Consider the following 230,686-nt stretch of genomic DNA (forward strand, 5'->3'; position numbering starts at 1 on the left):
GGTGCGTCGATCCAGCCTTCGTTCCAGCTGCGGATGAGGCGGTCGCCCCATTGGCGGGTTGCGACCTCGGCGAGCGCGGCGGGCATGGCCCTAGGCAGCGCGCCGAGCGAGTTGCCGTCGAGGTAGATCACGCCCTCGGGGAGCGCGAACTTGTCGCGGTAGGCGGCGAGCGGATCGGTCGCGTCGAGCGCGCGGGCGTCTTCGAGAGTCACTGGCTCTTTCCGAAATAGGTCAGGATCAGGCGTCTGGCTTCGACCCAGGCGGGCGTTTCCGGCGCGATCAGTTCGACATGGCCGGTCGCTGGAATGGTGTGGAGCGTGGCGGTGTCGCCGGCCGCCGTGGCCTTTGCAACGTAATCGGTGGCCATGACGAAGGGGATGATCCGGTCCTCGCGGCCGTTGACCAGGTCCTGCTTCACGCCGAGCGGGAGGAGGCGCGGGACCGATGTGTCGGCGTAGACGTCCGGATGCTGAGGCGTGGGTGCACCGACCAGTTTCGCGACGACTTCGGTACCGCAGCCATTGTCGGCGTTGGTCGCGGTGGCTTCGAGATCGGGCAGGCCGCCGAGGCTGATGACGTGGCGGATGCGGAGCGGGTTCGCGGCGTGGAGCACGCTCGTTGTCGGAAGCTTCGCGCGGGCGGCGAGCCAGAGCGCGAGGTGACCACCGGCGGAGTGGCCGATCGCTAGCACGCGGCGCGTATCCAGGTTGAACGTCTTGGCGCTGACCTTGAGTTGGTTCGCAGCCTTCGCAGCATCCGCGAACGTACCGGGATAGCCGCCACCGCTCCGGTCGACACCGCGATAGTCTATGTTCCAGACCGCGACGCCGGCGTTGCGGAGGTCGTCGGCGATCCAGTTCATCAGGCTGCGATCGGCGATGCTCGTCGTCCAGCAGCCGCCATGAACCATCACGACCACCGGGGAGGCGCGTTTTGTCTTGCCCTTGGGGAGCCAGACGTCGACCTTCTGCATCTGGTCGGTGCCGTAAGCGATGGTCGCGTCGGGCATCGGCTTGGGCCGCTCGGTCAGGTCGGGCCATGTCAGCAGTTTGGGCGGCGGGGAAGCGGGCGTTTGCGCGATGAGGGGCGTGGACATCGCGGCGAGCGCGAGAAAGGCGAGGCGGATCATAAGGTTGGTGTAGCGGGCTCGATCGACCGCGTCATGCGGGCATATCGTCGTGATCGAACGTGCCGGCCGCTTCGTACGTTCATGCTTTGATCGTTTCGTTCCCGGCTGCTATCGCTGCGCGCAATGGCCACCGATTTCAAAGATCCGTTCGACTCCATCGTCGACGCCCCCTTCGACAGCGCGCTGTCCGAGCGGTATCTCGTCTATGCGCTATCGACGATCACCGCGCGGTCGCTACCCGACGTGCGCGACGGGATGAAGCCGGTGCATCGGCGCCTGCTGTGGGCCATGCGGCTACTCAAGCTCGATCCCGCGCAGGGCTACAAGAAGTGCGCGCGTGTCGTCGGCGACGTGATCGGCAAATATCATCCGCATGGCGACCAGTCCGTCTACGACGCGATGGTGCGCTTGGCGCAGTCGTTTGCGATGCGCTATCCGCTGGTCGACGGGCAGGGCAATTTTGGCAACATCGACGGCGATAACGCGGCCGCCTATCGCTACACCGAGGCAAGGCTGACCCAGGTCGCGATCGACCTGATGGACGGGCTCGACGAGGACGCGGTCGCGTATCGCCCGACCTATAATGGCGAGGATCACGAGCCCGAGCTGTTCCCGGGGCTGTTCCCGAACCTGCTGGCGAACGGCGCGAGCGGGATCGCGGTCGGCATGGCGACGAGCATCCCGCCGCACAACGCCGCCGAACTGCTCGAGGCGGCGATCGTCCTGATCGATACGCCCGATGCTGACGACGTGGCGATCCTGGAACATGTAAAGGGACCCGATTTCCCGACCGGCGGCCTCGTCGTCGATCCGCCCGCGGTCATCCGCGAATCCTACGCGACCGGGCGTGGTGGCTTTCGCGTCCGTGCCCGGTGGGAAACCGAGCGGGAGAAGGGCGGCGGCTGGCAGCTGATCGTCACGGAGATCCCGTACGGCGTCCAGAAGGGCAAGCTGATCGAGCAGATCGCCGATCTGATCAACGCCAAGCGCCTGCCGATCCTTGCCGACGTGCGCGACGAATCGGATACCGAGATCCGCATCGTGCTCGAACCGCGCAGCCGCACGGTCGACCCGCAGATCCTGATGGACGGGTTGTTCCGGCTGACCGACCTCGAGACGCGGATCAGCCTCAACCTCAACGTGCTCGACAAGGATCGCACGCCGCGCGTTATGTCATTGCGTGAGGCGCTGGCGGCGTGGGTCGATCACCAGTTCGTCGTGTTGCGCCGGCGGACCGAGCATCGGCTGGCGAAGATCGCCGACCGCGTAGAGCTGCTCGACGGCTATCTGATCGCGTATCTCAATCTCGACCGCGTGATCGAGATCATCCGCACCGAGGATGAGCCGAAAAAGGTGATGATCGCCGAGTTCGCGCTCACCGATCGCCAGGCCGAGGCGATCCTCAACATGCGGCTGCGATCTCTGCGGCGGCTCGAAGAGTTCGAGATCAAGACCGAGCGCGACAAACTCGACAAGGAGCAGGCGACGCTGGCGGCGTTGCTGGCGGATCCGAAGAAACAGCGCGCGCGGATGAAGCGCGACATGGCGAAGATCCGCGATCGATACGGGCTTGAGACCCCACTCGGCAAACGGCGGACGACGATAGAGGAGCACGCGCCGACACGCGACATCCCGCTCGAGGCGATGATCGAGCGCGAGCCGATCACCGTGATCCTGTCGCAGCGCGGCTGGATCCGGGCGATGAAGGGGCACAACGATCTCGCGAGCCCGGAAGCGCTGAAGTTCAAGGAGGGCGACGGCCCGGCCTATGCGTTCCATGCGCAGACCACCGACAAGCTGTTGCTCGCGGCGGAGAACGGGCGCTTCTACACGCTGGCGGCGGACAAGCTGCCCGGCGGCCGCGGCTTCGGCGAGCCGGTGCGGGCGATGATCGATCTCGACGGCAGCGTCGGGATCGTCGCGCTGCTGCCCGCGAGCAAGCATCCGAAACTACTGGTGGTCGCGACCGACGGGCGTGGCTTCTCGGTGAGTTCGGCGGAGGTCGTTGCTGAGACCCGCAAGGGCAAGACGGTAATGACACCACGCCCGGGTGCGCAATTGAAGATCGTCCGGCCGATCGGCCCCAATGACGATTACGTCGCGGCGATCGGCGACAACCGGAAGATGCTGGTGTTCCCGCTCGCCGAACTGGTCGAGATGACGCGCGGGCAGGGGCTTCAGTTGCAGCGCTATCGTGACGGCGGGCTCGCGGATGCGATCACGTTCGTCTTTGCCGAGGGTCTGAGCTGGGCGATGGGTGGCGGCACGGGAAGAACCCGGACCGAATCGGACCTTGGCCCATGGCGTGCGGCACGCGGCGCAGCAGGAAGAATGCCACCGACCGGTTTCCCGCGCGATAATCGGTTCGGGTAAATCCAGCGGTAGCACGCTGTAAAACCGAAAGATTGGCGATAAACGACAGTTAAGAGCCGTTTCGGTTCCTTCAGGACGTTTTAACGAACGTCGGCTAGGCAAGACGCATGGCATCGATGGCCCCGGATGCGATGACGCAACCAATCGTCGCGACGGAACTCGTCGCGCGGGCGCTCGAACTCGTTCCCATACCGGCGGCGCACGTGGTGGTGAACGCCGGTGTGTTCGATCTGTTCGCGATGAACCGCGCCTATCGGCTGGCTGGCCTGGGCGTCATTGCCGAGCGATCGCCGATGATCGCCGATCTGGGATCGCGTATCCTTGCCTTCCTCGATTCGGCGAGCTTGCGGTCCGATTTCGAATGGTCGCTGGGGGACGAGATCGACTGCCGTTATTACCGCGTGACGATCGCGCGGACGTTCGCGTCGTTGCGCGATCGCTGCACGATCAGTTTCATCGACCAGACCTCGCAGATCCAGACCGAACGCAGCCTGCGCCGCGAGATGACGACCGACAGCCTGACCGGTTTGCCGAACCGCGAGGGATTCGAGGAACTGATCGAGGATATCGGCGATCGTAGCGCCAGTGCGGTTCTTGCGATCGATCTCGACCGGTTCGGGCGGCTGAACTCGTGTCTGGGCTCGCTGGCCGGTGACGAATTGCTGATCACCGTCGCCCGGCGGATCAAGGGGGCGTTGCGCGCCCGCGATACGCTGGCCCGCATCGGTGGCGATCAGTTCGGCATCCTCATGACGGTCGACAATGACCGCGACGAGGCGCACGCCTTGGCCGAGCGGATCCAGCGGACGCTGACGACGCCGTTTCGGCTTACCGATTACGAGATCAGCGTCGAATGCTCGGTCGGCATTGCGTACGGCGGCGACGAGGCTGCCGACGTCGCCGAACTGATCCGCCACGCGCAGTTCGCGGTGAAGCGGGCGAAGGTGAGCGGTCGCGCCGAGAGTTATTTGCCGCAGGACTTCGCGATCGCCCGCGCGCAGTTCAGCATGGAGACCGCATTGCGGCGCGCGATCGAGAATCGCGAACTGCGGCTGGCGTATCAGCCGATCTGCGATCTCGCGACCGGCCGGATCGTGTCGTTCGAGGCGCTCGCCCGCTGGACCGACGAACAGGGGCGCGCGCACAACCCGACCGAATTCATCCCGGTTGCGGAGGAATCCGGGCTGATCGTGCCGCTGGGGCGCTGGGCGATCGAAGAGGCGGCCCGGACGCTGGCTGGCTGGGACATGCGCCACGGCGGATCGTGCGGGGTGAAGGTCGCGGTCAATCTGTCGGCGATCCAGCTGCAGCGCGACGACATCGCGCCGGTGGTCGAGGCGGCGCTGGCGTCGACCGGATTGAGCGGGGATCGCTTCACGCTGGAGCTGACGGAGAGCGCGATCGTCACCGATCCGGACCGCATCACGGGCACGATGCATGCGCTGAAGGCGCTTGGCACGACGCTCGCGATGGACGATTTCGGGACGGGATATTCGAACCTCGCATACCTCCAGAAGCTGCCGATCGACGTGCTCAAGATCGATCGCAGTTTCGTCTCGGGGATGCTTGCCGACCGCGACAAGGTGTCGATCGTCCGCGCGATCCTGAGCCTGGCGCAGGCGCTGGGGATGAAGACCACCGCCGAAGGTATCGAGACGAACGAACTGGCGCAGACGCTGGCCGCGCTGGGGTGCACGTTCGGGCAAGGATATTTCTATGCCAAGCCACTTGAGGCCGATGCGGCCTATGCGATGATCGGGTCTGTCGCCTAGCCTCCGCCCTGCTCCGATCGACCGGAACAAGGGAATGACGGATGACCTGCGTCCGGCTCCTTCGGACTCAAAAACGCTGCCTCAGAGCGCGGTCGTGACCATTTCGTCGGCGATTGCCGCGACCCGTGCGGCATCGGGGAAGCGTTCTGCGATCCACTGCGTCTCGACCCGGCGCAGCATTGCCGCGACGTCCGGCCCTCTGCGGAGCCCGCGTTCGACCAGTGCGCCGCCCGAGAACGGGAAGGCGGGCGGCGTCCAGTCCTTGATCGGCGTGACGTCGTCGCCGGCGATCAAAAGGCGGTCGACCGCGACGGTCGTGCCAACGCGGTAGGCAAGTGCCTGCGGGCCTTCCTCGCCGGGGCCGGCGGTGGCAGCGATCAGGCGCTTGCGGTCGGTGTTCGAGAGCTTCAAACGCGCGCCGACGGCTTCGGCCGCTGCGGGAGCGATCGTCATGGCGAGGCGGCGGATCGGGTCCGGCGCGATGCCTGCCGTCGTCTCGCGGTCGGCAAGGAGGGCGAGCCGCTCGGCACCGGCCGCGTCGATCTCCGGCAACACCGCACGAAAGATGCCGCGCTCGACCATCAGCGCGACCACTGGCACGGCGTTGGCCGCGACCAGCAGTTTCAGCACTTCGCTCGCGACGCGTTCGCGCGAAAGCGCCATCAGGTCGTTGGCACGTGCGGTGCAGGCGTCGAGCCCGGCTTCGTCGATCGTGGTGCCGAACCGCGCATGGAAGCGGAAGAAGCGGAGGATGCGAAGGTGATCTTCGGCGATCCGCTGCAGCGGGTCGCCGATGAAGCGGACGCGCCGTGCCGCGAGATCGTCCAGCCCGCCGAAATAATCGAAGATCTCGCCGGTCGCCGGGTCCGCGTAGAGCGCGTTCATCGTGAAGTCGCGGCGCGCCGCATCCTCGCGCCAGTCGTCGGTATAGGCGATGATCGCATGGCGACCGTCGGTCGAGACGTCACGGCGCAACGTCGTCACCTCGACCGGGCCGGCTGGCGTGACGGCGGTGATCGTACCGTGCGCGAGCCCGGTTGGGACCGCCTTGATCCGCGCATCCTGAAGCCGCTCGATCACCTCCTGCGGGGGCAGGCGGGTGGCGATATCGACATCGGCGACTTCAATCCCGAGCAGCGTATCGCGCACCGCGCCACCGACGAAGCGCGACTCGCCGTCCGCCGCGCCGAGAACCTTGGTCAGTGCTTCCAGGCCATCACGGTCGTGCCACGCCGCAGCCGGGAGTATCAAGACCACCTCAGGCGGCGCGCGAGGTTGACGATCATCGCTGCGGTCGCACCCCAGATGCGGCGCTCGTTCCACATGATCTCGTAATAATGCCGGTCGTGGCCCTGCCATTCGAGCGTCGCCTCGACATGGTTTGCCTCGTCGAGCAGGAACGCGAGCGGGACTTCGAAGACGCTGGCGACTTCCGCTTCGCTCGGCGTGAAGATCAGGTCGGGCGGGATGATGCCGATCACCGGCGTCACCTGGAACCCGGTGACGGTGCGGTAGCTGTCGGCCTCGCCGATCACGCGGACCTGGTCGCGGGGGAGGGCGATCTCCTCCTCGGCCTCGCGCAGCGCCGCGGTCACGACGTCCTCGCCGGGATCGATCCGACCGCCGGGGAACGCGATCTGGCCGGGGTGGCGGCTCATCGTGTCGGTGCGCTGCGTCAGGATCACGCCCGGATCGGCGCGGTCGGTCACCGCGATCAGCACCGCGGCGGGAAGCAACGTGTCGGCGGCGGTGAGATCGCCGTCATGCTGGTCGCCGGTGAGCAGGATCATGTGCGACCCGGCGCCCTTCGCCAGCGCCGCGGTCATCCGTTCCGTGAGGCTCATGCAGCGGGCTCCAGCGGGAAGAACGCGCCGTCGCTCCACAGCCCGGCGGGCGTCGCGTCGTCGGCGATCGCGCGCTCGGCGAGTTCGTAATAGACCGAGCGCACGACCAGCGCCTCCATCCCGCCGCGCACGGCGAGGTAGGGGCGTGGGCCATCCGTATCCTCGACGAAGCGCAGCGGATGCTCCGGGCCTGCGGTGACCAGGTCGCCGGTGTTCAGTCGGAAGGCGAGCTTCGCGTCGCGACCGCTACCTTCGGCTTTCATCTCGACCGCGATGAAGGCCGCGTCCTCGACCTCGATATCGAGTTTCTCGACGGGGGTGACGAGGACGTGCGTACCGTCGGGTTCGCGGCGGAGGATCGTCGAGAACAGCCGGACCATCGCCGGGCGCCCGATCGGCGAGCCCTGGTGATACCAGGTGCCGTCGCGTGCGATCCGCATCTCGCTGTCGCCGCAATGCGTCGGATTCCATTTCTCGACGGGGGGCAACTTGGCCTCCTCGACGAGCTTGGCGATCTCGGCGAGACTGAGCGAGGCGATATCGGGAATGGGATCCATGGGCATGGCGGCGGACTAGGCGGGGAGGGGGCCGAGGTAAAGCGGCGCCTTATACGGATGCGGTGACTGGTATCGTCTTCGCCGTGCGTGGACCGAGTATGCCCGCGGTATCCGGTACCGCAGTGCCGCGCGCGAGCAGGCGGTGGCGCTCGACCGGGCCGGGGGCGTCCCAGAATGCGGTGCGCTCGGCCGAGAAGCCGAAGAAGCGACCGTAATAATCGGGGTCGCCGATCAGCATGAGCGCATCGTCGAGTCCGTTCGCGGCAGCGGCCTCGAGCACCCGCGCGACGAGGCTGCGACCGATGCCGTCGCCCTGGCGGTTGGGGGAGACGGCGACCGGACCGACCATTACCAGCGGACTCTGCCGGTCGTCGTCGATCAGCGCGATCGGCCAGCACTGGATCGAGCCGACCAATACGCCGTCCTCGACCGCGGCGAAGCTGAGCGCAGCGATCGGCGTGCCGGTGCCGCGGATCATATAGGCGGTCCGCGTGAACCGATCCGGGCCGAAAGCGGCATCGAGCAACATCTCGACCGCAGTCGGATTGATGACATCGAGGGGGACGAGCGTGATCACCGGCATCTCCTGCCCCGCATGCGCCGCGTGTCGACCGCGTGTCGGCGGCGCGTGAACGGTGGGGCAGCGCGCTTTAGCGTTGGCGACGCTGAACGCAAGGATAACCGAAGGCTTCGGAAAAGGGCGACACGCAGCGGGCATAATGCCTGAACTACGCTTCCGTCATGCAAGTGCCCGCCACCTCCCCCTGGCAGGGAGGATCGAGGGGGGCAAATACCCGACCGCGTTCGCTCTTCTGAAGAGCCGACTTTCATCTCGGCGTGCGTCTGCTAGAGGCGCGCCTATGGAAGACAGTCTTCAACTCGAAGTTCACGATCTCGAAGTGCAGGTCCTGACCGGCATCTATTCGGAAGAGACGCACCTGCCGCAGCCGCTGCGGATCTCGCTGACGGTCGACATGGTCTGCCCGAAGCGCTTTGCGCCGGATACGCCGTTGTCCGCCTCCAAGAACTATCTCGACCTGAAGAACGCGGCGACCACCGCGCTGCCGCCCGGCGTGCACTTTACGCTGATCGAGGGCGTGGCCGATCATATCTGCGAAACGCTGTTTCTGCAGGATGCGCGGGTGTTACGGGTGCAGGTGAAGATCGTGAAGCTCGCGATCGCCGAAGCCGACGAGGCGATCGGGGTCACGCTCGTCCGTCATCGGCGGTGATCGGATGCGGCTGACGCTGGAGTCGGGTGGCGAGATCGCGGCATTGGTCCGCGGGGCGGGGGGCGAATCGCTCGTCGTCGTGATCTCGCCGATGCTGGATGCGCTGACGATGGCGCAGGCGAGGGCATCGATCGCGCCGCTGGCGGTCGAGTTGGCGCCGTCGACTCGGCTCAACGCCGTCGTGCCGGGCGGGGGAGCAGACCCTGCCGACATCGATGCCGCCGTCGCTTTTCTCGAGCGGGCGCAGTCGACTACCGGGCAGGTGCTGGAGATCGGCAAGCGCTAAATCGTGAGGGCGTTCAGCTCTTCCGCGTCCGCCCGCAGGGTCCGAGCGCGGCCAGGACGAACGCGTAATCCTCGCGTGCGATCGTCGCATCGGCGGCTTCGAGCGATCCGGTGCTCCGTTCGGGTAGCGTCGCCGGCAACGCGCATGCCATCCGGTACCATAGCAGCGTCTCGGGAGCAGGCGGTGCTGCCGATTCGTCGACGATCTCGCTTAGCGCCACCGCCCAGCGGGGTTGCTCGCCCGGGCGACGCAGTATCGATAGCGAAACCGGTCGTTGATCCGCCGTCGTCAGGAAGATCTGCGTCTCGCCTTCGCCAGGCAGCGCACCAGCGACGTGAAACGCGTTGCCGATCCCGGTGATGACCGGTGGCGCGTCGCTGGCCAGCGCATCCTTGGCGATCTTGCGGGCGCGCGCATCCGCCGTCGGTGTCCAGTCGAGTTGCGCATCGGGCGCGATCAGCTGAACCTGGTTGACTGCGCCTGCGACCGGCCGCGCGAAGATCAACACGCGCGCCTTCTTGAACTTGGGCACCTTGCCCGCGGAATCGGGTGCGATATCGAGTAGGTACCCGATTCGCGGCGGCAGTCCGTCCGCACCCCGGATCAGCGCCGTGACGTCGACTTCGACATAGAGCCGGACAAGCCCGGGTGCGAGATTGGGCGCCTCGGCCGGCTTTATCTTTGCGGTCGACCGCACGGTCGCATCGGCGATGATGGGTGCCGAGAGAACCAGGTCGGCGACGTTGGCATAGCCGATCCCGCCTTGTGTTTCCGGTGGCGCCTCTCGTGACGCCTGGCCTGCCGTGACAGGCGTCGTACCGGGAGAAACCGGCGGCTGCGGTGGCGCCCGGCCGGCATCGGCGGGCAGTGCGACGAGGGCGATCGCGAGGGCCGAAGCCGTAACGTGAAACAGTGGATTCATGTGTTCAGGCTACGCGACTGAAGCTGAACGATACAGAAATAATTCTGCCATCGTACGGTTGTACGTTTGTTGCGTCTGACAAAGCGTTTGCGTGTCGCAGAACGTGGCGATAGGACTTGGGCACTGCCCCGTGGTTATTCCGGCCAACGGCAGACGTATGTGTCGCGTACCGAGTGCGGATACGTGCGTACGGAGCAGGCAGATTAAGGGAGTGTCGTTTCTGAATGGCCTATACTGACCAGAAGATGTCCGGAGGCAAAATCGTCGCGATCGTGATCGTCGCGCTGATTCATGCGGCCTTGGGCTATGCTTTCGTCACTGGCCTTGCGTATCAGTACGTAAAGAAGGCCCAGGAAAAGATGACGACGTTCGACGTGGAGCCGCCACCGCCGCCGCCTCCACCCGACGAGCCCCCGCCGCCGCCGCCTGACCAGCCAAACCTGCCGCCGCCACCGACCACGGTCGTGACGCCGCCGCCGGTCGTGGTAACGCCGCAGCCCGCTCCAGCGATTACCACGTCGAGCATCATCCCCAAGTTCCAGCCGACGGCCCCGCCGTCGCCGCCAGCCCCGCCGGCTCCAGCAGCGCCCCCCGCGCCGCCAGTCGTCAGCAAGGCAGCCGGACCTAAGGGTGATCCTGCTCAGTGGGTTTCGACGGATGATTATCCGCCGAGTTCGCTGCGCGCCGAGGAAGAAGGCACCGTTGGGATCGCTTGGGACATCAATGCCCAGGGTCGCGTCGAGAATTGCCGCGTGACGTCGTCGAGCGGATCGTCCGCGCTGGATCGGGCCGCATGCGCCGCGATCACCCGGCGTGGTCGGTATTCGCCGGCAATGGACACGGCGGGCAATCCGATCCGGTCGAGCTCTTCGCGTCGCGTCACGTGGAAGATCCCGCCCCAGTGATTTGGGCCAGTGATTATCGGGCCCGGTGATTTGGGCTCGATACTCTGGTCAGTTTACGCTGCACTTTTCGTTTCAGACATTGACTATAGTCAGAGGACTAACCGATCATGATCACCACCATCCTTGCAGCGGCAGCGCCCGCCGCAGCCGACGCCAACCCGTACGGCCTGCAAGCCGCACTCCGTGAAGGCGGCCTGATTTCGCAGACCGTGTTCGGCATCCTCGTGCTGATGTCGGTCGTGTCGTTCTACATCCTGTTCTCGAAGCTGTTCGAGCAGCAGAAGATCATCGGTCAGGGCAAGCGCGTCCGTCAGGCGTTCTGGTCGTCGAACAGCCTTCGCGAAGGTTCGGCCAAGCTCGAGAAGAACTCGGCCTACAAGCAGATCGTCGACGACGGTCTCGCCGCTCAGGAGCAGCATTCGAAGCTGACCGATCCGGTCGAGGCGCATGACTGGCTGCACGGTTCGCTCGCGCGTTCGGAAGCCGCGATCAACTCGAAGCTCGGTGGCGGTCTCGCCTTCCTCGCGACGGTCGGTTCGGTTTCGCCGTTCATCGGTCTGTTCGGTACGGTTATCGGCATCTACCGCGCGCTCGTGAAGATCGGTGCATCGGGTCAGGCATCGATCGACAAGGTCGCAGGGCCGGTCGGTGAAGCACTGATCATGACCGCCCTCGGTCTGGTCGTCGCGGTTCCTGCCGTTCTGTCGTACAACTGGCTGCAGCGTCGCAACAAGTCGATCGCAGAGGACCTGTCGGCCTTCTCGAACGACGTGCTCGGCTTCCTCGCTTCGAACGGTGCTGTTCGTCCGTCGATCGCTTCGGGCGCAAAGCCGGTTCCGGCCAAGCCTGTCACGACGACCACGACTGCCGGCCAGACCGGTGGCGTACCGCGCGCCAACTAAGACGCGTGAAAGGCGGGGCTGCTGCTCGCAGCTGCCCCGCTTCATTGCTGCCGGCGGTTCCGGTGGCGATCAAATGGATAGGATAGTTCGCACATGGCGATGAGTGTTGGTGGCGATTCCACCGAGAGTTCGATATCGGACATCAATACGACGCCGCTGGTCGACGTCATGCTCGTGCTCCTGATCATCTTCCTGGTGACGACGACCGTCGCGGTCCAGGCGGTGCAGCTGAAGCTCCCGGATGTCCGCTTCGATCCGACGATGACCAAGCCCGAGAACGTCTCGCTGTCGGTGACGTCGGCCAACGGGCAGTGCCAGGTATTCTGGGGTCTTTCGCCGGTTACCCATGAAGAGCTGCTGCAGCGCGGCGTGGACAAGCTGAAGGCCGAGATCGCACGTCAGGGCGGTGCCAACGCCGCTGGCCTCGAGCTGCCTGAGGCGCATATTCGCGGCGACGTGAACGCACCGTATCGCTGCATCGGCGCCACGATCTACACGATGCAGCAGGCCGGGTTCGCCCGTGTCGGCTTCATCTCCGAACCGCCTCCCGGCGGCACCACCGAACGCTGATGCCGAACGCTGATGGTGGCTCGGACGTAATTAGGAGTAGTATAAAATGGCAATGAGCGGCGGCAAAGAAGATGGCGCGCCGATGATGGAAATGAACATGACGCCGTTGATCGACGTCCTGCTCGTTCTCCTCATCATGTTCATCATCACGATCCCCATTCAGACGCACGCGGTTAAGGTCGACCTTCCGGTCAATAGCCCGAACCAGCCGCAGAACCCGGTCAATCCCGAGAAGAACAAGATCTCGATCGATGCCGCCGGTGTTATCGCGTGGAACGGTGCGCCGGTCGACGAGGTCACGCTTCGCCAGTATCTGGATCAGTCCGCGGGCATGACGCCCGAGCCCGAACTTCACTTCCAGCCTGATCCACAGGCCCGGTACGAAGTGGTCGATCGCACGCTGGCCGTGATCAAGCGGTCCGCGATCACCAAGCTCGGCTTCATCGGCAACGAGCAGTACCGCAACGACTTCTAAGTCGCCTGCGTACAGTATCGAACGTCCAAAGGGCGGTCCTCCGGGGCCGCCCTTTTTTGTCGTGTGCTCGTGACGAGCGAGGCTCGGATCGAAGCGACGCGGGGCAGATCGATCGAGGCAATGAACCCGCGCGAGCGCGCTTGATCAATGTACTTGTATGACAGTCATCGAAGTGACACACCGTTGTCACAAAAGTGAAACCTTCCGGAATGCGAAGGTCAGTGGAGATGGATGATGCGCAAGTCCGTTCTGTTCGTTCTCGCAACTCTTGGCGCCGCGACGCCGGCTCTGGCGGACCAGTCCGCGACGGTCGATCGCACGGGCTACGTCGCGATCGCAGCCGGCGATCTGTCGATGGCGGAGCAGCGCATCGTCGCCGAGCGCAAGATCTTCCCGCAGCGCGCTGAACTGATGCTCAACCTCGCGTCGGTCTATCACCGCACGGGTCGCGAATCGGAGGCACGCGCGCTGTATGCGGCGGTGCTGGAGCGACCTGCGGTTGCGATGGACCTGCCATCCGGCGCGGTGGCATCGTCGCACGATCTGGCTAGCCGTGCGCTTGCTCGGCAAGCGCAGCAGATTGCCACTCGCTAAAGGGTGATCTCGCGGTCGTGATCGCGGAGGGTTCACCCTCTCCCTGTTCTCCTGCGAAGGCGGGAGCGCAGGCGTGGTCTCCGCCTTCGTGGGGGATCAAGTTGAAGGTTGATGGTTCGGTATCTGTTGGATGACGAACTGCCATGAGCGGCAAGTCACGACACCGTTTGAGCATGTGGGTTTGGCAGCGGGGTCAAATCGTCCGCGGTTGATCTTCGTATTGAAGACGTGTGTGCTAGGTTTGGGTGTGCCCGTCCCGTCGTCAGCACTCGTAGACTTCGTCTATCAGACACGCACGACACTACCCCGGCGGAGGCCTGGACCCAATCGGGACGCTGCCAACGGAGCGTTAAGCGTCGTCACCTAGACCTCGCCGCTTGGACCCCGGCCCTCGCCGGGTAGGGGAGACGGGGAGAGCTCGGTTCGCCCGATTTGTCCACGTGTCTGACAGCTCGCTGGGCCGGTGAATCCGCGGCGGGAGCTGGCAACCTCCTGAGCCGGAACAAACGTGGAGCAAGTCTAAGTTTCCACAGCCCCGCGTCAATCGCCCCGGAGGCAGCAGTACCCAGCCCCAAGCCCGAAGCCCCATGCCCCAAGCCCTAAAGCCGCGGCAGCGTCACCCCGCGCTGGCCCATGTATTTACCGGCGCGATCCGCATAGCTCACCTCGCAAGGCTCGTTCCCCTTCAGGAACAGGAATTGGCACGCGCCCTCGTTCGCATAGATCTTGGCCGGCAACGGCGTGGTGTTGGAGAATTCCAGCGTCACATGCCCCTCCCATTCCGGCTCCAGCGGCGTCACGTTGACGATGATCCCGCAGCGCGCATAGGTCGACTTGCCGAGGCAGATCACCAGCACGTCGCGCGGCACGCGGAAATATTCGACGGTGCGGGCAAGCGCGAAGCTGTTCGGCGGGATGATGCAGACGTCGGTCTTGCGATCGACGAAGCTGTTCGCGGCGAAGTCCTTCGGGTCGACGATCGCGCTGTCGACGTTGGTGAAGATCTTGAACTCGTCGGCAACGCGCGCGTCGTAGCCGTAGGACGACAGCCCGTACGAGATGCAGCCGTCGCGGCGCTGCGCTTCGTGGAACGGTTCGATCATCGCATCGCCCAGCGCGCGCTCGCGGATCCAGCGGTCGGACATCACGGACATGGCAACTCCCTTTTCGGGAGCGGCTTTCGCCCGGATGCGTGCCGACGGCAAGAGGGACGCGCCGAATCACGTGCCGCCCCGTCCGCGCGCCCCTCACGAAGCGTCCGCTCGCGCGCGTAGGCTATTGATGCGGTCGGGCGGTGGCGTCACAGTGCGACGTCACGATCGCCGCGATCGCGACTGCGCCGTCGGTGCTGGCCCGACGGCTGAAAGGGAAGCTGGCTTGAAGTTCATCGAGACCCCGTCACCCAATTTCGACGATCGTTCGCTGCCGATCACGATGATCGTGCTGCACTATACCGGGATGCAGGACGGCGCGTCGGCGATCGCTCGGCTGCGCGATCCCGAGGCGAAGGTGTCCTCGCATTATCTGGTCGAGGAAGACGGCACGGTCCTACGGATGGTCGCGGAGGACAAGCGCGCCTGGCACGCGGGCAAATCGCACTGGCGCGACGTCGACGACGTCAACTCCGCCAGCGTCGGCATCGAGATCGTCAATCCCGGTCATGAGTTCGGCTATCGTCCGTTCCCGCCGGAGCAGATCGCATCGGTCGTGGCGCTGGTCGCCGAGATCAAGGATCGTCACGAGATCACGCGCGGTAACATCGTCGGCCATTCGGATATCGCGCCGGTGCGCAAGCGCGATCCAGGCGAGCTGTTCCCGTGGCACGAACTGGCGCGGCGCCGGCTGGCATTGCCGCGGCCGACCAAGAATCTGATGGACCCGGGCTGGACCGAAGGCGGCTTCTGCCTCGCGCTCGAACGCTTCGGCTATGATGTCGAGAACCGGATGGCGGCGACGATGGCGTTCCAGCGGCGGTTCCGCCCGGAGCTCGTCGACGGCGAGGTCGATGCGGAGTGCCGGTGCATCCTGCTGGCGCTGTTGCTGCCGAAGCCGATGGGCGACGACTAATCACGATCCTCCCCTGCCAGGGGGAGGTGGCACCGAAGGTGTCGGAGGGGGGGCACGGAACAGAGGTTGTCCCTTGCCTTCCCCTCCGTCTGGCGAGTGCCAGCCACCTCCCCCTGGCGGGGGAGGATCGCAGCGCACGCTAAAAACTGTGGTGCATCGCCCGCACCCGCGCTAGGGCTCGCCTCGCCAGAGGGTCGGGCGGCCGCGGGTGTTTTCGGACACGCGAGGAAAGTCCGGGCTCCGCGAAACGACGGTGCCGGGTAACGCCCGGCGAGGGTGACCTCAGGGAAAGTGCCACAGAGAGCAGACGGCCAACCCTCGGCTTCGGTCGGGGCGGTCAGAGTGAAAGGGTGCGGTAAGAGCGCACCGCGCGCCTGGTAACAGGGGCGGCACGGCAAACCCCACCGGGAGCAAGATCGAATAGGGGTGGCACATGGGCTTCGTTTCAGCTCGTCACCCGGGTTGATTGCTTGAGGCGGCGGGCAACCGTCGTCCTAGAGGAATGGTCGCCTAACTTCCGCATCGAAGGATCGGAAATGGACAGAACCCGGCTTATAGACCCTCTGGCATCCTATCCCGAACCATTGCAGACTGTGCGCAAATGGCGCGTGGGGGATGCGATGCGGTTCGACAGGGTTGGGGTTTTCGGCGCGAGCATGGCGGCGATCGCTGCCGCGATCGTGCAGATGGCGGCCCCGGCGATTGCGCAAGCTCCTGCAACGACGGTCCAGCATGATTTCGACGCCGCAACCGCCCTCGATGCGAAGGGCGACAAGGTCGCGGCGCTAACAGCGTGGGAAAAGCTCGAGGCACGGACCAAGCTGGGGTCGCGTAGTCGTGGCATCGCGCTCATTCGCAAGAGTGCCGCCTTGTTCAAGCTCGATCGCTCGGACGACGCGGTGACCGCGGCGCGAACCGGGCTCGCGATGTTGCCCGCGACCGATCCGACGCTCGCAGAGGATCGTTGGCGGGCCTATTACAACCTCGGGACCATCGCCCAGAACGCGCTCGACTATGCGGGCGCGAGCGATGCCTATGCGAGCGCGGAAGCGGCGGGCGATACGCCGTCGCTGAAGGCGAGTGCGATGCTGGCGCTGGCGGAGACCAGGACGTTCACCGATCCCGCCGCCGCAGAGGCGGCCCTCGCCCGTGTCGATGCCCTGGTGAAGACCACCCCGGCGGATGCCAAGACGAAGGCGATGATCGCGCGCCGTCATGCGATTCTGGCGCTCAACCGTGGCGCGTACGAGCCTGCGCGCGTCTATGCGATCGACGCGGTCAAGCAGCTCGGCGGACTGACCTCGCAGACCGATATCAACGACGTGTCCGCACGCTCGGACGCGGCGATCGCCTCGCTGATGGCGGGCAAGCCCGACGACGCGCGGCGATATATGGCGATGACGGGCGCCGGGCGGCTGACCAAGGGCGAGTTCGACCCGGCGGTGCAAATGGATGTGCCGCCATGCGGGGGCGAGGCCGACCTGCGGCCTGCCGACATGGCGGTGGTCGAGTTCACGGTCGGCGACGACGGCGTAGTGAAAGACGTCTCGCCAATCTATGCGGCAGGAGGCGGTGCGGTCGCGCTGGAGTTTGCCCGCGCGGTCCGCGGCTGGTCCTGGACGCCGGAACAGGCAAAGGCGTTCCCGGCATTCTTCCGGTACAACGTCCGCATCGAGATGCGGTGCTCGACACTGTTCGAGCGCCCGTCGATCGGCAAGTTCCTTGATGCCGACATGGCGACCTGGCTCGAATCGAAGGGGCTGTCGCTGCCGGCCGGGGAGCGTGGGGCGGATGCCGTCGCGGTCGTGAACCAGCGCGCGGCTCTTGCGGCGGCAGAGACGAAGTCGGGCGCCAATTCGCTTGCGACGCTGCCGCCGCTGTATCAGCTGGTCAATAATGCGGTCGTCGGGCGCGAGGATACCAACGTGTTCGCCAAGCGTGCGCTGGCGATCGCCGAAGCGCAGGGCGCGCCCGCATCGGCCAGGCTGCCGCTCGATATCAGCGCGCGCGTGACGGCCAGCGCGGACAGCTGGAAGGACGGGGCGTTCACGCGTGCCGTCACGCCGCTGCTATCGATGCCGGTCTATGCGAACGATCCCGAGGCACGCTCGGCGATCCTGTTGCTGATCGCCGAGCGGACCAATGCGCGAAACCGTCGTGCGGTGCTGCTGCAACAGGTGGCGGACGACCAGCGGCTGGCGGCGAACGATCCGATGCGGGTCGGGGCGCTGATCCGACTGGCCTCGCTGCAGCAACAGGCGGGCGATACCGCTACGGCGCGTGCGACGTTCGACCGGTCGGGGCTGGCAGCGAGCCAGTGTGCGATCCTCGACGCGCCGCCACGCTTCCTGTCAGCCGGCGGGACGTTTCCCGACGAGGCGATGGCCTGGGGCTTCGAAGGGTGGACCAGGACACAGTTCGACGTCGGCGCCGACGGCAGGGTCCTCAACCAGCGCGCGGTGCTGAGTTACCCCCCCTTCGTGTTCACCAAGGCCGGGGTGCAGACGATCGCCGGGGCACGGTACAGCAAGACGTTCCGACCCGATGGCGGTGTCGGCTGCGGCGGCCTGTCGCATAGTGTGCGGTTCAAGCTGCCGGGGTGAGGCGGCAGGTGACCAGCCCGCCTACACCAGCACCTTGTCCGGTCTGCCGACCTTTTCCAGCACGGTCGTCGAGTCGATCTCCATCATCGGTTTGATCAGCCCGTCGCGGATGTCGTAGACCCAGCCGTGGAGCAGCACTTCCTGCCCGCGGGCGAACGCGCCCTGGATGGTGGCCGTGCGCGCGAGGCGGAGGAGCTGGTCGCGGACGTTGACCTCGACCAGCCGGTTGACCTTCTGCTCGCGGTCGGGCTGCGCGTCGATCTCGTCGGCATGGTCGTGCATGACGCAGCGCGCGGGGGCGAGCCATGCGTCGACGGCTCCCGTGGTGCGGCCATCGACCGTCGCACGAATCCCACCGCACGCGTAATGCCCGCATATGATGATGTGCCGCACGCCGAGCACGTCCACCGCATATTCGAGCACCGACATCAGGTTCATGTCGTCGGGATTGACGAGGTTGGCGATGTTGCGGTGGATAAACATGTTGCCCGGCGGCGTCATGGTCATCTGTTCCGGGCCGACGCGGCTGTCCGAGCAGCCGATCCACAGGAACTCCGGGTTCTGGCCGACCAGCTGGCGCTGGAAGAAGTCGGCGCTCTCCTCGATGATCTCGGCCGCCCACGCCTTGTTGGCGAGCAGGAGCTGCTTGTACTGCCTCATGCGAAACGGACCTCGGTCTGGGGGGCGTTGATCAGCTTGACCGTGCGCAACGCGAGATCGCCGCGGATGAGTACGGTGATGCCGCGATACTCGGCGCCCTTGATGAACGCGTTGATGATGTCGACGTTGTCGAGGTCGACGTAACTGGTCGACGACAGGTCGATCAGCAGGTTTGCGTTGTCGGGCACCCGGTCGAGCGACTTCTGCAACTCGTATTTGTGGATGAAGTACAGGTTGCGGCGGGCACGGACGAGGCAGTCCTCATCGTCGCAGGCGAAGGTGATCGCGGTACGGAAATTGCGCGCGATCACGAACACGAAGCCGACGACCATGCCGATCAGGATGCCTTCGAGCAGGTCGGTGAACAGGATCGCGGCGACCGTCACGACGAACGGAATGAACTGGGTCCAGCCCTGCTTGTAACGCTCGGTGAACAACTTGGGCTTGGTCAGCTTGTAGCCCGTCGCGATCAGGACCGCAGCGAGCGCCGACAGCGGGATCAGGTTCAGCACCGCCGGGATCAGCGCGACGCTGACCAGCAGCCAGAAGCCGTGCAGCATCGTCGACAGCTTGCTTTCTGCCTTGGCATCGACGTTCGCCGACGAGCGCACGATCACCGAGGTGACGGGCAGGCCGCCGATCAGGCCGGACAGGATGTTGCCGCCGCCCTGCGCCATCAGCTCCCAGTTCTTATCGGTCGAGCGGCGACGCGGATCGATCTCGTCGACCGCCTTGACGCTCAGCAGCGATTCGAGGCTGGCGACGATCGCGAGCGTCACGGCGCTGCTCCAGACGATGCCCATCGTGATCCCGGAGAAATCGGGGAAGGTGAACAGCGACGGGAATTGCGACAATGTCTGCGTGATCGGCACCTGAACGAGGTGCGTCGCCTTGAGCTGCCATTCGGGCTTCACCGCGCCAAGCAGAACGTTGCCGAAGATGCCGATCAGCACGACGACCAGCGGGCCGGGGACGAAACGCAACGGGCCGTTCTTCGGCTTGGCGCCGTCCCACCAGAACAGGAAGGCGAGGCTGACCGAGGCGATCAGGATCGCACCCGGCGTGACGGCAGCGCTCAGGCTGTCGAAGATCCGCGCGAACGTGTTGATGCCGTTCGCGGTGGTGAATTCGAAGATGCCCTCCGCCTCCCGGTCGAATCCCACGGCGTGCGGAATCTGCTTGAGGATCAGGATCAGGCCGATCGCGGCGAGCATCCCGGTGATGACCGACGACGGCACGAATTCGCTGAGGATGCCCGCGCGGGTCAGCGAGAAACAGATCTGAAGGACGCCGGCCAGCACGACCGCCATCAGGAACATCTGGTAGCTCGGCATGCTCTCGATCGCGGTCAGCACGATCACGGTCAGGCCCGCCGCTGGGCCGCTGACCGACAGCGGCGACTTCGAGAACAGGCCGACCGCGATACCGCCGACGATCCCCGAGATGACGCCCGCGAACAGCGGAGCACCCGAGGCGAGCGCGACGCCGAGACAGAGGGGCAGCGCGACGAGCGCGACGACGATGGAGGCGGGAAGATCCGCGCGCCATGTGGTAAGCCTTGGAATGAGAGTCGGCACCGATGCTCCTGTCGCTGAGGTGTCGGCTGGGAATACGTCCGACCCGGACGCGTCTATCCATGCCACATGACAAATAGTTCATGTTCAGTAAGCGATGAACGGTGGCTGACTCAAGGCGGAATGTTGCGCTGCGGGAGATTGTCGGAACGCGGGAGTTTCGCGCGCGATCACCGCGTGCGGTTGCGTTGTCCGCGGGGACGACTATCTCGGGCCGCTATGGCGAGAAGCACGACACGATCTTCCGACTGGGGTTTCCCGCGCTGGCGCGAGTATGGCGCGAGCACCGAGGCGGTGACCGTCCGGCTGTGCGACCGGCATGGCTGCAACGAGCCCGGGAATTGCCCGGCGCCGAAGTCGCCCAACAGCCCGGACCGCTGGTATTTCTGCATGAACCACGCCGGCGAATATAATCGCGGCTGGAATTATTTCGAAGGCTTGAGCGCGGAGGAAGCGGCCGAGCGCGAAGCGGCGGAGACGCGCACCGCCGATGGTTCTACCGATCCCAAGCATTATGCCTGGGCCGGTTCGGGCGACGGCAGCCGCTCGCGTGACGAGATGCGCGCGCTGGAGGTGCTTGACCTCGAGCCCGACGCGACCTTCGAGGACGTGCGTGCGGCGTGGCGGCGGATGGCGAAGGCGAATCATCCGGACGTGCGTCCGAACGACAAGGACGCGGCGAAGCGATTTCAGGGCGTGCAGGCAGCATACGAGGTTCTGAAGGTGGCCGAAGACCAGCGGACGTGGAAACCGGCGTGATCCGTGTCCTCGCCAGTCGCTGGCAGGGTAGCGTTCTGGTCTGCGGGAAATGCTCGAAGAAGCTGGATGGCGGGTTTGGCGAAAAGGGCCGGACGTCGCTCGTGAAACTGTTGCGTCAGGCGCTCGGCGTGAAGAGGGGCCGCAAGGCTGATCGCGGGGTGGTCGAGGTCAAGTGTCTCGGCGTGTGCCCGAAGAACGCGGTGGTGATGATCGACGGCTCCCGGCCGGACCGGTGGATGCTGGTGCCGGCTGGTGCGGATACGGACGAAATCGTTGCAACCCTTACCGAACACCGCGACGTGCCCTCACCCTCGCCGCCTCCGGCGTCTCTCCCTCTCCCCTGAGGGGAGAGGGAAGGGGCCCGCGGCCACTTGGTCGTGGGAAGGGTGAGGGCACGGTTCTAGGTGGCGTACCGCTCGGCCGTTTCTCGGATCAGCGCGATCATGTTGGGAATCCCCTGCGTGCGGTTCGAACTCAACTGCTTGCTCAGATCGAACGGCGCAAGTTCCGCAATGATGTCGGTAGCGACGATCGCGCCCGGCGCCTGATCCTGCACCGTCAGCAACACCAGTGCGATGATCCCCTTGGTTATCGCCGCATTCGAATCCGCGAGAAAATGGAGCCGGCCATCATCGGTCGTGGTCGGATAGACCCAAACCGACGCCGAACACCCCCGCACCAACGTCGCATCGGTCTTGAGCGCATCCGGCATCGGTTCGAGCTCTTTGCCGAGGTCGATCAACAGGCGGTAACGATCGTCGGGTTCGAGGAAGTCGTATTCCTCGCGAATGTCGGTGAGAGTGGGCATGTGCGAGCGGTTACTCTGGTGAAGGTCCGGTCGCAACACTCCGGTGCTGGCTATACTCGTGGCGCCAAGCGGGTTGCATTACACTGAGGCTCATTCCGTCACCCCAGCGAAAGCTGGGGTCTCTCGGTTATGATGAGACCCCAGCTTTCGCTGGGGTGACGGCCAGAGAGGGGGGCGCCGGTCAGTCAGTCAGTCAGTCAGTCGGTCGGTCGGCCTCAGAGATCCACCCCGGCAGCGATCGCCTCGAGCTTCTTGATCCGCTCCTTCAGATCCGCGATCTCGATCCGCGATCCGGTCGACACCGCGACCGGCATGCGACCGTCCTGCATCTGGTCCAGTTCCATCCGCCGCAGTGAGAGCCACCCGCGCCATCCGGCCAGTCCGCCTGCGACAATCATCGCGAGGCCCGCGAGGCTCGCCAGCGCGAGCGTGATGTAAAGGTTCGCTTCGATCATGTCCGCCTCCTCTAGCGGTCGCGGAGCCGTTCGATCTCTCGGTCGAGATCGACGCTCTTGTGGTTGTCGGTAATCACGCGCTCCAGCACCTGGATCCGCTCCTTCATCTGCTGCACCTCGTCGCGGAGGCGTGCTGCCTCGGGATCGTTCATCAGCGACTGCGCCTCGCCGTGCCGCGCACTCTTGAGGCGCGATTTGAAGATGCCGGTAATCATCACGATCAGGACGATCATCACGACCATCACCTGTCCACCATTCATGATCTTGTCTCCTAACGGGTCGGTCTAGTTGGCCAGGCGTTCGGTCGCGGGACCGGTATCGCGGAGCAAATCGATCTCGTTCGAGAGCTCGATCCCGCGGTCGGTGACGATCCGTTCGAGCACCCGGACGCGCTGTTCGAGGCGGTCGGTATGCGCCGCATATTGCGCGGACTTCTCGGCGATCATCTGCGCGTCGAGTTCCATGCGGCGATGCCGATACGCGAACCAGGGCCTGACGAAGACACCGCCGAAGATCGCGAGCAGTCCGCAGCAGATGCCGAGGATCGGGATGAGCAAGGGGCTGAGCATGATCGTGTCCTTCAGCGGTCGCGGAGGGCGTCGATCTCGCGAGCGGTGCGCTCGGCGGGATCGGTGGCGATGCGTTCGAGGACCGCGATCCGCTCCTCGAGGCGGGAAACCTGACCGGTGAGACGCTCATTCTCGCTGCTGAGCAGCTCGACCTTTCGTTCGCCAGCCGGGTCCTGCTTGTGCCCGCCGCCCCAGTTCATCGAGTTGCCCCAGTCGTCGCTCGGCGGATAGCCGTGTTTCGTACGGATCCAGTTGTTGACGATCCAGCCGACGGTCGTGATCGCGATGATGGCGATAATGAAACCTGGTCCACCCCAAGCCATAGTCATTCTCCCTGTTGACGCCGCGTCTCAACGCAGGCTGTCGATCTCTGCCGCGAGGCTGTTGCTGGAGCGGCTGGTATAGTGCGTCTCGATGTCGGCGAGGCGGCGGTCGATGTCGCGGAACTTGCTGCGGACCTCGGCGGTCGAGCGCTTTGGGTTCGAGCGGACGCCCTGCCAGAACTTCGCGTCGTCGGGCGTCTCGTACAGGCCGATCGGCTTGGCATGGCCCATCCAGGCAACCATCCAATAGGCCAGCAGCGTCCAGGGAAAGCCCCCGGCGAGCGTCAGGACGACCATGCCGACACGGACGAAGAGCGCATCGACGCCGGTATAGTCGGCGATCCCGGCGCAGACGCCCTTCCACTTGGCGTTCTGCTTATCGAGGTAAAACTGTGTGCGGCTGCCGGACATCTCAGTTCCTCCGATCAGAAGTGCGGTCGGACTGATGGTCCGACAGATACGGCGATTGCGTCGTGCCGAGGCCCGGCTTCCAGTCGGGATTGTCGGCGGCGATGATTCGTTCGACGGTCATCACGCGGTCTTCGAGGCGTCGGGCGAGCATCTGCATCTCGTCGAGCAGCCGTTCGTCCTCTTCGGTGATCCGCGGCGCCTGCTTCCACTTGGTGATGTAGTGCAGGATCACCCACGGCAGCCCGATGAAGAGCACGGCGCAGACGAGAACGGGCATCAGGTCATCCATCTCAATCGTCCTTCTTCATGCGCGCCTTGAGCGCGGCGAGCTGGGCGTCGACCTTGTCGTTGCTGCGCAACTCGGCGATTTCCTCCTCGAGCGTCTTGACGACTCCGAGCCCCATCGCATCCGCGCGGCCCTCGGCCTCGTCGACGCGGCGGTCGAGGATGTCGAACCGGCTGAACGCCTCGTGCGTCTTCGGGCCGTTGTACATCTCGCGAAGTCGCGTCCGGTTGTTCGCGCTCTCCAGTCGGGTCTGCACCGCGTTCTGTTTGGTGCGCGCCTCGCGGAGCTTGGTCTGGAGCTTGGCGATGTCCTCTTCCGACGCGCGGAGCGCATCGTCCAGCACGCCGACCTCGGCCTTCAGTTGCTCGGCCATGTCGAACGCCTTCTGGCGCTCGACCAGGGCTGCCTTGGCGAGGTCCTCGCGGTCCTTGCTCAGCGCCAGCTCGGCCTTCTCGGTCCAGTTGTCCTGGAGCTGCTCCAGCTTTGAAATATGGCGGCGCATCTCCTTCTGGTCGGCGATGGTGCGCGCGGCGGAGGCGCGAACCTCGACCAGCGTTTCCTCCATCTCGAGGATGATCATGCGGATCATCTTCGACGGGTCTTCGGCCTTCTCGATGAGATCGGCGAAGTTGGCGGCGACGATGTCGCGGGTGCGGGAAAAGATGCCCATGTAAATCCTACTCCAGGGGTCGGCCCGAGGCTCGTGGCGAGTCCGTCGGGAGTCTTATGCCACGATTGCGGTATGGACCGCGATGGGCGTTGCGTTGGTTGCGATCGCGGGGCCGACTGCGCCGAGGACGCAGGTTGCGCTGACGACGATGGTGCAGAGGGTGGCGGCGACGGTGCGGGCGATGTTGGTGTTGAACATGGTGGGTCCCCTTTAAGGATGGTCGTTTCCGCTATTCGGCGGGTTGCCTGAAGCCTTGCATCTCTCGTGCCAGTTTTGAAAATGGCGGGTTTGCAGGGGTTTGCGCGATTTCGACTGCCGGGGTGGCACCGCAAGCTTGCCAAGAGTTGGGAATTCGCGCCACATCTTCGCCATGGAGCGAACAACCCAGGTCATCGGCGAGTCCGGCACGTTCATGGCGGCGCTCGAACGCGCATCGCGGGCGGCGGCGCTGGACCGTCCGGTGCTGGTGATCGGCGAGCGCGGAACGGGCAAGGAACTGGTCGCCGAACGCCTCCACCGCCTGTCGCCGCGGTGGGATCAGCCGCTGGTGATCATGAATTGCGCGGCGCTGCCCGAGACGCTGATCGAGGCGGAATTGTTCGGGCATGAGGCCGGCGCGTTCACCGGCGCGACCAAGGCGAGGGTAGGGCGGTTCGAGGAGGCCGATGGCGGCACGCTGTTCCTCGACGAACTCGGCACGCTGTCGATGGCGGCGCAGGACCGACTGTTGCGCGCGGTCGAATATGGCGAGATCACGCGGATCGGCTCGTCGCGGCCGATGCGCGTCGACGTGCGGATCGTCGCGGCGACCAACGAGCATCTCCCCGACAAGGTCGACCGCCACGAGTTTCGCGCCGATTTGCTCGACCGCCTGTCGTTCGAGGTGGTGACGTTGCCACCTCTGCGCGCGCGGACCGGGGACGTTGTGGTGTTGGCAGAGCATTTTGGCCGGCGCATGGCGTCCGAGCTGGGGCGTGAACGCTGGGAGGGGTTCGGCCCGGCGGCGATGGATGCGCTGATCGCATACCGCTGGCCCGGCAACGTCCGCGAACTCCGCAACGTCGTCGAGCGCGCTGTGTATCGCTGGGAACAGGCGGGGCCAATCGATGCGATCGAGATCGACCCGTTTCAGTCGCCGCATCGGCCGGGAGCGTCGACCGCGCCGAAGCCGATGGTTGTGGCGCCGCGCGCAGCCGAACCGGATGAAGGCGAGGACCCGGTCGTCGCGTGCGAGGAAGGCCCGTCGGACTTCAAGTCCCGCGTATCCCGCTTCGAGCGCGATCTGCTCTCGCGCGCGCTGTCGGAGCACCGCTTCAACCAACGCGCCACCGCTGAAGCGCTAGGCCTGAGCTACGACCAACTCCGCCATGCGCTGAAACGCCACGACCTCCTAAACGCGGGCGGTTGAGGTAATCCTCCCGCGCAAGGGGGAGGATCGTAGGTGTTCCGTCACCCGCTCTTCCCCACCAGCCCCGCCAGCTTCTTCAACTTCGGCGCCACCATCGGCACCGTCAGCATCGTGCTCGCCAGCGCCATCAGCAGCAGCGCGGTGAAGGTCTCATTCGTAATGATCTTCTTATCCAGCAGGATGTTGACGAAGATGATCATGATCAGCGCCTTGGTCTGGAGCAGCCAGCCGATCGCCGACGCCTCGCCCGGCCGCCACTTCAGGATCCGCCCCGCCGCGTGAACCCCGGCCAGCTTGCCGCCGACCGACGCGACCAGCAGCAACGCCGCCGCACCGAACACCGCATAGCCGCCGACCGCCCATTGCGTCTTCAATCCCGTCGACAGGAAGAACACGGGCATCACCGCGAGCAGCACGAAGTGGCGGAACTGGTCCATCCTGGCGGTCGTGAACCATTTCGAATCGAGCACCGCGCCCGACAGGAACGCGCCGACCATGAAGTGCAGCCCCGCCCAGTCCGCCGCGAACCCGCAGCCGGCAAGCCAGATCAGGCTGACATACCAGCGGTCACTCTCCTGGATACGCGCCATCAACTTGCGCACGAGCAACGTCGCCACGGCGAACCCAACTAGGAAACTACCCTGTCGCCCGACGCGCTCCCAATCGAGCAGGATCAGCGCGAGCACGCCCCAGATCGCGATGTCGTCGAGGCTCGCATACCGCAGGATGCGCTGGCCGATCGGTTGGCGCAGAATTTCGAGCTTTTCGAGGAACAGCACGAGGATCGGCAGCGCGGTGACGGCACAGGCCATGCCGATGCCGAGCACCACCTGCCACGTCGCGCCGTCGGGCCCCCGCCAGCCGGGGTAGCGCAGCATCAGCGCCGCTGCGATGCTGCCGGTGATCAGCGGAACCGCGAGCGCCAGGCCTGCCGTCACGCCGGTCTCGCCCCGCCGCTTCCACGCTTCGCCGATATCGAGTTCGATGCCCGCGACCCACACGAACATCATCACCGCCCACCAGGCGATGCCGTTCAACGAGCCCATCGTCGCGGGTGTGAAGATCGTCGCATAATAGTCGGGATACGCCGCGCCAAGCACGCCCGGTCCGAGCAGGATGCCGCCAAAGATCTGCACAACCACCAGCGGCGCCCAGTAATCGGTCCGCCCAAGCCGCCACACCAGATACGGCACGGTGAAGATGATAAGTATCGCGAGGAGAAAGACCTCCGTCGGCGTCATGGCGTGCATGTGGATCCCCCGCGCCGATCGGTTCCCCCCGCCGGCTTTGTTACGGTAGCGGTATTATGCGGATCGGACGGTAGCGGCAATACGCCGTTGCGACGGGATTGAACCGAACCTTTTGCGCCACTCCGGGGTGCGCCATTCCGGGACACGCAGTGTGCTGGCGGGTGTTGGGCCGATCGATCGCGGGTGATAGTCCTCGAGCCGCATCGTACCGCCCCGGCTGGTAGGCGCATCGTGACCGTGAAAGGACGTCCCATGAAACGATCGTTGCTGGCGCTTGCGCTGTTCTCCGTCCCGGCGCTGGCGCAGACCAATGCGCCGTTCACCGTCAACGGCCAGGGGTTCGCGAGCCTCCAGGACGCGGTGTCGTCGATCCAGCAGGGCACGGCAACGATCCTGATCGCGCCCGGTACCTACCGGCAGTGCGCGGTGCAGGCGGGCGGGCACATCACTTTCAAGGCCGTACAGCCCGGGACCGCCATCTTCGACAGCGTCGCGTGCGAGGGCAAGGCAGCGTTCGTCCTGCGCGGGCTCGGCTCCGCGGTCGATGGCATCGTCTTTCGCGGGTACAGCGTCCGCGACGGCAATGGCGCCGGTATCCGGATCGAGATGGGTAACCTCACGGTGACCAACTCGATGTTCCTTAACAGCCAGGAAGGCATATTGGGCGGCGGGCCGACGACCAAGCGGATCACGGTCGATCGCTCCACCTTCTCCGGGTTGGGCCAATGCGACGTCTCGCCGGGCTGTTCGCACGCGATCTATCTCGCCAATGACGGCAGCGTGACGGTGACCAACTCGCGGTTCGAGCGCGGCACCGGCGGGCATTACGTCAAGCTGCGCAGCCCGACGGTGACGATCACCGACAACAGCTTCGACGATACGGGCGGCCGCAAGACGAACTACATGATCGATCTATCCGACGGCGGCACCGGCCTGATCGCACGCAACACGTTCGTGCAGGGTTCGCACAAGGAGAATCACAGCGGCCTGATCGTCGTGGCGGCAGAGGCCAAGACGTTCGGCTCGACCGGGCTGCGGATCGAAGGGAATGACGCGCGGTTGTCGCCGGGCGATGCGACCAGCCCGGTATTCGTCGCGGACTACAGCCATGACAAGCTGGCGATCGGGGCGAACCGTCTGGGGGCGGGGCTGCGGCCGTTCGAGACGCGCTGAGTTGATCCGCGTCTACCCACTATTCGTCACCCCAGCGAAACCTGCGGTATCCCGGTTGGGATGGGCTCGTGCGGTCATGGGAAGATCCCAGCTTTCGCTGGGATGACGGATTTCGTGGGAAGCAGCGCCCACCCAAAAGATTGTTCTCTCGCGAAGACGGGAGTCCAGCCTGCGCTCCCGCCTTCGCGAGAGAACAGGCTTGTCGGTAAGGCGCGGCGTTCAGTTAGCGCACGTGCTCGCAGCACTGGGATCGAGATCCAAGCACCGCCCGTCCAAACCCGACACCGGCAACCCGATCGTCGCCGCCAAGGTCGGCACGATATCCACCGTCTCCACCGACAAGGGCTGCTCGAACCCGGTCATCCCCTTGCGCCAGAACAGGATCGGCACGCGGCGATCGTAATCCCAAGGCGACCCATGCGTCTCGACATAGCCGCCTGCCGGCGACACAATCGTCGTCACGCGCGGCTTGAGGAGCACCACCATCTGCCCCGACCGCTCCGGATAGAACGATGCCCGTGCCCGCTCGATCAGCGTCCACGTCTCGGGCGGAGACTTCGCCATCGGCGTCGCCATGATCTCGGCGGCGGAGTAGGCGCCCGCGATCTGCGGCATCGCCCGATAGCGACGCAGCGCCTCCGCAAGCACCTTCGCCTGCGTCTTCGCCGGCAGCGTGTCGTCGATATACACGTCGCCTTCGGTCCCCAGCAGCACGCTACCCGGCAGCCCCATGTCCTTCGCGATCGCGGTGCCGACCTGCTTGGCGAGCACGTTCTCGTCCATGTGCGCCTCCATTGGCATTGCGCGCTGTTGCTGGCGTTCGGTCGCGTCATGCGCGCCGTGATCCGCGGTCAGCACGACCTCGTAATCGACGCCGGTCTCGTCCATCACCGCGAAGAAATCGCCCAGCGTCTTGTCGAGCTCGGCCATCTGGATGCACATCTCGGTGCCCTGCGTACCGTAGGTATGCCCGACATAATCGGTCGCCGACGCGCCGATATCGATGATGTCGGTCGGCGGACCCTTGCCGAGCTTCATGTCCTGCACCAGTGCCGCCGCCATCGCGAACACCGCGGCGTCGGAGGCGGGCGATACGCGGAAGCCCTTTGCGTCGCCGGCGTCGCGCTCGAAGCGCCCCTGGCCGTAGGTTTTGCCCGCGATCACGATCGGATGGTTCACGCCTGCGCAATAGCCGGGCAGCGGCAGCGCCGCCTGCGGCTTGGCGATCAGCGCGGCGACCGCGTCGCGGGTGCGCTGCACAGCGGGCGGCACCGCGCGGCCCGCGTAGGAGACATAGGTCTTGCCGTCCCACCACCAAAGCTCGTCGACCTTGTGGCCGCCCATCATCACCGCCGCGCGATCCTTGCCCGCGACCGAGACCGAGCGCGTCCGCGGATCGCGCGCCTTCATCATCTCGCCCAGCGTCGGCACCTTTAGATGCATGTCTGACACGGTGTAGCTGTCGTGCGTGCTGCCGGTGACGCGTTCGTCCTCCGAGCAATAGACGACCTTGTCGGGCCGGCCGGCGCGCTGGTCGATCCAGTTGTTGGCGATGATCCCGGTATGCGCGGGCCGCATGCCGGTCAGGATCGTCGAGTGGCCCGGGCACGTCTCGGTCGCGGCATGGCTCTGATATCCGCTCGGAAACACTGCGCCGTTCAGCAGGCGCGTGAAGCCGCCGGTATAGTGGTTGCGATATTGCTGGAACAGGTCGGCGGCGAACTGGTCGACCGAGATCGCGATGATCAGTTTTGGCGGGGTCGTCGGAGTCGCCGGCGCAGGTGGCGCGGGTGTCGGTGAGGTCTGGGCAGAGACCGAAGCGGCCGAAGTCAGCAGGAGCGCGGCGATAAGTGCTTTCACGAACAGTCCTTTAGCCAGCAACGACCATTAAACGGGGCCGTCGCTTTGAAGTGCAATACGAGATCGTCACCGCTATGGCTTTGTGCGATGAACGAAACAAGGATGGCCATGCGCGGATTACGTTGCGCCGTGATGACGGTCTTGCTGGCCGTGTGTGGGCTGGCAAGCGCGCCCGCGCTTGCGGAATCGCTGAACGGCTCCAGTCAGCATCTGATGATGAAGCTGGTCGCCGAAAGCGATCACCCGAAGGCCGGCGCGCCGCTGACGATCGCGCTCGCGACGACGCCCGAAACGGGCTGGCACGGCTATTGGCGCAACCCGGGCGATGCGGGCTTTCCGGCGACGTTCGACTGGACTTTGCCGACGGGCGCGAAGGCAGGCGAGCCCGAATGGCCGGTGCCGACGACGCTGCTGATCGCGGGCCTGATGAACTATGTCTACGAGGCGCCCTATGCGCCGCTTGTGACGATCCAGGTCCCGGCGGGGCTGGCGGCGGGGTCGAAATTCCCCATCCGCCTGAAGACGAGCTACCTCGTCTGCTCGGCGACGATCTGCGTACCCGAAGAGAAGGCGCTCTCGCTCGACCTCACCATCGGTGACGGCGCGCCATCGCAGGCCGCCGCGTTCGCAGGCTGGCGTCAGGCGATTCCAAAGCCGCTCGATGCCGGCGCGACCTACGCGGCGAGCAACGGGACGATGCGGATCGCGGTGCCGTTCCCGGCGGGCGCGAAGATCGACAAGGCGTATTTCTTCCCGGTCACCACCGGCGCGATCGAGAACGGCGCGGCGCAGACGGTCACGCGCGACGGCGACCGGCTGACGATCAGCACCAAGGTCGCGGCGAACGCCAAGGCTGGCGGACCGATCGAGGGCGTGCTGCGGATCGGCGACGGGCAGGGGCTCGGCGTCAAGGCGACGCCTGGTGCGGTGGCTGAAGCGGCCGGCGGTGACGCGACGAGCGCAAATGGCGAGAGCCTCTGGCTGACGGCGCTGATTGCATTCGCGGGTGCAGTGCTCGGCGGTCTGATCCTCAACATCATGCCGTGCGTCTTCCCGATCCTGAGCCTGAAGGCGCTCAGCCTCGCCCGTGGTGGTGCGAGCGAGAAGGACGCGCGCGGCGAGGCACTGGCCTATACCGCGGGCGTCGTGCTGGTCTGCCTCGGCCTCGGCGGTGCGATCCTGGCGCTGCGCGCAGGCGGGTCCGCGGTCGGCTGGGCGTTCCAGTTGCAGCATCCCGGCGCGATCGTCGCGTTGCTGCTGCTGAGCACCGCGATCGCGTTTAACCTCGCCGGGCTGTTCGAGGTGCCGACGCCGCGCTTTGCCGGTGAGAGTGGCGCAAGCGGTGCGTTCGCGACGGGCGCACTCGCCGCGTTCATCGCGACACCGTGCACAGGGCCGTTCATGGGCGCAGCACTCGGTGCGGCGCTGGTGTTACCATGGCCGGCGGCGCTCGCTGTGTTCGGCGGGCTTGGGATCGGCTTGTCGCTCCCCTTCCTCGCGATCGGATTCATTCCGTCGTGGCGGCGCTGGCTGCCGAAGCCTGGCGCGTGGATGGAGACGTTCCGCCACATCCTGTCGGTGCCGATGTTCCTCACCGCGATCGCACTTGGCTGGGTGCTCGGACGCCAGACCGGCGTGGACACGCTCACGCTCGCACTGGTCGCGGTGCTGGCGGTCGGCGCGGTGCTGTGGATCGGCGGCTCTCGCCAGCGCAAGGGCAAGTCGTTCGGCGTGGTGGCGCAGATCCTGCTGCTCGTCGTGTTCGTGGGCAGCGCGGTGCTGATCTCGCGCGCGCCGCCGGCCGCCGCCAAGACTGCGACCGCGGGCGACGAGGCGTTCACCGAGGTCAAGCTCGCTTCGCTGCGCGCCGAAAAACGCCCGGTGTTCGTCTACTTCACCGCTGACTGGTGCCTGACGTGCAAGGTCAACGAGAAGGCAGCGATCGACACCACCGGCGTCCGCGACGCCTTCGCCGAGCACAACGTCGCCGCGCTGATCGGCGACTGGACCGACGGCGACCCGGTGATGGGCCACTTCATCCAGGCCCACAACCGCGCTGGCGTGCCGCTGTACCTATACTACGCGCCGGGCGCAGCCGAACCCACCGTCCTCCCGCAGGTCCTCACGCCAGGCCTGCTCGAAGGCCTGGGCGCCTAAGATACGATCTTCTTCCCGATGGGGGAGGATCGGGCGAATACCAGTACACAGAAGGACTTGTGCAGCGCAGCGATGCGTTGCAGCATGGAACCGCAACGCTTGATGGGGAATTGACCGTTTCGATGGGGAAACAAGCGTTCGACGAAATCATGGGGACACCGGGCGATACGACCGCCCGGCCCGAACTGGCGGCATTGTGCAAGTGGATCGAGGATACGCCTGACGCCGAACTGCGTCGCCGTCAGGAAGCTGCCGAGACGACGTTCCGGCAGCTCGGCATCACCTTTGCGGTGTACGGCGAGAACGAGGCGGCCGAGCGGATCATTCCGTTCGACATCGTCCCGCGCGTGTTCCTCCACGACGAATGGACGCGGCTCTCCGAGGGCTTGGTCCAGCGCGTCGAGGCGATCAACGCATTCCTCAACGATATCTACGGCGAACGACGCATCTTGAAGGAGGGCATACTCCCCGAGGACCTCGTACTCGGCAACGCGCAGTTCCGGCCTGAGATCGCCGGCATAAGGCCGCCGCACGGCATCTGGGCCCATATCTGCGGCATCGATCTCGTCCGCACCGGCCCCGACGACTTCTTCGTGCTAGAGGACAATGCGCGCACGCCGTCCGGTGTCAGCTACATGCTTGAAAACCGCGAGGCGATGCTTCGCCTCTGCCCCGAACTCTTCCGCGAATTCCGTGTGGCGGCGGTCGACAGCTATCCCGACCGCCTGCTCGAGACGATGAAGTCGGTCGCTCCGCACGGCACCGGCTCCAACCCGACTTGTGTGTTGCTGACCCCCGGCCATTACAACTCCGCCTATTACGAGCACAGCTTTCTGGCGGATTCGATGGGAATCGAGCTCGTCGAGGCCGCCGATCTCGTGGTCGACGACGACGTCGTGTGGATGCGGACGATCGCCGGCCGGGTGAAGGTCGACGTGATCTATCGCCGGATCGACGACGACTATCTCGATCCGCTCGTGTTCCGTCCGGATTCGGCGCTCGGCGTGCCCGGGCTGATCGCAGCCTATGCGGCGGGCAACGTCGCGATCATGAATGCGCCGGGCAACGGCATCGCCGACGACAAGGCAATCTACAGCTACATGCCCGACATCGTGAAATTCTACTCGGGCGGTGAGTGCAAGCTGCGCAACGTCGAAACCTGGCGCTGCCGCGAACCGCAGGCGCTGAAGTACGTCCTCGACAATCTAAAAGATGTCGTCGTCAAGCTGGTCGACGGCTCAGGCGGCTACGGAATGCTCGTCGGCCCGACGGCGTCGAAGCAGGAGATCGAGGATTTCCGCGCCGCGCTGATCGCCGAACCGCATCGCTACATCGCACAGCCCACGCTTGCCCTGTCCACCGTTCCGACGATGGCGGACGGCGGTTTGAGCCCCCGTCACGTCGATTTCCGCCCGTTCGTCTTGACCGGCTCGAAAGGTGTGCAAGTCGTGCCCGGAGGCCTGACGCGCGTTGCGCTCAAGGAGGGATCGCTGGTGGTCAATTCGAGCCAGGGTGGCGGGACCAAGGACAGTTTCGTGCTGATGGCGGATCAATCGCAGCGCATGGCGGCGGGCGTGATGACGCAGACGATGGGCGGCATGTCGCAATCGCTCGGTACGATGCTGCCATCGCCGGGAGCGGACTCCTGATGCTCTCGCGCACCGCATCGTCGCTCTACTGGCTCGGGCGCTATTTCGAGCGCGCCGACTTCATAGCGCGGCTAGTTGAGGCCACCGTCCGCCTCGATGTGCTGTCTTCTCAGCCGGCGGGCGAAGCGGCCTGGGCGTCCGCACTCGCCGTCACCGAAACCGAGGAGCCGTTCGCGACGCTCGGCGCGGGCATGACGCAGACCGAGGTGGTCCGCTTCCTGACGCTCGATTCGAGCCATCCCGGCTCGATCGTCCGCTGCGTCGACATGGCGCGCAACAACGCCAAGGCAGTGCGCACCGCGCTGACCCGCGAGGCCTGGACCGCGATCAATCGCGCATGGCTGCTGTTCGAGAACCGGACGACGCCGCGCAGCACGACCGACCAGATGAACCTGGTCGAGGCGGTCAAGAACGAGACACGCGGCTTCGAGGGCGCAGTCCACCGCATGCTGCGCAACCAGACGACGTGGTTCATCCGGCTCGGCCAGGCGGTCGAGCGCGCGGACAACACCGCGCGTCTGCTCGACGTCAAATACCATATCCTGTTGCCTGAGGGCGAGCGCCTGGGCGGCGCGATCGATCGCGACCAGTGGACGACGATCCTCCAGACCGTGTCCGCGGTCACCGCCTATCGCTGGCTGTATAATGACGGTTTGCGGCCTGCGGACGTCATCGACCTGTTGCTGGCGCGCGCGGAACTCCCGCGAAGCCTCGCCGCGTCAGTCGAAGAGACGGTCGACGTGCTGAACCTGCTGGCGAAACGCACGGGCAATCACGGGGAGGCGGACAGGATGGCACGGATGCGCGCGAGCCGGATGGGCAAGACCCGATCCGGCGAAGTGATCTCGTCGGGGCTGCATCAGTATCTTCAAGCCTTCATCGCGGAGAACGCGCTGCTGCACGGCGCGATCGGTCGCCAGTTCAAGTTCCTTTGATGCGATTGTCGATCGATCACCACACGATCTACCGCTTCAGCCAGCCGCAGGGTCGGCTCGTCCAGATGCTCCGGCTGACGCCCGAGAACACGCATGACCAGACCGTGGCGTCGTGGCGGATCGACGTCGATTGCGACGCCAGGCTGCGGCCGGGCAGGGACGGCTTCGGCAACGCGGTGACGATGCTGTACGCCGAGGGGCCGGTCGACGGGATCGAGATCACCGTGACGGGCGAGGTGCTGACCAGCCATTCGGACGGCGTATTGCACGGCGTCCACGAGACTTTGCCGCCTGCCGTCTATCTGCGCTCGACCGAGGCTACGGCGCCGGATGCGACGATCGCCGAATTCGCTGCCGATGCGGCGGTCGGCGCGCGCGACCGGATCGGGGCGCTGCACCGGTTGAACCGCGCGTTGCACAAGCAGTTCGTCTTCGATGCCGGTCGTCCGGAACCGGGTCGGACCGCCGCAGCGGCATTTCGCCAGGACAGCGCGACGCCGCGCGACATGGCGCAGATGTTCGCGGTCGCGGCACGCTCGCTCGGCGCGCCCGCACGGTATGTGTCGGGCTATCATCACAACGATCACGAGGTCGTGCATCTGCCCACGCCGCATGGCTGGGCGGAGGCGTTCGTCGACGGGCTGGGCTGGGTCGGCTTCGATCCGTGCACGGGGATGTCGCCCGAGGAGCATTACGTCCGCGTCGCGATGGCGCTCGATGCGGCGGGATCGGCGCCAGTGGCGGGCTCGCGACTGGGCGAGGGTGGCGAGGAACTCGACGTCGACGTGGTGGTCCAACGCGAGGACTGAGGTTGCTTTATCGCCAGGGCGGGGACCCAGACTTGGCCCCCGCCTTCGCGAGAAAACAAGAAGGGGTTACGCCAGCGCCGCGACCCGTGCTGGCGGCGTTACAAGATCCGCATCCTCCAGCCGTCGCCACCCCGCCGGCCCCAGCACTTCCAGTGGCCGGTACCGCGTCTTGTACTCCATCCGCGGCGAGCCCTTCACCCAATATCCGAGATACACGTACGGCAGCCCGGCATCGCGGGCGCGCAGGATGTGGTCCATGATGATAAAGTTGCCGAGCCCCGGTCGCGCCGTATCGTCGGCCGCGAAGAAGCTGTAGACCATCGAAAGGCCGTCCGCCTGGCGATCGGTCAGGCAGGCACCGATCAGCGCGCCCTGAACGCCGTCGACCGACGGCTCGCGGTACTCGACGATCACCGAATTGACCGGCGAATGCTCGATCATGTCGGCATAGTCGTCTTCGTCCATCCCGGCCATCCCGCCACCGGGATGGCGCGTGCCGAGGTAACGGCGGAGCAACTGAAACTGTTCGTCGGTCGCCCATGCCTTGCACGCGGTAATCTCGATATCGCCGAGCCGCTTCAGCAGTTTGCGCTGCGTAGCGTTGGGCATGAACTCATCGGTCACCACGCGGACCGAGACGCACGCCGTACACCCCGAACAGGACGGCCGATACGCCACGCCCTGGCTACGACGAAACCCGATCCGGCCGAGCGCATCGTTCAACTCGTTCGCATGCGGACCGGTCAGTTCGGTGAACACCTTTCGCTCCTGACGATCCGGCAGATACGGGCACGGCGCAGGGCTGGTGACGAAGAAGCGCGGGAAACGGAAAGGCGCGGTCACCGAGCGAAAAGTCCTTCAGGCAGGCGCGATCAGCCGCGTCGCCCCGTATATGGCCGCCCTGCGGCAACGTGCAATCGGTTTACCACGAATGGCCGTTAACGCGGTAAATCACCGTATCAGAATGGGATTATGCCAGCTCGACGGTCGACGTCTCGTACCCGCCAGCCCGCAATGCCCCCACCAGCCGATCGAGATGCGCGCGGTCGCGAAGCTCGCATTCGATGTCGGTGATGAGCCCCTTCGCCGGCAATGTCGTGAATACGCGCTGGTGATAGATCTCGATGATGTTGACGCGTTCCTGGTCGAAGATCCGCGCGACATGGAACAGCGCACCCGGCTTATCCTGCAACCGGATGCGCAACCGCGCGAGCCGTCCCGACCGCGCCAGATCGCGCAACAGCACGTTGGCGAGCAGCCGCGTATCGATATTGCCACCGCACAGCACGATGCCGACGGTCTTCCCCGCGAACCGCTCAGGATGCGACAGCAGCGCGGCAAGCCCGGCAGCGCCAGCCCCCTCGACCACGGTCTTCTCGATCTGGAGCAGCAGGCTGACGGACTCTTCCAGGCTGCGCTCGCTGACGAGGACGATGTCATCGACCAGTTCGGCGACGATCTTCGAGGTGATCGCCCCCGGCTCCTTGACCGCGATACCCTCCGCCAGCGTATCGCCGGCGCACGCCATGTCGGTGCCGTTGATCCGGTTATACATCGACGGGAACAGCTCGGCCTGCACGCCGACCACCTCGATCGGATGACCGCCCGGCGCTTCGCTCAAGGCGCGCGCGACCGTCGACATGCCCGAGATGAGACCGCCGCCGCCGATCGGGATGACCAAAGTATCGAGCTGCGGCACGTCTTCCAGCATCTCGATCGCGACGGTGCCTTGCCCTGCAATGACGCGCGGATCGTCGAACGGGTGGACGAAGGTGAAGCCGCACTCGCCCTCGAGGATACGCGCATGCGCATAGGCCGCGTCGAACATCTCGCCGTGCAGCACGACGTTGGCGCCGTGGCCTTCGGTCTGCATGACCTTCACGGTCGGCGTGTTGGTCGGCATCACGATCGTCGTCGGGATGCCGAGCCGGTTGGCGTGATAGGCGAGCCCTTGCGCATGATTGCCCGCCGACGCGGCGATGACGCCCTTGGCGCGCGCCTCCGCCGACAGCTGCAACAGCGTGTTGAGCGCACCGCGCTCCTTGTACGCCGCGGTGAACTGCAAGTTCTCGAATTTCAGATACACCGTCGCGCCGGTCATCTTGCTCAGCGTCTTGCTGATCAGCGTCGGGGTGCGGACGATCGAGTCGCGGATCCGGTCATGCGCGACGCGGACGTCGTCGATCGAGACGGGGAGGGTGGGTGCCGCTACGGCAGCGTGGGTAGCCATGCCCGACCCGCTAGACCATCTGGCGCGCATGGGAAACACCGCTTATGCGCGGACGCTATGGCAAAACTGGCATTCATCGGAACCGGCGTCATGGGCGCGCCGATGGCGGGGCACCTCGCCGCGGCAGGGCACGACGTCACCGTCTACAATCGGACTCAGGCCAAGGCGTTGGCATGGGCCGATAAATATGGCGGCAAGGTTGCCGACACGCCCGCGGCGGCGGTGAAGGATGCCGAGGCGGTGTTCGCCTGTGTCGGCAACGACGACGATCTGGCCGGTGTCACTTTAGGCGAGGACGGCGCGTTCGCCGCGATGCGCGACGACGCGGTGTTCGTCGATCACACGACGGTTTCGGCCTCGATCGCGCGACGCCTCGCGGGCGAGCGCACGCTGGTAGTCGACGCACCGGTATCGGGCGGACAAGCTGGCGCGGAGAACGGCAAGCTCTCGATCATGTGCGGCGGTTCGGCCGAGGCGATGGCGAAGGCCGAACCCTTCATGCAGGCCTATGCCGCGCGGATCGTCCATGTCGGCGAAGCAGGCGCAGGGCAGACCACCAAGATGTGCAACCAGATCGCGATCGCCGGCGTCATCCAAGGCGTCGCCGAATCGCTGCGGTTCGCGCAAAACTCCGGCCTCGATCTCGACAAGGTGTTTGAGGCGATCTCGGGCGGCGCGGCGCAGAGCTGGCAGATGGTCAATCGCTGGCCGACGATGGCGAAGGACGAGTTCGACTTCGGTTTCGCGGTCGACTGGATGCGCAAGGACCTAGGCCTCGCGCTCGACGAAGCACGACGCAACGGCGCGGTGCTGCCGGTCGCGGCGCTGGTCGATCAATTCTACGCCGATGTTCAGGCGATGGGCGGCGCCCGCCAGGACACGAGCGCGCTGGTACGGAGATTGCCGAAGTGAAGCGTTACCTGATCTCCGCAGCCGTCTTCACGCTGCTCTCAACTCCCGCGTTTGCCGACGGGATCGTCGACAACGTCAACGGTGTGACCATTGCTGACGGCGGACGCGTGATCCACTTCAAGGCGATTCTGATCGACAAGGATGGTCGCGTCACGCGTCTAGTCCCCCCCGGCGAGGAAGCGCCGAAGCTGAGCCGCAAGGAATTGAAGAAGAACGCCGGCAAGCCGCTGTACGACTGGCGCGTCGACATGGGTGGCAAGACGGTGTTGCCGGGCTTCATTGACGCGCACGGCCATGTCCTCGAGATGGGCTTCGGCGCGCTGTCGCTCGACCTGTCGATGACCAAGTCGCTCGACGAGGCGAAGTCGCGGATCGCCGCCTACATTGCCGGCAATCCCGATCGCAAATGGGTCCTGGGCCGCGGCTGGAACCAGGAAGCGTGGGGGCTGGGTCGCTTCCCGACCGCCGCCGACCTGGAGTCCGTTTCCGGCGGCCACCCGATCTGGCTGTCGCGCGCCGACGGGCACGCCGGCTGGGCGAACCACGAGGCGATGCGCGAGGCCGGGGTTACCGGCTCGACCGTATCGCCGGCGGGCGGGCGGATCGAGAAGACCGGCGGCGCCCCCGCGGGCGTATTCGTCGACGGCGCGCAAGGATTGATCGAGAAGGTCGTACCGCAACCGCTGCCCAAGGAGCGCGATGCGGCGTTCTTGACCGCCCAGCGCATCCTGCTCGGCTACGGCGTCACCGCGGTCGCCGACATGGGCACGACGCTCGACGACTGGCTCACCTATCGCCGGATGGCGGACATCGGCGGGCTTCGCGTCCGCATCATGAGCTATGCGATGGGCGTCGAGACTGCGAGCCGGATCGGCGGCAAGGGGCCGACGCCATGGCTGTACAACGATCGCCTGCGGATGGGCGGCGTGAAGCTCTATGCCGACGGCGCGCTCGGGTCGCGCGGCGCGTGGCTGCTGAAGCCCTATGCCGACGCGCCGGGCCAGTCGGGGCTCGGCTTCCTCACCGACGATCAGCTTCAGAACCAGATGAGCCGCGCGGCGATGGATGGGTTCCAGGTCGCGGTGCACGCGATCGGCGACAGGGCCAACCAGATGGTACTCGACGCGATCCAGGTCGAGAGCGAGACCTATACCGGCGATCGTCGCTGGCGGATCGAGCATGCGCAAATCGTCGACCCGACCGACCTGCCGCGCTTCGGCAAGTTCGGCACCATCGCCTCTATGCAGCCCACCCACGAAACCAGCGACCGGACGATGGCCGAGGCACGGCTAGGACCGAACCGGTTGGCCGGTGCCTATGCGTGGAAATCGATGCTGACCAATGGCGCGAAGCTCGCCTTCGGGACCGACTTTCCGGTCGAGAAGCCCGATCCGTTTGCGACCTGGGCGGCAGCGTTCACGCGGCAGGACGCCGACGGGCAACCACAAGGTGGCTGGCAGCCGCAGGAACTCGTCACGCGCGAACAGGCGTGGTGGGCGATGACTGGCGCTGCCGCCTATGCCGGGTTCGCCGAGAAGCAGTTCGGTGCGCTCGCGCTCGGCCAACGTGCGGACTTCATCGTCGTCGATCGTGACCCGACGATAGCCTCGCCGACCGACCTGCGCGCGACCAAAGTCAGCGAGACGTGGATCGGCGGCGAGAAGGTCTGGGTGCGCAAGTAACCGCGAGGGTTACTGGCGCATCCGGATCAGCCCTTCCTGCGCGACGCTGGCGACCAGCCGGCCGTCGCGCGAGAAGATCCGGCCGCGGTTGAACCCGCGCGCGTGGCCGGACCACGGCGCGTCGCAGGCATATAGCAGCCAGTCGTCCGCGCGGAAGTCCTCGTGCAGCCACAGCGAATGGTCGAGGCTCGCGGTCTGCAGCCCCGGCGTGATCCAGTTGACGCCGTGCGGCAGCAGCGCGGTACCGAGCAACGCCATGTCGGACGCATAGGACAGGATCGCGCGGTGCATCGCCGGGTCGTCACCGATCGGCGCGACCAAGCGGAACCAGTTGGCATGGGCTGCGGGTTGCGGAACCGGCTCGATCCAGCTGCGCGGGTTGACGGGACGGATCTCGATCGGGCGCTGACGCAGCATGTGCGCGCGGAACTTCTCGGGGATGCCGTCGATGCTCTCCAGCCGCAGTTCGCGATCAGAGCGCAGGTCTTCGGGCGGCGCGACATCGGGCATCACGTCCTGATGATGAAGTCCGTCCTCGGGCGTCTGGAACGACGCCGCCATGTTGAGGATCGGCTGCCCCTTCTGCATCGCGATCACGCGCCGGGTAGCGAAACTCCGCCCCTCGAAGTCACGGACGACGCGGAAGACGATCGGATAGTCCTCGTTCCCCGGCCGCATGAAATACGCGTGCAGCGAATGCGCGGCCTTGGTCGCCTCGGTCGATCGTTGCGCGGCCTGCAACGCCTGCGCGATAACCTGCCCGCCGAACACGCGACCGACCCCGCCCGGCTGGCGCTTGCCGACGTAGAGATCGGTGTCGACCTCCTCGATCTCGAGCAGGTCGACCAAGCCCTGTGCGAGTGCTTCAGGGGTTACGTCGGCAGTTTCAGCAGGCATCTAACTTCCTTGTTCACCCGCGAAGGCGGGTGCCCAGACTGGGGCCCCGCCTTCGCGGGGGTGCACTCTACGGTCAATACCCCGCCGCTACCGCCAACCTATCAGCATGGAAGTTCGCATCCCCGAACATCTCCGCCAGCACCCGCGCGCGCTTCATGTAGAAGCCGATGTCGTATTCGTCGGTCATGCCGATCCCGCCATGCATCTGTACGCCTTCCTGCACGCTGAGCGTGGTCGCGAGCGCGGTCATCGCCTTGGCCACCGACACCGCCTCGTCCGCGCGGTCGCTGCCCTGGTCGAGCAGTTGCTGCGCCTTCAACACGGCAGCCCGCGCCACCTCCTTCTCCGAATACAGATGCGCAGCGCGGTGCTGGAGCGCCTGGAAGCTGCCGATCAGCGTCCCGAACTGCTTGCGCTCCTTCATATAGCCGATCGTCATGTCCATCGCGCCACCGCCGACGCCGAGCAGTTCCGCCGACGCGCCGGTCCGCCCCGCGCGCAGAAGGCGATCGAGCGGCGTACGCCCCGCGTCGACCTCGCCGATCACCGCATCCGCATCGACCTCGACGCCATCGAACTCAAGCCGCGCGGCAAGGCTCGAGTCCGCCAGACGTTCGGCGTTCGCGGTCAGCCCGGCGGCATCCTTCGGCACCGCGAACAACGTGATCCCATCCTTGTCGTCGGCACTACCGCCGGTCCGCGCGGCGACGATGATCAGGTCGGCGGTGTGGCCATGCGTGACGAACCGCTTGGCGCCGGTCAGCTTGAAACCGTTACCCGAGCGTTCCGCAGTCATCGACACAGTGTCGCGGTGCTTCGCGCCCTCATCGATCGCCAGCGCCGCGACAGTCTCGCCGGCGATGATACCGGGGAACCAGCGCTCGGCCTGCCCCGTGCCCTTCAAAGCCTCGACCGCCGCCACCGCGGTGGACAAGAACGGCGAAGGCGACAAATTGCGCCCGATCTCCTCCAGCACCACGCCAGCCTCGACATGGCCCAGCCCGAGCCCGCCCAGGTCTTCACCGATCAGGATGCCGGTAAAGCCCATCTCCGCGAACTGCTTCCACAGGTCGCGCGAGAAGCCGGTCTTGTCGTCGGCATCGCGCAACGCCCGCATGTGGCTGACCGGCGCGTGCTCGGCGACGAAATCGCGAATGGTGTCCTGAAGGACGGTCTGGTCGTCGTCTAGATACAGTGGCATGTCTTCGTCCTTCTGCTCCCTCTCCCCGTCGGGGAGAGGGTCGGGGTGAGGGGCTGTTGGGTCGGATCGCCCGAGCCCCCTCTCTCCCGCCTTCGCTTCGCTGCGGCACCCTCTCCCCGAAAAGGCGAGGGAATTACGCAGGCAATTCCAAAATCCGCTTGGCGATGATGTTGAGCTGGATCTCGCTCGTCCCGCCCTCGATCGAGTTCGCCTTGGTCCGCAGCCACGACCGCGGGATCGCACCGCCACGCGACCGATCGCTGTCCCATTCGAGCGCATCCGAGCCGCCCGCCGCCATCATCAATTCGTATCGGCCCTTGTTCAGCTCGGTCCCGTAATATTTCATCATACTCGGCTGCGCCGGGTGCGCCTTGCCCGCCTTGAGCTCGTCGATGAACCGCTCGGACATCGCCCCGAACGCCTTCGCGCGCACCTCGAACAGTGCGATCGACGCGCGCAGCAGCGGATCGGCAAGCCGCCCGTCATGCCCAAGCCCGACGGTCGCGATCGCTCCGTCGATCAGCGGATTGCCGCCGCTCGACGCAAGCCCCATCCCCGAGATCATCTCGCGCTCATGCCCGAGCAGATATTTCGCGACGTCCCAGCCCTTGTTCTCCTCGTAGACGCGGTTGACCTTGGGCACCTCGACATTGTCGAAGAACGTCTCGCAGAACGGCGAATTGCCGCTGATCAGCAGGATCGGCTTGGTCGAGACGCCCGGCGACGCCATGTCGAACAGCACGAAGCTGATCCCGCCCTGCTTCGAGGTCTTGTCGGTGCGAACGAGGCAGAAAATCCAGTCGGCCTTGTCGGCGTAGGAGGTCCACACCTTCTGCCCGTTGACGAGATAATGGTCGCCCTTGTCCTCCGCCGAGGTCGCGAGCCCGGCAAGGTCGGACCCCGCATTCGGCTCCGAATACCCCTGACACCAGCGGATCTCGCCGCGCGCGATCTTGGTCAGGTGATCGAGCTTCTGCTCCTCGGTACCGTATTTGAGCAACGCCGGCCCGAGCATCGAAATGCCAAACGAATTCAACGGGTTGCGCGCCTTTATTGCCGCCATCTCTTCGCGCAGAATCTTGGTCTCCGCGGGTGATAATCCGCCCCCACCATACGCCTTAGGCCAGTCGGGGACGGTCCAGCCCTTCGCGGCCATCTTGTCGAGCCACTCCTTCTGCGCGGGGCTCGAAGGCTTGAACTGTCGCCCGCCCCAGCAGACGTCGTCCTCCGAGCGCACCGGCTTGCGCATCTCGGGCGGGCAATTTTCCGCGAGCCACGCGCGGGTTTGGTCACGGAAGGTGTCGAGGTTGGTCATGAGCGCATCCTGTCCTCTGTTCTCTGTCATCATCTCGTCCGCTGCTCCCTGGTCTCCCGTCACCCCAGCGAAAGCTGGGGTATCCCCCTTGGCGGTCGCTGCGACCCTAAGGGGAGATCCCAGCTTTCGCTGGGATGGCGGGGTTTGGGATGGGCGGGAAGTAGAACTTACTTGATCTTACCGCCGGTTGCGGCTGCATCCTTCAACGACTTGGCAACAGTAAACCCGTATTTCTCGAGTCCCGCGACGACCTTCGGCAACCCCTCGGACTGCGCCCAGAACATCGGTCCGCCGCGGTACACCGGCCAGCCATAGCCGTAGATCCACACCACATCGACGTCCGACGCCCGTTGCGCCTTGCCCTCTTCGAGGATCAGCGCGCCTTCGTTGACCATCGTGTAGAGCGTCCGCACGACGATCTCCTCGTCGCTGATCTCGCGCGGCGTCACGCCCGACTTCTTGCGGAAATCGTCGATGATTTCCGTCACGCGCGGCGAGTTCGACGGCGTCCGCTTCTCGTCGTAATCGTAGAAGCCCGCCTTGGTCTTCTGGCCCCAGCGGTTCTCCGCCGCCAGCGCATCGCGGATGTTCTCGATCCGGCTCGGGTCGCGGTGCCAGCCGATGTCGACACCCGCCAAGTCGCTCATCTGGAACGGCCCCATCGGCATCCCGAACGCGACATGGACCTTGTCGATCTGCTCCGGGCTCGCGCCTTCCAGCAGCAGCTTGGTCGCCTCGACCTGCCGCGGCATCAGCATCCGGTTACCGATGAACCCGTAGGTGACGCCCGCCACCACGGCCACCTTCTTGATCTTCTTCGCGAGCGCCATGACCGTCGCCAGCACGTCGTCCGCGGTGTTGTCGCCGCGCACCACCTCAAGCAATTTCATCACGTTGGCGGGCGAGAAGAAGTGCATCCCGACCACGTCCTCGGGCCGCTTGGTGCATGCCGCGATCGCATCGATATCCAGATACGAGGTGTTCGACGCGAGGATCGCGCCCGGCTTGGCGATCGCGTCGAGCTTGGTGAAGATCTCCTTCTTCACCTCCATCGTCTCGTACACCGCCTCGATGATCAGGTCGCATTCCGCCAGATCGGCAAAGTCCAGCGTCGGCTTCAGCGCGCCCATCGCCTGTTCGACCTGCTCCGGCTTCATCCGGCCCTTCGCGGCGGTCGCCTCGTAGTTCTTGCGCACGACGCCGGTGCCGCGGTCGAGCGCCTCCTGCTGCATTTCGACGATCGTCACGGGGATGCCCGCGGACAGGAAGTTCATCGAGATGCCGCCGCCCATCGTGCCCGCGCCGATCACGCCGACGCGCTTGATCTCGCGAAGCTTGGTGTCGGCAGGGACGTCGTCGATCTTGGCCGCCTGGCGCTCGGCGAAGAAGATGTGGCGCTGTGCGGCCGACTGCACGCCGCTCATCAGCTTGAAGAATTCCTGCCGTTCGAACGCGACCCCCTCCTCGAAGCTGGAGCCGTCCGCGGCCTTTTCGATACAAGCAATGTTGGCAAGAGGAGCCTCGAAGCCGCGGAAACGACGTGCGTTTTCCGTCGTGAACGCAGCGACCGCGTCGGGATCGGCCTGCGCGGTCTTTTCGGACGCACGGGGCAGGGGACGCTTGGTCGCGATCTCGCGCGCGAACGCGACGGCATCGGCTTCCAGCGAGTCCTCACCGACGACCTTGTCGATCAGCCCGGCGTCGAGTGCTGTCTTCGCTGAGATCGGATCGCCCTTCGCGGTCATCTCCAGCGCGAGCTTCACGCCGGCGATCCGCGGAATACGCTGCGTGCCACCCGCGCCGGGGAGCAGACCGAGTTTCACCTCTGGCGTGCCGATCTTCGCCGAGGGGACGGCGACGCGGTAATGGCAGCCGAGCGTCACCTCGCACCCGCCGCCGAGCGCGGTGCCGTGGATCGCCGCGACGACGGGCTTGGACGACGCCTCGATCATGTCGACGACGGTCGGCAGGCCGGGCTCGACCATTGCCTTGCCGAACTCGGTGATGTCCGCGCCCGCGAAGAACGTGCGGCCGTCGCAGCGGATCACCATCGCGGTGATGCTGTCGTCCTTCACACCTTCCTTGATCGCCGCTTCGAGGCCCTGCCGGACCGCGGCGCCGAGCGCGTTGACGGGGGGATTGTTCGAGATGATGACGAGCACGTCGTCATGGCGTTCGGTGCGGATCGGGCTGGTCATAATCTTCTCCTTGTTCTCCTGCGAAAGCAGGAGCCCAGGGCCACATCGGCAGCCCTGTGTGATACTGGACTCCTGCGTGCGCAGGAGAACGGAAACTCAGGTCATCGCTGCGTAAATCATCGTCTTCAATTCGCGGCGGATGGGATAGAAACTACTCGGCGAAAGCTGCGTCATGAACACCATCGACAGGCGTTCGACGGGATCGACGAAGAACGCGGTCGAGAACATCCCGCCCCAGTAGAATTCGCCCTTCGACCCCGGCACCATCGTCTTCGCGACGTCGTCGGTGATCGCGAACCCGAGCCCGAAGCCGGTGCCCGCGTTCGATGCCTCGCTGAACAGCGACTTCGACATCGCCGCGAGATCCGACTTTCCGGGCAGGTGATTCTGCGTCATCAGGTCGAGTGTCTTGCGCCCGAGGATGCGCGCGCCGTCGAGTTCGCCACCGTTGAGCAGCATCGTGTTGAACCGGTGATAATCGAGCGCGGTCGAGACGAGCCCCCCGCCGCCGGACACGAGCTTGGGCTGCCGGCTCCACGCACTCTCCGCCCCGCGATCGTACATCACGCGGCCCTTGCCCGGCGCGAGCGTGTAGCAGTCCGTAAGGCGATCGAGCTTCTCGGCAGGAACCTGGAAGAAGGTGTCGTCCATCTTGAGCGGCGTGAAGATGCGCTCCCTGAAGAACTGATCGAGCGGCAGGCCCGATATGCGCTGCACGACCGCGCCGAGCACGTCGGTCGCGACCGAATAATTCCACGCGGTGCCGGGCGAGAATTCGAGCGGGATCTTTGCCAGCGCGCCGATGAACCCGTCGAGGTCATACCCGCCATGCCAGCCCTCGATCTTGCCCTCGCGATAGGCGGCATCGACGTTCGAGCGGTTCTGGAAACTATAGGTCAGCCCCGAGGTGTTGCGGAGCAGGTCAACCATCCGCATCGGCTCGGCCGTCGGCCTGGTCACGAACGGCACGCCGCCACCACCGCCATCATAGACGCCGATATCCTTGAACTCGGGCAGCACGTGGTGGACCGGCGTATCGACCGCGACGAGGCCCTGCTCGACCAGCATCATGAACGCGACCGAGGTGATCGGCTTGGTCATCGATGCGATCCGGAACAGCGATCCTTCGTCGACGCTCGTGCCGCCCTCACGCGCCGCGCCCACGTTCGAGAAATGCACGATCTCGCCGTCGCGCGCGATCAGCAATTGCGCGTTCGGCAGCTTGCCAGAATCGATGTAGCGCGTCTGGAGCAGCGTATCGATCGCCGCCAACCGGCTCGCATCGAAGCCGTGCGCGGCAGGTTCAGCGATTTTCACGATTCGACCGTCCGTGCCATGACCCGTTCCATACCCCTAGTTCGAACTTGGTGCCTCTATTGCCTTGAGTGCGGCAGGAATCAACTATAACCTGTCTTCGAACAGGCGATAAGCCAAACCCGAAATTCAACTCTGGAGTCAACCGGTCTTGGCAAGCGAACCGATCATCGCACTCGATCCCTCCTGGCCGGCGATGTCGCTCGCCGATGCCGAGCGAATGCTGACCGCGCCCGGCGCGAAGTTCGAAATGGAGATGCTGACGATCGACGGCATCGAAACGCGCATCTGGAAGAACGCGCCGCCGTCGTTGCGCTGGCTGGCCGAGGCGGCGCGCGCGCATGGCGAACGGGTCTTCACCGCATACGAGGACGAGCGCGTCACCTACGAGGCGAACTTTCGGGCGATCGCGGTGCTGGCGCACCGGCTGCGCGAGATGGGAATCGGTCCCGGCGACCGTGTCGCGCTGGCGATGCGCAACCTGCCCGAATGGCCGGTCGCGTTCTTTGCAGGCGTCAGCATCGGCGCGATCATGGTGCCGCTCAACGCGTGGTGGACGGGCGCGGAGATGGAATACGGTCTCGCCGATTCGGGTGCGCGCGTGCTGATCACCGATGACGAGCGGCATCATCGGCTGGAGGCGGCCTATGCGACGCTGCCGGCGCTGGAGCATGTGTTCGTCGCGCGTGCCGCGGAGCCGCTGACCGGGATCGTGACGCGGCTGGAGGACGTGATCGGCACGCCGCACGACTGGGCTGCGTTGCCCGATGTCGGCCTGCCCGAGGCCACCATTGCGCCCGATGACGATGCGACGATCTTCTACACCAGCGGCACCACCGGCGCGCCGAAGGGGGCGCTCGGCACGCATCGCAACATGATGTCGAACATCCTGTCCGGCGGCTATTCCTCGGCGCGCTCGTTCCTGCGCCGCGGCGAGGCACCGCCCGAACCGACGCCGCGCGTGACGCTGACGGTGATCCCGCTGTTTCACGTCACCGCCTGCTCGGCGGGGATGATGGGGGTGATCGCGACCGGCAGCACGATGATCTTCATGCGCAAATGGGACACGATCCGTGCGATGGAGATTATCGAGCGCGAGAAGGTCAACATCACCGGCGGCGTGCCGACCATCGCCTGGCAGCTTCTGGAGCATCCCGACCGCGACAAATACGACCTCTCGTCGCTCGAATCGATTGCGTACGGTGGAGCGCCCGCTGCCCCCGAACTGGTGAAGCGCATCTATGCCGAGTTCGGCGCGATGCCCGGCAATGGCTGGGGCATGACCGAGACGATGGCGACCGTCACGCATCATGGCGGCGAGGATTACCTCAATCGCCCGACCAGCGCGGGGCCGCCGGTGGCGGCCGCCGACCTCAAGATCATGGCGGACGACGGCGTGATGGAGATGCCTCTAGGCGAGGTCGGCGAGCTCTGGGCACGCGGCCCGATGATCGTGAAGGGATACTGGAACAAGCCGGACGCGACCGCCGCGACCTTCGTCGACGGCTGGGTGAGGACCGGCGACCTCGCCCGCCTCGACGACGAGGGGTTCTGCTACATCGTCGACCGCGCCAAGGACATGATCATCCGCGGCGGCGAGAACATCTATTCGAGCGAGGTGGAGAACGTCCTGTACGCGCACCCCGCGGTGACCGACGCAGCGCTGATCGGCATCCCGCACCGGATCCTCGGCGAGGAACCCGCGGCGGTGGTCCATCTCGCACCGGGGGCGGTGACGACCGAGGCGGAGTTGCAGGGCTGGGTGCGGCAACATCTGGCGGCGTTCAAGACGCCGGTCGCGGTGCGCTTCGTGCTTGAGACTTTGCCGCGGAATGCGAACGGGAAGATCCTGAAGAAGGATCTGCAGGTGCTGTTCGAGGACCGGGTGGGGGTGTCGGCGTAGGGGGCCGTACCTGATACTGCTCCGTCATCCTGACGAAGAGCGGGGGGCTTGGGATCAAGACATGATCGGACATGCCGCAGTCTTTTCGAGGAATTCAATCGCGCTGGCATCGCGCGCCGCTTGAATGCCGGCCGGGATTACGGGATGGGAGTGGCAAAGGAATTGCCATGACGGACGAGGGTCTTCGCCAGGAAACGCACCAGCCGGGGGGCGGGGACGGCGTCGTTGCGGAAGGTCCGCCGGCCGAGAGTGCGTTCGGGCTGCCGATCGCAGTCGGTGTCGAGGATGCGATGCGGATCGCGCAGCGGCGCGACCGTCTGCTCGCGGCGCTGACGCTGACCGCGGGTGTCGGGCTGATCCTCGCCACGCCGTTCGCGTTGAAGTCGGGGGCGGAGTTTTTTCTGCCGCTGACCATCGCGCTCGTGATTTCCGTGGCACTCGTGCCGGTGCTGGAATGGCTCGAGCGGCGTCACGTACCGTCGCCGTTGGCCGCGATATTGTGTCTGCTGGTGTTCCTGATCGCGGCGAACATCGCGATCGCCGCGATCCTCGTGCCTGCGACCGACTTCTTCCGCCTGCTGCCGACGCGGCTGGATCGGATCCAGAGCAATCTCGCACCGTTGCTCGATTTGTATTCGAGCCTCGAGAAATACGTGAACAAGACGCTGCGGCAGGTCGCGTCGACGCCGATCAAGCAGCCGGCGACCGCTGGGGTGGCCGCGCCGGGGTCGATCCTCGAACTCGCCGCGACGTCGGCCCCGGCAGTTATCGTGCAGTTCCTGTTCGGTGTCCTGATCGTGTTCTTCTTCCTGTCGGGCTGGACGCGGATGCGGCGGCAGACGATCACCGGGCGGACCAGCTTCGACGGGGCGATGGCGACGGCGCGCGTTATCCAGGACATCGTCGACGACGTCTCGGCGTATCTGGGCACGATTACGCTGATCAACATCGTGCTCGGGATCGTCACCGGGACGGCGTTGTGGTTCATCGGCATGCCGTATCCGGCGATGTGGGGCGGGATCGTCGCGCTGCTCAACTACATCCCGTATTTCGGGCCGGTGATCGGTGCGTTCCTGCTCGCGCTGGGCGGGCTGATGACGTTCTCCGACATCTGGATGGCGATGCTGCCGCCGGCGCTGATGTACGGGCTGCACCTGGTCGAGGCGAACGCGATCACGCCGTTCGTCGTCGGGCACCGGCTGACGATCAGCCCGTTGCTGATCCTGATCTCGCTAAGCTTCTGGGGATGGGTGTGGGGCACGTCGGGCGCACTGCTCGCGGTTCCGCTGCTGATCATCATCCAGACGATCGTGAAGGCTGCTGGCAAGCCCGATATCGCCGGGTTCCTGTTCGAGCACGGGACGCTGGTGCAGCCCAAGACCGGGCGAAACCGTCGTCGTGGCGACCCGCCCGAGGCACAACGTGAAACTGGCGGATAATTTGGGTTGACGGTATCCGAACCCTCGCCTAGTTGCCGCCTCCACGCTGTTTCAGCGGGTGTAGCTCAGTTGGTTAGAGCGCCGGCCTGTCACGCCGGAGGTCGCGGGTTCGAGTCCCGTCACTCGCGCCATCGTTTGCCCTGACCGGGTGGATGGTTCGAGATAGTGTTGAGGTTTTGACGAGCCTTCCCGCGTGTCCTTTGGGGCGCCAGGGTTCGTCATTGGGAATGCGGGTGTAGCTCAGTTGGTTAGAGCGCCGGCCTGTCACGCCGGAGGTCGCGGGTTCGAGTCCCGTCACTCGCGCCACCCTAGTGGGGTGGCCGAGACCCTTCAAAATTTTGGATGCTGCGAGCATCCAGTCCTACCGCTTGGTCAGGACCATCTTCCCCCACTCCGTTCGTGCTGAGTAGAGACCGAGTAGCTTCGAAGAAGCGTATCGAGGGCTCGTATCGAAGCATGGGTTCCGCGCGCCAACCTGTCCTTCGATACGCCCTCTCGATACGCCGCCTTCGGCGACTACTCGATGGCTACTCAGGACGAACGGTGGAGGGGCCAGGGGGTGGCGGAGCACATCGGCTCAGGGAGACAGCAGGCGGGGCTGCGTTACCGCCCGAGCTCCATCCAGCGCAGGACCGGCTTCAGCGGTGCTATCCAGATCAAGCCAGTGAACACGTAGAACACCAGTTGCCCCAGCCAGTGCCAGCTACCGACGATGTTCGACAGGCTGACGATGGCTACGCACCATACCAGGATCAGTAGCAAGATGCCGAGCATGCCGACGGGTTTGCGCCAGGTTGGCGTCATGGCGTGATCCAGTCTGATTCGGTGGCGATGGCGTGGAGCGGGACGTCCCACGGGTCTGGGGTCAGCGTGTCGACTTCCTGCACCGACAACGCAATGCCGACACGCCAGGCGTTCGGGTGCGCGAGGAAGGCGCGGTCGTAATAGCCGGCGCCCTGGCCGATCCGGTTGCCGCTGCGGTCGAAGCCGACGAGCGGCGTGAGAATGATGTCAGGTTCGAGTTCTGCGGCGTCCTCGGCGGGTTGGTGCAGTCCGAATGGTCCGGCGATCAGTGCTGCCTCGGTCGCCCACGACAGGAAGCGCATCGGCAGCGAGCGGCGGACGACATGGGGAAGGGCGATGACGCATCCGGCATCGACCGCGGCGCGCGCGAAGGGCGAGGGGTCCGCTTCGCCTCCAAACGGGACATAGGAGGCGACCGTCAATCCAGGTTTCAGCCGTGCCAGAAACGCCGACGGCACAGGAAGCTCAATTGGCGGGCACGCTTCCCGCGCGGTGCGGAGCGAGGCTCTCAGCGCGCTCTTGTCGGTCATGCGCGGGCGACCTCGAAAGATGGTGGTGTGGCGGGCCCACCATGGCCGTGTGCCGGGTTATCCACTGACGCACGGTACGTCAGGTGGGGACCATGTGCTTCGGACCAGGATCCTAACAGGGACAGCCCCCTATGGATGATGAATAGCCTCAGGGATAATAAAGGCTCGTACCGGGCAGAACCCGCCACAGCCAATCTAGGCGTTGGGCGGGCTAAGCTCAAGGGCTTGTGCAAGGCCTTCGAGACGATCAGCGATCCGCGTCAGTGCGATCTCGCTGACCGCCGAGCCTTCGGGCGGCCGATGCGCCGCTTCGTCGAGGTCGTCGGCGAGCATCAGCGCTACGAACAGCATCGCGCGCTCGGCGCTGAGACCGCCCGCCGCCCGGTCCGCGGTGGCCCAGCGTTCGGCGACCATCGCGCCCAGCAGCCGCACGCGCGACTCTTCGCCGTCGCGACAGGCAACCGCGTGGGGCCGGCCGCCGATATCGAGCATGACCTGGGCCATCAGTTGGGGCTCCCACGCGTGATGACGTCGTCGAGCGCGGCGACGGCTTCGGCCATCCGCGCCTTGAGGGCGGCGTGGCGCTTGGCGAGCGCGTCGCCGGCTTCGGTGCGGGCTGCAATGGCGGATTCGATCCGTGCGATCGCGGCGTCGATCCGTTCGACGGCAGTTGGTCCGTCGGGAAGTGTTTCTGACATGCCATGCGAGATAGCATGGACGGGGGGTGCGACAAGTCGGTTTAGGCGAAACCCATCACCATCCACGGTGTTGACAGGGCGCCCCACCGCCCCGCAAAGGCTGCGCGCCCGGAACGGACTCGCGGGCGTAGCGGAGATACAGCAATGACGGTCAAGGTTGCGATCAACGGTTTCGGGCGCATCGGCCGTCTCGTCGCCCGCGCGGTACTCGAACAGTCGAACGGCGCACTCGAACTCGTCGCGATCAACGATCTCGGCGATGCCAAGTCGAACGCCTGGCTGTTCAAGCGCGACAGCGTGCACGGCAAGTATCCGGGTGAGGTTTCGGCCGAGGGCAACGAGCTGGTCGTCGACGGCAAGCGCATCCGCGTCACCGCCGAGCGTGACCCGGCAAACCTGCCGCACGCCGAGCTGGGCGTCGACATCGTGCTCGAATGCACAGGCTTCTTCACCGACAAGGCAAGCTGCCAGAAGCATCTCGATGCGGGTGCCAAGAAGGTACTGATCTCGGCACCGGGCAAGAACGTCGACCTGACCGTCGTCTACGGCGTCAACCATGACAAGCTGACCGCCGAGCACACGATCGTCTCGAACGCGTCGTGCACCACCAACTGCCTCGCGCCCGTCGCCAAGGTGCTGAACGATGCGATCGGCATCGAGCGCGGCCTGATGACGACCGTGCATGCGTACACCAACGACCAGAAGATCCTCGACCAGATCCATCCGGACCTGCGTCGCGCACGCGCTGCGGCGATGTCGATGATCCCGACCACGACGGGTGCCGCACGTGCGGTTGCCGAAGTGCTGCCGGAGCTGAAGGGCAAGCTCGACGGCTCGGCGATCCGCGTGCCGGTGCCGGACGTTTCGCTGATCGACCTGACCTTCACCCCGTCGCGCGATACGACGCGCGAAGAGGTGAATGCGGTGCTGAAGGCGGCCTCCGAGAGCGGCCCGCTGGTCGGCGTGCTCGACTGGTCGGACGAGCCGCTGGTGTCGATCGATCTGCAGCATACCCCGGCGTCGTCGACGATCGACAGCCTGGAGACCGCGGTGATCGACGGCAAGCTGGTTCGCGTCGTCAGCTGGTACGACAACGAGTGGGGCTTCTCGAACCGGATGGTCGATACGGCGACCGCGATGGCGAAGTTCATCTAAGGTAGACGGACGCTGCGTTCCATTCCCCTAGTCCGTCATCCCAGCGAAAGCTGGGATCTCCCCGTTCGGGTCGCGGCGTCCGCCAATGGGGATACCCCAGCTTTCGCTGGGGTGACGGCATAGTGGGTGTGTCGACAGCTGGCACGATCGCCGGGATCGCTCGCCACGCCCGCGCCAAAGCCCCGATGGAGGTCATCGACGATGTCGAGATCACCATCGAGGCTGGCCTGCATGGCGACTTTCGCGGTCGCGTGAAGCCAGGCGGCAAGGGGCGGCGGCAGGTCACGTTGCTCGAACGTGGCGACTGGGACGCGGCGATGGCCGAAGTCGGGCGCGATATTCCGTGGTACGAACGACGTGCCAATCTGCTCGTCGACGGCTTCGATCTTCCCCAGATACCCGGCACGCGGCTCCGCATCGGCGCGGACGTCGTGCTGGAGGTGACGCGCCACACCGATCCGTGCGACCGCATGGATGCACTGGCGCCAGGATTGTTCGCCGCGCTGACGCCGGACTGGCGTGGCGGGGCGTGCGCCCGAGTTTTGATGGGCGGCAGAATCGCCGTCGGTGATGAGATCAGGATCGAAGAACCATGACCAAGCCATTCAAGACGCTCGATGATATGGGCGACATCCAGGGCAAGCGCGTGCTCGTCCGCGAAGACCTCAACGTGCCGATGGCCGATGGCCGCGTCACCGACGATACTCGCCTGCGTGCCACCGTCGCGACGGTTGGCGAACTCGCCGACAAGGGCGCGATCGTCCTCGTCCTCGCGCATTTCGGCCGTCCCAAGGGCGTGCCGAGCGCGGAGTTCTCGCTGTCGCAGGTCGTGAAGCCGTATAGCGAAGTGCTGGGCCGTGAAGTCCGCTACATCGACTGGGAAGGGCCGGACGACGCCGTCGCGACGCTCGAGCCCGGCGATATCGCGGTTCTGGAGAACACGCGCTTCTTCGGCGGCGAGGAGACCAACGACGCGGCTGTCGTCCAGCGGTTTGCAAGCCTTGGCGACCTGTACGTCAATGATGCCTTCTCCGCCGCCCATCGCGCGCACGCCTCGACCGAAGGCCTCGCGCACGTCCTCCCAGCCTTTGCCGGCCGGGCGATGGAAGCCGAACTCGATGCGCTCCAGAAGGCGCTCGGCGAGCCCGAGCATCCGGTCGCGGCGGTCGTCGGCGGCGCGAAGGTGTCGTCGAAGCTCGACGTGCTGCGGCATCTCGTTACCAAGGTTGATCACCTGATCATCGGCGGCGGCATGGCGAACACCTTCCTGGCGGCACGCGGCGTCGATGTCGGCAAAAGCCTTTGCGAGCATGAGCTTGCGAGCGTTTGCGAACAGATCATGGAAGCCGCCGACAAGGCGAACTGCACGGTTCACCTGCCGTATGACGTCGTGGTAGCCAAGGAGTTCAAGCCGAACCCCGCCACCCGCACCGTCAACGTCCACGAAGTCGCCGCCGACGAGATGATCCTCGACGTCGGTCCGGCCGCGGTCGAGTCTCTCGGCGACGCTCTGAAGAACTGCCGCACGCTGGTGTGGAATGGTCCGCTCGGTGCGTTCGAGACGCCGCCGTTCGACAAGGCGACCGTCGCGCTCGCCAAGACCGCTGCGGCACTCACCGAAGGCGGTTCACTCGTCTCGGTCGCGGGCGGCGGCGATACGGTTGCGGCGCTCAACCACGCCGGCGTTGCGGACGCGTTCACGTTCGTCTCGACGGCGGGCGGCGCGTTTCTCGAGTGGATGGAAGGCAAGGACCTTCCCGGCGTCGCGGCGCTGACGCGTTAAGGCGCCGGTTCCCGCAGCAACGGGACGAGCAGAGTATTGAGTTCATTCAGGTCGAACGCGCCGGCTTTCGCATAGCGAACCACGCCGGCGCGATCGATGATGTAGTTGGTGGGGAGGGCGCCCATCACCGCGAACGGCCCTTTGATTCGCCGCGCCGACGGGATCGTCATCGCGGCGAACAGGGGTTTCAGCTTGAACGCCGGCAGCGAATCCTCCGTTGCCACCGCGAACACGCGCAGGCCGTTGTCCTTGCGAATGCGGTAATAGCTGTCGAGCAGCGGAAGCTCGGCCTTGCACGGCCCGCACCATGTGGCCCAAAAGTTCAAGACGACGACCTGCCCGTGCAGATCGACACTGCGCACCTTGCTCCCGTCGATCAACGTCAGTTCGAACGGCGGCGCCGGCTCACCCATTTTTACCGAGGCCGCCGCGGCGGAGGCGGTCGCGATCATCGCGCATGCGACGATGCCTTGCATGATCTTCATTGCCGCGCCCCTGTGCCGCCCGCCCCGTATTTCGAGAGTGTCGGCGTCGAAAGATCCAACGTCAATCACTAGGTTTGCAGTCCAGCCGGGGTTGATCCTCAACACCCGCCCGCCTATGTTTAACATGTTAAACGGAGACTCGGATGCTCGGCGTCAGGCTCGATAGCGAACTCGAAGAGCGACTCGCGGCGGTTGCGCGCACCCAAGGGCGCAGCAAAAGCGATATCGCACGCGAAGCCGTGCGACGCTATGTCGAACGCCACGACGAGGCTTTCCTGGCGGAGGCACGGCGTCAGTCGCTCGCGGCGGCTGATCACGATAGGCAGGCAGGTGAAGAGGATTGGGACGCACTCATCGGGGCGCCCCCTGCATGAAATTCGTCCGCGGTATGATCGTCGTCGGAGCGGGCAAGGGCGATTTCTCTGGCAAGCCGCGCCCCTTTCTTGTGGTCCAATCAGACCTTTTTGCAGATCACGCGACGATTTCTCTGTGCCCGCTGACCAGTGTCATTAGCGGGACGAACCTGTTTCGCGTGTCGCTCGAGGCATCGGCGGAAACCGGCCTATTTCGCGATAGCGAGATCCAGATCGACAAGGTCGATACGCTCGACCGCAACAAGATCGTCAAGATTATCGGTACGATACCCATCACCACCATGACCCGAGTCGACGACGCGCTGCGCCGCTGGCTCGAACTCTAAGACAGGATTTCAGCATGACTTCCACGATCACTCCGCAAGTCAAAACCATTCTCGACAAGTATGAAGGCACCAGTTCGGCGGTGAAGGCGAACCTCGCGCGCATCCTGATGCAGGGCAAGCTTGGCGGCACCGGCAAGCTCGTGATCCTGCCGGTCGACCAGGGCTTTGAACATGGCCCGGCGCGCAGCTTCTCGGTCAATCCGGCGGCATACGACCCGCATTACCATTACCAGCTGGCGATCGATGCGGGGCTCAGCGCCTATGCCGCGCCGCTCGGGATGCTCGAAGCGGGGGCGGATACGTTTGCCGGGCAGATCCCGACGATCCTGAAGTGCAACAGCTCGAACAGCTGGGCGACGACGATCGACCAGGCGGTGACGGCAACGGTGTCGGACGCGGTACGGCTCGGATCGGCGGCGATCGGCTTCACGATCTATCCGGGCGCGGACCAGTTCTTCGACCTCGTCGAGGAAATCCGCGAGCTGAGCGAAGAGGCGAAGTCGGTCGGCATCGCGACAGTGATCTGGTCGTATCCGCGCGGCGGCGAGCTGACCAAGGACGGCGAGCTCGCGCTCGACGTCGGTGCCTATGCCGCGCACATCGCGGCGTTGCTCGGCGCGCACATCATCAAGACCAAGCTGCCGACCGCGCATATCGAGCAGAAGGAAGCCAAGCCACTGTATGCGAACACCGACTGGTCGAAGCAGTCGGACCGCGTGAAGCACGTCGTCCAATCGAGCTTTGCCGGACGTCGCATCAACGTCTTCTCGGGCGGCGCGTCGAAGGGCGAGGACGCGATCTTCCAGGACGCGCGCGACATTCGCGACGGCGGCGGCAACGGCTCGATCATCGGCCGCAACACCTTCCAGCGCCCGCGCGACGAAGCGCTGGCGATGCTCGACCGGATCATCCGGATCTACAAGAACGAGGAATAAGCCTCGGTTTGTCTGCACGTCGCCTCGGTCATGCGCCGGGGTGACGTGGCGGGTATGAGCGGCTAGGGGGCGGACATGACCGAATTCGAAGATCCGCTGGGCCCGCTCGATCCCAATTTCGCCGAGAATTTCCGCCGCGACATGCGCCGGCCGGCTTGCCAGCTTTACCTGGTATCGCCGCTGGACGTTGGTGGCGACTTTCCGGAGCGCCTTGCCCGCGCGCTTGATGCTGGCCCCGTAGCGGCGTTCCAGTTCCGCGTGAAGGATATCGACCAGCATGCGGCGGCCGCGCTCGGCGAGCCGTTGCGCGAGATCTGTGCCGAGCGCGATGTCGCGTTCATCGTCAACGACGATATCGGGCTGGCCAAGCGGCTCGATGCGGACGGCGTGCATCTCGGGCAGGACGATGGCGATCCGCGGGAGGCGCGGGCGCAGCTTGGACCTAACGCGCAGATCGGCGTGAGCTGTCATGGCAGCCGTCATCTGGCGATGGAAGCGGGCGAGGCTGGGGCCGATTACGTTGCGTTCGGGGCGTTCTATCCGACGACGACGAAGACGGTCGAGCATATGGCCGAGCCGGTCATCCTGTCGTGGTGGTCGACGCTGTTCGAGATGCCGTGCGTCGCGATCGGCGGGATTACGCCGGAGAATGCGGCGCCGCTGGTTGCCGCGGGGGCGGACTTCATCGCTGTGTCGGGCGGCGTCTGGGGTGGCGACGAGGTCGCTGCGATCAAGGCGTTCGGCGAGGTTCTCGCGAAGCGCTGAGCCGTTGGAAACAACCGTCGTCCCGACCGTTTGATGCAGCAGCGTAACGGTTGGGGATGATGGGCATGATGGCATTTGCGATGAAGGCTTCGGTTCTTGCGGCATGCCTGCTGGGTGCCGCGTCGCCCGCGTTGGCGCAGACAGCGCCGACCAAGCCCGTACCGATTGATCGCAACATCCTGCACGTGCAGGTGATCCTCGACCATCTCGGTTTCGGGCCGGGCGTGCTCGACGGGCGCGGCGGGCAGTCGCTGGTGGCGGCGCTGAAGGGGTTCCAGGAGGCGAAGGGGCTGCCGATTACCGGCAAGTCCGACGCGCGGACGTTGCAGGCGCTGTATCCGTACCGCTCTGCGCGGCCGACCGTAACGGTCGCGCTGACGCCGGAGATGCTGGCGGGGCCGTTCGTCAATCCGTTCCCGAAGGATCCGGCCAAGCAGGCCGAGCTGCCATCGCTGGGCTACAAGAACGTCATGGAGAAGCTCGGCGAGATGTTCCACACGACGCCGGCGGTGATCGTGGCGCTGAATTCGCCGACGACTAAGCTGACGCCGGGCACGAAGGTGGTGTTCCCGAACGCGCTTCCGTCTTCTCGCGCGTATGACCCGAAGCTGAAGCCGGATTGGATAGCCACGCTCACCATGCTGAACGTCGATGCGAAGCAGCCTCAGGCCGATCACATCGTCGTCGACAAGTCGGACGGCGTGTTGCGCGTGCTCGACGCGAACGACAAGCTGATCGCGCAGTTCTCCGCGACGATGGGGTCGAGCCACGATCCGCTGCCGCTTGGCACGTGGACCATCAAGGGCTCCGACTACAACCCGAAGTTCCACTTCAATCCGGCGCTGTTCTGGGATGCGAAGAAGGGGCAGCAGAAGGAGATGCTGCCGCCGGGGCCGAACGGTCCGGTCGGCGTCGTCTGGATGGACCTGTCGAAGGAGCATTACGGCATTCACGGTACGCCGAACCCCGAGACGATCGGGCGTGCCGAGAGCCATGGTTGTATCCGCCTGACGAACTGGGACGCGGCGCGATTGTCGATGATGATCAAGCCGGGGACCAAGGCCGTGTTCCAGGCTTGAAGCGATGACGCGGACGTTCTGGATCATTCTTGGGCTGATCGTGGTGGCGGTTGGCGCGTTCGCCTCGATGGTGTCGTTCGGGAGCAGCGGTAGCGGCATCGAGCGGCGGGTGCCTTGGCGTCAGTCGGCGCCTCGCGCAGAAGTCGCTGCTGTTACCGTGACGCCGGGGGCGCTGGCTGTCCCGGTGGCGGGCGTCCCACGCAAGGCGATAGCGAATAGCTGGAACGATGCGCGGGGAGGCGGTCTGCGCGGCCATCACGGGACCGACATTATGGCGCCAAGTGGGACGCCGGTCCTCGCGGCCGCGCCGGGACGGGTCGAGAAGCTGTTCCAGAGCGGGCTTGGCGGGATCACGCTTTACGTCCGCTCGCCCGATCGTCGCTGGACCTATTATTACGCACACCTTGCCGGGTACGCGGCCGGCATCCGCGAGGGGACGGCGGTCAAGGCGGGCGATACGCTCGGCTATGTCGGCGATACCGGCGACGCCGGGGCAGGCAATTACCACCTCCATTTCGGGCTGACCAAGATGCAGCCCGGTGAGCGCTGGTGGCAGGGCGAGAACGTGAACCCGTACCCGCTGCTTGCCGGAACGGGGTCGTCTCGCTAAAGCCCGCCGCTTCGGGTTTCCGCAGAGTCATGCCCCAGGGTTATGCTTCGCGGACGGCCCCTAGCTCTTTCCAGCAGGAATCGGTCATGAAGATCAACGCGGTCGAGATTCGTCCCGGCAACATTCTTGAATATGAGGGCGGCATCTGGCGCGCCGTCAAGATTCAGCACACCCAGCCCGGCAAGGGCGGTGCCTATATGCAGGTCGAGATGAAGAACCTCATCGACGGCCGCAAGAACAATATCCGCTTTCGTTCCGCCGAGAGCGTCGAGAAGGTGCGGCTCGAGACCGTTGATTTCCAGTTCCTGTTCCGGGAAGGCGACATGCTCACCTTCATGGACAAGATCAATTACGAGCAGATCTCGCTCGACGCCGACATCTTGGGCGACGCCGCGGCGTTCCTGCAGGACGGCATGGACGTGGTGATGGAGCTCTGGGAAGAGCGGCCGATCTCGGTCCAGCTGCCCGACACGATCGAGGCGCTGATCGTCGAGGCTGATGCCGTCGTGAAGGGGCAGACCGCTTCGTCGAGTTACAAGCCTGCCGTGCTCGAAAACGGCGTGCGCGTGATGGTGCCGCCGCATATTGGTGCCGGCACGCGGATCGTGGTCGATGTCTACGAGCAGACCTACGTTAGGCGCGCGGACTGATAACTGCTCCCCCTCCCGCAAGCGGGAGGGGGCCGGGGGGTGGGCGCCCGCCCTCCACGTCGCGCAACCTGTATGGCGCGAACAATTTCGATGCCGCGCGACGCTGATAGCGCGAGCCCACCCCCGGCCCCTCCCGCTTGCGGGAGGGGGGAGATAGAATACCATGCCCAGCCATTCCGGCATCATGACCGTCATCGAGCGCGCCGCCCGCAAGGCTGCGCCGCGCCTGCGCCGCGACTTCAACGAGGTCCAGCAGCTCCAGGTAAGCCGCAAGGGTCCGGCCGACTTCGTCAGCCAGGCCGACCAGCGCGCCGAGCAGACGATCTTCGAAGAGCTCAGCCACGCCCGTCCCGACTGGGGCATGCTGATGGAAGAGCGCGGCGAGGTCGAGGGTGATCCGAACAAGCCGCGGTTCATCGTCGATCCGCTGGATGGGACGTCGAACTTCCTCCACGGTATCCCGCATTTCTGCATCTCGATCGCGGTCGAGGAGCCGATGCCGAACGGCAAGCGCGAGGTCACCACCGCGTTGGTGTATCAGCCGCTGACTGATGAGAGCTTCTGGGCGGAAAAGGGCCGGGGCGCTTGGCTCACCGACCAGCGCCTGCGCGTGTCGTCGCGGCGTGATTTGTCCGAATCGCTGATCGCTACGGGGATTCCGTTCCTGGGGCATGGCGACTTCGCACAGTGGAGCCGGATTTTCGGTGCGGTTGCGCCTGAGGTTGCGGGGATTCGTCGTTTGGGTGCTGCGGCGTTGGATCTGGCGTGGCTGGCTGCGGGCCGGTTCGATGGGTTCTGGGAATCGAACCTGAAGCCATGGGACGTTGCTGCGGGGATGCTGCTGGTGAAGGAAGCCGGCGGTTTCGTCACCGACTTCCGCGGCGGCGATCGCGCGATGGAGCGTAACGAGTTTCTTGCGGCGAACGACGCGCTGCATTCGCGGCTGCATAAGCTGGTGGCCGGCGCGCTGCGCTAAGCCTCGCGAACGATCCTCCCCCGCCAGGGGGAGGTGGCTGGCGCTTGCCAGTCGGAGGGGGAGGTAAGGGCAACCTCTGTTCCGGGTCCTCCCCCTCCGTCACCTTCGGTGCCACCTCCCCCTGGCGGGGAGGATCGTGAGGTCGGAGAGCAATCCGTTCACCCGTGTGAACGTGGTACTGCCACCCTATCCGCCACCCCAGCGAAAGTTGGGGTATCCCCGTGATAGCTGGCGCGCTCGCCAACCATGATACCCCAGCTTTCGCTGGGGTGACGGGTAGGTGGGGGCGGAGTGGGTTGCGGTGCGGACTTCATTCAAGTCCGTCAGGCCGGTCTTGTTCCGGCATCTACCGTTCCGCGGCCTCTCCCACCGTTGGTTTGCGGCACCGTGGCCCCCGGAACCAGTCCGGGGTGACGGAGAAGGTTTGGCGATGTTCCGCTATTTTCAGCAGCCCCGGCTGTAGCTGGGCACGTCAAGTACAGCCGAGCACGCCGAGTAACGCATGTTTCCCGCCACCCCGGCCCCTCCACTTGCGAGTGATTCTCACACCCTCCACGCCTTGCCCATCACCCCCCATCGGCCTAAAGCGGCCCCGTTCCGTTCGCACTTGCGAGAAGCAATTTGGTCGACCTGTCGCACTATCTTCCGATCCTCCTGTTCCTCGGGATCGCCATCGCATTGTCGAGCACGTTCGTGTTCCTGCCGATGGCCGTCTCGCGCCTCACGGGGTCACACAAGCCTACGCCCGAGAAGCTCAGCGAATACGAATGCGGCTTTCCCGCATTCGAGGATCCGCGGAGCCAGTTCGACGTACGCTTCTACCTGATCGCTATCCTCTTCATCATCTTCGATCTCGAGGCCGCGTTCCTGTATCCCTGGGCCGTCTCGGTCTTCACGCTCGGCTGGACCGCGTGGATTTCGATGATGATCTTTATCGGCGAATTGGCCCTTGGCCTCGTCTACGCATGGAAGAAGGGAGCACTCGATTGGGAGTAGAGCTTCAGCCCGCACCCGGTTCGCCCAGTTCGCTGGTGCCACCCGACCAGGGCTTTTTCGACGGATTGAACGGTGAACTGACGGACAAGGGTTTCCTCGTCACGTCGACCGAGGAGCTGTTCCAGTGGGCCCGTACCGGCTCGCTGTGGTGGATGACGTTCGGGCTCGCGTGCTGCGCGGTCGAGATGATCCACGTCAACATGCCCCGCTACGATCTGGAGCGTTTCGGCGCCGCACCGCGCGCGTCGCCGCGCCAGTCGGACGTGATGATCGTTGCCGGCACGCTGTGCAATAAGATGGCGCCGGCGCTCCGCAAGGTCTACGACCAGATGTCGGAGCCCAAGTACGTGATCTCGATGGGATCGTGCGCGAATGGCGGCGGCTATTATCACTACAGCTACAGCGTCGTTCGTGGCTGCGATCGGATCGTGCCAGTGGACATCTACGTCCCCGGGTGCCCGCCGACGGCTGAGGCGCTGCTGTACGGCATCATGCAGTTGCAGCGGAAGATCCGGCGGTCCGGGAGCATCGAGCGTTGAGGGCTCCCGCACCAGCTTACGCGTCGAACGACGGCGTGATTGACAGCGCCCGCGCGGCGCTCGGCGGCATGCTGCTCGACGCGGTCGACCATGTCGGTGAAGTCGCGCTGCACGTCCGTCGCGAAGACCTGTATGGCGCGATGATCGCGCTGCGCGATACGCCGGGGCTTGCCTATCAGCAGCTCATGGAGATCGCCGGCGTCGACTATCCGGATCGCGCAGAGCGTTTCGAGGTCGTCTATTGCATGCTTTCGCTGACGCGGAACCATCGCCTGCGCGTGCATGTCGCGACCGACGAGGAAAAGCCGGTGCCGTCGGTGACGGACATCTGGCCGGTTGCCGGCTGGCTCGAGCGGGAAGTGTACGACATGTACGGCGTGCTGTTCAGCGGCAACCCGGACCTGCGTCGAATCCTGACCGATTACGGCTTCCGTGGTCATCCGCAGCGCAAGGACTTCCCGCTGACCGGGTATGTTGAGCTGCGCTATTCGGAAGAGTCGAAGCGCGTCGTGTACGAGCCCGTGCAGCTTGCGCAGGATTTCCGTACGTTCGATTTCATGAGTCCGTGGGAGGGTGCGAACTACGTGCTCCCGGGTGACGAGAAGGGTGCGTTGCCGCAGGCGAAGGGCGCGCAGACGCCGTTGTCGGCTGACACGATCGTCAAGGCCAATGCGGCGCAGTCGCCGACGCAGGCTCCGACCGAACCCAAGAGCACCGGGTCGACCGCGCAGACGGGCGCTGGCAAGCCGGAGTCCGATGCGACGCCGAAGCCTGCGAACCCCGACGTGGTCCCGACCAAGGGTGGAGGACAGAACCAGTGAGTCTGTATGTCGAAGAGCTTCTGGGTGAAGCCGACGCAGCCGATCCGACGACCGGCGACGTCACGATCCAGAACTACACGATCAACTTTGGTCCGCAGCATCCCGCGGCGCACGGTGTGCTCCGTCTCGTCATGGAACTCGACGGCGAGATCGTCGAGCGCGTCGATCCGCATGTCGGCCTGCTGCATCGCGGCACCGAGAAGCTGATCGAGTACAAGACGTACACGCAGGCGCTGCCGTATTTCGATCGTCTCGATTATTGCTCGCCGCTGTGCATGGAGCATAGCTGGGTGTTGGCGGTCGAGAAGCTGCTCGACCTCGAAGTGCCCGAGCGCGCGCAGTATCTGCGGGTGTTCTTCGCCGAGCTGACGCGCATCTCGAACCACATGCTCAACCTTGGGTCGCACGTCATGGACGTCGGCGCGATGACGCCGAACTTGTGGCTGTTCGAGATCCGCGAAGACTGCATGAACTTCTTCGAGCGCGTCTCGGGCGCGCGCATGCATTCGAACTATTTCCGTCCCGGTGGCGTGCATCAGGATGCGCCGCTGAAGCTGCTCGCCGACATCGGCGACTGGCTCGACACGCGCCTGCCGCGGCTGTTCGAGGATGCGATCTCGCTCGTCGCGGACAACCGCATCTTTAAGCAGCGCAACGTCGACATCGCCGTGGTCAGCCGCGACGACGCGATCAAGTGGGGCTTTTCGGGCCCGATGATCCGCGGCTCGGGCATCGCCTGGGATCTGCGCAAGTCGCAGCCTTATGATGTGTACGCGAAGATGGACTTCGAGGTGCCGGTCGGCACGCGCGGCGATTGCTATGACCGGTTCATGGTGCGCGTCGAGGAAGTGCGTCAGTCCGCGCGGATCATGAAGCAGTGCCTGCGCGACATGCCCGAGGGGCCGATCGCGTCGCTCGATCGCAAGGTCGTGCCGCCCAAGCGTGGTGAGATGAAGCAGTCGATGGAAGCGCTGATCCATCACTTTAAGCTCTATACCGAGGGCTTCCACGTGCCCGCCGGTGACGTCTATGTCGCGACCGAAAGCCCCAAGGGCGAGTTCGGCGTGTATCTGGTCGCCGATGGCTCGAACAAGCCGTACCGCTGCAAGATCCGCCCGACCGCGTTCTCGCATCTCCAGGCAATGGACTTCATGGCGAAGGGTCACATGCTGGCGGATACGACCGCGATCCTCGGCGCGATGGATATCGTTTTTGGTGAATGTGACCGCTGATGGCTGAAGCTCCGAAAATTCCCGACGAGGCCGAGACTCGCGCACGCTGGGGTTCGTTCGCGTGGACGGACGAGAATCAGGTGAAGGCGAACGAGATCCTCGGGCGCTATCCCAAGGGTCGCGAGCAGTCCGCGTCGATCCCGCTGCTCGATCTGGCGCAGCGCCAGGTCGGTGCGGAAACGCAGACGCAGGGCTGGTTGCCGGTGCCGGTGATCGAGTTCGTCGCGCGTCAGATCAGCGTGCCGTACATGCGCGTGTATGAGGTCGTGACCTTCTACACGATGTTCAATCTCGCGCCGGTCGGTCGCTTCCACGTCCAGGTCTGCGGCACGACGCCGTGCATGCTGCGCGGGTCGGACGATGTTCTTGCCGCGTGCAAGAACCGTGGCCTCGTCAAGGGTGGCACGACGCCGGACGGCATGTTCACGCTGACCGAGGTCGAGTGCCTGGGCACGTGCGCGAATGCGCCGATGGTGCAGATCAACGACGATAACTTCGAAGACCTCGACTACGACAAGACGACCGAGATCCTCGAGGCGCTGGCCAATGGCGGGCACCCGACGCCGGGTCCGCAATTCGGTCGTCGCGCAAGCTGCCCCGAAGGCGGCCCGACCTCGCTGAAGGCGATGGTCGACGCGAACCACGATTACCGGGGGGAGTGGGCCTGATGCTCGCCGACAAGGACCGCATCTTCACCAACGTCTACGGTTTCCAGCCGTGGACCATCGACGCAGCGATCATGCGCGGCGATTGGGACAATACCAAGGACCTGATGGCGCTCGGCCAGGACGCGATCATCGACGTGATGAAGGCGTCTGGTCTGCGTGGCCGTGGCGGCGCGGGCTTCCCGACCGGCACCAAATGGTCGTTCATGCCGAAGGAGCCGAAGCCCGATCGGCCGAACTTCCTCGTCATCAACGCCGATGAATCCGAGCCGGGCAGCTGCAAGGATCGCGAAATCATCCGCCACGATCCGCACAAGCTGATCGAAGGTGCGCTGATCGCCGGGTTCGCGATGCGAGCGCGTGCGGCATACATCTATATCCGCGGCGAGTATATTCGCGAGGCCGAGACGCTGTTCGCAGCCGTCGCGGAGGCGTACGATCGCGGCTTCATCGGCAAGAACGCGTGCGGGTCGGGTTACGATTTCGACGTGTTCGTGCACCGTGGCGCTGGCGCGTACATCTGCGGCGAAGAGACCGCGATGTTGGAGAGCCTCGAAGGGAAGAAGGGCCAGCCGCGGCTGAAGCCACCTTTCCCTGCCGGTGCGGGCCTTTATGGCTGCCCGACGACGGTCAACAACGTCGAATCGATCGCGGTTGCGCCGACGATCCTGCGGCGCGGCGCGGCGTGGTTCTCCAGCTTCGGCGCGGAGAACAACCGTGGCACCAAGCTGTTCCAGATCAGCGGCCATGTGAACAAGCCGTGCGTGGTCGAGGAAGAGATGAGCATCTCGTTCCGCGACCTGATCGAGACGCATTGCGGTGGCATCCGTGGCGGCTGGGACAATCTGCTCGCGGTGATCCCGGGCGGCTCGTCGGTGCCATTGGTGCCCGCTGCGCAGATCATGGACTGCGCGATGGACTTCGACGGCTTGAAGGCAGTCGGTTCGGGCCTCGGCACCGCGGCGATCATCGTCATGGATAAGTCGACCGACATCGTCCGCGCGATCAGCCGCATCTCGTACTTCTACAAGCATGAGAGCTGCGGCCAGTGCACGCCGTGCCGCGAGGGCACCGGCTGGATGTGGCGCGTGATGGAGCGGATGCGCACCGGCGACGCCGAGCTGTCCGAGATCGACATGCTCCAGCAGGTCACCAAGCAGGTCGAGGGTCACTCGATCTGCGCGCTCGGCGACGCAGCCGCATGGCCGATCCAGGGCCTGATCAAGCATTTCCGCCCCGAGATGGAGCGCCGTATCCGTGAGCGCGGTGGCGACACCGCGCCGATGATGGAAGCCGCAGAGTAATGCCCTTAGTCAAAGTCGATGGCGTAGAGATCGAGGTGCCTGCCGGTGCCACCGTGCTGCAGGCGTGCGAGCTTGCCGGCAAGGAGATCCCGCGTTTCTGTTATCATGAGCGCCTCAGCATCGCCGGCAATTGCCGGATGTGCCTGGTCGAGGTGAAGCCTGGTCCGCCCAAGCCGCAGGCGTCGTGCGCGCTACCGGCGGCGGACAAGCAGGAGATCTTCACCAACTCGCCGATGGTGAAGAATGCCCGCGAGGGCATCATGGAATTCTTGCTGATCAACCATCCGCTCGATTGCCCGATCTGCGATCAGGGCGGCGAGTGCGATCTCCAGGACCAGTCTGTCGCCTACGGCCGCGGCCATTCGCGCTACGACGAGAACAAGCGCGCGGTCACCGAGAAGTATATGGGCCCGATCGTCAAGACGGTCATGACCCGCTGCATTCAGTGCACGCGCTGCATCCGGTTCGCTGAGGAAGTGTCCGGCGTCGAGGAGATCGGTGCGATCTTCCGCGGCGAGGACATGCAGATCACCTCGTATCTTGAGAATGCGGTCAAGAGCGAGCTGTCCGGCAACGTCGTCGATCTGTGCCCCGTGGGTGCGTTGACGTCGAAGCCGTACGCGTTCGAGGCGCGTCCTTGGGAATTGCGCAAGACGCTGACGATCGACGTGATGGACGCGGTCGGCACCAACATCCGGCTCGACAGCCGTGGTCGCCAGGTGCTGCGTTGCGTGCCGCGGATCAACGAGGACGTGAACGAGGAGTGGGCGACCGACAAGACGCGCCACGCGATCGACGGTCTCGTGCGTCGTCGCCTAGACAAGCCTTATGTCCGGGTGAACGGCAAGCTGGTTCCCGCGACGTGGGACGAAGCGTTTGCGGCGATCAAGGCTGTGAACGCCGGGTCGAGCGTTGCGGCCGTCGCTGGCGATCTGGTCGATTGCGAGACGATGTACGCCGCCAAGGCGCTGTTGGCGAAGATGGGTTCGAGCCTGCTCGAAGGCCGTCAAACCGGCATGGACTATGACGCGACGAGCATCGCTGCGGTCAATTTCAACACGACGATCGCCGGCACCGAGCGCGCCGATGCGATCCTGCTGGTGGGCACCAATTTGCGCTGGGAAGCGCCGCTGGTGAACACGCGGGTGCGCAAAGCGATCAAGAAGGGCGCGAAGGTCTTTGCGATCGGGCCGGAGACGGACCTGACGTACAAGGTCGAGTGGCTCGGCGACGATCTGGCGCTGCTCGGCAAGCTTCCCGAGACGGTGACCGAGGCGTTCGGCAAGGCTGAGCGTCCGATGGTGATCGTCGGTGGCGGCGCGCTGAAGGGTGGCCATGCGGCTGCGCTGAAGCTCGTCGATACGCTCGGTCTCGTGAAGGCGGACTGGAACGGCTTCAACGTCGTCCACATGGCGGCCTCGCGGATGGGTGGGCTGATGCTCGGTTATGCGCAGAAGGGCGGTATCGCCGACGTTATGGAGGCGAAGCTTGGCTTCTTCCTCGGCGCGGACGAGGTCGATTACTCGAAGTTCGCGGGCTTCAAGGTGTTCGTGGGACATCACGGGGACAAGGGTGCGGCGGCTGCCGACGTCATCCTGCCGAGCGTTACCTATGCCGAGAAGTCGGGCACGTGGGTCAATCTCGAGGGCCGTGTCCAGCGCGGCGAGCGCGCGGTGTTCGCACCGGGCGACGCGCGCGACGACTGGTCGATCTTCCGCGCGCTGTCCGACACGCTCGGCCACACGCTACCGTTCGACAGCTTCGAGGGACTGCGCGAGGAAATGTACGCGGACGTGCCTGCGTTGCGTCATCAGGCGCTCGCGACGTTCGAGTGGAACCCGCCCTTGCTGAATGGTGAAGGGCAGGGCGTCCTCGCCGGCTATCCGATCAAGGATTTCTACCTGACCAACGCGATCTGCCGTGCGTCGCCGACGATGCAGCGCTGCTCGGCCGAACTTCTCCACGGGGAAGATTACGCGGAGGCAGCCGAATGATCTCCTGGTTCGAATCCTCGCTCGGTTACGACTGGGCGTTCTTTCTCGCGACGATCATCGATATCCTCGTGATCGCGCTGCCGCTGATGCTGGCGGTGGCGATGATCATCTATGCCGACCGTAAGATCTGGGCGGCGATGGCGTTGCGGCGTGGTCCGAACGTCGTCGGTCCGTTCGGTCTGTTGCAGAGCTTTGCCGACGGCCTGAAGGTGTTCCTGCAGGAGACGATCGTCCCCGCAGCCGCCAACCGGACGCTGTTCCTGCTGGCACCGATCATCACCTTCACGGTCGCGCTGATCGTCTGGGCGGTAGTGCCGTTCGGCGTCGGCGTCGTGCTGGCGGACATAAACGTCGGGCTGCTCTACGTACTCGCGGCCTCGTCGCTCGGCGTGTACGGGATCATCCTGTCGGGTTGGGCGTCGAACTCGAAATACCCGTTCTATTCGGCGCTTCGTGCGGCCGCGCAGATGGTATCGTATGAGGTCGCGATCGGCTTCATCCTGATTTCGGTCGTGCTGTGGACCGGCAGCTTCAACCTGTCGGCGATCGTGATGGCGCAAAAGTCGCACGTCTGGTTTTTCAACGGGTACATCCTGAACCCGCTGATGTTCCCGATGGCGGTGATGTTCTTCATCTCGTCGCTGGCGGAGACTCAGCGCGCGCCGTTCGATCTGACCGAGGCGGAGAGCGAGCTCGTCGCCGGGTACCAGACCGAATATTCGTCAATGTCGTTCGCGCTGTTCTGGCTCGGCGAGTACGCCAACGTGCTGCTGATGTGCGCGCTCAATGCGACGCTGTTCTGGGGCGGGTGGCTGCCACCGGTCGACTGGGCGCCGCTGTATTACGTGCCGGGGATCATCTGGCTGTTCGCCAAGATCCTGTTCTTCTTCTTCCTGTTCAGCTGGGTGAAGGCGACCGTGCCGCGCTATCGCTACGATCAGCTGATGCGGCTCGGCTGGAAGGTCTTCCTCCCCGTCTCGCTGTTCTGGGTTTTCCTCGTGTCGGGCTATCTCATGCTGACGCGCGTTGGAGTGGGTTCATGAGCGTCGCTCAGATCATCAAGTCGTTTACTCTGTGGGAATTCGTAAAGGCGCACGCGTTGACGCTTCGCTATTTCTTCAAGGAAAAGGCGACGATCAACTATCCGTACGAGCGTAACCCGGTGTCGCCGCGGTTCCGTGGCGAGCATGCGTTGCGTCGCTATCCGAACGGCGAAGAGCGTTGTATCGCGTGCAAGCTGTGCGAGGCCGTGTGCCCTGCGCAGGCGATCACGATCGAGGCCGAGCCGCGTGACGACGGCTCGCGCCGCACCACGCGTTACGACATCGACATGACCAAGTGCATTTACTGCGGCCTGTGTGCCGAGGCGTGCCCGGTCGATGCGATCGTCGAGGGGCCGAACTACGAGTTCGCGACCGAGACGCGCGAAGAGCTGATCTACGACAAGTCGAAGCTGCTCGATAATGGCGACCGTTGGGAAAGCGCGATCGCGGCGAACCTTGCCGCCGATGCGCCGTACCGTTAAGCGAGCGCCGCGATGACACAGATCAACTCCGTCATCCCAGCGCAGGCTGGGATCTCCCCGTTTCAGAGCGCGCCCGCGCGGCTTGAGACCCCAGCGTTCGCTGGGGTGACGAGGACCTCATGATTCAGGCCTTAGCCTTCTACCTCTTCGCCTTCGTCGTCGTCCTGTCGGGCGCGCTGACGATCGCGTCGCGCAATCCGGTCCATTCGGTGATGTGGCTGATCCTCGCGTTCTTCAACGCGGCCGGCCTGATGATCCTGGTCGGTGCCGAGTTTATCGCGATGCTGCTCGTCATCGTCTATGTCGGCGCGGTCGCGGTGCTGTTCCTGTTCGTGGTCATGATGCTCGACATCGACTTTACCGAGCTGCGCGCAGGCGTCGCCCGGTATTTCGGGATCGGTCTCGCACTTGCGGTGGCGCTCGCCGCCGAGGTGATGATCGCGATCGGAGCATGGAGCACCGGCCCGATCCAGCTTGCACGTCGTGCCGCACCGATCGACGACACCGTGCCCAACATCCAGGCGATCGGTAACCTGCTCTACACGCGCTATCTGTTCGTGTTCGAGGGTGCCGGCCTGGTGCTGCTGGTTGCGATGATCGGTGCGATCGTGCTGACCCACCGCCAGCGTGGCGGCGTCAAGGCGCAGAACATCAGCCGCCAGAACGCACGTCGTCCGCAGGACGCCACGCGCAACACGAGCCCGGTCGTCGGGCAGGGAGTCGAACTGTGACGATCGGTCTCGTCCATTATCTGGTCGTCGCGGCGATCCTGTTCACGATGGGGGTGCTCGGCATCTTTCTGAACCGCAAGAACCTCATCGTCATCCTGATGGCGATCGAGCTGATCTTGCTGGCGGTGAACATCAATCTCGTCGCGTTCTCGGCGTTCCTCCACGATCTCGTTGGACAGGTGTTCGCGATGTTCGTGCTGACGGTCGCCGCGGGTGAAGCCGCTATCGGCCTCGCCATTCTCGTGATCTATTTCCGCGGTCGCGGCACCATCGCGGTCGACGACGTCAACCGGATGAAGGGGTAATACGGTTGATCCAGCTTATCGTCTTCCTGCCGCTACTGGCCGCGATCGTTGCCGGGTTCGGCAATCGCGCGATCGGCAACGTGCCGGCGAAACTCGTCACTACGGCTGCGCTGTTCGCGTCGTGCCTGTTGTCCTGGCCGATCTTCATCGGTTTCCTCTCGGGCACAAGCACTGCGACCGTCGCGCCGCTGCTCGACTTCATCCACTCCGGCGACATGAACGTCGCGTGGTCGCTGCGCGTCGATGCTTTGACCGCGGTGATGCTCGTGGTCGTCACGTCGGTCTCGGCGCTCGTCCATCTGTATAGCTGGGGCTATATGGACGAGGATCCCGACCAGCCGCGCTTCTTCGCGTATCTGTCGCTGTTTACCTTCGCGATGCTGATGCTCGTGACGGCGAACAACCTCGTCCAGATGTTCTTCGGTTGGGAAGGCGTGGGTCTCGCATCCTACCTCCTGATCGGCTTCTGGTTCCGCAAGCCGTCCGCCAGCGCAGCGGCGATCAAGGCGTTCGTCGTCAACCGCGTCGGCGATCTCGGCTTCATGCTCGGCATCTTCGGCACGTTCCTGGTGTTCGGCACGGTCTCGATCCCCGAGATCCTAGCCGCGGCCCCTGGCATGGCGGGCTCGACGCTGGGCTTCCTCGGCTACCGCTTCGATACGATGACGGTGCTCTGCCTGCTGCTCTTCGTCGGCGCGATGGGCAAGTCGGCACAGCTCGGCCTGCACACCTGGTTGCCGGACGCGATGGAGGGCCCGACCCCGGTGTCGGCACTGATCCACGCGGCGACGATGGTTACGGCCGGCGTGTTCATGGTCTGCCGCCTGTCGCCGATGTTCGAGATGAGTCCGGTCGCGCTGACCGTGGTGACCTCGGTCGGTGCCGCGACCTGTTTGTTCGCGGCGACCTGCGGCCTCGTGCAGACCGACATCAAGCGCGTGATAGCGTATTCGACCTGCTCGCAGCTCGGCTACATGTTCTTCGCGGCGGGTGTCGGCGCGTACGGCGCGGCGATGTTCCACCTTTTCACCCACGCGTTCTTCAAGGCGCTGCTGTTCCTCGGCGCGGGCTCGGTCATCCATGCGATGCACCACGAGCAGGACATGCGCTATTATGGCGGTCTGCGTAAGAAGATTCCGGTTACGTTCTGGGCGATGATGGCGGGTACGCTCGCGATCACCGGCGTTGGCATTCCCGGCATATTTGGCAACACCGCGATCGGCTTTGCAGGCTTCCATTCGAAGGATGCGATCATCGAGGCGAGCTGGGCTGCGGGTCAGTCGGGCGTGTGGTTCGTCGGTGTGCTCGTCGCGTTGCTGACCAGCTTCTATTCGTGGCGCGTGATGTTCCTGACCTTCTGGGGCAAGCCACGCTGGGCCGCATCGGAGCACATCCAGCACGCGCTTCACGACGCACACGGTCACGACGATCATGCGCATGACGCGCATCATGTCGACGATCACCACGCGAACCCGGCGCAGGCCGAGGACGCAGGGCACGCACCGCATGGTCATCACGACGCGGCGCATGCACCGGCCGAAGGCGATGGCGGGTATCACCCGCACGAGAGCCCGCTGCCGATGCTGATCCCGCTGATCGTCCTGTCGATCGGCGCAGTCCTTGCCGGCTTCGTGTTCCACGGCTTCTTCATCGAGCCGACCGCAGGCGAAGAGTTCTGGAAGGGCGCACTCGCGTTCCGCGAACATCTGATGCACGAGATGCACGGCGTGCCGTTGCTGATCAAACTGTCGGCGACGATCGCGATGCTGCTCGGCCTGCTGACCGCCTGGTACGCTTATATCAAGGCACCGACATTCCCGGCCAAGGTTGTCGAACAGTTCGGCGTGCTCTACGACTTCCTGCTGCATAAGTGGTATTTCGACGAGTTGTACGACCTGATCTTCGTCCGCCCGGCGTTCGCGATCGGCCGCTTCCTGTGGCACCGCGGCGACGAGAAGACGATCAACCGGTTCGGGCCCGACGGCGCGACCTGGGTCGTCCAGATCGGTGCCCGCGTGGCCAACCGCTTCCAGACGGGATACCTCTACACCTATGCCTTCGTCATGCTGATCGGGCTGACCGCAGCCGTAACCTGGGCGATCGGACTGTAATGACCGGCTTTCCTATCCTCTCCGTCCTGATCGCGGTCCCGATGATCGCGGCCGTCGTGTGCCTGTTCGTTTCGGCGAATACGGCGCGGACGCTGGCTCTGGCGGCGACGCTGATCGACTTCGTTCTCGGCATCATGCTGTGGATGAATTACGACATCGGCGGCGCGCAGTGGCAGTTCGTCGAGCATGCTCCCGGCATCTTCGGCCCGTTCGGCTGGTCGCTCGGCATCGACGGCTTCGCGCTGATGCTGATCATGCTCAGCGTGTTCCTGATGCCGATCTGCATCGGTGCCAGCTGGCGCTCGATCACCACCCGCGTGCCCGAATACATGGCGGCGTTCCTGTTCACCGAAGTGCTGATGATCGGCACGTTCGCGGCGCAGGACCTGTTCCTGTTCTACGTGTTCTTCGAAGCCGGCCTGATCCCGATGTACCTGATCATCGGCATATGGGGCGGCGCGAACCGGATCTACGCGTCGTACAAGTTCTTCCTGTATACGCTGCTCGGCTCGGTCCTGATGTTCATCGCGATGCTGTACATGGCGAAAACCGCGGGCACGACCAGCATCCCGGCGCTGATGAACTACGACTTCCCGGCGCACGTGCAGACGTGGCTGTGGCTGGCGTTCTTCGCGTCGTTCGCGGTCAAGATGCCGATGTGGCCGGTCCACACCTGGTTGCCCGACGCGCACGTTCAGGCGCCGACCGCAGGCTCGGTGATCCTGGCAGGCGTGCTGCTGAAGCTGGGCGGATACGGCTTCCTGCGCTTCCTGGTGCCGATGTTCCCCGAAGCCTCGGGCCAGTTGACCTGGCTGATCTTCGGCCTATCGGCGGTCGCGGTGATCTACACGTCGCTCGTCGCGCTCGTGCAGTCGGACATGAAGAAGCTGATCGCCTATTCGTCGGTGGCGCACATGGCGATCGTCACGATCGGTCTGTTCGCGTTCAACCGGCAGGGCATCGAAGGCGCGATGATCATGATGCTGAGCCACGGCCTGGTATCGGGTGCGTTGTTCCTGTGCGTCGGCGTGATCTACGACCAGCTCCATACCCGGGAGATCTCGCGTTATGGCGGCCTCGCGATCAACATGCCGAAGTACGCGATCTTCTTCTTGTTCTTCACGATGGCCTCGATCGGCCTGCCTGGCACCAGCGGCTTCGTCGCCGAGTTCCTGTCGCTGATGGGCACGTATCAGGTCTCGACCTGGACCGCGCTGCTCTGCACAACGAGCATCATCCTCGGCGCCGCGTACATGCTGTTCCTGTACCGCCGCGTCGTGTTCGGCGAGATCAAGTCGGACGACGTCCGCGCGATGGTCGACCTGTCGGGTCGCGAGATGTGGCTGCTCGCACCGATCGCAGCCGTCGTGCTGTGGATGGGCGTGTATCCCGAGAGCTTCCTCGCACCGATGCGCAAGGACGTGGGCGTGCTTCTCGCCCGTGTCGACCGCGCCAAGCCGGCCAGTGATTCCAACCCAACTGCGGGGAAGCCCGCTGCAACCGTCCATAGTGCCGCGCACGGGGAGGCACACTGATGGATTACGCCGCTAATATCGCCATGACGCTGCCCGAACTGGTGCTGGCGTTGGGAGCGATCGCCCTGATGCTCGTCTCGGCCTGGGGCGGGGACAAGTCCACGCGGGCTGTCTCGATCGCCGCTGTGTTCGTCCTCGTCGGGGCAGGGATCGCATTGGTCGGGCCGGCGTCGTCGGGCGGCTATGCGTTCGACGGCCTCTACCGCGCGGACGCGTTCGGCGCGTTCGCCAAGGTGCTGATCTATATCGCCTCGGCGGTCGCGATCGTCATGGCGCCGAGCTTCTTCGCGCGCACGCACGGCGACGATCTGCGTCCGGAATATCCGGTGCTGATCCTGCTCTCGGCATGCGGCATGGGCATCATGGTCTCGGCCACCGACATGCTGACGCTGTATGTGGGCCTCGAGCTCCAGAGCCTTGCGGCCTATGTCCTCGCCAGCTTCATGCGGCGCGATGGGCGCTCGGCGGAAGCCGGCCTGAAGTATTTCGTGCTCGGCGCGCTCGCGAGCGGCATTCTGCTGTACGGCATTTCGCTGGTCTACGGGTTCAGCGGCACGACGTTGTTCTCGGGTATCTCGGAGGCCTATGCCGGCACGAAGTCGCTCGGCTTGCTGTTCGGTCTTGTGTTCGTGTTCGCCGGCCTTGCGTTCAAGATCAGCGCCGTGCCGTTCCACATGTGGACGCCCGACGTGTACGAGGGCGCACCGACCCCGGTCACCGCGTTCTTTGCGTCCGCCCCCAAGGTCGCGGCGCTTGCGCTCAGCGTCCGCGTGGCGGTCGATGCGATGGGCCCGGCGACCGACCAGTGGCGCCAGATCGTGATCTTCGCGGCACTCGCCTCGATCATCCTCGGTGCGGTGGCGGCGATCGGCCAGACCAACATCAAGCGGCTGCTCGCCTATTCGTCGATCAACAATGTCGGCTTCGCGCTGATCGGTCTTGCGGCCGGGACGCCGGAAGGCGTGTCGGGCGTGCTGATGTACCTGACGATCTACGTCGCGATGACGCTCGGTTCGTTCCTGGTCGTGTTGCAGATGCGTGGTGACGACGGGCAGCCGGTCGAGACGATCGACAGCCTCGCCGGCATGTCGCGGACGCGGCCTGCACTCGCAGCGGCACTTGCGATCTTCATGTTCAGCCTCGCCGGCATCCCGCCGCTGTTCGGCTTCTACGCGAAGTTCGCGGTGTTCAGCGCAGCGGTCGACGCGGGGCTGTTCCCGCTGGCAGTGGTCGGCATCGCCGCCTCGGTGATCGGCGCGTATTATTACCTGCGCGTCGTCAAGACGATGTACTTCGACGATCCGGCCCCGGCGTTCGCGCCGATGGACGGCAAGGTCGAGGGTGGCCTGATCGCCATTGCCGCCGTGTTCGTGTCGCCAGCCGGCTACCTCCTCATCCCCGTGCTCGGCGCGTGGACGATGGCGGCCGCACGGGCGTTGTTCTGAGCATCATCCGCACCGTCGCGGAAACAGGATCGACCAACGCCGACCTGCTGGAGCTTGCACGCGGCGGTGCCGAAGACGGTCTCTGGTTGCGCGCGATCCGGCAGACGGCGGGGCGGGGGCGGCTAGGGCGCGAATGGTCGTCGCCCGAAGGTAATCTCTACGCCAGCACGCTGGTCCGATTGCGGCCGAACGATCCGCCAGCCGCCAGCCTCGCGCTTGTCGCCGCGGTCGCCTTGCAGGAAACGGTGTCGACCTTCCTGGTCGCCGGGATATGCCAGGGCACGACCGATGCGAGCGAAACGCTGGTCCTGAAATGGCCCAATGACCTGCTGCTTGCGGACGCCAAGCTCTCGGGCATCCTGCTCGAACGCGCGGACAATGCGGTGATCGTCGGCTACGGTGTCAACATCGCACATCATCCCGATCTGCCCGACCGAGCGACGACCGATCTCGCGGCGCACGGCGTGGTGGTCGATCCGGCGATGTTCCTCGACATCCTCGCCGACAGTTTCGCGCGCTGGATCGGCCGCTGGCGTACCGAGGGTATCGCGCCCGTGCGTGAGCGCTGGGTCGATTGCGCGCACCCGGCCGGTACAGCGTTGACCGCTCGCCTCCCCGATGGCAGCGGGATCGACGGCCTGTTCGTCGGGCTCGACAGTGACGGCGCGCTGATCCTCCGCTTGGCGTCTGGCGAGCGGCGTGTCATTCACGCTGCCGACGTCTTCCTGCTTTGAGGCCCCGCTGATGCTGCTCGCGATCGATGCCGGCAATACCAATGTCGTGTTCGCGCTCGTCGAGAGCGATGAGATCGTCGCGCGGTGGCGGATCGCAACCGATCCGCGGCGGACGGCGGACGAGTATGCGGTGTGGCTGAGCCAGCTGATGCAGCTCGGCGGGCATGATCGCACCGCCGTGGAGGGCGTTATCGTCGCCACCGTCGTGCCGCGCGCGCTCCACAATCTTCAGGTGCTCGCGTCGAAATACTTCAACACCGACGCGCTGATCGCTGGCCATGCGCCGGTCGAATGGGGCATCGCGATCGATGTCGATGAGCCTGCCTCGCTCGGCGCCGACAGGGCGGTCAACACGATCGCCGCACATGCGCTGCATCCCGGCGACCTGATCGTGATCGACTTCGGCACCGCGACCACCTTCGACGTCGTCGATTATAGCGGCGCGTACAAGGGCGGGATCATCGCGCCGGGGATCAACCTTTCGCTCGACGCGCTGGTGACCGCCGCGGCGAAACTGCCGCGGATCGCGATCGAGGCACCGGTGGACACAAGCGTAATCGGGCTCAATACCGTCTCGCAGATGCACATCGGCATCTATTGGGGCTATGTCGCGATGATCGAGGGGCTGGTCGCGCGGATGAAGCGCGAGATCGGCCGTCCCGTGAAGGTCGTCGCCACCGGCGGCCTTGCCACATTATTCGAGAAACAGACCGACGTGTTCGACGTCATCGAAGCCGACCTGACGATCCAGGGGCTGGCGATGATGTGGGATCGTCACCACATCTAGGGCCATTGGGCTCGCGCCGACCGGCCTGCGGGCCATATTCCTGTATAATCCTGAAAGTAATCAATGACTCCGAAGAACGAACTCCTTTTCTGTGGCCTTGGCGGCTCCGGCGAAATCGGCATGAACGTCAACCTGTACGGCTGCCAGGGCAAGTGGGTGATGGTCGATCTCGGCATCACCTTCGCCGATCCGCAATATCCCGGCGTCGACGTCATCCTGCCCGACCTGTCCTTTATCGAGGACCGGATTGACGACCTGCTCGGCATCGTCATCACGCATGGTCATGAAGATCACATCGGCTCGCTGCCGTATCTCGCCGAAGACCTCGGCGTGCCGATCTACGCAACCCCGTTCACGATGGGCCTGATCCGTGGCAAGCTCGAGGAAGAGGGCATCGCCAACCGCGTGAAGCTCAAGATGATCCCGATGGGCGGCAATTTCCAGCTCGGCCCGTTCGGCTTCACCTTCGTCGAGATGTCGCATTCGATCCCCGAGGCGAACGCGCTGCTGATCGATACGCCTTACGGCCGCGTGTTCCACACCGGCGACTGGAAGCTCGACAAGAACCCGGTGATCGGCAATCCAACCACGCCCGAGGGCTTCATGGCGATCGGCGACAAGGGCGTCGACGTGCTCGTCTGCGATTCGACCAACATCTTCAACACCACTGCGTCGGGCAGCGAGAGCACCGTGCGGAAAGGTCTGTTCGAGGAGGTCAGCAAGGCCAAGGGCCGCGTGATGATCACCAGCTTCGCGTCGAACGCGGCGCGTCTGCACACGTTCGGCGAAGTCGCGAAGGAAACCGGGCGCAAGCTGTGTGTGACCGGACGCTCGCTCGACCGGATCATCAAGGTGGCACGCGCGACGGGCTATCTGAAGGATTTCCCCGACACGATCAGCCCCGACGAGGCAATGCGCCTGCCCAAGAACAAGGTGCTGATCATCGCCACCGGTGGCCAGGGTGAAGAGCGCGCGGCGCTGGCGCGTGTCGCCAATGGCCAGCACACGATCACGCTCGACGCCGACGACACGGTGATCTTCTCGTCGAAGCAGATCCCGGGCAACGAGGTCCAGATCGGACGCATCCAGAACACGCTGGCGGCCAAGGGCATCCGCATGATCACCGAGCGCCAGGCGCATGTCCATGTCTCGGGCCATCCGGGTCAGCCGGAACTCGCGCAGATGTACGACTGGCTGCGGCCTGACGTGCTCGTGCCGACGCACGGCGAGATGCGCCACATGATGGAGCATGCGCGCTTCGGGCTCGAGCAGGGCATTCCGCGCGCGATCGTGCAGAGCAACGGCGACATCATCCGTCTGGCGCCCAAGGGCCCGGCGAAGATCGGCAACGCGACGGTCGGGCGTCTGGTGCTCGACGGCGACGTGATCCTGCCCGCAGACGGCGCGACGCTGAGCGAGCGACGCAAGCTGGCGATCAACGGCCAGATCTCGGTCGGTGTCGCGCTCGGCAAGGACGGCCGGATGGTCGGCCAGCCGCAGGTTCGCGTGCAGGGCGTGCCGGTCGAGGAAGACCGTGCGGCGTTCATCGCCGATGCGGTCCAGGCAGCCGCGGATACGGTACGTGGCGGCAAGCGCGAGAGCGAGAAGATGCGCGAGCAGATCCGTCTCGCGGTCCGCAAGGTCGCCAAGCGCTGGACCGGCAAGCAGCCGATCGTCGATGTCCTGCTGATCGAGGGCTGATCGGATGCGCTGGACCTCGGCACTCGCGATCTACGTCCTGTTCTGGTCGTTCTCGGTGTTCCTGGTTCTGCCATTCGGCGTGAAGACGACGCGTGAGGTCGGGGGCGAACACGTCCCCGGCCAAGCGGAAAGCGCGCCGCATGAGTTTCGGTCGGGGCGGACGGCGTGGCGGGTGACTGTCGTCGCGACGGTGCTGTTCGTGCTGTTCCAGCTGAACTATTTGTACGGGTGGATCACGCCGCAGACGGTCGACCTGTTCGATCGCGGGAATATGGTCACGCGCTGAACGACCTTGCGATCCTCCCCCGCCAGGGGGAGGTGGCACCGAAGGTGACGGAGGGGGAGGGCACGGAACAGAGGTTTCCCTTACCTCGCCCTCCGTCTGGCAAGTGCCAGCCACCTCCCCCTTGCGGGGGAGGATCAAAAGGTGAGCATCACCCCGGCGACGCGGCTGAGCCTGCCAGCAGACCGCCATCGATGTTGATCTCCGTCCCCGTAATATACGTCGCCTCGTCCGATGCGAGCATCACCGCGACCGCGGCCACCTCGTCCGGCATTCCGAACCGTTTCAACGGCGTGTCGGCCACCAGCGCCGCCATCCGCGCCTCCCGGTCCGCCCCATCCCCGAGCAGCGGCTCCCAGATCGGCGTCAGGATCGCCGCGGGATGCACCGAGTTGCAGCGGATCTTCCACCCCTGCTGTGCGCAATACAGCGCCACCGTCTTGCTGTGATTCCGGATCGCCGCCTTCGACGACGCATAGGCTGCAGCGAGGGGAATGCCGACCAGCCCCGACCGCGAAGAGATGTTGATGATCGAGCCCGAGCCCGCGGCTTTCATCGCACCAATCGCATAGCGGCAGCCGAGAAACGTACCGTCGAGGTTGACCGCATGAATCGCGCGCCAGTCCGACAAGGTCGCATGCTCGGGATCGTGCGCGACCATGCCGTGCTCGAAACCCGTCACGCCCGCGTTGTTTACGACGACGTCAGCCACCGGAACGACCGCCGCCAGACGCTGCCAATCCGCTTCTTCGCGGACGTCGAGCTTTTCAAACCGGCAGCCGATGGCCGCCGCAGTCTCGGCGCCGGCGGTTTCGTCGATATCGGTGAGGATGACGATCGCGCCCTCGGCATGGAAGCGCTCGGCAATCGCGCGGCCAATACCGCGCGCGGCGCCGGTAACGACGCAAATTTTGGTGTTTAGTCTGGGCATGTGAGCCTCGAAATATGAGTCCGGTCGGCGGATTGCTCCGTTATCGGTGACGTTGAATCATTTCGGGAGGTCGTTTTCAGCGCAGGCGCTCGATCGCCTGTGCCAGTGCCACGTACAGCTTGCCCATGTCGGACGACAGCAACGTGACCCCGAGCGGCGAGCCGTCGCGTTGCGTCAGGATCGTGCGGAGCATCGCTTCGAAGTCGTGGATGTAGCGGTTGACCATCTCGCGGAAGGTCTCGTCCTCGTCGTACAGGCCGGCGATCTCGCGGACTTCGCTGGCGTCCAGAATACGGACCGCGCGACGCGTGAAGACACCGCGGTCGCCCTTGAGGTACGCTCCCCAGGCACTGTCGGAGATTTCGGGTGCGATCGCCTTGGTGATGTCGATCGAGGCGGAGTTGAGCGATTCGATCAGCAGCGAGACGCGTCGCGCGAACGTGTCCTGATCGGCATCTTCGCGCTCGGTGCGGGCTTCTTGAAGCCGTGTTTCGACGATCGCTGTCTGATCGACGATCGCCTGGACTTCGCGCGCGAGGCGTTCGGTCGCGCCGGTGGCGGCATCGACCGCGGCGCTGGTGGCGTCGGTGAGCGCCTTGACCTGACGCTCCACCGTGTCGTTGGTGGCGCGGCGCATCGCGTCGGCGCTGGCGGCTTCGAGTGCGGCTGCGGCTTCGGGGATGACCTTCGACAGCGTCTCGCGCGCCTTGTCGGCGGCGACCGCGGCGGTCTCGCGCACGCGGTGGAGCGCCTCGATCAACTGCGGCGCGGCGTCTTCGGCAAAATGCTGCGTCCGGCCGATAGCTTCATCGACCATGTGACCGAGCGCATCGGCCTTCGCGCGGCCGGTGTTGAGCGTGTTGAGCAGGTCGGTCGAGAGTGTGTCGAGCACATGGCGCTGTTCGCCGATGACGCCGGCAATCGCCTCGATCGCGTCGTGCGTGCTCTCCGCGGCAGTGACGAGCGCGAGCAGTTCGGGGCGTGCCGAGACGACGATGCTCTTGCTGGCTAGAACTTGCGTATCGAGGCGACCCAGTGCTTCAGGCATGGTCTCATCGATCTCGCGCGCGGCCGCATCGAGTGCGACGAGCAGCGTCTCGGTCGTCGCGATCGTCCGGTGCGCCATGTCGTCGCCGGCCCGCAACGCTTCGGTCATCGCGTCGGCAGAGCCGCCGAGAGCGCTGATCGATGCCGCGAGGTCCTGCGTGCGCTCGGTGCCGTGGCGATGGAGCAGTTCGATCCGCGATTCGACTTCGCCGAGCCCGGTGTGGAGGTCGTCGACGATCCGGTCGCCGGCGCTGCGTTGCAGGTCGAGGCGGATGGCGACGCGTTCGATCGCGTCCTCGACGCTGGCAATCCGCTTGGCGAGCGCTTCCGCGCTGTCGCGGGCGGCGCTGTCGAGCGCGGCCTGGTTCGCGCCGACCATTGCCAGCATCGCGTCACCCTGCGCGGCGATGCCACGGCGCGAGTGATCGACCGCGTCGGCGGTGCGGTTGAGCAGCGCGTCGACCGCCGCGGACATGCCGTCGGTGACCGATTCGAGATGCGCGCCAGCGGTCTGGCTGGTCGCCTCCATCCGGACGATATGCGCGGCGAGACGCTGTGCCGCGCCGCTGGCCATCGCGTCGGCGTCGCGGCCGCGTTCGGCCAGCGCGACGATCTGCGCGTCGAGCGCTGCGGCGTGTTCGCTCGCCGACAGCCCGGTGCGCTCGAGGCGCTTGGCGACGTCGTCGATGTCGGCCTGCGCGCGGGGGAGGGTGGCGATCAGGACGCCGAGGCTGGTCTGCGCGCCGGCCGTCGAGGTCGCGAGGTTGCGCGCGTGCGCCGCGGCCTGGTCGATCTCGGACACCATGCCGCGACCGATCGCTGCGAGTTGCTCGGTCGCACCGCCGCCCATCGCCATCAGTGCGTTGAGCTGCTCGGCGAGGTGCTGGCGGTTGGCGTCGATCGTGTTCGAGAGTGCGGCGACGGTGCGTTCGAGGCTGGCAGCTTCGTCGCGCATCGCCTGCGCGGTGATACCGAACCGGTGCGCCTCGCTACGGCTGGTCCGCATCGCGAGTAGCCAGACGATGCCGATCAGCGCGGGGACGATGCAGAGCGCGGCGATGAACTGGACGAGCGCAATCGGCTCGATGGTTGCGAGCGATCCGCGCGCGAGCCAGAGCATCGCCGCGAGCCAGACCACCACGATGGCGACCGCGATACCTGCGTAGAGACGCCCACGTTCGGGCGCAGGCTCTTGATAAACCTCATCAAAGCGTGTTTCTAGGACGGTGTCGGACATGTCTTCTATCACCGGATCCATCACGATATCCGCGCGAATGGGATGGGCATTGCCTGCCGTCGCGCGAAACCCGATCATTGACGAACCCCCGTTCATGAGTGTCGGAGGTATCACGAAACGCAGGCAGACAAAATGCATAGTGCAAGCTTTGCTTAAGCATCCGTCCGGTAAGCAGGGCGGCATGGCGTATGATCCCGGAGCTATCGGTACGACGCTCGCGGCTGCGGTCGGCGACGATCCGGCGCTGATCGCCGATCTGCGTAGCGCGTTCGTCGAAAGTGCGGAGCGCGTGCTGACCGCGATGACGCTGGCGGTGGACGCAGAGGAGTGGCGGGCAGCGGCATGGCGACTGCGGGGATTGGCGGCGAGTTTCGGCGCCGTGCGACTGATGGCACTCGCGACGGAGGTCGCCGAAGACCCGCGTGATGCCGAGGGTCTGAAGAAACTTCGCCGAGCGATTTCCCGCCTGTAACGCGGTTCCGACCATATAGCGGGGCGGTTCGGCCGAACGCGGGCTTTGCAGGACGGCGCGTACCGCCTAACAGCCGCGCATGCTTGCCGGCCTATTATTTGCAATTCACGACGCCGACGATCGGCCCGATCGTCTGGCCGCGACGCTGCCGTTCAGTGGCGTCACGCTTATCGAATACCAGGCGCGGTTGCTGATCGCGGCCGGCGTGTCGCAGGTTATCGTCGTCGTCGCGCGGATGACCCCCGAACTGCTTGGCGCGATTAACCGCATCGGGCGGCGCGGCGTCAGCGTCGATACGGTGCGCTCCGCGACCGAAGCGGTCGAGAAACTTCATCCGCTGGCGCGCGTGCTGATGCTCGGCGACGGGCTGGTCACGACCGAGGCGATCGTAAAGGCGATGGCGACCGAGGAAGGCGATTGCCTGCTCGTCGTGCCCGAGAGCGATGCAGGTCCGGGGTTCGAGCGTGTCGGCGGGCAGATGGCATGGGCCGGCGTCGCGCGCCTCAGTTCGAGCCGGATCGCCGAAGTGGCCGCGTTGCCGCAGGATTACGATCTCCAGTCGTCGCTGTTGCGGCTCGCGGTGCAGTCGCGCGCGATCCATGTGCTGTTGCCGACCGACGCAGTGCGCGGCGGGCACGGGATCGAGCGTCAGGCACGGACGCTGGAGGAGCGTGGTCGCGCGGTGCTGATGACGATCGTGTCGGGACGGCGGGGCTGGTTCGACCGCTTCGTGCTCGCGCCGATCGCGCGACTGGCGTTGCCGCTGCTCGTCGATCGCGGCGCGGCAGGTACGACCGTCGGTGCGGCCGGGTTGGCACTGGGCGTCGCCGGGCTGGTGACGATCGGCTTCGGATTGTCGTCGGTCGGGCTTCTGGTCGCGTTGATCGGGTGCATCGCGTTGGCGCTGGGTTCGGTATTGAGCGGACTCCGCGACGAGGAGCCGATGGCGCATGGTCAGACGCTGGCAATCGCTGGAGTCGTTGCCGCCGCGATCCTCGTCTTCGCGTTCTTCGTCAGCGGTTACGCTGGCGAGAACACGGCCTTGGCGATTGGCACTGCGCTTGTCGCGATCGGTGGGCTCGCGGAGCGCGCCATCGTCGAACGCGAACGGCAGCTCTGGTGGGGCAGCCCCGCGGCCTATCTGCTGATCGTTGCCGTGTTTGCGCTGGTCGGTTTTCCGGTGTTTGGGCTGGGGCTGACGGCAGTGTATGCGACCGCGACGCTGGCGGCAGTAATCGAACGATTGCGTCGCACGCCTTAGGCGGACCTTAACGACCGGGGGCTAAGCACGGGATCATGTCGGTCGGCCCAACGATGCATGACGCTATGCCGTCCTACGATCCGGTGACGCGGGCGGAGACTGCACGCCTGCGGGCGGAAGCGCGGTTGGCGGGCACGATTGCCGACTTTTTCCTGGATGCGGACGCGCGGCTCGACGACCGGACGCGGCTGATGCTGGCGCATGTGCTCGGCGCGATCGTCGGTGCGATCGAGTGGGATATCCGGCGACATGCGGCGCGGCTGCTGGCGGGTGACGGGGCGATGCGCGCAGGCGAGGCGATCCTCAAGGCGGGGGCGGGGGGCGTCGTCGAACGCCTGACGCGCGCTGGATTGCTCCGTGACGAAGAGTTGATGGAGGAACTCATTGCCCGCGTCCGGCATGATCTGATCGCGGCATCGCTGCCCGTCGAGGTAGCCGAACCCAACGAGGCGAGCCTGCTGGTACGACTGGCAGGGGTGCCCGACAGCATCGTGGCGTCGGCGGCGTCTGCGTTGCTGGCGGCGGAAAGCCGACGGCGGGTCGCGAACGAACTGGGATCGGCAGGCGGGAGCGAACTGCCGGCCGAGCTGCACCACCGGCTGGTCTGGTGGGTCGCGGCGGCGATCCGCGATGGTTTGAAGTCCACACGCGAGAGCGACCGGGCGATCACCGATGCGGCCGAGCGCAGCCTTGCCGCGCATGACGAAGGCGAGCGGCCCGACGCGGTCGCCATGCGGCTGGCCAAGGCGCTGGACGCGCGCCCCAATGAATTGGCCGCCGTCCTGGTCGAATCGATCGGCGACCGGCGGCTGTCGCTGTTCGTCGCGGTCCTCGCGCATGCGCTCGGCATCGCGTTCGATCAGGCGCGATCGATCACGCTCGAGCCGGATGGCGATCGGCTGTGGCTGGCGTTGCGTGCGCTCGACATGGATCGACCGACGATCGCCAGGATCGGGCTGGCGCTGTCCGAAGCCGATCCGCGGCGCGATATCGAGGCATTTGCCGATACGCTGGATGCGATCGTATCGATCGGCGTCGAGGATGCGCGGGCGTCGATCGCACCGTTGGCACTGAACCGCGATTTTCGGATGGCGTTGCGCGCGCTGGCGCGTACGGATCGGCGATGAGCGTGTTCGACCCTTCGATCGAAAGTCCGATTGCGCATGCGATCGTCGCACCCGACGGTTCGCTGTCGTTCGCTGACCCGGCGCTGATCGCACTCAACCAGCGCGCGGGCGGGATGCGCGGCGCGCCGCTGGCGGTGCCACAACTCGCAACGATCGCGCGGCTGGCACGGCGGCTCGGGATCGTCGTGTCGCGCGGCGTGGTGGTCGCGGATGACGAGACCGACGTCGACCTCTGGGTGCGCGCGCAACCCGACGGCGAGAATGTGCGGCTGACGGTCAGCGGCTGGCGCGAGATCGCCGCGTGGCGTCCGACCCGCCCTGCACCCGACGCGCAGAATGATTTCCTCGGCAGCGATACCGACTGGCGATGGGAGACCGATTCCGCGCTGCGGCTGACGTTCGTGACGCTCGACGCGGGGCCGAAGCATGGCTTCGACGCCTTCGCGTTGCTCGGCCAGCCGCTGACCGCGATGTTTGCGCTCGATGCCGGCACCGACGGGACGTTGCCGATCCTCGATTCGCTCGCCCGGCGGCGTGCCATGGCGGCGCAACCGGCCAGGTTACGGAGCTCGGGACGTGCGGTAACGCTGACTGCGAACGTGCGTCACGATGCTTCGGGCGATTTCGCCGGGTTCGTCGGCGTCGCGCGGATGGTTGTCGAGGACGTCGCGCCGTCCGCTGAAACCGCAACGCTGTCGCCGACCTTCACGAGTGGGCTCGACAAGGCGTTGCGGATTCCGCTCGCGCGGATCGTCGCCAACGCCGACAGCATCAACGCGCAGGCCGATGGCCCGGTGCAGCATGATTATGCCGACTACGCCGCGGATATCGCCAGCGCGGGGCGGCATCTGCTTGAACTGGTCGACGACCTCGTTGATCTCCAGGCGGTCGAGCGTCCGGACTTCGCGCTGGCACCCGAGCCGATCGACCTCGCCGACGTCGCCCGCCGCGCCGCGGGTCTGCTGACTGTACGCGCGAGCAATGCCGAGGTGACGATCGTTCGGCCGGCGATGGACGCACGCGTGCCGGCACTCGGTGATTTCCGGCGTGTGCTCCAGATCCTGGTCAATCTCGTCGGCAATGCGGTGCGTTATTCGCCCGCGGGGTCGCATGTCACGGTGTCGGTGGAGCGGTCCGAGACGCAGGCGATCGTCGTCGTCGCGGATCAGGGCAAGGGCGTCGCACCCAAGGATCAGATCCGGATTTTCGAGAAGTTCGAGCGGGTCGATCCGTCGGAGGCCGGCGGCAACGGGCTTGGCCTGTACATAGCACGGCGCTTGGCGCGGGCGATGCAGGGCGATCTCATGATCGAAAGCGCGCCCGGCGAAGGCGCGCGGTTCGTCTTGACCCTACCGGCGGATCCGGCGCGCCACTAGGATCAGCGCGAGGCCGAACGCGGCGAGGAATGCGCCGCGATCCGCCCATGGCCGCTGGTCGAGCATGAAGCTCGACTGCGGCCAATGGACGTATCCGAGCCCCTGGCCGATCCAGAGCAGACCCATCAGCGCGCTGAGCACGCCGACGATCATCAGGATCGGCCGGAGCGTCTTCATCAGCGTGATGCCATCGGGACGTAGTCACGCGCGGTCGGGCCGCTGTAGAGCTGGCGCGGACGGCCGATCTTCTGGTCGGGATCGGTGATCATCTCGTTCCACTGCGCGACCCAGCCGACGGTGCGGGCGAGCGCGAAGAGGACGGTGAACATCGAGGTCGGGAAGCCGATCGCCGACAGGATCACGCCCGAATAGAAGTCGACGTTCGGGAACAGCTTTTTCTCGATGAAGTACGGATCGCTGAGCGCCAGACGCTCGAGCTCGATTGCGACGTCGAACACAGGGTCGGTGACGCCAAGCTCGCCGAGCACTTCCTTGACGGTCGTCTGCATGACGGCCGCGCGCGGATCGTAGTTCTTGTAGACGCGGTGACCGAAGCCCATCAGGCGGAACGGATCGTTCTTGTCCTTGGCGCGGGCGATATACTCGGGGATGCGGTCGACGGTGCCGATCTCATGCAGCATGTTGAGCGCAGCTTCGTTCGCGCCGCCGTGCGCGGGGCCCCACAGGCAGGCGATGCCGGCGGCGATGCACGCGAACGGGTTGGCGCCCGACGAACCGGCGAGACGGACGGTCGAGGTCGACGCGTTCTGCTCGTGATCGGCGTGGAGGATGAAGATGCGGTCCATCGCCTTTTCGACGATCGGGTTCACGACGTACTTCTCGGCCGGCACGCCGAACGTCATCTTCAGGAAATTGCCGGTGTAGCTCAGCGTGTTGTCCGGATAGACGAACGGCTGGCCGACGCTGTACTTGTACGCCATCGCGGCGATCGTCGGCATCTTGGCGATCAGGCGGTGCGACGCGATGACGCGCTGTGCCGGATCGTGGATGTCGGTCGAATCGTGATAGAACGCCGACAGCGCGCCGACGACACCGCACAGGATCGCCATCGGATGCGCGTCGCGGCGGAAGCCACGGAAGAACTGCGCGAGCTGCTCGTGCACCATCGTGTGGCGCGTGATCGTGTTCGAAAAGTTCGCCAGCTCGTCTTCGCTCGGCAGTTCGCCGTTGAGAAGCAGATAGGCGACTTCCATGAAGTTCGACTGTTCGGCCAGCTCGCCGATCGTGTAGCCGCGGTGCAGCAGCGTGCCCGCGTCACCATCGATGTAGGTCAGCTTCGACTGGCACGACGCCGTCGAGGTGAAGCCCGGATCATAGGTGAAATTGTCCGTCTGCGCGTACAGCTTGCGGATATCGATGACATCGGGTCCGACCGTACCGGACATCACCGGATACTGGAAATCCTTGCCGTCGACCTTGAGGGTTGCGGTCTCGCTCATGCTTGTATCCTTCCTCGAAATCTTATCAGCTAGCCATCCGGTCGGCGATCCGTCCCAGGCTCTCGTCGCGCCCGAGCAGGTCGAGCACGTCGAAGATCCCCGGCGACGTCTTGCGTCCCGTCAGCGCGGCGCGAAGCGGCTGTGCGACCTGGCCGAGCTTGACGCCCCGCGCTTCGGCCACGCGCCGTACCGCGCCTTCGAGCGCCTCCGTATCCCACTCGGCGAGCGCGTCAAGTTCGGCATGCGCGTTCGCCAAAATGACACTCGCTTCACCTTGCAAAAGGCTCGCTGCGGCGTCATCCATTGCCAATGGGCGCTGGCTGAACAGGAAATTCGATCCCTCGGCCAGCTCGTTCAGGTTCGCGGCACGGGGCTTGAGGACCGGCATCGCGCGCGTGAGCAGGTCCAGTCCGCCGGTCGGCAGATCGTGGCCGAGACGATCCGCCGCGAGTTGCGCAAGGCGCGCGTCGTCGGCTTCGCGGATGTAATGGCCATTGAGGTTCTCGAGCTTCTTCAGGTCGAAGCGTGACGGCGACTTGCCGACGCCCGACAGGTCGAACCACTCGACTGCCTGCTCGCGGCTGATGATCTCGTCGTCGCCGTGACCCCAGCCGAGCCGGAGCAGGTAATTGTCGAACGCCTCGGGCAGGATGCCCATCTCGTCGCGGTAGGCCTCGATGCCCACCGCGCCGTGACGCTTCGACAGCTTGGCGCCGTCGGGGCCGTGGATCAGCGGGATATGCGCGTAGATCGGCTCGGGCCAGCCCATCGCGCGGTAGATCGGCAACTGGCGGAACGCGTTGTTGAGGTGATCGTCGCCGCGGATGACGTGCGTCACGCCCATGTCGTGATCGTCGACGACGACCGCGAGCATGTAGGTCGGCGTGCCGTCCGAGCGGAGCAGGACGAGGTCGTCGATCTCTTCGTTCTTGACCGTGACGGCGCCTTGCACGCGGTCCTCGATCGTGACGGCGCCTTCCTGCGGCGCACGCAGGCGGACGACATGGGGAAGGTTCGGCGCTTCGCTCTCGGGGCGGTCGCGCCAGGGGCTGCGGATGCGGAGCGGCTTCTTCGCGGCCTGTGCTTCGGCACGCATCACGGCGATTTCTTCCGCGGTCATGTAGCAGCGATAGGCGTGGCCGTTCGCGACCATTTCGTGCGCGACCTGCGCGTGACGCTCGGCGCCGGCGAACTGCATGACGACGTCGCCGTCCCAGTCGAGTCCGAGCCAGCGCATCCCGTCGATGATCGCGTCGATCGCCGGCTGGGTCGAGCGGACCCGGTCGGTATCCTCGATCCGCAGCAGGAATTTACCCCCGTTCGCCTTTGCGAACAGCCAGTTGAACAGCGCGGTGCGCGCGCCGCCTAGATGCAGGAACCCCGTCGGCGACGGAGCGAAACGGGTAACCACGGGTGCGGCCGAATTGGCGGTGCCCGTATCAGATATTGCGCCCAACCGCGGGTGCTCCCAGACTGTAAGAACGATGGAGAAACGATGGCCATGACAGCCGTCGCCGCCCCTAGCATGCGTCCTTGGCGGCGACAAATGGGCGTGCCGCGATGGGGGGCTGTCGTCGGGCTGGCCGTCGTCGAGCTTGCCGTGGAACGCTGGCTCGAGGCGGAGCGCGACCAGCTGGTCTTGTGGTTGCCGGTGATGCTGGGCGGCGGGATCGCGCTGTGGTTCGCGCTGCCGGATCCGGCTGCTTGGTGCGTAGCGATTTTGTTGCTGATGGCGAGTGGGCTGGCGTGTTTGGCGGTGGGGCAGGGCGGGCGTGCCGCGCGGTCGCTGGCGATCGGGTTGCTGACGGCGGCGTTGGGCTTGGGTCTCATCTGGGCGCGATCGGAGTCGGTGGCCCGGCCGGTGTTGGGCGGACCGACGATCGCGAGCTTCTCTGCAAAGGTCGAGGCGATCGAACCGCTGGTGGCGCGCAAGCTGGTCCGGCTGACGCTGCTGCCGATCGGGAAGGGCGCCCAGACCGACGGGCAACCGGTTGCCCTGCCATACCGCGTCCGCGTTAATCTGGCGGAAGCGGATGCGCCGAAGCAGCTGGGAACGGGAGCGGTCGTGCATCTGCGGGCGCGGCTGATGCCGCCGCCGCTGCCCGCGGTTCCGGGCGCCTACGATTTCGCCCGAGTTGCTTGGTTCGGCGGGATCGGAGCGACAGGAAGAGGTTTCGCACCGGTGGTTGTGACGACGCCGAGCGAGTCGGGAGCCGGCATCCGCGTCGCGCTGTCGCGCCATATTGTCTCGCGACTGAATGGCAGCGCGGGCGGGATCGCCGCCGCACTAGCCACCGGCGACGTCGGCACGATTAGCGAGGAGGACTCGGAGGCGATGCGCCGCGCTGGGCTCGCGCATCTGCTGTCGGTGAGCGGATTGCATATTACGGCTGCGGTAGCCGCGACGATGTTGATCGTGCTGCGGCTGCTGGCGCTGAGTCCTTGGTTGGCGCTGCACGCCCGCTTGCCGTTGATCGCTGCGTTGGCGGGCGCAGCTGCGGCAATCGGCTATACGTTGCTGACTGGAAGCCAGGTTCCGACGATCCGGTCGTGCGTCGCCGCGCTGCTCGTGTTGGCGGCGCTGGCGCTGGGGCGCGAGGCGATGACCTTGCGCCTCGTCGCGGCAGGCGCGGCGTGCGTCATGCTCGTCCTTCCCGAATCGGCGGCGGGGCCGAGCTTTCAACTCTCGTTTGCGGCGATAACTGCGATCATGGCGCTGCACGAGCACCCTTCCGTTCGCGCGTTTTTCGGGCCCCATGAGGAGGGGCGACCGCGCCGGCTCGCTCGCGGGGTAGCATCACTGTTACTCACCGGCCTGCTCGTCGAGTTCGCACTCATGCCGATCGCGGTCTATCATTTCCATAAGGCCGGGCTTTACGGCGCCTTCGCCAACATCATCGCGATTCCCCTGACGACCTTCGTGGTTATGCCACTGGAGGCTTTGGCGTTGCTACTCGATGCCGGCGGGCTGGGGGCGCCGATATGGTGGCTGGTCCAACGGTCGCTCGATACGCTGCTGTGGCTCGCGCATATCGTTGCAAGCGCGCCAGGCTCGGTGCGGTCCTTGCCCGCGATGCCGACGGCGGCGTTCGCGCTGATGATCGTCGGTGGCATATGGATCGCCTTGTGGCGAACGCGGTGGCGACGGCTCGGGCTGGTCCCGCTGGTGATCGGCGCGATCTGGGCGCTGACGACGCCGGCCCCGGATGTTCTCGTCACCGGTGACGGGCGCCATGTCGCGGTGCGCACGGGCGCGGGGCTCGCAATGCTGCGGGATAAGGCCGGCGACTATACGCGGGACATGCTGGCGGAGAACGGCGGCGTGGATGGCGAACCGCTGCTGCTGGCGGACCAACCCGACGCGCGGTGCAGTCGCGATCTGTGCGTCACCGATATCGCCGCACGGGGACGGATGTGGCGGGTCCTTGCGACGCGCAGCGCCTATATGGTCCCGATCGCCGAGCTGATCACCGCCTGTCGGAGCGCCGACGTTGTTGTCAGCGAACGCGGTCTGCCGAAGCGGTGCGTACCGCGGTGGCTGAAACTGGATCGTCGTGTACTCCGGCGTACGGGCGGCGTCTCGCTGACCTTGGGGGCGGGGACGGTCGTGACGATACTGAACGCGGGCGACCGCCACCCTTGGCGCGACCCGCCAATCCTCGAACGCACCCCATTCAAGCCGCAGCAGGGCGGGTTTCGGGGTTCAGCATCGGCGTTTCGAGTAAATGGGAAACGCTGACGCGTAAAATTGATCACGCGAAGGCGCGAAGGCGGCATGATCCAATAAACCGCGGCCATTTCAACAAACGAGAGCGTCATGTCGGATTCCTCTGTGCCCGGGAAGGACGGTAGGCTGGTCCAGACACAACAGCTTCGCCCTTTTGCGCTTTTGCGTGAACACAATCATCCGTAGCCGCAGGAGATTGTAGTTAGATGAATGTTCACGCGGAGACGCGGAGACGCGGAGAAGTTTTGCAGGGCAGAGTAAATTTGGCGGGCGGTTGTCTGGGTCTCATTCCGAAGGCATTTGGAACAGCGGCGTTCTTCTCGGAGCGGAACACCTCTGCGTCTCTGCGCCTCTGCGCGAACCAATCTTCTGTTGCGCCGAGGGTTGTCGACAAGATGTTCGCGCAGACGCGCGGAGGCGCAGAGATTATAGATTTGGGCCGCGAGCGCCGTTTTGTAATGAAATGTGGAATCGTCTTCCGAATGCCATGCCGCATCGAAAATAGACGTCCACGCGGCTCACGGCATTGTGTAAAGACTGCATCAAAACGCTTGCGGTATCTTCAACGCTCTTGCGCAAGTTGCCGGGCCTGTTGAACAATTCTATTGCCCGGTAACCGATGCAACGAGGAATCCGTCCTGCCGATCGGCATTCTGCGTCGCCGGTGCGACCGGAGAACGAGGCCGACGGGCCGGGCGACCACGCCGGTCGGCCCTACGCGGGTCAGTCGTAGCGGCGGAGGATGCCGGAGAGTTTGCCCTGCACGCGGACTTGGGCGGGGGCGTAGCGTTGGGGGTCGTAGGCTCGGTTTGCCGGGTCGAGGCGGACCATGGCGCCTTCGCGGCGGAAGTATTTTAGGGTGGCTTCGCTGTCCTCGATCAGCGCCACGACGATTTCACCGTCTCGCGCCGTTTCGGTGCGGCGGATCAGGGCGTAGTCGCCGTCCAGGATACCGGCTTCGACCATCGAGTCGCCCGAGACTTCTAAGGCATAGTGTTCGCCGGTGCCCAGCAGCGCGGCGGGGACGGCTAGCATGGTGCTGCCTTCGAACGCTTCGATCGGGACGCCGGCGGCGATGCGGCCGTGCAACGGAATCTCGATGACGTCGTTGGCCGGTTGCGGCGTCGCGGCGGCGGGGGCTGCCTTGACGTTCGACTGCTTGGACGGGGTCTTCTTTTCCGGGCGCTCGGGCATGCGCAGCACTTCGAGCGCGCGCGCGCGGTTGGGCAGGCGGCGGATGAAGTTGCGCTCCTCAAGCGCGCTGATCAGACGGTGGACGCCCGACTTCGACTTGAGGTCGAGTGCGTCCTTCATCTCCTCGAACGACGGCGAGACGCCGGTATCGTTGAGGCGATCGTTGATGAAGCAGACGAGTTCGTGCTGCTTGCGCGTGAGCATGGCGGTTCTCCGTCCGGAACAGACTGGGAACTTCTATGGAACATAATTAACGCCGTCAAGCGCTCGCTTCACGCGATCACTAGGATTTCCGCCGATTCGCCTGTCTTTGCGACGGGGGCGTTGCCGGGGCGGACGATCAGGCAGGTAGAGCGGGCCAGTGTCAGGAGCATCGAACTGTCCTGGATCGTCGAGGCATAGGCTTTGCCGTCGCGCAGTTCGGCGCGGAGATAGTCGGTGCGGGCGTTGTTGGCGGGCAGGTCTTCGCCGAGCAGCGCGTGGGTCGACTGGGGGAGCGGGTCGCTTGCGCCAGCCATGTGCGCGACAACCGGTTTCACGAACAACATCGCGGTGACGAACGCGGAGACCGGGTTGCCGGGGAGGCCGAGCACCATCATCTCGCCGATCCGGCCGGCCATCATCGGCTTGCCGGGGCGCAGCGCGATCCGCCAGAAATCGATGGTGCCGCCAGCGGCTTCGATCGCCGGGCGGACGAGGTCGTGATCGCCGACCGACGCGCCGCCGGTGGTGACGAGCAGGTCTGCCTGCACGCTGGCGAAGGCTTCGCGGAGGATTTCGAGATTGTCGGGCAGGATGCCGAGGTCGATGATGTCGACGGGCATGTCGGCGAGCATTGCGGCGAGCATGATGCCGTTCGATTCGGGGAGCGCGACGCCGTCGGTGGTCGAGCCGGGGGGGACGAGTTCGTCGCCGGTGGCGGCGACGGCGACGCGGACGCGGCGGTTGACGGTGAGGCTGCCGTGGCCGCCAGTCGCGGCGACGGCGATGCGTGCGGGACTGAGGCGGTCGCCGGCGGCGATCAGGCGGGTGCCGGTGGAGAAGTCGAGGCCCTTGCGGCGGGTGTTGCGGCCGAGCGTCGGGGGGCCTTCGCCGGCCAAAATCAGGGTTGCGCCGTCTCGCTCGGCCTCTTCCTGGACCATGACGGTGTCGGCGCCTTCGGGCATTGCGGCGCCGGTGAAGATGCGGGTGGCTTCTCTTGGGCCGACCTTGCCGGTGAAGGGCCGGCCGGCGGCGCTTTCGCCGATGACTTTCCAGGGGCCGGGGAGGTCTTCGAAGCGGATCGCGTAGCCGTCCATGGCGGACAGGTCGGCGGCGGGTTGCGTGCGGCGGGCGAGGATGTCCTCGGCGGCCCAGCGGCCGGCGGCTTCGCGCAACGTCACGGTCCCGTGGCCGACGCGGGGGGCCATGGCGAAGAGGCGGGACTGGGCTTCGGCGACGGGGACTAGGGTCATGCTAAGGCTCTGTTTTTGGGCGGTTCTGAAAAGTGAAGTATAGAAAGTGTAGACGCTGGGAGCGGTTTGGCGGTGGGCGCTTCGGGCGGGGCGTTGGGGGAGAAGCGCGGGGTGCGGGGGTATGTTCCGTCGCTTTGCCATGGGTTTGGTGTGTAGGACAGGTGTTGTTGGCCGGGAGTGCGACGGCAGGGCGGTCTTTGTGACTGACTTGACTGCGTTAGATCGAACGTCGCTCCCACCTCCTTGTTCTCCCGCGAAGGCGGGAGCCCAGTCTGGGTCCCCGCCTTCGCGGGGAAACAAGGGTTGGGCGGAACGGTTGCCCTCTAATACTGTGGCCTTCCCAACTGGGCCCCGGCCTTCGCCGGGGTGGTGTTTTGATTTGGTCGCGGGCTTCTCCGGCGGTGACTGCCAGTGCGGATGGGTCCTCGATAGCGTTCCTCGACCGTTGGCCAGCGCGGGTTCATCCGGTGCGGGGCTTTGTTTGGGGGGAAAGAGACACCAGATCAGCATGATGACACGTAATCGGCCTCGGGCGAGAGACAGGATCGGGGCGGCGGTGGGTGCTGTCCTGTTGCCGGGGGTGCTGGGCTATGCGCTGCTCAATGGGCTGGTGGTGCCGATGCCGGCGGCGGTGAGCGATGCGTTGAAGGTGTTCGATGCGGCGCCGCCTCCGCCACCGCCGCCTGAGGAGAAGGTGCGGCCTCGGCCTTCGCCTAGCCGCAAGCCGGAAGGGGCTGCGTCGCCGCCTAATTTGAAGTCGAAGGCTACCGAGGTGGTGGCGCCGCCTGTGGTGCCGGTCGTTATCCCGCCGCCTGTCGTCGTTGCGGAGAAGGCTGGGGTGGGGACGCAGGCTACGGCGGGGGCTTCGGATGTGCGCGGGCCGGGAACGGGGAGTGGCGGAGTCGGGAATGGCACCGGGAGTGGGGGATATGGCGACGGCGACGGCGGCGGGGGCGAGGAGACGCCGCCGGAGTGGCGTAGCGGGCGGTTGAGGGATTCGGATTATCCGCGGGAGGCCGCCGAGACCGGGATTCGGGGGCGGGTGTTTGTGCGGTACCTGGTCGAAACCAATGGGCGGGTGTCGGGGTGCCGCGTGACTCGGTCGAGCGGAAGCCGGGTCCTGGATACTCTGACGTGCCGGCTGATCGAGCAGCGGTTTCGGTATGATCCGTCGCTCGATGCTGCGGGCCGGCCGGTCGAGTCTACGATCGTGGAAAGCCACGACTGGTCGATGGATGGGGATTGAAGTCCCAGGCTAGGAGCGTTCTGCTTGGCTTGCCCTCACCCTCGCCGCCTATGGCGTCTATCCCTCTCCCCTTTGGGGAGAGGGTTTTCTTTTAGGCGGTCCAGTTGCCGGATTTGCCGCCGGACTTGGCGCGGACGCGGATGTCGCTGAGGACCATCGTCTTGTCGATCGCTTTCGCCATGTCGTAGATCGTCAGGAGCGTGACCGTGGCAGCGGTGAGCGCCTCCATCTCGACGCCGGTCTTGCCTTCGGTCGAGGCGGTGGCGGTGGCGGTTACGCCGGTTTCGTCGACGACCAGATCGATCTCCACCTTCGTCAGCGGGAGCGGGTGGCAGAGGGGGATGAGGTCGCTGGTGCGCTTGGCGGCCATGATGCCGGCGACGCGCGCGACGGCCAGGACGTCGCCCTTTTTCGCGGTGCCGGCGCCGATCGCCGCGGCGGCTTCGGCGGACATGGTGATGCGGCCGGAGGCGATGGCTTCGCGGGCGGTCACCGCCTTGCCGCCGACGTCGACCATTCTTGCCGAGCCGGCTTCGTCGATGTGGGTCAGGCCGGTCACCCGACGAGCGCCCGGGTAGCGGCTTCGACGTCGGCCTGGCGCATGAGCGCTTCGCCGATCAGGAAGCAGTGGATGTCGTGCGAGGCCATCGCGTCGAGCTCTGCGCGCGTCGTGAGGCCGCTTTCAGCGACGAAGGTGCAGTCCTTGGGCGCCTTGCCGACGAGGTCGTAGGTGCGCTGGAAATCGACCGAGAAGTCGCGCAGGTCGCGGTTGTTGACGCCAATCAGGCGCGACTTGAGCCTCAGTGCGCGCTCCATCTCGTGCGCGTCGTGGACCTCGACCAGCACGTCCATGCCGCATTCGAGCGCGGAGGCTTCGATCTCGGCCATCTGGATGTCGTCGAGCGCGGCGACGATGATGAGGATGCAGTCGGCACCGATCGCGCGTGCCTCGGTCGACTGCCACGGATCGACCATGAAGTCCTTTCGCAGGACGGGGATCGAGACGGCGTCCCGCGCGGCGGTGAGGTATGCGTCGGAGCCCTGGAACCACTTTTCGTCGGTCAGCACCGAGAGGCACGCGGCGCCACCGGCTTCATAGGCGCGGGCGTGCGCGACGGGGTCGAAGTCGGTGCGGATCAGGCCTTTCGAGGGGCTCGCTTTCTTCACCTCGGCGACCAGCGCGTAGCCGGTCTTCGCGGCGCCCTTTTTTGCATCAAGCGCGGCGCGGAAGCCACGCGGCTTCGACATGCGGGCGATGCCGGCGTCGATGTCGGCGAGCGATGTGGTTGCCTTGCGCGCGGCAACTTCGGCGCGCTTGGTCTCGAGGATACGGTCGAGCATGGTCATGTCAGTAGGCGATCCAGCGGGCGAGCAGCGCGTCGGCGCTGCCGGTGTCGAGGGCGGCGGCGGCCTTGGCCGCGCCGTCGACAAGAGTGGGGACGGTGCCGGCGACCATCAAGGCGGCGGCGGCGTTGAGCAGGACGGCGTCGCGGTAGGCGCCGGCCTCGCCTTTCAGCAGGCGGCGGAGTGCGTCGGCGTTGTGGTGAGCGTCGCCGCCGCGGATGTCGGTGATCGCGTGGCGCGTGAGGCCGGCGTCTTCGGGGGCGACTTTGCCCTGCAGCGTAACGCTGCCGACCGAGGCGACGATGCTGGGGCCGGCGCCCGACAGCTCGTCGAGGCCTTCTTCGCCCGAGACGACGAGCGCAGCTTCGGTGCCGAGCTGTTCGAGTGCTTCGGCGTAGAGCGACACATAGTCGGGGCGGGCGATGCCGATGAGCTGGCGGGTGGTGCCGGCCGGGTTGGCGAGCGGGCCCATCAGGTTGAAGATCGTCCGCTTGCCGATGCGTTGGCGGATTGGGGTGATGCGCTTCATCGCCGGGTGGTGATTGGCGGCGAACAGGAAGGCGATGCCGATCTCGTTGAGGCTGGCCTCCGCGGTGGCGCCGGCGCGGTCCATGTCGAGGCCGAGGACTTCCAGCGTGTCGGCGGCGCCGGCCTTGCTCGAGGCGGCACGGTTGCCGTGCTTGGCGACGGGGACGCCGGTTGCCGCGACGACTAGCGCGACGGCGGTCGAGACGTTCAAGGTGTGGTGGCCGTCGCCGCCGGTGCCGCAGACGTCGATCGCGCCGGCGGGGGCGTCGATCGGGATCATCCGGTTGCGGAGTGCGCGCGCGGCTTCGGCGATCTCGATGCTGGTTTCGCCGCGGGTCGCGAGGTCGGTGAGGAAGGTGGCGATCGCGTCGTCGCTCGCGCGGGCGTCGAGGATGTCGGCGAACGCTTCTCGGGCGGATTCGCGCGAGAGGGGGGAGCTGGGGTCTGGGAGAACGGTGGTCGTGGTCACAGCTCCAGGCCTTCGCGCGGTTTCACCGGGATACCGGCCATCTTGAGGAAGTTGGCCAGCATCGCGTGGCCGTGTTCGGTCGCGATGCTTTCCGGGTGAAACTGGACGCCGTGGATCGGCAGCGTCTTGTGGCGGAAGCCCATGACCGTGCCGTCCTGCGCGGTCGCGTTGACGACCAGCGTGTCGGGAACCGCGTTGACGATCAGCGAGTGATAGCGTGTGGCGATGAACGGCGAGGGCAGCCCGGCGTACAGCCCGGTATCGTCGTGGACGACGGGTGAGGTCTTGCCGTGCATCAAGCCACCGCGCTCGACCTTGCCGCCGAAATGCTGGCCGATCGCCTGGTGGCCGAGGCACACGCCTAGCAGCGGCTTGCCGGCGTCCGCGCATGCGGCGACCAAGTCGAGGCTTACGCCCGCCTCGGTCGGCGTGCAGGGGCCGGGGGAAATGAGGAACGCGTCCGCGCCCGACGACAGAGCCTGCCCGGCGGAGATCGCATCGTTGCGGACGACTTCGACCTCGGTACCAAGCTCCATCAGATAATGGACGAGGTTCCAGGTGAAGCTGTCGTAATTGTCGACGACGAGGATCATGGCGCCGCCATAGCCGATGCGTCACGCCGCGCAACGGTGTTGCCGCAAACCGAGGCCGTTGGACGGGCGGTCGCAATTCTGTCGTGTTGCAGTCGCGAGAGCGGAGCACCGCTCCTATATGAGCACTATCATTCAGGGCGGAGCAATGCCGCGTGCTGGACGTTATCCTTTCAAAGGAGCTTAACCGATGTTTCGTACCGCCGTCCTCGCTGCACTGATCGCACTTCCCGCCATGGCCTCGGCGCAGGACGCACAAGTCGACACGCCGCCGCAGCGTATTCGCAGCGTGACGCTGACCGGCGACCAGAAATGTCCGAAGTCGAGCGGTGGCGAGATCGTCGTGTGCTCGACGCTCGACCAGCCTTATCGCATCCCGAAATCGTTGCGCGACGACAAGCCGGTCGCGGCGCAGAACCAGAGCTGGGTCAACCGCGCGGCGACGATGGATCAGGTCGGGCGCGTGGCTGGCGGATTGCCGGATACGTGTTCGGCGGTCGGCACGGGTGGCCAGTCGGGCTGCTTCATGCAGCGCAACCAGGCGTATGCTGCGGAGCGTCGGGCGTCGGCTACCGAGTCGAACACGCAGCCGTAAGTTTGTCGTTCTCCGGTGAAGGCAGGGACCAAGACTGGTTCCCTGCCTTCACGGGTCGCCGTTCTGCCTACTGACCGAAGCCCGGTGCCTTCGCCCGGCTGACCGCTTCGCGCGCGGCGGCGAGGATAGCGCCGGCCTTGGCTTCGCACTCGCGTTGTTCGTATTCGGGGACGCTGTCGGCGACGATGCCGGCGCCCGCTTGGACGTGGATCGTGCCGTCCTTCACCACCGCCGTTCGCAGAACGATGCACGAATCTATCGAGCCGTCGGGGGAGAAATAACCGACCCCGCCGGCGTACGCGCCGCGGCGTTCGGGTTCCAACTCGGCGATGATCTGGCAGGCGCGGACCTTCGGTGCGCCACTGACCGTGCCGGCGGGGAAGCCCGCGAAGAGCGCGTCGAGCGCGTCCTTGTCGGGGGATAGCGTGCCGACGACGTTCGAGACGATGTGCATGACGTGGCTGTAGAACTCGACGCCGTAGCTGGCGGTTACCTTTACCGAGCCCGGTGACGCGGCGCGACCGACGTCGTTGCGGCCGAGATCGAGCAGCATCAGATGTTCCGCGCGCTCCTTGGGGTCGGCGAGCAGGCTGATGCGGTTCGCTTCGTCCTCGGCGGCGGTCTTGCCGCGCGGGCGGGTGCCGGCGATCGGGCGGATCGTGACTTCGTCGTCGCGGACGCGGACGAGGATCTCGGGGCTCGATCCGATCAGCGCGAAGCCCGGCAGGTCGAGGTGATACAGGAAAGGCGACGGGTTGATGCGGCGTAGCGAGCGGTAGAGCTCGAACGGCGGCAGTGCGAACGGCGTACTGAAGCGTTGCGCGAGCACGACCTGGAAGATGTCGCCGGCGAGGATGTAGTCCTTTGCCGCGGCGACCATCTCGCCGTAGCGGCGCTCGGGAAGCGCGGGCGTGTAAGTCGGTTCGGCGACGTCGGCGCGGATCGGTGCGGGGACGGGCGTGCTGGCGAGCTTGGCGGCGACCGCGTCGAGACGCTCTTCGGCTTCGGTCACGATCGAGTCGGCATCGCGTGCGGGATCAGGCCAGGCTGGCGCGACGAGGTAGAGCGCGTCGGTCAGGCGATCGAACACGAGGATGACGGTCGGCCGCACGAAGATCATGTCGGGCAGGCCGAGCGGGTCGACCGGCGGTTGCGGCAGAGTCTCGACCAAGCCGATCGTCTCATAGCCGAAATAGCCGACGAGGCAGGCGAGCGCGCGGGGAAGTTCGGCGGGAACGTCCGCGCGGCATTCGGCGACCAGCGCGCGGAGTGCATCGAGCGTGGGGACGGGGCACGGCGCGAACGTCTCGCGATCGGTGGCCCAGTGACGGTTGATCTCGGCGCTATGCCCGTGCGCGCGGAACAGCAGGTCGGGGGCGAGGCCGATCAGGCTGTGGCGACCGCGGATCGCGCCGCCCTCGACCGATTCGAGCAGGAAGTCGCCGCGTCCGGGCTCGATCAGCTTCAGCGCGGCGGCGACCGGCGTCTCGGTATCGGCGACCTGACGACGCCAGACGAGCGCGGGACGCCCTTCGGCCAAAGCTTCGCGCGCGCTCGTCATACGATCAGTTCCCGGCAGCGCCCTGGCCGAGCAGGTCGGCACGGACGCGGGCGATCGAGGTTGTGTTGGTCTTCACGCCGACGTCGGCACGGACCGCCTTGGCGAACTGCTCGACATATTCGCGACCGACCGAGCGGGCGATGTTGCCACGCGCGGCCTTGATCGCAGCCTGGTTGCCGGCCGCGTTGCCGCTGGCGATGCTGTCGAGCTTGATGATGAACCAGCCACTGTCGTCGGGTGCGGCAAGCGTCTTGGCGGTGTTCGGCGCCATGCTGAACATCAGCGCGAGGGCCGGCGGGGCACCGCGCGGATCGGCGGCGATCTGCGCGCGCGACGCGGTCAGCGGACGCGCGGCGGGAAGTGGCAGCTTGGTCTGCGCCAGCGACTGCTGGATCGGCATGCCCTTGTTGATCCGGGCGAGCACATCGGCGGCGACCTTCCGCGCAGCCTGGCGCGAGCGATCGGCGGTCACGTCACGGAGCACGTCGGCGCGAACCTGTGCCAGCGGGCGCGGGGTGGCGGGAACGACGCGGCCGAGCGCGACGACCGCGAAGCCGCCATCGGTGCCGAGCTGGACGAGCTGCGGCCCGTCGCCATCGGCGGCCTGGAACGCGGCGGCGACGAGCGGCGCGATCGCGGGATCGGGCTTGCTGGCGGCATCGTCGGGGTTGACGCCGTTGGCGATCAGCGCCGGCGTGGTGACTGCGGCGAGCTTCTGGTCGGCGATGACTTCATCGAACGTCGCGTTCTTCGAGAGCGAGTCGTCGATCTTGTCATGGACGTCGGACAGCGCGGCGGCCGCCTTCTGGATGCCGAGTGCAGCGGCGATCTCGCCACGGACCTGGTCGAGCGAGCGACCGGCGACGTTCTCGATCTTGTCGACCTTGGCGACGGTCCAGCCGAGCTGCGTGCGGACCGGCCCGATCACCGCGCCGCTGGCGGCGGCGAACACGGCATCGGCGACCTGCGCGGAGGCGGTGCCGGCATAGGCGGCCTTCTCGACACCGGCCTGGGTCGAGGCTTCGAGACCGGCAGCGCGGGCGGCGTCAGCGAGGCTGGTACCGGCCTTCACCTTGGCGGCAAGCGCGGTGGCGCCGGCCTGGTCGGCAATGACGACCTGCGTAATCGTGCGCTTCTCGGTCGCGGCGTAGCGAGCGCGGTCCTGCTGGTAGGTCTTGGCGATCTCGGCGTCGGTCGGGACGGCCTGCGCCTTGACCCGGTCGGGCGAGACGATCGCGTAGCGGACGATGCGGCGCTCGGGCACGGTGTAGCGTGCGATGTTGCGCTTGTAGAAGGTAGCGAGGTCGGCATCGCTTGGCGCGGGGCCGGCTGGGACGACCGCGGCAGGGATGAAGCCGATCGTGCCGGTGCGCTTTTCGAGCAGCAGCGACGCGTAGGGGAGCGCGAGCTGGCTGGCGACCTGGGTCGCGCCGGTGCTCGGAATGGTAAGCTGTTGCGCGAACGTGTCGCGGACGATGTCGCTGCGAATCTGCGCGTCGGTCAGCTTCCGCTGGGCGAGCACCTGACGGTACAAATTCTCGTCGAACTTGCCGGTCGGTCCCTGCAACGCGGGGATGCTGGCGATCTGGCCGTCGACGGCGCGCTTGCTGACGACCATGCCCTGCGCACGGCCGAACTGCTCGAGCGCCATGCTGGAGACGATCCGGTCGAGCGTGCCGTCGAGCCCGCCCTGGTTGACGAAGGTCGCCATGTCGAGCGTCGGCTGTTCCTGGCGGAAGCCCTCGAGCTGCGTCTGCGCCTGCGTCTTGAGGTCGTTGACGGTGACCTCGGCCTTGCCGACCTTGGCGACGTCGCCACCGGTGATCCCTGCGCCACCGGTCATCGAGCTCAAGCCCGTGATGTCGCCCGCAGCGAACGCGAGCGCGATGACGCCGAGCACGATGAACGTGATGACCACGCCGACCTTCGAATGGGTAAGGCGGCGAAAGAAAGCGAGCATGGACAGCCGATCGACAGGGATGGGAACGCGGTTGCTTTACGGGGGCAAGGGCGGCTCTTCAAGTCGGGCGGTTGCACAGTCCTTCGGGTCGTGTCGTCCCGTGCGGGGTTGTACAGGGCGGGTGCGTCGCTATCGCTGGGCAAAACATGCGGGAGATCGTGATGCGGCGGAAGCTTGTAGCCGGAAACTGGAAGATGAACGGGTCGCGGGCGATGCTCGTCGAACTCGAGACGATCGCGGCGGCAGCGCAGGCGGCGCCGGGGATCGACGTGTCGGTCGCGGTGCCATTCACGCTGATCGATGCGGCGTCGCAACGCGTGCCAGGGTTGGCGATCGGTGCGGAGGACGTGCACGAGGCGGATTCGGGCGCGCATACCGGCTGCGTCTCGGCGGCGATGGTCAAGGAAGTCGGCGCGTCGTTCACGATCGTCGGTCATTCGGAGCGGCGCGCGGACCAGCACGAGACGAGCCACGACGCGTGGGCGAAGGCGGCGGCGGCACGGCGGCAGGGGCTGCACGTGATCCTGTGCTGCGGCGAGACCGAGGCGGAGCGCGATGCGGACCGTGCCGAGCGCGTAGTGCAGGCGCAGATCGAGAAGTCGGTGCCGGACAATGCGGACGGGAGCTGGTTCACGCTGGCTTATGAGCCGCGCTGGGCGATCGGCACGGGACGCACGCCGACGCTGGACGAGATCGCGGCGATCCATGCGATTGCGCGGTCGAAATTGCGGATGCTGATCGGTGACGCGGCGGCGGGCGTGCGGATCCTGTACGGCGGGTCGGTGACAGGGGCGAATGCGGCGGCGATCCTTTCCACGCCGAACGTCGATGGTGCGCTGGTTGGTGGCGCGAGCCTGACCGCGGAGAAGTTCGTGCCTATCATCGAGGCGGCGGCATCGCTGTGAACGCCCATCGGTGCTTGCATGCAAGGCCGTTAAGTCCCGATAAACCCTGTGCTCTTATGATTAACGGGTGATTCGGCGATCGGATGCTGGATCGGCGTGACGCGGCTTTCGTGCGAGGGTTGATATGGCCAAATTGTTCTCCCGGTGCGTCGGCGCCTCGGTCGCGGTCTGCGCGATGGTGTCAGCGATGCCGGTACGGGCGGAGACGCCGCGCGAGTTGCTGACGCAGGCCGGATTCGTCGACCGCGATCGCAGCATCGCGCTGGCGCGGATCGACCGGGCGGCGGCAGCGGCGGGGCAGGCGCTGAGCCGCTCGCCGAACGATGCCGAGGCCGCGATCATGCAGGCGATGGCGAACGGGTATCGCGCGAAACTGCTGGGGAACCGGGGGCAGGCGATCGCCGCGCGAAAACAATATGAGGCGCTAGTGGTCCGCTATCCGCGCAATGCCGAGGCGCAGGCGGCGTTGGGCGCCTGGCATGTCGGCGTGATCGCGAAGCTCGGGCGGTTCGTCGGGCGTGCGGTGGCGGGGGCGCAGAAGGCGGTCGGGTTCGAGGCTTTGGATAAGTCGGTGGCGTTGGGTGGCAATCGCGCGATGTTTGCCGGGCTTGCCGGGCTGTTGCGGCTGGAGCTGGATCCGAACGATGCTCGGGGACGCGCGCTGGTCGAGACCGCGAGCAAGGCACCGACACCGACCGCGATCGACGGGTATGTGCGGAAAGCTGCGGTAGCGGTGCTCGTGCCGCTGCGCGCGGGTGATGCGAATGCGACGAAGGCCCTGGCGGACAAGTTGCTGCCGTTCGGGCAGTTCGCGACGGGGTGATCCCGGTTACGGTCTCACCGCTGTCATTCCCGCGGAGGCGGGAACCCATACTGGCTCGCGTATCGGTGTGATCACCGACACCTGAGATTATGGATCCCCGCCTGCTTGCGGATGACGGCGTGTTTGGCGTTCCCTTTATTTAGCGCGAGTACCGCTTGGCCAACATCGCGAACGCGGCGCGGAGGGCATAGGCTTCGCCACCCTTCGGTCGCCCTGGTTTGGCGGACGGGCGCCATGCGAACACGTCGAGATGGGCCCACGCCGCGGTCTTCGGCACGAACCGACGCAGGAACAGCGCGGCGGTGATCGCACCAGCGAACCCGCCATCGGGTGCGTTGACCATGTCGGCGATGTCCGACTTCAGCATCTCGTCGTAACCGTTCCAGAGCGGCAGGCGCCACATCTGGTCGTTCTGCTCCAGCCCCGACGCGAGCAGGTCCGCCGCGAGCGCTTCGTCGTCGGTGAACATCGGCGGCAGGTCGGGACCGAGCGCAACGCGTGCCGCACCCGTCAGCGTCGCAAAGTCGAGGATCAGTTCGGGGTTGCTCTCGCCCGCCTTGGTCAGCGCGTCGCCGAGCACGAGGCGACCTTCCGCGTCGGTGTTGGTGTTCTCGACCGTCAGGCCCTTGCGCGTCGCGAGGACGTCGCCGGGGCGGAAGGCGTTGCCGGCGATGGAGTTCTCGACCGCGGGGATCAGGAGGTGGAGACGGACCGGGAGCTTGGCGGCCATCACGAGGCTCGCGAGCGCCAAGGCGTGTGCCGCGCCGCCCATGTCCTTCTTCATCAGCCGCATGCCGGCGGACGGCTTGATGTCGAGCCCGCCGGTGTCGAAGGTGACGCCCTTGCCGACCAGCGCGAGGCGGGGATGTGAAGGGTCGCCCCATTCGAGTTCGATCAGGCGGGGCGCGCGGTCCTTGCTCGCGGCCTGGCCGACCGCGTGGATCATCGGGTAGCCGGTCGCGAGCGCATCGCCGCGCGTGGTCGTGACGGTCGCGCCGTGGCGTTTGGCGAGCGTCTCGGCGGCGGCTTCGAGATCGGCGGGGCCCATGTCGGAGGCGCCGGTGTTGACGAGGTCGCGGACGAGCGCGGTAGCTTCGGCGAGGCGGATCGTCTCGTCGATGTGCGCGGCGTCTTCGGTCAGTAGCACGCGGGGGCCGGTCGCGTCGGGCTTCACGTAGCGGGTGAACTGGTGCTGGGCGAGCATCCAGCCGAGCCCGGCAGCGCCGACCTGACCCTCCGCGAGTCGGTATGTGCCCTCTGGTAGCGAGGCGCCGAGCGAGGCGATCCGCCACGGCGACGTCACCGCTTCGTTGCAGACCAGCAGCATCGACCAGTCGTCCGCTGTCTCGCTGGGCAGCACCGCACGGTCGCCGGCCTTGCCGGTCAGTCGGTGCGCGGCGATCGTCGTGCGGATGCGCTGCGACTGCTTGGCGAGCCAGCCTTCATAGCCGTCGGGGTGGACGACGTGGATCGTCCGTGCGGGCTGGCCGCGGTCGGGTTGGAGCATTGAGGCGAAGTCGGTCATTGTGTGGGCGCCACCAAAAGTTGTTCGTATCGGCCGTTCGCGCCGGGTTCGGCATAGGTGCTGAGCGAGAGCGTGCGGTCGGGATAGGTGATGCGGTAGGTGCGGTTGACGAAGCCGCCGCGCAAGCGGGTCTTGCCGGTTTGTACGAATGCGGTGGGCTCGCCGAGTGCGCTCAGACTCGTCTTGTAGTCGGCGAGCGCGACCGGCTTGAAGTAAAAGTTAGCGTCCTCGGTTAGGCCTTTGCGGTCGAGCGTGCCGGTGCGGAGTTGGTCGTAGACGGCGCGGGCTCGGGTGAGTGCGGCGGTATCTTCGGCATTGGCGGGTGCGGGCGGCAGGACGATTTTGGCCACGCCCGCGGCGATGCGGCCCGTTGCGTCGCTGAACCAGCTGTTGGTGAGGACGACGATTGCTGCCTTTTCGTCGGGATAGACGGTGTTCTCGGACAGGAAGCCGACCGCTTCACCGCTGTGCTCGACATAGCGGCGGCCCTTCGTGCTGCCGGTGAAGACGCCAAGGCCGTAGCCGTTGCTGCTGCCGTCGGCGAGCTTGACCGGGGTTTCTTGTGCGGCCCAGTCGTCGGCCGGCAGCGTGGTGCGGTTGAGTCGTGCGACATCCCATTTGGCGAGGTCTTCCGCGCTCATCGAGAGTTCGCCGGCGGCGTAGAGCCAGCCATCCGCGCTGGGCGTCTCAGGGCGGACCGGGCCTAGCGCGAAGCGGCCATAGCCTTGGGGGAAGGCCTTGCCGATCGCCTTGTCCTGATCGAGCGCGCGGATGTCGAGCGGCTTGAAGATGCGTTGTTGGAGGAAGCTCAGCAACGGTTGGCGCGTGACCTTCTCGACGATGAGTCCGGCGACGACGTAGCCGGTGTTGGAATATTGCCACTGCGTGCCGGGGGCGAAATCGAGCGGCTTCTTGGCCCAGCGATCGACGATCTGCTGCGGCGTGACGGGGTTGGCCATCGCCGCGAAGCTGTAGTCCTGCGGCCAGTAATCCTGGAGGCCGGACGTGTGGCTGAGCAGCTGGCGGATCGTGATGCGCTCGCCGTCGGTGATGCCGGGGATGTATTTGGCGACGGTGTCGTCGAGGCTGAGCTTGCCTTCGTCCTCGAGCAGCAGGATCGCGGCGGCGGTGAACTGCTTGGAGATCGAGGCGATCTGGTAGGGGAGTTTGGGGTCTGCCTTGGCGATCGCCTCGGACGGTTTTCCGTACGCCTTGGCGAACACGATCCGGCCGCCGCGGACTACCGCGATCGAGGCGGACGGCACGCCGGTATCGCCGAGCGCGCCGGTGACCAGCGTGTCGATCTGCGCGGTTTCGGCGGGGGTGAGCGACTGCGCAATGGCGGGGGCCGGTAGCAGCGCGGCGACGGCGAGGAGGCGGAGGATCATGGCGTGCAACGAAGCAGAACCGGCCCGCGCGCGCAACGCCCGCGATTTTAATTCCGCGGCGGTTGAAGGGGTTAGGCTAGGGCAGAATTGTTGACGGAACTGGGCGTGTTACAGCCACGTTTCACCTCGTGCCGGGAGGCCAATACTCTCCAAGGGGACACAACCATGCTGTATACCATCGCCGTCATCCTGCTGATCCTCTGGCTGGCAGGTTTCGCCTTCCATGTCGCAGGCGGACTGATCCACATCCTGCTGGTGATCGCGGTCATCGTCGTTCTGGTGAAGCTGTTCACCGGGCGCAACGTGGTCTGACGACTGTTCTCCTGCGGACGCAGGAGCCCAGGGTTACGGGCGATATCGCTTGTTATCCTGGGCTCCCGCTTTCGCGGGAGAACGGTTAGGCGACGGGGACGCCGTAGAGGTCGTGATCGTCGGCGTCCTCGATCGTGACCGGGACGATGTCGCCGACCGTCAAATGGCCGGCATCGCGGAGGAAGACTTCGCCGTCGATCTCTGGCGCATCCGCCTTTGAGCGGCCAGTTGCGCCTTCCTCGTCGACTACATCGATGATCACGTCGAGGGTGCGGCCGATCTTGGCCTGCAACTTGGCTGCGGAGATTGCCGCTGTCTTTTCCATGATGCGGGCGTAACGCTCTTCCTTGAGCTCTTCGGGCACGTGATCGGGGAGCAGGTTCGCCGCCGCCCCCTCGACCGGCTCGAAGCGGAACGCGCCGACGCGGTCGAGTTGCGCTTCGTCGAGCCAGTCGAGCAGATACTGAAAATCCTCCTCGGTCTCGCCGGGGAAGCCGACGACGAAGGTCGAGCGGATCGTGATGTCGGGCGCGATCGTGCGCCAGTTGTGGATGCGCTGGAGCACTTTCGCATCGTTGCCGGGGCGCTTCATGCGGCGCAGCACCGACGGCGCGGCGTGCTGGAACGGGATGTCGAGATACGGCAGCACGAGGCCTTCCGCCATCAGCGGGATGACGTGGTCGACGTGCGGGTACGGGTAGACGTAGTGGAGGCGGACCCACGGTGCGATTCTGCCGAGCTCGCGCGAGAGGTCGGTCATGTGCGCGCGGACGTCTCGGGCTTCGTTGCGGGACATCGGGCCACCGGTCTTAACCGGCCAGCTGGCGTGGCGCAGGTCCACGCCGTACGCCGAGGTGTCCTGGCTGATGACCAGCAGTTCCTTGGTGCCGGCTTCGACGAGCTTCTCCGCCTCGCGCAGGATCGCGTCGGGGCGGCGGCTGACGAGGTCGCCGCGCAAGCTTGGGATGATGCAGAACGAGCAGCGGTGGTTGCAGCCCTCGGAGATCTTCAGATAGCTGTAGTGGCGCGGGGTCAGCTTCAGGCCGGCGTCGGGGATCAGGTTGAGGAATGCCGAGGGCGGCATCGGCGCAGCTGCGTGGACCGCGCCGACGACCTGCTCGTATTCGTGCGCACCGGTGATCGCGAGAACCTGCGGGAAGCGTGCGCGGATCGCGTCGGCTTCCTTGCCCATGCAGCCGGTGACGATGACGCGGCCGTTCTCGGCAATCGCCTCGCCGATCGCCTCGAGGCTTTCCTCCTTGGCGGAATCTAGGAAGCCGCAGGTGTTGACCAGGACGATGTCGGCGCCGGCATAGTCCGGCGACATCTGGTAGCCGTCGCCGCGGAGCTGGGTGAGAATCCGCTCGCTGTCGACGAGGTTCTTCGGACAGCCGAGCGAGACCATGCCGATCTTCGGCGGGGAGGGGAGTGTTGTTGCCATGAAGCCCGCGCACATAGGCGCTAAGTTCGGTTTTTTCTAGGCGGGGGGAATCTCATCCTGCATGGGTGAGGAGATTGCGCGGGAAGGAACCGATATGCTGGCGATTGGACTGATGTCGGGGACGTCGCTCGACGGGATCGATGCCGCGTTGATCGAGACCGACGGCGAGGCGTTCGTGCGGCCGATCGCGTTTCGCGGCGAGCCGTATTCGGATGCGGCGCGGGCGCAGCTGGCGGAGGCGACGCGGATGGCGCTGACGTTCGACAAGCCGCGCGCCAGTCCGCCGGTGGTCGCGGCTGGGGAGCTGATCACGCGCGCACACGTGTTCGCGGTGCACAAGTTGCTGGCGGATGCGGGGGTTGCGGCGGCGGAGGTCGACGTGATCGGCTTTCACGGGCAGACGATCGCGCATCGGCCGGATCGGCGTTGGACGTGGCAGATCGGCGACGGGGCGGCGGTGGCGCGGGCCACCGGGATCACGACGGTGTCGGATTTTCGGTCTGCGGATGTGGCGGCCGGCGGGCAGGGCGCGCCGTTGCTGCCGGTGTATCATGCGGCATTGGCGGCGGGGCTCGAGGGGCCGGTCGCGGTGCTGAACCTTGGTGGGGTGGGGAACATCACCTTCATTCCTGGTGGGCGGGACATGCACGATTCGCGCGAGATGTCGCCGGAGCGCGCGCAGATGACGGACCGCGATGGGCTGGTGGCGTTCGATACCGGGCCGGCGAACGGACTGATCGATAGCTGGGTCGAGGCGGAGACGGGTGCCCGGTATGATGCCGGGGGAGCGTTGGCGGCGTCCGGGCGAGTGGACGAAACGGTGCTGACGGCGATGCTCGATCACCCGTTTTTCGATGCGCCTCCGCCGAAGTCCTTGGACCGGAATGATTTTACGATCCAGCCGGCTCGGGGGTTGTCGGCGGCCGATGGGGCGGCGACTCTGACGGCGTTTACGGCCGCTACCGTGGCTGAGGCTTTGCGGCATTTGCCGGCTCGGCCGGTTCGGTTGCTGGTGGCGGGGGGGGGTCGGCATAATCCGACGATGCTGGCGATGATTGCGGAGCGGACCGGGTTGGTGGTCGAGCCTACCGATGTGCTCGGGTGGAACGGCGATGCGCTGGAGGCCGAGGGGTTCGCGTATATGGCGGTTCGGACGTTGAAGGGGCTGGCGATCAGTTTTCCGGGGACGACTGGGGTTCCGGTGGCGATGGGTGGTGGGGTTGTGGATCGGGTTTAGTTTGCCGGCCAACGTGTAAAAGCTTGTTCTCCCGCGAAGGCGGGAGCCCAGTATGGGCTCCCGCCTTCGCGGGAGAACAAGGGGGTGAGGGTGGCGCTCGCATTACTCGCACACGCCCCGCGATAACCGCACTCTACTTTCTACCACCCCGGCGGAGGCCGGGGCCCAATTGGAAAGGTTGCAGTGACGAAGCGCCCGCTCAGTTGGGGACGTCCCCCAATTGGGCCCCGGCCTTCGCCGGGGTGGTGCACCGGACTAGGTGCACCAAGCTATCAGTGCGGCTTCTTTGCCTTGGCCGGCTTCTTCGGCTCGGGCTTCTTTGGCGGAGTCTTCTTCTCCGCCGCATCCTTAGCGCGCAACGCAGGTGCCGCGATCGCCGCTGCAATACCCGCGATCACCGTCGCACCAACCGCGATAGCCGTCTTCGGGTGCGACTTCACCGCGTCCGTCGCCGTCGCGAGCCCAGCCTTTGCCGCGTCGGTCGCGTCCTCGACCCAGTCGCTGGTCGCCGCGGTCTTCTTCGCGTCGGGCTTTGGCTTGTGGTCGTCGTCGTGATGGACCTTGGCGTGCGGCATGGCGGAGTTGGGGATCGACGACATAGGGCTTGTCCTTCGGTAGGGGATGATGCCCGATAAACCGATCGCGTCCGTGACGGTTCCGTTACGGTCAGCCGCTTACCGCGCCGAAGTCACCGTTTGCGCGTCAACTCGCGCATCGCGTCGTCGAGCCCGGCGAGGCTCAGCGGGTACATCCGGTCGGTCATCAGTTCGCGGATGATCCGGACCGACTGCGAATAGCCCCATTGCGCTTCGGGCACCGGGTTGAGCCATGCCGCCGCCGGATAGGTGTTGGTCAGCCGCTGCATCCACACCGCGCCCGGCTCCTCGTTGAAATGCTCGACCGAGCCGCCGGGGTGGGTGATCTCGTACGGGCTCATCGACGCGTCGCCGACGAAGATCAGCTTGTAGTCGTGGCCGTATTTGTGGAGCAGATCCCACATCGGCGTGCGCTCGGCAAAGCGGCGCGTATTGTCCTTCCACACGCCTTCATAAGGGCAGTTGTGGAAGTAGAAGAATTCGAGGTTCTTGAACTCGGTGGTCGCGGCCGAGAACAGCTCCTCGCAGAGCTTGACGAACGGGTCCATCGAGCCGCCGACGTCCAGGAACAGCAGCAGCTTCACCGCATTGCGGCGTTCGGCGCGCATGACGATGTCGAGATAACCTTGCCGCGCGGTGCCGGCGATCGTGCCGTCGATGTCGAGTTCGTCGGCGGCACCGTCGCGCGCGAAGCGGCGCAGGCGGCGCAGTGCGACCTTGATGTTGCGGGTGCCGAGTTCCTTGGTGTTGTCGAGGTTGCGGAACTCGCGCTGGTCCCAGACTTTCAGCGCGCGCTTGTGCGTGCTTTCGCCGCCGATGCGGACGCCCTCGGGGTTGTAGCCGCCGTTGCCATACGGGCTCGTGCCGCCAGTGCCGACCCATTTGTTACCGCCCTGGTGGCGTTCCTTCTGCTCCTCAAGGCGTTTCTTGAGCGTCTCCATGATCTCGTCCCACGAGCCGAGCGACTTGATCGCCGCCATTTCTTCGGGGGTCAGGAATTTCTCGGCGACCGCCTTCAGCCAGTCCTCGGGCACATCGCCGGCGGGCGTGCCGTAGCTGGTGGCGAGGCCGCGGAAGACCTTGGCGAAGACCTGGTCGAACTTGTCGAGCAGCCCCTCGTCCTTCACGTACACCGCGCGGGAGAGGTAGTAGAAATCCTCAGGGGTCCGCTCGATCACCTCGGCGTCGAGCGCCTCGAGCAGGATGAGGTGCTCCTTGAGGCTGGCGGGGATGCCGGCGCTGCGGAGTTCGTCGAGGAAGTTCAGGAACATGGGGTCACTCCGTCACTTGGCCGCGGCGATCGGCAGTTCGATCGCGCTGGGCTGCGCGGTCGAGTGGAAGACGCTGATCGTCGCCTTGCGGTAGTCGGCGGGTTTCGCGTCGAAGATGTTGGGGACGTAGGTCTGCGGGTTGCGGTCGTAGAGCGGGAACCAGCTCGACTGGACCTGAACCATAATGCGGTGGCCGGGGAGGAAGACGTGGCTGGCGTTGGGCAGGACGACGCGGAAATGCGTCGGCTGGCCGGCGACGATCGGCGTCGGCTTGTCGAACCCGTCGCGGTAGCGGCCGCGCAAGATGTCCATCGAGATGGCAAGCTGGTAGCCGCCCATCTCGGGCTTGTCGGAATATTCCGCCGGGTAGACGTCGATCAGCTTCACCACGAAATCGCCGTCGGTGCCGGTAGTGCTGGCGATCAGGTCCGCGACGGGCGCGCCGGCGATCGCGACTGGGTTCGTCAGTGGCGGCGTCTGGTAGGTGAGGACGTCTGTGCGATCGGAGAACGGGCGCTGGTCGTCGACGAGCCACTGCCGCCAAGTCGAGCCGGTCGCGTAGGTCGGGCGGATCGGGCGGAGGCGGTAGGGGATCGGCTTGGCGGGATCGGAGATATAGTCGTCGTGGCCGTCCTGCGCGGGGGCGGTGGCGCCGAGGCCGCTGGCGGGCTGGAAGTAGAGTTTCTGTGTGGCGGTCGAGTTCGGCCAGCCGGCGAGCGTCTGCCACTGGTTGGCGCCGGTCTGGAACGCGGTGACGGGGGCGAGCGCGGGCGGTGTCGCGCCGGTCTTCAGCGCACCGTCGAGGAACGGGAGCAGCACGTTCTTGCGGAACCAGAGCGCAGTGTCGGCGTCGAAGCGGATCGCGCCGAGGGTCGAGCCGTCGCCGTTCGCGCCGCCATGCGCCCAGGGGCCCAGCGCGAGGTGGTTGACGTGGTTGGGGTCGACTTTCGATACCGCTTCGTAGGCCGCGACCGCGCCGTAGATGTCCTCCTGATCCCATTGGCTGGCGACCCAGAGCGTCTGCACCGTCTGCGGCTGCTTGGGCAGGATCGTCTCGAGCGCCTGGCCCTGCCAGAATGCGTCGTAGGTCGGGTGATCGTGGAGGCGATTGACGAACGGGAGCTGTCCGAGCCCGCGGCTTTTCACGAACGCACTGGCGGATCCGGCGCGCAGGAACGTGTCGTAATCATCGTAGGCGTCGCGCCAGAGGTCGCCGGCTTCGCCCTTCGCCGCGTCCTGCGTGTAGTAATAGTCGTAGCCGATCTGCCGGAAAGCGCCGCCGTGGAAGTCGTCGTCGCCCTTCCAGGTGTTGATCACTGGGTTCATCGGGACGGCGGCTTTCAGCGCCGGGTGCGGGTTCACCAGCGCCATCGCGGCCATCATGCCGTCGTAGCTGCCGCCGATGATGCCGACCCGGCCGTTCGAGTTCTTGAGGTTCTTCACGAGCCAGTCGATCGTGTCGTAGGCGTCGGTGGAGTGATCGACCTTGGTTGTGTTGAGCGGGCCGATCAGCGGGCGTTCGTTGATGTACGCGCCGTTCGAGCCGTTCTTGCCGCGGACATCCTCGAACACGCGGATATAGCCGGCGTCGAAGAACATCGCGTCCGATGCGCGGAGATTCATCGCGCCGCTGGGGCTGGAGGATCGGCTGGCGCTGCTCTCGGCGTTGTAGGGGGTGCGCTGGAGCAGGATCGGTGCGTCGGTGACGCCCTTGCGCTGAAGAATGACCGCGTGGAGCGTGACGCCGTCGCGCATCGGGATGTCGACCTCGCGGCGGTCGAAGTCGAAGCTGGCGTTGGCGGGGACGAACTTGGCGGGGATGTCGCCGCCGGGGGGCGGGGCCTTTTCCTTCTGCGCGCCGACGATTGTGGGGGCGGTGGTCGCGAGCAAGGCCAGCGTGACCGTCGTAAGAGCCTTGAACCGCATCGCTATCCTCACCGTCTTTTCGAATACGGTGGTGGCACGGTTTGAAGGGTGGCGGCAATCCATTCGCGCCGTCATCCTGACGAAAGTCAGGATCCAGGGTTACGAACGCGGTCTTTCTTGGCTCTGGATCCTGACTTTCGTCACGATGACGGACGCGCGTTCAGCGGGCGATGGGTTCGCTGCTGACGGGCACGTAGGCGTCAATCAGCGCGCCGACATAATCGGGATTCCGGCTCGTCAGTTCAGCGGCCGCGTGCGCGTGGCCGTAGATGAAGCCGTAGACCGGATACACCCCGCCGCCGAGGCCATCGACGTCCTTGTACCAGACCTTGACGTCGCTCCAGTCGTTGTTGCGCGAGACATCGAACAGCGTGACGTCCTGTTCGGCATGCCCGCGTTCGCCGTTCTGGCGCGACCAGTTGGCATGCGTAAGCATGACGACGCGCTTCTCAACTACCCGGCTGACGACCGCGACATGGCCCATCGGCAGGCGCTTGGTCTTCTCGAACACGATCACCGCGCCTTCCTTCGGCTTGTGCGTGCGTTCGTATTTGCCGTCGGCCTGCTCCCACCAGGTCCAGGCGTTGCCGTAGATCTGGATACCCGACGCGGCGCGCGCGAAGGGGACGCACTGGCCGACATAATCGAGCAGCGAACCGGCATGGGCGCTGGCGGCCGTCGTGGCGGCAAGGGCGAGGCAGAGGAGCGTTCGGGGGATTCGCTTCATGCCTCCCGATACGCAGTCGACGATGACCGGCCGGTTTCGGCCTATGGTTAACGGTCTCGCTCGCCCCGTTTTTCGGGCAGGTGGGCGCGTGGTCTGTGCTTACCCCTGGTTCTTCTGCCGTTTCGCCATGAACGCGAGGCGTTCGAACAGCATCACATCCTGCTCGTTCTTGAGCAGCGCACCGTGGAGCGGCGGGATCGCCTTGGTCGGGTCTCGGTTCTGCAGGATGTCGAGCGGCATGTCCTCGTGCAGCAACAGCTTGAGCCAGTCGAGCAACTCGCTAGTCGAGGGCTTCTTCTTCAGCCCCGGCACGTCGCGGACGTCGTAGAACAGGTCCATCGCCTTGCTGACCAGGATCTTCTGGATGCCGGGAAAGTGGACGTCGATGATCGCCTGCATCGTCTGGCGATCGGGAAACTTGATGTAGTGGAAGAAACACCGGCGGAGGAACGCGTCGGGCAGTTCCTTCTCGTTGTTGCTGGTGATGATGACGATCGGGCGCTCGACCGCGCGCACGGTTTCCTTCGTCTCGTAGACGTGGAACTCCATCCGATCGAGTTCCTGCAACAGGTCGTTGGGGAACTCGATATCCGCCTTGTCGATCTCGTCGATCAGCAGGACGGGCGGCGCGGGTTGCGTGAACGCCTCCCACAGCTTGCCCTTGCGGATGTAGTTGCCGATGTCGTGGACGCGCGCGTCGCCGAGCTGGCCGTCGCGCAGGCGGGCGACCGCGTCGTATTCATAGAGCCCTTGTTGGGCCTTGGTGGTCGACTTGATGTTCCACTCGATCAACGGCGCGCCGAGTGCCTTGGCGATCTCGTAGGCCAGCACGGTCTTGCCGGTGCCGGGTTCGCCCTTGATCAGCAGCGGGCGGCGCAGCGTCACGGCGGCGTTGACCGCGACTTTCAGATCGTCGGTCGCGACGTAGCTCTGGGTGCCCTCGAAGCGCTTCATGCGATGTCCCGTCCGGTTCTGAATACCGGGTATGGATAGAGGGGAAGCGTCGGTCAGCGCAAGCCGGTTACAGGTCGCCGCGGGCACTCGATCGCGCTTCGAGCAGCGACCACAGGCCGCGGTGCTGTGCGAAGAGTTGCTGCGCGCCGAACAGGATCGCGCGTTCGCGACCGGGCGACGCGCCAAGACGAGCGATCGCCGCGGCCGTTTCGGACGCCGGCGGGAACGTCGAGAGAGGCGTCTGGACGCCGAACCGGTCTGCGGCCGCGTCGAGGACACGCCGGACACTGGCCCAGTCGTGAATCAGGGCGGCAACCGCGCCGGTCGCGCAGCCGGTGCGTTCCGAGCGCGCGAGCATCTCGAGCGCATGGCGTTCGCCAACCAGTGCGGATTCGCTTTCCGCCTGGCCCGGCGTCGACGGCAGTGGACCGACCGCGGCGGTCAGTTGGGCGAGATACGCACGTTCGTCGGCAAACCCGGCCGCCACGACAGTCAGCCAGCCGGTCGCTTCGGGGTGCACGGCATGGGCGAGAACGTCGGCGATCATGCCAGGATGATGGCAATGGATCGCGCATATCGCGTGCACCGCGTCGGAGAGGTTGCGCTGCGCCGGGCCGCCACCGATTAGGCGATGGATGTGCGGGTGCGCTGCGCTGCCGTCGGCCGCGCCCAGGCGGACGAGCGCGTCCCATGCGCTTGACGGCTCGATCTGTGTTACGGCGTTGGAAATCATCATATCCCAGACGTAATGCAGCGCGGCAAACCTCAACCGCGCTCCCTTGTCTCCGGTATCCTTATACGAAGCGCGTAAAGACGCGGTGAACGTCACTTTAAGTATCGCAGGATGCGGCAAGGTGCGATCGCGCGTCCCGTTGCTCCCGAGCGTTCACCTCGCAATGCGGACTTTACGCAGCCGTGTGGCACCGCGATAACGCGCCGCGTCGCCGATACGGCTCGGCGGCATGATCCCACGGAGACTACAGGATGCGCACATGGTTGCTCGGGCTTGCACTTGCTTCGGTCGGAACCGCCGCGATGGCCGCTGATCAGGTCACGCCGCCGGCTGCCCCCGCTGCACCCGCCGCTGCACCGATACGTCCGGTCGAAGCCGCCAAGCCCGGCGACCTGACGATGGCGCGCGTGTTCGGCAATCCGGACCTGTCGGGATCGCAGCCGAAAGCGGTCCGCCTGTCGCCCGACGGCACCCTGCTGACGAGCTTGCGCAACCGCGACGACGAGAAGGAGCGCTTCGATCTCTGGGCGGTCGACACCGCGACCGGGCAGGCGCGGATGCTGGTCGATTCGAAGACCGTCGGCAGCGGCGCGGAACTGACCGAGGCCGAGAAGATGCAGCGCGAGCGGGCGCGGATCGGCGGGCAGAAGGGCATCGTCGCGTATGACTGGGCGCCCGATGGCAAATCGATCCTCGTCCCGCTCGACGGCGACCTGTATCTCGCCGGGCTCGACGGCAAGGTGAAGCGGCTGACCAATACCCCCGGCGGCGAGCTGAACCCGGTAGTCAGCCCCAAGGGCAGCTTCGTCTCGTTCGTCCGCGACCAGAATTTGTTCGTACAGCCGCTCGCCGGCGGTGACGCGCGCGCGGTGACGACGGGCGGCGGCGGCACGGTGCATTTCGGCGAGGCGGAGTTCGTCGCGCAGGAGGAAATGGATCGCCGCATGGGCTATTGGTGGTCACCGGACGAGCAATATGTCGCGGTCGAGCGGTTCGACGAGGCCCCCGTCCACACCGCGACGCGCGCGTCGATCGGCGCTACGGGCACCAAGGTTTACGAGCAGCGCTATCCGGCTGCCGGTACGCCCAACGTGTTGGTCGATCTGTACATCATGAAGCCCGATGGCTCGGGGCAGGTGAAGGTCGATCTCGGCACCAACCCCGACATCTATCTCGCGCGGGTCGACTGGACGCCGGATGGCCGGATGCTTCTGGTGCAGCGCCAGAGCCGAGACCAGAAGCTGCTGGAGATGCTCCGCGTCGATCCGGCGACGGGCAAGTCCACCGTGCTGTTCACCGAGAAATCGGGCGTGAAGAGCTGGCTCAACCTGTCCGATGCGTATCACGTGCTCAAGGACGGCAGCCTGATCTGGCGGTCGGAGCGGAGCGGTTACGGCCAGCTCTACCGGTTCGCATCGGGCAAGTGGACGCAGCTCACCAAGGGCGACTGGGTCGTCACCGATCTGGTCGGCGTCGATGAAACCAAGGGGCGGCTGTTCTTCCTCGGCAACAAGGACGACGTGCTCGAGCAGCAGCTCTATTCGGTCGACGTCGCCAAGCCGAACGTCATCACCAAGCTGACCGAAGCGGGCTGGTGGAACAGCGCGACGATGGATGCGGCAGCCAGCCGGTTCATCATCTCGCGCTCGAACCCCAAGCAGCCGACTCAGGTCTATCTGGCGGACGCGACCGGCAAGCGGATTTCGTGGATCAACGAGAATGCGGTGGTCGAGGGGCATCCCTATTACCCGTATCTGTCGAGCCATCAGGAAACCAAGTTCGGGACTCTGAAGGCGAAGAACGGCATGACTCTCTATTACGAGATGATCACGCCACCGTTGGAACCGGGTAAGAAATACCCGGTGTTCTTCGAGCATTATGGCGGCCCCGGCACCGGCCAGCAGGTCACGCGCGGCTGGCAGGGCGGATTGCCGCAATATCTGGTCGATCGCGGCTGGATCTACTTCAAGATCGACAATCGCGGCTCGTATAACCGCGGCAAGGCGTTCGAGGACCAGATCTATCACGCGATGGGCACGGTCGAGGTCGAGGACCAGCTGTCGGGTGCGAATTACCTGAAGTCGCTGCCGTTCGTCGAACCGAGCAAGATCGCGACCTATGGCTGGTCTTACGGCGGCTATATGTCGTTGAAAATGCTGGAGAAGACGCCGGGCGTGTATGCTGCGGCCGTCTCCGGCGCGCCGGTAACCGACTGGCAGCTGTACGACACGCATTATACCGAGCGCTATCTCGGCGATCCGGCGAAGGACCCGGCGAGTTATGCGACGTCTGCGGCGGTTGAGGAGGCGAACCGCATCGTCGATCCGCTGCTGCTGATCCACGGCATGGCGGACGACAATGTGTTCCTCGACAATTCGACCAAGGTGGCCGCGCGGATGCAGGCGACCGCGACGCCGTTCGAGATGATGTTCTACCCCGGCTACACGCACCGCGTTTCGGGGCCGGGGATCAGCGAGCATGTCTGGGGGACGATCCTGAACTTCCTCGACCGGACGGTGAAGGACAAGCCGGTGCCCGAGGCGGCTGCGGTTCCGGTCAAGTAAACGCCGGTGCGGTTCGTCGAGACGTTTCACTTGTGGCCGTTCCTCGACACGGTGGTGAGCTATATCGCCGCGTTCGTGTTCGGGACGCTGATCGGGGCGGAGCGGCAATATCGCCAGCGCACCGCCGGGTTGCGGACGAATACGCTGGTCGCGCTGGGGTCGGCGGCGTTCGTCGATCTCGGGCAGCGGTTGGGCGGCGACGTCGAGTCGATCCGGATCATCGCGTACGTCGTGTCGGGGATCGGCTTCCTCGGTGCGGGCGTGATCATGAAGGAGGGGATGAACGTCCGCGGGCTGAACACCGCGGCGACCTTGTGGTGCTCGGCGGCGGTGGGGTCGTGCGCGGGGAGCGACATGATCGCGGAGGCGGGGTTGCTGACGTTCGTCGTGCTGCTCGCGAACACCGCGCTGCGGCCGCTGGTCGACGGGATCACCCGGATCCCGACCGAGGGGCGGACGATCGAGGCTACGTATAGTGTGATGGTGACGGCGGCGGCGGGGGATGCCGGGCCGATCGGCGATCTGGTGGTCGAGCATCTGGAGGCTGCGCAGTTGCAGGTGGCGGAGCTGGACGTCACCGAGCGGGGTGAGGACCGGGTGGAGATTGCGGCGACGCTGGTGGCGACGAACGTGCCGGCGGAGGAGCTGGATGCGATCACGGATCATCTGGCGAAGGTGCATGGGATCGAGCATGCGACATGGCAGGCGCGGACGCACGACTGAGGGTCGCACTTGGCGGTGCCTCCTCCCCAGCCGCCACCCCGGCGAAGGCCGGGGCCCAGTTGGAAAGGTCGCAGTAATGGACCGCAGCGCTCAGTTGGCAACGTCGCCCAACTGGGCCCCGGCCTCCGCCGGGGTGGTGCTACTGCTTGAGTAGGTGCTGATCACTATCGCTGAGCACTAGCGTGTCCCCCCGCGAAGGCGGGGGCCCAGTCTGGACCCCCGCCTTCGCGGGGGAACATTGGGGAGCGGGCAGTCCCTCACGGCCCCCAAACTCCCCCTATCCGCGCAACAAGTCGAAAGCCGTTGGACCTCGCCACGCAACGTCGGTACTGCGCCCCCAAGTCCAATCGGAGTTAAGACATGGGTTATCGGGTGGTGGTCGCGGGCGCGACCGGCAATGTCGGGCGCGAGATGCTCAATATCCTGGCGGAGCGCGAGTTTCCGGCGGACGAGATCGCCTGCGTCGCGTCGTCGCGCAGCCAGGGGTTGATGGTCGATTACGGCGACACCGGCAAGCAGATCAAATGCCAGAACATCGAGCATTTCGACTGGAACGGCTGGGACATGGCGCTGTTCGCGATCGGCTCGGAGGGCACCGCGGTCTATGCGCCGATCGCCGCCGCTGCCGGCTGCGTCGTGATCGACAATTCGTCGCTCTACCGCATGGACCCCGACGTGCCGCTGATCGTGCCCGAGGTGAACCCCGAGGCGATCGACGGCTACAAGGTCCGCAACATCATCGCCAACCCGAACTGCTCGACCGCACAGATGGTCGTCGCGCTGAAGCCGCTGCACGACGCCGCGAAGATCCTGCGCGTGGTCGTCTCGACCTATCAGTCGGTGTCCGGCGCGGGCAAGGCGGGCATGGACGAGCTGTTCGAGCAGAGCCGCAACATCTTCGTCGGCGATCCGGCCGAGCCCAAGCTGTTCACCAAGCAGATCGCGTTCAACGTGATCCCGCACATCGACAGCTTCCTCGACGACGGATCGACCAAGGAAGAGTGGAAGATGGTCGTCGAGACCAAGAAGATCCTCGACAAGAAGATCAAGGTCACCGCGACCTGCGTGCGCGTGCCGGTGTTCGTCGGCCATTCGGAAGCGATCAACATCGAGTTCGAGAATGAGATTTCGGCCGAGGAAGCGCAGAACATCCTCCGCGAAGCACCCGGCATCATGCTGGTCGATAAGCGCGAGGACGGGGGGTACATCACCCCGATCGAATGCGTCGGCGACTTCGCGACGTACATCAGCCGCGTGCGCGAGGATCCTACCGTCGAGAACGGCCTGAACCTTTGGTGCGTCAGCGACAACCTCCGCAAGGGTGCGGCGCTGAATGCGGTGCAGATCGCCGAACTGCTCGGGCGTCGGCACCTGCAGAAGGCCTGAACCGGACGGGGTGATTCGCCCCGTTTTCGGACAGATCGCGCGGACAGAACCGCGTCGCCATCGATTATGGCGGCGCGGTTTTTCGTTGCCTGCCGGATATGGGCAAAATTTCTGGGGAGGCATTTATCCAGTTTGGAAGTCGTCCCGAGCGGAGACCTATTTCATGTTCGGTTCCGTTCTCCGTGTTGTGAATCGAAGCATAATCCGGAATGCTGGCAATCCAGGAAGTAATGAAATTCATACTGGTTCGAAACTCAAACCATTACGAACTGTCTTTATGACCGAATAGATGTCGATATCGATATCGATACCGTTTAATCGGGTAACTTGCTGTTAGGGGTAGAGGTCGGAAACTTCACGCGTTCCAGTGATTAGGTCGAAATACGATCGGTCACCGGTAATGTTCGGGCTGCTGCTGCAGTCGCTAGTGGAGGTTATTGGCATGTCTACCGCGTCGACTTATCGCAATGCGTCGGGAGTACGGTACTCGGGCGGGATCGCTCTCAAACTGCACGAAACCGTCAGGACGCGTCGCGACACCGGCATCTTGCGGCAGATCCGCGGCGGCGTATCGCTGATCGGGCTGGCCGCCGCGACCACGCTCGCGTCGCAACCGGCCGCAGCCCAGGTCGTCCCGCCACCCAACGTCGTCGGCGTGTGCTCCGGCGTCAGCCTTCCGAAATCGGTCGTTACCGAGATCATTCGTCCGGTCATCGGCGGGGTCGTCACGCCGATAGAGAACACGCTCAATCCGATCCTGACGACCGTGAATCGAATTCTCCTCGTGCCACTGGTGGGTGGGGTAATTCCCGCCCTCCCGGCCACGACACAGACCATCGACGTGGATGGGTTGCTGACCGCTGCGGCCGATGGCGATGACATCACGCTGAGCGTACTTGACGTCAACGGAAACGCGGTTGGACCCAATTCCAGTTGCGTCTCGCAGGCGGACGGTTTCACGCTGCGAACGCCGGCCGGCATCGCAATCGGCGGCAACCGGATCACCGGCCTCGGCGCGACCGGCCCGGTAGCGGTAGCCGGTGAAGGCAACTCGATCGCGTTCGGTAACGCGGCGCAGACCGCCGCGACCGCAGCGGGCTCAATCGCGCTCGGCACCGGATCGACGGTCGGCGCCAATGCAACCGGCGCGGTCGCGCTCGGCACGGGTGCCAGCGCTACCGGCGTCAACGGGGTCGCACTGGGAGCGGGCAGTGTCGCGGCCCGCGTTCCGCTGACGGGGTATGCCGCGATCGGGCTGGCCGCTCCCCAGACGTCGGTCGGCGAAGTCTCGGTCGGGGCACCGGGTGCCGAGCGCCAGATCACCAACGTCGCGGCTGGATCCGCGGATACAGACGCCGTCAACGTCAGTCAGCTCGCGGGCGTGCAGGCCCAGATCGGCACGCTCGCCAGCGGCGCGGTTCAATATGATACCGCGGCGCAGGACCGCGTGACGCTGGCCGGAGCAGCCGGTACGACGGTCGGTAACCTAGCCCCGGGCGCGCTGAGCGCGACATCGACCGAGGCCGTCAATGGCAGCCAGTTGTTCGCGACCAACACCAACGTCGCCAACACCAACACCGCGGTCACCAATCTCACGACCAGCATCACCAATGGCGGCATCGGCGCGCTGCAATATTCCAGCGTCGGTGCGCCGACCACGCCGAACGGTGGCGTGCCATCGAACGACGCGACGCTGGTCGGCGGCGCGGCGGGTGCGGTCGCGTTGCACAATGTCGGTGACGGTGCGATCGTCGCAGGGTCGACCGACGCCGTGAACGGTGGCCAGCTTGCCACTGTGACGGGGCAGGTCGGCACCCTGGCAGCGCTCGGCGTGCAATATGACGACACGACGCGCGCCCGGGTGACGCTGGGCGGTGTCGGTGCTGGTACGCCCCCCGTTGCGATCGGCAACGTCGCGGCGGGTACGCTCGGCGCAACCTCGACCGATGCGGTCAACGGCAGCCAGCTGTTCGCGACCAATACCAACGTCACCAACCTGACGACCAACATCGCCAATGGTGCGATCGGTGCGCTGCAATATTCCAGCGTGGGTGCACCGACGACGCCGAACGGTGGCGTGCCATCGAACGACGCGACGCTCGTGGGCGGTGCCGCTGGCGCGGTCGCTTTGCACAACGTCGCGAATGGCAATGTCGCGGTGGGTTCGACCGACGCGGTCAACGGCGGTCAGCTCGCGAGTGTCTCGACCCAGATCGGCGGCTTGTCCGCGTTGGCGGTGCAGTATGACGACCTCAGCCGTTCACGCGTGACTTTTGGCGGTGTCGGCGCGGCTCCGGTGGTACTCGGCAACGTCGCGGCGGGAACGCTCGGCGCGACCTCGACCGAGGCGGTCAACGGCAGCCAGTTGTTCACGACCAACGCCAACGTCACCAACACCAACACGGCACTGACCAACCTGACGACCAACATCGCCAATGGCGGGATCGGCGCGGTGCAATATTCCGACGCCGCGACGCCGACCACGCCCAATGGAGGCGTGCCGAGCAACGACGTCGCGCTGGTCGGTGCGGCTGCGGGGCCGGTCGGGCTACACAATGTCGCTGACGGCAGCGTCGCGGTGGGATCGACCGACGCTGTGAACGGTGGCCAGCTGGCCAGCGTATCCGGTCAGGTCAGCGGCCTGTCGGCGCTCGCGGTGCAGTATGACGATCTCGGCCGGTCGCGGATCACGCTCGGCGGCGTCGGGACCGGTGCGGCGCCCGTCGTGATCGGCAACGTGGCGGCCGGGACGCTCGGCGCGACCTCGACCGAGGCGGTCAACGGTAGCCAATTGTTCGCGACGAATACCAATGTCTCGAACCTGACGACGAGCATCGCCAATGGCGCGATCGGTGCGCTTCAATATTCGAGCGCAGGTGCGCCGACCACGCCGAACGGCGGCGTACCGTCGAACGACGTGACGCTGGTCGGTGGTGCCGCTGGTGCAGTGGCGCTGCATAACGTCGGCGACGGCGTGGTTGCGGCGGGCTCGACCGACGCGGTCAATGGTGGCCAGTTGGCGACCGTATCCGGGCAGGTCGGCAATCTCGCCGCGCTGTCGGTGCAGTATGACGATCCGAGCCGGACGCGGGTGAGCTTCGGCGGCGTGGGCGCCGCACCGGTGGTGCTCGGCAACGTCGCGGCGGGGACGCTGGCGGCGGGATCGACCGAAGCGGTCAACGGCGGTCAGCTCGTCGGGCTGGGTACCAGCGTTGCGGCCAGCTTGGGTGGCCTGTCCAGCTATGACGCGGCAACCAACAGCGTGCTCGCCTCGATCGGCTTTGGCGGCGTGCAGTATGGCAGCGTCCAGTCGGTGTTCAACGCCGTCGATGGCGCGATCAACGGCGGTGCGGGTATCCGCTACTTCCGCGTTCTCTCGACCCGTGCCGACGCGACCGTGAGCGGGACCGACAGCCTGGCGATCGGGCCTGAGGCGACGGCAACGGCGGACAACAGCGTTGCGCTCGGGACGGGTTCCTCCGCGCTCCGTGGTGGTTCGCTCGGCTATGCGGCGCTTGGCCTTGGCGGGCTGCAGAACTCGGTCGGCGAAGTGTCGGTCGGTTCGGCCGGTGCGGAGCGACAGATCACCAACGTCGCGGCAGGCACCGCAGCAACCGATGCCGCCAATGTCGGACAGGTGGCCGGCGTTGCAGCACAGGTTGCGGCCCTCGGCACCACGACCGTCCAGTACGACAACGGCACGAAGAGCTCGATCACGCTCGGCGGTGCCGGCGGGACGGTCATCACCAATGTCGCGGCAGGCAATGTTGCTGCCGGATCGACCGATGCGGTCAACGGATCGCAGTTGGCCGCGACCAACACGCAGGTGGCGAACAACACGACCGCGATCACCAACCTGGGCAACCAGGTCGCCAATGGTGGCACCGGGCCGGTGCAATACTCCAACCCCGGCAGCGCCACCACGCCGAACGGTGGCACGAAGACCAACGACCTGACGCTGGTCGGTGCGGCGGCTGGCCCCGTCGGCCTGCACAATGTCGCGGGCGGTTCGATCGCGGCGGGATCGACCGACGCCGTCAATGGCGGGCAGGTCTATGCCTTGGCGCTGACGGCGGCGAATGCGGTGTCGTACAACACCGACGCCAACGGCGTGCGGACCAACACCGTGACGCTGGCGGGCGGCAATGCGGCGGCGCCGGTGACGATCGCCAACGTCGCCGCGGGTACGGTCGCGGCGGGGTCTGCCGAAGCGGTGAATGGTGGGCAACTCTACACCACCAACCAGGCGGTCGCGACGGCGCAGGGCACCGCGAACAGCGCGCTCGCACTGGGCAGCAACTCGGTGCAATATGGTCCTTCGCGTACCAACGTGACGTTCAATGCAGGCGGCCAGGCGATCGTGCTGAGCAACGTCGCGGCGGGCGTGTCGACCACTGACGCGGTCAATGTCGGGCAGCTGAACTCGGGCATCAACTCCGCGGTGACGCAGGCCAATGCGTACACCGATGGGCGGATCGCGGCGCTGAACTTCGACGTGCGCAACCTCCGTCGCGACACCTATGCCGGAACGTCCAACGCGCTGGCAGCGGCCGGACTGCCGCAGGCCTATGAAGCGGGCAAGGGGATGATCGCGATGGGCGGCGGCACCTATGCCGGCCAGTCCGCCGTCGCGGTCGGCATGTCGAAGGCATTCAGCGACGGACATACCGTCGTCAAGCTGAGCGGCACCTACGACTCGCAGGGGCGTGCCGGTGCATCGGGCGGGATCGGGTATCAGTTCTGATCCTGTTCGGAGCCACCAAGAGCGGGCGGCCTTCGGGTCGCCCGTTTTTGTTTGGACACAGACCAACCCGACGTTGGAGCGCAGAGAAGACGAAGGCGCGGGTTGACTTGGGCGGCGGCCCCCACGAATTGGCGGCGAACCAATGCAGGATGTGACCGTGGCCAGCACCCCGAGCGATACCCAGTTTTTCGAGAGCTTCGACGGCACCCAGATCGCGTGGCGCGAGGTCGGCGAGGGACGGCCGGTGGTGCTGATCCACGGCTATTTCTCCGACGCGAAGACCAACTGGATCCGCTATGGTCACGCCACGAAGATAGCCGCCAAAGGCTTCCGGGTGATCATGCCGGACCTGCGCGCGCACGGCGAGAGCGAAAAGCCGCACGGGCTGGAGGCGTATCCGGCGGATGCTCTGACGCAGGACGGCCACGCGCTGATCGCGCATCTCGGGCTGACGGAGTATGATCTTGGCGGCTATTCGCTGGGCGCGCGGACGACGTCGCGGATGCTGGCGACGGGCGCGACGCCGCGGCGGGTGATCTTCTCGGGCATGGGTCTCGAAGGGCTTACCCAGACGTCACGCCGTGCCGGGCATTTCCGGAATATCCTGACCAAGCTGGGGCAGCATGTGCAGGGTACGCCGGAGTGGCTGGCGGAGGCGTTCCTGAAGACGACGGGCGGCGATCCGGTTGCGTTGCTCGGTATCCTCGAGACGTTCGTGGATACGCCGCTGGAGTCGGTGAAGGCTATCCAGCAGCCGACTTTGGTCGTGTGCGGTGGCGAGGATCAGGATAATGGTTCGGCACCGGATCTGGCGGCGGCATTGCCGCACGGGACGTATGTCGAGACCCCGGGCGGGCATATGAGCGCGGTGGTGAAGCCCGAACTCGGCCAGGCGATCGCCGACTTCCTCGCCGCCTGACTCCGGCGGCTTGACCGGCGAGCGGCTGACCATCACTCTGGGGGCATAATCCAGGGGGAATCCATGATCCGTACCGTTTCTCTGATCGCGCTGGCGTGTGCGATCGCCGCGCCCGTTGCGGCGCAGGCTCAGACCGCACGGCCCGCCGCTAACGGCAAGCCGACCGTCGCGCAGGCGGACGCCTTCGTTGCCGAGGCGGAGCAGGTGTTTGCCGCGAAGTCGGTGGATGCGTCGCGCGTGGCGTGGGTCAACGCGACCTACATTACCGACGATACAGATGCGCTGGCGGCGAAGTCGGGCGCGGAGATGACCGATCTTGGGGTTAAGTATGCGCTGGGCGCCGCGCGCTATGCGTCGCTGCCGGGGCTGTCGTTCGATACCAAGCGCAAGCTCGACCTGTTGCGCGGCGGGCTGACGCTGCCGGCACCGACGCGGCCGGGCGCATCCGATGAACTGTCGACACTGACCACCAAGATGTCGTCGTCCTACGGCAAGGGCATGGGGACGCTCGACGGCAAGCCGATCAACGGCTCGGATATCGAGGCTGCGATGGGGTCGACGCGCGATCCCGCCAAGCTGACCGAGATGTGGACGAGTTGGAACGACAAGGTCGGTGCGCCGATGCGCGGCGACTATGCGAAGATGACCGCGATCTCGAACGAGGGCGCGCGCGAGCTCGGCTACAAGGATGTCGGTGCGTTGTGGCGCTCGGGCTACGACATGACGCCCGAGCAGTTCGCGGCGCTGACCGACACGATCTGGAAGCAGGTCGAGCCGCTCTACATGGCGCTCCACACCTACACGCGGTGGAAGCTGAACGAGAAATACGGCGATGCGGTCCAGGCGAAGACCGGGCCGATCCGCAGCGACCTGCTCGGCAACATGTGGGCGCAGGAATGGGGCAACATCTACGACATCGTCGCTCCCAAGGGCGCGGGCGATCTGGGTTTCGACACCGGCGATCTGCTCAAGGCGAAGGGCTATGATCCGCTGAAGATGGTGAAGCAGGGCGAGGGCTTCTATTCGTCGCTGGGCTTCGCACCGCTGCCGGAGACGTTCTGGAAGCGGTCGCAGATCACCAAGCCTGCCGACCGCGACGTGATCTGTCACGCGTCGGCGTGGGATCTCGACAACCAGGACGATATCCGGATCAAGATGTGCACGAAGGTAAATGCGGACGACTTCGTCACGATCCACCACGAGCTCGGCCACAATTACTACCAGCGCGCGTACAAGGCGCAGCCGATGCTCTACAAGAACGGCGCCAACGACGGCTTCCACGAGGCGATCGGCGATACCGTCGCGCTGTCGATCACGCCGGATTATCTTGTGAAGATCGGGCTGCTCGACCAGGCGAAGGTGCCGAGCGCGGACAAGGACATCGGACTGTTGCTGCGCCAGGCGATGGACAAGGTCGCGTTCCTCCCGTTCGGCCTGCTGATCGACAAATGGCGCTGGGGCGTGTTCTCGGGGCAGATCCCGGCGACTGGGTATCAGGCGGCGTGGGACGCGTTGCGGCTCCAGTACCAGGGGATCAAGCCGCCGGTCGCACGCGACGAGACCAGGTTCGATGCGGGCGCGAAATATCACATCCCGGCGGCGGTGCCGTACACGCGCTACCTCTTGGCGCGGGTGTTGCAGTTCCAGTTCTACAAGGCGGCGTGCGACCAGTCGGGGTGGAAGGGGCCGCTGCATCGCTGCTCGTTCTACGGCAACAAGGCGGTGGGGACGAAGCTCAACGCGATGCTGAGCATGGGGCAGTCGAAGCCGTGGCCGGATGCGCTGCAGGTGTTCACCGGGAGCCGCGAGATGTCGGGCGCGGCGCTGGTGGAGTATTTCGCGCCGTTGAAGGCTTGGCTGGACGTGCAGAACAAGGGGAAGCCGACTGGGTGGTGAGGGGGTAAATTCTGACCTCGCCAAACCTGGTTCCCCCGCGGAGGCGGGGGCCCAGGGTTACGAACGCTTCCGTGGTTTTAGCTGGGCCCCCGCCTCCGCGGGGGAACCAAGGCGGCGTGGGGCGACACTTACAACGCACCACCCCGGCGAAGGCCGGGGTCCAGTTGGGAAACGTCGCTAACGGAGGGATGAGCTTAGTTACTCAAGACGTTCCAACTGGGCCCCGGCCTTCGCCGGGGTGGTGTATCTTTAGGCCTCGGTCGCGATGTGCCTTACTCCGGGACCGTCCGCGGATCGGCGATGCCGGCTTCGAACGACTTCGACGAATCCGCCCCGTCAGCCTGATGCGCGTGCGTGCCCTTCGGCTTGGGCGCTGATTGAGCCTTGGGCGTGCTCCCACGCAACGTCAGCAACGCGCCAACCGCCGCTCCGGCAACCGCGACACCACTGAAGATCGCGGCGGCACCCCATTTGCCGCGGGTCTTTTCCGCGGGCTTGGCGACCGGTGCCGGCGTCGCCGCGTTGCGTGCGGGGACCGGGCGCGGCGTGCTGCGCTTGGTCGAACGTGGCTTTGGCGCAGGCTTCGGCGGCGCTGCAGCCACAGGCTTGTCCGCAACGGGCTTCGCAACCGGTACCGGCTTGGACGCGACCGGCTTGGCCGACGACGTCGCAGCCGGAGCCGCCTTCGGCGCACTGGTCTTGCGCGGCGCGCGGCGGCGGGTGACGGGCTTCTTTGCTTCCGTATCGGGCGTGTCGGTGTCGGCCACGGTTATCTTCCCTCAGCAATGATTCCGGATGCGTAACCCATTCTCGCGCGATCCGCTCCGATTATTACCGGAACGGCGGCTCGTCGAATGCGCGGAGCTTGCGGCTGTGGAGCTTGGCGCCCTCCAAGCGGAGCTGTTCGCACGTCTCGATCCCGATCCGCAGATGCTCGCTGATCGCGCGTTCGTAGAAGCGGTTGGCCTGGCCCGGCAGCTTCAGCTCGCCGTGGAGCGGCTTGTCCGAGACGCAGAGCAAGGTGCCGTAGGGGACGCGGAAGCGATACCCTTGCGCGGCGATCGTCGCGGATTCCATGTCGATCCCGACGGCGCGCGACAGTGAGAAGCGGAGTGCGGACTTCGAGTAACGAAGTTCCCAGTTGCGGTCGTCGGTGGTGACGATCGTGCCGGTGCGGAGGCGGCGCTTGAGTTCCTCGCCCGACTGACCCGAGACGATCTCCGCCGCCTTGGCCATCGCGAGCTGGACTTCGGCGATCGCGGGGATCGGGATTTCGGGGGGCAGGACGTCGTCGAGGACATGATCGTCGCGCAGATAGGCGTGCGCGAGGACGTAGTCGCCGATCCGCTGGCTCGGGCGAAGGCCGCCGCAATGGCCGATCATCAGCCACGCCTCGGGACGCAGCACGGCGAGGTGATCGCAGATCGTCTTCGCGTTGGACGGCCCGACGCCGATGTTGACGAGCGTTATGCCGGTGCGGTCGTCCGCCATCAGGTGATAGGCGGGCATTTGGTGGCGGCGCCAGGCGCTGTCGGAGATGATCTTGTCGATGTCGTCGCCCGACGAGATCGTGATGCCGCCCGCGCCCGAGAGGCTGGTGAAGCGCGAGCCTTCGCCCAACTGCGTCCCGGCCCAGCGGACGAACTCGTCGACATAGCGGTGATAGTTGGTGAACAGGACGAAGCGCTGCGCGTGTTCCGCCGGCGTGCCCATGTAATGGCGCAGGCGGGCGAGGCTAAAATCGGTGCGCAGGCCATCGAACAGCGCGAGCGGACGCGTCTCGTCGTTGGCGACCCAGAGGCCATCGGCGATCTCGTCGCCGATGTGCGCCAGTTCGGTGGCGGGGAAGTGGCGCGACAATTCGGTCGCGGACACCTCGTCGAGGCTCAGCGCATGGCCGGGCTCGATCACATAGGGGAACGGGATTTCCTGGCGACCCTCGACCGCTTCGACGGTGACGTCGTAATCCTCGATCAGCAGCGTAAGCTGTTCGGTCAGGTATTCGGCGAAGATCGCGGGCTTGGTGACGCTGATGCGGTATTCGCCCGCGTTGACCAGGCGACCGAACGACCGCAGCGGGGTCGGGCGATCGACGCCGCCCTTATAGGTCAGCCGGATTTCGGGATAGGCGAACGAGCCGTCGGTGCGGCTGACCGGATCTGGAGTCGTGCCGTCGGCGATATAGGCGCTCATGGCGGCTTGGAGGCGCTCGACGGAGGCGCGGTAGAGGCGGTCGAGGTCGGCGACGAGGTCGGATGCGATTGTCATCGGGCAGTGTTAGGTGGCGGACGTTACGGTGGCAAGACCACCTAAATCCTCCCCGTGTCGGGGAGGTGGCAGCCCACTCGGACTGACGGAGGGGGCGCTCCACGACCGTAACGCTCGCGATGAACCCCCTCCACCCTTCGGCAAAGGTGCCGAACGGTCCCCCTCCCCGTGCCGGGGAGGATTAGATCTCGCTCAGCAGGTGCTCGGCCGAGCTCACCTTGAACTCGCCGGGAGCCTCGACGTTTAGCTGCTCGACCACGCCGTCGTTGACCAGCATCGAGTAACGCTGGCTACGTGTGCCCATGCCGAAGCCCGAGCCGTCCATCGTCAGCCCGATCGCCTTGGCGAAATCGGCATTGCCGTCCGCCAGCATCGTGATGTCGCCGGCGCCGGCCGACTTGCCCCATGCGCCCATCACGAAAGCGTCGTTGACCGACACGCAGGCGATCTCGTCGACGCCCTTGGCCTTCAGCTCGGCTTCCTTCTCGACGAAACCCGGCAAATGCTTGGCCGAGCAGGTCGGCGTGAATGCGCCAGGGACCGCGAACAGCGCAACCTTACGGCCCTTGAAGAAGCTGCCGGTATCGACCTGGTCGGGGCCATCCGCGGTGGCCTTGACGAGAGTGGTGGTGGGAAGCCGGTCGCCGACGCTGATCGTCATCTGAAATCTCCTGTGCCGCGCGGTCGTCGCGCGCGGTGCGTACCTTGGACGCCGGACGGCGGATTTCAAGCGTGGCGACGGGGTACGCGCAACGCTATGTTCCTGGTCATGGACAAAACGCGCTTTCTTTCGGGACAATTCCTGCTCGCGATGCCTGGCATGAGCGACCCACGCTTCGCCCGCGCCGTGATCGCGATGTGTAGCCATGACGAGAATGGCGCGATCGGGATCGGGATCGGTGCGACGATCGACGGTTTGGGCTTCCACGACCTCCTCGAACAGTTCGGGATCGAGCCGGGCGATGCGCCGAATGCGCCGGTACATTTCGGCGGCCCGGTCGAGCCGCGTCGTGGGTTCGTCGTACACTCGTCCGACTGGGGCGGGCAGGACTCGGTCGATGTCGCCGGGCGGTGGAAGCTGTCGAGCACGGTCGACGTGCTGCGAGCGATCGCCGAGGGGAAGGGCCCGTCGGAGTGGGTGGTGGCGCTTGGCTATGCCGGTTGGGATGGCGGACAGCTGGAGGGTGAGCTGTCGCGGCCGGGGTGGTTCAACGTGGCCGGCGATGTCGAACTGCTGTTCGAGACCGCGGCGGAGGATCGCTGGACGCTGGCCTTCGCGCAGGCTGGCGTGGATCCGCGGTTGCTGGTGGCGGAGACGGGTAGGGCGTAATCTTCCCCCCTCCCTGGAAGGGAGGGGCCGGGGGTGGGTCGGCCGGTTGGCTAGCCGTGCGCCCGCCTCGAACCGACCCGCCCCCAACCCCTCCCTTCCAGGGAGGGGAGCCGAAGAAGGGCAACGCAGCTTACACAGCGTGCATCCCCAAACGTCATATAAAGATATCTTTATATTTGATTTGGGGCCTCCACTCTTCTATGATGCAGTATCCGGCACGGGCATGAGGCTCGCCGATCACGATATTCTCAGGAGACTCCTCGTGGCCACCACGCTTGCGCCTACGAAGACCGACGCCAAGGCCGACTACGTCGTCGCAGACATCAGCCTCGCCGATTTCGGCCGCGCCGAGATCAACATCGCCGAGACCGAAATGCCCGGCCTGATGTCGCTGCGCACCGAATTCGGCGCAGCACAGCCGCTCAAGGGCGCGCGGATCACCGGTTCGCTGCACATGACGATCCAGACCGCCGTGCTGATCGAGACGCTGACCGCGCTCGGCGCCGACGTCCGCTGGGCGACCTGCAACATCTTCTCGACGCAGGACCATGCCGCCGCCGCAATCGCCGCGACTGGCGTGCCGGTGTTCGCGATCAAGGGCGAGAGCCTTGCGGATTACTGGAACTATGTCGGCGATATCTTCTCGTGGGATCGCGACGTAGAGGGCCAGACCGCCAACATCATCCTCGATGACGGCGGCGATGCGACGATGTTCGCCCTCTGGGGTGCCAAGCTCGAAGCCGGTCACACGATGCCCGAGCCCGAGAACGAGGAAGAGGTCGAGATGCAGCGTGCGCTCAAGGCGTACGTCGCGAAGAACCCCGGCTACCTCACCGAGACCGTCAAGAACCTGAAGGGCGTCTCGGAAGAGACCACCACCGGTGTTCACCGCCTGTACGAGATCGCCAAGAAGGGCGAGCTGCCGTTCCCCGCGATCAACGTCAACGACTCGGTGACCAAGTCGAAGTTCGACAACCTCTACGGTTGCAAGGAGTCGCTGGTCGACGCGATCCGTCGCGCGACCGACGTCATGCTCGCCGGCAAGGTCGCCGCGGTCGCTGGTTTCGGTGACGTCGGCAAGGGCTCGGCCCAGTCGCTTCGCAACGGCGGCGCGCGCGTGATGGTCACCGAAGTCGATCCGATCTGCGCACTGCAGGCGGCGATGGAGGGCTTCGAAGTCGTGACGATGGAAGAGGCCGTGACCCGCGCCGACATCTTCGTGACCGCGACCGGCAATGCCGACGTCATCACCGCCGATCACATGAAGGCGATGAAGCCGATGTCGATCGTCTGCAACATCGGCCACTTCGACTCGGAGATCCAGATCGCCGCGCTGTCGAACTACGACTGGACCGAAGTGAAGCCCGGCACCGACCTGGTGAAGTTCCCGGACGGCAAGCAGATCATCATCCTGGCGAAGGGTCGCCTGGTGAACCTCGGTTGCGCCACCGGCCACCCATCGTTCGTGATGTCGGCCTCGTTCACCAACCAGACGCTCGCGCAGATCGAGCTCTGGACCAAGGGTGAGAACTACAAGAACGAAGTCTACGTCCTGCCGAAGCACCTCGACGAGAAGGTCGCGATGCTCCACCTCGAGAAGCTCGGCGTAAAGCTGTCGAAGCTGTCGGACAAGCAGGCCGGCTACATCGGCGTGCCGGTCGAGGGCCCGTTCAAGCCGGACCATTACCGCTACTAAGATAGCCGCCACGATCGCTGTCGCGGTCGTTGCCGGGAAGGCCGCGTCTACCGAGAGGTAGGCGCGGCCTTTTTCGTTCGTGTTCGCTTGGAGGTGCTGCCGGGCGCGGAATCGTTGGCGAGTCGGCTGGTTCGCGGATGGCTGTCAGGAGGGATTCCAGCCTCGGTGGACTAAGCAGTTACCCCGGCAAGTACCGCGTCCAATCGGTATCTCGTCCCGTCGCGCACCCGATTCATCGGATATAGGATATCGTATATTATATTTGACAATGTCTTGAGGGCGTGATGAACTGTTCCCAACACATCAGGAAACGGGGCATTCATGAAATCTTTCGCCAGTCTGCGCGGTAATCGTTCGAGCATCGGTACGGTCGTGGCGATGCTTCTTTCGTCCAGCGCCTACGCGCAGGTCCTGCCCGTCCCCCAGCCGGGCACGACCGCGACGAACGAGGCCGGCGAAGATTCGATCGTCGTGACGGGGACGCGCATCCGGCGCCCTGACCTTGCGAGCAACAGCCCGATCACGTCGGTGACGGATCAGGAAATCAAATATCAGGGCGCGGTGAACGTCGAGAGCGTGCTGAACCGGCTGCCGCAGTTCAAGGCCGATGCGAACGAGAACGTCTCGAACGGGTCTGACGGTACGGCCAACATCAACCTTCGCAGCCTGGGGCCGAACCGGACTCTGGTCCTGCTCAGCGGCCAGCGGTTGCTGCCCCAGCAGGCGATGGATCTGAACTTCGTCCCGTCGACGCTGATCGACCGGGTCGACGTGGTGACCGGCGGCGCGTCCGCGGTGTACGGGTCCGACGCGGTGGCGGGCGTGGTGAACTTCGTGCTGAAGGATCATCTCGACGGGTTGCGGATCGATGTGCAGTCCGGGCTCGGCGTTCACACCAACGACAACAGCGCGGTGCGCGATATCATCACGACGCGCGGCTATGCCAATGCGCCGCACCGCGTCGCCGATGGCGGCAAGCAGGATATCAACGCGGCGTACGGCAAGAACTTCGCCGACGGCCGTGGCAACATCACTGTCTATGGCGGGTATCGCCACACCGATCCGGTGTTGCAGGCGAGCCGCGACGTTTCGGCGTGCGCGCTGAACCAGGCAGACGATGCCGGCACGGGGCTGGTGTGTGGCGGATCGAGCAACTCGCCCTACGGCACGTTCGCCCCGCTCGGCGGGCCCAATGCCGGCAAGACGCTGACCAACAACATCGACGGGACGCGGACCTGGGTGCCCTACACCTCGGCCTACGCGTACAACTACTCGCCGACCAACTACCTCCAGCGCTCCGACGATCGCTACATCGGCGGCGGGTTCGCCAAGTTCGAGATCGCGCCGATCGCCGAGGTCTATGGCAGCTTCATGTACATGAAGGATCACACCTTCTCGCAGGTCGCACCATCCGCGCTGTTCCTGGGAACGAGCTTCACCGTACCGTGCAACAACCCGCTGATGAGCACCGCGCAACAACAGTCGTTATGCGGACCGACCGCCGGCACCGCGGCGACGCAGGATACGCTGATCGGCTACCGCCTCGGTGACGGCCAGTCGCGCCGCGACGATCTTCGCCATCAGGATTACCGCTATTCCGCCGGCGTGCGCGGCGATCTCGGCCACGGCTTTCAGTACGACGTGAACTATCTGCATTCGCTGGTGAAGTTCAACGAGACGTACATGAACAACGTCGACAATGTGAAGGCGCAGCGCGCGCTCGACGTGGTCAACGTCAACGGCGTGCCGACCTGCCGTTCGGTGATCGACGGCAGCGATCCCGCCTGCATTCCGGTCAACGTCTTCCAGCCCAACGCGATCACCGACACGCAGGCCGCCTATCTGTTCTCGGAGAGCAACACCGCGTCGCGCAATGCGCTCACGGTGATCTCCGCGAATGTCAACGGCGACCTCGGCACGTTCGGCATCACCAGCCCCTGGGCCAAGCGCGGCGTCAACATCGCGCTGGGCGCGGAACGTCGCCGCGAGACGCTCAACTATACGGCGGATGCGGTCGCCGAACAGGGCGGCGTGACCGACTCGGACGGGCGCATTACCGTCAACGAAGCGTACGGCGAGATCGAAATTCCGATCCTGCAGGACCTGCCGTTCGCGCATGCGCTGACGATCAACGGCGGCCTTCGGTATTCGGCGTATCGCAACGACCAGCAATCGACCGGCCTGAAGTCAAAGTACAACGTCTGGACCTACAAGGGTGAGGCAAGCTGGGCACCGTCGCAGGATGCGCGTCTTCGCTTCAGCTACAACCGCGCGATCCGCGCACCCAATATCGCCGAACTGTTCGGATCGCGATCGATCGGCAACGTCGCCGCACAGGATCCGTGCTCGGGCGCCTCGCCGACCGTATCGTTCGACGTCTGCCGGCTGACCGGCGTGACACAGGCCCAATATGGCAGCATCATCGAATGCCCGTCGGACACCTGTTCGGCACAGTTCGGCGGGAACGTCGCGCTGAAGCCCGAAAAGGCGGATACCTATACCGCGGGTATCGTCCTGACGCCGCGAATGGTGCGCAATTTGACGCTGACCGTCGATTATTTCCACATCAAGGTGAAGGACTATATCAGCTCGGTCGATCCTTCGCTGGCGATCAGCCAGTGCGTCGCAGGCGGCGATCCATTCTATTGCGGACTGTTCACGCGCGATCCACGCTCGGGCGCGATCTTCGGTACCAATGGCTATATCGTCTCGACGACCTACAATACCGGATCGCTGACGACCTCCGGGGTCGACATCACCGCAGATTACACGTTCGGGATCGGCGCGCTCGGCAAGCTCAACGTGAACCTGGTCGGCACGCGCCTGATCGAGCAGACCTCCGAACCGCTGGCCGGTCTCGGCAGCTTCGATTGCAAGGGGCTGTACGGCTATACCTGCGCCCAGCCCAACCCGACATGGCGGCATGCGATGCGGGCGACGTGGCAGATCCCGCAGGGTGCCTCGGTGTCGGTTGCCTGGCGCCATACCGACTCGGTCAAGTTGTCGTCGTTGGCGGACAACAGCTTTTTGGACCAGAATGCGAAGAGCAACATCAACCGGAAGATCTCGGCGTACAACTACATCGATCTCGCGGGCACCGTTGCGGTCGGGGAGGGGCTCCAGTTGCGGGCGGGCGTCAATAACCTGTTCGACAAGGACCCGCCGGCGATCGCAGCCGGCATCCTGTCGTCGTTCGGCAACGGCAACACATATCCTGGCGTGTACGATACGCTCGGGCGGACGATGTTCGTCGGCGCCACGGTGAACTTCTGACGCGGATTGGGATGACGATATGACGCGTTTCGGCCGCCGCGACGTTTTGAAGACGGGCGGCGTGTCCGCACTCGCCGCCATCGTTCCCGCAGGGGCGATCGGTGCGGCGGAAACGGCGCAACGGGCAAATCCGCGCGAGATCGCGTCGCTCGGGACCGGGTGGCGGTTCCACCTCGGCCATGCGAGCGATCCGGTGAAGGATTTCGGCTTCGGTCGCTCGCACGACACGTATGGCAAGTCGGGCGATGTCGGCACGCCGGTTGCCGAACCCAAGTTCGACGACAGCGCGTGGGAAGCGGTGACGCTGCCACACGACTGGGCGGTCGACCTGCCGTTCGAACAGTTTGGGCCGGCAGGAAGCGAGGCGGATCGGACCGGATCGTTCCAGGGGTTCAAGCCGGTCGGGCGGATGTGGCCGGCGACCAGCGTCGGCTGGTATCGGCGCGTGATCGCATTGGCGAAGGCGGATGCGGGGCGGCGGTTGCTGCTCCAGTTCGACGGGGTGGCGCGCGACTGCATCGTGATCCTCAACGGTTTCGTCGTGGGATCGAACGAGAGCGGTTATGCGCCGTTCGAGATCGACGTCACCGACTTCGCCAAATCTGGCGAGGACAATGTGCTCGTCATCCGCTGCGACGTGAGCCGGGGCGAGGCGTGGTCGTACGAGGGAGCGGGGCTCTACCGCGACGTGCGGCTGGTGAAGACCGCGCCTGTGCATGTCCGGCGATGGGGGGCGACCGTGCGGTGCTCGGTCGGCTCGGATGGCGCGATCGTGCGGGTCTCGACCGAGATCGACAATGACGGTCCCGCCGCCAGTGCGCGCGTGCGGTCCACGGTGGTCGGGCCGGACGGGACGACGGTCGCGGTGCTGTTTGCGGACCCGCTGGACTTGCCGGCCTGGGGGAAGGCGATTGGGGCGCAGGACACGCGCATTGCTGCGCCCGCGCTCTGGTCGCTGGAAACGCCGCATCTCTACACCTTGGTCAGCGAGATCCTCGTCGATGGCGTGGTGGTGGACCGCGACACGTGCACATTCGGCATCCGCACTATCCGCTTCGACGCAACGCTCGGGTTCTTCCTCAATGGCAAGCCGGTCAAGATCAAGGGCACCTGCAACCATCAGGATCACGCCGGGGTCGGCTTCGCGGTGCCTGACAGCCTGCACGTCTGGCGGCTCGAACGGCTGAAGGCGATGGGCAGTAACGCCTATCGCTCGACGCATCATTCGCCGTCGCCCGCGATCCTCGACGCGTGCGACCGGATGGGCCTGCTGATGATCGACGAGACGCGGCAGATGTCGAGCAACGCCGAGGGGATGGGGCAACTCGAACGGATGGTGCGGCAGGGGCGCAATCACCCGAGCATCATCCTGTGGAGCATCGGCAACGAGGAGATCCATCGCGGTACGCAGACCGGCGCACGGATCGCCGAGACGATGAAGCGCAAGGTCTACGACCTCGACGGGACGCGGCCGGTGACGGAGGCGTTCAACGGCAAGTTCGGGGAGGGCGCGTCGCGCGTGCTCGACGTGATGGGGTGCAATTACTACCTCGACGCGATCGATCCGTACCATGCCGCGCACCCCGACATGCCGATGATCGGCACCGAGACGGGCAGCACGGTGATGACCCGCGGCGAATATGCGCGCGACGACAAGGCTGGCTTCGTGCCCGCGTACGACCGCGAATTCCCCAAATGGGCGACGACCGCGGGAAAATGGTGGAGTTTCTACGACGCGCGACCGTTCCTGAGCGGCGGGTTCGTGTGGACCGGGTTCGACTATCGTGGCGAGCCTACCCCGTTCGAGCGCTGGCCGGAGAACGTCTCGAACTTCGGGCAGATGGACCTGTGCGGCTTCCCCAAGGACAATTATCATTACTATCGCGCGTGGTGGAGTGGAGAGCCGGTGCTGCACCTGTTCCCGCACTGGAATTGGGCGGGGCGCGAGGGCCAGCCGGTGTCGGTGTGGGTGCACAGCAACTGCGAGATGGTCGAGCTGATCCTGAACGGGCGCAGCCTCGGGCGGCAGGCGGTGGTGAAGAACACGCATCTCGAATGGCAGGTCGCCTATGCGCCGGGCCGGATTGAGGCGCACGGGTATCGCGGCGGCAAGCGCGTGATGCACGCGGTGCGCGAGACCACGGGGGCGGCGGCACGGATCGGGTTGTCGAGCGATCGGCGGCACTTGGCGCCGGGCGAGGTCGCGGTCGTGCGCGTGGCGATCCTTGATGCGAAACGGCGCGAGATGCCGACCGCGTCGGATCGCGTTACCTTCGCGCTGTCGGGCGATGCCAGGTTGCTGGGGGTCGGCAATGGCGATCCGCGGAGTCTGGAGCCCGATCATGCGACGTCGCGCTCAGCGTTCAACGGGCTGTGCATGGCGCTGGTTCAGGCGGGCGCGACGGGCGGGCCGATCCGGCTCGAAGCGCGCGGCGACGGGTTGGCGCCGGCGATGCTGCCGTTGATCGGCATGACCAAGGAAATCTGATGCTGGTATGTCGTTCGTCGCGGGCGCTCGCGCTGGTATTGCTGTGCGCTTCGGTGGCAGCGGAAGCGGCGCCAGATGAGGCGGCGTTTCAGCGCTCGATCGGTTTGCGGCGGGCGTGGCAGGATCTCACGCGCGAAGTCGCGTGGCCTGCACACTGGACGCCGGACGGGCGGCGCTTTTCCTATCGCAAGACGGTGGCAGGCGGGTTTGCGTTCGAGACGGTGGACGCGAAGACGCTCGCCAAGTCGCCCGCGTTCGATACGGCCAAGCTTGCGGCGGCGCTGGGCGATGCACGTCACGAGGCGGTCGATCCGATGCACCTGCCGTTCGCCGAGTTCGACTATGCCGACGACGGCAAGGCGATCGCGTTTTCGCTGGACGAAACGCGGTGGCGGTGCGGGATCATCGTCTACCGCTGCGAGGCCGCCGTCGACCGGAGCCGCCCACGCGGCTTCGGCGTGGTGCGCGACATGTCGGTGCCGGCCGAGAACAGTCCCAAGGTTTCGCCGGACGGTAAATGGACCGCATTCGTACAGGGCGACAATCTCGTCGTGCGCGAGACCGGCGATGCAACCGTCGTTCCGCTGAGCGTCGACGGGACGGCAGGCGATTTCTACGATCCGGAGACGCTGCGCTGGTCGCCCGACAGCCGGCACATCATGATCTATCGGGTCAAGCCGGGCTATCAGCGGCGGGTATTGCGGGTCGAGTCTTCGCCGCGCGATCAGCTTCAGCCGAAGCTACAAAGCCAGCTCTACCCCAAGCCCGGCGACGCGATCGATCAGGAACGACCAGTGCTGTTCGATGTCGCCACGCGGCGCCAGACGGTGATCGACGACGCGCTGTTCCCCAACGCGTACGAACTCTCCGCGCCACGCTGGCGGAGCGACGGGCGGAGCGTCGCGTTCGACTATGTTCGACGTGGTTTCGGGCAGGCGCGGATCGTCGCGGTCGATGCGGAGACCGGGGTCGCGCACGCGGCGGTGACCGAGGATGCGAAGACCTTCGTGTTCGCCGACCGCCGCTATGCGCATGAGGTGAACGGTCTTGGCGACGAGATCGTCTGGGCGTCGGAGCGCGATGGCTGGAACCATCTGTACCTGATCGACGGCCGCACCGGGAAGGTGAAGAACCGGATCACGACTGGGGACTGGGTGGTGCGCGACGTGGTCGCTGTCGACGACGCCAAGCGCCAGATCGTGTTTTCGGCGAGCGGGATGAACGCGGGTGAGGATCCGTATTTTCGCCACGTCTACCGGATCGATTTCGACGGCCGCCACATGAGCGCGCTGACGCCCGCCAAGGCGGATCACGACGTGCGGTTCTCGCCGGACGGGACGCAGTATGTCGACACCTATTCGCGCGTCGACCTGCCTACGGTCAGCGAACTGCACCGGTCGAGCGACGGCGCGCTGGTCGCGACGATCACCAAGGGCGACGACAGCGCGTTGCGCGCAGCGGGGTTTCGGCCGCCCGAGGTGTTCGTCGCGAAGGGGCGTGATGGCAAGACCGACATCTGGGGCGTCGTCGTTCGGCCGCGCGATTACGATCCACGCAAGAAATATCCGGTAATCGAGAACATCTATGCGGGGCCGCACGAGAGCTTCGTGCCCAAGCAATATTGGCCGTTCGGCTATCATTCCGGCGGCGACAAGGTCATCGGCATGCAGGAGCAGGCCGACCTCGGCTTCATCGTCGTGCAGATCGACGGGATGGGGACCGCCAACCGTTCGAAGGCATTCCAGGACGTCGCGTGGAAGAACCTCGCGGACTCGGGCTTCCCCGATCGTATCCTCTGGCACCGCGCGATGGCGGCGAAGGACCCGTCCTACGATATCGGCCGGGTCGGCATCTATGGCGCGTCGGCGGGCGGGCAGAGTACGCTGAACGCGCTGCTGTTCCACGGCGATTTCTACAAGGTCGGGGTGGCCTATGCAGGCTGCTACGACAACCGGATGGACAAGATCAGCTGGAACGAACAGTGGCTCGGCTGGCCGGTGGATGCGAGCTATGCCGCCGCTTCGGGCGTCGGTCATGCCGCGCAGCTGACCGGCAAGCTGCTGATGATCGTCGGCGAGCAGGACAGCAACGTCGACCCGGCTTCGACGATGCAGATCGCCGATGCGCTGATCCGTGCGGACAAGGATTTCGACCTGCTGGTGGTGCCGGGTGGCGAGCACAGCGTCGGGCGCTCGACCGGACCGATCGATTATGTCGCGCGGCGGCAGTTCGGGTTCTTCGTGGCGAACCTGGCGGGAGAAGCGGTGCCCAATCGGAATGCTCTCCCGCCGTCCTGACGACGAGCCGGACCGGCGTCACCGGGCGGAGGGGGCCGCGATCCGCGACCTGAGGAGATCGACAAACTGGTTCAGCGGGCACGGTGCTGCGCAGTTCGGTATCGCGATCGGTGTCGCCAGGACATCGGGGCGTAGCGCGCGGATCGCGGCGAGGGGTTGCGCACGGTAGAACAGCCGGACGAAGCGGGCTCCGGAACGCCGGTCGCGCAGCCGTTCGATGACGATGGCACCGCCTGGCGCGACGTCGTTTCGGGCAAAGCCTGGCGCATCGAGATCGACATGCAGCGCTGCGGCGAGCGCGGTGACGTTGGTATCGTGGCCGACCAGTATGTCGAGCCGCGGCGCGTCGGGCGCGGTGAGCGTGTCGAGGATCCGGTGGCCGAGTACCGCAGCCTGATGCGCCGCCATGTAGGGCGCGCGCGTGAACACGTCGAACAGCGCGGCATGGAGTGCGCCCAGGCGTGCGATCGTCGCGGGATCGGCGCGGCCCCAACCAACATCTGCGCGGGACATGCCCTCTGCCTCCTGGAGCAGCAGGACCTGCGCAATGCCCGAGGTATCACGGATCGGCCCGGTGAGATCGATGCCGTGGCCATCGGCGGACGGGGTGAGAGTCGCCGGTCCCGCAGGGCTGCATGCGCCGCCGCCGCTGCAGCCGAGTACACGCTCCAGCAAGGCGATGGTCGGCCGGTGGCGCGCGACGAGGGCGTCCATCCCGCCGGTAACGTGGTCGATCGATGCGATCGCCTGTTTCGGGTCGAACGCGGTGGCGGCCGCGCGCAATGGTTCGAAAATCGGATCCGTGCGGTCGTCGGCGAGGTGGCCGACCGACATCGTGCAACCCGGCGCAAATCCCTCGGCATAGGCCTTGCCGCTGGCGATCGTGCGTTCGGCGGTATTGGTCCAGATCCGGACCGCACCGGCGGCGGGGCAGCGGGCGATGCCGAGCGGTGCAAGCCAGCGCCGATCGTAGCGTGCGAGCAACCGCATCGCCGCTGCGCCGTGCGAGGTCAGATGACCTTCGGGAACCGACCATTTCGGCCAGCGCCGAGCGGTCCTGGTGTTGGCCGGGACTTCTCCGGACAAGGGCGCGCGGACGCCGTGACGCATCACGATCACAACGCGTTCGAGGTCCAGCCGGTTCGGAGCCGGACGCGCGGATGCCGTCATTGGCAGGCCGGCCAGGACGGCGGGACCGAGCATGGTCGAGAGAAGTCGGAGAGGGCGCATCGGGGGACTTGCTGTATTCAGGGAAAGGGTGCCGCCGGTCACGCGAATCGCCGGCGGCAAGCGGTCGGACTACATCTTCATCGTCAGGCTGAACTGGAACACGCGGCCGGTCTTCATGTACCCGCCGTTGCGATCGTTCGAAATGTACCGCTCTGACTTGCCGACCGTCGCCCAATAGGTGTGCTGGTCGAGCAGGTTGCGCGCCGCCACGCCGATTTCGAGGTTGTCGGTGGCGGCGAACGCCAGGCCGAAGTTCAGTTCGCCGACCGGCTGGACGTAGATGTCGGGCTGGCTGTCCTGCACGTTCGAGAGAAAGCGGCCGGTATGGTTGTACGACAGGTTGGTGCGAACCTTGCCGTCGGCGTAGAAGACCTCGGCATTGTAGATCAGGTCCGGTGCCTGCGGCAGGCTGGAGCGACGGATGTCGGTTGCCGAGATCTGGTAGTTCGCCTCGGTGCGCTGATAGGTGATGTTGCCGCCGACGCCGAAATTACCGAGAAAAGTCGAGCCGACCATGTCGCCGATGGTGAAGCGCCCCGACGCCTCGACTCCCTTGGCGTTGCCACCGCGACCATTGACCGGCTGAATGGTGACGACATTGCCCACCGTTTCGCTCAGCGACCGCGTGCCGGTCGGCACCAGGATGTTCTTCAGATCCTTGTAGTACAGCGCGACCTGAAGGTAGCGGCCGACGCCGCCATAATATTCGACGCCGGCGTCATAGCTCCAAGCCTCGACCGGTTTCAGGTCTGGATTCGGCCGAGTGACAGTGATCACGCCGTTCGAGTCCGCATCGCTGCGGCGGGTCGGTCCGGCGATCTGATCGAACCCCGGGCGGGCGTAGCTCGACCGGATCGCCCCGCGCACAACGAACCGGTCGTCGGGCTTCCATGCCGCCAGCACGCTGGGATCGAGATGGTCGTAATTGCGGCCGGCATTGACGAAGCTGCCGCCGATGCCGTTCGCATTCGCGGAGAAGTAGCGTGCATCGAAGCTGTTGTCCTCATAGCGGACACCCGGCACGACTTCGAGCGTCCCCAGCTTGAGCGTCGCGGTGCCGTACACCGCCTTGCGCTTTTCGTTCGCCTTCAACAGCCCCTGGTTGATCACCTGCTGAGACACGGTCGCCAGGTTCACATATTGGCTAACCTGAGAATCGAGCTGGCTGCGCTCCAGAACCTTGATCCCGCGAGAGGGATAATAATCGAGGAAGTCCTTGAGGACATAGCCGAGATACTGGTTGATCGTCGGCCCCTGCACGGTGCCCGCCTGCAACGGCGTCAGGAACCGGTAGCGGGTGACATCGGGCGACAGCGAACGGCCATCGCGATCCGAATCCTCGTACAATCCGCCGACCGCGATGCTCGCGAGGACGCCCGTACCCTCCCAGCCGACGCTGCCCTTCACGGTCTTCTTGACCTCCGACAGATAGTCATAGCCCTGCTGGACATAGAGCTGTGTCGGGCGGTCGAGCGAGCCGACATAGGCGCTGGCGCCCGACGACAGCACCGGGCGCGGCGAACGTGGGTTGGACAGGTTGACGACCACGCCTTCGCTCGACAGACCGGTATTCGTCGCCGCGCCGTTGTAGGCGACGCCGCGGAACGCTGCCTCGATCCGCTGCGGCTGGTCGAACCGGCCATCCGCATAGGCACCCTCGAGCGACGCGGTGAAGCCATTCCAATGCGCCTTGCCGCCAACTTGCGCCGAGAACAGTTCCTGCTCGACGTCCTCCGTGCGGAAGTAGCTGGCCGGGTTGATGCCGAGCGGGGTGTAGATCCCGGCGGCGTTGTACGCCTGAGTCGTCCCACCGCCGGTCAGCGTACGGACCGGGTTGCCGTTGGTCTGGCCGCGCGTGAGTTCGTTGCGCAGACCGGTCTGGTTCATCGTGTTGGTATTGAGATAGGTCGCATAGTTGACGCGGGCGAACAGCTCGACGGGGTCGCTGTGGAAATCGAGCGAGCCTGTCGCGCCGTACCGCTTGATCTCGTTGTCGTAGAAATTCCACTGGACGCCGTCTGCCGACAGCGCATCGCCATTGGCGCGAGCAGTGCCGACGTTGAAGTTGGTCGTCTTGTAGTCGTTCTGGACTGCAGTGGATTCGGCGGCGTTGGCGCGCTCCTCGTAATAGCCCGCGACATAGACGCCGAACTGCCGGTCGCTGCCGAACCGGCGGGCCGCATCGATGCCGACCGCGCCGCCAAAGCCCTTCTGCTTGCGATCGAGCGCGAGTTGCGCGCCTTGGGCCAGCACGCGGGCGCGGGTGAAGTCGGTCGAGAAGTCGAACGCGGTCGGCGTGCGCAGGTCGACGATACCCGCGATCGAGTCCGAATCCTTGGCGGCGCCCGGCGTCTTGTCGACTGCGATCGCGCCGACCGCGAACGGCGAGAACAGGTTGAGCGAGATCGCGCGCGAGCTGCCCGCGACCTGCGGCAGGCGCAGGCCGTCGAGCGTGTACGCGTTGTAGCTGGTGTCGAACCCGCGGATCGAGACGTATTGCGCCTCGCCGGTAGCGCTCTGGTTGCGCCCCTGGTCGCGGCTGACCGAAATCCCCGGCAGCGTCTTGGCGAGATCGGCGATCCCGGTCTGCGAATGGATCGCGACGTCGCCGGTGGTGACGATGTCGATCACGCCGACCGCGTCATGCTCCTCTGCCAGTGCGTTCTGCTGGCGACGGCCGTTGACGACGATATCGCCGGTGAGCGCTTCGCTGGCGGTTTCGGCGGGGATCTGATCGGTCGCAGCAGCCTCTGCCGGTGCGGTCTGCGCGAACGCAGCGCTGGCAGGCAGGCACAGGATCGCGGCCGCGAGCGCACCCGGCGCGGCGTGGGCGAGCAGGGCAAGCGCGCGCGATCGCTGCCGGCGTACCGGCAACGTGTAGGTCGAATTCATGGGTCCCCCCTGGGATGGTCGTTATGGGCAGAGCCGCCCGTTCGAGGGGTGCGTTAGGGCCGGTTCGATACGATTTTGTGACACTCCGCCGCGTTTGCGTGCGAATATGACGGCGCGTGCAAAAAGTTGTCGCGGTTTGGAGACAGTCGGACATCGGGCGAAATTTTCGCTGGCGGGGTCACCGCGGAGTCCGTCATCGCCACGCAATGATCGGCCGATAATACGCTGTCGCAACGCCGTTTCGGCGGGCACGTCCTTGCTTCGAGATTTACGTCATGCCCTTGATAGTCCTGCGTCTGATCGCGCTGTTGTCACTCGTCCTAGCCAGCCCCGTTGCTGCACGGACGCCCGATCCGGGTTTGCGGGTGATGACCTTCAACGTCCGCTATCCAAATCCGGACGACGGTCCGAACGTCTGGGCAAAGCGCCGCGCGCTGTTCGTGCGGACGATCGCCGCGGCGAACCCGGATGTGATCGGCACGCAGGAACTGTTTGCCGCCCAGGGTAACGACATCGTTCGCGCACTGCCCGGCTATGCGTGGTTCGGTCGTGACCGGCGGGGTGGCCATGACGACGAGCATATGGGGATCTTCTATCGGCGCGACCGCCTTCGGCTGGTTCGGCACGGCGATTACTGGCTGTCCGACACCCCTGCGGCAATCGGCAGCATGGCGTGGGGCGTGACCCTGCCGCGGATGGTCAACTGGGGCGTGTTCGAGACCCACGGCCCGGTGCGACGTCGCTTCGTACTGTTCGACACGCATTTCGCGCACCGCGACGAGGACGACGTCGCGCGGACGAAATCCGCGACGCTGTTGCTGGAACGGTTGGCGTCGATTGCCGGCGACCTGCCGATCGTGCTGACCGGCGACATGAATGCCACCCCCGAAAGCGACGCTTACCGCCTGCTTGCAGGCCATCTGACCGACGCCTGGGCCGCGGCGCCCGTACGCCTCGGCCCAGACCGTACTTTCCACGATTTCACCGGGAGTCCCGATCGACGCATCGACTATGTCTTCGTCCGCGGCTTCAGGCCGACCCGCGCGGAGGTGCGTACCGACCACATTGGCAGCCTGTATGCATCGGATCATTTCCCGGTCGTCGCAGAGTTGCAGTTCGAGAACCCGATCGGGCGATGAATGGCCGGGAACATCCGGCGAAACCCGGTGATACGCCCGTCTTGATGTGCCCCTAGATGACGCCCCGTTTCAGCCCACTGCTCGCCTGGGTTCGGCATCGCGTGCGGCGATCAGTTCGTGGACGACCGGCAGCAGGTCGCGGCCATAGTCGATCGCGTCCTGCAACGGCTCGAAGCCGCGGATCAGGAAATGGTCGATGCCGAGGTCGTAATAATCGAGCATTGCGTCCGCGACCTGCTCCGGCGTCCCGACCAGCCCGGTCGAATTGCCTTGCGCACCGCCTAGTGCCGCCACCCCGGTCCACAGCCGCTTGTCGACGCGGTAGCCCTGGCTTGCAGTCTCGAGCAGGCGTTGCGAACCGGCGTTCGGTGGTGCGTGGCCGCTGGTCGCCGCACCGGCCGAGACACGCAGATCGCGGACCTTTTCGACGATCTGGTCGGCTTTCTTCCATGCTGCTTCTTCGGTGTCGGCGATCACCGGGCGCAGCGACAGCGAGAAGCCGGGGCTGCGGCCATAGCGTGCGGCGGCATGGCGGATCGTGCCGACCGCCTCGCGGACCTGCGCCTGCGTCTCGCCCCACAATGCGTAGACATCGGCGTGGCGCCCAGCGACGTCGATAGCGGCGGGCGACGATCCGCCGAAGAACACGGGCAAATTGGTCGGCTTGATTTGGCTGAACGCCTGGCGGACGTTGTAGAAACGCCCGTCGTGATCGAACGGCGTGGCCGACGACCATTCCTGTTTCAGGATCTCCAGATATTCGTCGGTGCGCGCGTAGCGATCGTCCTTGACCGAATGATCGCCGTCGCGCGCCATCTCGCTGTCCGCGCCGCCGGTGATGATGTGCACCGCGACGCGGCCGCCCGAGAGCTGGTCGAGCGTCGCCAACTGGCGCGCGGCGAGCGTCGGCTGGGTAAAGCCGGGGCGGTGCGCGATCAGGAAGCCGAGCTTGGTCGTGATCGCGGCGGCGTGCGCGGCGACGATCTGGCTTTCGGGGCTGTCGGAGCCGAACGGGATCAGGACGCGGTCGAAGCCGCCTTTTTCCTGCGCGATCGCGGCGGCCTCGACATAGGCTTTGTCGAGGCCGCGTGCCTTGCCGACGCCGTGGATTTCGGACGCGTCGTTGAAACCGATATAGCCGATGAACTTGACGGGCATGACGTGTCTCCTGTGGTGTTAGATGACGTAGAAGCCGTGCGTGCCGTCGCGCGCGAGCTGGTCGACCAGGCCGTATTCCCAGTCGAGATAGGCCTGCATCGCGGCGGCGGCGTTGTCGGTGCCTTCGTAGGGGCGCTTGTACCGGTGCGCGGGGTCGCCCGGCGGGATGGTCGGGCCGGGACCGGCTTCGAGGTCGCCCCCAGTGCCATTGGCGAACCCGCCGTCGAGGACGAACACGTCCCAGCCGAGTTGCGCGAGCCACGACGCGGTCATGTCGGCTCGCGGCCCGATGTCGTCGGCAAGGACGATCCGCGCACCGCGAACCGGCGCGGCGATGTCGGTTTCCTGCACCAGCTGCCCGCCGGGATAGGACCGGAAGCCGGCGATGTGGCCCGCGGCATATTCGTCGGGGCGGCGCACGTCGAAGCGGTAGAGCGTGCGGCTGGTGTCGCGTTCGAGCACCGCGAGCTCGGCAGATGTCAGGCGTTTTACACCGGCGCGGTAGGCGACGGCGCGGGCGGTGGCGGCGGTCTCGTCGCTTTGTCGAACTTCCGGCGCAGGGCGATTGCTGCCGTGCGCGAGCGACTGGCCGGCGAGCGTCCAGCCGATCGTGCCGTTGCGCAACGCGACGACGCGGTTGGGGATGCCGGCGTTGATCAGCGACTGCGTGCCGATGATGCTGCGCGTGCGGCCGGCGCAGTTGACGATGATCGTCGTGTCGGGATCGGGCACCGCCTCTGCGACGCGCAACACGAGTTCGGCGCCCGGCACGCTGGTCGAGCCGGGGATGTTCATCGTCGCATATTCCTCGAACCGGCGCGCATCGAGGATCGCGATGTCGGCCTTCTCCTCGATCAGCGCGGCGACATCCTCCGCCGCCAGCCACGGCGTGTGCCGGCGCGCCTCGACCAGCTCGCCGAACGCCTTCGAGTAGGAATTCACGTCCTCGAACACTTCGAAACCTGCCGCCCGCCAGCTTGCGAGACCGCCTTCGAGGGTGGTAATTTGGGTGTAGCCGAGCGCGGTCAGCGCTTTGGCAGCGGCGGGTACATAGCCCTCGCCGTCATCGTACAGGACGATCGGTACGTCCTTGCGCGGGAGGCGGATCGTCGCTTCCAGGTCGACGCGATCGAAGGCGAGGTTGGCAGCGAACAGCGGGTGCCCGGTCGCGAACGCGGCTTCGTGACGGACGTCGAGCAGCGCGATTTCGTGCCCGAGCAGCAGCGCGGTGCGGATTTCGGTGGGATTAGTCAAAGCGTTGCTCCCGAACGGTCCCAGAGGTTCGGCAGCACGGCGTTGGCATAGCCCGACACGAACCGCTTCGGGGTACCCGCCGCGTCATAAGTCGCGCGTTCGACCGCGCCGATGTTGCTGCCGTAGAGGTGGATACTGATCGATACGCGGTCGTCGAACGCGTTCGATACGCGGTGGATATCGCCGACCGAGGGCGAGACGGCCTCGACTTCGCCGGCTTCGAGCCGCTCGATCGCGCCAACCGCGTGCAAGCCACCATCCGGGTAGCGCGCGAACCGTTCGGACAGTTCGGCGCCGCGCAACACGCCGACCAGACCCCAGACGCGGTGATCGTGGATCGGTGTCGCCTGACCCGGTCCCCAAACGAAGCTGACGACGGAAAAGCGTTCGCGGCTGTCGCAGTGGAGGAGGTATTGCGAATAACGATCCGGGTTTGGGGCGGCGTAGGCCTCCGGGAGCCAGTCGTCGTGCGCGACGAGCCGGCCCAGCGCCGTGCTGCCTTCCTCCAGCAGCGAGCGTTCGTCGCGGGTGCGGTCGAGCAGCGTGCCGATGCCGGTGACGAAATCGCGTAGGCGATCGAGGCGCGGGCGGTCTTGTACGAGGCTCGCCATCATTCGGCCTTCACGAAGGGCAGGGGCTCGTCCCGTTCCACCCCGAGCGATCCCAGCAACCGCTCGCGCAACGCCGTCGCGATCCCGGTACGTTGTCCGCGCGGGACCGAGATGCGTTCCTCGACGACGATCCGCCCGGCATCGAGCACCAGCACGCGGTCGGCCAGTGCGATCGCCTCGTCGACGTCGTGCGTCACCAGCAGCACGGCGGGCTTGTGCGCGCGCCACAGCGCCATCACGAGGCCGTGCATTTTCACGCGGGTCAGCGCGTCGAGTGCTGCAAACGGCTCGTCGAGCAGCAGCAGTTTCGGTTCGCGGACCAGCGCGCGGGCGAGCGCCACACGCTGCGCCTCGCCGCCCGACAGCGTCAGCGGCCAGACGTCGAGCCGGTGGCCGAGCCCGACTTCACGCAGCGCCGCCTCTGCACGGTCGCGTACGTCCGGGCCCTTCAGTCCGAGCCCGACATTGCGCCACACGCGCTTCCACGGCAGCAACCGCGCATCCTGGAACACGACGGCACGAGAGGTCGGGATCGTCACGTCCTGTGCATCGGCGGTATCGAGTCCCGCGAGCGTCCGCAGCAACGTCGTCTTGCCCGACCCCGAACGCCCGAGCAGCGCGACGAACTCGCCTTGGGCTATCTCGAGATGAAGATTGTCGAGGACCGTGTTGGTACCGAAGCTGCGCGAGAACCGCGAGAGCTTGACGACGGGGCGGACGGGCTGCGGCATCGGGATGATGTGTGAAATGGTCATGGTTCAGGCCTCCACGAGCTTGGGGCGCCACGCGAGCGCACGGTCTTCGATCAGGCGCACCGACTGGTCGGCGAGCAGGCCGAGCCCGGCATAGACGAGCAGGCAGACGACGATGATGTCGGTCCGCATGAAATCGCGTGCATTGTTGATCAGGAAGCCGAGACCTGCCGAGGCGTTGATCTGTTCGGCGACGACCAGGATCAGCACGGCGACGGAGAAGGCGTAGCGCAGGCCGACCAGCAGTTGTGGCAACGCGGCGGGCAGGACGATGTCGGTGATGATCTGCGCGCGCGACAGGCCAAAGCTGCGTCCCGCGTCGATCAGCCGGACGTCGACGCCGCGGATGCCGTTGTAGAGATTGAGATAAACCGGAAACAGCGTCGCGAACGCGATCAGCGCGATCTTGGGGGTCTCGCCGATCCCGAACCAGACGATGAACAACGGCGACAGCGCGAGCGCAGGCAATGTCCGCAGCATTTGCACCGGCGAATCAACCGCGGCCTCGCCCTCGCGGGTGAGGCCGGCGACCAGGGCGAGGACGATGCCGAGGCTCACCCCGATCACGAGGCCCGCCGCCGCACGACCGAGCGATACGGCAAGGTTGGCGGGCAATTCCCCCGATACGATCATGCCCCACAGCGTGCCCAGCACCTGCGAAGGCGCCGCCAATGTACGGGTGGGGATGAGGCCGAGCCGGGACGCCGCTTCCCATGCCAGCATGAGCGCTATCGGCGATACCCAGCGGCTACGCTGGAGCCTGCTCTGCCATGATCGGCTGGTGGATCGTTGGGACGTCTTCGCCATGGACAGCCTTTCGGACGCTCGTTTTCCGGAGCGCCTTCAATGCGTCTTCAATTCCTAGTCGTTCAATAGAGAATGGCTTGCTAGCCTTATGAGCGTTGCAAATACGAGCCTAAAACCGCCTCGATCTCAGCAGGTTAGGGGAACGGGAAAGAAAGCCTTTGCGGCCGTGAAGAGCGTCAATCTGCGCTGGCGGATTCGACGATCGAACGAAGGACGACGTCGTGGAGCCGGTCGAGTACCGGATGTCGCGTGTCGTTGATGTGCAGGACATAAGCGACGCGGGGCAGCGCGGGGAGCCCGTCGTGGATTTCCTGATCGAGCCCCATCAAGGCGTCGGTGCGACAGGTTATACCGATCCCGCCGGTCACTGCTGCGCGCAAGGCGGACAGGCTCGGCGTCTCCAGGACGATCCGGTAGGGCCTGCCCGCCGCCTCCAGTGCGGCGATCGCGGCATCGCGGAACCGGCATGGCTTCTGGAGCACCGCCAAGGGCAAGATCTCCGCGGATATCAGGCGTGGATTGCCGAGCCAGTGCATGTCGGCGGTCGCGACGGCAGCCTTGTCGGTGTCCTCGCCGATGCACAGGACGATATCGAGGCGGTCGGTCGCGAGCAGATCGAGCAGTTCGGCCGACCCTGCGACGCGAACGTCGAGCGAGGCGTCGGGGTTGCTCGACGCGAACACGGATAAGACGCCGGACAACAACGTTTCCGCAAAATCCTGGACGAAGCCGATCCGCGCGGGGCCGGCCAGGCTTCCGTCGCCAAGTGCCGCCAAAGCACGGTCGTTGACCGCGAGCAGGTCGCGCGCGTGCGGCAGGAACCGTTCGCCCTGCACCGACAGGACGAGCCTGCGTCCCTCCCGCCGGAACAGCGCGACCTGGAGCAGTTCCTCCAGTCGTTTCATCTGCAGGCTGAGCGCGGACTGGCTGACGAACACGCGGTCCGCGGCACGGAGCATCGAGCCGGCATCGACGATCGCGACGAAGCTGCGCACGACGTCGGTGGGAATGTTGACGGCCATGATCGGTCCTAGAAGCCAGGCTCATATGCGTTAGCAAACAATCTACATTGATTCGATGGGAAATGAAGCGCTCCTTGCTGCGGGAAAGGAGCGCAGCATTGGTATATCCTAATCCCGGACGCGGATCGCAGCACGGCAGCCACGCGCCGTGCGCGACCGATCGTCTTCCCGTGAAGCCTGTCGGCGACCTGACCGGCGGGGTCCTGCGATGAGTGCGCAACTCCTCTCGATTGCGCCGCAAGTTCCGACGCTTGATCTGGATGCGATCCTGCCGGGGGTGACGGCCGCGTTCGCTGCAACCGCCGCGCAGCATGACCGCGCGGGTACGCTGCCGGTAGAGAACTTCGCGCTGCTGCACCGTCACGGCCTGCTCGCGCTGACCGCGCCACGCCGGCTTGGCGGTGGTGGCGGCGATCTGGCGGAAGCGCGGCGCGTGATCGCAGCGGTCGCTCGCGGCGAACCGGCGACCGCGCTCGTCCTGACGATGCAGTATCTGTTTCATGCCGGGCTCGACGATCGGTCCGGTTTCTCGGAGGCGCTGAAGACGCGTGTCGTCGGCGAGGCGTTGCGCGATGGTGCGCTGATCAATGCGCTGCGGGTGGAGCCGGATCTGGGTACGCCGGCGCGCGGCGGCCTTCCCGGCGCGATCGCGCGCCGTACTGCTGAGGGCTGGCGGCTCGATGGGCGGAAGATCTTCTCGACCGGCTCGACTGCACTGACGTGGATGGTGGTCTGGGCGCGTTCGGACGACGCCGAGCCGCTGGTCGGCGGCTGGCTGGTGCGCGCCGACACGCCGGGCATTCGGATCGAGGAGAGCTGGGATCATCTCGGGCTGCGCGCGAGTGCCAGCCACGATGTCGTGTTCGAGGACGTTCTGGTGCCGTTCGATCAGGCGCTGGAGCCCAGGCCGGTCGGCAAGCAGCCGCCCTATTCCGCTGCGTTCGCCAACTGGTCTGCGGTGCTGACATCGGCGATCTATGATGCCGTCGCACGGAATGCGCGCGACTGGCTGGTCGGCTGGCTGATCGATCGCAAGCCGACCAATCTCGGTGCGTCGTTGTCGACCTTGCCGCGGTTCCAGGAGGTGGTCGGGACGATCGACGGGCTATTGTTGCAGAACCGCTTGCTGCTAGATGCCGGTACGTCGGGTGCAACAAGCGGGTTGGAGGCGGGGCTGGTCAAGCACCTCGTCACCGAGAACGCGATCGCCGCGGTCGAGAAGGCGATCGCCGTCACCGGGAATGCCGGGCTGACGCGGCGCAACCCTTTGGAGCGACATCTGCGCGACGTGTTGTGCGGTCGCATCCATACGCCGCAGGGCGATGTCGTACTGGGCAGCACCGGTCGCGCGGCGTTTGCGGAGCGTGGCGCGTGACGCGTGTTCAGGTCGCCAGCCAGCTACCGGCGCTCTTCAACGACGCCTTTGCAGCCTCGACGCAGGCGGCTGAGATCGTCAGCATCGCGCCCGGATCGGCCGGGCTCGCGCATGGACCCGAGGTCCTGATCGCCGCGCCGTTCCGACGGCCGGGCGATGCGTTCCCGCCGCGACCCAGGGGCTGGCCGTTCGACCTGCGCTGGATTCAGCTCGTCTCGGTGGGCATCGATTTCTATCCCGACTGGCTGTTCGAGGGACCGGTCGTCACCACCGCGCGCGGCGCTTCGGCGATTGCGCTGGCCGAGTTCGCGCTTGCCGCGATCCTGGCGGAGGCGAAACATCTGCCCGACATCTGGATCCGCGATCGGAAAGACTGGGTCGCCAAGCCGCTCGCGACCGTCGCTGGCACCACTCTCGGGCTGATCGGGTTCGGCGCGATCGGCGAGGCGCTCGCACCGCGCGCACAGGCGCTGGGGATGCGGGTGATCGCCACGCGCCGCTCGGACCTGCCGCTCGCAGCGGGTGTCGAGCGTGCCGACCCCGCGACGATCTTCGCGCAGGCCGACCACGTCGTCCTCGCCGCGCCCGCGACTGCACAGACCGAGCGGATGGTCGACGCGAAACTCCTGTCGCTTGCCAAGCCCAACCTGCACCTGATCAACATCGCGCGCGGCATCCTGATCGACGACGATGCGTTGCTCGCCGCGCTCGACGAGGGGCGGGTCGGGCGCGCAACGCTCGACGTCACCTACCCGGAGCCGCTGACCGCCGGGCATCGTTACTACACGCATCCCCGCGTCCGCCTGTCGCCGCATACCAGCGTCCACACGACCGAGACGCGGCGCAATCTTTCGCTGAGTTTCGCCGCCAATCTCGATCGCTTTCGCCGCGGGCAACCGCTCGACGGCGTGGTGGATCGCGCCCGCGGCTATTGAGGAGACCGACGATGACCAACCCGCTTCCCCTGCGGCGCCAAGAGCCGGCCGAGAGTGCGATCGTCGAGGCGCTGTTGCCCGAATTCGGGTCGTCCGTGATCCCGGTCCACGCCGATCCCGTGGTCGAGCGGCTGTATCGCAAACAGCGTCTGGCCGCCGCGTACCGGCTGTTCGGGCGCAACGGCTACGACATGGGCGGGGCGGGGCACATCACGGTGCGCGATCCCGAATGGCCCGATCACTTTTGGGTCAACCCGTTCGGCGTGCATTTCGGCCGGATCAAGGTGTCGCACCTGATGCTCGTCAGTCACGAAGGCGTCGTCGTCGAGCCCCCCAAGGGCGTGCCCGCGCGCCTCAACCGTGCGGCGTTCGCTATCCACTCGGAGCTGCACAAGGCCCGGCCCGACGTGATCGCGGCGGCGCATTCGCATTCCTTGTACGGCAAGGCATGGTCGTCGCTCGGCCGGCTGCTCGATCCGCTGACGCAGGACTCCGCCGCCTTCTACGACGATCACGCGCTGGTCGAGGAGTATAGCGGCGTCGTGCTCGACGCGAGCGAGGGCGAGAAGATCGCGCGTACATTGGGCCATCGCAAGGCGGTGATCCTCCAGAACCACGGCATCCTGACGGTCGGGCATTCGGTCGAGGCGGCGGTGTGGCGGTATCTCGCGATGGAGAATGCCTGCCAGGCGCAGTTGCTCGCCGAGGCTGCCGGCACGACCAAGCCGATGAGCGACGCGGTCGCGCGGCACACCGCGTCGCAGGTCGGCACGGAGGTCGGCGCACTATGGGCGTTCCAGCCCTATTGGGACGTGATCGTCTCGCAAGAACCGGACCTGCTCGATTGAGCCCGCTGGTTTCCCGCCGCGCGGTGATCGGGGGCGCGCTGGCCTTGTCGGCATGCGGACGCGGAGGTTCCAAACCGGTCGCGCTGAAGGACGTGACGCTGCGCGTCGCCACCTACAAGGGCCAGATCGACTCGTTCTTCGCGCAGGCCGGCGAGGCGGCGCCGCCCTACAAGGTGAGCAAGGCGCTGTTCGCGGGCGGCAACCAGATCGTCGAGGCGATCAACGCCGGCGCGATCGACTTCGGCGGGATGAGCGAGATACCGCCGATCTTCGCCGCCGCCGCGGACCCGCTGTTCCGGCTGATCGCGGTGCAGCAATATGACGTGAACAATCAGGTCGTGCTGGTGCCGGCTGGCTCGACCATCCGCGATGCGGCGGGTTTGCGCGGTAAGCGGGTCGGCTATGTTCGCGCGACCACCTCGCATTACATACTGTTGCGCCTGCTCGACGAAGTTGGGCTGACGTTCGCCGACGTCGTGCCGATTGCATTGTCGCCATCGGACGGACTGACCGCGTTCCAGCAGGGGCGGCTCGACGCATGGGTGATCTACGGCGTGCAGGGCAGTCTCGCCCGGTCGACCGGCGCGCGCGTGCTCGCCACCGGCAAAGGGAGGTTGTCGGGCAATTACGTCGTCGCGGCGTCGACCGCCGCGCTCGCCGACCCCCTGCGCGTCGAAGCCATCGGCGACTATCTCGGCAAGATCGCGCGAACCTTCGTATGGTCGGTGGCCAACCCCGCGGCCTGGGCGACGGCGCTCGCCAAGGATACCGGGGTGCCCGAGGCGATCTGGCTCCAGCAGTTTCGAGAGCGCAGTTCCGATCCGCGCATAGTGCCCGTCACCGATGCGGCGATCGCCTCGCAGCAACAGGTTGCGGACCGGTTCGCGACGGCAAAGGTGATTCCGGCGAAGGTCGATGTGCGGCCGCTCTGGTCGACTGTCTTGAATGCCCGGATCGGCCAGATCTACTGAACTTGGTCGGGGCGATCGCTTGACGGGGGAAGTGATGCACCATGGCCGCCGAAGCGGGCGACGGACCCAACCGGCGCGAATGCGGGCTATCGCGCGTGCTGTGTGAGGATCGTCACCGCCCAGGTGATCGTTGGCGAAGCGACGTGTCGGCCAGTGCGGATCGGATCAGTACGAACCCCGGCAGCAATGGCAGCCATAACGTGAAGACCCGCAGCAGCAAGGTGGCTGCGAGCGCTGCTTCGACGGGGATGTCCATCAATGTCAGCATACCGGTCGATCCCGCCTCGAACGTACCGAGACCGAGCGGGATCGGACCGAGTGTCGCCAGCATCGACGCGGTCATGACCGCGACGAATGCGACGGCAAAGCCGACCGGGTGACCGAGCGCGAGGAAGCACACCGTGAGGCTCGCGGCGTCGGCCAGAAAGACTAGGCTGTTCACCGCAGCGACGCGCATGATGAGTTGGCGGTCTACGAGCAGGCGCTTCGGTGCCTCGCCGACGATCGCCACTAGCGTCCGGATGGCCGCAAATCGAACGAATGTCGGCGAGAACGGACGTCGCCCGCGTCGCCGGATCCACAGAGCCACTCCCGGTATCGCCGTTGCGACGACGAGAAAGATCGCGACGAAACCGGCGATCCAGATCGAGGCGAGCCCCTTGATCCACACCATTACGAGCATCGCCAGCGCCAAGACGCCGTACGCCGCATAGAAGCCGATCATCGCAACGAGCAGTGCGGCGACGGCATGGCCCCGATGGACGCCAAGCGCGGTGAGGCGATCGACGAGGTAAAGGTTGCCGCCCATACCCGCGACCGGGATGACCTGGTCGGCGAAGAGTTTTCCGACCGCGATCGGATAGAGCTTGCGGAACGGTTGCGGCTGACGGGCTTCGGCCAGCACGAATGCCCAGCCGGCCGCGACGCTCGCGTAGGTGGTTGCCTGTAGCACCACCGCAAACATCAGCCAGCCGGGTCGAGCATCGCCGAGCATCATCGCGAATGCGTGCAGGTCGCCGATCCGCAACACGGCGGCGACGACGATCGCGATCACCGCGATGCCGAGCAGCCAGCCGGCATGGCGTAGAGCCCCGCGCCAGATGTTTACCATCGTCATCCAGCGCGACCGCGGCCGTGGCGCCGGGGTTGCGCAGGGCGATGGTCGAACAGGAAGGTCTTCAGGAGTTCGGCGAGCACCAGATAGGCCAGCGTGACGCCCGCCAAGCTCACCATTACCGCGAGCGGCGGCGCGACGAAGCCGAACCAGCCGCCGACCGGCGTGAACGGCAGCACCATCGCCACGAGCAGCGCACCGAGCGACGACAGCGCGAGCGCCGGGCGCGGCAGGTCCGCCCACGGACGACCGTTGGTGCGGATGACGAAGATCACCAGGATCTGCGTCGCCATCGATTCCAGGAACCAGGCGGTGCGGAACTCGGGTGCGGCAACGTGGAAGATCAGCGACAGCCCCGCGAACGTCAGCAGGTCAAACGCCGACGACAACGGACCCATGACGGCGGCAAAGCGGATCAGCGCGGGCATGCTCCACACCTGCGGCCTTGCGACGGCTTCGGGCCGGACGCCGTCGAACGGAATGCCGATCTCCGACACGTCGTAGAGCAGGTTGTTGAGCAGGATCTGCGTCGGCAGCATCGGCAGGAAGGGCAGGAACAGCGACGCTGCCGCCATCGACAGCATGTTGCCGAAGTTCGAACTGGCCCCCATCCGGACGTATTTGAGGATGTTCGCAAACGTCCGCCGACCCTCCTCGACGCCGTCCGCCACCACGCCGAGATCGCTGTCGAGCATGATCATGTCCGCCGACGCCTGCGCGACGCTGGCGGCGCCGGCGACCGAAAGGCCGATATCGGCGAGCTTCAGCGCAGGCGCGTCGTTGATCCCGTCGCCGAGATAGCCGACGATCGCACCGTCCGCCTGCAACGCGCGGACCAACCGCGCCTTCTGGTCGGGCGCGAGCCGGCCATAGGCGTCGACCTCGCGGACCTGCACCGCCAGCGCGTCGTCGCCGAGCCTCGCGATGTCGGCGCCGGACAGCACGCGGGACGTAGCAAGGCCGACCAGTCCGGCAAGGCGCGCGACCACCACGGGATCGTCGCCCGACAGGATTTTCAGCCGGATCCCCGCCGCCTGCAGCCGCGCGACGGCGGCGGGCGCGGTGTCCTTCGGTGGATCGGCGAATGCGCAGAGGCCGGCGTAGACGAGGTTGGTTTCGTCCTGCGGCGTCGGCGGGCGAGCCGGGCCGTCCCAGGGTCGCGAGGCGATCGCGATCGCGCGAAGACCCTGTTCGGCAAGCGTGCGGACCTGCGCGAGGACGGCTGCCCGGTCCGCGTCGGTCAACGTGGCGCATCCCGCGAGCACGGCCTCGGGCGCCCCCTTGGTGATCAGGATGATGCCGTCGGTTCCGCTCGCCAGCACCGTCCCGAGCCGCCGGTCGAAGTCGAACACGCTTTGCGCAGCCAGCGCCCAACCCTTCGCGGCGTCCGGCGATGCGGTAACCAGGGCCGTATCGAGCGCGCCGCGATCACCGCCGAGCGCGGCTGCGATAGCGCCGAGCCGTGCGGCTTCCGGATCGTCCTGGCCTGCGCGGTCGATGCTCCGCGCGAGGCTGATCTGCGCGGACGTGAGCGTACCGGTCTTGTCGGTGCACAGGATCGTCATCGCGCCGAGATCGTGGATCGATGCAAGCCGCTTCACGATCACCTTGCGCTTCGCCATCCGCATCGCGCCGCGCGACAGCGTGACGGTGGTGATCATCGGCAACAGCTCCGGCGTCAGCCCGACGGCGAGCGCGACCGCGAACAGCAACGACTGGAGCAACGGCCGGCCGAGGAAGATGCTCGCGGTCAGCACGACCACGACCAGCGCCAGCGTCAACCGGGTCGTCAGCAGGCCATAGGCATGGAGGTCGCGCTCGAACGGGGAGGGGGCGGCATCGGTCGCCAGCGCCGCCGCCGCCGAACCGAACAGCGTCGCCCGCCCGGTGCCGACGACCAGCGCGGTCGCGGTACCGGTCTGCGCGATCGCCCCGCGGAACAGCGCGTTCGAGGCTTCGGCAGCGGAGGTCGCCGTGACGATGCCGGCACGCTTGTCGACCGGATAGGGTTCGCCGGTCAGCGCGGCTTCGTTGGCGGTGAAGGCGGTGCTGTCGAGGATCAGCGCGTCGGCGGGAATGATGTCGCCCGCGCGAACCTCGACGATGTCGCCCGGCACCACCCCCTCGACCGCAACCGCGACGAACGCGCCGTCACGAAGCACGCGCGCGGAAACGGCGACCGACTGGCGCAGGATCGCGGCGGCGTGAACCGCCTGTCCCTCCTGATAGGTGTCGAGCAGAACGGAGAAGCCGAGGATGACGACGATGATCGATCCGCCGACCGCATCGCCGGTCGCGGCCGATACGAGTCCCGCGGCCAGCAGGATGAGCGAGAGCGGTTCGAGCAGGCGCCGCGCCATCGCGCGTGCCGGGCCGGTGCGGGCTTCGGCGCTGTCGCTGTTGGGGCCATAACGCGTAAGGCTTGCCGACGCCTCGATCGCGGTTAGGCCGCTCATGGTGGCGCCGAGTTCCGCGAACAGCGCGGCGGCCGTCCGGGTCCAGAAGGGCGGTGAATCCCGAGTCAGCGGACGCGCTCGGTCAGGATCGAAGGGCTGTCGGTCATCGCCTCGTTATCGTCGACCGACGTCGCTGAACCCGGACCGGCGCCGCGAAGGCATCGGACCCGGCCTAAAGAGTCATCCGAAGGATCATCGCGGCGGAATCGCCCGGACAGGCCGACGCGATCCAGCCGCGCTCGCGTTCGAGGTCGATCGCCTGATGATTGTCGCGGCTCTCGATCGACTCCAGCGTGCGAATGCCTTTTGCCCGCGCGAACTTCGCGACGTGATCGAGCAACGTCCAGCTGATGCCGAGGCGTTTGAAATCGGCGCGGATCGCGACGGCGACCTCGGCATTCGTGAGCGTCTCGTCCGCGGCCAGCATCGCGGTCGCGAGGATCCGGTCGGTGCCGTATTCGAAGGCGAGGAAGTTCTCGGCATGCTCGTGGTCGACCGTCACCAGGGCCTTCAACTGGGTCTCGTCGACCTTGTGGATCGCGCTGAGAAAGCGGAACCGCAGGTCTTCCTTGTCGACCTTGGTGAAGAATTCGCCGAGCGCGGCCTCATCCGAGGGCGAAGCGGGGCGGACGTGGAAGACATAGCCGCTGCGCGTCGCAAGGTCCGCGGTCCACGTCACCGGTTCTTCGACGGGCGGCGATGGCGCTATTATACGCTCGGGGGCGGTTGCACGCTCGCTGAAGAGTTCGACCATCGTGGCGTCCTTATCGATCACGCACCCGACTTGGGTACGGTTCTGGATTAGCCGCAATGCGTGCCTCGCCGGAGCGTCGGGAAACACGTAGTTTCCGATCCTAGCGACGGTTCCCCTCCAAATTAGGTTGCGGATGGGCGATCCTCCGCCCCTGTGAGGAGACTGCATGACGATCGATATCCAGAGGATGCAGGATCTCGCGCACGAGATCGTCCGGCTTCAGGGCGAACTCGACCGCGAGATCGAGCAACGACGGCGCGCGCTCGGCGTCGAGCTCACCGGCCGGATCGTCGGGTTCGAACACGGCGTGCTCGATGCGCAGCGGCGGTTGAAAGTATCGGTGCTGCGTTTCGTCGCCCGTTCCGATCTGGTCTCGATCGTGACTGCGCCGGTGATCTACTCGCTGATCGTGCCGCTGCTGATCGTCGATGCGTGGGTGAGCCTGTACCAGGCGATCTGCTTTCGCGCGTACGGGATCGCGCGGGTCCGGCGCGGCGACTACATCATGTTCGATCGCGCGCATCTGGGCTATCTGAACCGGATCGAGGCGCTCAACTGCGCCTTCTGTTCGTACGCGAACGGGCTGGTCGGGTTCGTCCGCGAAGTCAGCAGCCGGACCGAGCAATATTGGTGCCCGATCAAGCATGCGCTGCGCGTCGACGATCCGCTTCACCGCTATTACGCCTTTCTCGAATACGGCGATGCGGATGGCTATCGGTCGCGGCTCGCCGAGTTTCGGGATCTGCTGCGATGATGTGGGTCTGCCCGATGCATCCGGAGATTTGTCGGGAGGGACCCGGCGTGTGCCCGATCTGCGGGATGGCGCTCGAACCCGAAGCACCGACCCTGGACGAAGGTGCCAATCCCGAACTCGTCGATTTCACGCGGCGGGTCTGGATTGCCGGGGTGCTGACGGTGCCGTTGCTCGTGCTCTCGATGGGGGCCGAGATGACAGGGATCGCGATCGTCCCGCAGGGTTGGTCGGCCTGGATCCAGCTCGCCCTCACCACGCCGATCGTGTTGTGGGCGGGGCTGCCGTTCTTCGCACGCGGGTGGGTCTCGGTGCGGACCTGGCGGCTCAACATGTTCACGTTGGTTTCGCTCGGTGTCGGCGCGGCGTTCCTGTACAGCGCGGCCGCGACGATCGCGCCCGGCCTGTTCCCGCAGTCGATCCGGATGCACGGGATGGTGCCGGTCTATTACGAAGCGGCGGGCGTGGTGGTGACGCTCGTCCTGCTCGGCCAAGTGCTCGAACTCCGCGCGCGGGCGGCGACCGGGCGGGCGATCCGCGCGTTGCTCGATCTGGCGCCGAAGACCGCGCGGCGGATCGTCGGGAGCGGCGAAACCGAGATTGCGCTGGCCGACGTCGCGCTCGGCGATAGGCTGCGGATACGGCCGGGCGAGGCGATCCCGGTCGACGGCATCGTCGTCGAGGGCCGGTCGTCGGTCGACGAGGCGATGCTGACCGGCGAGCCCGCGCCCGTGCTCAAGACGATCGGTACCACGCTGACCGGCGGCACGATCAACGGCACCGGCAGCCTCGTGATGAAGGCGCGGGCGGTCGGCGCGGACACCGTGCTCGCGCGGATCGTGCGAATGGTCGCCGAGGCGCAGCGCAGCCGTGCGCCGATCCAGGCGGTGGCGGACCGCGTGTCGGGCTGGTTCGTGCCGCTGGTGGTCGCGATCGCGGTCGTGACGTTCGTGGTCTGGTATGCGACCGGCAGTTTCGGCCATGCGCTGCTCAACGCCATCGCGGTGCTGATCATCGCGTGTCCGTGCGCGCTGGGGCTGGCGACGCCAATGGCGGCGATCATGGTCGGCACCGGACGCGGCGCGCGCGCGGGCGTGCTGGTCAAGACCGCGGAGGCGTTGCAGGCGCTCGAACGCGTCGACACGCTGGTGATCGACAAGACCGGTACGCTGACCGAGGGGCGGCCGAGGCTGATCGCGGTCGAGACGCTCGGCGCGATGGCGGAGGACGAATTGGTCGCGCTCGCTGCGGCGGTCGAGCGCCCGTCGGAGCATCCGCTGGCGCAGGCGATCGTCGTGGCGGCGGACGATCGCAAGCTGGCGACGATGGCGGCGACGGGGTTCGTCTCGACGACCGGGCTGGGCGTGGCGGCGGATGTCGAAGGACAACGCGTCGCGATCGGCAATGCGGCGATGATGGTGTCGGTCGGCGCGGGCCCGGCATTGCTTGCACGGCAAAGCGAGACGCGGCGGGGCGAGGGCTCGGGGGTGATGCTGGTCGCGGTCGACGGCCGGCTCGTAGGAATGCTCGTCGTCGCCGACCCGATTCGCGAGACCGCCAAGGCTGCGATCGCCGACCTGCACGCGGAGGGGCTGCGGATCGTCATGCTGACGGGCGACGGTCGCGGGACCGCGGAGGCCGTGGCGCGCGCGATCGGTGGTATCGATGCGGTCCACGCCGACCTCAAACCCGAGGACAAGGCGCGGATCGTCGGCGACTTGAAACGCGGCGGCGCGGTCGTCGCGATGGCGGGGGACGGGATCAACGATGCACCGGCGCTCGCCGCTGCCGATGTCGGCATCGCGATGGGGACGGGCACCGATGTCGCGATCGAGAGCGCGGGCATCACGCTGACCAAGGGCGATCTCGCGGCGCTGGTGCGGGCGCGGCGGCTTGCGCAGGCGACAATGCGGAACATCCGTCAGAACCTGGCATTCTCGTTCCTGTTCAACGGGATCGGCGTGCCCGTGGCTGCGGGCGTACTGTACCCGATGACCGGCATCCTGTTGTCGCCGATGCTCGCGGGCGCGGCGATGGCGCTGTCGTCGTTCGCGGTGGTGACCAACGCGCTGAGGCTGAACGCGGTGCGGCTGTAACCGCGGACTCGTCACATTCGCATCGTGCCGGTATCGAGGAACCGCTGGTGGCACCGCAGGCAGGCATATCGGCTTCTGCAGAAGGGCGGGCGGGGTGGACGACGCATGTCTTGTCGCTAGCGTCGATCCTGCCCTGGCGCCGTTGACCGATCGCACCATCAGTGGCTACCGTTACCGAGCAAGACTAGCGCTCCCGCGTGCGCGTGCGGTCTGGCGCGCGTCATCGATGCGGTTCGCGCCGACGATACAAATACGACGCCGACCAAGCCTGGCGTGCCGCGAAACGTCCGCGAACGTCGTCAACACCATGAAACCGTTCGTTTAACTTTTCGCGGTTATGCGGGCGTATGCCGACGTCTTCCTCTGCGCTTGCGACTGTGAAACCCGATCGCGCCGGGAATGTCCTGTCCGGCGCAGTCCGAGGTTGCCGGCGGCATCTGGTGTTCGCGGCGCTGTTTTCCGGGTTGGTGAACATCCTGTACCTCGTGCCGTCGATCTTCATGTTGCAGGTGTATGATCGCGTGGTGCCGACGCGCGGTGGTGCGACGCTGTTGCTACTCACGCTGATTCTCGTCCTCGCGTTGATCGTGTTCGCGATCCTCGATGCCGTCCGCATGCGACTGTTGCTGCGCGCGAGCATGCGGCTTGAACGGCGGGCTGCACCGGGCATATTGCTGCGGATCCTGGGCACCGATGGCGCGACGATCGGTCAGCGCAGCCAGGCGATGCGCGATTTCGATACGGTGCGGGGCACGCTGACCGGGCCGACGATCATCGCGCTGTTCGATGCGCCCTGGGCACCGATCTATATCGGCATCGCGTTCCTGCTGCATCCGTGGATCGGCGTGCTGGCGTTGGTCAGCGCGCTGCTGCTCGGCGGGATCGCGATCCTCAGCGACCGGGTGACTGCGGGGGCGGCGCGCGACACGCAGGCGCGTGCGGTGCTCGCAAGCCGCGAACAGGACGTGTCGATTCACGGATCGGAGGTCGCGCGGGTAATGGGAATGCGTAATGCGCTAATTACCCGGCATCTGCTCGAGCGTGCCGAGCTCGTCCGCCGTCAGTCTGCGCTCGCGGGGACATCGGGGCAGTTTCTCGCGATCACCAAGTTCCTCCGCCTGCTGCTGCAATCGCTGGCGCTGGCGCTTGGCGCGTTGCTGGCGATCCGGCAGGATATCTCGGGTGGCGCGATCTTCGCGGCGTCGCTGTTGCTCGGGCGCGCACTCCAGCCGGTCGAACAAATCCTTGGCGCGATGAAGCCGCTCGCCGCCGCGCGTAACGCCTACCGCGATCTTGACGCGTTCTGTGCGATGCCGGGGCCGTCGATCGACCCGACAACTCTGCCCGCGCCGGTCGGCCGGATCGACGTCCGCGGCGTTACCGTGCGCCCCGAAGGTAGCGATCGGGCCCTGCTGACGGACATCAGTTTCGCGGTCGAACCCGGCGAGATCGTCGCGCTGGTCGGCCCGAGCGGGGCGGGCAAGTCGACCTTGCTGCGCGTTCTGTCGGGAGCTTTGTCGCCGGACAATGGCGAGGTACGGATCGATGGCGCGAGTCTTGCGGACTGGAACCGCGAACAGCTCGGCCGCCATGTCGGTTACATGCCGCAATCGCCGTCGCTGTTCCCGACCTCGGTCCACACCAACATCTCGCGCTTCCAGTCGGTGCTGGCGGGCGAGAGCGAGCAACTCGACGCCGCGGTGGTCGAGGCGGCGCAGGCGGCGGGCGCGCATGAGGTGATCCTGGGCCTGCCCAATGGCTATGCGACGATGCTGAGCATGGCGGACGGATCGGGGTTGTCGGCGGGGCAGAACCAGTCGGTCGCGCTGGCCCGCGCGCTGTTCGGCACGCCGACGATCCTGTTCCTGGACGAGCCCAACGCGCATCTCGACAGCGACGGCGAAGCGCGGCTGGTGACGACGCTCGCGGCCCTGCGCGAGCGCGGCGCGACGGTGATCGTCTCGACGCACCGGACCGGGCTCCTGCAAGCGGTCGACAAGATCATGGTTTTGCGCGGCGGCGCGATCCAGTTGTTTGACGAGCGGGCAAAGGTTGTTCGTCCTGCCAACGCAGCGCCCGCGGCTGCTACCGGAGGCGCACGATGATCCCCGCCGAACTGGCCAGTCCAGTCCCCGCCGCTGGCGGCGCGAGCCTCGGCGATCGCCTCCGCCTCGATGATTCCCCGCGGCACGCGATCCTGGTCGGCGGGATCGTCGCGATCCTGTTCTTCGTCGTCGGGCTCGGCTGGGCGGCGTTCGCGCGGCTCGATGCGGCGGCGGCGGGCGACGGTCAGGTGGTCGTCGCCGGCAATCGCCAGACCGTCCAGCACCGCGAAGGCGGGATCGTCGCGGCGATAACCGCGCGCGACGGCCAGCACGTCCGCGCGGGGGACGTTCTGTTCCGGCTCGAAGGCGCGGAAGTCACCGCGAGCGAACGCGCGCTGGCCGCCAGCGTCATCGATCTCCAGGCGCAACGCGCACGGCTTGAAGCGGACGTGCGCGGTGGCGCGATCGTCTGGCCCGCGGAGTTCGCGTCCGCGCAGGGCGACGACCTGCGGCTGGTCGAGCGGGCGAAGTCGCTCCAGATCGCGCAACGCATGGCGCGTTCGGCTGCGCTGGCGGCAAACGGCGCGGTGCTCCGCCAGCAGGCGGCGGCCGTCGCGCAGCAGACGACCGGCTTCAACGCACAGGCGCAGGCGACCGCCCGTCAGCGCGAGTCGCTCCGTCAACAGCTCGAGAGCACGCGTACGCTCGCCGATCAGGGCTATGTCTCGCGTAACACGGTGCGGGCGATCGAGCGCTCGATCCAGCAGCTCGAGGGGACCGACGCCGACTATGTCTCTCGCTCGGCGGCGGCGCGCGAACAGATCGGCCAGACGCGCGCGGAAGGTGTCCAGACCCGGCGCAAATATGTCGAGGACAGCGCGACGCTGCTGCGCGACACGCAGTTCCAGCTGAACGAGGTAATGCCGAAGTTCGCCGCCGCGCGCGAGCAGCTGGCGCGGACGATCATCCGCGCGCCAGTGGCGGGCCGCGTCGTCGGGCTGCGCGTTTTCTCGGTCGGCGGTGTGATCCAGCCGGGTCAGGCGATCCTCGACATCGTCCCCGACGCTGCACCGCTGGTCGTGCGCGCGAACTTCTCGCCCGGCGACATTGACGGCGTGTTTGCCGGTCGTGAGGCCGAGGTGAAGTTCCTGTCGCTGCACGAACGCGACCTGCCGATCCTGCTCGGCACGGTCCGCACCGTGTCCGCGGACTCGCTCCGCGACGAGCAGACCGGTCACAGTTATTTCAGCGCCGAGATCACCGTGCCGCGCGACCAGATCGCCAAGATCGAGGCCGTCCGCGGGCGCGATACCGGCATCCGTGCAGGCGTGCCCGTCACCGTCCTCGTCAAGCTGCGGTCGCGCACCGCACTCGATTATCTTCTCGATCCGTTGACCGAGGCTTTTTCACGGTCGCTCCATGAACGCTGATATTCTTCGCCTCGCCGCCGTCGTGCTTCTGTTGCCGGCCGGATCCGCGCTCGCCCAGACGGCACCGGAGGCACGGTCCGCCGCGCCGGAAACGCTGGGGCAGGCGATCGCGGACGCGTATCGCAGCAACCCCTCGCTTGAGGGGCAGCGCGCGCAACTCCGGGCGCTCGACGAGCAGATCGTCCAGGCAGGGGCGGCGTACCGGCTCAACGCGGGCGTCAGTATGACGCTGCAATATCAGTCGCAGGACCAGCGCGGCCTGCTCGGCGATTTCGATACGGCACGGGGGCGGATGGTCGGCGCTTCGCTGACCGCGTCGCAGATCCTGCTCAACGGCGGGCGCACCGCGGCGCAGGTATCCGCGGCGGAGGCGACCGTGCTCGCGGGACGCGAACGGCTGCGCGAGGCGGAGAACGCGATCCTGCTCGAAGTCGTCGATGCGTTCGTGTCGGTGCGGCGCGATCAGGCACTGGTGGCGATCCAGCAGCGTTCGCTCGAGTCCTACGGGCGTCAGGTCACGCAGGCTATCGCGCGCGAACGCGGCGGCGACCTGACCCGTACCGACATCGCGCAGGCACAGGCGCAGCGTGAGATCATCCGCGCTCAACTGGCGCAGGCGACGGTCAACCTCCAGGCGAGCAGGGGGCGGTTCGCGGCCGTGGTCGGGCGCAATCCGGGCACGTTGCTCGTGCCGCCGACACTGCCCGGCCTGCCGCGCTCGCTCGACGCGGCCTTCGCGGTGGTCGAGAAGGAGAGCCCGAGCCTGTGGCAGGCGATCCTGGCGACCAAGGCGGGCGACGCACGGATTGCCGCGCAACGCGCCGAGCGTGCGCCGATCGTCGCGCTGTCGGGCAGTTATGGCTATGCGAGCCCGTATTCCTACCGTCTGCGCGATGCCGGTGCGCAGGCGACCGGCGGGGTCACGCTGACGATGCCGCTGCTGACCGGCGGCGTGATCGGATCGCGCGTCCGTGCCGCGATCGCCGAACGCCAGCAGCTCGGGTTCGAGGTCGAGACCGCGCGTCGTGCCGCACTCGCCAATGCGCAGAACGCCTGGAACCAGGCGGTGGCGGCCGGCGAGCAGATGGCGGCAGGCCAGCTCGCGACCGAGGCCGCGGAGTCCGCGCTCACCGGCGTCCAGCGCGGCTTCGCGGAAGGGTTTCGCTCGAATTTCGAAGTGCTGGACTCGGAACAGCGGCTGCTGACCGCGCAACTCGTCTTCGTCAACGCGACCTACGGCGCCTATGCCGCGGAGGCGCGCCTGCTCGCGACGCTCGGGCGATTGCAGGCGGCGGCAATCGATCAGGGCGTGCCGAGCTACGACCCGGCGCAGAACACGCGGCGCGTGCGGGCCAAGACGTTCGGGCCGTTCGATCCGGTCTTGGCGCCGATCGATCGCGCGCAGGTTCCGAGTGCGGCGGCCCGACCTGCACCGCAGCTCGCGCCCGCGCCCGACGCGAGGATCAGGCCGGCGCTCGTACAGACGTTGCCCGGACCGGTCGGCACGGCCTTGCCGATCGTCGGCGTTCCAGTGCTGGCCGGACCGGCCGCGGTGGACTTGACGGATGTAATCGTGACCGGCGGGGCGTAGGACGGATCGATCCTCCCCCGCCAGGGGGAGGTGGCAGGCGCAGCCTGACGGAGGGGGAGGCAGGCGACGTCAGCCGCTCCGTGTTCTTCCCCCTCCCTCGCCTGACCGCGCCACCTCCCCCTGGCGGGGGAGGATTGCAGGTTCGTCGGCTCATCGAGAACGCCCCTATTGCGCGATCAGCGACCCGTAGAGTTCGGCATACGCCCCAATAATCGTGCCGTGGTCATAATCCCGCCGTACGCGCTCGCGCATCGTTTCCCCCATCGCCAGCCGCATCGCCGGATCGCCGGCGATCGCCAGGATTCCCGCCGCGGTCGCTGCCGGGTTGACCAGCGGCGTGACGATGCCGCCATGGCCGGAGTCCGCGCCGCCGCGACCCTCGATCATTTCGCGGCAACTGCCGACATCGGGTGCCACCACCGGGATACCGCACGCGCCGCCTTCCAGGATCACCAGCGGCTGTGCCTCCGACAGGCTGGTGAGCACGAGCAGGTCGATCTTCGCCATCCAGTCCTCGATCCGCACCCGCCCGGCGAAGCGGAAGACCTGCGTCAGCTCCAGATCCTCGACCAGTCGCGTGCATTCCGCGGCATATTCCGGGTCCTCGTCCTCGGGGCCGAGCACGACGAAGCGGATGTCGGGGCGTTCGACGTGCGCGATCGCGGCGGCGCGGATGAACGTCTTCACGTCCTTGATCGGCACCACGCGGCCGAGCAGCGCAACCAGCGGATGCGCCGGATCGCGCTGGTCCGGGAGGCTCGAGAATCGCCGCGAATCGATCCCGTTGGGGATTACGCGGACCCGGTCGGCGGCAGCGCCCAGCCGACGCTGGACCGCGGTGTTCGCGCCGTACAGGGCGACGATCGGATTGCAGCTGTCGTAGCAGGCGGTCGCATAGCTGGTGAACGCGCGCACCCACAGGTCGCGAAGGTCGCGGACGCTGCGTTCCAGTTCGAGCCCGGTGTCGACCTGATCGCCGATCCAGTCCGCCATCATCACCTCGATCTGGCGTTCGAGCAGGTAGATGCCGTGCTCGGTGATGAACGCCGGTCGCCCGGTCTGGCGCGCGGCACGGGCGGCGAGCAGGCCCGCGAACCCGGTCGAGATCGTGTGATACGCCTTCGCGCGAGGCAGCGGCGTAGTCAGCACCGCGAGCAACCCACCCAGCAGAACGCGCATCGCCCAGAAATAATGGTGGAAGGACGCCTTGGGCAGCATCGCCTGATAATGGCGCCGGAGCCGTGCGAAGACGGCGGGATGCGACAGGATATCGCCGGGCGCGAGCGGCCGGGTGCTGCCGCCGATCACGTCGATCAGCGTCGCGAGCCGATCTGCGCCACCGGTCGCGACGAACGCGACGAGCGCGTCGGCGATCGGCACCGCGATCCGGTCTGGGATGGCGCGCGGAACGGCCGGCGCGGGCGCTAGGCCGATCTCGACGACGGCGACGACGTTGGGCGGCGGCGTCAACTGGAACGGGAGCAGTCCGGCGCCCGGCTTGATCGCGGCGATCACGAACCGGACGTCGGGCAGGTGCGTGATCAGGTCCTGCAACCAACCGGACACGCCACCGATCACATAAGGGTACGCGCCCTCGACGATCAGGCAGATGTCGGCGTCCGGTATGTCGACCGACGCTTGTCGTGACCTTTCGGCAAGGGCCGAGAGCGGGATCATGCCGCCGCTCCCGTCAGCCACCACGTCGCCCGCGTCGTCGCGCCGCGCTGCGTAGCGTCCATCGGCGTATCGTTCCGCTCCGACGCGGCCTCGATCGCAGTCGCCATCCGGTCGATCGCCGCGTAATCGCCCGCGGCCCACAATGCTTCCATCATCAACGCGTCGCGCGTCCCAGACCTTGGATCGTCCGCCTTTGAAGGGACCGCGGCGACCATCATCGCGACCGCATCCTCGCGAAGGTGGAGGCGTTGCGAATCCGACAGCAGCACGTCCGAGCGGGCATGATCCGCGAGCAGTGTCGCCAAGCTGAGGGCGGCTTCCGGATCGGCGCCATCCGCAACGCGCGCCGATAGCCTCGCCCGTGCCAGAACGAGGTTCTCCGCGACCCGGGCCGAGGCCGCCGCCGCCAGCGCGCGGATGGTCTGGTCGCTGTCGGTCAGCGCCAGCGCGATCAACGGCGACAGTGCCGGCTCGAACGATCGCACCACCGTTTCCAGCGCGCGCCGCCGCTCGGCAACCGCACCGTGACGCATGATCGTGACCAGCGAACTGAGCGTATCGGGCGTCGCATGATGAACGCGTCCGTCGAGCATCCGCGCGACGGCGAGACGCGCGCCGCGCTGTGCGGAGCCGCGCGCAACCGGGCCGAACATCTCGTCGTCGCTGCGCTGCGTCGTGGGCCTGGATAAACGCCCGAGCGGCAGCGCGACGAGCAGCCCGAGCGGCCCGAGCACGCCGAGCATTGCTGGCGCAAAACCGGCCGCTGTTCCGCTGCGAAGCCACACGCCGAACCCGAACGCGCTCGCCACGGCATGTACGGCGAGGCCCCAGCCGACCGCGACTCCCGACATCCAGCACACCGCCAGGATCATCGTCTCGAAGACCGCCAGCGCGATCAGGCGGAGGATCATGCGACCAGCCCGGCGGATCTCACCGGTTGCCGTGTCGCCTGCGGTAGATCGGCGAGCAGGGGCGTCAACCAGGCGGCGATCTCGGCGAGTTCCGCAGTACGGCTCGCATTCAACGCCTCGAAGGGCAGGGTGTGGAGAACCAGGCAGCCGACTATTTCGCCGGTCTTCCGCTCGGGCAACGCGATCGCAGCGACGCCGACACCATCGAGCACGTGCCGATCGCTGCGCTTGGCGACGTGCAAGATCCGCTTGTGCCGCTCGATCCTCTCCAGGAGGGACGCGGGCAGGACGTCGCGGCGCCCTGCGGTAACCGGCCCCCGGAGCCAGGCACGCGCCTCCCCGCCGGTGACCCTGTAGCAGGTGAAGTCGGCGGTCCGCGCGGCGAGAGCGACCAGTTCGGCGATCGCGCCGCGCCGCTCTGCCCGGTCCTCCGAACTGAGCCGCGTCGCCGTCTCGATCGCATGGCCGACGGTATGCGCTTCCGTCGCGATCTGGACCTGCAACAGGCGATTGGTCTGCGACAGCGTCGCGAACGCCTCGGTCAGCCGCGCCAGATTGCGCGTCGCGACACGGCCGCGCTTTTCCAGCCGATCGTGACGCCCGGTCCGCATGATCGTCACTTCGCCGATGATCCCCGCCACGACGAACCACATCAAAGGCTGTAGCGACAGATGGAACAGGTGGTCGAGGTAATCGCGTTCGCCCGGGGTGTCGTGAACGTTGGCGAGCCAAAGCCCCGATGCGATCACGGCTGAGAGAACGCCAGGGCCGGTCCCATACGCCAGCGCCATCACGAGGACCGGCACCCAATAGGGGTTGGGATGGACGTGCGCGAAACCGGTGCCGCCCGTCAGCCACCAGTCGAGTGCGACCAGCGCGGCGAAGGCAAGCGCGATCTCCGCGGCGACGCGCGCGGGGCGTCGCCACCGGGTCTGCCATTTGCGAACTTGGTCGTCGTGCGTCACTGCGTATCCCCAAGGCTGCGTGTCAGCAGCGCCCGTGCGTAGAGTTGGCGGCCCGAAAAGCCGGGGCGTGCGATCGAGGTGATGCCGCCGCTGCCCTCGACCCGCCATGCCACGCCGATCGGTGCTGCGATGCCAAGGCTGGCGGTAGGCCCGTCACCACCGAACCTGTCGACGGTCCAGCCTGCCAGTGCGGTCATCTGCACCGTACCGAGCGCGCCGCTGAGCAGGCCTTGGACGGTATGGTTCTCCCGCGTGGCGAGCGGGATGATTGTCAGGTTGTCCGCGCCGAGTTGCAGACGCTGGACGTATTCGGCCTCGAACCGATAGGTCAGGCCGAGCGCGGGGAACTGGCGACGAATGAGATAATCGACCCCGCCGCTCGCGACGATGGTGTCACTCGCGCCGCTGCTCCCGGCAAGCCCGTAGCGGTTCGCGCCGATATCGCCTTGCACGACGAGACCCGGAGTCAGCCGATAGGTCACCCCGAGCAGGGAGCGTGAGAGATACCCGCCTGCCAGCACCTGCGCCGGCGTCGAGTAATCGGGCATGTGCCGGGTCAGCGTCACGCGGAACTGGGCATCGGCGGACCCCGCGACAGCTTTGGCGCCGCCCCCGGTGACGCCGTCGTCGAGCGCTGCGGAGGCGAGCAGCTGGACGCGGACTGCGCCGTCGAACGCTGCGGCCAGCGAGGCATCGACCACGGTGTCGCCGGTTCGCACGGTCTGCGCGTCTGTGTCGACCCTGCTGACGATATGGCGGAGGCCACCACCGGCGGCGAAGGTATCGCCGACCGCCGCGTCGATCCGTGCGGCGAACTCCGCCTGCGACAGGTCGCTGCCGTCACGCGCGGTGACTCCGATGCTGGCGGTCCCCGGTGCGGCAGCGATGGCGCGCCGAGCAGTCAGGTCGTCGGCCCCAAGCGCACGGTAATCGCGTGCCGCGCCGCGCACGTCTCCGTCGGCCAGCCGCGTGTCGGCGAGCATGCGCGCCGCGCGTGGGTCGGTCGGATAGCGTTTTGCCAATTGCGTTGCGGCGCGTCGTGCCGGCCCCGGATACCCGGCCGCGGCGTCCGCCTCGATCGCGGTCAGCGCGGCATCGGATGCGGTATCGTCGACAGTCTCGGCGAGCGGTTCGGTCGAGGCCGGTGGCGAGAAGGTCACCGCGACCGTTGCGCCCGCCTGCCGCCATTTCATTGTCCAGCCGTCAGCGGGACGCAGGACGAGGCTGTCGTCGTTCCAGCGAAGATCGCCGATCGCATCGCCTGCGGCCTCGCGGAAGGCGGCGATCCGGTCGGACGTCATCGCCTGATCGAAGCGCGCGACCAGCTCTCCATCGCGGTCCTCGATCCGGACGACGGCTTGGTCGGGCCAGGCCATCACGGACTCGGGCACCACGATCCGGCTGTCCGCGAAGACCGTACGGGGAACGGTCAGTGCGGGTGCGTCCATCAAGCAAAGGAGCAGCGTGATCATTGTGCCAGCACCGTTCGGGCACGCCCGGCTTGGCCCTGCGCGATCAGCAGGCGGGCATGCAACGCGGCGAGCGATCGGTCGCGCGGGGTCTCGGTGCGCAGCGTCTCGACCAGCGCTACGGCCTCGGCCCGACGACCGAGCTTTTCCAGAATTTCCACGCGTGCCTTGCTGGCTGCGGGTGTCTGCGCGAGCGCGCGGTCCAGCCAAGGGCGTGCCGCACGTTCGCCCCCCATCCGTATCTGCACGTCGGCCATCAGCCGTAGCGCCGGGAGGTCGGTTGGATCGCTTGCCAGATGCTGATCGAGCCACTTCGCCGCGCCCTTGGCATCGCCCGCGTTCCACGCCGTCCAGGCGAGGTCGAGCAGATCCCGCGGCGCCGCGACCCCGGCCGCAACGCGCCGTTTCGCGATCGCAGCCGCTTGTGCCGGTTCTACCCTCGTGGGGGCTGCGGCGGACAGCGCGGCGACCTGCGGGGGATCGAGCGAGCGGCCGTTCAGCAACGACGTCAGCACCGCACGACCGGCGGTATCATCGCCAGACGCGCGGGCCAGCGACAGCCGCATCAGCATCACGTCGGTCTGGCCCGCGAGCGGATGCCGCGACAGGAACGCCAGCGCCTCGCCCGGTCGATCGCGCTCGGCATAGCGCGTCAGCCAGGCGCGCTGCTGGTCCGCGCTGCCCTGCAAACTTTGCTGTTTAAGCCAGGTGAGATCGTCGCCCCCCGGCCGCGGCCCCATCAGGTACAGCAGGCGCTGAGCTGCCGGCGCGGTCGGTGGCTGGCCGGTCGCCGCCCGCCGCAGTACCGCCATCGCATCGCCGCGGTAACCCGACGCGAGCAGCCGCTCCGCCTCCCGCTCGGGTTGCGCGCCCGGCGCCTCGGCGCGCGCCAGCAGTTCGGTACGCAGGCCATCTCGGTCGCCTGCCTCGGTCAGGATCGCCTCACGCGCGGTCGCCCGCCGCTCGACCGGCAGATAGTCGGCTGCCCTCAGCCCTGCCGCGGTATCCTTCGCGCGCGCCGCGACACGGATCGCTAGCCAAGGATCCGCCGCCCGCCAGTTCGCCGTCGTCGCCTTGTCGAGCAATGCGACCAGGTCAGTGCACCCAGCCTTGTCGGCACGGAGCGCCAGATCGAGCGACAGCGTGGCATCGGGCGGCGGGATGACATGGTTCGCCGCTGCCACGATCACGAGGTCGGGCCGATCGATCGCATAGGCCGCCGCAACGATATCCGCAGCCGCCACCGCCCCGCGCGTCTGGGCGGCCCGCGCGACGAGCGCGGCCGCATCCGCAGTCCGCCCGGTTTGGCGAAGAAGATCGACACGCAGCCGCCACGTCGCTGCCGCCCCGCCGTCGGGCCGTGCCGCCAGATAGCCGAGCGCCACCGCCGGCCGCTTCGCCGCGACCAGGTCATAGGCGACCTGCAGCGTCGATACCGACTGTCCCTCGGCGATCAGCCGCGCGGTGACGGCCGCAAGCGTTGCTGCATCGGCAGTCGCGATCTGCGCCGCGATCGCCGGATGCGCAGGCTTCAGCGTAGGCGGGGATACCGGTGCGGAAGGCATCGAGCTGCTCGCCGCCTGCGCAGGCTGCGCACGGCGCTCGGCGTGGCGGATCTCGCGGTCGTTCGGCAACAGCATCAGCCCGCCCGCAAGCAGGCCAAGCCCCGCCAATGCGGGCAGGACGAGCGCGAGACGTCCGCGTCGGCGGTCGATCCTCATCAGCTCGGCTCCGGTACCAGCCGGTCGAGCGCCAGCGTCGCGACATAGGGACTGAACCCCGCCGCCCGTTCGCGCGCGTACAGTGCTGCGACCTGTTTCGTGTCGGCCGGATCCCAGTAATCGAGCGTCATAAGGCCCAGCGCAGGGTTCCGGGCCTTGGCCGCACGCAGGCGGCCGGCTTGCCAGTCCCAGTCCGAATCGCTGAGCAATTCATGACGCTTGGTGGCAAAATTCCACCGCGACGCCATCGCTTCGCCGAGCAGGTAATCGATCTTCGGCGCGACGTCGGGCAACATCGCATAGCCGCGGTTGAGCATGATGCGCATCCTGGGAAAGCGCGCGCGTACGGCGGCGATCAGCGTTACGCCTGCGGCCACCATGCCCTTGCTGGCCACAGGATCCTGCCGCTCCATCGCTTCGGCGTTGTCCATCGTATCGATGAAGATGCCATCATAGCCGAGCGCCAGGATCGCGGGGACGAGCCGGTCGAGCACCGCCGCGCGCCACGCCGGATGGCGCAGGTCGGCAAGCCGCGCATCGGGCCAGTTGGGATTGGCGGCCTTGAGCGCACCAGCCTTTTCAAGTGCGGCGAAATACGGTCGGCCGCGTTCGACCTCGCCGAAGCTGACATAGCCGAGCAGGATGCTGCCGGGGCCCCGGAGCGGCGCGATCGGGCGCGCATGATGCGGCTCCAGCACCAGCAGCGCGCACGTCCTCGCCAATGCGGGATCGGTCGCTGCACCGTAATCGACGCCCCAGCGCAGCGCAGCGTTAGCGGACGGCTTGGGAGTGGCATCCGATCGCGACCGCATGCCCAGCGTCAGGGCCGTTGCACCCAGCGCCAGCATCCGCTGCACCATCTTCCTGCGCGGCATATCCGTAATTCCCGTCACAACAGACGCCCTCCGTGCCCCACGACCGAGGGATTGTTGCCGACGAACAGCAGGTAGGTAAGGTTGACCGTGGCCTCGGCGACCAGCGCCATACCGACCGACGCACCGACCACGGCGCCGGCCATATAGCCCCACCCGAATGCGGCAAACCCCGCATCCCATTGCAGCAGCGTCGCGACGCCGCTGCCGATCGCGAAGGCGGTCCAGGTCAACAGGATCCGCCCGAACAGGTCGTAATAAGCGAGCACGACCGTCGTCGCGATCACCACGAGGTGGAAGACGGTGCCGAGCGAGGTCTGGCGGAACGCGAAGATCGCCCGCGCGTCCGCGCCGATCAATTCGAACAGCGGTACCGCGAATACCCAGGCGAGCGCGGCGACGAGCGCCTGCACCAGCAGCATGATCCGCAGCCCGTCGAACATCGTCCGCGCGAGTTCGCTGCGCGCCTCCTCGATCCGTTGCAGCGTCGACGTGCCGGTACACCGTACGATCATGTCTCCGAACGCGCGATCGAACCGAGTCTCGGTGACGATCAGCAACAGCGTCAGGCCCGGCACCATCGTCAGCAGGCCGAGAAAGCTGCCCTGGTCGTTGATCGGATTGAGCCGCAACAGGCCGAGCGCGCGGATGCTGTCGGGGCCGGCCCACAACAGCCATTTGTCGATCCAGATCGCGGCGACCCCGGCGATGCCCGCCGCCGCGACGATCCACGCCAACCGCGGCGTCATCGCATCCCGCGTCGGCAGGACGGGCGGGGCGGAGAAATGCCGGCGGATTACTGTAACGATCGCGGCCAGCGTCAGCCCGATACCGCCGGCGATGACCGCGAGCACGGTAACGACGTCAGGCCTCGGCAACATCGTCAGCAGCAACGTCGCAAAGCCGATGCCGAGCAGATAGGCGAGGGGGATCGCGCGGTAACGGCGCAGGGCCGTAAGCAGGGGGGCCGCGATCCAGACCTGCGTCAGCCACGCGAGGATCAGCGTCGCGAGTGCCGCCTCACCAAACGGAAGCCCGCCGAGTGTCCCGAACACCACTGCGCCAATGGCCAGCGCGATCGCGCCACCGATGGCAAGCGCAACCAGCATGATTCCCGATACGCCGCCAGCATCGCGTGCGAAGATTCGATCCGCGACCATCCGCGTCGCGAGAATACCGACCGGTGCCGCGGCGAGCGCAGAGAGGCTGAACGCATAGACCAGGATCGTCTGCACCGTCCGCGCGCCATCGGCGCCGAGATGCGCGCCTGACCAGTGGTTGAGCATCGCCATCGCGACCGCGGTGATGAGCCACGGTCCGGCGCTGATCACCGCACCGAATGCGGCGGCGCCGACGATCCCGCCGACGCCGCCCTCACGCGCGGTTTTCGCTAATTGGAAGCCTATGCCCGCCATAACACTGCCGGCCTATGCCGCGGACTACATGAAGAAATCGTTCGCAGTCAGCACATGGTGGCCGGTCAGCGCGATCGAGAAGTCGGCGGCCGAACCGCTGTCGGTATTGCCCTCGACGACGGTGAATTCCTTGCCGCCGATCATCTGGTAGCTGTAGCGCAACTGGCCCGGCGCGGTGAACCGGGCGGACGTGCCGATAAAGCTGAACGCCTGGTCGCCGCGCGCGAACAGCGACGTGTTCGCGTCGATCATTGACAGGTCGATCTTGTCCTGCCCGACGGTGAAGTCGGTGATGACGTCGCGCGACGATGACGTCAGGCTGTCGCCCTTCACCTCGAAGCGGAAGATGTCCGCGCCTCCGCCGCCGGTCATCGTGTCCATGTCGTCGCCACCGATCAGGATGTCGTTGCCTTCGCCACCGTTGAGGATGTCGCGACCGTCGCCACCGATCAACGTATCGTTGCCCGCACCGCCGTTGAGCGTGTCGTGGCCCATGCCGCCGATCAGGCGATCGTTGCCGCCCAGCCCGTTGAGCACGTCGTTGCCCCAGCTGCCATCGAGCACGTCTTGTTCGCCGGTGCCGTTGATCGTGTCGGCGAAGATCGTGCCCGTCTTGGTGATGCCGACCACGTCGGTGACGCCGATCGTCAGCGTCTGCGTGTCGATCGCGCCACGCGCGTCGGTCGCAACCACGGTCACGCCGTAGATATTGTCGCGGTTGGCATCGGTCGGCGCCTCGAAATCGGGCGCGGTCACGAACTTCAGCACGCCCGTGGTCGCGTCGATCGAGAAGTTGGCGCCGTCACCGCCTGCGCCAATCGAATATTTGATCGAATCGCCCCAGACGATGTTCGCGTCGGTCGCGGTGATCGTCGTCAGCGCGGTGCCGTTCTCGGCGATCGACAGTGCCCCCGTGGCACCGCCGCCGAACGAGGTCAGCACCGGATCGACATTGGCCTGATGGCCGATCCTGACGTCGTGCACGCCGATCGCGCCGAGATCGATCGTCAGGATCTCGCCGATCTGGCTCGCGATCGTGCCCCCGCTCAGCGTCGTCCAGTCAGTCCCGGGCGCCTTGAGGTCGACGGTCACCTTGCCCTCGCCCTCGACGGTGAACGCGAGGTCGCGGCCGTCGCCGCTCAGCGTCGTCAGCGTCGCACGCATCGGCAGCGCGGTGATGTGCGTCACGTCGTCCGCGACCGCGCCCATCGTGATCGCAAAGGTGCCGCCGGCCTTCGGCAGGAACACCGTGTCCGCGTCATAGGCGTACCAGTTGGTGACATTCTTGATGACCTGGCCGTTGCTCTGGCCGTCGACGTCGAGTGAGAAAGTGCCGGTGGTCGCGCCGACCGTCGCGGTGATCGTGTTGCCGACGACGGTCGAGGTGATCGTCGTGTTCTGGAACGCGCTGACCCGGCCTGCCAGATCGGCGAGCGTCACGAACTCGACGCCAGCCGCCGCTGCCTGTGCGACGAAGGTCGTGAACATCTGCTTGGTGTACAGGCTGGTCGCGCCGTCGGCGGCCCACATGGTCGGGCCGTAGTCATGCCAAGGCCACACCACGACGGGTGCATCTGCACCAGCGGTCAGCGCGCCGAATTCCTTCGCCCAGATCGCGCTGGCCTCGGCGACGGTTTTCTTCTGGAACTCGATCAGCGAGAAGTCGAACGACGTGTTCGGCGCCAGATACACCTTGTCGTCCGCGGCGTTCTGCGGCGTCATGTAGCCGATCGCGTTGGGATAGCCCGCACCGACGCCCGAATAGCCGCCGCTGAGATACGTCACGTATTTCAGGATTTCCTGGCTCGTCGCGATCTGCTCGGGCGCGCCCGGCACCGCGGCCCCGCCGACGGTCACGGTCTTGCCCAGATAGGCGCTCAGCTGCTTTTCCAGCTCGGTCCGCGACTGGCCGAACTCGAACGCGATCTGCGCATCGGTCAGCAGGTTCGTGTCCATCGGATGCGTATAGCTGTGCGTGCCGATCTCGTTGCCCGCATCGAGCAGCGCCTTGTAGATCGGCAGCGACACCGCCCAGTCGGTCGCCTGGCCGTTCGCCGGATCGTTGCCGATGTTGACGTAATAGCTGCCGACGAAATTGTAGTTCGTCTTCCACTCGGTCAAGATTGGCAACAGCTTGTCGTAGATGCCGGGCGCGGTGCCGGCCGGATTGACCTCGTCGATCTGCTTGCTCTGGTCCATATCGACGCGCGACGCTAACAACCCCGACTGACGGGTCATCTGCAACCCGACCGACAGGCCGTCACCGTGTACCGAGTAATCGATCGCCTTCTGCAGCAAATTGTCGTCGGCCATCACCGCTTCGCTCGAGAACAGCACGTTGCGGCCCCCGGTCTGCGTCGCGATCGCCGCCGAATAGGTCTGGCCGTTGACCGTCTCGGTCGCGATCGTCGTGCCCGTGCCGCTGACGCTGGTGAACGCGTTCCAGCCGACGCCGGTATATTGGCGGATGACCTGTCCGTCGCTGTAGCCGTCGAGCACGAGGTGCGACGCATCGCTCGCCTTCACCGTCACGTCGGCGGGGAATCCACCGGTCACGCGCGTGGCGTCGAACAACAGCTTCATCCGCGAATAGGAATCGCCCGCGAGCGCGGTGTTGTCCGCGCCGTTGGTCATGAACTCGCCTGCCGCGACCAGGCCGATGCCGAACTGCTTGGTCGCCTGCTCCAGCGTCTGCGCGATCAGGTCCGCCTTGCTTGCCTCGACGTTGCGGAACGACGGGAAGACGATCGTGTCGTACTTGGCGAGTGTCGCCAGGCTGGTCAGGTCGCCTTCGGTCAGGATGTCGAACGGCACGCCGGCCTGCATCGCCTGGGACTGCGCGGACATGAACAGCTGCGAATAGGCGGTCTTGCTGAAATAGGCGTTGGCGGTCGAATCGGACCAGACGATCGCGATCCGGTGCGACGCGTCGGCGACGATGCCGGTATCGTTGAAGACGGTGAAGGCGGGGTTCGAATAATTGCCCGGCAGGAACGCGGTGTCGTTGACGTCGTAGATCGTGTCGATCGCCTGCGGGTTGCCGATCGCCGCCTTGGGCACCTTGAACTCGACGGTGGTGCGATCGGCGGACCACGCCGCCTGCAAGCCGCTGGCCACGAGCGTCTGCCCGGCAGCCCCACTGTAGAGCGATACCGTGCCGTCCGCGGCGAAGTTCACATTATACTCGGCGCCACCGGCAAAGCCGAACACCTGGTATCCGGTCTTGGCGTTACGATCCGTGTTGAGCCACGCGGTGGTGTTCGCGCCGATCGCGGTGGGGGCGGTGATCGCGAAGGCGAAATCGGCGCCGTCGCTGCGCGCGTAGATCGCGTAACCTGCGCCGAGGCCGCGCTCGATCCGGTCTGCGACGGTCCAGTCGTTCAGATTGCCATCGAGGATCACCGGTGTTGCGTTCGCCATCATTCGTCCCCGTTTCCGCTACGGGCCTCACCGACGGGCAAGCCAGCCGTCGTGAAGCTCGGCGCGGGCTGTAGCAAAGGCATGGGGCCATTCGTACCGCTAAGATGCGGTGATCACGCCGAACTTGTATCAACCTGGCACGGGCGATGACGCGTGAGGTTCCGGATATCGAACGGCGATCGCCTGAGCTGTTAAGCCGGTCGGGCTCCGGCCGTTACTAGGGCATGCTGTCGACGATATCTCCGACGAACCTGCTCGCGCGGGTCGCCTCCAATCCGCTCCAGCGGCCTGCCGCCCGCACGCTTCTGGAGACCGACGGCCAGATAACCCAGGAGCCGGGCTCCGACGCGACGACGGTTGGTGGCGTGATCGGCCAAATCCAACCTGCCAGAACCGAAGCATCGACCGACAAGGATATGGCGCAGAGATCTGCTGTAAACGGGAAGAAGACCATCGTCGATCAACGGACGACCGACGCGGGGCCCGTGCGGATCACCGTCATCGCCTATAGCGACGGATCAACCGAGACGCTTCAAGAGATGAAGAGCATGGATCGTCTGGCGCAGGCGGTCATGCCGATCAGGAACGCTGCACCCACGCTGGATAAAGCGATGGTGATCGACAGGCTGGCGTGATTGAACTTTGACGTGTCCAAACCGATCGGCGTTCGGCATCCCCGACTATCACCGACCTGTCGTCCTCGATCAGTTACATGACGGCGGGACGCGTCATTACGAGCCGGAACGACCTTCTGGTCAATCAACCGGAAGATGCGGCGAAACGCATTCCGTGGTTTAGCGCACATTTGTATTGGAGCGTCGGTCCGATCTGCTGGATGTCCGGCATGCTGAAGATCGTCATCGAGAAGTCTGCCGAACCATCGGCGTGGACCTGGTAACGCAGGAATTGCCGGATGGGCTTGCCGTCGCGTCCGATCGTGAAGTGGTCGTCGGCGAAGGCCAGCGTTCCGTCCTCGGTCTCGCGGTACGCATCGATACGCAGACCTCCGCGTGTCCGTGTCGGCTTGGTTTCCGTCGATGCTGGACTACACAGCCCAAGGTCCATGACGACCGATACGGTTTGTCCGCTTTCCAGCATGCGTTCGACGGCTTGCAAGCTATCGAGCTTGGCGGTCGCGTTCGCCCCGGACGCAGATGCGCAAATCACCATACCTGAAACCATCAGGCGTTTCATCGTCATCATGGTCATAATTCCTGTCGAAATGCTGAAAATATGCCTGAATTTCAGACCGGCTTTACCTGCCGCCCGCGAAATCTACGGCGGCCTTGCAGGGCAGTTCGTCGCTGAAGATTAACGGGACATGGTGTCCACACGATCTGTGAGCGCCCCTTCCAGATTCCACGGAATGATGGAAAGGACGCTTCACTACCGGTCGCGATACTGTAGATCCAACGGCTCTCGAAGGCTGTTCGGTTCAGTAACCGTGACAGCGCACAGTTTGACTTTTCACCAAGCGCCGGAGACGATCAGCCAGCAGAGTCGAGGGGGAAAATCAGCAAGGTCGACGTCGCCGTTGCACACACCTTGCCATTACGATCGGTCAGCCTGGCCTCGGCAAACCCGGTACGGCGGCCGATCGACACGATGTTGCCCTCGGCTCGAACGGGACCGCTCGCATCGGTCAGCGGGCGATGATAGGCGACCTTGAGCTCCAGCGTCGTGTAGCCCTGGTCGGCGGTCAGCGTCGAATGGACCGCGCAGCCGCAAGCCGTGTCGAGCAATGTCGCTGCATAGCCACCGTGCACGGCGCCGATCGGGTTGTAGACGCTCTGGTCCGGATTGCCCTCGAACACGGCACGGCCTTCTTCGAACTCAGTCAACGTGAAGTTCATGGTCTTGTTGATCGGCGGTGGTATGTTCGCAGCGATGAGTGCGTGAAGTTGTTCCAGTCCCGACAAGCGAGCTTTGTTGTCTTTGATCATATCCATGAAACATCTCTCCTAAACGCTACCCAAAGCGAACTATTTGGCAAAACAGAAGGGTTCGAACTCCGATAGAAATGGTCGGTGAGAACTACCTGATTCGCTCGCTAGCAATTTAGGGCCGTGTCGGAATGGATAATATAGAAAATCAGTTCACTTTGCCGCTCTATTCTAACCGTCTGCCTGTTCGATCTTTGCTACGAGGCGAGATGGATTTGCTTGTACGTCGGAGGCTCCCGTCACCGAGAAGGTCGTCGAAATCCGCCGGGATGGCTCGGATTTAGATCTCCGATAACCTTCGCCGATCGGCGAGGGCGCGAACATTTGCCGATGACAAATCTCCGCGCCCCTTTGGTCAATTGAGCGCGTAGCATTCGGATGTCGGAACGTTCGCGTCGGTCGCTGGATTGGCGCCTCTCAGAAGGCAGATGCTGTAGGCCTTCTTCGATTGAACGGTAACGATCGGGCCGGTCGTCCCGACATAGGAACTGACGACCTTGCCGCCCGCGTTCAGGATATCGGTAAGCGACTGCATCATCGGGTCGAGCTTGGTCGGGATGCTGAGCGCCTTGGTCGGGGACTTTACCGACTCTTCGAGGGGCCAGCGTGCCTCCTGTGCGAAGAGCGGCGCTGGCACGACGACCATGACGAGCGCTGCAAGATTGAGAAAAGTCTTCATGGCATTGCGTCCTTGGCAGGCATCATCGCCTGTCATTCGAGGGGAAAAATCAAGATGGTCGATGTCGCTGTGGCGCAAAGGCGTCCGTGACGGTCGAACAGGCGGCCGGCGGCAAACGCGGTGGTGCGCCCGATCGAGATGACGCGGCCTTCCGCCTGAACGGGGCCACTTTCGTACGTCGGCGGTCGGTGGTGCGCTATTTTCAGTTCGAGCGTCGTGTAGCCCTGGCTAGCGTCGAGTTGCGAATGGACCGCATAGCCACATGCGCTATCGAGCATCGTGGCTGCGAAGCAACCATGTACCGTGCCGATCCGCGTGTGGACCCGCTGGTCAGGATGGCCTTCGAACACGACCATGCCGTCTTCGACTGCGATCAGTGCAAAGCCGAGCGTCCGATTGATCCTGGGCGACGCGTTACCGGACATCATTGCGCGCAAGGTCGCGATGCCAGGCACGTCCTGTGCAGCGCCGGGGGCAAGCGCCGTCATGCTACCCGCTCATACGATTCAGTCGGACTTCGGGGCAGGGCGCGCACTACGCCGAGGCTGGCGACGGATAGTATGGACCGAACACGGAGCGCGTGTCGCTGTAACGGCCTGGGTTTCCGACCCGAATCGCGGACTAGCACGAGCATATCCTTCAAACCGTTATTGCGATCCATTATCATGGCCGGATCGGTCCTGCAAGCGTGGTACTATACTGGTAATGCTCCGGCGTGCCGCAGGGTCTTTCGCGTTCCAAAGGTAAGCGCTTTTGCGTTGCCTCCGGTGCCGTGGACGTCGAGCAAACCGGCAAGCAGCTTATGGACGGTGTAGAGCGGCGACGGCGAACCGTTGAGATCGAACCTACCCGATTTGATCTCTCCTTTCGTGCCTGGTCGCGGCAGGCTGTAAAACCGCCCGGTGCGGTGTTCGCGCTCAACCGAAGGCTTGGTCCGTACCCAAGTCCCGGGGTGCCAACAGCATGGCTCGGCGGACGTGGTCCGGGTTCGCCAGGGTGCGTGAGGGCTTGCCAATCAGATAACCCTGGATCGCGCCACATCCTTCACGCGTGACGATGGACAATTGCGCCGGTTGCTCGATCCCTTCCGCGAGGACCGGCATATCCAGGCTGGAGCCGAGCGCGGTGACGGACCGCAGGATGGCGACTGCCTGCTCGCTATGCTCGATTTCCGCGACAAAGGACGCGTCGAGCTTGATCCTGTCGAACGGAAACGAGCGCAGAACGTCGAGCGAAGAGTATCCGACGCCGAAGTCGTCCAGTGCCAGGGCGATGCCCATGGCCTTTAACTGACGAAGCTGGTTCAGGGCGAAGTCGCGGTCGTGGATGATGGCGCTTTCCGTCAATTCCAGCGAGAGCCGTTCGACCGGCAGGCCACTGTCTTCGAGCGCGGACCGCACCGTCTCGACCAGTTGAGGGTCTGACAGATGCAGCGGTGACAGGTTCACCGCGACCATGTGGCGATTGGTCCAGAGGGCGGCTTCGAAACAGGCCTGGCGCAGGACCCAGATACTCAGCGGCACGATCTGCCCGCTCTCCTCCGCTACCGGAATGAACGTTGCTGGCGAGATCGAACCGCGCGTCGGATGGTGCCAGCGGATCAGCGCTTCGTACCCGGTGATCTCGCCGGTCGCGACCGAGGCCTGAACTTGATAGTGGAGTTCGAACGCGCCGGCGGCGACCGCGTTACGGAGGTCGCTGGCAAGTTCGCGTCGATCGCGGACTGCGTCATCCATCTCGGCCTGGTAGTAACATGGCTCGTCGGAGTGCAGCGATTTGGCGCGGTACATCGCGAGATCCGCCTTGGCGAGAAGCGTATCGGCGTCGAGCCCGTCATGGACCGCCAAGGCCACACCGATGTTTGCCCCGACCGACGCGGTGAACCGCTCGAACTCGAAAGGGGCCGTGAACGTCGCGCGCAGACGATCGAGGAAATCCGCCAGGTCGGCCGGGGTGTCGTAGGAGATCAGGGCAGCGAACTCGTCACCGCCAAGGCGAGCGATGCTTTCGCCGCGCCGCTGGGCTGCAACGAACCGCGTCGACAACGCGATCAGCAGTTGGTCGCCGGCTTGATGCCCATAGGTATCGTTGACCGCCTTGAAGCGCGACAGGTCCATCATGACGACCGCCATGCATGGGCGTCCGGACTTCAATCCCAGTCGTCGACCAAGCTCTTCGTTGAAGCTCATGCGGTTGGGCAGGTCGGTCAGGCCGTCATGCAATGCCATCCGCCTGAGGCGCCGATAGGATTCGTCCTGGCTATGTCCGTCGATCAACGCGCTGAGCGCGGCACATCCGACCACGAGCAGCGCGGCGATCGCGGTCGTGATCCCCAGAGCGGACAGCGTTCCGTCGGACAGGCCGTCGCCGAGTTGCAGAACAGCGATGTTCATCGCCGCCATACCGGTGAAATGCAGCACCGCGACGCTCAACCCCAGCATCCCGCCAGCGCGTGCCCGCCGCCATCGGCCAGCGCGCTTCACGATGTGAAACGCAGCCGCGGACAGCACCGCCGAGAGAACGATCGAAGCGAGAACGTATCGCCAGTCCCACGTGACGATCCCGTCGATCCGGTACGCCGACATGCCGAGATAGTGCATCGCCGACACCGCCACGCCGATGATCGCGCCACCGGCGATACCCGTCCAACGTTGCCGCATCGCCGCAAGTGCAAGTCCTGGAACGGCGACGACGATCGCCAGAAGCAGCGAGGCAAAGGTCAGGATCGGATCGAGTACCACGGGGGCCTGCGTGCGGAATGCCATCATCGCGACGAAATGCGTCGACCAGACCATGGTCCCGGTGCTGACCGCGGTCAGCAGGACCCAGCCGAGCCGGCTATATCCCATCGCCGACCGGATCCGGCCGAACAATTGCACCGTCGCAGCCGAGCCGATCAGGCATACGGCGAGGGCAACCACGACGAGCCGCAGATCATGGTCCTGCGTGATGCAAAGCGCGATCTTCATCATGCTGCGCTACCTTCGCGCCACAGGTCGCCACGCGCTTCCAGTGCCATCGATGCCTGACGCGCCAGGCCCAAAAGGTAGGCGCGCTGGTCGGGCGAGGAGGGGGGGCGTGTCACGGTGTCGAGCACGCACAGCGCACCGACATCGACACCGTTCAGAAGCGTGAGCGGAGCGCCGATATAGTAGCGAACGAAGGGGTCTCCGGTAACGATCGAAAAATCGGCAAAGCGGGGATCGACTTCGGCATCGCAACATTCCAGCACGCCTGGATGGTCCAGCGTGTGCCCGCAGAAACCATTCTCCCGAGGTATGCAGGTTACCGCCATCCCCACGGCAGCCTTGAACCATTGGTCGTCGCTGTGGATCACCGACAGCACGGCGATCGGCGCGTCGAACGATAATGCCGCTTGATGGACGAACCGATCGAATGCCGGTTCAGGTAACGTATCCAGAACACCGAGCCGCTTCACGGCATGGGAGCGCCGACGCTCCTGAAAGAGATTTTTGAACATCGACGGACCACCACGGGGTTAGCTAACCGCCGACATATCCAATCAAACTGTTTAGGATTGGTAATCGGTCTGCGGGAACGGATGGCGGTGCGCGATGAAATCGCAGCGTCACTCGTCGACCTGAAAGTCCCTGACGTTGCAGCTACTTATAAGATGACGCACGCATTGATTGCCGGCATCGCTGGTCGCTATGGGCTGGCCATGGAGAGAACTGCGCGGCGATCATCCTTCGCGCTGCCGACGATCAAGCCAGCCAACCGCCTGCGAAGCCAGCGCGTTGCAGGCCGCGGCGGATGTGCGGGTTGCCGCGCATCGTCGTCCAGACCAGACCGGTCCGCCAATTCTCCATCATCACGACGATCGCGCCTTGGTCGATCCCGAGATAGTCGTTGTCGACCCAGCCCATCTTCGGATCGATGCTGCCATGTTTCAACGGCGTCGCCGCTGCCGTCAGCGTCGGATTGAACGAGTCGAGAAATCCGTATTTGCCGTAGATCTGCGTGCCGTAGCGCCCGTGCATCGTCTCGATCGCACGGCGTGCCAGTTCCGGCTCGAACGCGATCGATGCCGCGGCTGCGGTCGGTGCCAGCGTGCCGTCGTCGCGATCGTCGGGCCCGCGCGCGGAATAGCTGAAGAATTCGCGCTTGCGCCCGCCGAGGTCGATCGTGAAGTCGCCCGGCCCGTCGCAGGCCGTCAGCCCCCAGACGTCGGGGCCATAGCCGCTCCACCCGCCCGGATTGGCGATCGCATAGGCCCGTTGCGCGCGCACCGCACGGCGGCTGTTCTCGAAATAGTCGATGCCCTTCTTCGCCATGTAGCGATCGCGAATGCCGCGGAAGTCGATCCAGCAATGGCTGTATTGATGCACGAACAGCGGCGCGAAATGGATGTGCGGCTCGCCACCCCATTTGTCGGTCCACTGCGCGTCGAAGCGATCGGTCCATGCGTCCCAGGTCTCGGCGGGCAAGGCGTGCGTCGGCGATCCCAGCGCCAGCACGTACAGCAGCAGCGCCTCGTTATAGATGTTCCAGTCGTGTGCGATGAACCCGCTCTCGGGGTGCCAGCCCATCGACATGAACGGCGGGCGCGGTACGATCCAGCTCCAGTCGATCGCGGCATAGAGCTGATCCGCGAGCGCACGGATTCGCACCTCGCCGGAATGATCCGAATCGAACCAGCTCTGCGCGAACAGCACGCCGCCGATCAACAGCGCCGTGTCGATCGTCGACAGCTCCGCGCGCGCGAACCGGTGGCCCTTGGTGGTGCCGAGGAAGTGGTAGAACAGACCCTTGTAGCCGCTGTCGTCGCTCTTGCTGTCGCCCTGCGGCGCGGCGGCGAAGAATTCCAGCGTGGTAAGCGTCCGCGAGCGCGCCTCGTCGCGCGTGATCCAGCCGTTGGCGACGCCGATCGGATAGGCGGTCAGCGCGAAACCGACCGCGGCGATCGACGCGAACGACGGTGTCGGCCAGCGATCCGGCGCTAGCCCGGTGGCGGGATCGCTGGTTTCCCAGAAAAAGCGGAAACTGCGCTGGTGAAGATCGGCGAGCAGCGCGGTCGGCATCGCCGTTCCGGTGGCCGTACCGGTAGGGGGGGCACCGGTCCCGAGCCGGTTGGCGGACGGCATCGCGCAGCCAGCCATCAGTCCCGCCAAGCCCAACGTCGTGTGGCCCAGCATCTGCCTGCGATCGATCATGACGTCCTTCGTTTACTGATAAGCAAGGGTAGAGGCGGGACGCAGCAACGCGGCGTCCCGCCGGAATAGTCTAGAAGGAGAAGCCGGCCGACAGCTTGATGGTACGCGGTGCGTTGCCGCCGATGCTGTAGGACGACCGCTGACCAAAGGCCGGATCGCTCGCATTGGCGTTGAAGTCGACATAGTTGCGATCGTTCATGACGTTCAGGATATCGAGCCGCATACGGATCCGCGCCTGATCGTTTACGAAGCCGATTGGCACGTATTTGGTGAAGGCGAAATCGAGCTGACGGCGACCCCAGGCATCGCCGAGGCCAGCCGTCTGCCGTCCGACCAGGACACGCCCGAACGGATCCGCATTGTCGATGAAGCCCTTCACAAAGCTCGGCGATTCGATCTGGAACTTGCTCGAGAAGGTCACGCCGATCGGGGTGTCTACGCTGCCCGCGATCACGAACCGGTGACGCGGCACGCCGGACGAGCGCAGCGTCGGATAGTCCGAGATCTGCGCATAATCGAGCGAATAGGTCTCGCCGAACTGCCGGTTCTCTTCCGCCCGGGTATAGGTGTAGGTGGCGTCGATGCTCCACGGCGAAGATGCCGAATACACCTTGGTCAGCTTGAAATAGGCGGCGTCCGAATTGGTCTTCAGGCCGTTGCTGCCGAGGATTATCGAGCCGTAGCCGCTGGGCGTGAAGGTGAAGGGCGATTGCGGGATATCGGTCGCCGAGGTCGGATCGTTGAAGAAGAACGAGCCGTCCGGACGGCGATTGCCGAGCAGGAAGACGAACCCGTCATTGCTTTCGATATGCGTGACGCCGAACTCCAGCTCGACCGGCGAGAAGCGACCGCGCACGCCAAGGCTGAACTGGTCCGAATAGGGCACCTTCAGGTCGTTCTTCATGAAGCGGAACTCGCTGCCGCCGCCGGTCGCGGCGCCGAGCAGTTGCTGGCGCCCGGCATCGGTCAGGTAGATCGGATTCCAGGCTATGCAGGTCTGGCTCGGCGTACAGGGATTGACCGAGTCGTTGCCGATGAAGTTGAAGCTGCGGACCTGGAACCGGCCCTGGCTGACCTCCTGTTGCAGGAAGTCGAACTGGTTGCGGTCGTACGACCGGCCATAGCCGCCGAACATCGAGAAGCGGCCCGCGTCGTCAAAGCGATAGGTGAAGCCGAGACGCGGCTGCCACGCGCCCTTGAACGCCTTCCGCTTGCTGCCGTCGGTGATGAAGTCGTTGATGTTATAATCGGCGCCGATGAGGTTCGGATAGTTTTCAGGCGACACCGCAGCCACATTGACCGCTGGCGTGACGTAATCGAGATAGGCGGGGGTCCGCTCGTAATCCCAGCGCAGGCCGAGGTTCAGCGTGAGGTGACTGGTGACGTCCCAATCGTCCTGCGCGTAAAAGCCGATCTGGAAGTTCTTGGACCGGACCGTCGCGTTACCCGACGCATCCGTCGTCGCACCGAACTGGAGCCGGTAGGGCAACGTGTCATTGAAGGCGACGCCGGGGATCGCGTTGACGTCATAGGTGTATAGCGGGTTGGTCAGGTTCTGCTCGAGCGAGTTGAGCTTCACCCATTTGGCCTTGCCGCCCACCTTGATCGTGTGGCCCTGGAAGCCGGTGAAGGTGAAATCGTCCTGGAACGTCCAGCCTTTCTGGCCCTTCGACTGGAAGTTGCTGCCCGCGCCGAACCGCAAGAGGTCAGTCCGTGAGACGGCCGTTCCGAACCGCTGGGTCGCCTGGAAGAATTGCGTGATGCCGTCGCTGGCGGGCGTCGGGGAGAAGACCGCATCCTCATAGGACAGGCGCACATCGTTGATCCACTGGTTGCCGGTATGCTGCCAGCGCAGCAGCCCGCGCTTTTCATCGACCTTGTTGAGCGTGGATGTACTCGCCGCGTCGATCCCGGTGGTGTTCTGGAGGCCCGATTCGTTGCGGTACTTGCCGGACAGCTCGATCAGGTCGTTGTCGGTCGGCACGATGTCGATCTTGCCGAAATACAGGTCTTCCTTGAACGTCTGCGCGAAGGTGCCGAAATTATCGCGATACTGCTCGGGGACCGACGAAATCGGGAAATCGTTGTTCGGGCGGACGTCATAAGGGCTGGAGATGCGCTTGCCTTCGTAGGTGCCGAAGAAGTGCATTTTGTCCTTGATGATCGGGCCACCCAGCGCGGCGCCGAACTGTTTGTTGCTGGTGTCCGCCTTGGGGATGTTGGTCGGGAAGATCTCGCTCGGGCGGCGGTCGCGCAGATCCTGGTTGGTGAAGTCGAAAAACGCCTCGCCGTGAAACTCGTTGGTGCCCGACTTGGTGCCCGCGGTGATCGCGACCGAACTCACCTGGTCGAACTCGGCCTTGTAGTTGGACGACAGCACCTGATACTCGCCGATCGCGAGCTGCGGAAAGGGGTTGCCCGAGCTGGTGTCCTGGCCAGTGATGCCGTTCTTGAGGACATAATCCTTCTGGCTGACGCCATCGATGAAGACGTTGACCGTGCGGCTGTCCTGCGCGCCACCCTGGATGCGCGACGTGCCGCTCGAGTCCTCCAGGAAGCGGACGCCCGGCGCCAGATCGGCAAAGGCGAGGAAGTTGCGATTGTTCTGCGGCAGCTGCTCAATCAGCCGCGACGAGATGACGCTGCCGACCTGGCCACCCGACAGCGATCGGATGCGGTTGCCGGTGACGACGATCTCGTCGCCAGCCGCCGCGGCCCCCGTAGCGGGCGTATCGCCGGGCGTGGCTTCACCGGCGGTACCCGTGGGGGCAGGTGTTCCGGCGGCTGCGAGATCGAGATCGAGGCCGGCCACCTGGCCGACGCGCAGCGTGAGGGCGTCCGAATTGCGCGTGCCGTTGCGCTGCTTGATCTCGAGGCGATAGGTGCCCGCGCGCAGCGACGCGAAATTGTACGCGCCGTTCGCGTCTGCCGGCACGGTGCGCCGCAAGCCCGTGGAAATCTCGACCGCGGTGACCTCGACGACCGGATTGTCGGCGGGTGCGGTGATCGTGCCGCGCAGCGAGGCCTGGCCGACCTGCGCCACTGCCGGCGTCGGCGCAAACAGCAGCCCGCTCGACAGCGCCGTCAGCGAGACGACCGCCGCGCGCAACATCATCTTGGTCATTGGAGTTCCCCTTTTCCCGATTGTTCGGGTTTGTTGTTGTGGAGGTTGGAAGGATTAAGGCGGTGCTGGCTGTGGCTTGCCGGACCGGTGGATTCGCGGACGATCACGATCGGTACGCGCTGCTCGACACCGCCGTCGTCGTCGCCCGCGATCGCCTTCACCAGCCGCGCGACCGCGCTGGCGCCGAAGCTGGCGATGTCGATGCTCGCCGAGGTCAGCGACGGCGAGATGAGCCGGGTCAGCGGGATGTCGTCGAATCCGGCGATCGCGATCTGGTCGGGAACGACGATGCCGGCCCGCTTGAGCGTCATCATCGCGCCGATCGCCATCATGTCGTTGGCAGCGAAGATCGCGTCGATGTCGGCGCCCTCCTCGATCAGGCGCGCGGCGGCGTCGGCGCCCGACGGCTCCTTGAAGTCGCCGGCCAGCACGCGGAGCGAAAGCCCGGCGCGCGCGCACGCCTCCTGCGCACCGCGCAGGCGCTCGTCGGCATCGATGTTGCCCGCGGGCCCGGAGATATGGACCAACCGTCGCCGGCCAGTCGCGATCAGATGCTCGACTAGCGCCGACGCGCCCGCGACATTGTCGATGCGCAGTTCGGTGCGACCCGAGTGTCCCGGCGCGCAGTTGACCAGCACGGCGGGCATGCCGCGCGGCAGATGCGCGAGCAGTTCGTCCGCCGACACCTGCGGTGCCATCACCACCAGCCCGTCGACCCGGCCGCGCATCGCGTGGAGCGCCGCGACGCCGCGCTGCGCATCGCCGTGCATCACCATCATCATGCAGTACAGGCCGCGCTCGGACGCCTCGCGGTCCATGCCGCGCAACAGCTCGGAGAAGAACTCGCCGTGCAGGTCGGGGACGACGACGCCGATCATGCCCGAGCGTGCCGAACTTAGATGGCGCGCCGCGGCGTGGGGGACATAGCCGAGCCGCAAGGCGACGCTTTCGATGTGTTCACGCACTTCGGGGCGCACATTGCTGTGCCCGTTGAGCGCGCGCGACACCGTCGCCACCGACACCGCGGCTTCGCGGGCGATATCACGGACAGTGGCGTGCGGCATGAAGCGTCGGTATCCCCTCTGGCACCGATCTGCGTGTTGCGACCGGCATCTTGTTCTTGATGTAACCGGTTACATGATCCAGAAGCAGGGATCAAGAACCTTGCGACGATCGTCTTTCCGGTGTGGGCTGGAGCGATCGCTACTGGCATGGACGGGGATGAGCGGATGACGGCGGCAACGAATTCACAAGTGATTTCAAAGGCAATTTCACGGCGGGCGATGATGATGGGCGCAGCGGCGGTGACGGCGTGGGCCGCCAGTCCCGCACGCGCGCTGCTTCAGCAGGTGAGGGGTGGTGCCGCGGCGCTGCCCGCATCGGTCGAGGCGCTGATCGGTCGGATGACGGTCGTCGACAAGGCCGGCCAGTTGACGCTGATGGCCGCTGCCTGGGCCGGGGGTGCGGCGACGTCACTCAATCCGGCCGGCGGAACCGCCAGCTTCGATAGTCAACTCGCCGACGTCAGAGCCGGGCGGCTCGGCGGCGTGTTCAACGGCAATGGCGCGGTCATGGCTCAGCGGATGCAGACCGTGGCCATGCGCGAGTCGCGGCTGAAGATCCCGCTGCTGTTCGCCGCCGACGTCATCCACGGCCTGCGCACCGTGTTCCCGGTACCGCTCGCCGAAGCCGCCAGTTTCGATACGGAGTTGGCGCGGCGCACCGCGCGCGCCGCGGGCGCCGAGGCAGCGGCGTCCGGCATCGACTGGACCTTCGCACCGATGGTCGACATCGCCCACGACGCGCGCTGGGGGCGCGGCGTGGAGGGCGCCGGCGAGGACGTGCTGCTCGGCACGATGATGGCAGCGGCACGCGTCCGCGGGTTCCAGGGCGAGCGCGGGCTCGCGGCACCCGATGCGGTCGCGTCGTGCGCCAAGCATTTTGCCGCCTATGGCGCGGCCGAGGCTGGCCTCGACTACAACTCGGTCGACATTTCCGAGCGCACGCTGCGCGAAACGTATTTTCCGCCGTTCCAGTCCGCCTTCGCTGCGGGATCGCCGACGGTCATGGCCTCGTTCAACGAGATCAACGGCGTCCCCGCCACCGCCAATCCCTGGCTGCTGACCGATGTGCTCCGCCGCGAATGGGGTTTCGACGGGCTGGTCGTCTCCGATTATACCGGCGACGAGGAACTGATCGCGCACGGCTTCGCCGCTGACGCGCGCGAGGCTACCAAGCTCGCCTTCATGGCTGGCGTCGACATGAGCATGCAGAGCGGCTTCTACCTCAAGCACCTCCCCGATCTCGTGGCGTCGGGTGACGTGCCGATGGCGCGGCTCGACGAAGCCGTTCGTCGTGTCCTCGCCCTGAAAGTACAGCTGGGACTGTTCGACGACCCTTTTCGCCGGATCGATCCACGCCGCGAGAAGACCCGCATCCGCACGCGTGAGAGCCTCGCGCTCGCGCGTGAAGCCGGCGCGAAGTCGATCGTCATGCTCAAGAACGACGGCGGCCTGTTGCCGCTGCCGCGCGCGGGCAAGCGGATCGCGCTGATCGGTCCGTTCGCAGCCGGACAGCACGACTTGATCGGACCGTGGAACGTCTATGGTACCGATGCGGAGGCGGTCGACCTCGCAACCGGAGTCCGCGCGACCGTCGCGGATCCGTCGCTGGTCAGTGTCGCGCTCGGATCGGGCATCGATGGTTCGCTGGCCGGGGGCATCCCCGCGGCGGTCGCTGCCGCGCAAGCCGCCGATATCGTCCTGCTCGCGATCGGCGAGAGCCAGCGGATGTCGGGTGAGGCACAATCGCGCGCCGACATCGTCATCCCCCTCGCACAGATGGCGCTGGTCGACGCGATCACGGCCACTGGCAAGCCGATCGTCGTCCTGCTCCGGACCGGCCGCGCGCTGGCGCTCAGGGGGGCGGTGCTCGACGCGCCGGCGATTCTCGTCACCTGGTTCCTCGGCTCGCAGGACGGCCCGGCGATCGCGGACATAGTGTTCGGCAAGACCGGACCGTCCGCGCGCCTGCCGGTCTCGTTCCCGCATGCGACCGGGCAGGAGCCCTATCACTACGACCACAAGAGCACCGGCCGTCCCAATCCGCCGGGCCCGCTCGTCGAATACAAGGCACATTACCGCGAATTCGCCAACGACGCGCTGTTCGCGTTCGGTCACGGCCTGACCTATGGCGCGATCGGGTATTCGGGTCTCGAACTCGGCACCGGGATCATGGCGAGCGACGGCGTGCTGACCGTGCGCGCGACGATCGCGAACACCGGCACGCGGGCGGCGGAAGAAACGGTCCAGCTCTACATCCGCGATGTGGCCGCCAGCATCACCCGGCCGGTGCGCGAACTGAAGGCCTTCCGGAAGATCGCGCTGAAACCCGGCGAGCGGCAGGTCGTGGCGTTCACGCTCCGTCGCAGCGACCTGCTGTTCGTCGGCCGTGATCTCAAGCCGACCGTCGAGCCCGGCCGGTTCCAGGTCTGGATCGCACCGTCGGCACAAGCCGAAGGCGTCTCAGGGCAGTTTACGCTGGCCTGAACCCCGACAGCGTATCGCGGCGAAGTGGGATGGCGATCACCGCCACCAGCATCGCCGCGATCAGCACCGCGGGCCCGGCGAGCATCAGCCAGCGGATCGCGTGCAGGCTAGCCGCGCCTTGCACTGCGCCGGCTACGAAGCCGTTCGCCTGATACACCGCGCCGATCGCAAACCCCGCGCCCGCCAGCGCGATTTTCTGCACGAGCGCAAACGTGCCGAACGCCAATGCCTCGACCCGCTTGCCGGTACGCGCTTCGTCCCAGTCGACCGCGTCGGGCAGCAGCGTCCATGCGGCGAGCGCAAATCCTATGAACACCCCCTGCATCGCCAGCAGGAATGCGGCGGTTCCCATGCTGTCGGGGGCCGCGATCAGCGCGAACACGGCCGGCAACACCAGAGCCAATGCGCCCGCACCGATCCACGCGACGCGCGCGCCACAAGCACGGGCCAGCGCAGTCCAGACCGGCACGGCGATGAGGCTGGCGAGCGCCATGCCGGCTAGCGCGCGCGGTCCGCCCGAGGTGTCGAGCAGGACGTAGCGGAAGAAGTACAGCACCGACTGAGAGGTCAGCGCGGTCGCCGCGCCACCCAAAGCGGCGGCGATGTTGAGCGCTACGAACGCCCGGTTGCGTGCGAGCGTCGCCAGTCCGGCGCTGATGGTGGGGCGATCGACGGGAAGGGCAGCGGGAATTGGCTCGGGAACGCGCCACGCCATGATCGCGAGCATCGGCACGCCGAATGCGGCAAGCAGCGCGCTCGCTGCGCCATAGCTGCCCATCCGCTCTGCCAGCCAGGGCAGGGCCAGCGCGACGAGTGCAGCGGCGGCCGAGCCGAACCCCATCCGCCAGCCGGCCACCAGCGACCGCTCCCGACTGGTCCGCGCCACGCGCGTCGTCCACGCCGCGTACGGAATATTGGTGAACGCGTAGAGCGTCCGGAACAGCAATTGTGTAGCCAATGCCCATTTCGCAGCCCCCGCCGGTACCGCGAACATCGCAGCGAACGCCAGGCCCAACGGCAACGCGCCCCATCCGACGAGTTGACGATATGAAAGCCGCATCCGCTCCGCCGCCGCGCCTGCGAGGAAATCCGCGGCGCCGTCCCATATCGCGCCGATCATGAAGATCAGCCCGGCGGTGGCAGGCGGCAACGCCAGCGTGTCCATGTAGAAGAACAGCAGGTAAAGGCTGATCGCCTGCCAATACAGATTGAACGCGAAGTCGCCGGCACTGAACAGCACGAGTGTCCGGCTCGGGATTGCACGTTTGCCGGGAAAGGCAGCCGTATCAGACCGTCGTTGCGATATCTCGTTCATCGTCGGTAGGCATCCGACGAGCTTTTCGGGATACGCCGGCCGGGATGGCAGGCGCATCGGGCGAGCGTGACAAACTCGGTCGAGCTGCCCTTGATGGATCTACCCGGACTTGGCGCACTTGGGCGACGAACTTCGAGCAGCGGGACCAAGGGCCACGATTTTACCAAGGGCAAGGCGTGCTCCTCCTATCTCAGCCCCGAGTAGCACAGACCGGCAGGCCTCCCGACAACCGATCGGCGCTGACCGCTAACGGGTCCGTTGGACAGGAGATATGATTGGTTTTGCGACGACCGCATAACGCGACCGTCCGTTGCGGCGGAATGGGGGGAGTATGCAGTGTCAGCGCGTCGACGGGGCGGTGTTTTATCGATCGGTCGCCGGGAGCGCGACAGCGTCGCAGCCCTTCACTCGCCAGCCGTCCCACCGCGTGACGAGATCGCGTGCGTCCCGAGACATCGCCGCATCGAACGGATCCGCGTCGATCCGCTTCGCCTGCCGCTCAATCATTGCCAACCATTTTGCCCGGACCGCATCGACGTCGCGGGGCAGTATATACCGATGCCACAGCCGCGCGACCCGACGTTCGGCGAACAAGCGTTCCAGTACGTCGTGGGTAAGTTCGAGCGGCAGGCCAGGATCGAGCCGCCGCAACTCGCCGACCATGTGCGACGGATAGATTTCGCGCCGCGTCGCCAACAAATCCAGGATGGCGTCTTCGATCAGCGTTTCGTCTTCTGCGGTCCTGATCGGCATAGAAGCTCCGGCAAGGGGGATGGTCACCGCGCGAGCGCGATCAATTGGGCAAGTCCGTTGGTGCCGGTCTTGGCGACGATCGCGGCACGGTGATCCTCGATCGTCTTGGGGCTGAGAGTGAGGAGGTCGGCGACCGCCTTGTTGCTGTGTCCCTGAACGAGCAGATCGAACACCTGCCGCTCGCGCCCGGACAGCGCCGCGGTACGGGCGCGGATGTCGCGCTGGCGCCGCGACCAGGCGACCCCCTCGTCGACCGCGGCGAGCAAGCGGAGTTCGTCGAGCGGCTTCTCCAGATAATCTAGGCCGCCGTGGCGACGTACCGAATCCACCGCATGGGTGGTCGTCGGCCAAGCCGTCATGAAGACGATCGCGACGGCGGGATCGATTGCGCGCAGACGGTCGGCAAACCCGAAACCATCGAGATCGCCCATCATGATGTCGGTGACGATGCAGTGCGCTGGCGCGTCGGTGTAGACGGACAGCAACGGCGCAGGGTCCAGAAAAGGCTTTGCAGCATGACCGTGGCGCACGAGCAGCCGCGCAACCGCCGCGCCTAGATCGCGGTCGTCATCGACGACGTAGACGACTGCACCATCTGGTCCAGCAGCGCTCTGATTGGCGCGCAGGGTCATGCAACGGCTCCTACAAGTTGCAGCGAAAGCGTCGCGCGTACGGTGCCGTCGCCGTCGGTGACCCGGTCGAGCGTACCGCCATGCGCTTCGATGATCGCGCGCGCCACCAGGGCACCGACGCCCATTCCGGGCTGCGGTCCTCGACGGTCGGGGCACCGGTTCGCGACCGTCACCTCAAGCTGGTCGTCGTGGCGGCGGGCCGACAACGTCACACGACCGTCGCACGCCTGAACGGCATTGCGGACGAGATTGACGATCGCCTGCGCCAGCTCGATCTCTTGCCCCATGATGATGAAGTCGGGATCGACGGGCGCGATCTCCAGCACGACCCGTGCGGCTTTCGCCTCGGCATGGGTCAGTGCGGAAACGGTCTCGATCAGCGCGGAAACGGGTAGAGCGCTCGGCTCGTCGACCGACCTGCCCCCGAAACGGCGCAGGCGACGCACGAGCGTCGATAGCGCAGCGGCCTTGCGATCGATGATGGCGGCGGTTTGCGCGATGTCCGGATCGGTGGAGACAGTGATTTCGTGAAGGTGCTTGGCCTCGATTGCCAGTGTCGAGAGCGGTTGACTGATCTCGTGGATCACCGCGACCGACATCGCGCGCAACGTTTTCAAGCGCTCGGCCTGGAACAGCATGCGATCGCGGCGCGACAAGGCTATCTGCGCGCGAACCTGCGCATCGGCGAAGCTGCCGGCGAGATACCCGACGACCACGATCGACGCGAGGCTCATGTGAAATTCCAGCCGGTCTGCGAGTGGCATGTCGCTGGCGGTATAAGGTAGCACCATCGCGGCGACGATCAGGATGGCCAACCAGCCCATGGTGCGCCCGAAGCGCAGCCCGATCCACGCTACCGCCAGCAAGGCAGGGGTAGCGGGGACGCCGAGGCCGATATGCGCGAGCAGCATGCTTGCCGCGATCGCCACGCCGAGAACGACGCCGGCCTCGCCGAGCACGGCAAGCTGGCGCAGCGCCGGCCGATGCAGCGACAGCCGCCCGTCCTGTACCGCCTGGGTCGCCCAAAGCAGCGGCGGGGCGATCAGCAACACGCCGAGCAGGTCGCCAACCGCAAATCCGGTCAGTGATGCGATGGTCTGGCGGAGGCCCACGACCCCGGTAAGCTCGGGACTGAGCAACGACCAGGGGAGTGCGACGAGCGCCACCGCCATGGGCGCGGAGACGGCCGCGAGACCGAGCGGCATCGGTGCAACGCCGAGGCTGGAGTGCGAGCGCGCGGCGACAAAGCGGACCAGCCAGACGACGAGGCCGTAGACTAGCCCGGGACGTGCGACCCCCACGGCGGCGGCGAGCCAGTCCGGATGCCCCGGCACGATGATCCCCGCGGCAGTTTGCACCGCCAACTCCGTGGCGACGATGGACAGCGTCAACCGCGGTCCACGGCTCCATAACAGCGCGATACGGACACCCGCCGCGGGATAGAGCAGCGAGTAATAGCCCTGACCGCCCCAGCCCGCTGCAACATGGTGCGCGATCACGAAGGCTACGGCATAACCGACCAGCCACGGCAGATCGGCCGGTCTCGGTACCGCTGCATGAACTGCGGCGCGTATCGCGAGCGGGGTGGGGAGACGAAGCGCAGGCATCGCCGCCTGCCTAGCCGCATCCGGTCTTCGAAGACTATCGGGGAAATTCCCGGATTCCGTGTCCACGGCGCGCTGCGGTGATTTAGCCGAGCCACGGTCAACGGAGGTGGGAAGCCGATCCGTTCCGATGTGGGCCCGCTGCCGAAACTGCCCGCTGGACCGTCCACCTTAGGCGATAATGCCGAACGATAATCGCGGTATCATACCGCCTACATCCCAACGGATGTCGCTCTAAGCTTCTCGCGCACGAACCACCGTGTGTGAAGAAGGACGTCGTTTATGACAATCGAGTTTGCTCCTGTTGTTCCAGCGGACGAAAACGGGTCGCGACATGGAACCGTGACCGAACCCCTCCGCGTGCCGCTAGGCCAGCAGCCGTTTGCCTATGTGGATTTGGAAACGCGGTTCGATTCCGAACTCGATACGCTCTGGACCTACATGCGGCAGCGTAGTCGACCGAGCTTCAACCCGGATTTGCTCGTTGAGTTCGCAGGGTGGCAGAACGACATCTGCGCAGTCCGATCGTCCGGAACCATGCCGATCCGGTACGTCGTGCTCGGGTCTCGCTTTCCTGGCGTCTTCTCGCTGGGGGGAGATCTCGATCTCTTTGCGACGCATATCCGCAGCGGGGATCGCGCAGCTTTGGTTCGTTATGGGCGTGCGTGCGTCCGGATACTCCACCGGAACATGCTCAGCCTGGAACAACCGATCATCACGATTGCCTTGGTCGAAGGCGACGCGTTGGGGGGTGGGTTCGAGGCGTTGCTGTCGTTCAACGTGGTGATTGCCGAACGCGGAACGAAGTTCGGGCTGCCCGAGACCAATTTCGGTCTCTTCCCGGGGATGGGAGCGCACTGCTTCCTGTCCCGACGCCTGGGGGCCGCGCGTGCCGAGCAGATGATCCTCAGCGGCAGGACCTACACCGCAGAAGAACTGTACGACCTGGGAATCGTCCATGCGCTCGCCAATCCCGGCCAGGGGCGTGCCGAGGTCGAGGGCTATATCCGACAGAACCGGCGTCGGCATAGTGGCCACTGCGCCATCTACGAGGCGTCTCGATCGGTGAATCCGCTACCGCTGCGCGAGCTCGAGGCGGTCGTCGACCTTTGGGCCGATGCGGCACTCCGGCTTAGCGAGGCGGACCTGAAGCTCATGCGGCGGCTGGTCGGCGCCCAGACCCGATTGCTCGACAAGGCAGCGTAAAGCGCTCGTTACTCAGGACCGCCCATTCGCCTCGAGCCGGCTCCCGGCAAGCATGGAGGTTACCATGCTTGCCGAGATCGGCCGCGCGAGCAGAAACCCCTGCACCGCATCGCACCGGGTGCGGCGCAACTGATCGAGTTGGGCCTGCGTCTCTATGCCCTCGGCAACTGTCCGCATGCCCAGTTTGGCGGCAAGCTCGATCACGGTCTGGACGATTGCGACCGATGCGGGACTTTGGTCCAGGTCGGTGATGAAAGAGCGGTCGATCTTCAGCGTCTGGAACGGGAATTTCGTCAGGTAGCTGAGCGAGGAATAGCCCGTCCCGAAATCGTCCAGCGTCGTGCGGACGTTGAGGCGGTTGATCGCATTGAGCGCGGCGAGCGACGCATCGATGTCGTCGAGCAGGACCGACTCCGTCACTTCCAGCTCCAGGCGTTCGGCGGGCAGCCCGCTCGCGGCCAACGCCCCCATGATGACCATTGGCAGATTGGCCGACCGCAACTGGATCGGCGACAGATTGACCGCGATCTGCACGTCACCCGGCCATTCGCTCGCAGCTTTGCACGCCTCGCGGATGACCCACCCGCCGATGGCGACGATCAGACCGTTGTCTTCCGCGATGGGAATGAACTCGGCTGGCGAAATCGGACCATGCCGACGATTGGTCCATCGCAGCAGTGCCTCGCACGACAATATGCGCTCGCCGGCAAGATCGAAGATAGGCTGGAACATCACGTGGAACTCGCCCCGTTCCAATGCTCCCGTCAGCTCCAGCGCCAGATCCCTGCTGCGCTGGACCTTCTCGTCCATGAGCGGTTCGTAGAAGCACATACGCCCCCGTCCGGTATCCTTTGCCCGGTAGAGGGCAAGATCCGCATTTTTGAGCAAGGTATCGGCATCGGCGCCGTCGGCGGGCGCGATTGCGATCCCCAGCGATGCGCCAACGTGTAGCAGACGCCCGTCATGATCGACGGGCCGCTCCACCAACTCTATGATCCTGTGCCCGATCGAGTTTGCGGCATCCCGGTGTTCGATCTCACAGACTACGGCAAATTCGTCGCCCCCCAACCGTGCGACGATACCCGCGCTTCCGAACGCCTCATTCAGTCGACCGGCTATGCAGACGAGGAGCGCATTGCCTGCAAGATGCCCGAACGAGTCGTTGATTTCCTTGAACCGATCAAGGTCGATCCAGTGGATCGCCAACCATTGGCTACCGCCGTCCAGCGCGCGCAGGCGAGCTTCGAATCGCTCGCGAAACGCCGTCCGGTTGGCCACGCCGGTCAGATCGTCGCGACGGGCGATTGCCGCGTGATGTTCGGCAAGCGCAGCCTTTTCCCGCGACGCCAGGGTCGCTTTCAGGATGACGCTGTACGTCTGCAGCGTGATGTCCATCATCGCAACGACGAACAGGACGATGACGACCGCGAGAACGATCTTGAGCACATCGAGCGAGACGATCAATCCGACCGCCAGCGGCAGGGACGCACAACATAGCTGTACCAGCGCGATCCATGGGCGCCCTGCATTGCGCCCCGCGATCCCGGCGGCGTAGCCTATCGTCGTCGTCACTGCGAGCAGTTGCAGCACGCCGTCGCTCGTATTCAGCAGCGTGAGCAATCCGAACGTACCGAGCAGCGCCGAATAGCAGAGAGCCCCGACCCGATACACGATCTCCCGACGGCGGCCCGGTGCCTTGTTCGGCGTGGCTCGCTTGGGAACGCGAAGTTCGAGACGCACGGCGTCGGCAATGCGGATGCACGCGACGATCGCGATGGCGATTGCGCAGATCACCATGGCTCGATCGCGGCTGACGATCGATACGGTCGCCGTGATAGCGCTGCTCGTCAGCGCACCGATTATCAGCGACCTCGGCGAGGCATAGAGCGATTCGACAAGCGTTTCGCGCACGGCATCGGCGATCGCCTGATCGGATTGCCGAAGCTGTCTCAGACGAGAGATAAGACCATTCATGAATCTGGCTTTGGACTCGTGAAGTGAAAAAAACCAAAATCTTTCGGTGGTTCGAACAAAATGCGGAATCGCGAACGGTGCCGTATGCGTGGTCGTCTTTACCTGCCCTGGGAGTATCCCGACCACCGCGCTGTTTTCGCGGGCGGAAGGATTGACCGCACCGCGAAACCGCCGCGTGTATTCAGCGATTGTCGGGGTTTATGCCGCGCTTGCGATCAGCGCAGGCGTTTGCTGATGTTGGACGACGCGCCACTCATCGTGCTCCAACCGCCGCATCGTCGTCGTGCAATACGCAGTGTAGCCGGTCGAATCGTCGCGACTGGCTTCCGCTTTGTAGGCGATCGCGATCAGGCCCTCTTGCGGGCGCATGATCTGCTGCTCGCTGAACTGCACCTTCGACCAGCGCGGCGTGTTGGCCACTGCCTCGATAGCCTGCGTGCCGGTCAGCACGAAGGGGTGCTCCGGCAAAACCATGACGCACTCGTCGTCGATCAGCGCGCGGTACTGTTCGGCATCGCAGGTCCATAGGCTTTCCTCGAAGCCCCAAACTCGATTGTCGTCCATTCCATGTCTCCTTCTCGCTATCGAGCGCGGGGACGATGGAGTTCGTTCCTTGCGGCCCGCTGGAAATCGCCCTTTCGACTGCCAGAGCATCTTATGTTGCCGGGCAGGAACGTCGTCTCCGACGCAATCTCCAGATCGAGAGCGGAAAGGGCTTTGTGAGCATCCAGGATACGCGCCCTGCCGGCCAGGCGTCGGCCCAACGCGAGTGCGGGATCGCGAGAGGCCCGGCATCGTTACCTTGTTTGTCGCGAGCACTCGCTCGCTAAAACAACAGAAAGGCCGATGCCGATGAACGCTGCCGATGTCTTCACGACGCTCGATGTCGAGTTGAAACCCGATCCGTCGCGCACCGTGATCCGGCCGTTCAGCTTCGGCTATCCCTCGGCTTTCAAAGCGGGACATCCACCCCGCAGCCAGGTCGTGGTGGACCGCATTCGGGCACTCGACGACACGATGCGGGAAAGGATGCGCGACTTGTTGCTGACTCCGATGCGCGAACGCCATCGCAACGTCGAGCAGGTATTGCTTCGTCGCTTCGAAGACGTGCGAGAGGATATCGGCGAAGGCGACTTCAACGACGATGAAAAGCTGTTGATCGGCGCGTATTTCAGCCAGGAATACGCGTTCGAGTCCGCCGCGCTGTTCAATCCCAGCATCGTCTTGCTGGCAGACGAAGAGGCGTCGGTGCCCGGCGCAGTCCGCTTCGTCATGTCGTTGCGGGGGATCGGCGAGGGACATATTTCGTCGATCACGTTCCGCACCGGCGAATGGGGCCCCGGCGACCGACTGGTCCTCGATCCCCCCAGCGCCCACGGCGTACCGCCTCGCATCGAGCGTCAGGACGACGGTTGGGTCCGCCTGCTATGCGAGGATAGTCAGGATGCGTCGGAGACGGTCATTTTCCCGGTCCTGCCCAGCCAGCGCCAAGGCATCGAGGATCTGCGCCTCGTCAATTTCACCGATCACGACGGTGTCCGCAGCATCATCGGGACGTACACGGCGTTCGACGGCAAGGATGCGCGACAGGAAATCCTGCGCGGCGTCGATTTGCGCCGGGTCGAGATGAGGCCGCTTGCCGGGGCGATGACCGGGTACAAGGGAATGGCGCTGTTCCCTCGACGGATCGACAATCAGTTCGTCATGCTTGGCCGGCAGGACAGTGAAAACATCTGGCTGCTGCGTTCCGACGATCTCTATACGTGGGAAACCGGAGCGCCGATCATGGCGCCGAAGTATCCGTGGGAGTTCGTGCAACTCGGTAATTGCGGATCGCCGATCGAGATAGACGAGGGCTGGCTCGTCTTCACGCACGGCGTCGGCATGGTCCGGGGATATTGCATCGGTGCCTGTCTTCTCGACAAGGACGATCCCTCCAAGGTGCTGGCGCGGACCGCGTCGCCCTTGCTGTTTCCCAGCGCGGAGCAACGCGGGGGCTATGTGCCGAACGTCACTTACAGCTGCGGCGCCTTGATCAAGGACCGTCGCATCCTGTTGCCCTACGCGATCGGCGACGAATATTCGGCGTTCGCCGTGGCGAATGTGGACGACCTGCTGGCGGTGATGACGGCGGGCTGAGTCGATTTGGCGCGCAGGGCGAACGCCCCCTGCGAGCCAATGGCGTCGATACGGCCGCGAGGGACCATGCGATACCGCGCGATTAGCGTGCCGGTATCGCAGAATGGAATATGCCGACCACGAGCAGAACGAGCACGAGCGATACGAGGCTGGACAGCGCGACGAGGATTGCCGCTGCCTTGCGGTTGGTATCGAGAAGGGTTGCGAACAGGGTCACGTTGCTGGCGATCGGGAACAGCGCGACAAGCCCGACGATCACGCGGTCACGAGGGCTCAATATGCCAACGAACGCCGCTTCCGCCGCGAGCGCGGTGGCAAGCAGAACCAGTCCGCTTGCTTGCCGGATCGCGAGAATGCGCGCCATCAGTTGTGGTCGCCAATCCTCGCCGCTGGTTTCCGCGAGATTGAGACCGATCACCGCCATGCCGAGGACCGAGACCAGCGTGCCGGCTATCGATACGATCGGAGCCGCCCCTTCGGGCATCGTGACGCCCGCCCATTTTGCGACGATAGCACACATGATGACGTAGACGACGGGTACGCGCAGCGCCTTGGTCGCTGCCTTGCGGGTGCCTTCCTTGGTACGGGCGATCAGGAAATAGCCGACCGTGTCGCCGTACAGCGCGCTGCCGATATACGCGCAGATCACCGTCGAAACGCCGACGTCCCCGAACAGCGCCTGGCTGACCGGAACCCCGAAAAATGCCACGTTGAAGAACGAGAAAGAGGCGGAGAGCAGCTTTGGGTCGAAGTCGTCGCCAAGTCGCTTTGACAGCCGATGCGCCGGGATGCTCATCAGAGCCGCGACCATGAACATCATTGGCGGGATCACCATCAGCTGCCGCGTTTCCGCGGCAAGCACCTTGTCGATCACCAGCACCGGAATGAGGCCGAAGACCAGGATCGTCGAAAACAGCTTTGCTGCCCATGGAACCCGGCTGCCGAAAGCCCAGGCGAGCAGGATCACGCCGTAAAGTGGCAGGAGCGCCGATGCGATATTACCGAGTGCGCTCATCGTTGGCGCAGAATGTCATCGATCGCGCCGCCCGCACATTCGACATTGAACCACACGGCATTGGTGTCGCGCAGTTCGCCATTCAACAACTGGCCGAGCGCATAAAGACGCGGTGCATCGCGTGTCGCGGAAATGACACGGCAGGTGGCACGGTGCGCGATCGCGCCGCCTACCGGATGCGGTTGCAACCAGTCCTTTTCGAGCAAATCCCGGATCAGCGGCTCCTTCATCTCTTCCAGCGTCGTGGCCTGGCCGGTCGCGTTGACGACGATCGGAGCCGCAAGCGTCTCGCCATTCTCGAACCGGACGACGAAGCCTTCGCCGTTCTCGTCCGCGACGGTTTCGTCGACGAGTCCGCGTACGCTGAGCAAACCCCGCGTCATGGCGTCGGCGATACGGCGTGCGTTGATCATCGGCGTCACGAAGCGTGCGGCGGCGAAATGCGGTGCCAGCCATTTGCCGAACCTTTTCTGGTCGACGGGGCGCAACAGATTCCAGATCGCGGTCGAGTCATGGCGAGCGGCTGTGAGAATGCGTTGGAAAGGTTCGTCTTCGGCCTCGGCCGCAGCTATGTCGTGCAACAATGCAGCCTCTGCGTCACGACCACGGCGATCCTCCGCATGCCAATCGATCGGATGGGGCAGGGCGGTTTCGGCTTCCATACGGAAAAGACGGACAAGATCGACGACCGAAAAGGCGGTGCCGCGTTCGCGGATCAGGCGGTGGACGTTTTCCAGCGTGAGGTGACGGCGCTCGTAGCCGGTCTCCGGGGCCGGGATCTCCACGCGCGGCAACAGCCCCTCCTTGGAAACGAGGTGGATGTGACCGCGATGATCGGTGTCGAGCAACGTCATCACCGCATCGATCGCGCTGAGCCCGCTGCCGAGGATGACGACCGGCTGATGCTGGCCGATACCCTCGGTCATGCGATGCGAAGGATAGGGGGAGTCGAAATAGCCCGGCACGCCGTCGAGGTTGCCGAACCGGTCCGGATCGGGCGTGCCGATCGTCAGCAGGACGACGTCGGTCGCGATCGAGGACCCGTCCGAGAATTCTATCGTCGCCGAGGAATGGTCACCGTCGATCGTGATCGCCTCCGCGCGGTGGATTTCGACGGGGATGCCGGCGACGCGTGCGTCCTCCAAGGCGCGCTCGAAGACGTCATGCATGTACTCACGATACTCGCGCCGTTGCGGGTATTCCACGCCATCGGGATCGAGCGGCGTGCCCATTGCCGCGCGCCGAGCCTCGAGCCAGGTCCGGAAATGACCCGGCTCGCGGTCATACAGTCCCATCAGCCGGGATTCGGTATTCAGGAGATGCCCAGGCTGCTCGGTACCGAACGCCAGCCCGCGCGCGAGCTGGTCGTCGCGCTCGACCAAATGGATCGTCCAGCCATCGCCCGGATCGTAGCGCAGGCGCGTCACGGCTTCGGCAAATGCGGCGACGCCACAGGCACCCATGCCGATAATAGTCAGTGTTTTCGGCATGATACCCCACTCCCATAAGGAACCGCGACAACGCGCGGGGGCTATTCAGTGCCACGAGGGACGGAAAAAATAGCAGGACCGAGGCGGCATGCCGGTCAATTGCGAAAATCGGTTGGTCGGGAGCGCCGTGGTACGTCGTCTCGCAACAAACATCGGCGATCTCGTGGGCACGGACGATGCGACACGAAAAGGGTCCGAGCCGGAGAACTACGTAGATTAATCAACGGGTTCTTTAACCTTTTGATCTGGATCAATGTGCCGTCGATCTGTTAGCACGACCGGTATGACCGCCATCAACCCACGCGCCGCCTGCCCGAACCTCGTGGCGTTAGCCGGCGCGGTCGCGGTGATCGTAGTCGTCTCGCTCAGCATTCACGTCGTGATGCTGCAGGTGCTCTGGGTGCCTTTTCCCGAACCGAAGGGGCTTGGCAGGCTGGGGATGCTTTATCCGATTGCGCAATCGTTGGGGCTCGTGGCGTTGGCCGCGGCCGCACTGCCTTGGCTGGGTCGATTTCACGGTCTCGCACGTGGCCTGATCGTCGGAATGCTGTTCGCGACGATGAACGGCATTTTCCGCACCGCGCTCATGGCCGGCCTGACGACGACCGACTTCGGCGGCGGGGTCGCGGGGTTTGTCCAGGAGGCGCTCCATGACGTGATCCTGAGTACGCTTGCCGTCATGGCCGTGTCGTTTCTACGCTGCACCGCGTTCCGGTTCATGGCAGCGGTCGCGCTGGCCGCGGCGAGCCTCTTCGTTCTCAGGCCGATGCTGGCGTCGCTGCTCGCCCCGATCATCGCATGGTCGGCGCGGCATATGCATCCGGATGTCTATCTGGTGCCATACGGACCCAACATATTGGTGCCGAGTTACCTGCTGTTCGCCGAGACGGTGATCGCCTGCCTGGTCGCACGCTTCGTCATTACCCTCCGCGCCGTCGCGTGGGATCGAACGGGGCTCATCCGCTATGTCGGGTTGATCCTCCTCGTTCGCGGCACCGGGGCGATGATGTTCGGTTGGGGCCCGATCATCGGAATGCTGAGCGTCAGCCAATTTTTCTTCCAGGACCTGGTCATGGCGGTGCTCATCCATGCCGCGTGGCGGCGGTTCGGCGAGGGTGACGCCGATGTGGATAGCTGAGCCGGTACCATGGCTGCAGGGCTGGCCGAGGTGTCGTCCGGTGTGATCGCGCGCCGATGACGACTGCCTAAAGTTCCCGGCGGATGGGGTATGTCCGGTAAAATGCGCTACGATTGGGCAGCCGGGCCGTAAGCCATTCCAGGCGAGCCTCGGGCGAGGTTGCAAACGCCGGATCGGCCTTCAATTTCGTATCGAACGCGGCCCGTACCCGATCGTCTCGGGCGAGCAGCGCCTCGGCCAGCGGCGCGAGCACGAACGCTTCGGCGCCGGGCGGGGACGAGAGCATCTCCGGAAAGAAACCCCAGGCGAGGAACGAGTCCGGCGCTTCCGGCTCGAGCAGTGCGGCGGCCAGCAAGCCAAGCGGTTGATCGGACGGTACGCGGATCGTGCCGGCCGGGAGCGTTTCCGTCGCCGTTTCGTGCTGGAACGCTGCCTTCAATGGCAAACGGCCGTCCTGGGCGGGTTGAACGGCCGGGTTCTCCACGCGGGTACGGTCAAGCGTCAGGGTGCGTGGGGCCTCGATCGCGTCGAACCGAATGCCGTGCAGACGAAGGCGATCGAGCACCTCTGCCTGCTCCTTCGGCACCCACCAGGCGATCGGCAGCGTCACCGTCTTAACCGGCTCCTGACCGATGATCGGCATGCGGAAGGTAATGGGCTTGCCTGTCCAGCGCTGTTCCATGCGGCCCGTCGCCGGCGAAAGATATCGTTCGAACGCCACGCCCTTGAACGCGTCGATCCAGCCGATCGGCTGTGCTGCGCGCGTCCAACTCGTCAGCAGGGTGGCGGGGCGGCTGGCACGGTCGGTGGTCTTCGCCGCGACGATGCGATCCTTGTCCGTTGCCGCCAGCTTCAGGGCCGCTTCCAGCAGGACATAGGTTCCGAGTACGCGCTGCCGATAGGGTTTGAGCATGTGGTTTTCGACCAACACGGTCGGCACGCCGATGAAATCGCCGTAGCCGGTCGAGTATCGGGGCCCCTCGGGCGCCTGGCGGATACCGCTGGCCGGCTGACGCGTGTCGATGGGGCTGGGATACAGCGTCGGGATATGGCCGTCGCGTTCGAGCGCTGCGGTAACCGTCGGTCCGAAACGCCCCATCAACCAGTCGGCGGTAGCACGGTGATAGGCATAGCGGCCCCAGCCGGCATAGGTAAAGGTGATATCGTACTGCATGTCGAAGCCATCGCTGACATGACAGTCGACATAGAGGACCGGATCGAGCCGTTGCAGCAGCGCGATCATCGCGCGCGTTTCGGGCGCATCCGCCTTGGCATAATCGCGGTTGAGGTTGATGTTGCGGGCGTTGACGGCGAGGCCTTTCTCGCGCGGCCCGCGCAGCGCCGGGAAGTTCCAGCGGCTCTTCGCTTCGTGTCCGTCGATATTGTAGATCGGTACGAACACCAGATCGACCTCGTCCAGCAGCGACTCCTTCCCGCGCAGGGCGATGTCGCGCAGCAGCATCAGCCCTGCGTCCTTCCCGTCGATCTCGCCGGCATGAATACCGGCCTGGACGAGGACAACGGGTTTGCGCGAACCGCCCTTGCTTGCACGCACCATGAGCATATCGCGCCCCTGACTCGTACGTCCGAACGTCTCGATCGAAATAACCGGCGAGGCGGCATCGAGCCGCTCCAGCCATGCGCGGGTCTGGCCATAGCTTGGCGACGTCGCAAAGCCGGTGCGTTCGGCCGGCGTAATCCAAGGATCGTCCTTGGTGACGATCAGCCGCTCGCTCGTCCCCGACCAGCGAGATGCCGGCGGCAGGACGGACGCGGGAAGTTCGGGACTCTGCGACGCCTGCTGCGCTTGCACGACAGGCGCGGCCAGGACGGCGAAGATGATCGACAGGAAGGATGGCAAGCGCATGGTGATCTCGATTCAGAAGCTCGTGCGCACGCCGATCGTCGCGGTGCGCGGCGCGCCCGGCTGAACCCAGACGGGCGAGTAGCTGTTGGCATACCAATGTTCGTCGAACAGGTTGGTGACGGAGCCGAACAGCTGCACCCCGTCGATGATGTCGAGTTGGCCGAAAACGCGGAAAAGCGTGTGTGACGGCAGCGTGAAATCGGTGGCCGTCTCGCCGTTGCGCTTCCCGACATATTGCAGACCTGCTCCGAGTAGCGCGCCGCGTCCTTGAAGGCTGAAACGCTTCACTGCCTGCATGTTCACGTTATGCTTGGGGATGTTGATGAGCGGGTCGCCCGGCTCGATCTGGAACGAGAAATTCGTATCCAGCACGCGCGATCGTGCCTCGGCATGCGTGTAGGCATAGCTGAGAAGCACGTCGACGCCCCCCGGAAGACGGCCGTTGAGATCCGCTTCGATGCCCCGGCTGCGTGCCTTGCCGATCGCAACGGAGAAACCGGGGTTGAGCGGATCGGTCGCAAGAACGTTGGTTTTCGTAAGCTGATACGCCGCCAGCGTGCCGGTCAGCTTGCCGCCCAGCGCCGTCAGCTTCACGCCCGCTTCGATCGACCTGCTCGTTTCGGGTTCGAACACGTTGCCGCTGGCGTCTGCACCGATATTGGCGCGGTAGCCTTCGCCGTACGCGGCATAGAGCGAGACGGGTGTGCTCACCGCGTAGACGATGCCGGCCTGTGGACTGAGGCGGCTACGGCTGCGTCGACCGAGCACGGAGGTTAGACGATTGTCCACCCGCAGCAGAAAATCGTCGTACCGCCCGCCAACGCGGACCTGCAGCCGGTCCGTCAGGCTGATCTGGTCCTGCAGATAGGCGCCCATCGTGCGCTGGATATCCAGACGGTTGGTGATCGGCGCGGTTACGGGCGGAGGGTATCGGCCATAGACCGGGTTCTGGAGGTCCAGCACATAGCCCGCCTGGTCCGTCGTGGTGGCCGTGACGACCGGCCCGCGATACCGGGTGAAAAGCTGGTCGGTGTCGAAATAATCGAAATCGCCACCCAGCAGGATACGGTGACGCAGCGTGCCGGTGCGGAACTCACCCGCAAGCTCGGCACGCAATACGCTGTGCTCAGAGGTGTAGCGACGCGAGCGACGCTGGCGCGACAGCGACCGGCCGTCGACGTAGAGCTTCTGGCGCGAGCGAAGCGTTTCGGCGTCGGAGGACAAGCTCGTCAGGAGCGTGTCGCGGTGGCTGGCGCCGACCGACAGGCTCCAGCGGTCGTCGAAGTCGTGTTGCAGGCGCAGTTGGTGGCCCGTGGCGCGCGCCACGGTATCACCGTCGCTCGGCTCGCCCAGGAACCGCGAGCGTGGCACCGTGTCGAAATTGTTGTTCAGAACGACGATCCCGCGATCGAATGGCACCTCGACCCGTGTCCACTCGAAGTCGTAGGTCAGGCGCGTCGCGTCGCCCAGCTTCAGGCCGATCGACGGCAGGAACCCCCAGCGCTTCTGCTGCACGGTATCACGGAAACTATCCCCGCTCTCGGCGTAGCCGATAAGCCGTGCAGACAGCGTGTCGGTGAGCGACACGTTCGCATCACCCTCGGCGCGAACCGTGTCGAAGCTGCCATATTGCAGCGATGCGGTGCCGAAAGTGCGGCCCAGTTCGGCCTGTTTCGTTACCAGGTTGATCGAGCCGCCCGGTTCTCCGCGTCCGAGCACCGCGGCGGCCGGGCCCTTCAAGACTTCGATGCGCTCGATCCCCGCCACGTCGCGCTGGCCGCTGAAGCCACGCCCGGCATTGAAGCCGTTGACCAGATAGCCGCTGGGCAGGTTCTCATCGCCGGCAAATCCGCGGACGGCAAAACTGTCCCACAGGCCGCCCAACGTGTTCTGCCGCACGACCGACGCATTCAGGTCCAGCGCGTCGGTCAGCCGTAACAGGGTGTTCTGTTCGAGCACCTTGGCGTCGATCGTCGCGATCGCTTGCGGGATCTCACGCAGCGCGAAGTTGCCGCGATACGGCTGGCGCACGCCGGTAACCGTAATTTCCTCACGCTCGCGATCGACGCGGGTATCGTCGTCCGACTGGGCGAGCGCCGGCGAGCAGGTCAGCATGATGGCAATGGGAAAGGCACCAGCCTTCGAGGCGGTACGCATGGACTGGCGTAAAATGATGATCCCCCTTCGGCAGTTAAGCAGGGGCGCCACCCGTGCGTCCCGTCGCGAGCGCCTATGGGGGATATGATGTAACATCGTCAATGATATCTTGTTACATTTAGCCTCCGTGTGTCACGGAGGGAGTGAACGCTCGAACCTCGGCCGTCACTCGATCCGCAAACCCTCGGTCAGGGTCTTGAGGAGCGCGTCGACCTTTGGGGTAAGCTGGCGGCTCCTTCTCCAGACAAGGTGCAGCGGCAAGCCGACGGTCGCCAGTTCCGGGAGAATCTCGACGAGTTCGCCGCGGTCGAGTTCGTCCTTGATCAGCCATGTCGCGAGTTGGGCGATTCCGAACCCTGCCTTCACGGCGCCGACCTGCGCCTCGGCGCTGCCCAGGACGATGCGGGCCTCTACCAGGTGCTCTTCGACTTGGCCGCCTTCGCGGGCAAACCGCCAGTTGATGGTGCTGCCATCGCCGCGACCGTAAAGGATGCAGTCGAACTCGCCGAGCGCAGCGGCGCTGGCGGGCGTTCCGCGGCGGTCGAGATAGGCGGGGGCGGCGCAGACGATGACGCGTTCGCTGCCGAGATAGCGGTGACCGAGATTGTCCGGCCAGGGCTCCGACGCGCCGATCCGGATCGCGACGTCGACGCCCTCCTCGACGATATCGATCTTGCGGTCGGTGAAGGTGATGCTCGGGCGCAGGTTCGGGTGGCGTTCGGCAAAGGCGAGCAGCAGCGGCATCGCCTGCATCCGGCCGAACGCGATCGGCACGTTGACCTTCAGCCGCCCGACGATCTCCGAGCGATGCGCGGCCAGTACCGCTTCGGCATCGGCGAGGTCCCCGAGCACGCGGACGCACGTCTCGTAGAACGCCGCGCCGACGTCGGTCAGCGTCAGGCGACGCGTGGTACGTTCGAACAGCCGGCTGCCGAGCCGCGCCTCGAGCCGCGCGACGCTCTTGCTGACCGCCGAGTTGGTCAGGTTCAGGCGCACGCCGGCCGCAGTGAAACTGCCGGCGTCAGCGGTGCAGACAAAGGCTTCGATACCCTTGAGGCGTTCGGACGGGATCATGGCTGACTATCCATTGTGGAATTACTGTCGCGCCATGCACGAATTAATGCCGCACGACGCGTGTTTTCGTCGCGCGTAGAGAGGCCGCCATTCAGGAGCCTTGCCAATGTCGTCCCCCAGCCAACCGATCCACGCCACACCACCCGGCACCAAGTCCGCCGGCCACGGCCTCGCCGTGCTGTTGCTGGCGATCTCGGCGTTCGTGATCGTCACGACCGAGTTCATCATCGTCGGGCTGTTGCCAAGCCTCGCGCGCGAGCTCGACATCTCGATCACAGTTGCGGGGCAGCTCGTGACGCTGTTCGCGTTCACGGTGATGCTCGCCGGACCGTTCCTGACCGCGATGCTGTCGCATTTCGAGCGCAAGCGGCTGTTCGTCGTGATCCTCGTGATCTTCGCCGCCGCCAACGCGCTCGCGGCGGCCGCGCCGGACATCTGGGTACTGGGCCTTGCGCGGTTCCTGCCGGCACTCGCACTCCCGGTGTTCTGGGGCACGGCGAGCGAGACCGCGGGCGAACTGGCGGGACCGGAGAAGGCGGGCAAGGCCGTTGCCAACGTCTATCTCGGCATTTCCGGTGCGATGGTGCTCGGTATTCCGCTCGGCACGCTCGCATCGACTGCTTTCGGCTGGCGCGGGACGTTCTGGGGGCTGTCGGGGCTGTCGCTGCTGATGGCGGTACTGCTGCTCGTCGTGATGCCGACGCTGGCACGCCCTGCGCGTGTCAGGCTGGCCGAACAGGCGCGGATCCTGAGGGACCCGTATTTCCTTGGCAACGTCGTGCTGTCGGTCATCGTCTTCACCGCGATGTTCACCGCCTACACCTATCTCGCCGACACGCTCGAGCAGATCGCGCACATCCCGGCGGGGCAGGTCGGCTGGTGGCTGATGGGCTTCGGCATCGTCGGTCTCGCCGGCAACTGGCTGGGCGGGCAGTTCGTCGGTCGCGGGCCGCTGCTGGTGACGGCGATCACGTCGCTGGTGCTTGCAATCGGCATGGCCGCGACGACCCTGGTCGCAGGCTCGCACGTCTGGCTCGTGGTCGCGCTCGCCATTTGGGGCATCGCCAACACCGCGCTCTACCCGATCTGTCAGGTGCGCGTGATGCAGTCGGCGAGCCATGCACAGGCACTGGCCGGCACGCTCAACGTCTCGATGGCCAATGCCGGGATCGGGCTTGGCGCGATCATCGGCGGGTCGGTGATCCAGCATATGGGCCTCGGCGCGGTCGGCTATGTCGCCGCCGCGATTGCGATCCTCGCCGTGCTGGTCACGCCGGTGGTGAGCCGGCTGAAGGCCCGGAGCGCGTAATGACGGATGCTCTCGCACCGGATCTGGCCGGACACGCCGCCTATGCGCGCGTGTTTCAGCCCGGCCGGCTGACGCTGGGGTTCATCGCCCCGCTCGAAGCCTATCCGAACGCGCCATGGCCGACACTCGCGGATCATGCGGCGCTGGCGCGGAAAGTCGATGCGCTCGACTTCGCGGCGATCTGGCTGCGTGACGTGCCGTTCTATGACCCGAGCTTCGGCGATGTCGGGCAGATCCTCGATCCGATGGTCTATGCCGGCTGGCTCGCGGCGCAGACCACGCGCATCGCGATCGGTACGGCGGGGATCGTCCTGCCGCTGCGCGATCCGCTGATCGTCGCCAAGCAGGCGGCGAGCGTCGACCAGTTGGCGGGCGGGCGGTTCCTGCTTGGCCTTTCGACCGGCGACCGCCCGTCCGAGTTCGCGGCGTTCGACAGCGATCTCGGCAACCGTCCCGATCGTTACCGCGATGCGATCGACGTCATTCGCGCGGCGACCGAACAGTCGTTCGCTCGTCATGCTTCTCGCCACTACGGCACGCTCGACGGCTCGATCGACCTGTTACCGAAGCCGGTCGGACCGCGACTGCCGATCCTTGCGATCGGACGGGCCGGGCAGACGCTGGAGTGGCTCGGCGAGAACACCGACGGCTGGATCTGGCATCTGAGCGACCCTCGGCGGTTGCCCGATGTGCTCACGCGCTGGCGAGTGGCGACGGCCGGCAGGGCGTACAAGCCATTTGGCTATGGCGCGATGTTCGACCTGCTGGCCGACCCCGATGCACCCCTGGCGTATGCCGCGGGCGGGATCAGGAGCGGCCGCAACGCGCTGATCGAGCTCTGGAAACGCCAGCGCGACGAGGGTGTCGCGCATGTCGCACTCAACCCCAAGCCCTCCCGGCGCCCGTTCGCGGACGTCGCCGACGAACTCGCGACGCATGTCCTGCCGCATTTCCCGACGGACGCGCGTTGAACCCCCTCACCGACAGGATCACCCCCATGCCCAAAGTTTCGACCACCACCGACTATGCGACGCGCGACGACAGCATCGCGATCAACAGCTATACGACGGTGCTGCGCCGTCCCCGCGTGCCGCACGACGTGTTCGCGACCTATTGGCGCGACGTTCACGGCCCGCTTTGCTCGCGCATCCCGGGTCTCGCCTGGTACGTCCAGAACCATCTGAACCGCGAGCAGGACGCGCATCTCTGGCCGGCGATCGACGGCATCGCGCCGTTCGCGGACTATGAACTCGATGGCGGCGTCGAGATCGGCTTCGCCTCGAAGGCCGACCAGGACGTCTTCAACGCGGCGAGCCACATCCTGTTCGCCGACGAGCAGAACATGTTCGCCGCCACCGTCGCCTATGCGCTGCCCAACGGATCGCGCACGCTGATCGACCGCATCGCCGACCCGATTCCCAATGGCGACGACGGCTTCGACCGCATCCACGTCCACTTCGGCGCGGCGGGCAACGACGCCGAGACGTTCGGCACCTACATGACCGAATTCGCCGAGACGCTCGCTGCCGACCAGGCGGTGCTGAAGTTGCGGCTGCACCTGCCGGACCGGTACGACAACGCCGAGCCCGCGCCCCCAGCGCCCAACGTCGATCACCTCGTACCTGACGAGCGTGCGTTGATTGCGGTGATGGAACTGGCATTCGAAAGCCCGCTGACACGCCGCCCGTTCTTCGAGTCCGACACCTTCAAGGCAACGCAGGCCGCGCAAAAGGCGCACATCGCGCATGTCTCGGCATTCGCGGTCAGCGGCGTCTACACCTACGTCCGCGACAGGCAGCTGACCACCGCAGGCTTGCGGGGGAGCCGTCAGGGGCAGTTGATCGAGCGGCTCGGCGCCAACAATCAGATCGCAGCCGACGTGCGCGAGTTGATGCGGACGGGTTCGGTCAGCTGAGCATGCGGCACGGTTGAATAGTCTGGGGCGGGATGGCTGCGATCGATATCGTGCGGCAATCCCGCTGGCACCGGCTGCCTTCGGTGAAGTACGGTTAGCTCAGAGCGGAGAGATCGGACGCCGATTCGCAGAGCAGGTGAAACCCTCCAGCTGGGCATCGAGAGCACGATACTCTTTCTGCAAACACGGTCCTGAACTTCTCGAAGTGTGATCGCGTAAACCAGCGATCGATCGTCGCACACGCATCGTCACGATCACGCGAGCATCGGTAGCAGCACCGGTAATCCGCTGCTCGTCACGACCGGACGATGCGCGCGGCGTAGCAGCCTGGCTTTGCGTAATGCGCGTGCAGATAGGCCGTTTCCCGGTTCGCGAAAAAGCGTGCGATCAGGGCTGCCAGCTCGGTACCCTCCGCAAGATCTGCGTCGATCATGGCGCCCGATGCGTCGAACGCGCGCAGCGAGATCGTCCGGATGCGAAGCACGTCGGGAATGGTGTCGAGCAGGTCCGACGCATGCTCGGCGCCTTCGCGGATGTAGATCGCATGGCGTGACCGGTAGGGAGTATCTGCCGGCTGATGCTCGAAGTTGAGGAGGATCGCCGTCTCGCCGATATCGAGATCGCGCATTTCGATGCGATCGGGAAAGCCGGGCTTGCCGTCGACGACGTGGCGCTGGGCGCCAAGGCGCGTCAACGCGGTGTCGGAGAGCCCGAACAGATGACTGAACTGGCTGGGGTCGAGACCCTGGATACGGAACGCCATATGCTTTGATCCTGCTGTTGAAGCAGCCTGCTCGCAGAACCGGAGCGTCGCCGCGTCCCGAACCTTGCGGCTGAACTAGTTAACGCCGTGCTCAAATCGGTGCGGCGGACGGAAAGCCGTGCCGTCGGGCAGTCAGCACGATTACCAGGCACGGTACCAGGAGGATGCACAGGCTCCACGGCAATACGCGGGCACCGCGCGTCTCGAGAAGATACCCGCCGATGAGCCCGCCGCCAGCGATTGCGATGTTCCAGGCGGTGACGATCATCGACTGTGCGACGTCGGCGGCCGTGCCCGCAGCATGGGTCGACGCCGTCTGGAACAGCGTGGCCGCGCCGCCGAATGCAAGGCCCCAGACCAGCACCCCAGCATAGATCGCCGGTGCGGTGGTGCCGACGCCGAGCAGGATTGCACCGCCAAGGAAGATCATGACGCTGGCGATGCTGAGCCCTCGCAGCCAGCGGTCGATCCGTACGCCGACCACCCAGATGCCGCCGAACGCGGCGATACCGAACGCAAGCAAGATCCGGTCGACCTGACCGGCCAGTCCTGCGCCTTGAAGATAGGACGCGATGTAGGTGTAGAGGATGTTGTGCGCGAGTACGAAGGTTAGCGTGACGAACAGGATCGGGCGGATACCCGGCATCGTCAACACGCGACGCAAGGAGGGACGGTCGCCACCGGTCTCGCCAGCGAAGTCGGGGACTTTCCACAGCGTCCATCCGATTAGCGCCACGCTGAGCGCGGTCATGATGCCGAAGCTGACCCGCCATCCGACCGTGCCGCCAAGGAACGTCCCCGCGGGCACGCCAAGCGACAGAGCGATCGGCGTGCCCACCATCGCGACCGCGATCGCGCGGCCCGCCTGATGCGGGGCGACCATGCGCGTGGCGTAGCCGGCGAGCAGTGCCCAGAGCAGCCCAGCCGAGACGCCCGCCAGGAAGCGCGCACCCATGATGACCGCATAATCGCTCGATACCGCGGTGACCGTGTTGACCACCGCAAAGCCGGTGATCGCGCCGAGCAGCAACGGTCGCCGCCGCATCGACCGGGTCGCAGCAGTCAGCGGGATCGCCGCCATGAGCGAGCCGATCGCGTAGATCGTCACGAGCTGACCGGTCATGGCCTGGGTTATGTGCAGATCCCGGCTGATCTCCCGGAGGAGCCCGGCGGGAAGGGCTTCGGTGAGGATCGTGATGAACCCCGCGGTCGCGAGCGCGAGCAGCCCGGACAATGGGAACGGGGCTGGCCTAGCCTCACGGGCCGTGGTGCTGAAGGTAAGGGCTTCGGGCATGCAATTCTCCCGACGTCGCATTGCGCGGCGTCGCAGTCCCGCCTAGCGCGGATGGTATCGGGGAAAATCAGGCATGGACGATCGACAGAGCGGACAAACATTCCGTAATAGCCTGCGCTGATGGACAAGCTTGGAGCGCTGCGCGCTTTCGTCCAAGCAGCCGAAACACGCAGTTTCGTCGAAGCCGGGCGACAGCTCGGGCTGTCCGCATCGGCGATCGGCAAGGCGATTGCGCGGCTGGAAGAGGGGCTCGCGATCCGCCTGTTTCACCGCAACACGCGGGGCATGGCGCTGACCGAGGAGGGCGCGGCGTACCTCGATCGATGCCGCAAGATCCTGTCCGATCTCGATGATGCCGAAGCAGGGCTTCGGGCGGGTGCGACCAGCCCCAGCGGGATGCTGCGCGTCAGCCTGCCGATCGTCGGCATGTTGCTGATGCCCGCGATCTCCAGCTTCATGACCGCCTATCCCGACATCCGTCTCGATATCGACTTCACCGAGCGACTGGTCGACGTGATCGAGGAAGGGTTCGACGTGGTCATCCGCACCGGCGAGGGCGGCGACAGCCGGCTGATGAGCCGCAGGATCGGCGGCTTTCGCCACGCGATCGTCGCGTCGCCCGCTTATCTTGCGCGTCGCGGAACGCCGGTACTGCCCGCCGATCTGACCGCGCATGCCTGCCTGCTGCACCGCTATCCGAATACGGGTAAATTCGAGCGCTGGCCTATCGAGATCGACGGCATGGCGGTGGACCCACCGCTGGCGGTCCGTGCATCGGCCAGCACGATCGAGCCGCTGGTCGATATGGCGGAGGCCGGTTTCGGGATCGCCTGTCTGCCAGACTTCGCGGTCTCGCGGGCGGTCGAGACCGGCACGCTGACGACGGTGCTGGATCGCCATGTCGGCACGCGCGGCGTGTTCAAGGCGCTATGGCCGTCGAGCCGCCACGTTGCGCCGAAGGTCCGGGTGTTCGTCGATCACATGGCGGACAACCTGTTCCGTCAGGGGTGAGCGAGATCGTTGGCGGATGGCGTGTCGACAGGCCTCGCCCAGAAACGCGAACAGCGCTTCGTCGTCGCACATCGACACGTTGAACCTCACATAATCGCTCCAACCGCCACTGGTGCTGAACACGTTGCCAGGCGCGAGCACGATATTTTGCGCCAACGCGGCACGGGCTAGCGCGACCGCGTCCATCCCGTCCGGGAGTTGCGCCCAGAGAAAGATCCCGGCGTCGGGCTCGATCCACGGTTCGATTCCGACCGCGCGGAGTCGCTTCGCCGTTCGCGCCATCGCGCGTGAGAGCCGGGCACGGACCGTCTCGACATGCCGGCGATAGCTGCCGTCGGTCAGAACGCCGTGCAGCAGGTCCGCCGAGAGCGGGTTGCCCGACATCGACGTCGCGATGCGGAGGTCGGCAAGCGCCTCGATCCAGTCGGGGCGGGCGACGATATGCCCGCAGCGGACGGCGGCGGAGAGCGATTTGGAGAAGCTGCCGATCCGGATCACGCGGTCGAGCCCGTCGAATGCAGCGAGCCGCGGCGCGACGATGTGTTCGAAATCGGCGAAGATGTCGTCCTCGACGACGACCAGGTCATGCGCTTCTGCGAGCTTCAGCAGCTTGTGTGCGGTCGCCGCCGCCAGCGTGGCGCCGGTCGGGTTATGGACAGCGGAATTGGTCAGGTAGAAGCGCGGGCGGTGCTCCGCGAGCGCGGCTGCGAACGCCGCAACGTCCGGCCCGGTCGGCGTCATCGGGACGCCGACCACCTTGACGCGGTGCGCGCGCAGCAGGGCGAGAAAGTTGAAATAGCACGGATCGTCGACCAGCACGGTGTCGCCGGGTTCGAGCAGGAAGCGGCAGACGAGATCGAGCGAATGCGTGCTGCTGTCGGTCAGCAGGATCTGGTCGGGCGCGGCGTCGATGCCCTGTGCGGCGAGCCGTCTGGCGAGCAGCGCGCGCAACGGCAGCGATCCCTGCGGTGAGGCATATCCGGTCAGCACGCCATCGCGCGTACCCCGTCCGGCGGCGCGCAGCCCCTTGCGGATCGCATCGCCCGCGAGCCAGTCGTCGGGTAGCCAGCCGCATCCAGGCATCAGTCGCTTGCCACCTTCGCTTGACGACTGGTTTGCAAGCGACTGGCGCAGCATCCACAGCGGATCGACCTCGCGCTCGACCGCGCTACCGAGCCGGTCGAGCGCGAGCGGGGCAAGCGGCGAGGCGACATAGAAGCCCGAACCCGGCCGCGACCGGATCGTGCCATCTGCGGCCAGCCGGTCATACGCCTCGACCACGGTGGATTTGGAGAACCCGATCGTCTCGGCCATCGCACGCACGGAGGGCAGGCGCGCGCCGGGCGTCAACGTCCGCCGTTCGATCCGGTCGCGGATGACGTGCATGACCTGTCCGGTCCGTGTGTCCTGCATGTTCGTTGCCATCGTACCGTTCTCTCGACCAATACAGTTCGGCCCGATCGTACGCATCCGTCCCTGTCATGGCCAGCCGCAATTCGGCATCGGTCATCGCACAGGAGGCTATCATGAAGACTATCGTTCCCGTTGCATCGATCCTTGCCGCGCTATCCACGCCGGGCATGGTGCAGGAGGTGAAAATCGGTCCCGCCCGTTACGCCGTCGCGGTGGCGCGTGCCGATGTGTCAGCGACCACGCCGGCGTCGGCGCGTCGTGCACTGAATCGTATCGGTCGTGCGGCGACGGCAGCATGCGGCGGTGCCGGCGGCAGTCTCCGCGAAGTGACTAGGGCAGTCGAAGCCACGGCCTGCTGGCGCGAGGCGGTCGACGGCGCGGTCCGTGCGGTCGATGCGCCGCTGCTGTCGCAGGCTTGGCAAGACCACCACGTATCGGAGAACCGCTCATGACCAGATTTTTCAAGCTCGTCGATGTGTTCGGCACCGATCCGTTCACCGGCAATCCGCTCGCCGTCATCGCCGATGCCGAAGGGCTTTCCGCGGACGAGATGCAGCGGATCACGCGCTGGCTCAATCTTTCGGAAACCACCTTCCTGCTGCTACCGACCGACCCGCTCGCCGACTACCGCGTCCGTATCTTCACGCTCGCACGCGAACTACCGTTCGCGGGACATCCGACGCTCGGTACGTGCCATGCGTGGCTGGAGGCAGGGGGCGTTCCGAAACGCGACGGCATGGTCGTGCAGGAATGCGGCGTCGGTCTGGTCGATGTCCGTCGCGACGGCGATCGGCTCGCGTTCGCCGCGCCACCGCTGATCCGCAGCGGCGCACCGACCGAGACGGAGATCGCGGAAGTGGCCGACCTGTTGCGGATCGACCGGGCCGCGATCGTCGACGCGCAATGGGTCGACAACGGACCGGGCTGGATCGCGGTCATGCTTGCTTCGGCTGCGGAGGTGCTGGCGGTCGATCATGCGCGCCATCACACCCGTCGTATCGACATCGGTATCGTCGGCCCGCACCCGGCCGGCAGCGATGTCGCGTTCGAGATCCGCGCGATCTTCAGCGACGCGCACGGCGCGCTGATCGAGGACCCGGTCTGCGGCAGCCTGAACGCGTCGGTCGGGCAATGGCTGTTCGCCAGTTGTCGTGCGCACGATCGCTACGTCGCCGCGCAAGGGTCGTGCATCGGCCGCGATGGACGGGTGAGCGTCTCGCAGGACGAGAACGGACAGGTCTGGGTAGGCGGCCGGACGATGACGATGTTCGACGGACAGCGCCGAGAGTAGCGGTCAACGCCGAGCGCGATGGAGCTGGCAGGTTCCGCCTCGTCCTCTCGGAGCATGATGCTTCTCCGTTAACGGTAGTTGCCGAGGGTGTGGGAACACCCTCGGCGATCGTCAGCGGCTTCGATAGTCATTTACGCGTGGGCAAAGCGTGCTCACCCGCATTTGCTGTACCCGCACTGATAGCAGGTCAGGCATCCCTCGAGCATGTGCGCGGTGTGGCGCTTGCAGCTTGGGCATTGTTCGCCAGTCGCCTCCAACGCGAGCGCTGGTTCGGGCTCCGAATGCTGGCGCAGGATGCGGCCGATCAGGGCGATCAGGCTGGGGGCGTAGCTACCCTTGGTTTCGTGATCGAGACGTACGAGCGCGCCACCCTTGGGGGAATGGACGCGTTCCAGCTCCTCGAACAGGAAGGTCGCATCGCCGCGCCGGCACGCGGCCGACAACGTCCGGGTAAGCGCCGCCATCGTCTCGAAATTCTCGACCGAGCTGGTCGAGATGAAGATTTCGAAGGGCACGCGGCGACCGTCGGGATGCACATAGTCGTTGATGGTCAGGTAGTAATTCTCGCCATCGATCGGCCACTTGATCTTCACCGTCTTGCCGCTCAGCACCTGCGGGCGGGTCAGTACGTCGGACGTCGAGGCCGACGGCGGCGCGACGACCGGTTCGGCTTCGGTCGAGTCGCTCTTCACCGACAATACGGACCCGCGAATGCCGCTCGGGCGATAGGTCGTGCAGCCTTTCATGCCTTCGCGATACGCGGTCAGATAGACCTCGCGGAACGCCTCGTACGGCATGTCGGCAGGGCAGTTGATGGTCTTCGAGATCGCCGCATCGACCCACGCCTGTGCCGCGGCGGCGACGGCGATGTGATCGTCGACCGACAATTCGAGCGCGGTGACCATATAGTCGGGCAGCGCGGCGGCAGGGTCGAAGCCCGGCATCCGGCTGTAGAGATACCAGCCGTAATCCTGCACCTCGAAGCGTTCGAGCATCTGGTCGGTCGCGGTCTGTTCGATCACGACGGCGCGATCGTAATGCCAGCTGAAGGTCGGTTCGACGCCCGAGCTGACGTTGCCGTAGAAGATCGACGTCGTGCCGGTCGGCGCCAGCGTCAGCAGCACGCCGTTGCGGATACCGTAGGTGCGGATGTCGGCGACGAGGTCGGCCGGCAGCTTGGTCAGGAACGGCGCGCGGGCGAACGCTTCGGTGTCGTAGGCCGGGAAGGTGCCACGTTCGCGCGCGAGCGCCACCGACGTGCGGTAGGCTTCGATCGCGATCGCCTTGCCGATATCCTCGACCAGCGCAGCCGCCGTACGGCCATAGCGCACGCGCATCTGCTGCAGCAGATTGCCGAGGCCGGTATAGCCGAGGCCGATGCGGCGCTTGGCAAGTGCCTCGGCGCGTTGTTCGGGAGTCGGGAAGGGCGACGTGTCGAGGACGTTGTCGAGGAACCGGACGCCGACCTGGACCGCGCTACGCAGCCTGTCCCAGTCGACCGCCGCGTCGGGCGTGAACGGGTTCAGCACCATGTTGGCGAGGTTCACATGGCCAAGGTCACAGTCGCCATTGGGCGGCAGAGGCTGCTCGCCGCACGGGTTGGTCGCGGCGATCGTCTCGCAATAGTTCAGGTTGTTCAGCCGGTTGACACGATCGATGAAGATTACGCCGGGCTCGGCATAGTCATAGGTCGTGCGCGTGATCAGGTCGAACAGCTCGGCGGCGGGCAGCCGGCGATAGACGTACCAGGGACGGCCGTCCTTCTCGCCGACCGCAACATGCTCGCCGTCCGCACGCGGCACGTGGAAGCCCAGGTCCCAGTCCGCGCCCGCCTCCAGTGCCGCCATGAAATCGTCCGTTACCGTCACGGACACGTTGAAGTTCTTCAGAAAATCCTTGCGCGTCTTGGCCGAAACGAACGCCAGCACATCGGGATGCCAGACCGGCAGCACGCCCATCATCGCGCCGCGCCGCGATCCACTCGACCGGATCGTGACGCACATCCCGTCCCACATCGCCATGAACGGGATCACGCCCGACGAGATCGATCCGGTGCGGCCGACGACCGCGCCGTCGGGGCGCAACGTGCCGAAATCCATGCCGATGCCGCCGCCCTGCTGCTGCGTGAACGCCGCGACGTTGAGCGCTGGCATGATCCCCACGCCGGGCAGGCCGGGTTCGCTGTCCATCGAATCCTGGATCGTCGGGCTGACGAAGCAGTTGATCCACGTGACCCGCTTGGTCGTGCCGGCACCGGCGAAGATACGGCCGCCCGGTACCCAGTCACGGGCTTCCAGTGCTGCAAGCGCCTTCGCCGCCTGTGCGGCATCGTCGTTCGCATAGACGCCGCCGACGACGCGCGCGAACGTGTCGGACGGCGTCGCTTCGCTCCCGTGGCGGTACTTCTCGCGCCAGATATGGACGGTAACGGGCTGATCGAGCGGACCCATGGCGGTGTCGGAAGTCATAGACGAACCTTCGGTAATCAGACGGGCCAGCGTTCGACATACCCTCTCGTGGGGACGGAAATGGCCTCCGCCAATCTATGGGTCCAAAAATCGCTCAACGCAACATCTGGTGTGCTCCGCCTGCTTAAAACGCCACAGCTATGTATTAGTCCGTTGAAGACACTGGCTTGTTCACTCGCCTGATCCAATCGGCGAGGGGCCGGCATCGAGCCGCGAAACCGGCCGCTCGCATGCCGCTTGGTCCTTGGGTCGGCAACACGGCGGGATACGGTCTGTCCTTGCTGCCAAAATGATAATAAAGCGTCCACCGAGACGTTGCGGCAGCCGCGACGATCGTGTCGACGTATGCGTCGGCAAACCTTGTCGGCGAATCTACCGTCTCGACCATGATGAGCCCGCGGCGGTTACGATCGCCAAAACCGGCTCGCACGGCAAGGTTTCGGCGGTTCCGGCCGACGGGGGAGGCAGTTTCACAGGCGCAACCCCAGTCTGGGTCGCCAGCTTCACTACGCAAGGTATCGCATCATGACCGGCAACAAAATCCAGATCGTCATCGTCGGCGGCGGTGCCGCAGGGCTCGAACTCGCGACCCGTCTGGGTGCACGCTATGGACGCAAGCGTCACGACATCATCGTCGTCGATCGCAGTCGGACGCACATCTGGAAGCCGCTGTTGCACGAGGTCGCGACGGGGTCGCTCGACGCCAACATGGACGAGGTCGGTTATCGTAGCCATTGCCACCGCTGGGGCTACCGGTTCTTCTATGGCGCGCTCGCGGCGATCGACCGTGCCGCACGCCAGGTCCATCTCGCGCCGGTACACGACGAGGACGGTCGCGAAGTGATCGCCGCGCACTCGATCCGCTACGACTATCTCGTGCTGGCCTATGGCTCGGTCACCAACGATTTCGGTACGCCTGGCGTTGCCGAGAATTGCACGTTCCTCGACAGCCGCGCGCAGGCGGATCGATTCCGCGATCGCCTGCTCGACCAGTGCCTGCGCGTCTCGCGGATGCTGACCACCGATCCGGCCAGCAACGCGCGTGTCCGCGTGGCGATCGTCGGTGGCGGCGCGACCGGTGTCGAACTCTCCGCCGAACTCTTCAATGCCGCCGCGGCGCTAGGCTATTACGGGCTGGAAGTCTTCGATGGCAGCCGACTCGACGTATCGTTGATCGAGGCTGGCCCGCGCATCCTCCCGGCGTTGCCCGAGCGCCTTGCCCACGCGGCGCATCGGGAGTTGGAGGCGCTCGGGGTACGCGTGCTGACCAATACGCCGGTCACGGCATCGGATCGAAACGGTATGACGATCGGGACCGGCGAGCGGATCGACGCCGATCTCCAGGTCTGGGCGGCGGGGGTCAAGGCGGCGACCATCCCAGGCGGACTGGACGATCTCGAACTGTCGCGTAGCGGCCAGATCGTGGTGACGCCGACATTGCAGACGGCGATCGACGAGCGCGTGTTCGCGATGGGAGACTGCGCGTCCTGCCTGCTGCCCGGTCGGGACCGGCCGGTACCGCCGCGCGCGCAGGCCGCGCACCAGATGGCATCAGCGGTGTTCGACAACCTCAACCGTCTCATGGATGGCAAGCCGACGCGGCCCTTCGTCTACAAGGATCATGGCTCGCTGGTGTCGCTCAGCCGCTTCTCGACGGTCGGCACGCTGATGGGCAACCTCGTCGGCGGCAAGCTCGCGATCGAGGGACGGCTTGCGCGGTTCGTGTATCTGTCGCTGTACCGGATGCATCTCATCGCGATCCACGGCTGGCTGAAAGGGAGCGCACTGATCATGGTCGGCCATGTCAACAAGATCGTCCGCCCCCGGCTCAAGCTGCATTGATCGCAAATATCGCAAAGCGCCGTCAGCTGGATTGGCTCGACCAGCAACGTCCGGGATGTTTCCGACGATATGCGGCTTTAGCACTAGGTGCTCGCTTGAGCCGCGACCTTCTGGCGAACGGTGTGACCGATCGTGCAGGCCCGTTCACAGCTTCGGGCCGGGGTGACGTAGGCGCCGGCGTCATCTAGGTCGATGCGATGGTTGGCCTACTCGATCGCTTGATGCCCGCAAAGCGCTGGACCCCGTCGCGCTATCGCGCCTTGCTGCGCACACGGGGGCCACGGTCGGTGCAGTTCCGTACGCGTGCCGCCATCCTGACGGGGGCCATCCTCGTCGGGGTGCTCGCGACACTGTTCGCCGAGGCGGCAGACTGGGCGGCGCTCGTGTTTGGCGGGTACGCGCACCGGTGGCACTGGTTGCCGCTTCTGACGACGCCGCTGGGTTTCATGGCACTGGTGTGGCTGACGCGGCGCTATGCGCCGTTTGCGCGGGGATCGGGTATTCCCCAGGTTATCGCCGCTCAGGCTGATCCCGACGCGGCAACGCGCAGCCTGATATCGCCGGGGACGGTCGGTGCGAAGGCCGTGCTGACGATCGGCGCGGTGCTGAGCGGTGCGTCGGTTGGGCGCGAGGGGCCGACCGTTCAGATCGCTGCGGCGGTGATGGGCCTGACGCATCGCCTGGTCCGCGTGCCGCTGCGGGGCGGGGTGGTGATCGCTGGCGGCGCGGCGGGCGTCGCGGCGGCGTTCAACACGCCGCTGGCAGGGCTGATGTTCGCGATCGAGGAACTGGCGTCGGCGTATGAGCAACGCGTGACGTTGCTGGTGCTCGCTGCCATCGTGATCGCAGGTATGGTCGCGCAGTCCGTGCAGGGAGACTATATCTACTTTGGAGCGATCGGCGCGCATCT

At 65.8% G+C, this 230,686-nt stretch carries 197 protein-coding genes, 2 tRNA genes, 1 other RNA gene and 1 pseudogene (2 of these 201 cut by a window edge); 100 read left to right on the top strand and 101 right to left on the bottom strand.

Annotated features, from left to right (window positions below):
• Both kynU and C8J45_RS04255 read right to left on the bottom strand, forming a co-directional pair.
• Positions 1 to 212 carry the start of a kynureninase gene (gene kynU, locus C8J45_RS04250; RefSeq protein WP_107961968.1) on the bottom strand. Its footprint begins 1,003 nt before the window's first position, so the window shows 212 of its 1,215 coding nt (coding positions 1–212); its start codon is at positions 210 to 212; its stop codon lies beyond the left edge, outside the window.
• Positions 209 to 1,129: a S9 family peptidase gene (locus C8J45_RS04255; RefSeq protein WP_107961969.1), complete on the bottom strand. Its 921-nt coding sequence runs from the start codon at positions 1,127 to 1,129 to the stop codon at positions 209 to 211. The genes kynU and C8J45_RS04255 overlap by 4 nt, the downstream gene beginning before the upstream one ends.
• A gap of 123 nt (positions 1,130 to 1,252) precedes the next feature.
• Between C8J45_RS04255 and parC the strand changes: the two genes are divergently transcribed.
• Together parC and C8J45_RS04265 are read left to right on the top strand one after the other, a co-directional pair.
• Positions 1,253 to 3,502, top strand: coding sequence for a DNA topoisomerase IV subunit A (parC, locus tag C8J45_RS04260; RefSeq protein ID WP_107961970.1), 2,250 nt, complete (start codon positions 1,253 to 1,255; stop codon positions 3,500 to 3,502).
• Positions 3,503 to 3,609: 107 nt separating this feature from the next.
• Positions 3,610 to 5,274 (top strand): bifunctional diguanylate cyclase/phosphodiesterase, encoded by a 1,665-nt coding sequence (locus C8J45_RS04265; protein ID WP_107961971.1) that lies wholly within the window; start codon positions 3,610 to 3,612, stop codon positions 5,272 to 5,274.
• Between the two features lie 81 nt (positions 5,275 to 5,355).
• On the opposite strand, the gene C8J45_RS04270 is transcribed toward C8J45_RS04265, so the two are convergent.
• From C8J45_RS04270 to C8J45_RS04285, 4 genes are read right to left on the bottom strand one after another with little or no spacing between them, the layout of a single operon-like run.
• Positions 5,356 to 6,531, bottom strand: coding sequence for a CCA tRNA nucleotidyltransferase (locus tag C8J45_RS04270; RefSeq protein WP_258191277.1), 1,176 nt, complete (start codon positions 6,529 to 6,531; stop codon positions 5,356 to 5,358).
• Positions 6,522 to 7,118, bottom strand: coding sequence for a CoA pyrophosphatase (locus C8J45_RS04275; RefSeq protein ID WP_107961973.1), 597 nt, complete (start codon positions 7,116 to 7,118; stop codon positions 6,522 to 6,524). The genes C8J45_RS04270 and C8J45_RS04275 overlap by 10 nt, the downstream gene beginning before the upstream one ends.
• On the bottom strand, positions 7,115 to 7,681 hold the full coding sequence (locus C8J45_RS04280; RefSeq protein ID WP_107961974.1) for a DUF1285 domain-containing protein: 567 nt from the start codon (positions 7,679 to 7,681) through the stop codon (positions 7,115 to 7,117). Before C8J45_RS04280 ends, C8J45_RS04275 begins: the two co-directional genes overlap by 4 nt.
• Before the next feature lie 43 nt (positions 7,682 to 7,724).
• Positions 7,725 to 8,252 (bottom strand): GNAT family N-acetyltransferase, encoded by a 528-nt coding sequence (locus tag C8J45_RS04285; RefSeq protein WP_107962258.1) that lies wholly within the window; start codon positions 8,250 to 8,252, stop codon positions 7,725 to 7,727.
• 283 nt (positions 8,253 to 8,535) lie between these two features.
• On the opposite strand from C8J45_RS04285, the gene C8J45_RS04290 reads away from it, so the two are divergent.
• Both C8J45_RS04290 and C8J45_RS04295 read left to right on the top strand, forming a co-directional pair.
• Positions 8,536 to 8,907, top strand: a complete 372-nt coding sequence (locus tag C8J45_RS04290; protein WP_107961975.1) for a dihydroneopterin aldolase — start codon at positions 8,536 to 8,538, stop codon at positions 8,905 to 8,907.
• Between the two features lie 4 nt (positions 8,908 to 8,911).
• The gene (locus C8J45_RS04295; protein WP_107961976.1) at positions 8,912 to 9,193 is read left to right on the top strand and encodes a Rossmann fold domain-containing protein; all 282 of its coding nucleotides are present in this window, start codon (positions 8,912 to 8,914) and stop codon (positions 9,191 to 9,193) included.
• A 13-nt stretch (positions 9,194 to 9,206) separates the two neighbouring features.
• Here C8J45_RS04295 and C8J45_RS04300 read toward each other — a convergent pair whose 3' ends face one another.
• Positions 9,207 to 10,115, bottom strand: a complete 909-nt coding sequence (locus C8J45_RS04300) for a hypothetical protein (protein ID WP_107961977.1) — start codon at positions 10,113 to 10,115, stop codon at positions 9,207 to 9,209.
• Between the two features lie 224 nt (positions 10,116 to 10,339).
• On the opposite strand from C8J45_RS04300, the gene C8J45_RS04305 reads away from it, so the two are divergent.
• From C8J45_RS04305 to C8J45_RS04325, 5 genes are all read left to right on the top strand, one after another.
• Complete coding sequence (locus C8J45_RS04305) at positions 10,340 to 11,020, top strand: energy transducer TonB (protein ID WP_107961978.1); 681 nt, start codon at positions 10,340 to 10,342, stop codon at positions 11,018 to 11,020.
• Between the two features lie 107 nt (positions 11,021 to 11,127).
• A complete protein-coding gene (locus tag C8J45_RS04310) occupies positions 11,128 to 11,922 on the top strand; it encodes a MotA/TolQ/ExbB proton channel family protein (RefSeq protein WP_107961979.1) in 795 nt (264 codons plus the stop codon).
• A gap of 93 nt (positions 11,923 to 12,015) precedes the next feature.
• Complete coding sequence (locus C8J45_RS04315) at positions 12,016 to 12,492, top strand: biopolymer transporter ExbD (protein ID WP_107961980.1); 477 nt, start codon at positions 12,016 to 12,018, stop codon at positions 12,490 to 12,492.
• Between the two features lie 46 nt (positions 12,493 to 12,538).
• Entirely contained in the window at positions 12,539 to 12,967 is a 429-nt protein-coding gene (locus tag C8J45_RS04320) for a biopolymer transporter ExbD (protein WP_181321086.1), read from the top strand.
• A gap of 234 nt (positions 12,968 to 13,201) precedes the next feature.
• The gene (locus C8J45_RS04325) at positions 13,202 to 13,561 is read left to right on the top strand and encodes a hypothetical protein (protein ID WP_107962259.1); all 360 of its coding nucleotides are present in this window, start codon (positions 13,202 to 13,204) and stop codon (positions 13,559 to 13,561) included.
• Positions 13,562 to 14,160: 599 nt separating this feature from the next.
• Here the strand turns inward: C8J45_RS04325 and dcd are convergent.
• Positions 14,161 to 14,715 (bottom strand): dCTP deaminase, encoded by a 555-nt coding sequence (gene dcd, locus C8J45_RS04330; protein ID WP_055878967.1) that lies wholly within the window; start codon positions 14,713 to 14,715, stop codon positions 14,161 to 14,163.
• Positions 14,716 to 14,995: 280 nt separating this feature from the next.
• On the opposite strand from dcd, the gene C8J45_RS04335 reads away from it, so the two are divergent.
• The 3 genes from C8J45_RS04335 (at position 14,996) to C8J45_RS04345 (ending at position 18,231) form a co-directional block, all read left to right on the top strand.
• Complete coding sequence (locus C8J45_RS04335; RefSeq protein WP_374956421.1) at positions 14,996 to 15,628, top strand: N-acetylmuramoyl-L-alanine amidase; 633 nt, start codon at positions 14,996 to 14,998, stop codon at positions 15,626 to 15,628.
• A gap of 186 nt (positions 15,629 to 15,814) precedes the next feature.
• An RNA gene (gene rnpB / locus C8J45_RS04340) (RNase P RNA component class A) lies at positions 15,815 to 16,199 on the top strand.
• Between the two features lie 13 nt (positions 16,200 to 16,212).
• Positions 16,213 to 18,231, top strand: coding sequence for a hypothetical protein (locus tag C8J45_RS04345; protein ID WP_146168566.1), 2,019 nt, complete (start codon positions 16,213 to 16,215; stop codon positions 18,229 to 18,231).
• 21 nt (positions 18,232 to 18,252) lie between these two features.
• On the opposite strand, the gene C8J45_RS04350 is transcribed toward C8J45_RS04345, so the two are convergent.
• Together C8J45_RS04350 and C8J45_RS04355 are read right to left on the bottom strand one after the other, a co-directional pair.
• Positions 18,253 to 18,891 (bottom strand): carbonic anhydrase, encoded by a 639-nt coding sequence (locus C8J45_RS04350; RefSeq protein WP_107961984.1) that lies wholly within the window; start codon positions 18,889 to 18,891, stop codon positions 18,253 to 18,255.
• Positions 18,888 to 20,468 carry a SulP family inorganic anion transporter gene (locus tag C8J45_RS04355; RefSeq protein WP_107961985.1) on the bottom strand — a complete coding sequence of 527 codons (1,581 nt, stop codon included), beginning with the start codon at positions 20,466 to 20,468 and terminating at the stop codon, positions 18,888 to 18,890. Before C8J45_RS04355 ends, C8J45_RS04350 begins: the two co-directional genes overlap by 4 nt.
• Before the next feature lie 216 nt (positions 20,469 to 20,684).
• On the opposite strand from C8J45_RS04355, the gene C8J45_RS04360 reads away from it, so the two are divergent.
• Together C8J45_RS04360 and C8J45_RS04365 are read left to right on the top strand one after the other, a co-directional pair.
• Positions 20,685 to 21,224, top strand: a complete 540-nt coding sequence (locus C8J45_RS04360; RefSeq protein ID WP_107961986.1) for a J domain-containing protein — start codon at positions 20,685 to 20,687, stop codon at positions 21,222 to 21,224.
• Entirely contained in the window at positions 21,221 to 21,568 is a 348-nt protein-coding gene (locus tag C8J45_RS04365; protein WP_107962260.1) for a hypothetical protein, read from the top strand. The genes C8J45_RS04360 and C8J45_RS04365 overlap by 4 nt, the downstream gene beginning before the upstream one ends.
• 56 nt (positions 21,569 to 21,624) lie before the next feature.
• On the opposite strand, the gene C8J45_RS04370 is transcribed toward C8J45_RS04365, so the two are convergent.
• The 9 genes from C8J45_RS04370 to C8J45_RS19085 form a co-directional block, all read right to left on the bottom strand.
• Positions 21,625 to 22,032, bottom strand: a complete 408-nt coding sequence (locus tag C8J45_RS04370; RefSeq protein ID WP_107961987.1) for a SufE family protein — start codon at positions 22,030 to 22,032, stop codon at positions 21,625 to 21,627.
• Positions 22,033 to 22,247: 215 nt separating this feature from the next.
• On the bottom strand, positions 22,248 to 22,487 hold the full coding sequence (locus C8J45_RS04375) for a hypothetical protein (protein WP_107961988.1): 240 nt from the start codon (positions 22,485 to 22,487) through the stop codon (positions 22,248 to 22,250).
• Positions 22,488 to 22,498: 11 nt separating this feature from the next.
• Positions 22,499 to 22,747, bottom strand: a complete 249-nt coding sequence (locus C8J45_RS04380) for a hypothetical protein (RefSeq protein WP_107961989.1) — start codon at positions 22,745 to 22,747, stop codon at positions 22,499 to 22,501.
• 24 nt (positions 22,748 to 22,771) lie between these two features.
• Complete coding sequence (locus C8J45_RS04385; RefSeq protein ID WP_056058216.1) at positions 22,772 to 23,056, bottom strand: hypothetical protein; 285 nt, start codon at positions 23,054 to 23,056, stop codon at positions 22,772 to 22,774.
• 11 nt (positions 23,057 to 23,067) lie between these two features.
• On the bottom strand, positions 23,068 to 23,379 hold the full coding sequence (locus C8J45_RS04390) for a bZIP transcription factor (RefSeq protein WP_056058221.1): 312 nt from the start codon (positions 23,377 to 23,379) through the stop codon (positions 23,068 to 23,070).
• Between the two features lie 27 nt (positions 23,380 to 23,406).
• Positions 23,407 to 23,790, bottom strand: a complete 384-nt coding sequence (pspC, locus tag C8J45_RS04395) for an envelope stress response membrane protein PspC (protein WP_056482352.1) — start codon at positions 23,788 to 23,790, stop codon at positions 23,407 to 23,409.
• Between the two features lies 1 nt (position 23,791).
• Positions 23,792 to 24,079, bottom strand: coding sequence for an envelope stress response membrane protein PspB (gene pspB / locus C8J45_RS04400; RefSeq protein WP_056058227.1), 288 nt, complete (start codon positions 24,077 to 24,079; stop codon positions 23,792 to 23,794).
• Position 24,080: 1 nt separating this feature from the next.
• Entirely contained in the window at positions 24,081 to 24,746 is a 666-nt protein-coding gene (pspA, locus tag C8J45_RS04405; RefSeq protein ID WP_055878009.1) for a phage shock protein PspA, read from the bottom strand.
• Between the two features lie 54 nt (positions 24,747 to 24,800).
• The gene (locus C8J45_RS19085) at positions 24,801 to 24,944 is read right to left on the bottom strand and encodes a hypothetical protein (protein ID WP_181321087.1); all 144 of its coding nucleotides are present in this window, start codon (positions 24,942 to 24,944) and stop codon (positions 24,801 to 24,803) included.
• Between the two features lie 172 nt (positions 24,945 to 25,116).
• Between C8J45_RS19085 and pspF the strand changes: the two genes are divergently transcribed.
• Positions 25,117 to 26,154 carry a phage shock protein operon transcriptional activator gene (pspF, locus tag C8J45_RS04410; RefSeq protein WP_107961990.1) on the top strand — a complete coding sequence of 346 codons (1,038 nt, stop codon included), beginning with the start codon at positions 25,117 to 25,119 and terminating at the stop codon, positions 26,152 to 26,154.
• Between the two features lie 41 nt (positions 26,155 to 26,195).
• Here pspF and C8J45_RS04415 read toward each other — a convergent pair whose 3' ends face one another.
• Positions 26,196 to 27,404 carry a cation:proton antiporter gene (locus C8J45_RS04415; protein WP_107961991.1) on the bottom strand — a complete coding sequence of 403 codons (1,209 nt, stop codon included), beginning with the start codon at positions 27,402 to 27,404 and terminating at the stop codon, positions 26,196 to 26,198.
• A 252-nt stretch (positions 27,405 to 27,656) separates the two neighbouring features.
• On the opposite strand from C8J45_RS04415, the gene C8J45_RS04420 reads away from it, so the two are divergent.
• Positions 27,657 to 28,577 carry a right-handed parallel beta-helix repeat-containing protein gene (locus C8J45_RS04420; protein WP_107961992.1) on the top strand — a complete coding sequence of 307 codons (921 nt, stop codon included), beginning with the start codon at positions 27,657 to 27,659 and terminating at the stop codon, positions 28,575 to 28,577.
• Between the two features lie 219 nt (positions 28,578 to 28,796).
• On the opposite strand, the gene C8J45_RS04425 is transcribed toward C8J45_RS04420, so the two are convergent.
• On the bottom strand, positions 28,797 to 30,437 hold the full coding sequence (locus C8J45_RS04425; protein ID WP_107962261.1) for an alkaline phosphatase family protein: 1,641 nt from the start codon (positions 30,435 to 30,437) through the stop codon (positions 28,797 to 28,799).
• Positions 30,438 to 30,545: 108 nt separating this feature from the next.
• Between C8J45_RS04425 and C8J45_RS04430 the strand changes: the two genes are divergently transcribed.
• From C8J45_RS04430 to C8J45_RS04445, 4 genes are all read left to right on the top strand, one after another.
• Positions 30,546 to 32,594, top strand: coding sequence for a protein-disulfide reductase DsbD (locus C8J45_RS04430; protein WP_181321088.1), 2,049 nt, complete (start codon positions 30,546 to 30,548; stop codon positions 32,592 to 32,594).
• A 122-nt stretch (positions 32,595 to 32,716) separates the two neighbouring features.
• On the top strand, positions 32,717 to 34,243 hold the full coding sequence (locus C8J45_RS04435; RefSeq protein ID WP_107962262.1) for a circularly permuted type 2 ATP-grasp protein: 1,527 nt from the start codon (positions 32,717 to 32,719) through the stop codon (positions 34,241 to 34,243).
• The gene (locus tag C8J45_RS04440) at positions 34,243 to 35,178 is read left to right on the top strand and encodes an alpha-E domain-containing protein (protein ID WP_107961994.1); all 936 of its coding nucleotides are present in this window, start codon (positions 34,243 to 34,245) and stop codon (positions 35,176 to 35,178) included. The genes C8J45_RS04435 and C8J45_RS04440 overlap by 1 nt, the downstream gene beginning before the upstream one ends.
• On the top strand, positions 35,178 to 35,987 hold the full coding sequence (locus C8J45_RS04445; RefSeq protein WP_107961995.1) for a transglutaminase family protein: 810 nt from the start codon (positions 35,178 to 35,180) through the stop codon (positions 35,985 to 35,987). The genes C8J45_RS04440 and C8J45_RS04445 overlap by 1 nt, the downstream gene beginning before the upstream one ends.
• Positions 35,988 to 36,053: 66 nt before the next feature.
• Here C8J45_RS04445 and C8J45_RS04450 read toward each other — a convergent pair whose 3' ends face one another.
• Both C8J45_RS04450 and C8J45_RS04455 read right to left on the bottom strand, forming a co-directional pair.
• Complete coding sequence (locus C8J45_RS04450; RefSeq protein WP_107961996.1) at positions 36,054 to 36,830, bottom strand: arginyltransferase; 777 nt, start codon at positions 36,828 to 36,830, stop codon at positions 36,054 to 36,056.
• A gap of 127 nt (positions 36,831 to 36,957) precedes the next feature.
• A complete protein-coding gene (locus C8J45_RS04455) occupies positions 36,958 to 38,217 on the bottom strand; it encodes a threonine ammonia-lyase (protein ID WP_107961997.1) in 1,260 nt (419 codons plus the stop codon).
• A 57-nt stretch (positions 38,218 to 38,274) separates the two neighbouring features.
• Between C8J45_RS04455 and C8J45_RS04460 the strand changes: the two genes are divergently transcribed.
• Together C8J45_RS04460 and C8J45_RS04465 are read left to right on the top strand one after the other, a co-directional pair.
• The gene (locus tag C8J45_RS04460) at positions 38,275 to 39,129 is read left to right on the top strand and encodes an NAD(P)-dependent oxidoreductase (protein WP_107961998.1); all 855 of its coding nucleotides are present in this window, start codon (positions 38,275 to 38,277) and stop codon (positions 39,127 to 39,129) included.
• The gene (locus tag C8J45_RS04465) at positions 39,126 to 40,811 is read left to right on the top strand and encodes an amidohydrolase (RefSeq protein WP_258191279.1); all 1,686 of its coding nucleotides are present in this window, start codon (positions 39,126 to 39,128) and stop codon (positions 40,809 to 40,811) included. The genes C8J45_RS04460 and C8J45_RS04465 overlap by 4 nt, the downstream gene beginning before the upstream one ends.
• Before the next feature lie 9 nt (positions 40,812 to 40,820).
• Here the strand turns inward: C8J45_RS04465 and C8J45_RS04470 are convergent, their stop codons facing one another.
• The 5 genes from C8J45_RS04470 to C8J45_RS04490 all read right to left on the bottom strand — a co-directional run bounded on the left by C8J45_RS04470 (position 40,821) and on the right by C8J45_RS04490 (position 47,739).
• Entirely contained in the window at positions 40,821 to 41,708 is an 888-nt protein-coding gene (locus C8J45_RS04470; RefSeq protein WP_107962000.1) for an acyl-CoA thioesterase II, read from the bottom strand.
• A gap of 73 nt (positions 41,709 to 41,781) precedes the next feature.
• The gene (locus C8J45_RS04475) at positions 41,782 to 42,909 is read right to left on the bottom strand and encodes an acyl-CoA dehydrogenase family protein (protein ID WP_107962001.1); all 1,128 of its coding nucleotides are present in this window, start codon (positions 42,907 to 42,909) and stop codon (positions 41,782 to 41,784) included.
• Between the two features lie 133 nt (positions 42,910 to 43,042).
• Positions 43,043 to 44,224 carry an acyl-CoA dehydrogenase family protein gene (locus C8J45_RS04480; protein ID WP_181321089.1) on the bottom strand — a complete coding sequence of 394 codons (1,182 nt, stop codon included), beginning with the start codon at positions 44,222 to 44,224 and terminating at the stop codon, positions 43,043 to 43,045.
• 167 nt (positions 44,225 to 44,391) lie between these two features.
• Complete coding sequence (locus C8J45_RS04485) at positions 44,392 to 46,422, bottom strand: 3-hydroxyacyl-CoA dehydrogenase NAD-binding domain-containing protein (protein WP_107962002.1); 2,031 nt, start codon at positions 46,420 to 46,422, stop codon at positions 44,392 to 44,394.
• Positions 46,423 to 46,518: 96 nt separating this feature from the next.
• On the bottom strand, positions 46,519 to 47,739 hold the full coding sequence (locus tag C8J45_RS04490; protein ID WP_107962003.1) for a serine hydrolase: 1,221 nt from the start codon (positions 47,737 to 47,739) through the stop codon (positions 46,519 to 46,521).
• Between the two features lie 193 nt (positions 47,740 to 47,932).
• Here C8J45_RS04490 and C8J45_RS04495 point away from each other — a divergent pair, with 193 nt between their 5' ends.
• The 4 genes from C8J45_RS04495 to C8J45_RS04510 all read left to right on the top strand — a co-directional run bounded on the left by C8J45_RS04495 (position 47,933) and on the right by C8J45_RS04510 (position 51,384).
• Positions 47,933 to 49,639, top strand: coding sequence for a class I adenylate-forming enzyme family protein (locus C8J45_RS04495; protein WP_107962264.1), 1,707 nt, complete (start codon positions 47,933 to 47,935; stop codon positions 49,637 to 49,639).
• Positions 49,640 to 49,929: 290 nt separating this feature from the next.
• Positions 49,930 to 51,078 (top strand): AI-2E family transporter, encoded by a 1,149-nt coding sequence (locus C8J45_RS04500; protein ID WP_107962265.1) that lies wholly within the window; start codon positions 49,930 to 49,932, stop codon positions 51,076 to 51,078.
• 54 nt (positions 51,079 to 51,132) lie between these two features.
• Positions 51,133 to 51,209 (top strand) — tRNA-Asp (locus tag C8J45_RS04505).
• Positions 51,210 to 51,307: 98 nt separating this feature from the next.
• Positions 51,308 to 51,384, top strand: a tRNA-Asp gene (locus tag C8J45_RS04510).
• Between the two features lie 297 nt (positions 51,385 to 51,681).
• On the opposite strand, the gene C8J45_RS04515 is transcribed toward C8J45_RS04510, so the two are convergent.
• The 4 genes from C8J45_RS04515 to C8J45_RS04530 all read right to left on the bottom strand — a co-directional run bounded on the left by C8J45_RS04515 (position 51,682) and on the right by C8J45_RS04530 (position 53,110).
• Positions 51,682 to 51,882, bottom strand: coding sequence for a DUF2842 domain-containing protein (locus C8J45_RS04515; protein ID WP_107962004.1), 201 nt, complete (start codon positions 51,880 to 51,882; stop codon positions 51,682 to 51,684).
• Positions 51,879 to 52,412 (bottom strand): 5-formyltetrahydrofolate cyclo-ligase, encoded by a 534-nt coding sequence (locus C8J45_RS04520; protein WP_107962005.1) that lies wholly within the window; start codon positions 52,410 to 52,412, stop codon positions 51,879 to 51,881. The genes C8J45_RS04515 and C8J45_RS04520 overlap by 4 nt, the downstream gene beginning before the upstream one ends.
• 195 nt (positions 52,413 to 52,607) lie before the next feature.
• Positions 52,608 to 52,916 (bottom strand): cell division protein ZapA, encoded by a 309-nt coding sequence (locus C8J45_RS04525; RefSeq protein ID WP_056048487.1) that lies wholly within the window; start codon positions 52,914 to 52,916, stop codon positions 52,608 to 52,610.
• Positions 52,916 to 53,110, bottom strand: coding sequence for a hypothetical protein (locus tag C8J45_RS04530; protein WP_181321090.1), 195 nt, complete (start codon positions 53,108 to 53,110; stop codon positions 52,916 to 52,918). The genes C8J45_RS04525 and C8J45_RS04530 overlap by 1 nt, the downstream gene beginning before the upstream one ends.
• A 144-nt stretch (positions 53,111 to 53,254) precedes the next feature.
• Here C8J45_RS04530 and gap point away from each other — a divergent pair, with 144 nt between their 5' ends.
• From gap to C8J45_RS04545, 3 genes are all read left to right on the top strand, one after another.
• Positions 53,255 to 54,265, top strand: coding sequence for a type I glyceraldehyde-3-phosphate dehydrogenase (gene gap, locus C8J45_RS04535; protein ID WP_056048489.1), 1,011 nt, complete (start codon positions 53,255 to 53,257; stop codon positions 54,263 to 54,265).
• Positions 54,266 to 54,450: 185 nt separating this feature from the next.
• Complete coding sequence (locus C8J45_RS04540; RefSeq protein WP_181321114.1) at positions 54,451 to 54,861, top strand: MOSC domain-containing protein; 411 nt, start codon at positions 54,451 to 54,453, stop codon at positions 54,859 to 54,861.
• A complete protein-coding gene (locus C8J45_RS04545; RefSeq protein ID WP_107962007.1) occupies positions 54,858 to 56,048 on the top strand; it encodes a phosphoglycerate kinase in 1,191 nt (396 codons plus the stop codon). Before C8J45_RS04540 ends, C8J45_RS04545 begins: the two co-directional genes overlap by 4 nt.
• Here C8J45_RS04545 and C8J45_RS04550 read toward each other — a convergent pair.
• Positions 56,045 to 56,500, bottom strand: a complete 456-nt coding sequence (locus C8J45_RS04550; protein ID WP_374956422.1) for a TlpA family protein disulfide reductase — start codon at positions 56,498 to 56,500, stop codon at positions 56,045 to 56,047. The two genes, C8J45_RS04545 and C8J45_RS04550, sit on opposite strands and share 4 nt — an antisense overlap.
• 176 nt (positions 56,501 to 56,676) lie before the next feature.
• Here C8J45_RS04550 and C8J45_RS04555 point away from each other — a divergent pair, with 176 nt between their 5' ends.
• From C8J45_RS04555 to C8J45_RS04680, 26 genes are all read left to right on the top strand, one after another.
• On the top strand, positions 56,677 to 56,907 hold the full coding sequence (locus C8J45_RS04555) for a ribbon-helix-helix protein, CopG family (protein ID WP_056482291.1): 231 nt from the start codon (positions 56,677 to 56,679) through the stop codon (positions 56,905 to 56,907).
• A complete protein-coding gene (locus tag C8J45_RS04560) occupies positions 56,904 to 57,233 on the top strand; it encodes a type II toxin-antitoxin system PemK/MazF family toxin (protein WP_258191280.1) in 330 nt (109 codons plus the stop codon). The genes C8J45_RS04555 and C8J45_RS04560 overlap by 4 nt, the downstream gene beginning before the upstream one ends.
• 14 nt (positions 57,234 to 57,247) lie before the next feature.
• Complete coding sequence (locus C8J45_RS04565; RefSeq protein ID WP_107962008.1) at positions 57,248 to 58,168, top strand: class I fructose-bisphosphate aldolase; 921 nt, start codon at positions 57,248 to 57,250, stop codon at positions 58,166 to 58,168.
• 75 nt (positions 58,169 to 58,243) lie between these two features.
• On the top strand, positions 58,244 to 58,933 hold the full coding sequence (thiE, locus tag C8J45_RS04570) for a thiamine phosphate synthase (RefSeq protein ID WP_107962009.1): 690 nt from the start codon (positions 58,244 to 58,246) through the stop codon (positions 58,931 to 58,933).
• A 65-nt stretch (positions 58,934 to 58,998) separates the two neighbouring features.
• Positions 58,999 to 60,012, top strand: coding sequence for a L,D-transpeptidase (locus C8J45_RS04575; protein WP_374956415.1), 1,014 nt, complete (start codon positions 58,999 to 59,001; stop codon positions 60,010 to 60,012).
• A gap of 4 nt (positions 60,013 to 60,016) precedes the next feature.
• Complete coding sequence (locus tag C8J45_RS04580; protein WP_107962010.1) at positions 60,017 to 60,622, top strand: M23 family metallopeptidase; 606 nt, start codon at positions 60,017 to 60,019, stop codon at positions 60,620 to 60,622.
• Positions 60,623 to 60,708: 86 nt separating this feature from the next.
• Entirely contained in the window at positions 60,709 to 61,272 is a 564-nt protein-coding gene (gene efp, locus C8J45_RS04585) for an elongation factor P (RefSeq protein WP_093397280.1), read from the top strand.
• A 163-nt stretch (positions 61,273 to 61,435) separates the two neighbouring features.
• A complete protein-coding gene (locus C8J45_RS04590; protein WP_056048515.1) occupies positions 61,436 to 62,248 on the top strand; it encodes an inositol monophosphatase family protein in 813 nt (270 codons plus the stop codon).
• A gap of 621 nt (positions 62,249 to 62,869) precedes the next feature.
• A complete protein-coding gene (locus tag C8J45_RS04595) occupies positions 62,870 to 63,244 on the top strand; it encodes an NADH-quinone oxidoreductase subunit A (RefSeq protein WP_056048518.1) in 375 nt (124 codons plus the stop codon).
• Positions 63,235 to 63,783, top strand: coding sequence for an NADH-quinone oxidoreductase subunit B family protein (locus C8J45_RS04600; protein WP_056058310.1), 549 nt, complete (start codon positions 63,235 to 63,237; stop codon positions 63,781 to 63,783). Before C8J45_RS04595 ends, C8J45_RS04600 begins: the two co-directional genes overlap by 10 nt.
• A complete protein-coding gene (locus C8J45_RS04605) occupies positions 63,780 to 64,604 on the top strand; it encodes an NADH-quinone oxidoreductase subunit C (RefSeq protein ID WP_107962011.1) in 825 nt (274 codons plus the stop codon). Before C8J45_RS04600 ends, C8J45_RS04605 begins: the two co-directional genes overlap by 4 nt.
• A gap of 20 nt (positions 64,605 to 64,624) precedes the next feature.
• Positions 64,625 to 65,836 carry an NADH-quinone oxidoreductase subunit D gene (locus tag C8J45_RS04610; protein WP_374956423.1) on the top strand — a complete coding sequence of 404 codons (1,212 nt, stop codon included), beginning with the start codon at positions 64,625 to 64,627 and terminating at the stop codon, positions 65,834 to 65,836.
• The gene (locus C8J45_RS04615; RefSeq protein ID WP_056048529.1) at positions 65,836 to 66,504 is read left to right on the top strand and encodes an NAD(P)H-dependent oxidoreductase subunit E; all 669 of its coding nucleotides are present in this window, start codon (positions 65,836 to 65,838) and stop codon (positions 66,502 to 66,504) included. The genes C8J45_RS04610 and C8J45_RS04615 overlap by 1 nt, the downstream gene beginning before the upstream one ends.
• Entirely contained in the window at positions 66,504 to 67,805 is a 1,302-nt protein-coding gene (nuoF, locus tag C8J45_RS04620) for an NADH-quinone oxidoreductase subunit NuoF (RefSeq protein ID WP_107955021.1), read from the top strand. The genes C8J45_RS04615 and nuoF overlap by 1 nt, the downstream gene beginning before the upstream one ends.
• Positions 67,805 to 69,799, top strand: coding sequence for an NADH-quinone oxidoreductase subunit NuoG (gene nuoG, locus C8J45_RS04625; protein WP_107962013.1), 1,995 nt, complete (start codon positions 67,805 to 67,807; stop codon positions 69,797 to 69,799). Before nuoF ends, nuoG begins: the two co-directional genes overlap by 1 nt.
• On the top strand, positions 69,796 to 70,842 hold the full coding sequence (gene nuoH, locus C8J45_RS04630) for an NADH-quinone oxidoreductase subunit NuoH (protein ID WP_056058320.1): 1,047 nt from the start codon (positions 69,796 to 69,798) through the stop codon (positions 70,840 to 70,842). The genes nuoG and nuoH overlap by 4 nt, the downstream gene beginning before the upstream one ends.
• Positions 70,839 to 71,324, top strand: coding sequence for an NADH-quinone oxidoreductase subunit NuoI (gene nuoI, locus C8J45_RS04635; RefSeq protein WP_055877898.1), 486 nt, complete (start codon positions 70,839 to 70,841; stop codon positions 71,322 to 71,324). Before nuoH ends, nuoI begins: the two co-directional genes overlap by 4 nt.
• A gap of 119 nt (positions 71,325 to 71,443) precedes the next feature.
• Positions 71,444 to 72,055: an NADH-quinone oxidoreductase subunit J gene (locus C8J45_RS04640; protein WP_056048540.1), complete on the top strand. Its 612-nt coding sequence runs from the start codon at positions 71,444 to 71,446 to the stop codon at positions 72,053 to 72,055.
• Positions 72,052 to 72,360, top strand: a complete 309-nt coding sequence (gene nuoK / locus C8J45_RS04645) for an NADH-quinone oxidoreductase subunit NuoK (RefSeq protein WP_082441002.1) — start codon at positions 72,052 to 72,054, stop codon at positions 72,358 to 72,360. The genes C8J45_RS04640 and nuoK overlap by 4 nt, the downstream gene beginning before the upstream one ends.
• A 5-nt stretch (positions 72,361 to 72,365) precedes the next feature.
• The gene (gene nuoL / locus C8J45_RS04650) at positions 72,366 to 74,471 is read left to right on the top strand and encodes an NADH-quinone oxidoreductase subunit L (RefSeq protein ID WP_107962014.1); all 2,106 of its coding nucleotides are present in this window, start codon (positions 72,366 to 72,368) and stop codon (positions 74,469 to 74,471) included.
• Positions 74,471 to 76,006 (top strand): NADH-quinone oxidoreductase subunit M, encoded by a 1,536-nt coding sequence (locus tag C8J45_RS04655; protein WP_107962015.1) that lies wholly within the window; start codon positions 74,471 to 74,473, stop codon positions 76,004 to 76,006. The genes nuoL and C8J45_RS04655 overlap by 1 nt, the downstream gene beginning before the upstream one ends.
• Positions 76,006 to 77,451, top strand: a complete 1,446-nt coding sequence (nuoN, locus tag C8J45_RS04660) for an NADH-quinone oxidoreductase subunit NuoN (protein WP_107962016.1) — start codon at positions 76,006 to 76,008, stop codon at positions 77,449 to 77,451. Before C8J45_RS04655 ends, nuoN begins: the two co-directional genes overlap by 1 nt.
• Positions 77,452 to 77,453: 2 nt before the next feature.
• Positions 77,454 to 78,185: a biotin--[acetyl-CoA-carboxylase] ligase gene (locus C8J45_RS04665; RefSeq protein ID WP_107962269.1), complete on the top strand. Its 732-nt coding sequence runs from the start codon at positions 77,454 to 77,456 to the stop codon at positions 78,183 to 78,185.
• A gap of 10 nt (positions 78,186 to 78,195) precedes the next feature.
• Positions 78,196 to 78,972, top strand: coding sequence for a type III pantothenate kinase (locus C8J45_RS04670; protein WP_107962017.1), 777 nt, complete (start codon positions 78,196 to 78,198; stop codon positions 78,970 to 78,972).
• Positions 78,973 to 79,035: 63 nt separating this feature from the next.
• Positions 79,036 to 80,673, top strand: a complete 1,638-nt coding sequence (locus tag C8J45_RS04675) for a ribonuclease J (RefSeq protein ID WP_107962018.1) — start codon at positions 79,036 to 79,038, stop codon at positions 80,671 to 80,673.
• 4 nt (positions 80,674 to 80,677) lie between these two features.
• Positions 80,678 to 80,959 (top strand): DUF1467 family protein, encoded by a 282-nt coding sequence (locus C8J45_RS04680; RefSeq protein WP_107962019.1) that lies wholly within the window; start codon positions 80,678 to 80,680, stop codon positions 80,957 to 80,959.
• 148 nt (positions 80,960 to 81,107) lie between these two features.
• Here the strand turns inward: C8J45_RS04680 and C8J45_RS04685 are convergent, their stop codons facing one another.
• Positions 81,108 to 81,887, bottom strand: a complete 780-nt coding sequence (locus C8J45_RS04685) for an SDR family oxidoreductase (RefSeq protein WP_107962020.1) — start codon at positions 81,885 to 81,887, stop codon at positions 81,108 to 81,110.
• Between the two features lie 76 nt (positions 81,888 to 81,963).
• The gene (locus tag C8J45_RS04690; RefSeq protein ID WP_258191281.1) at positions 81,964 to 84,249 is read right to left on the bottom strand and encodes a hypothetical protein; all 2,286 of its coding nucleotides are present in this window, start codon (positions 84,247 to 84,249) and stop codon (positions 81,964 to 81,966) included.
• Positions 84,250 to 84,352: 103 nt separating this feature from the next.
• Here C8J45_RS04690 and C8J45_RS04695 point away from each other — a divergent pair, with 103 nt between their 5' ends.
• The 4 genes from C8J45_RS04695 to C8J45_RS04710 all read left to right on the top strand — a co-directional run bounded on the left by C8J45_RS04695 (position 84,353) and on the right by C8J45_RS04710 (position 88,407).
• Entirely contained in the window at positions 84,353 to 84,643 is a 291-nt protein-coding gene (locus tag C8J45_RS04695) for an Hpt domain-containing protein (RefSeq protein WP_107962022.1), read from the top strand.
• A 79-nt stretch (positions 84,644 to 84,722) separates the two neighbouring features.
• Complete coding sequence (locus C8J45_RS04700) at positions 84,723 to 85,904, top strand: hypothetical protein (protein WP_107962023.1); 1,182 nt, start codon at positions 84,723 to 84,725, stop codon at positions 85,902 to 85,904.
• A gap of 35 nt (positions 85,905 to 85,939) precedes the next feature.
• Positions 85,940 to 87,031, top strand: a complete 1,092-nt coding sequence (locus tag C8J45_RS04705; protein WP_107962024.1) for a DUF2336 domain-containing protein — start codon at positions 85,940 to 85,942, stop codon at positions 87,029 to 87,031.
• Positions 87,028 to 88,407 (top strand): sensor histidine kinase KdpD, encoded by a 1,380-nt coding sequence (locus C8J45_RS04710; protein ID WP_107962025.1) that lies wholly within the window; start codon positions 87,028 to 87,030, stop codon positions 88,405 to 88,407. Before C8J45_RS04705 ends, C8J45_RS04710 begins: the two co-directional genes overlap by 4 nt.
• Here C8J45_RS04710 and C8J45_RS04715 read toward each other — a convergent pair.
• The 3 genes from C8J45_RS04715 to gltX are packed head-to-tail and all read right to left on the bottom strand — an operon-like array spanning position 88,381 to position 91,323.
• Complete coding sequence (locus tag C8J45_RS04715; protein ID WP_107962026.1) at positions 88,381 to 88,584, bottom strand: hypothetical protein; 204 nt, start codon at positions 88,582 to 88,584, stop codon at positions 88,381 to 88,383. The genes C8J45_RS04710 and C8J45_RS04715 overlap by 27 nt on opposite strands.
• A complete protein-coding gene (locus C8J45_RS04720) occupies positions 88,584 to 89,867 on the bottom strand; it encodes a citrate synthase (protein WP_107962027.1) in 1,284 nt (427 codons plus the stop codon). Before C8J45_RS04720 ends, C8J45_RS04715 begins: the two co-directional genes overlap by 1 nt.
• Positions 89,868 to 89,892: 25 nt before the next feature.
• A complete protein-coding gene (gltX, locus tag C8J45_RS04725; protein WP_374956416.1) occupies positions 89,893 to 91,323 on the bottom strand; it encodes a glutamate--tRNA ligase in 1,431 nt (476 codons plus the stop codon).
• Between the two features lie 90 nt (positions 91,324 to 91,413).
• Between gltX and C8J45_RS04730 the strand changes: the two genes are divergently transcribed.
• Complete coding sequence (locus C8J45_RS04730; protein ID WP_181321115.1) at positions 91,414 to 93,606, top strand: ComEC/Rec2 family competence protein; 2,193 nt, start codon at positions 91,414 to 91,416, stop codon at positions 93,604 to 93,606.
• 711 nt (positions 93,607 to 94,317) lie between these two features.
• On the opposite strand, the gene lexA is transcribed toward C8J45_RS04730, so the two are convergent.
• Positions 94,318 to 94,992, bottom strand: coding sequence for a transcriptional repressor LexA (gene lexA, locus C8J45_RS04735; RefSeq protein ID WP_107962028.1), 675 nt, complete (start codon positions 94,990 to 94,992; stop codon positions 94,318 to 94,320).
• A 68-nt stretch (positions 94,993 to 95,060) separates the two neighbouring features.
• Positions 95,061 to 96,242, bottom strand: coding sequence for a gephyrin-like molybdotransferase Glp (gene glp, locus C8J45_RS04740; RefSeq protein WP_107962029.1), 1,182 nt, complete (start codon positions 96,240 to 96,242; stop codon positions 95,061 to 95,063).
• 556 nt (positions 96,243 to 96,798) lie between these two features.
• Between glp and C8J45_RS04745 the strand changes: the two genes are divergently transcribed.
• Positions 96,799 to 97,488, top strand: coding sequence for an energy transducer TonB (locus C8J45_RS04745; protein WP_258191283.1), 690 nt, complete (start codon positions 96,799 to 96,801; stop codon positions 97,486 to 97,488).
• A 91-nt stretch (positions 97,489 to 97,579) separates the two neighbouring features.
• Here the strand turns inward: C8J45_RS04745 and moaC are convergent, their stop codons facing one another.
• The 4 genes from moaC to C8J45_RS04765 are packed head-to-tail and all read right to left on the bottom strand — an operon-like array spanning position 97,580 to position 100,422.
• Positions 97,580 to 98,047: a cyclic pyranopterin monophosphate synthase MoaC gene (gene moaC / locus C8J45_RS04750; protein WP_107962030.1), complete on the bottom strand. Its 468-nt coding sequence runs from the start codon at positions 98,045 to 98,047 to the stop codon at positions 97,580 to 97,582.
• Positions 98,044 to 98,835, bottom strand: coding sequence for an indole-3-glycerol phosphate synthase TrpC (gene trpC / locus C8J45_RS04755; RefSeq protein WP_107962031.1), 792 nt, complete (start codon positions 98,833 to 98,835; stop codon positions 98,044 to 98,046). Before trpC ends, moaC begins: the two co-directional genes overlap by 4 nt.
• A 1-nt stretch (position 98,836) precedes the next feature.
• Positions 98,837 to 99,829, bottom strand: coding sequence for an anthranilate phosphoribosyltransferase (gene trpD / locus C8J45_RS04760; protein ID WP_107962032.1), 993 nt, complete (start codon positions 99,827 to 99,829; stop codon positions 98,837 to 98,839).
• A complete protein-coding gene (locus C8J45_RS04765; protein WP_107962033.1) occupies positions 99,826 to 100,422 on the bottom strand; it encodes an aminodeoxychorismate/anthranilate synthase component II in 597 nt (198 codons plus the stop codon). The genes trpD and C8J45_RS04765 overlap by 4 nt, the downstream gene beginning before the upstream one ends.
• A 187-nt stretch (positions 100,423 to 100,609) precedes the next feature.
• On the opposite strand from C8J45_RS04765, the gene C8J45_RS04770 reads away from it, so the two are divergent.
• Positions 100,610 to 101,014: a hypothetical protein gene (locus C8J45_RS04770; protein WP_107962034.1), complete on the top strand. Its 405-nt coding sequence runs from the start codon at positions 100,610 to 100,612 to the stop codon at positions 101,012 to 101,014.
• A gap of 67 nt (positions 101,015 to 101,081) precedes the next feature.
• Here the strand turns inward: C8J45_RS04770 and trpE are convergent, their stop codons facing one another.
• Entirely contained in the window at positions 101,082 to 102,575 is a 1,494-nt protein-coding gene (gene trpE / locus C8J45_RS04775) for an anthranilate synthase component I (protein WP_107962035.1), read from the bottom strand.
• A gap of 4 nt (positions 102,576 to 102,579) precedes the next feature.
• Positions 102,580 to 104,535: a peptidylprolyl isomerase gene (locus C8J45_RS04780; RefSeq protein ID WP_107962036.1), complete on the bottom strand. Its 1,956-nt coding sequence runs from the start codon at positions 104,533 to 104,535 to the stop codon at positions 102,580 to 102,582.
• A gap of 161 nt (positions 104,536 to 104,696) precedes the next feature.
• Between C8J45_RS04780 and tpiA the strand changes: the two genes are divergently transcribed.
• Entirely contained in the window at positions 104,697 to 105,440 is a 744-nt protein-coding gene (gene tpiA, locus C8J45_RS04785; RefSeq protein WP_374956417.1) for a triose-phosphate isomerase, read from the top strand.
• A 124-nt stretch (positions 105,441 to 105,564) separates the two neighbouring features.
• Positions 105,565 to 106,263: a hypothetical protein gene (locus C8J45_RS04790; RefSeq protein ID WP_107962037.1), complete on the top strand. Its 699-nt coding sequence runs from the start codon at positions 105,565 to 105,567 to the stop codon at positions 106,261 to 106,263.
• A gap of 139 nt (positions 106,264 to 106,402) precedes the next feature.
• Here the strand turns inward: C8J45_RS04790 and C8J45_RS04795 are convergent, their stop codons facing one another.
• Both C8J45_RS04795 and C8J45_RS04800 read right to left on the bottom strand, forming a co-directional pair.
• A complete protein-coding gene (locus C8J45_RS04795) occupies positions 106,403 to 107,788 on the bottom strand; it encodes a M17 family metallopeptidase (RefSeq protein WP_107962038.1) in 1,386 nt (461 codons plus the stop codon).
• The gene (locus C8J45_RS04800; protein ID WP_107962039.1) at positions 107,785 to 109,176 is read right to left on the bottom strand and encodes a serine hydrolase; all 1,392 of its coding nucleotides are present in this window, start codon (positions 109,174 to 109,176) and stop codon (positions 107,785 to 107,787) included. The genes C8J45_RS04795 and C8J45_RS04800 overlap by 4 nt, the downstream gene beginning before the upstream one ends.
• A gap of 165 nt (positions 109,177 to 109,341) precedes the next feature.
• Between C8J45_RS04800 and C8J45_RS04805 the strand changes: the two genes are divergently transcribed.
• Positions 109,342 to 109,488, top strand: a complete 147-nt coding sequence (locus C8J45_RS04805) for a lmo0937 family membrane protein (protein WP_107954842.1) — start codon at positions 109,342 to 109,344, stop codon at positions 109,486 to 109,488.
• Positions 109,489 to 109,573: 85 nt separating this feature from the next.
• On the opposite strand, the gene rimO is transcribed toward C8J45_RS04805, so the two are convergent.
• The gene (gene rimO, locus C8J45_RS04810) at positions 109,574 to 110,929 is read right to left on the bottom strand and encodes a 30S ribosomal protein S12 methylthiotransferase RimO (RefSeq protein WP_107962274.1); all 1,356 of its coding nucleotides are present in this window, start codon (positions 110,927 to 110,929) and stop codon (positions 109,574 to 109,576) included.
• A 94-nt stretch (positions 110,930 to 111,023) separates the two neighbouring features.
• On the opposite strand from rimO, the gene C8J45_RS04815 reads away from it, so the two are divergent.
• Entirely contained in the window at positions 111,024 to 112,166 is a 1,143-nt protein-coding gene (locus tag C8J45_RS04815; protein ID WP_107962040.1) for an anhydro-N-acetylmuramic acid kinase, read from the top strand.
• Between the two features lie 272 nt (positions 112,167 to 112,438).
• Here C8J45_RS04815 and C8J45_RS04820 read toward each other — a convergent pair whose 3' ends face one another.
• From C8J45_RS04820 to C8J45_RS04845, 6 genes are all read right to left on the bottom strand, one after another.
• Entirely contained in the window at positions 112,439 to 112,765 is a 327-nt protein-coding gene (locus C8J45_RS04820) for a hypothetical protein (RefSeq protein WP_107962041.1), read from the bottom strand.
• 89 nt (positions 112,766 to 112,854) lie between these two features.
• A complete protein-coding gene (locus tag C8J45_RS04825) occupies positions 112,855 to 114,033 on the bottom strand; it encodes a VWA domain-containing protein (RefSeq protein ID WP_056058404.1) in 1,179 nt (392 codons plus the stop codon).
• Positions 114,034 to 114,045: 12 nt separating this feature from the next.
• Positions 114,046 to 115,959, bottom strand: a complete 1,914-nt coding sequence (locus C8J45_RS04830; protein WP_107962042.1) for a CocE/NonD family hydrolase — start codon at positions 115,957 to 115,959, stop codon at positions 114,046 to 114,048.
• A 160-nt stretch (positions 115,960 to 116,119) separates the two neighbouring features.
• Positions 116,120 to 116,686, bottom strand: coding sequence for a CHAP domain-containing protein (locus C8J45_RS04835; RefSeq protein WP_107962043.1), 567 nt, complete (start codon positions 116,684 to 116,686; stop codon positions 116,120 to 116,122).
• A gap of 99 nt (positions 116,687 to 116,785) precedes the next feature.
• Positions 116,786 to 117,640, bottom strand: a complete 855-nt coding sequence (locus tag C8J45_RS04840) for a MoxR family ATPase (RefSeq protein ID WP_107962044.1) — start codon at positions 117,638 to 117,640, stop codon at positions 116,786 to 116,788.
• A 67-nt stretch (positions 117,641 to 117,707) separates the two neighbouring features.
• Entirely contained in the window at positions 117,708 to 118,376 is a 669-nt protein-coding gene (locus tag C8J45_RS04845) for a DUF6975 family protein (RefSeq protein WP_308811329.1), read from the bottom strand.
• A 248-nt stretch (positions 118,377 to 118,624) separates the two neighbouring features.
• On the opposite strand from C8J45_RS04845, the gene C8J45_RS04850 reads away from it, so the two are divergent.
• From C8J45_RS04850 to C8J45_RS04875, 6 genes are all read left to right on the top strand, one after another.
• Entirely contained in the window at positions 118,625 to 120,937 is a 2,313-nt protein-coding gene (locus C8J45_RS04850) for a S9 family peptidase (RefSeq protein WP_107962045.1), read from the top strand.
• 6 nt (positions 120,938 to 120,943) lie between these two features.
• Positions 120,944 to 121,660 carry an MgtC/SapB family protein gene (locus tag C8J45_RS04855; RefSeq protein ID WP_107962046.1) on the top strand — a complete coding sequence of 239 codons (717 nt, stop codon included), beginning with the start codon at positions 120,944 to 120,946 and terminating at the stop codon, positions 121,658 to 121,660.
• Between the two features lie 360 nt (positions 121,661 to 122,020).
• Positions 122,021 to 123,046 (top strand): aspartate-semialdehyde dehydrogenase, encoded by a 1,026-nt coding sequence (locus C8J45_RS04860; RefSeq protein WP_093397340.1) that lies wholly within the window; start codon positions 122,021 to 122,023, stop codon positions 123,044 to 123,046.
• A gap of 547 nt (positions 123,047 to 123,593) precedes the next feature.
• Positions 123,594 to 127,790: a YadA-like family protein gene (locus tag C8J45_RS04865; protein WP_219907332.1), complete on the top strand. Its 4,197-nt coding sequence runs from the start codon at positions 123,594 to 123,596 to the stop codon at positions 127,788 to 127,790.
• A 142-nt stretch (positions 127,791 to 127,932) separates the two neighbouring features.
• Positions 127,933 to 128,709, top strand: coding sequence for an alpha/beta fold hydrolase (locus C8J45_RS04870; protein WP_107962048.1), 777 nt, complete (start codon positions 127,933 to 127,935; stop codon positions 128,707 to 128,709).
• A gap of 63 nt (positions 128,710 to 128,772) precedes the next feature.
• Entirely contained in the window at positions 128,773 to 130,605 is a 1,833-nt protein-coding gene (locus tag C8J45_RS04875; RefSeq protein ID WP_107962049.1) for a M2 family metallopeptidase, read from the top strand.
• Between the two features lie 272 nt (positions 130,606 to 130,877).
• Here the strand turns inward: C8J45_RS04875 and C8J45_RS04880 are convergent, their stop codons facing one another.
• From C8J45_RS04880 to C8J45_RS04890, 3 genes are all read right to left on the bottom strand, one after another.
• Entirely contained in the window at positions 130,878 to 131,372 is a 495-nt protein-coding gene (locus C8J45_RS04880) for a hypothetical protein (protein ID WP_107962050.1), read from the bottom strand.
• Positions 131,373 to 131,436: 64 nt separating this feature from the next.
• The gene (locus C8J45_RS04885) at positions 131,437 to 132,873 is read right to left on the bottom strand and encodes an AMP nucleosidase (RefSeq protein ID WP_107962051.1); all 1,437 of its coding nucleotides are present in this window, start codon (positions 132,871 to 132,873) and stop codon (positions 131,437 to 131,439) included.
• Positions 132,874 to 133,054: 181 nt separating this feature from the next.
• Positions 133,055 to 133,534, bottom strand: a complete 480-nt coding sequence (locus C8J45_RS04890) for a peroxiredoxin (protein WP_107962052.1) — start codon at positions 133,532 to 133,534, stop codon at positions 133,055 to 133,057.
• A gap of 108 nt (positions 133,535 to 133,642) precedes the next feature.
• Here C8J45_RS04890 and C8J45_RS04895 point away from each other — a divergent pair, with 108 nt between their 5' ends.
• The 5 genes from C8J45_RS04895 to C8J45_RS04915 all read left to right on the top strand — a co-directional run bounded on the left by C8J45_RS04895 (position 133,643) and on the right by C8J45_RS04915 (position 143,957).
• Positions 133,643 to 134,203, top strand: a complete 561-nt coding sequence (locus tag C8J45_RS04895; protein WP_107962276.1) for a YqgE/AlgH family protein — start codon at positions 133,643 to 133,645, stop codon at positions 134,201 to 134,203.
• Positions 134,204 to 134,465: 262 nt separating this feature from the next.
• Positions 134,466 to 135,899: an adenosylhomocysteinase gene (gene ahcY / locus C8J45_RS04900; protein WP_107962053.1), complete on the top strand. Its 1,434-nt coding sequence runs from the start codon at positions 134,466 to 134,468 to the stop codon at positions 135,897 to 135,899.
• A gap of 321 nt (positions 135,900 to 136,220) precedes the next feature.
• Positions 136,221 to 139,172 (top strand): TonB-dependent receptor domain-containing protein, encoded by a 2,952-nt coding sequence (locus tag C8J45_RS04905; protein WP_258191285.1) that lies wholly within the window; start codon positions 136,221 to 136,223, stop codon positions 139,170 to 139,172.
• A 19-nt stretch (positions 139,173 to 139,191) separates the two neighbouring features.
• Positions 139,192 to 141,660 (top strand): beta-galactosidase GalA, encoded by a 2,469-nt coding sequence (gene galA, locus C8J45_RS04910; protein WP_107962054.1) that lies wholly within the window; start codon positions 139,192 to 139,194, stop codon positions 141,658 to 141,660.
• Entirely contained in the window at positions 141,660 to 143,957 is a 2,298-nt protein-coding gene (locus C8J45_RS04915; protein ID WP_107962055.1) for a DPP IV N-terminal domain-containing protein, read from the top strand. The genes galA and C8J45_RS04915 overlap by 1 nt, the downstream gene beginning before the upstream one ends.
• An 18-nt stretch (positions 143,958 to 143,975) precedes the next feature.
• On the opposite strand, the gene C8J45_RS04920 is transcribed toward C8J45_RS04915, so the two are convergent.
• The gene (locus C8J45_RS04920; protein ID WP_107962056.1) at positions 143,976 to 145,160 is read right to left on the bottom strand and encodes a histidine-type phosphatase; all 1,185 of its coding nucleotides are present in this window, start codon (positions 145,158 to 145,160) and stop codon (positions 143,976 to 143,978) included.
• Positions 145,161 to 145,256: 96 nt separating this feature from the next.
• Positions 145,257 to 148,079: a TonB-dependent receptor gene (locus tag C8J45_RS04925; protein WP_107962057.1), complete on the bottom strand. Its 2,823-nt coding sequence runs from the start codon at positions 148,077 to 148,079 to the stop codon at positions 145,257 to 145,259.
• A gap of 275 nt (positions 148,080 to 148,354) precedes the next feature.
• On the opposite strand from C8J45_RS04925, the gene C8J45_RS04930 reads away from it, so the two are divergent.
• Positions 148,355 to 149,218, top strand: coding sequence for an endonuclease/exonuclease/phosphatase family protein (locus tag C8J45_RS04930; RefSeq protein ID WP_107962058.1), 864 nt, complete (start codon positions 148,355 to 148,357; stop codon positions 149,216 to 149,218).
• A 69-nt stretch (positions 149,219 to 149,287) separates the two neighbouring features.
• Here C8J45_RS04930 and C8J45_RS04935 read toward each other — a convergent pair whose 3' ends face one another.
• From C8J45_RS04935 to C8J45_RS04960, 6 genes are all read right to left on the bottom strand, one after another.
• Positions 149,288 to 150,376: an LLM class flavin-dependent oxidoreductase gene (locus tag C8J45_RS04935; RefSeq protein ID WP_107962059.1), complete on the bottom strand. Its 1,089-nt coding sequence runs from the start codon at positions 150,374 to 150,376 to the stop codon at positions 149,288 to 149,290.
• Between the two features lie 18 nt (positions 150,377 to 150,394).
• Positions 150,395 to 151,630, bottom strand: a complete 1,236-nt coding sequence (locus C8J45_RS04940; protein ID WP_181321092.1) for a rhodanese-like domain-containing protein — start codon at positions 151,628 to 151,630, stop codon at positions 150,395 to 150,397.
• The gene (locus tag C8J45_RS04945) at positions 151,627 to 152,241 is read right to left on the bottom strand and encodes a cysteine dioxygenase (RefSeq protein WP_107962061.1); all 615 of its coding nucleotides are present in this window, start codon (positions 152,239 to 152,241) and stop codon (positions 151,627 to 151,629) included. The genes C8J45_RS04940 and C8J45_RS04945 overlap by 4 nt, the downstream gene beginning before the upstream one ends.
• Complete coding sequence (locus tag C8J45_RS04950) at positions 152,241 to 152,996, bottom strand: ABC transporter ATP-binding protein (RefSeq protein ID WP_107962062.1); 756 nt, start codon at positions 152,994 to 152,996, stop codon at positions 152,241 to 152,243. The genes C8J45_RS04945 and C8J45_RS04950 overlap by 1 nt, the downstream gene beginning before the upstream one ends.
• 3 nt (positions 152,997 to 152,999) lie before the next feature.
• A complete protein-coding gene (locus C8J45_RS04955) occupies positions 153,000 to 153,800 on the bottom strand; it encodes an ABC transporter permease (protein ID WP_107962063.1) in 801 nt (266 codons plus the stop codon).
• A gap of 176 nt (positions 153,801 to 153,976) precedes the next feature.
• Positions 153,977 to 154,822 carry a LysR substrate-binding domain-containing protein gene (locus C8J45_RS04960; RefSeq protein ID WP_107962064.1) on the bottom strand — a complete coding sequence of 282 codons (846 nt, stop codon included), beginning with the start codon at positions 154,820 to 154,822 and terminating at the stop codon, positions 153,977 to 153,979.
• Between the two features lie 208 nt (positions 154,823 to 155,030).
• Between C8J45_RS04960 and C8J45_RS04965 the strand changes: the two genes are divergently transcribed.
• From C8J45_RS04965 to C8J45_RS04980, 4 genes are read left to right on the top strand one after another with little or no spacing between them, the layout of a single operon-like run.
• On the top strand, positions 155,031 to 156,197 hold the full coding sequence (locus tag C8J45_RS04965; RefSeq protein ID WP_107962065.1) for an acyl-CoA dehydrogenase family protein: 1,167 nt from the start codon (positions 155,031 to 155,033) through the stop codon (positions 156,195 to 156,197).
• A complete protein-coding gene (locus C8J45_RS04970) occupies positions 156,194 to 157,132 on the top strand; it encodes an NAD(P)-dependent oxidoreductase (RefSeq protein ID WP_107962066.1) in 939 nt (312 codons plus the stop codon). The genes C8J45_RS04965 and C8J45_RS04970 overlap by 4 nt, the downstream gene beginning before the upstream one ends.
• 11 nt (positions 157,133 to 157,143) lie before the next feature.
• Positions 157,144 to 157,980, top strand: a complete 837-nt coding sequence (locus C8J45_RS04975) for a class II aldolase/adducin family protein (RefSeq protein WP_107962067.1) — start codon at positions 157,144 to 157,146, stop codon at positions 157,978 to 157,980.
• Positions 157,977 to 158,951: an ABC transporter substrate-binding protein gene (locus C8J45_RS04980; protein WP_258191286.1), complete on the top strand. Its 975-nt coding sequence runs from the start codon at positions 157,977 to 157,979 to the stop codon at positions 158,949 to 158,951. The genes C8J45_RS04975 and C8J45_RS04980 overlap by 4 nt, the downstream gene beginning before the upstream one ends.
• A 112-nt stretch (positions 158,952 to 159,063) precedes the next feature.
• Here C8J45_RS04980 and C8J45_RS04985 read toward each other — a convergent pair whose 3' ends face one another.
• The 3 genes from C8J45_RS04985 to C8J45_RS04995 all read right to left on the bottom strand — a co-directional run bounded on the left by C8J45_RS04985 (position 159,064) and on the right by C8J45_RS04995 (position 163,296).
• Entirely contained in the window at positions 159,064 to 160,068 is a 1,005-nt protein-coding gene (locus tag C8J45_RS04985) for a lysylphosphatidylglycerol synthase transmembrane domain-containing protein (protein ID WP_107962069.1), read from the bottom strand.
• Complete coding sequence (gene mgtA / locus C8J45_RS04990; RefSeq protein ID WP_258191310.1) at positions 160,065 to 162,590, bottom strand: magnesium-translocating P-type ATPase; 2,526 nt, start codon at positions 162,588 to 162,590, stop codon at positions 160,065 to 160,067. Before mgtA ends, C8J45_RS04985 begins: the two co-directional genes overlap by 4 nt.
• A 103-nt stretch (positions 162,591 to 162,693) precedes the next feature.
• Positions 162,694 to 163,296, bottom strand: a complete 603-nt coding sequence (locus C8J45_RS04995; RefSeq protein WP_258191287.1) for a GNAT family N-acetyltransferase — start codon at positions 163,294 to 163,296, stop codon at positions 162,694 to 162,696.
• A gap of 145 nt (positions 163,297 to 163,441) precedes the next feature.
• Between C8J45_RS04995 and C8J45_RS05000 the strand changes: the two genes are divergently transcribed.
• The 5 genes and pseudogenes from C8J45_RS05000 to C8J45_RS05020 all read left to right on the top strand — a co-directional run bounded on the left by C8J45_RS05000 (position 163,442) and on the right by C8J45_RS05020 (position 171,188).
• A complete protein-coding gene (locus tag C8J45_RS05000; RefSeq protein ID WP_181321093.1) occupies positions 163,442 to 164,029 on the top strand; it encodes a hypothetical protein in 588 nt (195 codons plus the stop codon).
• A pseudogene (locus C8J45_RS05005) lies at positions 164,008 to 166,122 on the top strand (copper-translocating P-type ATPase); the annotation flags it as partial. The gene C8J45_RS05000 and the pseudogene C8J45_RS05005, both read left to right, overlap by 22 nt.
• 377 nt (positions 166,123 to 166,499) lie before the next feature.
• On the top strand, positions 166,500 to 168,227 hold the full coding sequence (locus C8J45_RS05010; protein WP_258191288.1) for a type I secretion system permease/ATPase: 1,728 nt from the start codon (positions 166,500 to 166,502) through the stop codon (positions 168,225 to 168,227).
• Complete coding sequence (locus C8J45_RS05015; RefSeq protein WP_107962072.1) at positions 168,224 to 169,597, top strand: HlyD family type I secretion periplasmic adaptor subunit; 1,374 nt, start codon at positions 168,224 to 168,226, stop codon at positions 169,595 to 169,597. The genes C8J45_RS05010 and C8J45_RS05015 overlap by 4 nt, the downstream gene beginning before the upstream one ends.
• On the top strand, positions 169,587 to 171,188 hold the full coding sequence (locus C8J45_RS05020; RefSeq protein ID WP_107962073.1) for a TolC family protein: 1,602 nt from the start codon (positions 169,587 to 169,589) through the stop codon (positions 171,186 to 171,188). Before C8J45_RS05015 ends, C8J45_RS05020 begins: the two co-directional genes overlap by 11 nt.
• Before the next feature lie 165 nt (positions 171,189 to 171,353).
• Here the strand turns inward: C8J45_RS05020 and pelF are convergent, their stop codons facing one another.
• The 8 genes from pelF to C8J45_RS05060 are packed head-to-tail and all read right to left on the bottom strand — an operon-like array spanning position 171,354 to position 183,638.
• Positions 171,354 to 172,865, bottom strand: a complete 1,512-nt coding sequence (gene pelF / locus C8J45_RS05025; RefSeq protein ID WP_107962281.1) for a GT4 family glycosyltransferase PelF — start codon at positions 172,863 to 172,865, stop codon at positions 171,354 to 171,356.
• Positions 172,862 to 173,776, bottom strand: coding sequence for a hypothetical protein (locus C8J45_RS05030; protein WP_107962074.1), 915 nt, complete (start codon positions 173,774 to 173,776; stop codon positions 172,862 to 172,864). Before C8J45_RS05030 ends, pelF begins: the two co-directional genes overlap by 4 nt.
• Complete coding sequence (locus C8J45_RS05035; protein WP_107962075.1) at positions 173,773 to 174,741, bottom strand: hypothetical protein; 969 nt, start codon at positions 174,739 to 174,741, stop codon at positions 173,773 to 173,775. The genes C8J45_RS05030 and C8J45_RS05035 overlap by 4 nt, the downstream gene beginning before the upstream one ends.
• Positions 174,738 to 176,213: a hypothetical protein gene (locus C8J45_RS05040; protein ID WP_146168567.1), complete on the bottom strand. Its 1,476-nt coding sequence runs from the start codon at positions 176,211 to 176,213 to the stop codon at positions 174,738 to 174,740. Before C8J45_RS05040 ends, C8J45_RS05035 begins: the two co-directional genes overlap by 4 nt.
• A complete protein-coding gene (locus C8J45_RS05045; protein ID WP_107962077.1) occupies positions 176,210 to 177,931 on the bottom strand; it encodes a hypothetical protein in 1,722 nt (573 codons plus the stop codon). Before C8J45_RS05045 ends, C8J45_RS05040 begins: the two co-directional genes overlap by 4 nt.
• Complete coding sequence (locus C8J45_RS05050) at positions 177,931 to 178,806, bottom strand: endo alpha-1,4 polygalactosaminidase (protein ID WP_107962078.1); 876 nt, start codon at positions 178,804 to 178,806, stop codon at positions 177,931 to 177,933. The genes C8J45_RS05045 and C8J45_RS05050 overlap by 1 nt, the downstream gene beginning before the upstream one ends.
• A 14-nt stretch (positions 178,807 to 178,820) precedes the next feature.
• Entirely contained in the window at positions 178,821 to 180,218 is a 1,398-nt protein-coding gene (pelG, locus tag C8J45_RS05055) for an exopolysaccharide Pel transporter PelG (RefSeq protein ID WP_107962079.1), read from the bottom strand.
• Positions 180,219 to 180,242: 24 nt separating this feature from the next.
• The gene (locus C8J45_RS05060; RefSeq protein ID WP_107962282.1) at positions 180,243 to 183,638 is read right to left on the bottom strand and encodes a M10 family metallopeptidase C-terminal domain-containing protein; all 3,396 of its coding nucleotides are present in this window, start codon (positions 183,636 to 183,638) and stop codon (positions 180,243 to 180,245) included.
• Between the two features lie 224 nt (positions 183,639 to 183,862).
• Between C8J45_RS05060 and C8J45_RS05065 the strand changes: the two genes are divergently transcribed.
• Positions 183,863 to 184,273, top strand: a complete 411-nt coding sequence (locus C8J45_RS05065; protein WP_107962080.1) for a hypothetical protein — start codon at positions 183,863 to 183,865, stop codon at positions 184,271 to 184,273.
• A gap of 124 nt (positions 184,274 to 184,397) precedes the next feature.
• Here C8J45_RS05065 and C8J45_RS05070 read toward each other — a convergent pair whose 3' ends face one another.
• The 9 genes from C8J45_RS05070 to C8J45_RS05115 form a co-directional block, all read right to left on the bottom strand.
• On the bottom strand, positions 184,398 to 184,841 hold the full coding sequence (locus tag C8J45_RS05070) for a VirK family protein (RefSeq protein WP_219907338.1): 444 nt from the start codon (positions 184,839 to 184,841) through the stop codon (positions 184,398 to 184,400).
• Positions 184,842 to 185,125: 284 nt separating this feature from the next.
• Complete coding sequence (locus C8J45_RS05075; RefSeq protein WP_107962081.1) at positions 185,126 to 185,587, bottom strand: PaaI family thioesterase; 462 nt, start codon at positions 185,585 to 185,587, stop codon at positions 185,126 to 185,128.
• Positions 185,588 to 185,936: 349 nt separating this feature from the next.
• Positions 185,937 to 186,260, bottom strand: coding sequence for a hypothetical protein (locus C8J45_RS05080; RefSeq protein WP_107962284.1), 324 nt, complete (start codon positions 186,258 to 186,260; stop codon positions 185,937 to 185,939).
• A gap of 32 nt (positions 186,261 to 186,292) precedes the next feature.
• On the bottom strand, positions 186,293 to 186,748 hold the full coding sequence (locus C8J45_RS05085; protein ID WP_107962082.1) for a PaaI family thioesterase: 456 nt from the start codon (positions 186,746 to 186,748) through the stop codon (positions 186,293 to 186,295).
• Positions 186,749 to 187,177: 429 nt separating this feature from the next.
• Entirely contained in the window at positions 187,178 to 189,229 is a 2,052-nt protein-coding gene (locus C8J45_RS05095) for a bifunctional diguanylate cyclase/phosphodiesterase (RefSeq protein ID WP_258191289.1), read from the bottom strand.
• Positions 189,229 to 189,741 carry a GAF domain-containing protein gene (locus C8J45_RS05100; RefSeq protein WP_107962085.1) on the bottom strand — a complete coding sequence of 171 codons (513 nt, stop codon included), beginning with the start codon at positions 189,739 to 189,741 and terminating at the stop codon, positions 189,229 to 189,231. Before C8J45_RS05100 ends, C8J45_RS05095 begins: the two co-directional genes overlap by 1 nt.
• Before the next feature lie 244 nt (positions 189,742 to 189,985).
• Complete coding sequence (locus C8J45_RS05105) at positions 189,986 to 191,434, bottom strand: glucoamylase family protein (protein WP_107962086.1); 1,449 nt, start codon at positions 191,432 to 191,434, stop codon at positions 189,986 to 189,988.
• A 70-nt stretch (positions 191,435 to 191,504) separates the two neighbouring features.
• Positions 191,505 to 194,558 carry a TonB-dependent receptor domain-containing protein gene (locus C8J45_RS05110; protein WP_258191290.1) on the bottom strand — a complete coding sequence of 1,018 codons (3,054 nt, stop codon included), beginning with the start codon at positions 194,556 to 194,558 and terminating at the stop codon, positions 191,505 to 191,507.
• Positions 194,555 to 195,622 (bottom strand): LacI family DNA-binding transcriptional regulator, encoded by a 1,068-nt coding sequence (locus C8J45_RS05115; protein WP_107962087.1) that lies wholly within the window; start codon positions 195,620 to 195,622, stop codon positions 194,555 to 194,557. The genes C8J45_RS05110 and C8J45_RS05115 overlap by 4 nt, the downstream gene beginning before the upstream one ends.
• A 165-nt stretch (positions 195,623 to 195,787) precedes the next feature.
• On the opposite strand from C8J45_RS05115, the gene C8J45_RS05120 reads away from it, so the two are divergent.
• A complete protein-coding gene (locus C8J45_RS05120; RefSeq protein ID WP_258191291.1) occupies positions 195,788 to 198,106 on the top strand; it encodes a glycoside hydrolase family 3 N-terminal domain-containing protein in 2,319 nt (772 codons plus the stop codon).
• Here C8J45_RS05120 and C8J45_RS05125 read toward each other — a convergent pair.
• The 4 genes from C8J45_RS05125 to C8J45_RS05140 all read right to left on the bottom strand — a co-directional run bounded on the left by C8J45_RS05125 (position 198,093) and on the right by C8J45_RS05140 (position 202,413).
• The gene (locus C8J45_RS05125; protein WP_258191292.1) at positions 198,093 to 199,346 is read right to left on the bottom strand and encodes an MFS transporter; all 1,254 of its coding nucleotides are present in this window, start codon (positions 199,344 to 199,346) and stop codon (positions 198,093 to 198,095) included. The two genes, C8J45_RS05120 and C8J45_RS05125, sit on opposite strands and share 14 nt — an antisense overlap.
• Positions 199,347 to 199,784: 438 nt before the next feature.
• The gene (locus C8J45_RS05130; protein WP_107962089.1) at positions 199,785 to 200,174 is read right to left on the bottom strand and encodes a hypothetical protein; all 390 of its coding nucleotides are present in this window, start codon (positions 200,172 to 200,174) and stop codon (positions 199,785 to 199,787) included.
• 23 nt (positions 200,175 to 200,197) lie between these two features.
• Positions 200,198 to 200,806, bottom strand: a complete 609-nt coding sequence (locus C8J45_RS05135; protein ID WP_107962090.1) for a response regulator transcription factor — start codon at positions 200,804 to 200,806, stop codon at positions 200,198 to 200,200.
• On the bottom strand, positions 200,803 to 202,413 hold the full coding sequence (locus C8J45_RS05140; RefSeq protein ID WP_107962091.1) for an ATP-binding protein: 1,611 nt from the start codon (positions 202,411 to 202,413) through the stop codon (positions 200,803 to 200,805). Before C8J45_RS05140 ends, C8J45_RS05135 begins: the two co-directional genes overlap by 4 nt.
• Before the next feature lie 339 nt (positions 202,414 to 202,752).
• On the opposite strand from C8J45_RS05140, the gene C8J45_RS05145 reads away from it, so the two are divergent.
• Entirely contained in the window at positions 202,753 to 203,616 is an 864-nt protein-coding gene (locus C8J45_RS05145; protein ID WP_258191293.1) for a crotonase/enoyl-CoA hydratase family protein, read from the top strand.
• Between the two features lie 12 nt (positions 203,617 to 203,628).
• Here the strand turns inward: C8J45_RS05145 and C8J45_RS05150 are convergent, their stop codons facing one another.
• Complete coding sequence (locus C8J45_RS05150) at positions 203,629 to 205,716, bottom strand: bifunctional diguanylate cyclase/phosphodiesterase (protein ID WP_181321094.1); 2,088 nt, start codon at positions 205,714 to 205,716, stop codon at positions 203,629 to 203,631.
• Between the two features lie 72 nt (positions 205,717 to 205,788).
• Positions 205,789 to 206,154, bottom strand: a complete 366-nt coding sequence (locus C8J45_RS05155; protein ID WP_107962094.1) for a DUF4440 domain-containing protein — start codon at positions 206,152 to 206,154, stop codon at positions 205,789 to 205,791.
• A 288-nt stretch (positions 206,155 to 206,442) separates the two neighbouring features.
• Between C8J45_RS05155 and C8J45_RS05160 the strand changes: the two genes are divergently transcribed.
• A complete protein-coding gene (locus C8J45_RS05160) occupies positions 206,443 to 207,729 on the top strand; it encodes a glycoside hydrolase family 130 protein (RefSeq protein ID WP_107962287.1) in 1,287 nt (428 codons plus the stop codon).
• A gap of 82 nt (positions 207,730 to 207,811) precedes the next feature.
• Here the strand turns inward: C8J45_RS05160 and C8J45_RS05165 are convergent, their stop codons facing one another.
• Both C8J45_RS05165 and C8J45_RS05170 read right to left on the bottom strand, forming a co-directional pair.
• On the bottom strand, positions 207,812 to 208,744 hold the full coding sequence (locus C8J45_RS05165) for an AEC family transporter (RefSeq protein ID WP_107962095.1): 933 nt from the start codon (positions 208,742 to 208,744) through the stop codon (positions 207,812 to 207,814).
• The gene (locus C8J45_RS05170) at positions 208,741 to 210,234 is read right to left on the bottom strand and encodes an FAD/NAD(P)-binding protein (RefSeq protein WP_107962096.1); all 1,494 of its coding nucleotides are present in this window, start codon (positions 210,232 to 210,234) and stop codon (positions 208,741 to 208,743) included. Before C8J45_RS05170 ends, C8J45_RS05165 begins: the two co-directional genes overlap by 4 nt.
• Before the next feature lie 283 nt (positions 210,235 to 210,517).
• Here C8J45_RS05170 and C8J45_RS05175 point away from each other — a divergent pair, with 283 nt between their 5' ends.
• Entirely contained in the window at positions 210,518 to 211,372 is an 855-nt protein-coding gene (locus C8J45_RS05175) for a hypothetical protein (RefSeq protein WP_107962097.1), read from the top strand.
• Positions 211,373 to 211,439: 67 nt separating this feature from the next.
• Here C8J45_RS05175 and C8J45_RS05180 read toward each other — a convergent pair whose 3' ends face one another.
• From C8J45_RS05180 to C8J45_RS05190, 3 genes are all read right to left on the bottom strand, one after another.
• Positions 211,440 to 213,239, bottom strand: coding sequence for a M14 family metallopeptidase (locus tag C8J45_RS05180; RefSeq protein WP_107962098.1), 1,800 nt, complete (start codon positions 213,237 to 213,239; stop codon positions 211,440 to 211,442).
• Positions 213,240 to 213,251: 12 nt separating this feature from the next.
• Positions 213,252 to 215,396: a TonB-dependent siderophore receptor gene (locus C8J45_RS05185; RefSeq protein WP_107962099.1), complete on the bottom strand. Its 2,145-nt coding sequence runs from the start codon at positions 215,394 to 215,396 to the stop codon at positions 213,252 to 213,254.
• A gap of 165 nt (positions 215,397 to 215,561) precedes the next feature.
• On the bottom strand, positions 215,562 to 216,470 hold the full coding sequence (locus C8J45_RS05190) for a LysR family transcriptional regulator (protein ID WP_107962100.1): 909 nt from the start codon (positions 216,468 to 216,470) through the stop codon (positions 215,562 to 215,564).
• A gap of 106 nt (positions 216,471 to 216,576) precedes the next feature.
• Between C8J45_RS05190 and C8J45_RS05195 the strand changes: the two genes are divergently transcribed.
• From C8J45_RS05195 to C8J45_RS05205, 3 genes are read left to right on the top strand one after another with little or no spacing between them, the layout of a single operon-like run.
• Positions 216,577 to 217,779 (top strand): MFS transporter, encoded by a 1,203-nt coding sequence (locus tag C8J45_RS05195; protein WP_107962101.1) that lies wholly within the window; start codon positions 216,577 to 216,579, stop codon positions 217,777 to 217,779.
• Positions 217,779 to 218,750: an LLM class oxidoreductase gene (locus C8J45_RS05200; RefSeq protein WP_107962102.1), complete on the top strand. Its 972-nt coding sequence runs from the start codon at positions 217,779 to 217,781 to the stop codon at positions 218,748 to 218,750. Before C8J45_RS05195 ends, C8J45_RS05200 begins: the two co-directional genes overlap by 1 nt.
• Positions 218,751 to 218,776: 26 nt before the next feature.
• Positions 218,777 to 219,694, top strand: coding sequence for a hypothetical protein (locus C8J45_RS05205; protein ID WP_107962103.1), 918 nt, complete (start codon positions 218,777 to 218,779; stop codon positions 219,692 to 219,694).
• A gap of 295 nt (positions 219,695 to 219,989) precedes the next feature.
• On the opposite strand, the gene C8J45_RS05210 is transcribed toward C8J45_RS05205, so the two are convergent.
• Together C8J45_RS05210 and C8J45_RS05215 are read right to left on the bottom strand one after the other, a co-directional pair.
• Positions 219,990 to 220,457: a DUF1203 domain-containing protein gene (locus C8J45_RS05210; protein ID WP_107962104.1), complete on the bottom strand. Its 468-nt coding sequence runs from the start codon at positions 220,455 to 220,457 to the stop codon at positions 219,990 to 219,992.
• 91 nt (positions 220,458 to 220,548) lie between these two features.
• A complete protein-coding gene (locus tag C8J45_RS05215; RefSeq protein ID WP_107962105.1) occupies positions 220,549 to 221,751 on the bottom strand; it encodes an MFS transporter in 1,203 nt (400 codons plus the stop codon).
• A 120-nt stretch (positions 221,752 to 221,871) separates the two neighbouring features.
• Between C8J45_RS05215 and C8J45_RS05220 the strand changes: the two genes are divergently transcribed.
• Positions 221,872 to 222,762: a LysR family transcriptional regulator gene (locus tag C8J45_RS05220; RefSeq protein ID WP_107962106.1), complete on the top strand. Its 891-nt coding sequence runs from the start codon at positions 221,872 to 221,874 to the stop codon at positions 222,760 to 222,762.
• Here C8J45_RS05220 and C8J45_RS05225 read toward each other — a convergent pair.
• Complete coding sequence (locus C8J45_RS05225) at positions 222,679 to 224,175, bottom strand: PLP-dependent aminotransferase family protein (RefSeq protein WP_258191294.1); 1,497 nt, start codon at positions 224,173 to 224,175, stop codon at positions 222,679 to 222,681. The two genes, C8J45_RS05220 and C8J45_RS05225, sit on opposite strands and share 84 nt — an antisense overlap.
• Positions 224,176 to 224,288: 113 nt before the next feature.
• Here C8J45_RS05225 and C8J45_RS05230 point away from each other — a divergent pair, with 113 nt between their 5' ends.
• Together C8J45_RS05230 and C8J45_RS05235 are read left to right on the top strand one after the other, a co-directional pair.
• Entirely contained in the window at positions 224,289 to 224,627 is a 339-nt protein-coding gene (locus tag C8J45_RS05230; RefSeq protein WP_181321095.1) for a UrcA family protein, read from the top strand.
• A complete protein-coding gene (locus C8J45_RS05235; RefSeq protein WP_107962109.1) occupies positions 224,624 to 225,466 on the top strand; it encodes a PhzF family phenazine biosynthesis protein in 843 nt (280 codons plus the stop codon). Before C8J45_RS05230 ends, C8J45_RS05235 begins: the two co-directional genes overlap by 4 nt.
• 152 nt (positions 225,467 to 225,618) lie before the next feature.
• Here the strand turns inward: C8J45_RS05235 and C8J45_RS05240 are convergent, their stop codons facing one another.
• The gene (locus tag C8J45_RS05240) at positions 225,619 to 227,934 is read right to left on the bottom strand and encodes an adenosylcobalamin-dependent ribonucleoside-diphosphate reductase (RefSeq protein ID WP_219907340.1); all 2,316 of its coding nucleotides are present in this window, start codon (positions 227,932 to 227,934) and stop codon (positions 225,619 to 225,621) included.
• Between the two features lie 525 nt (positions 227,935 to 228,459).
• Here C8J45_RS05240 and C8J45_RS05250 point away from each other — a divergent pair.
• Positions 228,460 to 229,776, top strand: coding sequence for an NAD(P)/FAD-dependent oxidoreductase (locus C8J45_RS05250; RefSeq protein ID WP_107962112.1), 1,317 nt, complete (start codon positions 228,460 to 228,462; stop codon positions 229,774 to 229,776).
• A 197-nt stretch (positions 229,777 to 229,973) separates the two neighbouring features.
• Positions 229,974 to 230,686 carry the 5' portion of a chloride channel protein gene (locus C8J45_RS05255; protein ID WP_107962113.1) on the top strand. 646 nt of this gene lie beyond the right edge of the window, so the window shows 713 of its 1,359 coding nt (coding positions 1–713); its start codon is at positions 229,974 to 229,976; its stop codon lies beyond the right edge, outside the window.

It is taken from the genome of Sphingomonas sp. PP-CE-3G-477, assembly GCF_003050745.1.
In the GTDB taxonomy this organism is placed as follows: Bacteria; Pseudomonadota; Alphaproteobacteria; order Sphingomonadales; family Sphingomonadaceae; genus Sphingomonas.

Bases quoted from the DNA above. Each gene is read 5' to 3' on its own strand.
- C8J45_RS05130 (WP_107962089.1), bottom strand. From the start codon at position 200,174: ATGCCGATCAGGACCGCAGAAGACGAAACGCTGATCGAAGACGCCATC.
- lexA (WP_107962028.1), bottom strand. From the start codon at position 94,992: ATGCTCACGCGCAAGCAGCACGAACTCGTCTGCTTCATCAACGATCGC.
- C8J45_RS05135 (WP_107962090.1), bottom strand. From the start codon at position 200,806: ATGACCCTGCGCGCCAATCAGAGCGCTGCTGGACCAGATGGTGCAGTC.
- C8J45_RS04835 (WP_107962043.1), bottom strand. From the start codon at position 116,686: ATGAAGCGAATCCCCCGAACGCTCCTCTGCCTCGCCCTTGCCGCCACG.
- C8J45_RS04895 (WP_107962276.1), top strand. From the start codon at position 133,643: ATGGACAAAACGCGCTTTCTTTCGGGACAATTCCTGCTCGCGATGCCT.
- C8J45_RS05080 (WP_107962284.1), bottom strand. From the start codon at position 186,260: ATGAAGACTTTTCTCAATCTTGCAGCGCTCGTCATGGTCGTCGTGCCA.
- C8J45_RS04280 (WP_107961974.1), bottom strand. From the start codon at position 7,681: ATGCCCATGGATCCCATTCCCGATATCGCCTCGCTCAGTCTCGCCGAG.
- C8J45_RS04360 (WP_107961986.1), top strand. From the start codon at position 20,685: ATGGCGAGAAGCACGACACGATCTTCCGACTGGGGTTTCCCGCGCTGG.
- C8J45_RS04720 (WP_107962027.1), bottom strand. From the start codon at position 89,867: ATGAGCGAGACCGCAACCCTCAAGGTCGACGGCAAGGATTTCCAGTAT.
- galA (WP_107962054.1), top strand. From the start codon at position 139,192: ATGACGCGTTTCGGCCGCCGCGACGTTTTGAAGACGGGCGGCGTGTCC.
- C8J45_RS04805 (WP_107954842.1), top strand. From the start codon at position 109,342: ATGCTGTATACCATCGCCGTCATCCTGCTGATCCTCTGGCTGGCAGGT.
- C8J45_RS04640 (WP_056048540.1), top strand. From the start codon at position 71,444: ATGATTCAGGCCTTAGCCTTCTACCTCTTCGCCTTCGTCGTCGTCCTG.
- C8J45_RS04710 (WP_107962025.1), top strand. From the start codon at position 87,028: ATGAGCGTGTTCGACCCTTCGATCGAAAGTCCGATTGCGCATGCGATC.
- C8J45_RS05050 (WP_107962078.1), bottom strand. From the start codon at position 178,806: ATGCCGCGCAGGAAGATGGTGCAGCGGATGCTGGCGCTGGGTGCAACG.
- C8J45_RS04295 (WP_107961976.1), top strand. From the start codon at position 8,912: ATGCGGCTGACGCTGGAGTCGGGTGGCGAGATCGCGGCATTGGTCCGC.
- C8J45_RS04950 (WP_107962062.1), bottom strand. From the start codon at position 152,996: ATGACCATTTCACACATCATCCCGATGCCGCAGCCCGTCCGCCCCGTC.
- C8J45_RS05120 (WP_258191291.1), top strand. From the start codon at position 195,788: ATGACGGCGGCAACGAATTCACAAGTGATTTCAAAGGCAATTTCACGG.
- C8J45_RS05075 (WP_107962081.1), bottom strand. From the start codon at position 185,587: ATGGATATGATCAAAGACAACAAAGCTCGCTTGTCGGGACTGGAACAA.
- parC (WP_107961970.1), top strand. From the start codon at position 1,253: ATGGCCACCGATTTCAAAGATCCGTTCGACTCCATCGTCGACGCCCCC.
- C8J45_RS04850 (WP_107962045.1), top strand. From the start codon at position 118,625: ATGCGCACATGGTTGCTCGGGCTTGCACTTGCTTCGGTCGGAACCGCC.
- C8J45_RS04765 (WP_107962033.1), bottom strand. From the start codon at position 100,422: ATGATCCTCGTCGTCGACAATTACGACAGCTTCACCTGGAACCTCGTC.
- C8J45_RS04290 (WP_107961975.1), top strand. From the start codon at position 8,536: ATGGAAGACAGTCTTCAACTCGAAGTTCACGATCTCGAAGTGCAGGTC.
- trpC (WP_107962031.1), bottom strand. From the start codon at position 98,835: ATGACCATGCTCGACCGTATCCTCGAGACCAAGCGCGCCGAAGTTGCC.
- C8J45_RS04770 (WP_107962034.1), top strand. From the start codon at position 100,610: ATGTTTCGTACCGCCGTCCTCGCTGCACTGATCGCACTTCCCGCCATG.
- C8J45_RS04525 (WP_056048487.1), bottom strand. From the start codon at position 52,916: ATGGCCCAGGTCATGCTCGATATCGGCGGCCGGCCCCACGCGGTTGCC.
- C8J45_RS04715 (WP_107962026.1), bottom strand. From the start codon at position 88,584: ATGAAGACGCTCCGGCCGATCCTGATGATCGTCGGCGTGCTCAGCGCG.
- rimO (WP_107962274.1), bottom strand. From the start codon at position 110,929: ATGGCAACAACACTCCCCTCCCCGCCGAAGATCGGCATGGTCTCGCTC.
- pspC (WP_056482352.1), bottom strand. From the start codon at position 23,790: ATGTCCGGCAGCCGCACACAGTTTTACCTCGATAAGCAGAACGCCAAG.
- C8J45_RS04515 (WP_107962004.1), bottom strand. From the start codon at position 51,882: ATGACGCCAACCTGGCGCAAACCCGTCGGCATGCTCGGCATCTTGCTA.
- C8J45_RS04655 (WP_107962015.1), top strand. From the start codon at position 74,471: ATGACCGGCTTTCCTATCCTCTCCGTCCTGATCGCGGTCCCGATGATC.
- nuoI (WP_055877898.1), top strand. From the start codon at position 70,839: ATGAGCGTCGCTCAGATCATCAAGTCGTTTACTCTGTGGGAATTCGTA.
- C8J45_RS04915 (WP_107962055.1), top strand. From the start codon at position 141,660: ATGCTGGTATGTCGTTCGTCGCGGGCGCTCGCGCTGGTATTGCTGTGC.
- C8J45_RS05015 (WP_107962072.1), top strand. From the start codon at position 168,224: ATGATCCCCGCCGAACTGGCCAGTCCAGTCCCCGCCGCTGGCGGCGCG.
- C8J45_RS04985 (WP_107962069.1), bottom strand. From the start codon at position 160,068: ATGACGATGGTAAACATCTGGCGCGGGGCTCTACGCCATGCCGGCTGG.
- C8J45_RS04675 (WP_107962018.1), top strand. From the start codon at position 79,036: ATGACTCCGAAGAACGAACTCCTTTTCTGTGGCCTTGGCGGCTCCGGC.
- C8J45_RS04945 (WP_107962061.1), bottom strand. From the start codon at position 152,241: ATGGCGAGCCTCGTACAAGACCGCCCGCGCCTCGATCGCCTACGCGAT.
- C8J45_RS05200 (WP_107962102.1), top strand. From the start codon at position 217,779: ATGACGGATGCTCTCGCACCGGATCTGGCCGGACACGCCGCCTATGCG.
- C8J45_RS04905 (WP_258191285.1), top strand. From the start codon at position 136,221: ATGAAATCTTTCGCCAGTCTGCGCGGTAATCGTTCGAGCATCGGTACG.
- C8J45_RS05160 (WP_107962287.1), top strand. From the start codon at position 206,443: ATGAACGCTGCCGATGTCTTCACGACGCTCGATGTCGAGTTGAAACCC.
- pspA (WP_055878009.1), bottom strand. From the start codon at position 24,746: ATGGGCATCTTTTCCCGCACCCGCGACATCGTCGCCGCCAACTTCGCC.
- C8J45_RS04500 (WP_107962265.1), top strand. From the start codon at position 49,930: ATGCGGATCGCGCAGCGGCGCGACCGTCTGCTCGCGGCGCTGACGCTG.
- C8J45_RS05115 (WP_107962087.1), bottom strand. From the start codon at position 195,622: ATGCCGCACGCCACTGTCCGTGATATCGCCCGCGAAGCCGCGGTGTCG.
- C8J45_RS04680 (WP_107962019.1), top strand. From the start codon at position 80,678: ATGCGCTGGACCTCGGCACTCGCGATCTACGTCCTGTTCTGGTCGTTC.
- C8J45_RS04820 (WP_107962041.1), bottom strand. From the start codon at position 112,765: ATGTCGTCGATCCCCAACTCCGCCATGCCGCACGCCAAGGTCCATCAC.
- C8J45_RS04265 (WP_107961971.1), top strand. From the start codon at position 3,610: ATGGCATCGATGGCCCCGGATGCGATGACGCAACCAATCGTCGCGACG.
- C8J45_RS05065 (WP_107962080.1), top strand. From the start codon at position 183,863: ATGCTGTCGACGATATCTCCGACGAACCTGCTCGCGCGGGTCGCCTCC.
- C8J45_RS04615 (WP_056048529.1), top strand. From the start codon at position 65,836: ATGGCTGAAGCTCCGAAAATTCCCGACGAGGCCGAGACTCGCGCACGC.
- C8J45_RS05170 (WP_107962096.1), bottom strand. From the start codon at position 210,234: ATGCCGAAAACACTGACTATTATCGGCATGGGTGCCTGTGGCGTCGCC.
- pelF (WP_107962281.1), bottom strand. From the start codon at position 172,865: ATGATCCCGCTCTCGGCCCTTGCCGAAAGGTCACGACAAGCGTCGGTC.
- C8J45_RS04580 (WP_107962010.1), top strand. From the start codon at position 60,017: ATGACGCGGACGTTCTGGATCATTCTTGGGCTGATCGTGGTGGCGGTT.
- C8J45_RS04335 (WP_374956421.1), top strand. From the start codon at position 14,996: ATGATCGTGCTGCACTATACCGGGATGCAGGACGGCGCGTCGGCGATC.
- C8J45_RS04460 (WP_107961998.1), top strand. From the start codon at position 38,275: ATGGCAAAACTGGCATTCATCGGAACCGGCGTCATGGGCGCGCCGATG.
- C8J45_RS04530 (WP_181321090.1), bottom strand. From the start codon at position 53,110: ATGTCAGAAACACTTCCCGACGGACCAACTGCCGTCGAACGGATCGAC.
- C8J45_RS04275 (WP_107961973.1), bottom strand. From the start codon at position 7,118: ATGAGCCTCACGGAACGGATGACCGCGGCGCTGGCGAAGGGCGCCGGG.
- C8J45_RS04565 (WP_107962008.1), top strand. From the start codon at position 57,248: ATGACTTCCACGATCACTCCGCAAGTCAAAACCATTCTCGACAAGTAT.
- C8J45_RS04445 (WP_107961995.1), top strand. From the start codon at position 35,178: ATGCGATTGTCGATCGATCACCACACGATCTACCGCTTCAGCCAGCCG.
- C8J45_RS04705 (WP_107962024.1), top strand. From the start codon at position 85,940: ATGTCGGTCGGCCCAACGATGCATGACGCTATGCCGTCCTACGATCCG.
- C8J45_RS04890 (WP_107962052.1), bottom strand. From the start codon at position 133,534: ATGACGATCAGCGTCGGCGACCGGCTTCCCACCACCACTCTCGTCAAG.
- C8J45_RS04695 (WP_107962022.1), top strand. From the start codon at position 84,353: ATGGCGTATGATCCCGGAGCTATCGGTACGACGCTCGCGGCTGCGGTC.
- C8J45_RS04375 (WP_107961988.1), bottom strand. From the start codon at position 22,487: ATGATCGAAGCGAACCTTTACATCACGCTCGCGCTGGCGAGCCTCGCG.
- C8J45_RS04380 (WP_107961989.1), bottom strand. From the start codon at position 22,747: ATGAATGGTGGACAGGTGATGGTCGTGATGATCGTCCTGATCGTGATG.
- C8J45_RS04955 (WP_107962063.1), bottom strand. From the start codon at position 153,800: ATGGCGAAGACGTCCCAACGATCCACCAGCCGATCATGGCAGAGCAGG.
- C8J45_RS04455 (WP_107961997.1), bottom strand. From the start codon at position 38,217: ATGGCTACCCACGCTGCCGTAGCGGCACCCACCCTCCCCGTCTCGATC.
- C8J45_RS04440 (WP_107961994.1), top strand. From the start codon at position 34,243: ATGCTCTCGCGCACCGCATCGTCGCTCTACTGGCTCGGGCGCTATTTC.
- C8J45_RS04845 (WP_308811329.1), bottom strand. From the start codon at position 118,376: ATGATGATTTCCAACGCCGTAACACAGATCGAGCCGTCAAGCGCATGG.
- C8J45_RS04485 (WP_107962002.1), bottom strand. From the start codon at position 46,422: ATGACCAGCCCGATCCGCACCGAACGCCATGACGACGTGCTCGTCATC.
- C8J45_RS04870 (WP_107962048.1), top strand. From the start codon at position 127,933: ATGCAGGATGTGACCGTGGCCAGCACCCCGAGCGATACCCAGTTTTTC.
- C8J45_RS05220 (WP_107962106.1), top strand. From the start codon at position 221,872: ATGGACAAGCTTGGAGCGCTGCGCGCTTTCGTCCAAGCAGCCGAAACA.
- C8J45_RS04550 (WP_374956422.1), bottom strand. From the start codon at position 56,500: ATGATCGCGACCGCCTCCGCCGCGGCGGCCTCGGTAAAAATGGGTGAG.
- C8J45_RS04315 (WP_107961980.1), top strand. From the start codon at position 12,016: ATGGCGATGAGTGTTGGTGGCGATTCCACCGAGAGTTCGATATCGGAC.
- C8J45_RS05060 (WP_107962282.1), bottom strand. From the start codon at position 183,638: ATGGCGAACGCAACACCGGTGATCCTCGATGGCAATCTGAACGACTGG.
- pelG (WP_107962079.1), bottom strand. From the start codon at position 180,218: ATGGCGGGCATAGGCTTCCAATTAGCGAAAACCGCGCGTGAGGGCGGC.
- gap (WP_056048489.1), top strand. From the start codon at position 53,255: ATGACGGTCAAGGTTGCGATCAACGGTTTCGGGCGCATCGGCCGTCTC.
- C8J45_RS04815 (WP_107962040.1), top strand. From the start codon at position 111,024: ATGCTGGCGATTGGACTGATGTCGGGGACGTCGCTCGACGGGATCGAT.
- C8J45_RS04825 (WP_056058404.1), bottom strand. From the start codon at position 114,033: ATGTTCCTGAACTTCCTCGACGAACTCCGCAGCGCCGGCATCCCCGCC.
- nuoH (WP_056058320.1), top strand. From the start codon at position 69,796: ATGATCTCCTGGTTCGAATCCTCGCTCGGTTACGACTGGGCGTTCTTT.
- C8J45_RS04860 (WP_093397340.1), top strand. From the start codon at position 122,021: ATGGGTTATCGGGTGGTGGTCGCGGGCGCGACCGGCAATGTCGGGCGC.
- trpE (WP_107962035.1), bottom strand. From the start codon at position 102,575: ATGACGAGCGCGCGCGAAGCTTTGGCCGAAGGGCGTCCCGCGCTCGTC.
- C8J45_RS04255 (WP_107961969.1), bottom strand. From the start codon at position 1,129: ATGATCCGCCTCGCCTTTCTCGCGCTCGCCGCGATGTCCACGCCCCTC.
- dcd (WP_055878967.1), bottom strand. From the start codon at position 14,715: ATGTCCGTGATGTCCGACCGCTGGATCCGCGAGCGCGCGCTGGGCGAT.
- C8J45_RS04390 (WP_056058221.1), bottom strand. From the start codon at position 23,379: ATGGCTTGGGGTGGACCAGGTTTCATTATCGCCATCATCGCGATCACG.
- C8J45_RS04305 (WP_107961978.1), top strand. From the start codon at position 10,340: ATGGCCTATACTGACCAGAAGATGTCCGGAGGCAAAATCGTCGCGATC.
- C8J45_RS04975 (WP_107962067.1), top strand. From the start codon at position 157,144: ATGACCAACCCGCTTCCCCTGCGGCGCCAAGAGCCGGCCGAGAGTGCG.
- C8J45_RS05190 (WP_107962100.1), bottom strand. From the start codon at position 216,470: ATGATCCCGTCCGAACGCCTCAAGGGTATCGAAGCCTTTGTCTGCACC.
- C8J45_RS05030 (WP_107962074.1), bottom strand. From the start codon at position 173,776: ATGATCCTCCGCCTGATCGCGCTGGCGGTCTTCGAGACGATGATCCTG.
- C8J45_RS04475 (WP_107962001.1), bottom strand. From the start codon at position 42,909: ATGCCACTGTATCTAGACGACGACCAGACCGTCCTTCAGGACACCATT.
- C8J45_RS04885 (WP_107962051.1), bottom strand. From the start codon at position 132,873: ATGACAATCGCATCCGACCTCGTCGCCGACCTCGACCGCCTCTACCGC.
- pspF (WP_107961990.1), top strand. From the start codon at position 25,117: ATGGAGCGAACAACCCAGGTCATCGGCGAGTCCGGCACGTTCATGGCG.
- C8J45_RS04435 (WP_107962262.1), top strand. From the start codon at position 32,717: ATGGGGAAACAAGCGTTCGACGAAATCATGGGGACACCGGGCGATACG.
- C8J45_RS04925 (WP_107962057.1), bottom strand. From the start codon at position 148,079: ATGAATTCGACCTACACGTTGCCGGTACGCCGGCAGCGATCGCGCGCG.
- C8J45_RS04470 (WP_107962000.1), bottom strand. From the start codon at position 41,708: ATGCCTGCTGAAACTGCCGACGTAACCCCTGAAGCACTCGCACAGGGC.
- C8J45_RS19085 (WP_181321087.1), bottom strand. From the start codon at position 24,944: ATGTTCAACACCAACATCGCCCGCACCGTCGCCGCCACCCTCTGCACC.
- C8J45_RS05210 (WP_107962104.1), bottom strand. From the start codon at position 220,457: ATGGCGTTCCGTATCCAGGGTCTCGACCCCAGCCAGTTCAGTCATCTG.
- C8J45_RS04385 (WP_056058216.1), bottom strand. From the start codon at position 23,056: ATGCTCAGCCCCTTGCTCATCCCGATCCTCGGCATCTGCTGCGGACTG.
- C8J45_RS04325 (WP_107962259.1), top strand. From the start codon at position 13,202: ATGCGCAAGTCCGTTCTGTTCGTTCTCGCAACTCTTGGCGCCGCGACG.
- C8J45_RS04790 (WP_107962037.1), top strand. From the start codon at position 105,565: ATGGCCAAATTGTTCTCCCGGTGCGTCGGCGCCTCGGTCGCGGTCTGC.
- C8J45_RS05250 (WP_107962112.1), top strand. From the start codon at position 228,460: ATGACCGGCAACAAAATCCAGATCGTCATCGTCGGCGGCGGTGCCGCA.
- C8J45_RS05105 (WP_107962086.1), bottom strand. From the start codon at position 191,434: ATGATCGATCGCAGGCAGATGCTGGGCCACACGACGTTGGGCTTGGCG.
- nuoN (WP_107962016.1), top strand. From the start codon at position 76,006: ATGGATTACGCCGCTAATATCGCCATGACGCTGCCCGAACTGGTGCTG.
- C8J45_RS05225 (WP_258191294.1), bottom strand. From the start codon at position 224,175: ATGCAGGACACACGGACCGGACAGGTCATGCACGTCATCCGCGACCGG.
- nuoF (WP_107955021.1), top strand. From the start codon at position 66,504: ATGCTCGCCGACAAGGACCGCATCTTCACCAACGTCTACGGTTTCCAG.
- C8J45_RS05045 (WP_107962077.1), bottom strand. From the start codon at position 177,931: ATGAGGATCGACCGCCGACGCGGACGTCTCGCGCTCGTCCTGCCCGCA.
- C8J45_RS04480 (WP_181321089.1), bottom strand. From the start codon at position 44,224: ATGACCAACCTCGACACCTTCCGTGACCAAACCCGCGCGTGGCTCGCG.
- C8J45_RS05100 (WP_107962085.1), bottom strand. From the start codon at position 189,741: ATGTTCAAAAATCTCTTTCAGGAGCGTCGGCGCTCCCATGCCGTGAAG.
- C8J45_RS04685 (WP_107962020.1), bottom strand. From the start codon at position 81,887: ATGCCCAGACTAAACACCAAAATTTGCGTCGTTACCGGCGCCGCGCGC.
- C8J45_RS04780 (WP_107962036.1), bottom strand. From the start codon at position 104,535: ATGCTCGCTTTCTTTCGCCGCCTTACCCATTCGAAGGTCGGCGTGGTC.
- C8J45_RS04670 (WP_107962017.1), top strand. From the start codon at position 78,196: ATGCTGCTCGCGATCGATGCCGGCAATACCAATGTCGTGTTCGCGCTC.
- thiE (WP_107962009.1), top strand. From the start codon at position 58,244: ATGACCGAATTCGAAGATCCGCTGGGCCCGCTCGATCCCAATTTCGCC.
- C8J45_RS04700 (WP_107962023.1), top strand. From the start codon at position 84,723: ATGCTTGCCGGCCTATTATTTGCAATTCACGACGCCGACGATCGGCCC.
- C8J45_RS04840 (WP_107962044.1), bottom strand. From the start codon at position 117,640: ATGAAGCGCTTCGAGGGCACCCAGAGCTACGTCGCGACCGACGATCTG.
- C8J45_RS04935 (WP_107962059.1), bottom strand. From the start codon at position 150,376: ATGCCCGTCAAGTTCATCGGCTATATCGGTTTCAACGACGCGTCCGAA.
- C8J45_RS04830 (WP_107962042.1), bottom strand. From the start codon at position 115,959: ATGCGGTTCAAGGCTCTTACGACGGTCACGCTGGCCTTGCTCGCGACC.
- C8J45_RS05085 (WP_107962082.1), bottom strand. From the start codon at position 186,748: ATGACGGCGCTTGCCCCCGGCGCTGCACAGGACGTGCCTGGCATCGCG.
- glp (WP_107962029.1), bottom strand. From the start codon at position 96,242: ATGACCCTAGTCCCCGTCGCCGAAGCCCAGTCCCGCCTCTTCGCCATG.
- C8J45_RS05165 (WP_107962095.1), bottom strand. From the start codon at position 208,744: ATGAGCGCACTCGGTAATATCGCATCGGCGCTCCTGCCACTTTACGGC.
- C8J45_RS04960 (WP_107962064.1), bottom strand. From the start codon at position 154,822: ATGGCCGTCAACATTCCCACCGACGTCGTGCGCAGCTTCGTCGCGATC.
- C8J45_RS05230 (WP_181321095.1), top strand. From the start codon at position 224,289: ATGAAGACTATCGTTCCCGTTGCATCGATCCTTGCCGCGCTATCCACG.
- nuoG (WP_107962013.1), top strand. From the start codon at position 67,805: ATGCCCTTAGTCAAAGTCGATGGCGTAGAGATCGAGGTGCCTGCCGGT.
- C8J45_RS04350 (WP_107961984.1), bottom strand. From the start codon at position 18,891: ATGAGGCAGTACAAGCAGCTCCTGCTCGCCAACAAGGCGTGGGCGGCC.
- C8J45_RS05195 (WP_107962101.1), top strand. From the start codon at position 216,577: ATGTCGTCCCCCAGCCAACCGATCCACGCCACACCACCCGGCACCAAG.
- C8J45_RS04520 (WP_107962005.1), bottom strand. From the start codon at position 52,412: ATGACCGACAAGAGCGCGCTGAGAGCCTCGCTCCGCACCGCGCGGGAA.
- C8J45_RS05020 (WP_107962073.1), top strand. From the start codon at position 169,587: ATGAACGCTGATATTCTTCGCCTCGCCGCCGTCGTGCTTCTGTTGCCG.
- C8J45_RS05185 (WP_107962099.1), bottom strand. From the start codon at position 215,396: ATGCGTACCGCCTCGAAGGCTGGTGCCTTTCCCATTGCCATCATGCTG.
- C8J45_RS05180 (WP_107962098.1), bottom strand. From the start codon at position 213,239: ATGCGCTTGCCATCCTTCCTGTCGATCATCTTCGCCGTCCTGGCCGCG.
- C8J45_RS05240 (WP_219907340.1), bottom strand. From the start codon at position 227,934: ATGACTTCCGACACCGCCATGGGTCCGCTCGATCAGCCCGTTACCGTC.
- C8J45_RS04300 (WP_107961977.1), bottom strand. From the start codon at position 10,115: ATGAATCCACTGTTTCACGTTACGGCTTCGGCCCTCGCGATCGCCCTC.
- C8J45_RS05175 (WP_107962097.1), top strand. From the start codon at position 210,518: ATGACCGCCATCAACCCACGCGCCGCCTGCCCGAACCTCGTGGCGTTA.
- C8J45_RS04800 (WP_107962039.1), bottom strand. From the start codon at position 109,176: ATGATCCTCCGCCTCCTCGCCGTCGCCGCGCTGCTACCGGCCCCCGCC.
- C8J45_RS05110 (WP_258191290.1), bottom strand. From the start codon at position 194,558: ATGACCAAGATGATGTTGCGCGCGGCGGTCGTCTCGCTGACGGCGCTG.
- C8J45_RS04575 (WP_374956415.1), top strand. From the start codon at position 58,999: ATGATGGCATTTGCGATGAAGGCTTCGGTTCTTGCGGCATGCCTGCTG.
- C8J45_RS05215 (WP_107962105.1), bottom strand. From the start codon at position 221,751: ATGCCCGAAGCCCTTACCTTCAGCACCACGGCCCGTGAGGCTAGGCCA.
- C8J45_RS05040 (WP_146168567.1), bottom strand. From the start codon at position 176,213: ATGATCACGCTGCTCCTTTGCTTGATGGACGCACCCGCACTGACCGTT.
- C8J45_RS05095 (WP_258191289.1), bottom strand. From the start codon at position 189,229: ATGAAGATCGCGCTTTGCATCACGCAGGACCATGATCTGCGGCTCGTC.
- C8J45_RS04795 (WP_107962038.1), bottom strand. From the start codon at position 107,788: ATGACCGACTTCGCCTCAATGCTCCAACCCGACCGCGGCCAGCCCGCA.
- C8J45_RS04730 (WP_181321115.1), top strand. From the start codon at position 91,414: ATGGGCGTGCCGCGATGGGGGGCTGTCGTCGGGCTGGCCGTCGTCGAG.
- C8J45_RS04495 (WP_107962264.1), top strand. From the start codon at position 47,933: ATGTCGCTCGCCGATGCCGAGCGAATGCTGACCGCGCCCGGCGCGAAG.
- C8J45_RS04920 (WP_107962056.1), bottom strand. From the start codon at position 145,160: ATGCTCGGTCCCGCCGTCCTGGCCGGCCTGCCAATGACGGCATCCGCG.
- C8J45_RS04310 (WP_107961979.1), top strand. From the start codon at position 11,128: ATGATCACCACCATCCTTGCAGCGGCAGCGCCCGCCGCAGCCGACGCC.
- C8J45_RS04590 (WP_056048515.1), top strand. From the start codon at position 61,436: ATGCCCAGCCATTCCGGCATCATGACCGTCATCGAGCGCGCCGCCCGC.
- C8J45_RS04415 (WP_107961991.1), bottom strand. From the start codon at position 27,404: ATGCACGCCATGACGCCGACGGAGGTCTTTCTCCTCGCGATACTTATC.
- C8J45_RS04875 (WP_107962049.1), top strand. From the start codon at position 128,773: ATGATCCGTACCGTTTCTCTGATCGCGCTGGCGTGTGCGATCGCCGCG.
- efp (WP_093397280.1), top strand. From the start codon at position 60,709: ATGAAGATCAACGCGGTCGAGATTCGTCCCGGCAACATTCTTGAATAT.
- C8J45_RS05205 (WP_107962103.1), top strand. From the start codon at position 218,777: ATGCCCAAAGTTTCGACCACCACCGACTATGCGACGCGCGACGACAGC.
- C8J45_RS05070 (WP_219907338.1), bottom strand. From the start codon at position 184,841: ATGATGACGATGAAACGCCTGATGGTTTCAGGTATGGTGATTTGCGCA.
- C8J45_RS04560 (WP_258191280.1), top strand. From the start codon at position 56,904: ATGAAATTCGTCCGCGGTATGATCGTCGTCGGAGCGGGCAAGGGCGAT.
- C8J45_RS05235 (WP_107962109.1), top strand. From the start codon at position 224,624: ATGACCAGATTTTTCAAGCTCGTCGATGTGTTCGGCACCGATCCGTTC.
- pspB (WP_056058227.1), bottom strand. From the start codon at position 24,079: ATGGATGACCTGATGCCCGTTCTCGTCTGCGCCGTGCTCTTCATCGGG.
- C8J45_RS05140 (WP_107962091.1), bottom strand. From the start codon at position 202,413: ATGCCTGCGCTTCGTCTCCCCACCCCGCTCGCGATACGCGCCGCAGTT.
- C8J45_RS05155 (WP_107962094.1), bottom strand. From the start codon at position 206,154: ATGGACGACAATCGAGTTTGGGGCTTCGAGGAAAGCCTATGGACCTGC.
- C8J45_RS04540 (WP_181321114.1), top strand. From the start codon at position 54,451: ATGGAGGTCATCGACGATGTCGAGATCACCATCGAGGCTGGCCTGCAT.
- C8J45_RS04420 (WP_107961992.1), top strand. From the start codon at position 27,657: ATGAAACGATCGTTGCTGGCGCTTGCGCTGTTCTCCGTCCCGGCGCTG.
- C8J45_RS04320 (WP_181321086.1), top strand. From the start codon at position 12,539: ATGGCAATGAGCGGCGGCAAAGAAGATGGCGCGCCGATGATGGAAATG.
- tpiA (WP_374956417.1), top strand. From the start codon at position 104,697: ATGCGGCGGAAGCTTGTAGCCGGAAACTGGAAGATGAACGGGTCGCGG.
- C8J45_RS04430 (WP_181321088.1), top strand. From the start codon at position 30,546: ATGCGCGGATTACGTTGCGCCGTGATGACGGTCTTGCTGGCCGTGTGT.
- C8J45_RS04930 (WP_107962058.1), top strand. From the start codon at position 148,355: ATGCCCTTGATAGTCCTGCGTCTGATCGCGCTGTTGTCACTCGTCCTA.
- C8J45_RS04545 (WP_107962007.1), top strand. From the start codon at position 54,858: ATGACCAAGCCATTCAAGACGCTCGATGATATGGGCGACATCCAGGGC.
- C8J45_RS04555 (WP_056482291.1), top strand. From the start codon at position 56,677: ATGCTCGGCGTCAGGCTCGATAGCGAACTCGAAGAGCGACTCGCGGCG.
- C8J45_RS04690 (WP_258191281.1), bottom strand. From the start codon at position 84,249: ATGATCGGGTTTCGCGCGACGGCAGGCAATGCCCATCCCATTCGCGCG.
- C8J45_RS05000 (WP_181321093.1), top strand. From the start codon at position 163,442: ATGACGATCGATATCCAGAGGATGCAGGATCTCGCGCACGAGATCGTC.
- C8J45_RS04370 (WP_107961987.1), bottom strand. From the start codon at position 22,032: ATGCCCACTCTCACCGACATTCGCGAGGAATACGACTTCCTCGAACCC.
- C8J45_RS04965 (WP_107962065.1), top strand. From the start codon at position 155,031: ATGAGTGCGCAACTCCTCTCGATTGCGCCGCAAGTTCCGACGCTTGAT.